This window comes from Streptomyces sp. NPDC048106 (assembly GCF_040706415.1).
Classification (GTDB): Bacteria; Actinomycetota; Actinomycetes; order Streptomycetales; family Streptomycetaceae; genus Streptomyces.
Map to the genome: position 1 here is coordinate 1 of NZ_JBEZND010000015.1, position 165,060 is coordinate 165,060.

The window sequence follows — 165,060 nt, forward strand, 5'->3', positions numbered from 1 at the left end:
GGGCCGTAGACGCAGGGCCGCGAGCTCGTCGAGCATCTCCAGCGCGAGCTGCCACTTGGGCCGGTGACGCTCGGTGTCGGGGATACGGCATCGGGCCCGCCGGCCGGCCGCATCGGGCCCGTCCCAGCAGCGGGGCAGGAACAGCCGCCACGACAGCGGACACGAAGCAGTGTCCGAGGCGGCATGGACACTCACCCCGATCTGGCAGTTGCCGACCTTGCCCAGTGTGCCGGAGTACTGCCGGGCCACTCCGGGCGACGACACACCGTCTTTGGGGAAGCCGGTGTCGTCCACTACCCAGACCTGCGGTCGCACCACTGCCACCGCCCGGCGGGCCAGCCGTGCCCGGACCGATTCCACCGGCCAGGTCGACGTCGTCATGAACTGCTGCAACTGCTGGTGATCCACCCCGAGGCGCCCAGCCATCGGCTGCATCGACTTCCGGCGCCCGTCCAGGAGCAAGCCACGCAGATACAGGCCGCCCTTCACCCGCTGATCCGCCCGCGCCAAAGGCTTGAACATCTCCCCGGCGAACTCCTCCAATCGGTCCCGAAACGTAGCGAGTTCATCCGCCCTCATACCCGCAGAGAAGCACCAGACTGCCGACCCGACAAGACACCTAACAAAGCACTACTAGGGGGTGTCCGGCGGATCTTGGCGCAGACGCGGGGTCCGGCACGCCGATCTGCGGCGTTGTCGTCGGTCGCCGACTCCCCCACGCTCGGCTTCGCTCGCGCGGGGGCGCCCCCATCGTCGACTCCCTCCTCCGCCTTGCATCTCGACGCACCAGACCCCGCTCACCTGGGTCAAAACCGTGCCGTGGCTTCCCTCCACCAAGATCCGCCGGACACCCCCTAGACTAGTCGCGGCCGGACGCGGCGGGCCGGGGCGCCCTGTGGCACGCGTCTCGAACCGCAGGTCACGAGGGGTGCGGGAAGGGGGGTACGGGGCGAGAGGCCCTACGGCCCCGGTTCGTAGGTGAGCCGCGTCATGTGGGGCGCTTCGCCGGTCCGCCGCGCGTGCCGGACCGCCGCCGCCGCTCAGGCGATGCCGATCAGCGCGACTCCGGCGAAGGTGCCGACCACCCCGAAGACCTGGGCGGGCCGGAGGCGTTCGCGGTCGAGCCAGCCGGCGAGGACGACCGTGACGACGGGGTAGAGCGAGGCCAGCACGGAGACCACCGGCAGGAGGTCCGAGCGGGCGGAGAGGGCGTACATGAGGTTCGCCGCCATGTCGCCGAGCCCCACCAGCACGGCCACCGCCAGGGACCCGCGGCCCCACCCCGCCGTGACGGCGCCGCCGCGCGCGGTGACGGCCAGCAGGATCACCGCGATGATGCCCACGTACGCGCCGCGCTGTCCGAGGAGCGTCTGGTGGACGTCGTGACGACTGCCGGCCGCGATGGCCACCAGCACGAGTCCGAATCCCGCCGAGGCCAGGAGGGCCAGCCCGAGCGAGGCCCTGGAGTTCGTGGTGTCGGCGGCCGGGGTGCCCGTGCCCCTGGCCGGCAGTTCGGGCGCGACCGCGAGCACCGTGCCCAGTGCCGCCAGGGCCAGGCCGACGGACTGGAGGGGGGCCGGGGCCTGTCCCTGGACGACGCCGATGAGGACGGGCAGGGCCACGGAGGTCGCCGACACGGGCGCCACCAGGCTGACGCGGCCGATCGCGAGCGCCCGGTAGAAGGAGCCCAGCGCGACCACACCCGCGCAGCCGGCTCCGGCGCCCCAGGCCAGGGCGGGCCAGTCGGCGGCCGTGGAGCCGTCCGTGAGGACCATGACCACGGAGCCGGCCAGAGCGGCCGACTGGGCGACGAAGATCACCGAGTAGGTCGCCAGCCGACGGGAGAGCCTGCCGCCCGCGAAGTCCGCGATTCCCCACAGGAGGCTTGAGCACAGCCCGAGTAACAAGATCATCAGGGCCCTCGTGATTCGTCAGCGGAGAGATCCCGGCTCGACCGGTGCGGCCACTTTTCCGGACAACCCTCCTGAAGTCCTGGACGTGACGGGATGGCCATACCTATGGTCAGTTTAGCTGTCCATGTGGTGCAGCACAGTGTGTCAATCGAGACGGAGCGGCTTGAATGGGTAGCGCGGCCGAGAGGGCGATCCGGACCATCGCCCGGAACGTGAAGACCCTGCGCACGACCCGTGGTTGGAGCCTCGACGCGCTGGCCGCCCGCTCCGGCGTGAGCAAGGGCATGCTGGTCCAGCTCGAACAGATGCGCACCAATCCGAGCATCGCGACCCTGGGGCGGCTCGCCGATGCCTTCGGGGTGGCCCTGACCCGGCTGGTGGAGGCCCACGAGCCCCCTCCGGTGAAGGTGGTCCGGTCCGGGGACGCCGCCCAGCTCTGGCACGGACGCCCCGGGAGCGTCGGCCGGCTCCTCGTCGGGTCCGAGCTGCCGGCCGCGATCGAGATGTGGGACTGGCACATGGCCGCCGGCGACGGCTACGAGGGCGAGGCCCACGCGGCGGGCAGCCAGGAACTCCTCTACGTGCTGCGGGGCCGCCTCACCCTCCGTGTCGCGGAAGAGACGATCACGCTTCTGCGGGGCGACGCCGCCGCGTTCGTCGCGGACCGGACCCACAGCTACCGCAATCCGGGCGACGAGACCGTGCACTTCGTCATGGCCGTCCTCCAGCCCGAGGTCGCCCTCCCGCCGCCGCCCCAGGAGCCCCCTTCCCAGCCGTGACCCGGCCCGCTTCGGCACGCTCCCTGTCAGTCACCTGATCCGACCAGTGAGGAGCCGTTCACCATGCCCTTGGTCCTGATCGTCAACCCGCCGAACTCCAACACCGTTCTCGACGGTCCGACCTGCACCGTCACCCGCCCCGAGGATCACACCGACTGGTCGGACTTCCCCCATCTGGGGACGCTGACGCTCGCCTCGGCGCTCGCCGAGGTGCCCGGCGTCACCCCGGTCTACCTCGACGGCACCGTCGTCCCCTGGCCGACGATCCTTGGATACATCGAGGACCACGCGGACGAGCTGCTGGCCGTGTGCGCCAGCACCCTGACGGCCACCTACGAGGCGGCCGTCGCCCTCCTGTCCCATGTGAAGGCGCTGCGTCCGGGAATCCGGACCATCGTGGGCAACGACCACTTCAGCGCCCTGACCGAGCAGTGCCTGCGCAACCACCACGCCTGCATAGACTTCGGCTTCCTCGGCAACGAAGTGATCGCCTCCTTCCGTGACCTGGTCGCCGACCTGTACCAGGGGCGGTTACGCGCGTTATCGGCCTATCCGGGGCTCGCGGTATGGCGCGAGGGCGAGGTGCTGGCCACGCCGCAGCGGCCCGAGCCGCTCTTCACGGCGCTGCGGTACGACCTCGTCGACGCCGTGTTCGAGCACACCCCGCACTACCAGGCCAACTTCCGTTCCCGGGTCGCCCCGCGCTTTCGCGACCTGCTCGGCGTCGACCTGCACGCCGGGATGCCCCTGGAGATAGCGCGCGGCTGCATCAAGTTCCGCCGCGACGACGCCTGCTCCTTCTGCTCGATCCAGTTCGGCGGCATGTGGAAGAACAGCGTCGAGGACCCGGCCACCGCCTGGCACGCGGTCGAGCGGGCCCACGACAACGGGTACGACTACCTCTACCTCACGGCGGACGAACTCCCGCTGACCTTCGGCGCGCTGCTGCGGCGGATGCGCGAGGGGATGCCGCAGTGGTGGACCGCGCTGCCGGAGGAGGAGCGGCCGGTGATGGTCGGCTACGCCCGTGCCGACGGCCTGTCCGACCCCCGCCACGCCGAGACCCTCCGTCAGGTGGGGGTCCGGCAGCTCATGGTCGGGCTCGACGCCGGTTCGCCCCTGTCGCTGGCGGCGATGAACAAGCCGCTGTCCCCGCTCCGGGACGCGCGTCCCGCCCACCGCGCGGAGCGCATGTTCGAGCACAACGTCCAGGCCATGCAGACGGCCCGCGACCAGGGACTGCTGCTGAAGGTAGGGTTCGTGATCGGCCATCTCGGGATGACGCCGGAACTGCTGGCGGAGAACGTCGACTCCATGCGTGAGCTGCTCCACCTCGGCAAAGGGGCGATCGCCTCGCTCGATGTCGAGGTCCTCTCTCCCGAACCGGGCTCGCGGGACTACCGCTACCTGACCGAACCCGAGTTCGCCGACGCGGCGGCGCGACGGGTCGGCGTCGGCCTCCCCGACGAGGCGGAACGCCGGTCCGTGGCCGAACGGTGGAAGCCCCTGGACGTCATCGACCGGGAGGCCGCGATGAGCGACTACGTCACCGCCGTCATGCCGGGCCTCACCCTGGACGACCTGGCGGCGGCCCGCACCCGGATCCGTGAGTACGGGAAGTCCAGCGGAATCGTCATCGGAGAGTAGGCGCGTCCGACGCCCCGGCAGCGGGGCCGGCCGTCCCCGGCTCCCTGCGCTCGGCGCTCCCGGGGGCGTCGAACACGACCGCCGTCTCGAAGGCGGCCCGGCGGGTGGCCCGGCGCAGCGCGCGCAGCACCGCCGGGCCGAGCGCGAAGGTCAGCACCACCGTGCACAGGGCCCGGCCCAGGTCCCAGCCGAGGGAGGTGGCCAGGCAGTAGGCGACGAAGCGGGCCAGGTTGGCGGCGACCGAGGCGCCCGGGTGGAAGGAGATGCCCGAGGCGGTGGCGCCCATGAAGGGCCAGCCGGCCAGGTTCATCACCGTGCCGTAGGCGAGGGAGGCGAGGAAGCCGTACCCGGCCAGCAGCAGCAGCTCGGCCCGGCCGCGCAGCCGCACCGGGCCGGGCAGCAGGCCCGCGCCCATCGCGAACCAGCCCATCGACAGCATCTGGAACGGCAGCCAGGGGCCGACGCCGCCGGTCAGCAGCGCGGACGCGAACATCGTCACCGAGCCGAGCGTGAAGCCGAAGCCGGGGCCCAGGACGCGGCCGCTGAGCACCAGCAGGAAGAACATCGGCTCGATCCCGGCCGTGCCCGCGCCGATCGGGCGCAGCGCGGCACCGGTGGCGGCCAGCACGCCCAGCATCGCCACCGCCTTCGGGCCGAGGTCCGACTCCGAGATCGTCGCCGCGACCACCGCCACCAGCAGGATCAGCAGGCCCGCGAAGAGCCAGGGGGCGTCCTGGGCGTGGGCGCTGAGGCCGGAGGCGGGCGGGGCGAGGAAGGGCCAGCCGAAGGCGATCACGCCGACCGCGGTCACGAGGACGAGGGCGGCGACGGAACGGGGACCGAGGCGGACGGCACGGACGCGCGGGGCGGCGGGGGCGAGGGCGGAGGGCGGGGGCGGGGTCATCCCAGGGCCTCCCGGACCTGGGCCACGGTCAGCCACTGCTGGGGGGCGAGGATCTTGGTCACCTGGGGGGCGAAGGAGGGGGAGGACACCACGATCTCCGCCGTGGGACCGTCCGCGATCACCTCGCCCTCGGCCAGCAGCACCACCCGGTGCGCGATCTCCGCGGCCAGCTCCACGTCGTGCGTGGCCAGCACGATCGCGTGCCCCTCGGCGGCCAGGCCGCGCAGCGCGGTCACCAGCCGGGCCTTCGCGGCGTAGTCCAGGCCGCGGGTCGGCTCGTCCAGCAGGAGCAGCGGCGGGCGGGCGGTCAGGACGACGGCCAGCGCGAGGGCGAGGCACTGGCCCTCGGAGAGGTCGCGGGGGTGGGTGTCGTCGGCGATGCCCGGCAGGAGCCGGGAGAGGAGGGCGCGGCAGGTGCCGGGGGGCGCGTCGGCGTCCTGGTCGGCGGCGGCGCACTCCGCGGCGACGGTGTCGGCGTAAAGCAGGTCCCTCGGCTCCTGCGGGACCAGGCCGACGTGGCGGATCAGCTCCCGGGGGGAGGCGCGGTGGGGCGTGGTGCCGCCGACGCTCACCGTGCCGGCGGTGGGTTCGAGGAGGCCGACGAGGGTGGTGAGGAGGGTGGACTTGCCCGCGCCGTTGCGGCCCATGAGGGCGATGGTCTCGCCGGGGCCGACGGTGAGGTCGAGGGCGCGCAGGGCGGTGACGCGGCCGCGGCGGACGGTGAGGGAGCGGGCTTCGGCCGTGGGGGCGGGCCCGGTCGCGGGGGCGGTCCTGGTCCGGCGTCCGAACAGGCGCCCGGTGCCGCGGCCGGCCGGGGGCCGGGCCGCCGCCGCGGTGACGGCGGCCGGCCCGGCCGCGGCGGCCCGGTTCCGCGCGGCCGGGGCGAGACGGTCGCGCAACGGCGCCGCCTTGCGGCGGGCGTCCCGGACCGTCAGCGGCAGCGGGTCCCACCCGGCCAGCCGGCCCAGGGCGACGACCGGCGGGTGGACCGGGGAGACGGCCATGACCTCGGCCGGGGTGCCGGTGACGGGGGGCGCGCCGGGGGCGGGGAGCAGGACGACGCGGTCGGCGTACTGGACGACGCGTTCGAGGCGGTGCTCGGCCATGAGGACGGTGGTGCCGAGGTCGTGGACGAGGCGCTGGAGGACGGCGAGGACCTCTTCCGCGGCGGCGGGGTCCAGCGCGGAGGTCGGTTCGTCCAGGACGAGCACCCGGGGATGGGGGGTGAGGACGGAGCCGATGGCGACGCGCTGGCGCTGGCCGCCGGAGAGGGTGGCGATGGGCCGGTCCCGCAGACCGGCGAGGCCCAGCAGGTCGAGGGTCTCCTCGACGCGGCGGCGCATGACCTCGGGGGCGAGGCCCAACGACTCCATGCCGTAGGCGAGTTCGTCCTCGACGGTGTCGGTGACGAAGTGGGCGAGCGGGTCCTGGCCCACCGTGCCGACGACATCGGCGAGTTCGCGGGGCTTGTGGGTGCGGGTGTCGCGGCCGGCCACGGTCACGCGGCCGCCGAGCGTGCCGCCGGTGAAGTGCGGGACGAGTCCGCTGACCGCGCCGAGCACGGTGGACTTGCCGACCCCCGACGGGCCGACGAGCAGCACCAGTTCGCCCTCCGGCACCTCGAAGTCGACGTCGCGGACGGTGGGTTCGGGGGCACCGTCGTACGTGACGCTGACCTTCTCGAAGCGGATCACGAGTGCTCCCTGGGGACGACGAAGGCGGGCAGCAGGGCGAGCAGGACCGACGCGGCGGGCCAGAGCGGGAGGGTGGGGGCGGTCAGCGGGACCACGCCCGGGTGCAGGGCCTCCGGGGCGCGCGCCGAGGCGAGGGTCAGCAGCGCGGCCACGGCGACGCCGGAGCCGGTGACCAGCCAGGCGCGCGGGCCCCAGGGGTCGGGGCGGTACCGGGTGCGCGGCGAACGCCGGCCGCCGAGGCGCAGTCCGGCGAGGGCGGCGAGGATCCCGGCGAGGAGCAGCGGGGCGCCGTAGCCGCCGCCCTCCGCGGTGAGCAGCCCGTAGGTGCCCGCGCAGACGCCGAGCAGGCCGCCGAGGGTGAGGGCGGCGGTGGTCCGGCGGACCCGGGCGGGGACGTCGGCGGTGCGGCCGTAGCCGCGGGCCTCCATTGCGGCGGCGAGGGCGACGGAACGTTCCAGCGCGCCCTCCAGGACCGGGAGTCCGACCTGGAGCAGGCCCCGGACGCCGCGGTCCGGGCGGCCGCGCAGCCGGCGGGCGGCGCGCAGCCGCTGGACGTCGGCGATGAGGTGCGGCGCGAAGGTGAGGGCGACGACGACGGCGACGCCGGTCTCGTACAGGGCGCCGGGCAGGGACTTCAGCAGGCGGGACGGGCTGGCGAGGGCGTTCGCGGCGCCGACGCAGATCAGCAGGGTGGCCAGTTTCAGGCCGTCGTACGCGGCGAAGACGAGCGCCTCCGCGGTCACCTCGCCCCCGAGGCGGATGCCCTGCGCCCAGTGCGGGAGCGGGATCTCCGGGAGGGTGAGGAGGGTGTGGGTGCCGGGGATCGGGGAGCCGAGGGCCACGGCGAAGACCAGGCGGACGAGCAGGACGGCGAGGGCGAGCTTGGCGAAGGCGGTGTAGGAGCGGGCCCAGGGGGCGGCGGAGCGGTGCGTCGCCACGACGTACGCCGACGCGGCGATCAGCAGGGCGAGCAGCAGCGGGTTGGTGGTGCGGGTGGCGGCGGTGCCGAGGGATATCGCCCAGAGCCACCAGGCACCGGGGTGCACGGTGGCCCGGCCCCGGTCGCGCCCCGAAGGCGTCCCGGGAACCGTGCGACCGGTCACGGACGGCCCGTCCGACGGGGTCATCCGCGTCGCCGTCGCGACTGCCACACCGCCGCGCCCGCCAGGACGACCACCACGGCGGCGCCGATCGGCAGCCCCAGGGACGGGCCGCCGGAGGAGGCGGTCCGGTACTCCGTGCGGCCCGGGACCGTCACCGGGCCGCTCCCCGACACCTGCTCCCCGCACCCCGTGCGCGGATACCCGGAGATCGCGCACAGCAGGGCGTTCGTGTCGTACCGCAGCGGCTTGGCCACGGCGGCCAGCGCCTCCGCGGCGGACGCCGAGGGGGAGACCCGGGCGCAGGCCGTGCGGCCCTTCGGCGGCGTCTCGCCGGCGGGCGCGTCGGCCGGGACGCCGAAGTCGACGACCAGGGCCACCCGCTTGGTGCCGGACTCGGCGGGCGTGCCCGCGCAGATCGTGGCGAAGTCCGCCGTACCGCGCGGCTTGCTCGCGTCGCCGGAGTCCGCGCTCACGGAGAAGCGGAAGCCCTCCACGGCGCCGTCGCCGGGGCGGACGAGCGAGGGGCCCTGGGTGGCGTACGTCCAGTGGCCGCCGGAGCGTTCCCAGAACGACCAGTAGCGGTACCCGGTGGCCCGCGCCTGCCCGGCCCCGGCGCCGAGCAGCAGGGCGAGGACGGCCAGCAGCACCGGCGCGGTACGGCGGACGGCGGTCACGGCTGCCGCTTCTTCCGGGTGCTGAGCAGGAAGCCGATGCCGATGCCCGCGACGAGGCAGATGCCGACGCTCCACCAGACCCCGGCGCCCGAGGAGCCGTCGGACGCCTTGGCCGGCTTCTCGGCGGCGCCCTGCGTCCGCGGCGCGGGGCCGAGGGCGTCGAGGGAGGTCACGAGGCTGGTGCCGCCGAAGTCGCCGGGCTGGGCGCCGACCGCGTGCGCGGCGAGGATCAGCTGGGCGTACGCCGCGGGGCCGGTCTGGGCCGCCCAGGGGCCGGCGTTCTTCTCCAGGAAGGCGTACGCCTTCTTGGCCGCGGCGGTCCGCCCGTCCGCGGCGAGGGCCACGACGGCGTCGGCGGTGTTGCCGTAGTCGGGCTGGTTCTCGGCGCCGGGGAGCACGGAGAGGAGATGGCCGGACTTCGCGACCGCGGCCGCCAGATACGCGCCGCCGTTGTCGGCGACCCGGGCCGGGGCGGGGTGGGCGCCCTTCACGCAGGCGTCCGCGGCGGGGGACTTGCCGGCCCCGGCCACGAAGCCCTTGCCGAGCGCGGCCAGCACACCGGCCGCGGTGGCGTCGGCGTTGGCCGCCAGGGCACCCTTCTTGTCCGGCTGGTAGGCGAGGGCGCCGCCGCCCTCGTGGTCGCAGGGGATGGACCAGGAGGCCAGCGCGTCGTACGGGGACTTGCCCGACTTCCGGACGCTCGCCGGGTCGGCGCCGGTCGCGGCCAGCGCGCCGATGACCACGGAGGTGGAGTTGGTGTCGCTGGGGCTGCCGGGGTTGTAGCCCCAGCCGCCGTCCGTGTTCTGCACGGACTTCAGCCAGTCGACGGCCTTGGTGACGGCGGCGTCGTGGCCGCCGGTGGCGCGCAGGGCCTGGACGGCGGCGGCCGTGCTGTTGGTGTCCACCGTCGTCTTGGCGTCGCAGGACTTGGCGGGGGTGGCGCGGAACGCGGCGAAGGAGCCGTTCGCGCACTGCTGGCCGGTGAGCCAGTCGACGGCGGCGGCGGCCGGACGGTAGCCGAGCGTGCGCTGGGCGACGAGGGTGAGCGACTGGCGCCACACACCGTCGTAGGTCGGGTCCGACGTGCCGTAGAGCCCGGCCGGGGCCGGGACCTTGGGGGAAGGGGACGGGCCGGCGGCCGTGGCGGGCGCGGCTGCGGTCAGCACGCCTATGGCGGCGAGTGCCGCGGCGTTGCGGCGGACGTTCATGGTCGGCGACTGCCTCTCCCTGCGGGGAGCCGGGCAGCGCACGGGAGGGCCCCGGGCGGCTCGACTCCGTATACCTCGACGGTGCCGTGCGCGGCGGGAGGCCGGGCACGCGAGCCGGTCACGTCCGCGCGGGGCATTCCGGCTCGCCGTTTCCCTGCGGAACGGCTCACGGCTGCGGGTCAGCGCCGGAATTGCACCGGCTTCCCCCCGTACGGGTGTGATGACGACTCCGCCACTTTACCGGCAGCCCCACGGGCGCCGGGGAGTGCCCGTGAGCACACCGTGACGGTGATTAGGGTCACGGCATGACGACACCGGGAAGACTCCTCGGCTCCGGCCGCTCGGCCGACATCTACGAGATCGACACGGCGTGGGTGCTGCGCCGCGACCGCGAGGGCTGGGGGGACGCGGCCGGCGAGGGCGCCGTGATGACGTACGTACGACAGCACGGCTACCCGGCACCGCGCGTCCGCCCCGCCGGCTCGCGCACCGACCTGGTCCTGGAGCGGCTGTCCGGCCCGACCCTGCTCGCCGCCCTCACCGAGGGCCGGGTGGGCCCGTCGGAGGCGGGCGCGCTGCTCGCCCGGCTGCTGCGGCGGCTGCACGCCGTGCCCGGCCGGGACGCGGCCGACCCGGCGGCGCGGGTGCTGCACCTGGACCTGCACCCCGACAACGTGATGCTCACCCCGGACGGGCCCCGCGTCATCGACTGGTCCAACGCCGAGGACGGCCACCCCGGCCTGGACTGGGGCATGTCCGCGGTGATCCTCGCCCAGGTCGCCGTGGGCCCCACCGCCCTCGCCCGGCCGGCCGGCGCGATCCTCACCGCCCTGCTCGCCGACCCCCGTGACCTCACCGAGGAGGGGCTCGCCGAGGCGCTGCGGCGGCGGGCGGCGAATCCGACGATGAGCGCCCAGGAGACGGAACTGCTGGGGGAGACGGGGAAGTTGGTGCGCAGCGTGGCGCGACTGGCCTGAGCGTACTTTCGTGACGGCTGAAAACGGCGGGGTCTTGGGGCGGCCCCGGCGGGACCGGAGCGCTTGTTTCGGCCAACGGGAGGACCGCACGGCGTCCCGTTGGCGAGATATGGGGCATTCGCGCCGTCCGTGCTCCGGGAGCGAAGGTGGCCTAAGCGGCGAGGAATTGACATATTGCGGTCTGACGTGACCGCTCGCAGCCTCCGGGGGAATGGTGCGTACGACCAGGAAGATGCGCCGGTTCGCCAACGAGCTGATCGACCCCCTCCGCGTGCCGATCCCCGCCGACCCCGCCGCCCTGCTGGCGGCCCTGGTCGAGTCCGCGATCCGCTGGCGCGGCCGGCCCATCGTCGTCCACCAGGCGAACTTTCCGCCGCAGACCTCCGCGACCGGGCTGTGGATCGACCGCGGCGACCGCGACGACATCGTCATCGAGGCCGACGCCCCGCCCTGGATGAAGCTCGTGATCCTGGGGCACGAGCTGTGGCACATGGCCGACGACGACCCCGCCCACCGCGCCGCGCACGTCGAGGGCGCCCCCGCGCCCGACGCCGCCGACGCCGCGGTGGCGACCGCCGCCCGTACCCGGTTCCTGGAGGCCGCGGAGCAGCGGGCCGACCTCTTCGGCATGCTGATCGGCGACCGGCTGCGGCCCTGGCTGAAAGCGTCCTCCGATTCCGTGTACGCGGCGCACACCTCCGGCCACGACGACCTCGCAGGACGCATCGGCGCGGCCCTCAACTACCGCGGGGCCAGAAGGTGAGCGACCTGATCAACTACGCCAGCTGCGGGCTGCTGTGGCTCGGCCTGCTGACCAAGGCACCCGGCCTGATGCGCCGCCCGCGGAACCCGTTCCTGCTCACCCTCGCCGCCGTGCTGGCCCTCTCCTCGCTGTGCTTCCTGCTCGGCGCCCCCGGCACGGTCGGTTTCGTCAACGACGTCAGCGGCGTGCCCAACCTCGCCGCCCCGCTGACGTACGGCACCGTCACCGCGTCCGGCGCCGCCTCCCTCGCGCTCGTCATGCGCTGGCGCGGTGGCCCCGGCACCAGCCGCGCGATCCGCCGCTGGACCCTCGGCTACGCCGTCGTACTCGCCGCCATCGCCGTCCTGTTCGCGCTCGGCGACGCCACCGTGGAACGCCGGACGGACTTCGACACGTACTACGCCACCACGCCGTACATCGCCGAGATGATCGTCCTCTACCTCGGCGCGCACCTGACCGCCGTCGTGGTCACCGCGTACCGGTCCCTGTCCTGGGCCCGCCGGTTGCGCGGCTCCCTGCGCGCGGGCCTGGTGCTGATGGGGACCGGCAACCTCGTCGGCAGCGGCTACGGCGGCGCCAAACTCGCCGCCGTGGGCGCCCGTTGGTGCGGCCGGGACTGGGCCGTGCTCGGTACGACGTTCCCGGGGGCCTGCGCCGCGCTCGGCGCGGTGATCACCGTCGTCGGCATCGTGGTCCCGCTGGTCGCCCCCTTCCTGGCCGTCCGGGCCCGCTGCTGGCGGGCGTACGCGCGCCTCGGCCCGCTGGAGCGGACGCTCACCGGGCTCCTCACCCGCGAATGCCTGCGCGTCCCGCGCCCGTGGTGGCCCTCCGCCACCCGCTGGCTGACCTGGCGGCAGAGCTCCATCTACAACGGCCTCCACTTCCTGGGGCGTTACCTCGACGGGGGGCTGTACCGGCAGACGTACGCCGACCGGCTGCTGACCGGCGGGGACGCGCACCAGGCGGAGGCCGCCGCGTGGGCCACCGCCATCGCCGCCGCCACCCGGGCGCTGTCCGAGGAGCGGGCGGACGAGGTCGCCCCGCTCACCGGCCGCCCCGACCTTCCGGCACTGCTGCGCATCTCCGACGCCCTCGCCGAGGGGACCGGCGACCGCGCCCTGGCCGTGGCCTGTGAGGGCGCCGCGCCATGAGCCTGATCGTGTACACGGTGGCGAGCCTGTTCACCGGGACCGCCCTGCTGGTCTTCCGCCGGCCGCGCCTCGCCCTGCGCGACCCGCTGACCGCGTCCACCTGTGCGTCGATCTTCCTCGGCGGGCTCTGCTTCTTCTGCTCGGCACCCGTCACCCTGGGCGCCGTCAACGACCTCACCAGCGTCCCCAACTTCGGCGCCCCGATGACCTACAGCGTCATCTCCGCCTACAGCGCCTCCCTGCTGATCCTGCTGATCAACTGGCGCGGGGGCCCCGCCGAGCGGGTACGCGGCCAGGTGGTGCGGGTCGCCACGGTGTACAGCCTGACGATCGTCGCCGTCATCACGCTGTTCGCCCTGTCCCATGCGCCCGTCGAACGGCTGCGGGACCTCGACACCTACTACGCGAACACGCCGTACATGCGCGAGATGATCGTGCTCTATCTGCTCGGGCACGGCGCCTGCGCGGTGATCACCATCTGGGTGTGCCTGCGCTGGTCCCGGGAGGTGACCGGGATCCTGCGGGTGGGGCTGCGGCTCATCATGGCCGGCCTGGCCGTGGACGTGCTCGGCTTCGAGTGCGCCAAGCTGATCGCCGTCACGGCCCGCTGGGCGGGGCACGACCTGGACCGGCTGTCCACAGGGCTGGCCCCGCGCGCCGCCGCGCTGGGCGCCCTGCTGTGCGCCGCGGGCTTCGTACTGCCCCGGCTGCTGCCCGCGACCCTCGCCCAGTGGCACAGCATCTGGGACTACCGGGCGCTCGGCCCGCTGTGGGCGGAGCTGCGGCACGTGCCGACCGCCCCCAAGCCCGCGCCCCCGCGCTGGCAACTGCCGCGCGGCCGGCTGTACTACCGCGAGCTGCGCATCCTCGACGCGCTGCTCGCCCTCCAGTCCCGCTGCGACGGCCGGGTGCGCGAGACGGCGTACCGGCAGGCCCGCGGCCAGGGCTGCCCGCAGGGCGAGGCGCAGTTCGTCGCCGCGGCCGCGATGGTCGTGGACGCCGCGCTCCAGGCCGGGCGGCCGCGCCCCGCCGAGCCCCCGGAGCCGGCGGGCGGCTCCCGGTTGCACACCGCCCTCTTCTCGGACACCCGGGAACTGGTGCGGCTGGCACGGGCGTTGGACAGTTCGCCGGTCGTCAGGGCGGCCCGGGACGGCGCGGCACGCACCGCCCGGAGCTGACCGGACCGGCCCGAGGGTCATGCGGGGCCGGAACCGGGGAGTGTCCATGTGCACGTGTCACCGGACGCGCCGGCGGAGGAATTGGGGAACCGTGAACGCACGAAGAGCCGTTGTCATCGGGGCAGGCCCGGCCGGTCTGCTCGCCGCCGCGGCGCTGGCGCCCGCCGTGGCCGAGGTCGTCGTACTCGACCGCGACGAACTGCCCGAGGGGCCCGAGCACCGCAGGGGAGTGCCCCAGTCCCGGCACGCCCACCTGCTGATGCCCGGCGGCATGGAGGTGATGGAGGAACTGCTCCCCGGGGCGGACCTGCGGGGACGGCTGGTGGCGGCCGGGGCCAGGGAGACGGCGCTGAGTTCGGACCTGCTGGCGCTCGCCCCGGTGGGCTGGTTCCGGCGCTGGCGGCACCGCACCTTCGTCACCATGACCGCCGGCCGGCCGCTGCTGGAGTGGGGCGTGCGCCGGGCGCTGCTGGACACGAACCCCAACGTGGTGCTGCGCCGCGCCCGGGTGACCGGACTGCGCGGCAGCGCGCGCCGGGTGCGGGGGGTACGGCTGGCCGACGCCGACGGCGGCCCGCCGGCGGACCTGGACGCCGACTGGGTGGTGGACGCGAGCGGCCGCGGCACCCGGCTGCTGTCCTGGCTCGACGTCCTCGGCGTGGGCGCCGTCCGCGAGCGCACCGTCGACAGCGGCCTGGCCAACGCCACCCGCGTCTACCGCACCCCGCCCGGCGCCCGGGACTGGCCGATGACCCTGATCCAGGCCGACCCCTGGAGCGGGCGGCCCGGACGCAGCGGCATGATCGTGCCGATCGAGGACGGCAGGTGGATGGTGAGCCTCGCCGGGATGCGGGGCAGCGAGCCCCCGAAGGACCCGGACGCCTTCGTCGCGTACGCGCTGAGCCTGCCGAGTCCCCTGGTGGGACGGCTGATCCGCGCCGCCGAACCGCTCGGCCCGGTGCACGTCAGCCGCAGCACCGGCAACTCCCGCCGGTACCTGGAGAACGCGCGGTTCTGGCCGGAGGGCCTGGTCGCGATCGGGGACGCGGTGGCCGCCTTCAACCCGGTCTACGGACAGGGCATGTCGGCCGCCGCGCTCGGCGCCCGCGCCCTCGCCCGGGCGGTGCGCGAGCACGGGATCGAGGCGCCGGGGCTGGCGCGGCGGGTGCAGCGGGCGGTGGCCCGCGCGGCACAGGGGGCCTGGGCGGCGGCCGTCGGCACGGACGTCCTCTACCCCGGGGTGGAGGGCGGCCGGGCCACGCTCGGGAACCGGATGACCGCCGCCTACTCCCGGCGGCTGAACCACGCGGCCACCGGCTCCTACGCGGCGGCCGCCGTCCTCTGGGACGTCACCACCCTGCGCACCCCGCCCTCCCGCCTCCTCCGCCCCGACGCGCTCCTCCACGCCCTCACCGGACCGCCCCTGCCCGCCCTCTCGGGCCCGCCCCTGACGGCCGCCGAACGGTCCTTCCTGGCCACCCTCACACCCTGGGCGTAGGCCCGCCGAACGGCAGCCGCAGCACCCGCGAGGCGAGCAGCCAGTCCCCGCCGACGTTGCGGAACCGGTCCTCGTAGTGCCCGACCTGGACCGGCGGCCCGGCGGGCACCAGACCGCCGGCGTACCCGTCGACGCGGTGGGTGGAGAAGTACGAGACCGCCGTCGCCGTCTGCGCGGAGGCGACCGTGACCAGGACGTTGGACATCAGCCGGCGGGAGAGCCGGTCGGCGGGCCGGGCGCCGAAGTACTCCCGCAGCGCCGCCCGCCCCCGCACCGCGCGCCCGTCCCCGGGCGGGGGCCACCGCCAGGTGCCGTCCTCGGTGAACAGCTCGGCCACCCCGGCGGGTTCACCGAGGTCGAGGCGGTGGACGAACTCCAGGATCAGGCGCTCGCAGGCGCGTTCGGCGAGAAGCCGCTGCACAGGGTCCATGTGCCTTTGTACCAGCCCAAGTCGCCCCACCGCGAAGGGAATTCACACCACCGGTCGCGCGCCGCCGTCTGCGGGGGTGCTCAGGTCGATCAGCCGGCAGGCCGTCTCGATGTCGACCTTCACCTGGGCGATGGAGGCGCGGCCGGAGAGCCAGGTGATGAGGGCCGAGTGCCAGGTGTGCTCGATGACGCGGACCGCGGAGAGCTGCTCGGGGGTGGGGTCGGCCAGGCCCATGGCGTCCAGGATGATCGCCGTCGTCTGACGGGATACCTGGTCCACCTCGGGGCTGACACCGCGGTCGGCGAAGATGAGGGCGCGGACCATCGCGTCGGCCAGGTGCGGATCGCGCTGGAGGGCACGGAAGGCGCGCATCAGGGTCTCGGCGACCCGCTCGGCGGCGGTCTCACCCGCGGGGGGCCTGCGGCGCAGGGTGGCGTGCATGCGCTCCAGCTGATCCTGCATGGTGGCCACCAACAGGTGGACCTTGGACGGGAAGTAGCGGTACAGCGTGCCCAGGGCCACCTGCGAGCACTCGGCCACCTCGCGCATCTGCACCGCGTCGAAACCACCTCGGCCCGCCAGCCGCGCGCTCGCGCACAGGATCCGGCGACGGCGGGCCTCCTGACGCGCGGTGAGAGGCGAGGCGGGGCGCGGCGTACTGACTTCCGCAGGCATGGGTCCCGTTCCGTGACAGTCGGTGAGGGTGTCGGCAGGGCACGTGATCAGACAGCATCGCAGGGCCGCGCGCCGTGGCGCGAATCACCTGATCCACTGCTCACAGCACCCCTACCTGCCGGTAGATTCGGAGCCTCCTGAACGATCAAGTCTGAAACTTGTTCTAGATTAGCGTCCCGTCGTAGTGTCGCGGGACAGTGCAGGCAGAAGGGGGCACAGAGTGACCGCTGAGGCCCGGGAAGCGGATGCCCGTGAGGACTCCGCTGCCGACGGGGAGCGACCGCTCGACATCGCGCTCCTCACCTACAAGGGGAACCCGTTCTGCGGCGGACAGGGCGTCTACGTACGGCACCTCTCGCGCGAACTGGCCCGCCTCGGACACCGCGTGGAGGTCATCGGCTCCCAGCCGTACCCCGTGCTCGACGAGGGCTACCCCTCGCTCACCCTGACCGAGCTGCCGAGCCTCGACCTCTACCGCCAGCCCGACCCCTTCCGCACCCCCGGCCGCGACGAGTACCGGGACTGGATCGACGCCCTCGAAGTGGGCACGATGTGGACCGGCGGCTTCCCCGAGCCGCTGACCTTCTCGCTGCGCGCCCGCCGGATGCTGCGGGCCCGGCGCGGCGACTTCGACGTGGTCCACGACAACCAGACCCTCGGCTACGGCCTCCTCGGCGACGTCGGCGCCCCGCTGGTCACCACCGTCCACCACCCCATCACCGTCGACCGGCAGCTTGAGCTGGACGCGGCCGAGGGCTGGCAGCGGCGGTACTCGGTGCGCCGCTGGTACGCCTTCACCCGGATGCAGAAGCGGGTCGCCCGCCGGCTGCCCTCGGTGCTCACCGTCTCCGGCAGCTCCCGGCAGGAGATCGTGGACCACCTCGGGGTGCGCCGGGAGCGTGTCCACGTGGTGCACATCGGCGCCGACACCGACCTCTTCGCGCCGGATTCGGCCGTGCCCGAGGTGCCGGGGCGGATCGTCACCACCTCCAGCGCCGACGTGCCGCTCAAGGGGCTGGTGTTCCTCGTGGAGGCGCTGGCCAAGGTGCGCACGGAACAGCCGGACGCGCACCTCGTCGTCGTCGGCAAGCGCCCGGCCGAGGGGCCGGTCGCCCAGGCGATCGAACGGTACGGCCTGACCGGCGCCGTCGAGTTCGTCAAGGGCATCTCGGACGCCGAGCTGGTCGACCTGATCCGCTCCGCCGAGGTCGCCTGCGTGCCCTCGCTGTACGAGGGGTTCTCCCTGCCCGCCGCGGAGGCCATGGCCACGGGCACGCCGCTGGTCGCCACGACCGGCGGCGCGATCCCCGAGGTCGCCGGGCGCGACGGCGAGACGTGCCTGGCGGTGCCGCCCGGCGACGCGGGGGCACTGGCCGCCGCGCTCGGCCGGCTGCTCGTCGACCCCGGACTGCGGGCCCGGCTCGGCGCGGCGGGCCGCGAGCGGGTGCTGGCCAACTTCACCTGGGCCCGCGCCGCGGAGGGCACGGTCGCCCACTACCGCGAAGCCATCGCCCGCTCCACCCCCACCCCCCGCCCCCGCCGCTCCCCGCGCCCCGCAAGCGCCCCGACCTCCACGGTCACCGCCGGCGCCCCCGCGACCGCCCCTGGTGTCGTCGTGCCCGGGGCCGCCCCCGCCGCCGCCCCCATCGCCATCGCGTCCGTGGTCGTCCCGGTGAGTGCGGAACCCGCAGCCTCCTCAAGTGACACCAGCGTCTCTCCCGAAAGCAGGGCCACGTGCTGACCGTCGACTTCTCCCGGTTCCCCATCGCCCCGGGAGACCGCGTCCTGGACCTCGGCTGCGGAGCCGGCCGGCACGCGTTCGAGTGTTACCGGCGCGGCGCCCGGGTCGTGGCCCTGGACCAGAACGCGGAGGAGATCCGCGAGGTCACCAAGTGGTTCGCGGCGATGAAGGAGGCCGGCGAGGCCCCCGAGGGCGCCACCGCGACCGCGATGGAGGGCGACGCGCTGGCGCTGCCCTTCCCGGACGACTCGTTCGACGTGGTGATCATCTCCGAGGTGATGGAGCACATCCCCGACGACAAGGGCGTGCTCGCCGAGATGGTGCGCGTGCTCAGGCCCGGCGGCCGGATCGCGATCACCGTGCCCCGCTACGGCCCGGAGAAGGTCTGCTGGGCGCTGTCCGACGCCTACCACGAGGTCGAGGGCGGCCACATCCGCATCTACAAGGCGGACGAGCTGGTGGCGAAGGTCCGCGAGGCCGGTCTGAAGCCGTACGGCAGCCACCACGCGCACGCCCTGCACGCCCCGTACTGGTGGCTGAAGTGCGCCTTCGGCGTCGACAACGACAAGGCGCTGCCGGTGCGCGCGTACCACAAGCTGCTGGTCTGGGACATCATGAAGAAGCCGCTGGCCACCCGGCTCGCCGAGCGCACGCTCAACCCGGTGATGGGCAAGAGCTTCGTGGTCTACGCGACCAAGCCCCACCTGCCCCGGCTCGCCGAGGAGGCGGCCGCCCAGTGACCACCCCCCGGACGGAATACCTCGTCCTGCCCGGGGTCCTGACCGCGGACCAGGCCGCCGCGACCGTCCGCGGCATCCTCGCCGCCCAGCGGGAGGACGGCGCGATCCCGTGGTTCCGGGGCCACCACCTGGACCCGTGGGACCACACCGAGGCCGCCATGGCCCTGGACGCGGCCGGTGAGCACGAGGCCGCCGAGCGCGCCTACCTGTGGCTCGCCCGGCACCAGAACGAGGACGGCTCCTGGTACGCGGCCTACGCCGACGGCGCCCACGACGACGTCACCGACCGCGGCCGCGAGTCCAACTTCGTGGCCTACATTGCCGTCGGCGTCTGGCACCACTACCTGTCCACGGGCGACGACACGTTCCTGGACCGCCTGTGGCCGAGCGTCTACGCGGCCGTGGAGTGGGTACTCGCCCTCCAGCAGCCCGGCGGCCAGATCGGCTGGCGGCGCGACGACGACGGCACGCCCACCACGGACGCCCTGCTCACCGGCAGTTCCTCCGTCCACCACGCGCTGCGCTGCGCGCTCGCCATCGCCGAGCAGCGTGAAGAGCCGCAGCCCGACTGGGAGTTGGCGGCCGGTGCGCTGCGGCACGCGATCCGCAGGCACCCGGAGCGGTTCCTGGACAAGGACCGCTACTCGATGGACTGGTACTACCCGGTCCTCGGCGGCGCCCTGACCGGGGCGGAGGCCGCGGCGCGCATAGCCGGATCCTGGGACCGGTTCGTGGTCCCGGGCCTCGGGGTGCGCTGTGTCGTGCCCAACCCGTGGGTGACGGGCGGCGAGTCCTGCGAACTGGCGCTCGCGCTCTGGGCGGTGGGGGAGTCGGACCGGGCCCTGGAGATCCTCAAGTCCGTCCAGCACTTGCGGGACCCCGAGTCCGGCCTGTACTGGACGGGTTACGTCTTCGACGACGACGCCGTCTGGCCGCGCGAACTGACCACCTGGACGGCGGGTTCCCTACTGCTCGCGGTCGCCGCGCTGGGCGGCCACGAGGCCACCTGCGCGGTCTTCGGCGGCGCGCACCTCCCGGCCGGCCTGGCCCCGGACTGCTGCTGACCCGACGCGTTCCCCCGAGTGGCGTAACCGCGTGCGCGGAGTGACGGTGGAGAAGGAAGCTCCCCACTCGGAAAGACACGTCGGGAGGACCTCGTGCCTGTACCGATACGGCGTCTCTGTGTGGCGCTGACGCTGTGCTGTGCCCTGGTGGCCGGTGCGACGGCCTACGCGAGCGGCAGCGCCGGTGCCCACACCAGCCCCCGGGGGACGGTCGCCGCGGCGGCCCTGAACCAGCCCGCGGCCGAGCCCAGCCCCAGCCCCACCACCTCCGCCGAGAAACAGAGGTTCGCCAAGACCAGGTTCGTGGCGAACGCGGGCCTCGCGGCCGGCGCCACCTACGAGTGGATCGTGAAGCCGTGGAAGGCGGGCAAGTTCAAGAAGGGTGCCCATGGCCGCAGGCTGGCCCTGGTGAAGGCCGGTGTCGCCGGTCTGTTCACCTACAACCGGCTCCGGGCCGCCGAGCGCAACGCCAAGGGCGACCCGCTGCTCTCGAAGGCGCTCGCGCCGCTGAGCAAGAGCATCCAGAACCTGAAGGACCTGCCGGCCAAGCTGCGCAACGGTGACACCGGCGCGGCGAGCGACTTCAACGACGTCATCAACAACGTGAAGGACGCGGGGAAGGGAGCCGGTGCTCCGGTCCAGAACAAGGTGCCGACGCCCGGTCAGCTCCGCAGCGGCGGCCAGTAAGTCCCCGTGAGCGCCCAGGAGTTCGGCAAGACGACGGCCCCCCGCCCGCACGGGCGAGGGGCCGTCGTCATGTGCTGCTGATCAGCCTCGCTGAATGCCCGAGGTGTCCTGGAGCACGCCGCGACGGCCGTCCTGGGTCTGCGCGACCAGCGCGGCACCGCGCTGCTCGACCGCCAAGTACCAGGTGCCCGGCGCCAGTTCGGCGATCGGCGTCGGCGAGCCGTCCTCCGCGAACAGCGGACGGGTCACCGGCACCGCGAACCAGAACGGCGAGAAGTCCGCCGGAGCGGGCTGCTGCGGCGCGGCACCCTGCACGGGCGCCGCCGGCTGCTGCGCGCCGTACGGCTGGCCCTGCTGCGGCTGGGCACCGTACGGCTGCGGCTGGGCGCCCTGGACGCCCGGGTAGCCGTAACCCGCGGGCGGCTGGGCGCCGTAGGGCTGCGGCGCGACCGGCTTGGGGGCCGGAAGCAGCGCGGCCTGGAGGGCCGGGACCAGCGGGGTGGCGACGGCGGCGCCGGCGAGTACCAGGGCGGCGATGAACCCGAGCACGAGGCCGGAGCCCGCGTCGATGTGGTCCGGCACGTCCACCAGGGTCCAGAACAGGGTCCACGCGGAAAGGATCGTGAAGCCCGTGCCCACCATGCCGAGATCCAGGCCCAGCACCTTGCGCTGCTGCGGCATGCAGCGGTTGAGGACGATCAGCGCGGCACCGAGGACGGCCCCCATGTATGTGCCGAGGCCCGTCCCAAGGTTGTCCCATACGCCCTGGCTGTCCGAGAAGCCGGAGGCCGAGTAGGAGTAGAGATCGAGGAACGACGCGATGAACAGCAACACCGCTGCCCCGATCACCACGCCGTCGCCTCTAGTGAGGGAGCGGATGTTCACTTCAGGTCCTTCGTGAGTCGTCTCGTCGTCGGTAGACACTACCGTCCGCAAGATCCGGCTGTCCGGCCGGTTGTGACCCCGGTCAGGACTCGCGCAGGAAACTCACGATTCCCTCAGACATTCCCTGCGCGGCCTTCTGCCGCCAGGATCCGCTGGTCAGCAGCGCCGCGTCCGTGCCGTCGCGCATGTTGCCGCACTCGATGAACACCTTGGGAACCGTTGACAGATTGAGACCGCCGAGGTCCGTGCGGGTATCGAGAGCGGTGCCGTGACCGATGTAGTTGGACGGCGGTTCGCCGGTCACCCGCAGGAAGTCGGACGCGATGCGCTTGCCCAGATCGCGCGAGGGCCCGACGATCGGCCGGGTGTCGGCGGCGCCCGCGTGCACGGCGCCCGGCAGGATCACATGGAAGCCCCGGTCGCCCGTCGGCGCCCCGTCGGCGTGGATCGAGATCGCCGCGTCCGCGTGCGCCTTGTTGCCGATCGCCGCCCGCTCGTCCACGCACGGCCCCCAGTCCGGGCCCTTCTCGTCATGGGTCAGCCGTACGGTGGCGCCCTGCCGCTCCAGGAGTGTCCGCAGCCGGTGCGCCACGTCGAGCGTGAACCGGGCCTCGGCGTAACCGTCGTTGGTGGAGGTGCCGGTGGTGTCGCACTCCTTCCAGTTGCTGCCGATGTCCACCTTGCGGTTGATCTCGGCCGTGTGCCGGAAGTTGCCGGTGTTGTGCCCCGGGTCGATGACGACGACCTTGCCCTTGAGCGGCGCGGCGGCCTTGGCGTCGGTGCCGGGGGAGGCGGGCGGCGAGGTGTGCGCGGCCGGGGTGGGCGAGGCGGCGGCGTGCTCCGGGCCGCCGGACCCGCCGGCGCCCACCGTCTCGTACGCCAGCCAGCCGATCAGCGCTCCGGGCACCAGCGCGGCGAGCGCCACGACGAGCGGCCTCCGCCAGGGGCGGTCGCGCTGCTGCGGGGGTTCGGACTCCGGGCCTGTGTATGACACGTCAGCGACTCTAACCGGGGCCTCAGATCCCCGCCCCCGTCCGCCGCAGCACCCGCAGCGAGCCGGTCACCGCCACCTCGGTGAACGCCCCGGAGGCGAGGGCCCGCAGATACACCCGGTAGGGCGCCTGCCCGGTGAACTCGTCCTCGGGCTCGGGGAACACGTCGTGGATGGCGAGCAGCCCGCCGTCGGCGACGTGCGGCGCCCAGCCCTCGTAGTCGGCGTTCGCGTGCTCGTCGGTGTGCCCGCCGTCGATGAAGACGAATCCCAGCGGGCCGCCCCAGACGGCCGCGACCTGCGGCGACCGGCCGACCAGCGCGATCACGTGCTCCTCCAGGCCCGCTTTGAAGAGCGTCCGCCGGAAGGTCGGCAGCGTGTCCATCAGGCCGACTTCCGGGTCCACGGTCTCGGGGTCGTGGTACTCCCAGCCCGGCTGCTGCTCCTCGCTGCCCCGGTGATGGTCCACGGTCAGCGCGGTCACCCCCGCCGCCCGCGCCGCGTCGGCCACCAGCACGGTCGACCGCCCGCAGTACGTGCCCACCTCCAGCAGGGGCAGCCCCAGCGCCCCCGCCTCCACCGCCGCCGCGTACAGGGCCAGCCCCTCGTCCACGGGCATGAACCCCTTGGCCGCCTCGAACGCGGCGAGGATCTCGGGCTTGGGGGCGGTGGCCATAGGACGCCTTTCGGTGGCACGGCTGTTCGGGCCCCATGCTGCCGCACCCCGCGCCACCGAGGCGACGGGGGGCTCCCCTAGGGTCTTTCGTTTGGCTCAGGCCGGATCAGGGAGCGGGGTCCGGTGCCGTGCGTCGCAAGGCGGAGGAGGGCGACATGGCGGAGCCATGGCAACCGACGACAACGCCGCGAGGCGCGGTGCCGGGGCCCGCGAGCCCGGCGTGATCCAAACGAGAGGCCCTAAGGAAGCCCCCCTGGGTGTTACACGCTCACCGCCTCACCAGGCAGGGAGAGGTCCACCACGACGGCCCGCTCCTCGCCGGAGTGGGTGGCGGCGGAGGCGAGCGGCCCATGGCCGGCGGCCTTCGCGGCGAGCACGTACGCGCCCTCCGCCGGCACCGCGAGCACATAGGCCCCGTCCGTCCCGGACAGGGTCGCCCCGGCCTGCCGCCCCCGCCGGTCGATCAGTGTCACCTTGGCGCGGGCGACGGGGACGCCGGAGGCGTCCAGCACCCGCCCCCGGAAGCCGCGCAGCACCTCCTCCGCGAGCTCCAGGACGGCGTCCTCCTCGCTGCTGGCCCGGAGCTGGAGGTGCTGCGGGGCCGGGCGGCCGGTCTTCGGCAGGAACAGCGCGAGCACCAGCCCTGCCGCCACCGCACCGGTGGCGATGACGAACGACACCCGGAACCCGTGCATCGTCGGAATCGCCATGCCCCCCACGGTGTGCGCCGTGTTCGCGAGCACCATCCCGATGACGGCGCTGGACACCGAGGTGCCGATCGACCGCATCAGGGTGTTGAGCCCGTTCGCCGCCCCGGTCTCCGACGCCGGCACCGCGCCGACGATCAGCGCGGGCAGCGAGGAGTACGCGAGCCCGATGCCCGCGCCGAGGATCACGGACGTGAGGATCGTCTCCCAGGCGGCCTGCATCAGGCCGAGCCCGCCGCCGTACCCGACCGCGATGATCAGCAGGCCGATGATCAGGGTGGTCCGGGGGCCGTAGCGGGCGGAGAGACGGGCGTACACCGGCGCGGTGAACATCATCGTCAGGCCCAGCGGGGCCACGCACAGACCGGCGACGACCATCGACTGACCGAGCCCGTACCCCGTGGCCTTCGGAAGCTGGAGAAGCTGGGGCAGGACCAGCGAGACGACGTAGAACGCGACGCCGACCATGATCGACGCCAGGTTGGTGAAGAGCACGGCGGGCCGGGCGGTGGTGCGCAGGTCGACCAGCGGCGCCTTGGCGCGCAGCTCGTACAGGCCCCACAGGAGGAGCACGGCGAGGGCCGCGCCGAACAGGGTGAGGGTCGTCGCCGAGGCCCAGCCCCAGTCGCTGCCCTTGGTGACGGGCAGCAGGAGCAGCACCAGACCGGCGGACAGACCGAGGGCGCCGGGCAGGTCGAAGGTGCCCTCCGCGCGCATCGGGGACTCGGGCACGGTGAGCAGGGTGAGGGCGATGGCGAGCACGCCGAGGCCGGCGGCGCCGTAGAACAGCGCGTGCCAGTCGGCGTGCTGGGCGACCAGGGCGGCGGCGGGCAGCGCGAGGCCGCCGCCCACGCCTATGGAGGAGCTCATCAGGGCCATGGCGGAGCCGAGCCGCTCGCGCGGCAGCATGTCCCGCATCAGGCCGATGCCGAGGGGGATGGCGCCCATCGCGAAGCCCTGGAGGGTACGGCCCACGATCATGGTCAGCAGCTGGCTGGTGAGCGCGCTGACCAGCGCGCCGAGCACCATCACGGCGAGGCTGGCGATCAGCATGCGCCGCTTGCCGTACAGGTCGCCGAGCCGGCCCATGATCGGGGTGGCGACGGCGCCAGACAGCAGGGTCGAGGTGAGCACCCAGGTGGCGTTGCTGGGCGCGGTGTGCAGCAGTTGCGGCAGGTCTTTGATGACCGGCACGAGCAGGGTCTGCATCACCGCGACCACGATGCCCGCGAAGGCGAGCACCGGGACGACGGCCCCGCTCGCCTTCCGCCGAGGTTCGTCGGTCGTCGTGTGGGTCATTGAGTGCGGCCTCCCGTAGGACATAAGTGACGGGTAAACCTCGTATGCACACGCAACTATTCCGTTGCTTCAGGCCTCTAACGATTATTTGACCATCCTATGGATTTCTGACTCTTCGTCAGGGGATCGGGGTGATCAGATGACCTAGTCCGGCGGGGGTAGGACCACTGGTCCGAAATGCCGATGCAAGGACCGCAACCGGCCTGAGACCATGACATCCATGCTGGAGACCGCCGACACCGCGCCCCTCATATCCCGCCGTGCGACACCCCCGACCTGGCTGGTGGTGGCTCTGGCCTGCGCCGGACAGTTCCTGGTGGTGCTGGACGTCTCCGTGGTGAACGTCGCGCTGCCCTCGATGCGCACGGACCTCGGCCTCGACGCCTCCGGCCTGCAATGGGTGGTGAACGCGTACGCGATCGCCTTCGCCGGCTTCATGCTCCTCGGCGGCCGGGCCGGCGACCTCTACGGCCGCAAGCGGATGTTCCTCGTCGGCCTCGGCCTGTTCACCCTGGCCTCGCTCGGCGGCGGCCTCGCCCAGGAGGGCTGGCAGCTGCTGCTCGCCCGCGCGGCGCAGGGGCTCGGCGCGGCAGTCCTCGCGCCCTCGACGCTCACCCTCCTGACCGCCGCGGTGCCGGAGGGCGCCGCACGCGCGCGGGCCATCGCCACCTGGGCCGCGGTGGGCGCGGGCGGCGGTGCCGCGGGCGGACTCGTCGGCGGGGTGCTGGTGGACGCGCTGTCCTGGCGCTGGGTGCTGCTGATCAACGTGCCGGTCGGCGCGGTGGTGCTGGCCGGCTCGCTGCGATGGCTGGTGGAGAGCCGGGCCGGGGACGGCCGCCGGCTCGACCTGCCCGGCGCCCTGCTGGTCACGGCCGGCCTCGGCACCCTCGCCTACGGCATCTCGCGCACCCAGGAGAACGGCTGGACCGCCGCGGCCACCCTCGTGCCGCTGGCCGCCGGGGTGCTGCTGATCGCCCTCTTCCTGCTGGTCGAGGCGCGGACGCCGGCCCCGCTGATGCCGCTCGCACTGCTGCGGCGGCGCCCGGTGGCCTCGGCGAACGCGGCGATGCTGGTGTCCGGCTCGGCGATGTTCTGCATGTGGTACTTCATGACGCTGTACGCCCAGAACGCGCTCGGCTACACCCCGCTCCAGGCCGGCGCCGCGCTCGTGCCCAGCTCGCTGGCCGTGGTCATCGGCTCCAAGGTGGCGCCGCGCCTGATGCGGACGGCGGGGCCGCGCAACGTGGCGGTGCTGGGCACGCTGGTGGCCGCGGGCGGGTTCGCCTGGCAGTCGACCATGAGCGCCCACGAGGCGTACGTCACCGCGATCATGTGCCCGGGCATCCTGATGATGCTGGGCGGCGGACTGGCCACCACCCCGCTGGCCGCGCTGGCGACGTCGGGGGCGGCGACCGGCGAGGCCGGCGTGGTCTCGGGCCTGGTCAACACCTCCCGCACGATGGGCGGTTCCCTCGGGCTCGCGGTGATGTCGACGATCGCCGCCGGCGGCACGGGCACCGGCACCGGTCCCCAGGCCCTGACCGACGGCTACGCGCTGGCCTTCCGCGCCTCCACGGCGGTGCTGCTGGCCGGGGCGCTGCTGATGCTGCTGTGGCTGCCGCGCCGCCTGCCGCGCATCTGACCGCCGCTCACAGCGACCCCCGTTGCCGGGCCTCCCGCACCGCTTCCGCGCGGTCGCGGGTGCCGGTCTTCCCGATGGCCGAGGACAGATAGGCGCGCACGGTGGACTCGGACGGACGCGGCCGTCCCGCGACATCGGCGACGGTAGCCCCGTCCGCGGACGCCTTCAGCACATCCACGCTCGCGCGGCGTGCGCGGATCGGGCCCGGCGCTCAGCGCGGCCGTCGCCGGACCCGGGTCGACCCCGGTCTCCCCGGCCGGCACCCGCCGGATCGCCGCCGCCGGCTCCTCCACCGGCCCGTCCTCGACCAGCAACCCGGCCGCCCCGGCCGCCGGCGCCCGCGACCGCGGCTCCTTCGCCGCGACCTGGCACCGGAACTTCTCCCACCCCGGCGTGTTCTCGTTCCCCCAGGTCAGACGGTGCCCGCCCGGCGGCGGTAGGACACCACGGCGTACGAACCGAACACCAGCAGCCAGCCCGTCAGCACGGTGATCGCACCGGCCCCGGGCGCGTGCCCCTGCGCGACGGAGACGCCCAGCTCGGCGAACCGGTTGGTGGGGGTGTACGCCGAGACCGACCGCAGCCACTCGGGGAACAGCTCCGTCGGGAACCACAGCCCACCCAGCACGGACAGCCCCAGGTTGCACGTCATGTTGGCCACCCCGGTGGCGGGACCGGTCAGCCGGTAGCCGTTGCCGAGGCCCAGCAGCGTGAACGGCACCGAGCCCAGCCACAGCAGCAGCGCGATCGCCGCCCACTGCCACACCGCGAGCCGCACCCCGTTGACCAGACCCCCCGCCGCCAGCACGGCGCCGATCGAGGGCAGCACCGTCACCACGCCGGTCAGAGTCCGCCCGGTCACCACCTCGCGCGGGGTCATCGGCGTCACCCGCAACTGCCGCAGCCAGCCCACCGCGCGGTCCTCGGCGACCGCGCCGCCCGTGTTCAGCGCGGAGCCGACGGCGCCGTACGCCGCCATGCCGACCATCGCCGCGGTCCGCCAACTCCCGCTGTTCTCCCCGAGGTTGGTGAAGAGCAGATACATCATGACGGGCATCGCGATCCCACCGATCACGAATCCCAGGTCGCGCAGGGTGCGACGGATCTCCAGACGGACGTAAGCGAACATCACAGCGCCTTCGGGGTGTCGAGGGGAACGGACGCCTGGTGCGCCGAGCCGGCCGGGAGCCCCGCCGGCGAGGTCAGCGCGAGGAACGCGTCGTCCAGCGACGCCGGGGTCACCTCCAGCCTCCGGATCGCGCCCAACTCCGCCAGCGCGATCACCGTCGCGTCGGAGTCGTCCGTGCGCAGCCGCACCCGGTCGCCGCGCACCTCCAGCGAGCGGACGCCGGGCAGCAGCTCCAGCCCCTCCGGGGAACGGCCCGCGAGGTCGACGGCGACCAGGCTGCCGCCCGCCGCGCGCCGCAGGTCGTCGCCCGTGCCGTCGGCGACGATCCGGCCCCGGTCCATGACCACGATCCGGTCGGCGAAGGCGTCCGCCTCCTCCAGATAGTGGGTGGAGAAGAGCACGGTGTGCCCGCGCCGGGCGTACCCGCGCATCGACTCCCAGAACGCGTGCCGGGCCTCCACGTCCAGCGCCGCCGTCGGCTCGTCGAGGACCAGCAGCGACGGATCGCCGGCCAGCGCCACCGCGAACCGCACCCGCTGCACCTGCCCGCCGGACAACCGGTCCACCCGGCGCCCGGCCAACGCGGCGATCCCGGCCAGCTCCAGCGCCCGCGCCACCGGCATCGGCGTCGGATAGCGGGAGGCCACGAAGCCGACCAGCTCGCCCACGGTGACCCGGGGCACCGGCCGGGCGTCCTGGAGCATCGCGCCCACCCGGCCTGCCCGCACCGCGCGCTCCGGCTCCGCCCCGAACAGCTCCACCCGGCCGGCCTCCGGCGGGTACAGCCCCAGCAGCATCCCGATCGTGGTCGACTTGCCGGCGCCGTTGCGGCCCAGCAGGGCCACGGTCTCGCCGCGCCCGATCCTCAGGTCCACCCCGTCCACGGCGCGCACGGACCCGAACGTCCTGACCGCCCCCGTGAAGGAAACGGCGGCGCTGTCCTCGTCGTCCCTCTGTGTCATGCCTATGACGGTAGAACCCCCGCGGCGGCAGGTGGGGTCGTACGGACTCGCGCGGTACGAACGTCACAGGTCGCGGGCGGGCTGACGAGCCATCAGTGAGCTTCACAACTACGGAGGGCTGGGCTATACAGGGTGCGCCGGCCCGGAACGCGTTCCGGGCCCGCCGACCTCAGGAGCCCCATGCCCATCGACGCAGCCAAGGCCCTCGCCGCCGGACCCCGCTCGGCCGAGATCACCTGGACCGCGAAGGACGTCCAGCTCTACCACCTCGGCATCGGCGCGGGCCGCCCCGCCACCGACCCGGACGAGCTGCGCTACACGCTGGAGTCCCGGCTGCACGTCCTGCCGAGCTTCGCCACGGTCGCGGGCGCCGGGGCGCCCGGGGTGATCGCCGGGCTGTCCATGCCGGGCGTCGACGTCGACCTGGCCGGCGTGCTGCACGGCGGACAGAGTCTGCGCCTGCACCGGGCCGTACCCGTCCAGGGCAGCGCCACCGCCACGTCCCGCATCGCCGCCGTGTACGACAAGGGCAGTGCCGCCGTCCTGGTGCTGCGCACCGAAGTGGGCGACGCCGAGGGGCCGTTGTGGACCGGCGAGGCGCGGATCTTCGTCCGCGGCGAGGGCGGCTGGGGCGGCGACCGGGGCCCCTCGGGCCGCCTGGCGGAGCCGAGCGGCGAGCCGGACCGGGTCGTCGACCGCCCGACCCGCCCCGACCAGGCCCTCCTCTACCGCCTCTCCGGCGACTACAACCCCCTGCACGCCGACCCCGAGTTCGCCCGGCGCGCCGGGTTCGACCGGCCCATCCTGCACGGGCTGTGCACCTACGGCATGACGCTCAAGGCGGTGGTCGACACCCTCCTCGACGGCGACGTGGGCCGGGTGCGCTCGTACACCACCCGGTTCGCCGGAGTCGTCCGTCCCGGCGAGACCCTGCGCATCCGCATGTGGCGGGAGCGGCCGGCGGAGCAGGACGGGCAGGCGCGGCGGGCGGGCGAGGGCCGGGTGCGGGTCGCCGTCGCCGTGGCCGAGCGGGACGACGCTCCCGTGCTCGCGGACACCGTCGTGGAGCACTCCTGAGATCCGGGCCCGGTCCCGGCCGGTGAAGAAGCCCGGTTCCCGGCCGGTGAAAGAAGAAGGAGGGGGGCACCCATCGGGTGCCCCCCTCCTCGGTCACTGCCGTCAGGCAGCCGCCTCGGTGGTCTCCTCGGCGGGCTTGCGGTGCCGGCCGTGCGGAGACGCGTCGTGCTCCGTCGCCGCGACCGGTCCGCGGTGCCGGCCGTGGCCGGCGTGTTCCATAGAGTCGGCAGACAGCTGCTTCGTCGTGCTGGTGTCGCTCATCGGTCGTACTCACCCCGTCAACATCATCTTTCGTACAGCCGGGCGAGTGTAACCAGCACCCCACGGGCCGGATCCAGGCGCACACGCCGACCGGCACTAGTTCGTTACAAGACGCCCCAGCGGAGCCTGCCGCAGCGGCACCGGACGCGGCGCCGCCGGTTCCCCGGGGCCCGGATCGGCCACCTGCCCGGACCCCTCGGCGGGCGTCCCGGCGGCCGTGCCGTCCCGGTCCGGACCCTCCGGCCCCGCGGCCCCCGCCTCCCCGGGCGTCCTGGCACCGGGCGCGACGTCCGCGCCCTGCCGCCGCCACGGCCCGGTGGGCGGCTCGCCCGCGGGAACCCTCAACTCGGCTACCCCGCACGGGGTTTCCCGGGTGGCGTACGGCAGCCGCAGCACCCCCTCACGGGTCCACAGCCCCGCCCCGGTCAGCCAGCCCTGCGGCGCCGCGAGATGCCGTACCCGCCGTTCGGCCGGCCGCCACAGCCCCACCCAGGTGCCCACGGGACCCTCGACGCGCAGCGCCACCGCGCAGTTCTCCGGCTCCAGCACCTGCCCCGGCTGGATCGCGAACGGCACCGCCGTGCACTTGGGCAGCCGCAGCGAGGTGGGGAAGCGCACCGGCAGGGTGGAGCCGAGGACGCCCCAGCCCAATCGTTCCTGCCCCGGCGAGGGCGCGTCGGAGGAGATCAGCAGCAGCCCGCTGTCCGGATCGGCCATGAGCAGCCGGTCGTCGCTGCCCGGCGTGATCTGGAGCAGCGGCGAGATCTCGCCCCGCTCCAGGTCCACCACGACCGTCTTGGTGCGCCCCTCCAGCTCCCGGTCCAGCGCCAGCATCCGCCCGGCCCGGTCCAGCCACACCCCGCCCGAGCAGCGCCCCGGCACCTCCACGATCCGCTCGGGCCCGGCCGGCCCGCCCGCCACCCGCCACACCGCGCTGGCACGGGCGCCCACGGCGACGGCGTACGCCCGCGCACCCCCCGGCACCGGGGGCAGCAGGCCGAACCGGATCCCGGGCCCGGCGCACTCCACGGCACCCAGCGGCAGCTCCCCGGTGCCGGGCCCGGTCGGGTACAGCAGCGCGAAGAGATGCCGTACCCCCGCCCGCCGGTGGATCAGCACCCGCCCGTCGCCCAGCGGCTGCACCTCGGTGCCGGGCTCCTCCGGCTGGTTGCCCGGCAGCCGTACCGCGTACGGCTCCGGGCCGTCCAGCGTCCAGCGCTCCGGGAACCAGGAGCCACCGTCCCGCGCGAGCCGCGCGGCGTACGCGCCGTCCGCCGTGAGCACGCAACCACGCCCCGGCGAACGGTCGTCCTCACCGGCGGACGGGGATTCGACAGCACAGACCGTCATCGTTCGGTCACCTCCGGCGACGAAGCTAGTTTTGAACGCACGGCCGTGCGGGGGGCCGGCCGCCGCTTCACACATACGGGTGGCGCAGAAGCGATTCCTCCGAGGAAGCGGGCATGACTGTGCTGCGCGTGACCGGGAGGGCCGGACGCGGTACAGCCCCGCCGGTCAGCCAGGTAGCCTTTTCCCGTGCCCCGTCTGTCTGAAGTCATCGCCGCGCTGGAGAACCTGTGGCCCGCCGAGCGGGCCGAGTCCTGGGACGCGGTCGGCACGGTCGTGGGCGACCCCGACCAGGAGGTCACCCGGGTCCTGTTCGCCGTCGACCCCGTCCAGGAGATCGTCGACGAGGCCGTACGGCTCGACGCCGACCTGCTGGTCACCCACCACCCGCTCTACCTGCGCGGCACGACCACGGTCGCGGCCTCGCACTTCAAGGGCCGGGTCGTGCACACACTGATCAAGAACGACATCGCCCTGCACGTCGCCCACACCAACGCCGACACCGCCGACCCGGGCGTCTCCGACGCCCTCGCGGGCGCGCTCGACGTCCGCGTCGTACGCCCCCTCGTGCCGGACCCCACCGACCCGAACGGGCGTCGGGGCCTCGGCCGGGTGTGCGCCCTCGACCACCCCCTCACCCTGCGGGAACTGGCCGCGCGCGCCGCCGAGCGGCTGCCCGCCACCGCGCAGGGCATCCGGGCGGCCGGCGACCCCGACTCCGTCATCCGCACCCTCGCGGTCAGCGGCGGCTCCGGCGACAGCCTCTTCGACCAGGTGCGCGCGGCCGGTGTGGACGCCTTCCTCACCGCCGACCTGCGCCACCACCCGGCCTCCGAGGCCGTCGCGCAGTCCCCGCTCGCGCTGCTCGACGCCGCGCACTGGGCCACCGAGTGGCCCTGGTGCGAACTGGCCGCCGGGCAGCTCGACGAGATCTCCGACCGTCACGGCTGGGACCTGCGGGTCCACGTCTCCAAGACGGTCACCGACCCCTGGACCGCCCACGCGGCGTCCTCCGTCACCACTAGCTAATGGGAGCCCCCAACTGAACGCCGCGCCCGCCGACCAGATCCGACTCCTCGACGTCCAGGCCCTCGACGTCCGCCTGCAGCAGCTCGCGTACAAGCGGAAGTCCCTGCCCGAGCACGCCGAGATCGACTCGCTGAACAAGGACCTCATCCAGCTGCGCGACCTGCTCGTGGCCGCGCAGACCGAGGAGAGCGACTGCGCCCGCGAGCAGACCAAGGCCGAGCAGGACGTCGACCAGGTGCGCCAGCGCGCCACCCGCGACCAGCAGCGCCTCGACTCCGGCGCCGTCACCTCCCCGAAGGACCTGGCCAACCTCCAGCACGAGATCGCCTCGCTCGCCAAGCGGCAGGGCGACCTGGAAGACGTGGTCCTGGAGGTCATGGAGCGCCGCGAGTCCGCGCAGGAGCGGGTCGACGAGCTGACCGAGCGCGTCGCCTCCGTCCAGTCGAAGACCGACGACGCGAGCGGCCGCCGGGACGCCGCGTTCGCCGAGATCGACCGCGAGGTCGCCTCCGTCACCAAGGAGCGCGAGGTCGTCGCGGCCTCCGTCCCCGCGGACCTGCTCAAGCTGTACGACAAGCTGCGCGAGCAGCAGGGCGGCATCGGCGCGGCCAAGCTCTACGCCCGCACCTGCCAGGGCTGCCGCCAGGAGCTGGCCATCACGGAACTGAACGAGGTCCGCGCGGCCGCCCCCGACACGGTGCTGCGCTGCGAGAACTGCCGCCGGATCCTGGTGCGCACGGCCGAGTCCGGGCTGTAGGGGGCGTCGGCGTGCGGGAGTTCATCGTCGAGGCGGACGGCGGCTCACGGGGCAACCCCGGCCCCGCGGGCTACGGCGCGGTCGTCCGCGACGCGGCGACGGGCTCGACGCTGCTGGAGCGGGCCGAGTACATCGGCGTCGCCACCAACAACGTCGCCGAGTACCGGGGCCTGCTGGCCGGCCTGCGCGCCGCCCAGACGCTGGACCCCGACGCGGCCGTCCACGTCCGCATGGACTCCAAGCTGGTCATCGAGCAGATGTCGGGCCGCTGGAAGATCAAACACCCCGCGATGAAGCCGCTGGCGGCACAGGCGCGCGGGGTGTTCCCGGTGGACCGGGTGACGTACGAGTGGATCCCGCGCGCCGAGAACAAGCACGCCGACCGGCTGGCCAACGAGGCGATGGACGCGGGGGCGCGGGGGGAACGGTGGTCGCCTGCGGAGTCGGTGGCGGAGCTGGAGACCGGGGAGGCCCGTACGACCGCCGCCACCGAGCCTCGTACGAGCGGCACCGCTGACTCTCTTGCGACCGGCACCGCCGAGTCTCGTACGACCGGCACCGCCGAGTCTCGTACGACCGGCACCACCGAGTCTCGTACGACCGGCACCACCGCGAGGGGCTGGTCCGCCGCCCCCGATCTCGGGGCGCCCGCCACCTTCGTCCTGCTCCGCCACGGTGAGACCCCCCTGACCCCCCAGAAGAGGTTCTCCGGCAGCGGCGGCACCAACCCGCCCCTCTCGGACGTCGGCCGGGAGCAGGCCCACCGGGTGGCCGAGGCGCTGGCGAAGCGCGGCACCGTGCAGGCCGTCCTCACCTCCCCCCTCACCCGCACCCGGCAGACCGCCGAGATCGTCGCCGCCCGCCTGGGCCTGGACGTCATCGTCGAGGACGGCCTGCGCGAGACGGACTTCGGCGCCTGGGAGGGCCTGACCTTCGGCGAGGTCCGCGACCGCTACCCGGACGACCTGAACGCCTGGCTCGCCGACCCCGCAGCCCGCCCCACCGGCGGCGGCGAGAGCTTCGCCGAGACCGCCGTCCGCATCGCCGCCACGAAGGACGAACTGGTCGCCGCCCACGCGGGCCGCACCGTCCTGCTCGTCACCCACGTCACCCCGATCAAGACCTTCGTGCGCCTCGCCCTCGGCGCCCCGCCGGAGTCCCTGTTCCGCATGGAACTCTCGGCCGCCTCCCTCTCCGCGGTGGCGTACTACGCCGACGGCAACGCGAGCGTCCGTCTCTTCAACGACACCTCCCACCTACGCTGACCCGCGGATCCCCGCCGCCGCCCGCGCGAGCGCCTCGATCCGCGCCCAGTCCCCGGCCGCCACCGCGTCCGGCGGCACCATCCAACTCCCGCCCACGCACCCGACGTTGGGCAGCGACAGATACTCCGCCGCGTTCGCGGGCCCGATGCCGCCCGTCGGACAGAACCGCGCCTGCGGCAACGGCCCGGCCAGCGACCGCAGATACGGGACGCCCCCCGCGGCCTGCGCCGGGAAGAACTTCATCTCCCGCACTCCGCGCTCCAGCAGCGCCACGACCTCCGAAACGGTCGACACCCCCGGCAGGAACGGCACCCCGCACCCCCGCATCGCCGCCAGCAGCCCCTCCGTCCACCCGGGACTGACCAGGAACCGCGCCCCGGCCGCGACACACGCGTCCACCTGCCCCGGCGTGAGCACCGTCCCCGCCCCGACCACGGCCTCGGGCACCTGATCGGTGATCGCCCGGATCGCCGCCGGCGCGGCAGGCGTACGCAGCGTCACCTCGACCGCCCGCAACCCCCCGGCCACCAGCGCCCGCGCGAGCGGTACGGCGGCGGAGGCGTCCGGAAGCACGACCACGGGCAGGACGGGCGCGAGACCGAGCACGGAGACGACCGGCGACGGCGGTGTGGGCGCGGGCGGGATCATGCGTTCATCGTGCCGAGCGGCCACACTCCCCGCAATCACCGTTGCGCATACTGCAACGAGCCTTAGGGGACCTCTGGCGGACCCGTTGACGGACCCTTAGTGGACCTCCGCCACCAGCACATCCAGCTCCCACGCCTTCCCCGCCCGCGCCGGAGCCTGGGCCTCCACCACGTACCCCAGTTCGCGCAGCGCCTCCACCAGCTCCGCGGGATCCCGCGGAGCGACGCCGGCCGACAGCAGGGCCCGTACGATCCGCCCCTTCGTCGCCTTGTTGAAGTGGCTGACGACCTTGCGGGTCGGCGCGTGCAGCACCCGTACCGTCGCCGTCCGCCCCGCGACCTCACCCTTCGGCTTCCACGCCGCCGCGTACGCGGCCGACCGCAGATCCAGCACCAGCCCGTCCCCGGCCGCCTCCGGCAGCACCTCGGCCATCGGCGCCCGCCAGTGCCCGGCCAGCGCGCCGAGCCCCGGCAGCCTGATCCCCATCGAGCAGCGGTAGGAGGGGATCCGGTCGGTCACCCGCACCGCGCCCCACAGCCCGGAGAAGACCAGCAGCGAGCGCGCCGCCCGCCGCTTCGCCGTCGCGTCCAGGGAGGCCAGGCCGAGGGCGTCGTACAGGACACCGGTGTAGATCTCCCCGGCGGGGCGGGCGCCGGCCGTGCGCAGGGCCGCGTTCTTGGCGACCTCGCCGCGCAGCCCCTCGCTGAGCCCCAGCACCTCGCGCGCCTTCTCCTCGTCGCCCGCGCACAGCCCGACCAGCTCGCCGAGCACGGCCTCCCGCGCGCCGGTCAGCCCCGGCAGGGACAGCGACTCCAGCCGCAGCGGGGCACCCTTGCCCGAGTCGGCCTTACCTTCCGAGGGCGGCAGCAGGACCAGCAACACGTACTCCTTCTCTTGCGCTCAGCCGCCAGCGTACGGGGTGCTGCCCGCGCCCCCTCGCCCTACGCTCGACACATGCTCAGCCGCAGGATCCGCGTGACCGGCGCCCCCGAGGCACCCCTGAGGGCCGCGCTCGCCGCCCTGCGCGCCCGCCTGGACATCCCCGAGGACTTCCCGCCGGAGGCCAGGGCGGAGGCCGAGCGCGCGGCGAAGACCCCGACCCCACCGCCGTACGGTGCCGCCCCACCGCCGTACGACGCCACCGACCTGCCCTTCTTCACCCTCGACCCGCCCGGCTCCCCGGACCTCGACCAGGCGGCGCACCTGTCCCGGCGGGGCACCGGCTACCGGGTGCGGTACGCCATCGCCGACGTCGCCGCCTTCGTCGTACCCGGCGGGGCGCTGGACGCGGAGGCGGGGCGGCGGGTGAACACCCTGTACTTCCCCGACGGACGGGTGCCGCTGCACCCCGTGGTGCTCAGCGAGGACGCGGCCAGCCTGCTGCCCGGCCGGGCCCGGCCCGCCGTGCTGTGGACGATCGACCTGGACGCGGAGGGCCGGGCGCTCACGGTCGACGTGCGCCGGGCCCTGGTGCGCAGCCGCGCCCGGCTCGACTACGCGGGCGTGCAGCGGGCGGTCGACGCGGGGACGGCCGAGGAGCCGGTCGCGCTGCTCAGGGAGATCGGTCAGGCACGGGAGCGGCAGGAGGCCGCGCGCGGGGGCATCTCCCTGACCGTGCCGGAGCAGCGGATCACGGAACGGGACCACACCTACGCGCTGTCGTACCGCGCCCCGCTGCCCGCCGAGGCGTGGAACGCCCAGCTCTCCCTGCTCACCGGCATGGCCGCCGCGGACCTGATGCTCGGGCAGGGCACCGGCATCCTGCGCACGCTGCCGGCCGCCCCGGACGGCGCGGTGGCCCGGTTGCGCCGCACCGCCAAGGCCCTGGGCATCGACTGGCCGCACCATGTGCCGTACTCGGCCGTGATCAGCGCTCTCGACCCGCACGAGCCGCACCACGCGGCGTTCCTCCAGGAGTGCACCACGCTGCTGCGCGGCGCGGGCTACACGGTCTTCCGCGACGGCGCCCTGCCGGCGATCACCACCCACGCCGCGGTGGCGGCCCCCTACACCCACTGCACCGCCCCCCTACGGCGCCTCGCCGACCGCTACGCCCTGGAACTCTGCCTGACGGCCGCCACCAACGACTCCCCGCCCGACTGGGTCCTCGCCGCCCTCGACGCCCTGCCCCACCGGATGGCCGACGGCGCGCAGCGCGCGAGCACGGTCGAGCACGAGTCCATCGACATCGTCGCCGCGGCGCTCCTCAAGGACCGCGTCGGCGAGGTCTTCGACGCCTGCGTGGTGGACATCGACGACCACCACGCGGACATCGGCACCGTCCAACTGGCCTCCCCGGCGGTCATCGGCCGCATCGAGGGCCCCGACCTCCCCCTCGGCGCCCCCCTACGCGTCCGCCTCCTCCACGCCACCCCGGGCACGACGAAACCGCTGTTCACCCCGGCGTGAATCCCGTAGGGGCGGCGGCCGCGGCCTTACCCGCGCTGTGCCGGCGACGGCGGCCGGTCCACGGCCCCGCACACGACCGGTACCATGGTCCACACGGCAGACGAGCCGGGCGGACGGCCGCGTGGAGCCCCCTAGGGGACTTCCCGAGGAACGTCCGGGCTCCACAGGGCAGGGTGGTGGCTAACGGCCACCCGGGGTGACCCGCGGGACAGTGCCACAGAAAACAGACCGCCGGGGACCTCGGTCCTCGGTAAGGGTGAAACGGTGGTGTAAGAGACCACCAGTGCCCAGGGTGACCTGGGCAGCTAGGTAAACCCCACCCGGAGCAAGGTCAAAAGGAAACACCCCGGTGTTTCTGCGCGGACGTTCGAGGGCTGCCCGCCCGAGTCCGCGGGTAGACCGCACGAGGCCGGTGGCAACACCGGTCCTAGATGGATGGCCGTCACCCCGGGCCCCGCGAGGGACCCAGGGAACAGAACCCGGCGTACAGCCCGACTCGTCTGCCGCTACCTGCGGCTTTGCCTTCAGGGGCCCCGCCCCTTGGTCGCTGCCTGGGCCAACCCGAGCGAGGCGCCATCCCGCAGAAGCCGACGGAACGGCATCCGGGCTCGACGCTGGCGGGCACCGTGCACACTGGTTGCGGTGAACGGGATACTGGGCAACGGCCCGTTTCTCGACCCACTGCGCACATCCCAGACGGGGATCCCCTGATGTCCGATTTGCCGAAATCCATGAAAGTTGCTGAAACCGCGCTCGGCACGGCCTAAACCCGCAGCTCGGCAAGCCTGCTCCCCGCGCCCGCGGGGATGGACCCCGGGTCAAGTTCCACACGATCGGGCGCGTGGACTGCTCCCCGCGCCCGCGGGGATGGACCCGCTACACGAAATCGGCACGTTCGGGGGGTCCCCTGCTCCCCGCGCCCGCGGGGATGGACCCTTTGGACGGGGTTTCCTGTCTCAAAGTTCGGGCTGCTCCCCGCGCCCGCGGGGATGGACCCCGCAGCACCGGACGGCCGGGCCCGGCGAGCCCGAGGGCGATCACTGCTCCCCGCGCCCGCGGGGATGGACCCGCGGCGTTCCGCGAGTACGAGGCGTCCGCCCCCTGCTCCCCGCGCCCGCGGGGATGGACCCCACAGCACCTACTTACTCAGGAGTCAGCAATGCTGCTCCCCGCGCCCGCGGGGATGGACTCGCGCAATCGCTGGTCGACCCGAACAGCATCGACTGCTCCCTCCCCGTCCACGAGGAGGGACCCAGCATCTTCCCGAGGGAGGGCCGCGGGGCGCCTGCTCTCGCGTTCGCGGGGGACAGCCGCACACATAGGGCGCTGGCCGAACTGAGGATAGTCGGCGTGGAGGAAGAGACCTCAACGCCTCTGCGAACAGCATGAGTTGACTGCTGTTCCACGCTTCTCTAGGTTCTCTCCTCGCAGGACTCTCCGGTGTAGGGAACGATCCTAGGGAAGAGTTAGGAAGCATTCAGTGTCTGGATTACGCAGGTGGATCAGGTGGGGTGCCGTCGGTTGCGCGGTTGCCCTTACTTTCTGTCTTGGCCTCCAGCTGGGTCGTTGGCTGCCTCTCGGCGCGCCTGGGGATGCCAACGTCCGGTGGACGGTAGCGACGGCTTTCGCGAGCGCACTCTGCGCCGTGGTGGCAATTCCACTTGTACGCTGGGCAGATGGTGTGCCTGAGCCGCCGAAGAAGTTGTGAGGTTTCTGGCGGCAGTGACGTGGTGCTCCGATTGCTCCCCGCGCCCGCGGGGATGGTCCCGATCCCAGGGACGAGGATTTTTGCTCCCCGCACTGGCGGGGATGGGCGCGCGCTGATGTCAAGCCCTTCGGGGTTGTGTGTTCCGCGAAACCAGGAACACACAACCCCGAACGAGCACCCCGAAGAGGGCGCCGAGTTGGTCCTGGTCGTCACCCTGGGGCCGAAGCCGTTGTCGACACCGGCACCGACACCGTTACCGCTGCCCGTCCAGAAGGCTGGCCCTCACGCGTCACCCGGAGCTGGTCCTAACTCCTGCCCCATCGGCGGCGCTTGGCCGCGCGGCTCCAGCCCTGGGGTGGGGGGCTGGGGGGTGTTGTCGAAGACGTGGGTCGTGCGTTTGCGGTGGGGTCGGGGCGGCGGATCAGGGTTACGCCCTCGTGGTCGACGGGGTGCCACTGGTGGTCGAAGGTCCGGAAGGTGAAGCCCTGTTCGTTGTTGGTGGTGTGGGCCAGCAGGGCGCGGCCCTGGCCGGCGTACTGCTGGACCTCGTTCCAGAGGGCGTCGCGGATGCGGGCCGAAGGGTTGCCGATGAAGACGCCTGCGGAAATTTCGAGGAGCCAGCGGGTGAGGAAACCCCGTAGCCCTGCGGGGCAGTTGGTGAGGACTATGACCGTCACCAGGTTTCCCTTCCGGCGGAGTCCCAGGCCTCGTAGTCGTCCGGGCCGTCGTGGTTGACGCCCGAGGGGACGTGATGGCCGCCGTCGCTCTGGAGCGTCACGACGTCGTGGTCCTCGGTGCCCGCGGCTGTCTTCGCCTGGTCCGGTGGCAGGAGCAGGCGCCGGATGTCGTCGACGCAGCGGTTCAGCAGGGATGCGTCGTTGACGCGGTCCCGCAGCGCACGGCGGGTGCGTGAGCCGACGTCCTCCTCGTCCTCCGCGGCGACGTCGAAGGCGAGGGGAATGCCGATCTCCGTCTTGTAGAGGTCGGCGATGTCCAGCACGAAGGACAGCTCGTGGCCGGAGTGCACGAAGCCGAGGGCCGGGCTGCAACCCAGGGAGGTGACGACGGCGTGCGCGATGCCGTACATGCACTGGGCGGCGGCGGTGATGGCCTGATTGACGGCGTCCCCGGCCGTGAAGTCGCCGGGCACGTACTGGCGGCCCCGCCAGGGCACCCCCGTACGGGCGGACTCGGCGCGGTAACAGGCCTTCATCCGCCGCCCCTCGCGACCGAGCAGCTCCCGGCGGGTCAGGCCTGCCGGGTCCTCGTCGGGGAAGCGCAGACGGTACATCTCCCGGGCCACCGCGAGCCGGGCACGCGGGTTGGCCCACTGCTGGGCCTGCGCCTCCATGAGGGCGGAGGAGCGGCTGAGGGCGCGTCCGGAGGCGTAGTAGCGCACCCCGTGCTCGCCGACCCAGCAGACCGCGGCGCCGGTTTCGCCGAGGACGCTCATTGCCTGGTGGGTGATGCGGGTCCCCGGTCCGAGCAGGAGCGTGCCGATCGTCGCGGACGGGATGTGCGTGGTGCCCTCCGCGTCCTGCGCGGTGATCGCGTTGGCGTCCCGGTGGACGGTGCAGCGCTCCAGGTAGACGAAGGAGAGGCGGTCGCCGGTGCGGGTGAGCTGGCGGGGGCTGAGGGCCGGGCGTTTGGAGACGGTCGTCATGCGGTTCGTCGGCTCCCGCCGACCGGCGCCAGGGTCATCAGCCCGCAGCCGTAACCACGGGCCCGGCCGATGCCCTGCGTGAGAGCGCGGCGCAGGGCACCGGGGTCGGTGACCGCGAGGTGTCCTTCGTAGGTGACGGTGACGACGGTGACCGGCTTGCCCCCGCGTCCACCGGCGGCGCCGGACTTGCTGAAGGAGAGGGAGCGTGCGTCCCGGACGGCCAGCTCGTACCGGTCGCCGGGGTGGGGCCGCTCCTGGTGGGTCGTGCCCGCAGGAAGGAGCCGCCGGGCGTCGGGCTTCTCGCAGACGCGGAAGCCGAGGCGCTCCTGGCGCTTCTCGTCGACCAGCCACTTCATCTGGTGGACGGGCGTCAGGTGTGCGGTGATCTTCTGCTCTTCGCCCTCCTTGCGGCGGATCTTGTGCACCGGGTTTGCCGTCAGCCGGAACGACCAGCGGTCGCCCGCGCTGAGCCGGTCCAGCAGTGGGGCGTAGGACCTGGTCAGCCAGCCGGGGCTCTCCCGGGAAGCGACGGCGGGCCAGCCGGCCTGCTCGACCAGGTGCGTCAGGTCGGGCTGGTCGGGGCTGACGATGTAGAGCAGGACCTCGGCGCGGGCCCTGTGGTCCAGGCGCCACAGCACCCGTGGGGCGTCCGGCTTCGGGCTGTCGGAGGGCAGGATGTGCGGGAACGACGACATGACGGCCGCGTGCATGGCCTGCGGAGAGGAGAGGAGTTTCCGGGCGCCGGGCCGCGCGGTGTTGACGCGGAAGCGGGAGATGAACATCAGGCGCTCTCTTCCTCCAGGGCGGCGAGGGCATCGAACGGGTCGTGGTCGTCGTAGGGGCTGCCCCCGGCCGGGACGGGCAGGGACACCGTGTCGCTGACGACGGTGCGCAGGGCGTGGCGGCGGTGCGCGGCGTCGAAGCTGACCGGCTGGTCGCGCAGCACGTCCGCGGCCTCGGCGGACTCGCCCTCCGCCGTCTCACGGAGTACGGGCAGGGTCCCCGGAGTCCGGCGGCGCCTCCGGTACCAGGCGGAGGCCTGCCAGGGCACGCTCGCCAGTACGTCCTCCAGGCGGCTGTCCTCGTACAGGTCCAGGAAGAGAGGCTCGGACGGCGGGCAGGAGCGCCGCCCCAGGAACGGCGGGTAGGCCGGGGAACGCAGCGCGTCCCGCAGCCCGGTGAGCAGAGCCTGATCGCCCTCGACGCAGGCGAGGAAGACGGCGTCGGCGAGGTAGAAGCGCTCCGACAGCGGCATGGAAGCCCCGGTCACGGCATGGTGCGCGGTGTGGAAGTCCCGGATCCGGGTGCCGGGCTGGTCGACGCGGACCCCGTACCGAAGTGCGGCCAGGGGGGCGAGGCGTGCGTCGTCACCGCGGTCGATACCGGCCGCGGAGGCGAGCAGGCCGATGACGCCGCTCTTGGTCGGGGCGGATTCGGTGGTGCGTCGGGTGAAGCGGGAAGCGGCCCCCCAGGACTGCAGTGGGCCGGCCAGGCGCAGGGCGAGCACGCTCATTCGGGCTTCTCCAGGCGCTCCGCCACGGCCTTGCCGACGGCTTCGACGAGTTCGCCCAGGGTGTCGGTCTCGGTGCCGAGGCCGGCGAGCTTCCGGGTTTGCGGGCCGACGCGCAGTACCCAGGTCAGGGTGGTGTGGGGGTCGCCGTAGACGCGCTCGACTTCGGCGGCGTAGTCGGCGAGCCGGTCGGAGGCCTCACGCACGTGCCCGCCGGCGTCGCTGCGGACCGGGTCCTCGAAGGCGGCCACGAAGCTGATCGGCCGGGTGCTGCGGAGCTTGACCACGACGGCGTCGGGCCGGGTGTGGTGCCCGAACGTGTTGATCTTCCCGGTGGGCAGCGAGGAGACGAAGCTGTGCACGAACGCCTCGACGGCACGGCGCACGGGCTCGGTACGCGGCTCGTCCTCGCGCAGACCCTGGCCGAGGTTGGCGGCGAGCTGGTGGACGCCGAGCGCCGCGTAGCGGTACAGCGTCGCGGAATTGAAGTCGACGGTGCCGATCATCCCGGCGCCGGTCTCCCCGTCGGTGTTCTCGTCGTCGACGGCCGTGAAGTAGTCGGACTCGTTGTCCACGCGATGGACGCTGATGGCGTGGGCCACCTGCACCGCCGCGTCGACGTTGATGTCGGCGACGTCGGCGACCATACGGCCGAAGAGAGCGATGTCGACGGAGTGGCGGGCGTCCGCGATCTCCTTGGCCTTGCCCTTGTTCTCCTTGGCCTTCAGGAACGTCGCGATGTCGGCGGCTCCTTCGAGGGCGAGGCGGGCCAGGCCGTCGAGCTGCCGGGAGCTGAGGAAGACCAGATACTTGCTCTCCGGAGCAGGGGCCGGGGCGTCGGGATCCTCGTTCTTCTTCGCCTGGTCGGTCTTGCGCTTGGGGACCTCGGTCTTGAAACCGGCCGCCTTCACCGTCTCGTCGGCCAGCTTCAGCGCCGTCTCCCGTGTCACGGTCTCGTCGAGCCCGGTGATCCGCTCGGCGAGGAGCTCCACCAACTTCTTCGTCCGCACACCCAACTCGGCGGGATCCAGCAGGTGTTCGTCGCGGAAGTAGGTGCGCACGGCGCGCTTCCACGCCTGGCTGGAGACACGGGCGCGCGGGACACCACCGTAGACGGCCGTCTTGGGCGCACCCGTGTCGTCCCGGTTGATGTTGCTGGGCGGGACGGTCTGCAGGGCGTGCACGTCCAGGAAGATGCGGTTCACGAGGCGTCCTTGTCGGTGTGCGGGGTGGTGGTGTCCTCGCCTTCGGGCTGCCAGGGCCGACGCGGCGGGGTGTGGAAGGAGCGGCCCCACGCCCGGCGTACGGCGGCGGGGCCGCCGGGCCGCTGCCAGGCGTACAGCTGGCCGGCGAGCAGGCCGTAGTCGAGGGGAACGCTCTCCCGGCGTAGCAGGGCGACGATGTCGCGCAGCCGCCGGGCGAGGGAGACCAGGTCCGGTGCGGTGCCGGCGCGGACCAGGCGCTTGCGGACCGGCTCGTCGATCCCGTCGGCCGGCATCAGCCGCCGCACGGCCGCGCCCAGGCCCGCCGGGTGCTCGGGGGAGTGGCGCCGGTGCATGCCCTCGCCGCGGGACTGCTGGTGGAAAGCCCACAGGGTGAGCGCGGCGTGTACCGCGTTCTCGGCGCCCGCCAACTCCCGCTCGTGCAACGGGCGGACACCCTCCGCCGGGGAGTGCAGTGCGGTGGTGTCGATCAGGGTCCAGAGGTCCGGCACGTCGCCCGCGTCCCGGCCCGCGCCACGGCGCAGCCGGGCGAGAGCGGCGACGGCATGCGACTGGTCGGCGAGGTAGCCCCGCTGCCAGTCGGCGATGCTCGCCCCGGTGAGTTCGGCGACGCGCTCCTCCACGGTGGGCGGCTTGGCCGGAGCCGGGAGAGTGGTCATGCGTGCACCTTCGCTTCGGTCGCGGAACGGTCGGTGTCGGGTCGGCTGCCGCTGCCGCTGCCGCTGCCGCTGCCGCTGCCGCTGCCGCTGCTGTCTCTGTCGTCGGCATCGGGATCGGCCAGCGCTCTGGCGAGACGTCCGCGGAACCAGCGGTCGGCGAGACCCGCGTTCAGCCAGTGCGTGGTGCCCTTCCCGTCGGTATGGATCCGTCCCTCCCACGCCGCCTCCCCCGCGGCGGAGATGAGCCGGTCCCCGAGGCGGTGGATCGTCTCCCGCACCTCACGCTGCCAGACCTGCCGGTGCTCGAAGGGATCAGACGCCTCGGCCATGGCCGCCAGCCACTGCCGGTACGGATGCTCCAGCGCGTCGAATCCGGTCGTCCTGGCGGCCGACTTGGGGCCCTCCTCCTCGGATCCGGCGGCCCTGGCCAGGTCGGCGGCGAGGTCTCCCAGAGCGCGAACGGCCCGGTCGGCCTCCTCGGCCGCGGCGATGGCCTGGCGTGCGTATGTACGGTCCTGCTGGTGCAGCAGGACGACGGGCATCTCCAGGCGGTCGTCGACGACCTCTTCGATCACGGACTGCTGGGTGCCGTAGCTGACGCCCACCAGCCGGGTGCGGATCAGGGAGTGGCGGGGGAGGTAGCGGTCGGTCACCAGACGGGCGACCCATTCCAGGATCCTGGGGCGCAGGCGCGGTGCCGCCTCGGCCCCGCCCCCGCTCTCCAGCCGGTCGGCGACGAGCGCGGCGACACCCCGCCAGGCCGAGCGGGCAGGGTCATGTTCGAGCGGCAGGTACACGGTGGACCGGCCCAGCTTCTTCTCCTGCGCGGGACTGCGCCGCCAGGAAGTCATCGGCTCCCGGTCGTGCATGTTCCTCGACGCGAGCGGATCGCCGTACCCGAGGACGACTCCGTGGACGCCGTGCCCGTCGTAGTGCAGGCGCACCCGCCGGGACTGCCAGGTGTACAGGTCACGCAGGCCGGTCGCCGAGCGCCCGTCGGAACCGGGCCCGCAGGGCTCGCGGCGCCAGGCCGGGAGATCGTCGGAGGGGAAGCCCAGCCCCTCCGTGTCCGCCGCCACCAGGTTGAGCAGCAGCGTCTCGCGCAGCGTCCCGCCTTCTACGAGCACACCGCCCAGGCCGCCCGCCCAGCCGGTGCCGAGCGGGTACACCTTGCCGCCTTTGACCCGCTGGTCGCCGGCCATGCCGGTCTTGATGCCGGAGGTGTCGTAAGCGTGGACGTGGACGACCCAGCGGGCCGCCTCGGCGAAGCTCAGCCGCTCCACGCCAGGCATCCGCGCGCTGAAGAAGGGGTCTCCGGCGGGCACGTCGGCCACGATCCGGTTGAGGGAGAACACCTCGTCCCTGGCGGTGTGGAGTCCGGCGGTCTGCAGGAACGGCGCGGCGGGGTGGAGCAGGTCGAGCCGGTCACGGTGCTCCGCCAGGTACCCCTGCACGGGCGCGAAGCAGTCGGGGTCCTCCCACAGTTCCGCCCAGTCATCGATGTCGCCGGGCCCCTCCAGGGCGTCGTGGGCGACGGCCAGAAGGAGGCGTACGAGGGCGAACTCCTGGGTGGCCAGGTCGCCCACGACCCGCCGTAGATTACCGGCCTGCGCGAAGACCTCGCTGAGTGACAGCTCGTCCTCCGAGCCGTCGCGCCGGAGCACGCCGATCCACGGCCGGCTGGTCAGATCGAAGGACAGCATCCTGTCGGCGTCTGCACCGGCACCAGGGGGCTCAGTCGTCTGCGTCACGGATCACCTCAAGGCCGTCTTCCGGGCTGTACCGGAGCGTGAATCCTGCCAGCCGGGTCTGACAGTCCTCGTCGAGCGTGAGAATCAGCTGGTCGGAGAGCCAAGGGCTGTCCTTGCCCTGCCACTTGGGCAGATACAGCTGCTCCAGCTCGGCAATGGCCCGGTCCATGGTCTCGGCGTAGGAGAACTGCGTCGGGAGCCGCAGCCCGCAGCTCGCCGCCGTACGGGCCGCGAAGGGTACCGGTGTCGCGTCCCGCGGAAGCTCGATGCCGGCGCGCTTCCGCCCCTTGCCGTCCGGCCCGAGCCACGGCAGGGTGGCGAGGCTTCCGTCAGCGCGCCGCTGTACGACGACGACTTCGAGGCTGTCCCGTGTGTCACGGACCTGAGCGCGCCCGGTCGGAGTGTCGTCGGTGTCTCCCACCCCGGCGGCGACCCAGTCGAACAGCGGCCTTCCCGGCTTGCCGACGTCCCCCAGGCGGAAGACCGCGGCACGCTCCCGCTGATCCTCGTGATGTCGCTCGAACCGCGCCCGTGCTTCGTCTAGCGCGTCCTGCCAGTGCTCCGGTCCGACGGGGTCGTCACCGTACGCGCCCTGGACGAGGGGGCTGATGTCCGCCGGTACTTCCACCGGCCTTCCGGCTCCGGTCCCTGCCCCGTCGCCGAGGTGGGGAAGGAGCACGGCGGCCGACCGCAGCAGCGTGTACCGCCCGTACACGGCGACCGAACCGCGCACCGGTTCCGGTACGTCCGTCTGCCAGTCGGCTCCGGTCACCAGGCAGCGAGCGGTCCGCAGACGTTCGGGCCGGTTGTCCTGGCCGTGTCCGCGCTGGTGGCGGTGCAGCCGCCCCATGCGCTGGAGGAGCAGGTCCACCGGGCACAGGTCGCTGACCAGCAGGTCGAAGTCGATGTCCAGGGACTGCTCGGCGACCTGGCTCGCCACCACGATGTGCCGGCTGGTGGGCCGGTCGTTCCCCTTTCCCGGAGGCCCGAAGAGCCGGCGCAGTGCGCCGTCCTTGTCGGCACGGTCGAGGTCGACGAAGCGGGAGTGGGCGACGGTCACGTTGTCGGTGCCGAACCTGGCCCGCAGCACGCGGGCCGTCTCCAGGACCCGCCCGACGGTGTTCCGGATGACCAGCGCGCAACCGCCGCCGGCCAGTTCGCTGTCCAGCCGCCCGGCGAGCACGTCCAAGTCGTCGGCGAGCCGCTCGACCTCGACCTTCGTGGACCGGGCCGAGGCGTGCGGGTGGCGGACCAGCGCGGTCCCGCCGGGAGCGACGGCGGTCAGGAGCGGATACGCGGACGACGCCGTCACGTTTTCGTCGGTGGCGGCGGCGGTGGCGGCGGGTCCGGGTCCAGGTCCGGCTCCGGCTTTGGTATGCCCGGCGTAGGCCGCGACAAGCTCACGCCGACGTGAGGCCGGCAGGGTCGCGGACAGCACTACGACCGGAACCCGGTAGGCCCCCAGCCAGGACAGCACGCGGTCCAGGTAGACGCTCATGTACGTGTCGTACGCGTGCGCCTCGTCGATGACGACGACCTTCCCCGCGACCGCGAGGTGTCGCAGCGCCAGGTGTCGGCTCTTGAGCCCGGCGAACAGCAACTGGTCGATGGTGCCCGCGACGAAGGAGGCCAGCATGGCCCGCTTACGACCCCGCAGCCATGCATGCGCCACGAGCTCGGCGCCGGCCTTCCGGTGGTGGTGCCCGGCCCGGGACGTACCTGCGGACTCCGCGGAGGTGCCGTCCAGGTCGACGGCGGTGACGCTGCCCGCGCGGGCCATCAGCCCGGCGAATCGCTCGTTGAGCGCTGCCTTGGAGTGTGCCAAGTGCACCGAATGACGGGTGCCGTCTGTCGAGGGGAGCCGGTCCAGCCAGTCCAGCAGCCGCGGAAACATCGCGTCGCCCGTGGCCATCGTGGGCAACGCGAAGAACACCCCGCCCGCCCCCGAGCGCGCGGCGAAGATCTCCGTAGCGGCGAGCGCGGCCTCCGTCTTGCCCTCGCCCATCGGTGCCTCGATGACCATCAGGCCGGGGGACTCCAACTCGCGGGCCAGCGACACCGCCGCCTCTTGGACCGGACGTGGCTCCGCGCCCTTCGGGAGGTCGAAACGGGAGGCGAAGAGGTCGGGCACACTGTCGCAGGGTTCCTCGGCCTGCCAGGGCGCCGGCAGATCGAGCCCCCGCCAGGCTCTGAGGAGCCGTTCCTCGTCGCTGTGAGCGGCGCCATCGGGGAAGTAGGGGAAGAGGTCCGGATTGCTCGCGATCCAGTCGGAGACGATGACGATCGAGGTGAGCAACACCTGGACCGGCTGCGGTAACTTGACCGACTTCCACGCCTCGATCCGCTCCGCGACACCGAAACGGGCAGCGCAAGCGTCGAGGAGTTCGTTCTGTACCCGGCGCCAGGCGCCGCTGCTCGGGCCGGGTGTCCGAAGCAACTCCCCGCGATCGTCCAGGGCTTTGATCTGGCCCCGCTCCGGCGGTACACCGTGATGCCCCCCGACGGCCACCGTGAACTGGCCGGTCTGCGCTCCTCGCCAGCCGTGCTGCTCCTCAAGCCACTCGGCGAGCAGGAGTTGCCCGGCCAGGCCATGCGGGGCCAACCGCCGGTCCGGGCCCATCGCTGGGCGCGAACGCATGTCCAGTCCCTGGTCGCGCATCGCGTCGGCCAGCGAATCGACCTGACAGGCGAAGGCCGGAGTGGCCTTGCCGATGTCGTGAACGCCCGCCAGCCATACAGCCAGGGCACGCGCATCCACGGCACCCCCGGGCAGTACCTCGGCGATCAGCCCGCGCACCCCGGCGGGCAGCCACTGATCCCACAGCAGTCCGGCCACGGCGCCGCTGTCTTCCATGTGACGCCATAACGGCAGCCAGCCATCGGCATCGCGATCATGCTTCGCCCACACCGACCGAGCAGGCTTCCCCAGCTTGCTCAGAAGGCTACCGTGGGCGCTTTCCCCACCAGTCATATGAGATAAGTACACGACATCTGTATGTGTGCACGGACGTTTCAGGGATTTTCAGCCCAACGAGGCGGAGGTGAGCGGAAGTCGTGCCGACGGACCGACGGGAACACCTGGTGGCGGTGCCCGAGCAAGCAGTGCTGCTGCGCCTGCGGCTGACTGACTGGCGGTCCGAAGTGAGCTATTTGCCGGAATCTGCAAAAGTTGCTGAAATGACAGCCGGAACGATGTAAATCTGCAGGTCAGGAAGTCTGCTCCCCGCGCCCGCGGGGATGGTCCCCAGGAGGGTCAGCGGCCGTACGGGTGCGTCCTCTGCTCCCCGCGCCCGCGGGGATGGCCCCTCCCGTTGCCCGCGGGTGATGGGTAGCACCTGCTCCCGGTGACGAACAGGTGGCTGCTCCCCGCGTCCCGGGGGTTCATGTCCTACAGGCAGACCAATTGGCCTCCCGCCGGTACCCGCAGCTGCGCCCAGACCGTCTTGCCTGGGGCGGCCGGGCGAGGGGTGATGCCCCAGTCGTCCGCGAGGGCGGCGACGAGGTGGAGTCCGCGGCCGGACTCGGACAGGGAGTCGGGGGGCAGGGGAGTCGGCGAGGGCTGCTTCTCGGCGCGGGTGTCGGTCACCTCGATGCGCAAGATGCCCTCGGCCAGGGTGAGCTGGACGTGGAAGTCCCGGCCGGGGACGTGGCCGTGGCGTACGGCGTTGGCGCTGAGTTCGGCCGTGATGAGGGTGAGCGTCTCATTGACCGGCGTCGTGTATGGGTGGCCCCAGTCGTCCAGGCGGTGCGAGACGAGTCGACGGGCGAGGCGGGCGCCGCGTGGGGTCGAGGTGAAGCGCATGGTGAACTCGTGCTCGGGTGCGACGCACTGAGGCAGATGCTCGTTCGGGGGAGTTGCCGACTTCATGCGGTCAACGGTCACGGACTGTGCGTAGCGTTGAACAGGAATAACGCGCTGACGGGTTCGGGCTGTACGCCTGGTCGGGGCGCTTGTGTGCGGCGCGGGGCGTGACTGGTTCGAGGGGCCGAGCGTTGGACGGGGTTCGGTGACTGTGGCGGTCGTACGGGAGGAGCTGTGGCGTGGACGACGAGGTTCGGCAGCCGGAGTACGAGGTCGGGGCGGGCATGCTGGCCGTGTTCGGGCGGCAGTTGAAGCTGTTGCGGGAACGGGCGGGGATGGACCGCGCGGGGTTCGGGACGCTGACCGGGTACTCGGCCTCGACGATCGCGTCCTTCGAGCAGGCAAGACGTATCCCGCCGCCGAGGTTCATTGACCAAGCAGATGAAGTTCTTGGGGCGGGCGGGGTGTTGAGCGCGAGCAAGGGGGAGGTGGCTCGGGCTCAGTATCCGGCGTTCTTCCGGGACGCGGCCAAGTTGGAGGGCGAGGCGGTTGAGCTTCATGTGTATGCCAACCAGGCAGTGCCTGGGTTGTTGCAAACGGAAGAGTACGCGCGGGCCATCTTCATGATGATGCGGCCACCCATGGATGACGAGTTGATCGAACAGCGAGTGTCCGCGCGACTGGTCAGGCAGGAGATTTTGTCCGGCCGTGACGCACCGCTTGCCAGCTTTGTCATCGATGAGGCCGTACTGAGGCGTCCTGTCGGCGGGCGGGCAGTCCTGCGAGGCCAGCTTGAGCACATCCTTCTGACGAGGGAGCGGCGGAACATCGAGGTCCAGGTGATGCCGCTCGATCGCGAGGAGAACGCTGGCATGGCTGGCCCCTTCACCTTGATCGAGACGAAGGAAGGGCGGAGGATCGCGTACGCCGAGGTGCAGAACGTGAGCCGACTGCAGACGGAGCGGGAGCGCGTCCGTGCGCTGGAGGCCAAGTACGGGATCATTCGGGCGCAGGCCCTGACTCCACGTGAATCATTGGCGTACGTAGAGAAGTTGCTGGGAGAGCCATGAACGCGCACGTACATCAGTTGCCCATAGACCAGTTGGCATGGCACAGGAGCAGCTACAGCAGCGAGGAGGGCGGCGAATGCATCGAGGTCGCCGCCTCCCCAGGCGCCGTCCACGTCCGCGACTCGAAGGACACCACCCGCGCCCCACTGGCCGTAGAACCCACGGCCTGGTCCGCGTTCGTCGAGTTCGCGGCACTCTGACAAGGGTGGGGTCCTCGCCGGCATGAGTGCTTGTGAGGACCCCTTCCCGTTCTCCCGTCCCGCCGGTCACCGTGAATCGGGGGAACCCGGCCGCGTGCTGAGGCCCTGAGGTGGGGCAAGCGGCACGATCTCTCGGTCGAAGAAGTCGTGGAAGTCCTCACCGCGCTCGTAAAGCGCGTCGAATCCAGCAGACGTTTCCCGGATCAGTGACCGCTCGGTGAAACGGTTGGCGCCGGCCGCGTTTCCGTCGTCGTCGTACACCACCTCGTACATGGCCACGTCCCCGAGAATCACCACTTCGGGAACCGGACGATCCCTCTCGATGTCCGAGATCTTGCGGGCATCGAGCACTTTGATGTCGTCGCCCAGATCCGCGCGCACCCGCAGGACGAAAAACTCCCACTGCACGTACGGTGTGATCGGGAACTCCACGACGCGAAGGCGGCGGTGCCGGATGCCCAGTCGTGCCGCCTTCTGGAGCTCCTGTGCGTAGTTATCGCGCCTCTCGTCGGCGAGGGACAGCGCCCTTGCCCAGTCGCCGGCGGCGAAAGCCTCCCAGCTGGTGAAGCCCCGCTCCTTGAAATGCTGCCCGCGTTCGAGCTTGTTCAGGAAGCCGATGCCGCTGTTGTAGACCTGGCCGAAGTCCGCGTGATACGTGGGTCGGTCCATACGGTCGGAAACACCACGGGGGAAAGAATCAAACACTGGGGATATCCGGCTTCGCCGCGACGATCATGTTCCTCGGGATGACCACGAGTCGTTCGTCCGCTCCGATCGAGACCCCGTCGGGCAGCTTGGCGCCGAGTGACTGGGTGAGGTCCCGGCCGATGACGGCGATGTCGCCGTTGGCGAGTTCCCAGATGTCGGGGCAGTCAGGGGTACCGGTCGTGTTCCCCAGTTCTTGGGGTGATTTTCCCAGACGCCTCTTGAAAGTCGTGGCTGGATCCGCTTCCCATGGCCTGGTCACTGCCGTCGTCGCCTCCCTCGATCGGTCGGGTGGCGGTACTGTAGCGCCTAGCGAGGTCGCCTGACTATGTGTCAGGTTTCGCCAGGGCTTTCCGCCGCGCTGTTTCGGAAAATCGGGTGAATGGAGGTGTGGCCGTGGATCCGGAGCTGACTTCGCTCGCCCAGAGCGCAGGAACCACCTTGGTCACACTGATGGCGACCGACGCCTGGCACCGCACGCGCGACGGGCTCACGCGGCTCTGGCGCCGGGTGCAGCCCGAGCGTGCCGAGACCGTGGCCGCCGAGCTGGAGGCCGGCCGGGAGGACGTTCTGGCCGCCATGGTGACGAATGACCAGGAGACGCTGAACGAACTGCGTCTGCAGTGGCAGGGGCTGGTACGGCGGCTGCTCGTCGCCCGACCTGCCGCCGCCGGGGAACTGCGCGCGCTGCTGGACGAACTCGATCCCGACGGCACGGCCGGCCGGCCGGTCACCCAGCGCGCCACGGCGTCCGGTCATGCCCGGGTGTACCAGGCGGGACGAGACCAGCACATCGCCGAGCGATGACGGGCGGGATGGACGGTCACGCCGAGGATCGGGGCCGTGTCTATCAGGCGTCGGGTGACCAGCACATCAACGAACACCACCATTACGGCGGCGAGATCACCGGGCCGCTCGGCCCGGACTCGGTCCGCCGCCCGGCGGTCGGGCGGCCTCCTGTCGTGCTGCGCGATCGCACCGAGGTGATGGAACGCCTCCGGGCGAGCGTCGAGGCAGGACGCGGCGGCGAGGTCTACGTGCTCTACGGCATGGGCGGTTGCGGCAAGACAGCGGTCGCTTGTGCCTTCTTCCAGGAGGCCACTGGCGCATACGGCAGGGCGGGCCTGTGGGTCAACGCCTCCGACCGTGCGAGCCTGCGTGCCGGCATGCTGGCCGTCGCAGCGGACCGGGGGGCGGGCGACGGCGAACTGCTGGCTGCCCGCAACGGCCTGCGTCCCGCGGCCGATCTCGTCTGGCAGCATCTCGATCGATCCGCCGAGCCCTGGCTGCTGGTCCTCGACAACGCTGACGAGCCGGAGATCCTGCGGGACGGCAGTTGGCTGCGCACCAGCCCACGCGGCACCGTCGTGGTGACCACCCGCCGGGCGGCCGCTCGCTGGTGGGCAGGGGCCGAACTGCAGCACATCGGCGTCCTGCCACGGGAGGACGCCGCACTCGTCCTGCGCGATCTCGCCCCGGACAGCGGTACGGCCGAGCAGGCGGCGCAGATCGCGGACCGGCTCGGGCGGCTGCCACTCGCCCTCACCCTGGCCGGCGGCTTCCTCTCCCACCAGGTGCTCGATCCCTGGACGCTGGACGCCTACGCGCATCATCTCGACGAAGACGAACGGGTCCAGCTCATCGACCAGGGAGCCGACGCGCTGTCCGAGGCGGACCCGCGGCACCTGGTCGGTCTCACCTGGCAGCTGACACTCGACGCGTTCGAGGCGCGCGGGCTGCCCGAGGCGGCGGCGCTGCTCAGGCTGCTGGCGCGGTTCGCTCCGGAGCCGCTGCCGTTGTCCCTGCTCAACCGTGCCGACATCGGTGGAGTCCTCCCCCGCGCCCGTACCGAAGCAGCGCTGAGAGCCCTTCTCGACCAGTCGCTGACCGAACTGGTCGACGTCGGTGTGCGCTGTGTACAGAGCCATGGAGTGCTGCTCGACAGCGTCTCGGCGGCGACACCCGCGGAACGGCTACCCGCTCTCGACACGACGGCCGTCCGGCTGCTCGACGCAGCCGTTCCCGCCGTACCCGACGCGGGCCCCTACGATCCGCAGCTACGACTGCTCGTACCTCATGCGCTCGCCTTGCTACGCCGCATCGGCGAACCGTCGACCGTGGCCGCTGCCCTCGCCGTCGCGACTCGGCTGTCGGTCGCCCTGCACCGCACCGGGGACTACCTCTCGGCGTGGGACACCTCCCGTGCCGTGGCGGACCTCGCGCAGCACTCGCTCGGCGCGGATCACCGTCTGGTACTGGCCGCCCGTTCCAGGGCCGGCCGGGCGCTGTTCCGGTTGGGTAGGTACGCCGAAGCCGAGTCTTCGCTCCGCGGTGTCCGCGCCCTCCAGGAGAGGCTGTTCGGGGCCGACGACCCCGACACCCTGGACAGCGGCTACGGCCTTCAGCTCGTGCTGGCGAACCTCGGCAAGCGCGAGGAATCGCTCGCACTCCTTCGGGCCACCGTCGCCGGCCGGCGCACGGCACTGGGCCCCGCGCACCCACTGACCCTGCGCGCCCGTGCCAGTCTCCTCGAGATGCTGCCCGCGTCCGAGGTGGTCACCGAAGAGGGCGGCTCGCTGCTGTCGCTGCCGTCGGAATGCGCCCGGCTCCTCGGCCCCGATCACACGGTGACGCTGGGCGCTGGACACAACCATGCCTGGGCGCTGTACCTCCTGGGCCGTTTCGAGGCGGCCGATGAGGAGATGCGGCTGGTCGCGGAGGCCTATCTGCGGCGCTTCGGGCCTGAGTACCCGATCGTGCTCGCGGCCCGCCAGCTCTTCTCCCGGACCCGGTCCGCGCTCGGCCACGTGGACGCGGGGATCGAGTTGATGGCCGATGTCGTCGCACGGCGCGAACGCGGCCTGGGCGCCGAGCACCCCTTCACCGTCGCGAGCCGTCGGCTCATGGACGAGTACCGATCGGGTCGATGGCGCCCGCCGCAGCCGCCTGGCGCATGAGAGCGGCATGCGCGGACGGTGCACGGGGGATACGGCGCGGGTCGTCCGGCCGAGCATCCTGCCGCACAGCGATTCGCCCGGCACCGCCGGCTGAGCGAGTGCGCGGCCGCAGGCCCTCGTGCGCTTTCCCGCAACCCCCTGAGAAACCACAGTGTTTCGGAGCCGCGCCGCCCTTCCAACTCTCCGTCTCTCGGAGGACTACCTGAACCCGAACGTCACCCCAGACTGTCTGTGCCCGCACGAGACACCATCGCGCAGAAGTCGGCGCAACGGAGTCCGGGCTCGACGCTGGCGGGCACCGTGCAAACTGGGTGTGCTGGACGGGATACTGGGGAACGGCCTGTTCCTCGACCCACTGCGCACATCCCAGACGGGGATCCCTTGATGTCCGATTTGCCGAAATCCATGAAGGTTGCTGAAACCGCGCTCGGCACGGCCTAAACCCGCAGCTCGGCAAGACTGCTCCCCGCGCCCGCGGGGATGGACCCCCCTCTACGGCCGCCGACTTCAGACCCCCACACTGCTCCCCGCGCCCGCGGGGATGGACCCAACACAGCCGACGCCAGCGACCGGCTCCGGCTCTGCTCCCCGCGCCCGCGGGGGTGGACCCCGGGCGCCGTCCCAGGTGTTGACCCCGCTGAACTGCTCCCCGCGTCCGCGGGGATGGACCCGCAACCGTCACTGTCGCTGTCGGCCCATTGCGCTGCTCCCCGCGCCCGCCGGCATGGACCCCGCACTCCAAGTGCCGTTTCGCCCGGCGGATGACCCGACGCCCCGGGCCACAGAGATCCGGCAAGGGGGACCAGGTCTCAAGGGGTCTGGCGGTACACCTCAAGTCGGATCCGTGCTACCGGCTTCGGCATGACCATGGAGCGCCCCCGTCCGGAGACCCGCCTACCGCAGCGCCCCGTCGCCCGGAAGCCTTCGCCGTGGCGGTCGCGGCCGCAGGTTATTCGGTCAGGGTGAGAGCGGTGGCCCCATCGGCCGGCCGTGCGGTTCGAGGAGCCGGTGAATAGGCGTTCACCTGGGGCGCGGGCGGCGTGGTGGGTGCTGCCCGGCGGCTTCGGGTGCGGCGCGACGCGCCTTTGCCGTGCTTGCCCGCGGTGCCGCCTGTCCGGACTGAGGCGACCGTCGCGATCCTCCGTGTGGCTGTCCGTTCGGCGAGTGATTGCCGGTGGGGCGAGGCGTGGCGAACTCGTCGGTAGAGCACTGCTCGACTTGCCTGCTGCATGAGAGGCCTCTGAGGGTCCTGGGACTCGTGGCCGGTTCAGATGCCCGCGCTGGGTGACCTGTCGACAACAGAGGGTGGCCTCCCCGATGCTGCTCGCTGTTGTCATCCGGGGGCCCTGGCCCCCATCGCGTCCGCGGCGTACGCGGACGGAAAGAGAGAGGCCACCATGCCGTTATCTGTAGCCGACCTCGCGAAGCTCGGCGACGTGCCGGTCGCGATCGAGTCGACGTTCTTCCAGAGCGTCTTCCTGCGCATGGACGGCACCGGGGTGACCGCCGCCGCCGACAACGGAGGGGGGACGGTCAACTGTCAGTACGGCGCCGGTCCGTGGACGACGTTCAAGGTGCACCCGCAGACGGACGGTTCGTTCGCCTTCGAGTCGGTGGCGTTCCCGAACGTCTACCTGCGCATGGACGGCAACGGGGTCCCCACCACCATGGCGGGAGGGGGGACGGTCAACTGCCAGTACGGCCTGGGTCCCTGGGAGAAGTTCAAGGTCCTGCCCCAGGACGACGGTTCGGTCTCCTTCGAGTCGGCGAGCTTCCCGGGCATCTACCTGCGCATGGTGACCGGCAGCGGGGTGACCACCGCCACCGGTCCCGGGGGAACGGTGAACTGCCAGGTCAACGCCAACGGCGGTGAGAACGAGAAGTTCTACCTCGTCGTCGAGTAAGACCGGTCGGCGCGGCGGACGACCGCCGCGCCACCAGCGCCACCAGCGCCGCCCGGCACCGCGCGAGACGCCGGGCGGCGCTCCTCGTTCACGCGCCGCCGCGTGCACGAGCTGACGTGACGCGAGCTGACGTGACGCGAGCGCCCCGCTGTCCGGCACGGACCACCGGCCGTCGCGACCGGGGTGCCCCGCTCACCCGGCGCCCACCGCCCTGGAGTTCAGCCCTCCCAGAACCCGGCGTCCGCCAGTAAACGAGGCAGTAAACGAGGCCCTTGGTCGCGCATCGCGACCGTCCCGTCACTGAATTGAAGCCCCATTCGGCAAATGGGAATGCCGCCGAAGCCGCACGTCAGGGCGTAGGGCGTTCAGTTCGCCGATCCCTGATGCCATGTAAAGGGAACGGATTTCCCTGGATCCGGTAAAAGCCCTCTCTTCGCGGGCTGTTCACCATTCCCACATCCCGTCATGCGCATGCACACTGCACGCAGTCTCGGCCGCGCGTGCGGCCAACTCCTTCCCGTTCGCTTTACGTTGGAGCAGCCATCACCGACATACGCAGACCCAGAACGCTCCGTGTACGCGCCGGAGCCGTGGCGGTGGCATCGCTTGCCACGCTTTCGGGTTCACTGATCCTCGCAGCACCCTCCCAGGCGGCGACGCCCACCGCGTCCCCCAAGACGATCTCGGACAGCCACCCGTCCTGGGCCACCGCGTCGGCCGACGCGGGCACGCTCTCCTCGGGCACGCAGCTCACCGGCACGATCTTCCTGGCAGGCCAGGACACCGCGGGCCTGACGGCCTACGCCACCTCGGTCTCCACGCCGGGCAGCGCCGACTACGGCAAGTTCCTCACCCCCGCCCAGTACGACGCGAAGTACGGCGCCACGCAGGCGCAGGTCTCCGCCGTGAAGAAGTGGGCCCAGGACGCCGGCCTGACGGTGGTGAGCGCCACGCGCCACGCCATCACGGTCAAGGGCGGCAACGCCGCCATCGCCGAGGCGTTCGGCACCGCGGTGCACAACTACAAGGTCAGCGGCAAGGTGCGCCACGCGCCCGCCCACGACATGACCGTGCCCGGCTCCATCGCCGCGGACGTGCTCGGCGTCACCGGCTTCACCTCGCCCGGCGCCAACGTCGCCAAGCCGGACTCGCGGCGGGCCTCCGCCCCCGAAGGCTCGGCCGCCTCCGCCGCGGACGACGGCACCCTGCCCACCACGGCGACCTGCTCCGACTACTGGGGCGAGAAGACCGCCACGGGCGCGCCGCAGGGTTACGGCACGAAGCCGGTGGCGTTCGACCAGTGCTCGTTCTACCCGTCGCAGATTCGCAAGGCGTACGGGATCACGGCCTCCAAGCTGACCGGCAAGGGCGCCACCATCGCCATCGTGGACGCCTACGGCAGCTCCACCATGCAGGCCGACGCCGACCAGTACGCGGTCAACCACGGCGACAAGCCGTTCCGGAAGGGCCAGTACACGGAGGTCGTCGACTCCTCGCAGTGGAACAACGAGGACCTGTGCGGCGGCCCCGAGGGCTGGGCGTCCGAGGAGGCCCTGGACGTCGAGATGGCGCACGGCCTCGCGCCCGACGCCAACGTCGTCTACGTCGGCGCCGACTCCTGCGACGACACCGACCTGCTGGGCGCGATCAGCAAGATCGTGGACAACCACCTGGCCGACGTGGTCTCGAACTCTTGGGGCGAGATCATGCACACCACCGACGGCGCCGACGTGCCCGCGTCGGTGATCGCCGCGTACGAGCAGGTCTTCAAGCAGGCCGCGGTCGAGGGCATCGGCGTCACCTTCTCCGCGGGCGACTGCGGTGACAGCAGCCCGCTGGCCGCCGCGACCGGCGCCAACTGCCAGGCCGACACCGCGCGTGCCCAGGCCGACTGGCCGGACTCCGACCCGTGGGTGACCTCGGTCGGCGGCACCGCGCTGGGCCTGGGGGACAAGAGCGGCACGTACGGCTTCGAGACCGACATGGGCACCCTGCGGTCCAAGCTGTCGGCCGACGGCAAGAGCTGGACCCCGGCCGTGCCCGCGCCGTTCTACTTCGGCGGTGGCGGCGGCACCAGCGAGGACTTCGCCCAGCCGTCCTACCAGCGGGGCGTCGTCCCGCACGCGCTGTCCCACACCCTGATGACCGGGGCCCGGAGCAGCAGCGCGCGGCGCGTCACCCCCGACGTGTCGATGGTCGGCGACCTGTACACCTCGGTGCTGGTCGGCATCTCCGACGGCGCGGACTACTCGGAGGGCGGCTACGGCGGCACCAGCGTCTCCGCGCCGGAGTTTGCGGCCGTGCAGGCCGATGCCATCCAGGCCGCGCACCACCCGCTCGGCTTCGCCAACCCGGCGGTCTACGCCCGTTCGCACCGCGCCACCGACGTCGTGGACAAGGCCGCCCAGGCCGGCGAGACCCCGCTGAGCAACGTGGCCGACTTCGGCACCGTCAACGGCGTCCTGAACGTCAAGCTCGTCGCCTTCGGCCAGGACACCTCGCTGAACGCGGTCCGCGGCTACGACGACGCCACCGGCGTCGGCTCGCCGAACGAGAACTTCCTGCGGTCCTTCGGCCGTAAGTAGTTCCCGAGAAGTAGTTCCCGAGAAGCAGTTCCCGAGAAGCAGTTCCCGAGACGGGGGCGGCGTCGCTGACGCGCCGTCACACAGGGCATCCGCGCCGCCCGCCCCCGTTCAGACGCCCTGAGGGGTCCCCGGAGGGGACGAGCGGGCGACGGCCCCGGCCCCCGGCCGCTCTGCCGTCGCCCGCCGGGCGGCCAGCCGTACCTGGGCCGCGGCGTGCTCGGGCAGGTACTGGCGGAGGTGCAACCGGCCCGCGGCCACGGTCATCGCGCTGCCGCGGGCCGCATCGGTGAGCAGGTCCGCGCAGGCGCGGGCCAGGTCCTCGGCGGTGTCGGCGATGTCCAGGTGCTCACCGGGCACGACGTCGAGGCCCTCGGCGCCGATCGTGGTGCTCACTACGGGGACACCGTGGGCGAACGCTTCGAGGATCTTGATGCGGGTGCCGCTGCCGACCCGCAGCGGGACCACGACCAGGTCCGCCTCCCGCAGGTAGGGCGTCATGTCCGGGACCCTGCCGGTGACTTCGACGTGCGGGCCGGCCAGCGCGGTGACCTCCTGGGTGGCTCTGCCCGCCAGTACGACCCTCGCGTCCGGCACCCGCCGGTGGATCAGCGGCAGGATGCCGCCGGTCAGCCAGCGGGCGGCGTCCGCGTTGGGCGGCCAGTCGAAGGAGCCCTGGAACAGGATCGTCGTACGGCCGCCGCCGGGGCGCGCGGGACCCGGCGGGCGCTTTGGATACGTGTTCCGCATGACCACCGTGCGCTCCGCGCCCAGCCGTGCGGCGTCGTCGGCGCAGGCGACCACGGCCACGTCCGTCTCCCGTGCCACCCGCTGGTGGACGCGGCCCCACCAGGCGATCGAACGGCGCGCCTGCACCCGCTGCCACGGCGTCAGTTCCCGCCCCCACACACCCCGGCCGAGCCGCGCCCAGCGGCGGATCAGCACCTCTTCGAAGTCGTCCACGTCGACCACCGAGCGGCCGGTGAAGCGGCCGCGCAGCGGCAGCCAGGCGCGTTCCCGGTTGAACCACACCAGGGTGTAGCGGGTGCCGGTCGCCCAGCGCGGTACGGCGGTGGCGAGCGAACGCCGCTGGTGGGCGGCGTAGGCGGCGGACGGCCCGCGCGCGGCGATCTCCAGGAAGGCGCGGGTGCCCGTGTACGGGGGCACGGTGGCGAACCCGGTGCGGGCGAAGCGGGCGGTCTCCTCGGGGGGCAGCACGGTGTCCGGCGGCGCGAGGAAGAGCGCGTCGACGGGCCCCAGCGCGGCGAGTGCTCCGGTGACCACCTCCATGCGCTGCTCCGCGCCCCCGGCGGGGCGGCGTGGCAGGACGTCGCTGACGAAGAGCGACCGGATCACGGGCTCACCCCGCTCTCCGCCTCCGCCAGGAGCTGCCTTCGCTGTCCGCGCGCGGCGGTGACGGCGGAGTGCCAGGTGGCCAGCAGCGTGTAGCCCAGTCCCACGGCCCAGCCGATGACGGCCGCCCACATGACGCCGTCGACCCCCCACGCGTGACCCAGCAAGTACGACAGGGGCAGCCGGACCACGCCGAAGGACACCGCCGTGCAGATCAGCGGTACGACGGCGCGGGCGACGCCGTTGAACCAGCCGTGCAGCACGATCGTCAGCGTGTAGCACAGGAAGAACGGCGCCGTGATGAGGATGTACCGCTCGGTGATCAGCCGGGTTTCCGGGCTGCCGGAGAACAGGCCGGCGATCGGCCCGCGTCCGGCCAGGAGCAGCAGGCACACCAGCGCGGTGAGCGCGGTGCCCAGCCACACGGTGCCGCGGACCCCCTCGCGGATCCGCGCGTCCTGGCCGGCGCCGGTGTTCTGCGCGGTGAACACCATCAGCGCGCCGGACAGGTTGAGGAAGAGCACGGTGGTCAGCAACTCCAGCCGGGAGACGACGGTCAGCGCCGCGAGGGCCTCCTCCCCGAACGGCATGATGATCCACACCAGCGCCAGCACGCCGACGCCGATCAGCAGGTACTGCGCGGACATGGGGGTGCCGACGCGCAGGCCGCGCCGTACCTCGGCGCCCACCGTGGCGGCGGTGACCGGGGCCGCGCCGGACGGCCGCCGCCGCTGCTCGCGCACCAGGCGGAGCAGGCCGGCCACAGCGGTCAGCGCGTTCGCGGCCACGACGGCCAGCGCCGCCCCCGCGATCCCGGACCGCCAGACGACCACGAACAGCCAGACGAAGAGCGCGTTCAGCCCGCTGGAGGTGATCATCAGGGCGGTGGCGCGGCGGGCCTCGCCGCGGCCGGTCAGGACCGCGCACACCGCTCCCAGCGCGTAGACCGCGACCATGCCCGAGCACAGCGTCACCACGAAGGTGCGGGCCTCGTCGGCCACCTCGCCGCTCACCCCGGTCAGCGCCAGCAGCGGGCCCGAGGCCAGTACGGCGGCCACGGCGCAGAGCGCCGACCACACCAGGGTGCAGACCGAGAGCGCCAGCAGGGCGCTCCGGTCGTCGCGCCGCCCGCCGGTGAGGTTGCCGATCCGTACCGAGAACGCGTTGGAGACCCCGGTGAACAGGGAGGTCAGGATCGTGTACAGCGGCTGCGCCGCGCCCATCGCCGCCAGCCCGGAGACCCCGACGCAGCGGCCGACGACCGCGCTGTCGACCAGCAGGTAGCCCTGCTGGAGCAGGCTGGCCACGGCCAGGGGGGCCGCGATCCGGACGATGCCGCCGAGGACCGGGCCCCGCGTGACGTCCGGCACGTCAGTCTCCGGGCACGGCGAGCAGGTCGTCGAGCCACGCGTCGTCGTCCGGTGCGTCCGTGTCGTACTTGGTCTCGATGAGCCGGGCGACGGCGGCCACGGTGCGCTCGCTCATCAGGTCGAGGGTGTCGAACGGGCGGCCGAGGCAGGCGGAGACGTTGTTGCCGATGGTCATCGCCATGATCGAGTCGGCGCCCATGTCGCGGAAGTCGGCGTGCACGTCGATCGTCGGGTAGCCGAGGGCGTGTGCCAGACAGCGGCCCACCATCCGTTCCCGGTCGGTGTACGTGCCGTCCGTGCCCCCGGTGAGGTGCACCTCGGTGGACTCCACGGCCTCCCGCAGGCGAGCGTGTTTCTGGTCGGTCCGCTGCGTGAGCGCCGCCATCCCCTTGTCTATCTTGTCCTGGATGTCCCCGGTGAGGCGGACGTGGTACGTCGGCAGGACGCTCATCAGCTCGCTGTCGTAGTTGACCTCGCCGGCGAAGAAGCCCGCCCGGTCCCCGCGCAGCGCCGCGTCGATCAGGCCGACGCCGACGCGGGTACGCAGCGAGCGGAACGCCAGGTCGTCGTTGGCGCCGGTGGCGACCGCCATGCCGACCTCCCGCCAGGCCACCCACTGGACGGTGACCACCCGGTGCTCCGGCGTGTCCAGCGTCCGGGCCAGGTGGTCCAGGTAGACGTTGGCCGCCGCGTAGTCGGCCTGCCCGAGCGCGGGGAACACCGCGGCCACCGAGGACATGTGCAGCACGAAGTCGGGCCGGTCCGCCCGGGTCAGGTGGTGCAGCAGGAACGCGCCGCGCAGCTTGGGCCGCAGGACCGACGCGAACTTGGCGGTGTCCCGGTACACGATGAGGTTCTCGCCGGGCACCCCGGCGGTGTGCACGATGCCGTCCACCCGGCCGTGCGCGGCGCGGATCCCGTCGAGTACGGCGGCCAGTTCGGCCTCGTCGCCGACGTCGGCGGCCACCGGGTGCACGGTGGCGCCGAGCGCGGAGATCTCACGGACCGCGGTGACGCGCGCCGCGGCGGGGTGCTTCGGGTCGGCGGCCACGGCGTCCCACTCCGATTGCGGCGGCAGCGCGGTGCGGCCGAGCAGGTAGAGGTGTAGGCCGGGGGCGGCGGCCGCGAAGTGCCGGGCCGTCTCCAGGCCGATGCCGCCGAGACCGCCGGTGATCAGATAGGCGCCGCCGGGCCGCAGGTACTCGTCACGGACCGCCGGGATCTCCGGCAGCTCGGCGAAGAACTCGCCGTACTTGTCCGTGCCGCGCAGCGCGTACACGCCGGCCTGGGGGGCGAGGATCTCGTCGCCCAGCAGCGCGGCCGGCACCGCGTCGTCGATGTCGAGCAACCGGACCGTCAGGTACGGGAACTCCCGGGCGATGCCCTTGGCCAGTCCGGCGAGCGCCGCGTTCTCCGCGACCACGCCCGCCTCACCCGGCGCCACCGCCAGCGCGCGCCGGGTCAGCACCACCAGCTCGATCGCCGCGCCCGCCTCCATCAGCGCCTTGGCCAGCAGGAAGAGGCCGATCAGATGCTGGTCGAGGCGCCGGTCCAGCTCCGCCGGATCGGCGGCGGGTTCGGCGTCGAAGGCCGACGCGTACACCAGGTGGGTGTATCCCTCGTCGAGGACTTCCTCGGCGAGCCGCTCAAGGTCGGCCTCCTCGCCGCCCGGCGTGCGCAGCACCGCGTCCGGCGGCAGGGCGGCGGCCACGGTGTGGGCGGCGGCCGGGCTCACCAGGGCCAGCACCCGGGTCGGCGACCCGTCGGGCTCGGCGAGCGGCGCGGGCGCGAATCCCGCCTCGTGCGTCACCGGGTGCTCGACCCGCGGCGCGGCCAGCGCGAACCGGTCGCGCCAGGTCTCGGGGAAGTCGATCCAGGCCCGGGTCTCGTCGAACTCGTACGGCGGCAGGTGCACCGTCCGCGCGCGCTGCCCCGCGTACTGGGCGAGCAGGTCGACGTCGGCGCCCTCGGCCCAGTCGCGGGCGGCGCCGGTGGCGGCGTCCGGCACCTCACCGGCCTCGGTGGCCGCCAGGGCCGTGCGCAGCGCGGCCAGATCGGCGACCTGGTAGGCGAGCCGGTGCCGGTGTCCGGCGCGGGAGAGGTTCGAGGTCCGGCAGACGTCCCGGATGTCCCCGGTGATCCGGCCCTCGTCGATCGCCTGGCGGTAGCGGGTGACCAGCCGGCCGAGCGAGGCCGGGCTCTGCGCGCTGAGCGTGAACAGGTAGGCCGGCAGGTCCTCGCCCCCGGCGGACGTCTCGGGGCCGGACTCCTCGGGGACGAACTCCTCAAGCACCACGTGGGCGTTGGTGCCGCCGAGGCCGAACGCGCTCACCCCGGCGCGGCGCGGGCCGGACCCCTCGGGCCAGTGCTCCGCCTCCCGCGGCACGTACACCGGGCCGTCGTTGAGGTCGATCGCGTTGTTCGGCCGCGCGTAGTTCGCCAGCGGCGGGATCACCCGGTGCCGCAGCGCCAGGGCGGCCTTGATCACGCCCATCACGCCCGAGCCCTCGAAGAGATGGCCGATGTTCGCCTTCACCGTGCCCACCGCGCAGAACCGCCGGTCGTCGGTCCGGGTGGCGAACGCCCGCCGCAGCCCCTCGAACTCGATCGGGTCGCCGACCCGGGTGGCGGTGCCGTGCACCTCCAGGTAGCCGATGGTGCGGGGGTCCACCTCCGCGTTTTGCCACGCGTCCTGGAGCAGTTCGGACTGGGCGCGGGCGTCCGGCGCGGTCATCATCTCCGAGCGGCCGTCGTGGTTGACCGCGCTGCCCTTGACGACCGCGTACACCTGGTCGCCGTCGGCCAGCGCCCGGTCCAGCCGCTTGAGCACGACCACCCCGGAACCCTCGCCGAAGCCGGTGCCGTCGGCGCTCTCGTCGAAGGTGCGGGTCACGCCGTCGGACGACTCGATGCCGATCCTGGTGTGCGGGTGCTTCACCGGCGCCAGCACGATCCGGGTGCCGGCCACCACGGCCATCTCGCAGTCGCCGAGGATCAGCGCGGACCTGGCCTGGTGCAGGGCCAGCAGCGATGCCGAGCAGGCACTGTCGATCACCATGCTGGGGCCGCGCAGGTCGAAGAGGTACGACAGCCGGTTGGCCAGCATCGTGACGATGTTGCCGGTGATGCCGAGCTGGCCCAGCGCGGGGTCGACGCGGCTGAAGTACTCCGCGTACGTCATGCCGGGGTTGCCCGCGTAGCCGACGTACACACCGGTGCGGCTGCCGGCCAGCCGGTCGCCGGTGTAGCCGGCGTCCTCCAGCGCGCGGTACATGGTGCGCAGGACCAGCCGCTGGTGCGGGTCGGTGACCGCGGCCTGCTTGGGGGTCATGCCGAAGAAGGCGTGGTCGAACAGGTCCACCCGGTCCAGGAAGCTGCCGTCGTGGAAGGAGACGCCGTCCTCGGTGTCCGGGACCAGCGCCGATTCCCAGTAGTACCGCAGGTAGTCCTCCAGCTCTCGGCGGCGCCGGGGCGGGAAGGGCCGGGTGAGGCTGCGGCCGGAGCGGACGATGTCCCAGAACGCGTGCTGGTCCGGTGCGTCCGGCACCTCGACCGACAGCCCGATGATGGCGATGTCCGTGGTCATACGTGTTCCTCCGTCGGCTGCGCCGCGATCCGGTCGATAAAGGCGGTGAGGGTGGTGCCGTTGACTTCGGTGAAGTGGTCGACGCCGGCCGAGCGCAGGGCCCGTACCGTGCGGACCCACTCCACCGGGCGGTGGATCTGCCTGCTGAGCAGCGTGACCGCCTCGGCGGGGTCGAACAGCGCCGCGGAGACGCTGGACATCACCGGGGTGTGCCCGGTGCGGAACTCGTGGGCGCGCAGGACCGTCGCGAAGGCGCGGCCGGCGGACGCCATGAGCGGGGTGTGGAAGGGGCCGCTGACCGACACCGGCAGCACCCGGGCGCCCGCGCCGCGCAGCGCCTTGACCGCGAGCGCGAGCTGGGGCCGCTCCCCGGCCACCGTCACCTGGCGGTCGCTGTTGCGGTTGGCGACGTGCACCAGGTTGAGCCCGGCGCCGCGCAGTGCCGCCTCGACCCGCGCCGAGCTCAGCCCGATCACCGCGGCCATCGCACCGCCGGTGACGCCGGCCATCAGCTCGGCGCGGTGCCGGACCAGTGCCAGGCCGTCCATCAGGTCGATGACGCCGGCGGCCACCAGCGCGTTGAACTCGCCCAGGCTGTGCCCCGCCACGTAGTCGTAGCGCCGGCCGGCGTGGGCGAGGTCCAGCCAGGACAGCGCGTTGACCAGGAAGACGGCCGGTTGCGCGTAGCGGGTGTCGGAGAGCCGGTTGCCGGGGTCGTCACGGCACAGCTCCGTCACGGAGTAACCGAGCAGCTCGCTCGCGGCCGCGGTCTGCCGCGGGTACCGCTCGAACAGTTCTCCCCCCATGCCTTTGCGTTGTACGCCCTGACCGGGGAAGACCAGACAGTGCATGTGCGAACGCTCCTCAAACGATCGGTGCCTGAACGGCGTTGGTCCTGAACGGCGTCGGTCAGGCGGTGGGTGCGGGGACGCGGCGGTAGCGCAACGCGTCGTGGTGGTCCCGCAGGCTTTCCCGGGTGAACAGCAGGGCCGACGGGCCGGGCCCGAAGTCGACGACCTGGTCGGGGCGGCTGTTCGCGAGCGCGGCGCCGAGCGTGCCGGGCCAGTTCAGCGGGCGGCTCACCGCGTGGCCGAGAAGGTCGGCCAGCAGGTCGCCGCGGTGCTGGAGATTGACCGGCGTGTCGGAGACGTACACCGGGATGGCCAGCCGGTCGCCGGTCAGCGGTGGCGCCGCCATGAGGTGCCGGTCCTCCAGCGCCGCCCGCACCGCCGGTTCCAGCAGCGGTGTGTGGAAGGGCGCGGTGCTGCGCAGATAGGCCCACTGCACCCCCGCCCCGGCCAGCCGCCGGGCGTGCCGGGCCCGGAAGTCGGCGAGGTCCGCCGGAATTCCGGCCAGCACGTGCGAGCGGTCGGAGTTGACCAGGGCCAGGTGCACCGGGGTGCCCCGCACCAGCTCGTCCAGTTCCTCGGCCGGCATGCCGAGCACGGAGGCCATCGGGGTGGCCGCGTCCGTGCGCGGTGATGCCTGCTGGTGGCAGCGGATCAGCGTCAGCGCGGTCATCGTGATCAGGTCGCGGCACAGCGCCAGGTACTCCCGGCGGCCGGTCAGCCGCATCCCCGCGGCCACCGCGCCGATCAGCCCCAGGCTGTGGCCGACGGCGGCGACCGGCGAGAGCCGGTCGCGGGCTCCGCCGCCCAACGCCGGTTGCAGCAGGCAGAGTTGGTAAATGTGCGCCAACAGGCCGTCCACGACGGAGTGTTCCAGGGCGCCGGGGTACGGCGTGTCGCCGCGCAGCCAGTCGGTCAGCGGGATGCCGCCGGGCAGCTCCCCGCGGTAGGCGTCCGCCCCGACATGGTCGAGCACCTCCGCCAGCGCCTCGGCGGCGGTGGTGAAGTACCGCGCGTTCTCCGGCCGCGCGTACAGCGCGCGGAGTGCGGGAAGCGGCGGTCCGTACATGCCGGCTATGCCGCTGAACAGGAACAACTGTCGCACGTTCGCCCCGTGTTGTGTGGTCACCGGCTGCCGACCGCCACCGGCAGGAGGTGCGGCAGGCTCGCCGCCTCGTCGAGGAGGAGCCGTGCCGCCTGCTGCTCGCGCAGCCGCAGCTGGGCCAGGCCCTGGCGGATCCGGTCCACCGGCAGCGCGAGGGACCCGGCGTGGAAGGAACCGACCCGGTCCGTCAGCACGGTGGCCAGTTGCGCGATCCGGGCGTACGCGGCGCGCACCTGCTCGCCGTGCGCGGTGTGCGCCAGGAACCGGCCGAACAGGGACCGCGAACCGGCCAGCAGCGCAAGGCTGTTGACGCCGGGCGCGCGGTAGACGGTGCCGGCCGAGGCGCGCTCACCGACGAGGTTGTCGCCGATGATGTCGTAGAGCTCGAAGCCGTCGTGGAAGCCCGCCAGGAACGCGCGGTACGCGGCCTCGAACCCGTCCCGGTCGGGCTCGGCGACCTGCCGGACGGTGGTGCAGTCGACGAACCAGCGCTCGGGTTCCCGGGCGTAGCCGCGCCGCAGCACGTCCCAGCCGACGGTCAGCGGGACGTACTCGTGGTCGTCGGTGGTGTTGTCGACCAGCAGGACGTCGCGGGCGCTCGCGCCGCAGACGAAGTAGGAGTGGAGGAGTCCGAACTCCTCGGGCACGGTGCCGGACCGGCGCATGAACTCCACCCAGTAGGGGAAGTGGTGCCGCGGCGCGTAGAAGAACACCGGCTGTCCCGCGGCGAGGAAGTCGGCCAGACCGGCTTCGACGCGGGGCAGGTCCACGGTCCCGGCCGAGAGCACCTCGAAGCCGAGCAGGCGCAGGTCCGCGTCGTTCACGTAGGGGGTGTCGAACGCCCAGCGGTCCTCGCCGCGCAGGTAGCAGTGCCGGTAGACGGCCGAGGTGGAGCCGAGTGCCCCGTACATCAGCAGGTCGGACCAGGGCGTACGGCCGGCGGCGTACGCCAGCAGCTGTCCTTTGCGGCAGTTCAGGTGGTTGTTCGGATCCTGGGTACGGATCCGGTCCACGTCCGGTAACCGGATCATCCGCTCGGATAACAACGCGGAGTTCCCTTCGGTGACGCCTACAGCGCGGATACAGGTCGAAGGCCGCGGTACTTCCCACGGGTTCGATCCGCCGGCATCGGTGGCGGCGGCACGGAAGCAGAGGTGAGCGTGCGAGACGGCCATGTCGTCGGCGTCCGGGGGTTTCCCGGCTCGCGCCGTGGGCCTGGGTCACTGGAGGACCGGGGCGCATGGCGAGGGCGAACGGACGGGCTCCGGCGCGGCCGGTGGCTTGTCCGGCTACCGCCCAGGCGGCCGTTCATCTGTTCGAGTGCTCGGTGTCGTACATCCTGACAACGGTGTCAGCTCAGGGTCAACAAGATCATACGTGATTTGGACCACTCGTCAACCCTCCCTGGTCCGGGGCGTGTTGACGGAAAACCGGCGGGGCCGGGAGGCTCACGACGACGGCTTCAGCGGGCGGTCCCGCACCCCCTTCAGGTGCCGTTCGAAGACCTCCTGGGCCTTTGGGGTCAGGGTGCGCAGGGCGACCAGGGCCGTGATGGCCACGTCGCACAGTTCCGCCTGGACGTCGTCCCAGGTGTGGGTGACGCCCTTGCGGGGGTTCTGCCCGGTGGCGCCGATCACCGCCTCCGCGACCTCGCCGGCCTCCTCCGACAGCTTGAGGATGCGCAGGAGCAGGCCCTCCCGGCCGGGATGGGCCGGCTGGGTGGCCTCCAGACGGGAGAAGAGCTCGTCCACGGTGGGCCAGAGGGGGAGGGGGGCGGGGCGCTGGTCGGTCATGCGGGGCAGCCTGCCACGCGAGGCCGCGCGGCACGCCGTGAACCCGAGGCGCTCGGGGCCGGTCCCGCTCGGATCCCCTCAGGGCCCACCCTTCCGCGCCCTCGGGCCGTCGGCGGCCCTCACTCCTCCTCGAACAGCGCCTCCTGTTCCCCCACCGTCTTCGCCCGCACCCGCCTGGCCCGCGCGCCCACCACCACGGCCGTACCCGCGGCCGTGGCCGCGAGGGCCGCCGGGACCATCCAGCCGCGGTCGAGGACATGGCCGAGCGCGTGGTCGAGGGAGAGCCGGCCCGGACCGGTGACCGCGAGGCCGACGGCGGCGAGGCCCAGGATCGCCGCGTGCTCGTAGCCGCCCTCCTGGGCGAAGAAGCCGTTGGGCGCGTGCACCGCCGCCGCCCCGGTCATCGCGCCCGCGGCAGCCGCGCCCGCCGCCGGGGTGGCGAGGCCCAGCGCGAGGAGCGCCCCGCCGCCGGTCTCCGCGAGGCCCGCGGCCGTGGCGCTCGCCTTGCCGGGGGAGTAGCCGACGGACTCCATGAACTGGCCGGTGCCCGCCAGGCCGTGCCCGCCGAACCAGCCGAACAGCTTCTGCGCGCCGTGCGCCGCCAGCACCCCGCCCGTCCCCAGCCGGAGCAGCAGCAGGCCCAGATCACGCCGGTCGTAACAGGTCACGATGACTCCCAAGCCGATGCGACAGAACCCCTTCTCGTTGGTACCACCGCCACATCGGTCACACCATCGGACGCGCCCCCGCGTGCCCTCCGGTGGCGGAGCACGGGGCCCGGTGTGAGCCTGGCGCCATGACGATTCAGCCAGCCAAACTCCGCGATCCGGCCGTCCGGGCGTTCGTCAACGCCGTCAACGCCCATGATCGCGAGGGCTTCCTGGCCCTGCTCGCGCCCGGTGCGACCATGGCCGACGACGGCTCCGACCGCGATCTCGCCGACTGGATCGACCGGGAGATCTTCTCGTCCCACGGCCATATGGACGTCGACAACGAGTCCCGCGGCGGCCGCGCCCTCGTCGCCCGCTACCGCAACGACACCTGGGGCGAGATGAACACCAGGTGGAGTTTCACCGTCGACGAGGAGGGACGCATCGCGCGCTTCGAAACCGGTCAGGCGTGAGGCCGCTCACGTCGGCCACCTCACGTTATTCAGTCAGATTTTCATAACGTGGCAAATTCCCTGTCCGTCACCGCCCTCCACTGCCGAATCCGCTGCTCGGCGCGGTGTACCGTCCCGGGGTGCGCGATTCTTCCCGGCTCAGCCGGCGTGCCGTCCTCGGGCTGACGGCCGCCGCCCTTCCCCTGTCCGCGGCCACTCCGGCCCTCGCCGCGCCCGCCACCGCCATCGGCGGCGAACGGCTCGCCCGCGGCGGGCTCCAGGTGGACGGCGCCACCGGGGTGCCCGTGAAGCTGCTCACCGCCCGCGCCTGGCTCGTCGCCGACGGCACGACCGGTGAGGTGCTCGCCGCCTTCAACGCCCACCAGCGCCTCGCGCCCGCCTCCACGCTGAAGATGCTGTTCGCGGACACCGTGCTGAGGAAGTTCGACCGCACGCAGACGTACACGGTCAAGGACTCCGACATCGCGGACGTCCCGGCCGGCTCCAGCCTCGTCGGGATCAAGGCGGGCATCACCTACACCGTCGAGCAGCTTTGGCAGGGCGTGTTCCTGCGCTCCGGCAACGACGCCGTGCACGTCCTCGCGCACATGAACGGCGGCATCGCCAAGACCGTCGCCGAGATGCAGGCCAGGGCGCTGGACCTCCAGGCCCTCGACACCCGGGTGGTCAGCCCCGACGGCTTCGACCACCCCGGCCAGCTGTCGTCGGCGTACGACCTCACGCTCTTCGCCCGGCACGGGCTGAAGGACCCCGACTTCCGGGGCTACTGCGGCACCCGCGTCGCCGACTTCCCGGCGGGCGGCAAGAAGACCTTCCAGATCCAGAACACCGACCGCCTGCTGACCGGCGCGTGGGGCCTGAAGACGTACGACGGCCTGATCGGCGTGAAGAACGGTTACACCAGCCACGCCGGCAACACCTTCACCGGCGCCGCCACGCGTGACGGCCGCACCCTGCTGGTCACGGTCATGCACCCGGTCACCGGCAGCAACGCCGTGTACGAGCAGACCGCCGCCCTCCTCGACTGGGGCTTCACGCAGGGCCGTACCGCCCAGCCGGTGGGCGCGCTGGTCAAGCCGCTCAGCGAGGGCGGCGCCACCGCGACCGCGTCCCCGGCGCCCGCGCACGGGACCGGGCAGGTGGCGGCCGGGGCGGCGGGCGCACCGGCCAAGGGTCCCTCCGGGGTACGCCTCGTGGAGGGCGCGGCCGGCACGGCGGCCCTGCTCGCGGCGGCGGGGGGCTTCCTGCTGCGGCGCCGCCGCCAGGCGCTCGCGGCCCGGGGCACGACCGCCGCCCCCAAGCCCCCCGCGCCCCCCGCGCCCCGCGCGGCGGAGCCGGACCCCCAGGATCCCCCGGCCCGCACGGATTCCCCGGCCCGCACCGAACCCCCGGCTTCCATCGAGCCCCTGGCCCCCGCCGACCCCCCGGCCCCCACCGAGCAGCCGGACGGCGGGCGCCACCGGCGCTGACGCCGATCGGGCGCCGGTCGTCCCACCGCGCCGGCGGCGGCCGTTTCGTCGCTCACATGTTCCCCGGCAGTTTGTCTGAGCTGGGAACATGGGAGCCACGTTTTGGTGGAAGTTTCAACCGAGGCGTCCTGGCCGGGGCCCCTCGGCCGGGACGCCTCGCCCAGGGAGGGGACTCATGTCCGAGCACGCGGAGCGCACCGAGCGCGTCCAGCACACGGAGAACACCGCCGTGCCGCCCGCGCCGCCGTCCGCCTCCCGCCGCACCGGCCTCCTCGTCACCCTCGTCCTCGGCGGCCTCACCGCGACACCTCCGCTCGCCATGGACATGTACCTCCCGTCCCTGCCGGAGGTCACCCGGTCCCTGCACGCGCCCGCGGCCACCGTCCAGCTCACCCTCACCGCGTGTCTGCTGGGCATGGCCCTGGGCCAGTTGGTCGTCGGCCCGATGAGCGACCGCTGGGGCCGGCGCCGGCCGCTGCTGATCGGCCTCGCCGTGAACCTCGTCGCGACCGCCCTGTGCGCCGTCGCCCCCGACGTCGGGACGCTGGTCGCCTTCCGGCTGGTCCAGGGCCTCGCGGGCGCGGCCGGCATCGTCATATCCCGGGCCGTCGTACGCGACCTGTACGACGGCGTCGCCATGGCCCGCTTCTTCTCCACCCTGATGCTGATCTCCGGGGTCGCGCCGGTCGTGGCGCCGCTGATCGGCGGGCAGATCCTGCGGGTGACCGACTGGCGCGGCGTGTTCATGGTGCTCACCGTGGTCGGGGCGCTGCTCGGCGCGCTGGTCTGGCTGCGGCTGCCCGAGACGCTGCCGCCCAGGGACCGGCACAGCGGGGGAGTGGGCCACGCGCTGCGCTCGATGCGCGCGCTCCTCGCCGACCTGCCCTTCACCGGCTACATGCTGGCCGGCGGCTTCGCCTTCTCCGCGCTGTTCGCCTACGTGTCCGCCTCCCCCTTCGTCATCCAGGAGATCTACGGCGCCTCCCCGCAGACCTTCAGCCTGCTGTTCGGCCTGAACTCCGTCGGCCTGGTGATCGTCGGGCAGGTCAACGGCAAGGTGCTGGTCGGCCGAGTCGGCCTGGACAAGGTGCTGGCCACCGGGCTCGCGGTGATCACGCTCGCCGCGACCGCGCTGCTGCTGATGTCCGCCGGCGTCTTCGGCGAGGTGGGGCTCGCGCCCGTCGCCGCCGCGCTGTTCGTGCTGATGTCCGCGATGGGCCTGACCCTGCCCAACGCCCAGACCCTCGCCCTGCTGCGCACCAAGCACGCCGCCGGCTCCGCGTCGGCGCTGCTCGGCACGTCCTCCTTCCTCGTCGGCGCGGTCGCCTCGCCGCTCGTCGGGATCGCGGGCGAACACACGGCCGTCCCGATGGCCGTCGTCCAACTGGTGGCCGCACTGGTCGCCGGAGCCTGCTTCGTGGGAATGTGCCGTCCCTGGAACACGCGGGGGAACACCCGTGCGGGGTCGGAAGGAGACGAGCTCTGAGCGCACCGAGACTGCGCGCCGACACACCGGAACGGGCCGGGCTGGCCCCCGAGGCGCTCGGGCACATGGTCGGCGAGGTGCACGCCCTCACCACCGGACCGCGCCCCTGGGCGGCCGGCGCGGTGGTGACGGCCGGCCGCGGACCCGTGATCGCCGTGGCCGAGGCGGCGGGCTGGGCCGTCCGCTACTCCGCCTACGACCCCCGCACCGACAGCGGCGTCGAACTGCCGCCCGAGGACCGGGTGCCGGTCACCGTCGACACCCCCTTCGACCTGGCCTCCCTGACCAAGCTGTTCACCTCGGTCGCGGCGGTCCAGCAGATCGAGCGCGGCACCCTGGACATGGACGCCCAAGTGGGCCACTACCTACCGGAGTTCCGGGTCCTGACCCGACACCGCGTCACCGTACGGCAGTTGCTCACCCACACCTCCGGGCTCCGCCCCGAACTCCCCTTGTACGACTGCCCGGACCGCGCCGCCCGCCTGACCATGCTGCGCGCCGAGGCGCCGACGAGCCCCCCGGGCACCTACCGCTACTCGGACCTGAACATGCTGCTCGTCCAGTTCGTCCTGGAGCGCGTCACCGGCCGCACCCTCGACGTCCTCGTGCGCAACGGCATCACCCGGCCGCTCGGCATGACCGCCACCGGGTTCGGGCCCTGCCCGGGGGCCGCGGCCACCGAGGACCAGTGGCGGCCGTGGGCCAAGGCAGACCGGGGGATGCTGCGGGGCGTCGTCCACGACGAGAACGCCTGGGCCCTCGGCGGCGTCGCCGGCCACGCCGGTCTCTTCTCCACCGCCCGCGACCTCGCCGTCTTCTGCCGCACCCTGCTCGCGGGCGGCTCCTACGGCCCTGCCCGCATCCTCGCCCCCGACTTCACCGACCTCCTTCTTGGCCCGCCCGGCCTCGGCTTCGCCCTGGACCAGCCCTGGTTCATGGGCGCCCTCTCCGGCCGCGGCGCCGCCGGCCACACGGGCTTCACGGGCACGTCCCTGGTCCTCGACCGGGCCACGGACACGTTCGTGGTGCTGCTCGCCAACACGGTGCACCCGCGCCGGCGGCCGGCGGACAGCGCGCCGAGGGCGGCGATCGGGACGTGGCTGGCCCGGGCGGTGGTCTGAGGGGCGGTCCCTCGCCGGGGACCGGCACCGCCACCGGGCGCCATAGAATCTCCAGGTGACCGCCCCCGTACCACCGGCCGACGCCCTCCGCCGGAGCCTTGCCGAGCTGCTCGACGGGCTCCCGCCCACCCAGGCCGCCGGCGCCGTCGAACGGCTCATCGCCGCCTACCGCGGCGACACCCCGACGCACGCCCCGATCCTGCGCGACCGCGCCGACGTCGCCGCCTACGCCGCCTACCGCATGCCGGCCACCTTCGAGGCCGTGCGCTCGGCCCTCGCGGCCTTCGCCGATACCGTCCCCGGCTGGGCCCCCGGCAGCCACGTGGACGTCGGCGGCGGCACCGGCGCCGCGACCTGGGCGGTCACCGACACCTGGGCAGGCACCCGCCCGGTGACCGTCCTCGACTGGGCCGAGCCCGCGCTCGCCCTCGGCCGGGAGCTGGCCGCCGCCAACCCCGCCCTGGCCGGCGCCGAGTGGCGGCGCGCCCGGATCGGTTCCGGGCTCACCCTGGAGCCCACGGACCTCCTCACGGTGTCGTACGTCCTCAACGAGCTGGCCGGACCCGACCGCACCGCGCTCGTCGACGCCGCCGCGGCCGCCGCCCGGACCGTGGTGATCGTGGAGGCCGGCACCCCCGCCGGGTACGCCCGGGTGATCGAGGCCCGCGACCGGCTGGTCGGCGCCGGGTTCCGCGTCGCCGCGCCCTGCCCGCACAGTGCCGCCTGCCCGATCGCGCCCGGCACCGACTGGTGCCACTTCGCCGCCCGCGTCGGCCGCTCCTCCCTGCACCGCCGCGTCAAGGGCGGCTCCCTGCCCTACGAGGACGAGAAGTTCTCCTACGTCGCCGCCACCCGGCTGCCCGCCGAGCCGGCCCCCGCCCGCGTCGTGCGCCGCCCCCAGATCCGCAAGGGCCAGGTCCTCCTGGACCTGTGCGAACGCGACGAGCGACTGAGCCGTACGACGGTCACCAAGCGCCACGGCGACCTGTACAAGGCGGCGCGGGACACGGACTGGGGCGCCGCCTGGCCCCCGGACGAGACGATATGACGGACGTCTCCACCCTTGAGCCCTCTGAGATCTGAGCCCCCTGAGCCCCCTGACTGATCCCTCTGATTTCCTCCCGTATCCACCCGCCGTCCCCCGAAGCGCACGAAGGTGGGACCATGGGGCATGCTGTCCGCACACCAGAGGCGAGGGGATAGATGAGCGGGACGTTCGGCGGCCGGGGCGGCCGGCAGGGCAGACTCTCCCAGTGGCTGCGTGGACGCCGGCCGAAGGAGGGCGCCGCCGACGACGGCGGCCGTGAGGCCCTGCTGCTCGCCGCCGCCGAGGCGGGACTGCCGCTCGCGCCCGCCGCGCACCCCGCGCCCGGCTACCGGTGTTCCTGCGACCGGGTGGGCTGTCCCACCCCGGCCCGGCACCCCGTGTCCTTCGCCTGGCAGACCCAGTCCACGATCGACCGCCCCCAGATCGAGCGGTGGGCCCGGCACCAGCCCGAGGCCAACTTCATCACCGCGACCGGCATGGTCCACGACGTCCTGGACGTGCCCCTGGAGGCCGGGCGGGAGGCGCTGGAGCGGCTGCTCGCGGAGGGCGTGGAGGTGGGCCCCGTCGCCGAGAGCGACGACGGCCGGATGCTGTTCTTCACCCTCACCCGGGGCACCCCCGAGGACGAGGACGAGTGGTGGCCCTGCGAGCTGGACTGCCACCCCGAGACGATGGCCGAGCACCCCGGCCTGCGCTGGCACTGCCGGGGCTCCTACGTCCTCGTGCCCCCGGCCCGCCTCCCCGGCGACGACCAGCGGGTCCGCTGGGTGCGCGGCCCGGAGCACCCGCTGCCCGAGCCCCTGACGCTCCTGGAAGCCCTCACCGACGCCTGCGCCCGGTACGCCTCCGAAGCCGCCCCTCAGCAGGACCAGCCCTGGCCCCTGCGCCACTGACCCGGAGGGCTATTCGCCCTTCGCCCCCGTCACCCCGGTCACCTTCGCCACGATCGACACCTTCCCCCCGCCCGCCGGGTCCAGCGCGGTCTGGCCGGCCGTGGACTCCAGCGTGAGGGACTGGTGGATCTCACCCGTCGTGAGGGCCTGGATGGCCTTGCTCGGGGTGGGCACGGAGGTGTTCGCGGCGGCGGTCTCCTTCTCGTAGTGGTGCGTGGTGAAGAAGACCAGCGCGCCCCCGTCCGCCGTGCGCAGGGCGAGCGGGGCGTAGTCGCCCCGGGTCAGGGGCTGGTCGATGTACTGGCGCACGAGGCCCGGCTTGCGGGCCTGGGCCTGGCGGTAGGCGCGCAGCTCGCTCGTACTCGGCCCGTCGGCGAACGCCTTGCCGCCCCGCTTCAGGTAGTCGACGTAGGAACGGCTCAAGTCACTGGGATTCATGGCCAGTTGGGACGAGGTCGCCGGTACCGCCTCGCCCCACCCGTCCTTGTCCTTCTTGAACTCCGGTACGGCGCCCGGAGCCGCCAGCGTCAGATACGCCACCCGCCACCGCTCGCCCAGGTCCGCCCGGGTGAACACCAGCAGCCAGCGGTAGTCGCCGCCCTTGTTGCCCCGCGCGTCCGCGAGGAACCAGCGGGGCCAGCCCGCCTTCTTCGGGATCGTGATCTTGACGTCCGACAGCTTCAGCGGCACGTGACTCGCGTTGCCGGACGGGCTGTTGACGTGGCCCGCCTTCAGCCGGGCGGCGTCGATGTCGGCGAGCGGCCCGGTGACATAGGGCGCGTCGAGCGAACTGTCGTACGCCTTGTCGGCCTTGTTGTACGCGTCGGTGAACGCGGCGAGCGCTTTCGCGGCCTCCGCCGGGGTGGCGCCGGGCAGCACCTCGCGCTCCCCGTGCACCACCATGCATCCGCTCGCCGTGAGCGACAAGGCGGTCAGCGCGGCCGCCATCAGTGCGTTCCGGTCACGCCGACGAAGCCGTCGAGGGCTGCGTTCCCTGGTCATCGGGCTCCTTCACCTTCCCCGTCCCGGAGGCGAACCCTACCGGGGCGAGGAACACCGTGAGCACCGGGACCAAGTACAGGGCCCAGACCGTGACCTGGACGACCGTCGGGTCCGGCTGGAAGTTGAAGACGCCCTTGAGGAGGGTGCCGTACCAGCTGTCCGGCGCGATGGTGCCGCTGATGTCGAAGGCCAGGCGGTTGATGCCGGGGACCCAGCCGGCCTCCTGGAGGTCGTGGAACCCGTACGCCAGCACGCCCGCCGCGACCACGACCAGCATGCCGCCGGTCCAGGTGAAGAACTTCGCCAGGTTGATCCGCAGCGCGCCCCGGTAGAACAGCCAGCCCAGCAGCACCGCCGTGGCGATGCCGAGGGCGACGCCGATCAGCGGGCGCGGGGTGCCGTCACTGGCCGCGTGCACCGACGCCCACACGAACAGCGCGGTCTCCAGGCCCTCCCGGCCGACCGCGAGGAACGCCGTGGCGACGAGCGCGCCGGTGCCCATCGCGAGCGCCGCGTCGAGCTTGGCGCCCAGCTCCGACTTCAGGTGCCGGGCGGTGCGCCGCATCCAGAACACCATCCAGGTCACCAGGCACACGGCGACGATCGACAGCGAGCCGCCGAGCGCCTCCTGCGCCTGGAACGTCATTTCCTGGGAGCCGAATTCGAGCGCGCAGCCGAAGCCCATCGCCAGCGCGATCGCGATGCCGATGCCGGTCCAGATGGGCCGAAAGGCGTCCCGGCGGCCGGTCTTGACCAGATACGCGATCAGGATGCAGACGACGAGCGACGCCTCCAGCCCTTCCCGCAGGCCGATCAGGTAGTTGGAGAACACGGGCTACGCCTCCTTGGAGAACAGTGAACGGCCCCACCAGTCGTCGGCGTCCCGGACGCCCGGCGGGATCGCGAAGACCGCGGAACCCACGTGCTGGATGTACTCGCCCAGCGCGTCGTGCGCGGCCAGCTTGCGCTGGAGCGGGATGAAGCCCTGGCGCACGTCGCGCTGGTAGGCCAGGAAGAACAGGCCCGCGTCGAGGCGGCCGAGACCGTCGGTGCCGTCGGTGAAGGAGTAGCCGCGGCGCAGGATGGTGATCCCGCCGTTGGCGTCCGGGTGCGCGAGCCGCACGTGCGCGGTGGGCTTCATCGCCTTCAGGAACGGCGCGTCGTGCTCGCCGGCCTTGCCGACCGGCGCGCCTTCGCGCTTGTCCCGCCCGAACACGTCCTCCTGCTCCTGGAGCGACGTGCGGTCCCAGGTCTCGATGTTCATGCGGATGCGCCGGGCGACGAGGTACGACCCCCCGCTCATCCAGTCCGGCCCGTCCCCGTCGCCGACCCACACGAACTTCTCCAGCCGGCCCCTCTCGGTGCCCGCGATGTTGCGGGTGCCGTCCTTGAAGCCGAACAGGTTGCGCGGGGTCTGCGCGTCCGGGGTGGTGGAGGAGGTCTTGCCGAAGCCGAGCTGGGACCAGCGCACGGCGACCTTGCCGAAGCCGATGCGGGCGAGGTTGCGGATCGCGTGCACCGCGACCTGGGGGTCGTCCGCGCAGGCCTGCACGCACAGGTCGCCGCCGGTGCGGGACTTCTCCAGGTTGTCGCCGGGGAAGGCGGGCAGGTCGACGAGGGCCGCGGGCCGCTCGGCGCCCAGCCCGAACTTGTCGAACAGGGACGGCCCGAAGCCGACGGTCAGGGTCAGCCGGCAGGGGGTGAGGCCCAGCGCCTCGCCGGTGTCGTCCGGCGGGGCCTCGGCGAGCCCGCCGTAGGCGCCCCCGCCGACCGTCCGGCCCGCGGTCATCCGCCGGGCCGCGGCCGTCCAGTCCTTCAGCAGCTGGACGAACTCCTCGCGGTCGTCGGTCTTCACGTCGAACGCGGCGAAGTGCAGCCGGTCCTGCACCGGAGTCGCGATGCCCGCCTGGTGGGCGCCGTGGAACTCCACCGCGCCCCCGGCCGCGTCCGCCTCCTGGGACCCCTCGTCCGTCAGCGCCACCGCGCCCCCGGCCGCCGCGGCGCCGAGCGCGATCCCGGCCCCGCCCCAGCCGATCAGCGCCCGGCGCGAGGGCCGCGCCCGCCGCGCCCCGGTCATCTCCTCCGCGCTCACTTCGCGACCGCCGCGGCGAGCTTCGACAGCGGCTCGGCGAGCGCGTTCACCGCGTCCGACAGCTCCTTGCGCTGCTCGCCGGTGACCTTGTCGTAGGAGACGAAGTCGTACGACGTCTTGTCCGCGCGGTACTTGTCCAGCACGCCGTCGAGGGCGGTGAACTGCTTGTCCAGCTCCTTGGCGAGCGCCGGGTCGTGCTGCGCGGCGACCGGCTTGAGCAGCTCGTACGCCTTGCGCGCGCCCTCGACGTTGCCCTGGAAGTCGACCAGGTCGGTGTGCGCGTAGCGGTCCTCCTCGCCGGTGACCTTGCCGGTGGCGACCTCGTCCAGCAGCTCCTTGGCGCCGTTGGCCATGGACGTCGGGGTGATCTCGGCCTTGCCGACCCGCTGCTGCCAGTCCTTGAGGTCGCTCACCAGCTGGCCGGCGAGGGTCTTTTCCTCGGCGCCGATCTTCTTGTCGGCCCACAGCGCCTTCTCCAGGCGGTGCCAGCCGGTCCACTTCTGGCCCTTCTCCAGGCCGTCGGCGCGCGCGTCGGTCTTCGGGTCGATGTCACCGAAGGACTCGGCGACCGGCTCGGTGCGCTCCCAGCCGAGGCGCGAGGGGGCGTACGCCTTCTTCGCGGCGTCGAGGTCGCCGGCCTTGATCGCGTCGGCGAACTTCTGGGTGAGCGGCACGGTGGCGTCGGCCTGCTCCTGCGCGTACTGCCGGTACTCGGCGACCGCCTTGTCCAGCCGGGGGTCGCGCTTCGCGGCCGTCGAGCCACCGGTGACGGTGAGCGGCTGCCGGACGCCGTGGCCCTTCATGCCGGGGCGGCAGGCTATCTCGTACGCCCCCGCCTTCACCTCGGCGGTCAGCGTGTACCGGGTGCCCGGACCGATGTTCTCCTTCTCGGAGACGATCCGGTCGTCCGGGAACAGGATCTCCACCTCGGTGGCCTTCGACCCCTTGTTCGCTATCTGGAGGGTGACCTGGCCGGCCGGGACGGACTTGGCGGAGGTCTCGCATGTCGAGTCGGCGGCGGTGACCTGGACGGCGTCGCCGTCCTTGGCCTCGCTCTTGGCGGTGCAGGCCGAAAGGGCGGTCAGTACGGCCGCGGTCGCGGCGGCGATGACGGTCGGACGGACGGCACGCATGCGGGCTCCCTGCGATCCAGTTTGGTGAGGCTTCCCTAACTTACCTGAGGTTTACCGTTCCCATACCTTCGGGGTGCGTGATCCGGATCTCAGGACGGGCGGCAGGGAGCCGCACGCGGTGTTTCAATTCCCGGGTGACTGACTACGACGTACTGCGCGTCTTCTGCGCCCCGCACGGCGGCTACGGCAACGAACTCGGCGTGGTCCGCGACGGCTCCACGCTGCCCGAGCGCGCCGACCGGCAGGCGTTCGCCGCCAAACTCGGCTTCAGCGAGACCGTGTTCGTGGACGACCCCGAGCGCGGCGCGATCGACATCTACACGCCCTCGGTACGACTGCCGTTCGCCGGATATCCGTGCGTCGGCGCCGCCTGGCTGCTGGACGTGCCCGAACTCGTCGTCCCCGCAGGGGTGGTGAGCGCCCGGCAGGACGGCGAGTTCTGCTGGATCGAGGCCCGCCCGGAGTGGCCCGAGCCGCGCACCCTGCGCCAGTACGCCACCCCCGCGGAGGTGGACGCGCTCCAGGTTCCTCCGCCGGGCGAGTGGGTGTACGCCTGGGCCTGGGAGGACGAGGCCGCGGGTCGGGTCCGCGCCCGCGCCTTCCCCGGCCGCGGCGACGGCATCGAGGAGGACGAGGCCACCGGCGCGGCCGCCCTCCAGCTCACCGCCCGGCTCGGCCGCGCCCTCAACATCACCCAGGGCGCTGGCTCCCAACTCCTCACCGCGCCCCAGCCGGAGGGCTGGGTGGAGGTGGGCGGCCGGGTGTTCCTGGAGCGCTGACCCGGCCCGCACACACGAGGAAGGCCCGCCCTCCGAGGAGAGCGGGCCGGTGTGCTGTGGGGGGTACGGGCTACGGCAGGGTCAGGATGTCCGCGCCCTCGTCCGTGACCACCAGCGTGTGCTCGAACTGCGCGGTGCGCCTGCGGTCCTTCGTCACGACCGTCCAGCCGTCGTCCCACATGTCGTACTCGTGGGTGCCCAGCGTCAGCATCGGCTCGATGGTGAAGGTCATCCCCGGCCGCATCACCGTGGTGGCGTGCGGGCTGTCGTAGTGCGGGACGATCAGCCCGGAGTGGAAGGACGAGTTGATGCCGTGTCCGGTGAAGTCCCGTACGACGCCGTAGCCGAAGCGCTTGGCGTACGACTCGATCACCCGGCCGATGATGTTGATCTGCCGGCCGGGCCGGACCGCCTTGATCGCCCGGTTCAGGGCCTCACGGGTGCGCTCCACCAGCAGCCGCGACTCCTCGTCCACGTCCCCGACCAGGTAGGTGGCGTTGTTGTCGCCGTGCACCCCGCCGATGTACGCGGTCACGTCCAGGTTGACGATGTCGCCGTCCCTGAGGACCGTCGAGTCCGGGATGCCGTGGCAGATGACCTCGTTGACCGAGGTGCAAAGGGACTTGGGGAAACCGCGGTAGCCGAGCGTGGACGGGTAGGCGCCGTGGTCGCACATGTACTCATGGGCCACCTTGTCCAGCTGGTCCGTGGTGACCCCGGGCGCGATGATCTTCGCGGCCTCCGCCATCGCCCGCGCGGCGATACGGCCGGCGATCCGCATCGCCTCGACGGTCTCCGGGGTCTGCACCTCGGGCCCGGTGTACGGCGTCGGCGCGGGCTTGCCGACGTACTCGGGGCGACGGATGTTCCCCGGGACGGAACGGGTGGGGGACTGTTCCCCCGGTACGAGCAGCGACTGGCCAGACATACCGGCGAGTCTATCCAGCGGAGATGGGGCAACATGTCGTTGGGAGGCGAGAGGAGCGGTCCGTGGCCCTGTTCAAGAAGCGCACTGTGGGCAAGCCGGGTGAGTGGTACTACTGCCTGGAGCACAAGAAGGTCGAGGAGGGCCCGGACTGTCCGGGCAAGGACCGCTTCGGGCCGTACGCCTCGCCGGAGGAGGCGCAGCGGGCGATGGAGGGGGCGGCCGAGCGGAATCTGCGGTGGGAGAACGACCCGCGCTGGCACGACGCCTCCGGGGCGGGCTCCGGGGCGGACTCCGACGAGGAGTGATCACGCCCGCGCGGACACGGCTCCGGCGCGCCGCTCCCGCATCCGTACCGCGTGCTCGTTCGTCCGCACGTCGTACGTCATGAGGCCCGGCAGGCACAGCGCGAGCAGGCCCACCGCGCCCGCGCAGGCCAGGCCGCCGGCGGCGACGGAGGTGCGCAGGCCCGCCCACGCGGCGAGGCCGCCCGCGCGGACCTGGCCCAGTTGGGGGCCCACCGAGTAGGACAGCAGCTCGATCCCGGCGAGCCGGCCGCGCAGCTCGTCGGGGATCGTCTGGTTCCACATCGCGGCCCGGAAGATTCCGCTGACCATGTCGAACCCGCCGCCCACGGCGAGCAGGAGCAGCACCAGCCAGACGTGGCGGGTCAGCCCCACCGCCGCGACCGACAGGCCCCAGCCGGCCGCCGCCAGCACCACCATCAGCCCGTGCCGGCGCACCCGCGAGGCCCAGCCGCTGGTCAGGCTCACCACCAGGGACCCCGCCGGGATGCTCGCGTACATCAGCCCGAGCGACCAGTCGGCGTCCAGCTCGTCGGCCAGGAACGGCAGCACCGCCAGCGGCATGGCCAGGGACATCGCCGCGAGGTCCACCACGTAGGTGCCGAGGAGTTCCTTACGGCTCCACGCGTACCGGGCGCCCTCCGCGACGGCCCGCAGCGACGGCTTGGCGGCCTCGTGGGACGCGGGGGAGGGCGCGATCCGCACGATGTACGCCAGCGAGACGGCGAAGGTCAGCAGGTCGGCGCCGTACGCCCAGCCCAGGCCCGCGTAGGCCACCACCACCCCCGCGAGCGCCGGGCCCGCGACGCCGCCCACCGTCCAGCGCAGCGAGTTCAGCGAGGCCGCCGCGGGCATGTCGGCGTGGGCGACGATCCTCGGCCACAGCGAGTCCAGGGCCGGGCGCTGGACCGCGCCGAGGGCGGAGGAGAGGGCGGCGACGGCGTACAGCGGCCAGATCGCGGGGTGCGGGAGCAGCGCGTCGAGCAGCAGCACCGCGCTGAGCAGGCCCTGGCCGGCCTCCGTCCACACGATCAGGGCCCGCTTGTCCAGCGCGTCGGCGAGCGCGCCGCCGTACAGGCCGCACACGATCAGCGGGAGCAGCTCCACGGCGCCGATCGCGCCGACGGCCGCGGTGGACTCCGTGAGGTCCTTCAGTTGGACGGGGAGCGCGACGAGGGTGAGGAAGCTGCCGAAGTTGCTGATCAGGCCGGACTTCCACAGCCGCCGGAAGTCGGCGGAGGCCTTCCAGGGCGCGAGGTCGGGCAGCAGGGCGGAGGTCACCCGGGCATGCTCGGGCGACGGGGGTGGGGAGGCAACTCATTTCTCCCGGCGCCCGATGCCCGATGCCCGGCGCCCGGCCGCCTGGCCCCCGACGCCCGATGCCCGGCGCCTGGCCCCCCGGCGCCTGGTCCCCGGCGCCTGGCCCCTGGCCCCCGGCCGCCTGGCGCCTGGCCCCCGGCCCCGGTGCCCGGCCGCCCCCGGCCGCCTGGCGCCTGGCCCCCGGCCCCCGGTGCCTGGCCCCCGGCGCCTGGCCCCTGGCCCCTGGCCCCCGGCGCCTGGCCCCTGGCCCCCGGCGCCTGGCCCCTGGCCCCCGGCGCCTGGCCCCTGGCCCCCGGCGCCTGGCCAGCGGCCCCCGGCCGCCTGGCCGTGAGCGCGACGCCGCTTTCCCCGGTCGCCGCCCGCGCCCGGCGACGTAGAGTCGCCCCATGACCTCTACCGACAGCGCACAGAAGGCCCCCGCCAAGGACCCCTGGGACCTGCCCGACGTCTCCGGGTACGTCGTCGGCGTGCTCGGCGGCACCGGCCCGCAGGGCAAGGGCCTCGCCTACCGGCTCGCCAGGGCCGGCCAGAAGGTGATCATCGGCTCCCGGTCCGCCGACCGCGCCCAGGCCGCCGCCGCGGAGCTCGGCCACGGCGTCGAGGGCGCCGACAACGCCGAGGCCGCGCGCCGCAGCGACATCGTGATCGTCGCCGTGCCGTGGGACGGGCACGGCGACACGCTGAAGTCGCTCGGCGCGGAGCTGGCCGGCAAGCTCGTCGTGGACTGCGTCAACCCGCTCGGCTTCGACAAGAAGGGCGCCTACGCGCTCAAGCCCGAGGAGGGCAGCGCCGCCGAGCAGGCCGCCGCGCTGCTCCCGGACTCCCGGGTCACCGCCGCCTTCCACCACCTGTCGGCCGTCCTGCTCCAGGACCCCGAGATCGAGCGGATCGACACCGATGTGATGGTGCTCGGCGAGGAGCGCGCCGACGTGGAGATCGTGCAGGCACTCGCCGGGCGCATCCCCGGCATGCGCGGCATCTTCGCGGGCCGGCTGCGCAACGCCCACCAGGTCGAGTCCCTGGTCGCCAACCTGATCTCGGTCAACCGCCGCTACAAGGCGCACGCGGGGCTCCGGCTCACCGACGTGTGAGGCCGTTCTCCGGCGAGGCGGGGCCGACCTTCCTGTGAGCCGCCCGTGGCCATGGGGGACACTGGTCGCCGTAGCAGTGTCCCCCGACAGGAGCCACCCGTCATGCCCCGCATCGCCCTCTACACCCTCGTGGTCTGCGTCCTCTCCTTGGCCGCGGCCGTGGTCTCCTTCGTGCAGGGAAGCTGGCTGGGGATCGTCTGGGTGCTGCTGGCGGGCCTGTCGTCCAACATGACCTGGTACTACGTCAAGCGCGCCCGCGCCGCCGCGCAGGACGGGCCGGTCACGAACTGACCAGGCAGATCCCGGGGGTGCCGCTCCAGAAGCGGTAGAGCCAGTACCCGCAGTCCGTGTACGCCGTGTCCACCCCGAGCCCGCGCAGGATGGTGTGGATCAGGTCGAAGAACGCGATGTTCAGCGACGGGATCCACAGCAGCGCGAACACGATCAGCAGCCCGAGCATCGGGAACGACTCCACCTGCCGCCGCACCCCGGCCGGCAGCCACGGCTCCAGCACGCCGTACCCGTCCAGGCCCGGTACCGGCAGGAGGTTCAGCAGCGCCGCCGTCACCTGGAGCAGCGCGAGGAAGGCCAGCGCGAACCGGAAGGCCATCGGCACCCCGTCCAGCGCGTGCAGCCAGAACGGCGCGGTGCACACCGCCGCGAACAGCGCGTTCGTCAGCGGGCCCGCCACCGAGATCAGGCTCAGCCGCCAGCGACCCCGGATCCGGCCCCGCTCGATGAACACCGCGCCGCCCGGCAGACCGATCCCGCCCATGATCACGAACAGCACCGGCAGCACGATGCTGAGCAGCGCGTGCGTGTACCTCAGCGGGTTCAGCGTGAGGTAGCCCTTCGCGCCGATGGTGATGTCGCCGCTGTGCAGGGCGGTGCGCGCGTGCGCGTACTCGTGCAGGCACAGGGAGACGATCCAGGCCGCCGTCACGAACAGGAACACCGCGACGCCCGGCCGCGTCGAGAACCCGGTCCAGGTGGCCCAGCCGGCCACCGCCGCGACGGCCAGGATCCCGACGAACACCGGGCTGACCCTCCGGTCGGCGGGGCGTCGGGTGGTGGCGGTGGTCATGGGCGACTCCTGTGAAGGGCGGACGAACGGTCGGGCGGACGGGCGGCCTGATCCGGGAAGTTCCCGGCCGACACGCGGAAAACGTCTCGCACGCGCCCCCGGGTTCCTGGAGAGTGGGTCAATGCCACGGACGAGTGTGTTCTCCGCGGACCGGCGACGGGTAGCTCCACGGCACGGCGGAGAACCCCGGTTCTGATCCGTCGTACCGTGGGCTTTCCCGTCACCCCGGACGTCAACCGGGAGCGTCCGCCCCGGCCGGTGACCACCCCCTGACCGCTTCCCGAGCCTCCGGAGACAATGGACCCCGTGCGCTATCGCCTTCTCGGCCCCACCCAGGCCCTCCGCCCCGACGGTACGGCAGTCCAGGTCGGCGGGGCGCGACTGCGCGCGCTGCTCAGCGTGCTGGCGCTGCGGGCCGGGCGGCCCGTGCCGGTGGGGGTGCTGGTGGACGAGGTGTGGGGCGACGAGCCGCCCGCCGACGCCGCCGGCGCGCTCCAGGCGCTCGTGGGCCGGCTGCGGCGTGCGCTCGGCGCGGACGCGGTGGCCTCCACCGACGGCGGGTACCGGCTCGCCGCCACCGCCGACGACGTCGACCTCACCCGCTTCGACCGGCTGACCGGCGACGGCCTCGCCGCCCTCGCCGAGGGCGATCCCGCCAAGGCTGCCGGTCTGCTGGACGACGCCCTCGCGCTGTGGCACGGCCAGGCCCTCGCCGACCTGCCCGACCGCACCGCCGAGGCGGCCCGCTGGGAGACCCGCCGCCTCGACGCCCAGCGCGCCCGGCACACGGCGGCCCTCGCCCTCGGCCACGCCGAAGGCGCGCTGCCCGAACTGATCGCCCTGTGCGACGCCCACCCGCTGGACGAACCACTCCAGGCGCTGCGCCTGCGCGCCCTGCGCGACCTCGGCCGCCCGGCCCAGGCGCTCGCCGCGTACGAGGAGGTCAGACGCCTCCTCGCGGACCGGCTTGGCTCCGCCCCCGGACCCGAACTGCGTGCCCTGCACGCCGAGTTGCTCGGCACGGGCGGCGCCCCCGCCGGCCGGTCCGCGCACGGCGACGGGGGTGCTCGCGGCAGCCGGGACACCCATGCCGACCGGGACACCCATGCCGGCCGGGTCGCCCCCGGCGGCCGGGGTACGCACGCGGCCCGGAGCGGTGCGCCCGACCGGGCCGGTCAGGGCAACCTCCCCGCCCGGCTCACCTCCTTCGTCGGCCGGGAAGCCGACCTCGCGGCCCTCGGCGCCGACCTCGCGACCGCCCGGCTGGTCACCCTGCTCGGGCCCGGCGGCGCGGGCAAGACCCGGCTGTCGCAGGAGGCCGCCGAGGCGGTACGGGACTCCGTGCGCGACGGGGTGTGGCTGGCCGAACTCGCGCCCGTGGACGACCCGGACGCCGTACCCCAGGCCGTGCTCACCGCGATCGGCGCCCGGGAGACCGTGCTGCACGGCGCCGGCGCCGAGGGCATGCGCGCGGTGGTCGACGGGCACGACCCGCTGGACCGGCTGGTGGAGCACTGCGCCCGGCGCCGGATGCTGATCGTCCTCGACAACTGCGAGCACGTCATCGAGGCCGCCGCCCGGCTGGCCGAGCGGCTGCTGGCCCGCTGCCCCGAGCTGACCGTCCTCGCCACCAGCCGCGAACCCCTCGGCGTGCCGGGGGAGTTGCTGCGCCCGGTGGAGCCGCTGCCGGAACCCGTCGCGCTGCGCCTGTTCGCCGAGCGCGGCGCGGCGGCGCGGCCCGGCTTCCGGGTCGAGGACGACCCGGAGGCGTGCGCCGAGATCTGCCGCCGCCTGGACGGACTGCCCCTCGCCATCGAGCTGGCGGCGGCCCGGCTGCGCATGCTGACACCACGTCAGATAGCGGACCGGCTCGACGACCGGTTCCGGCTGCTCAACTCCGGCAGCCGGACCGTGCTGCCCCGCCAGCAGACCCTGCGGGCCGTCGTGGACTGGTCCTGGGACCTGCTGGACGCCGACGAACGCGAGGTGCTGGCCCGGCTGTCCGTCTTCGCGGGCGGCTGCGACCTGGCCGCCGCCGAGGCCGTGTGCGGGCCCGTCGCCCTGGACGCGCTGGGTTCCCTCGTCGACAAGTCCCTGGTGGTGGCCGCCCCTTCGGCCGACGGCACCATGCGCTACCGCCTCCTGGAGACCGTCGCCGAGTACGCCGCCGAGCGCCTGGTGGAGACCGGCCGGCGCGCCGAGGCCGAGCGCGCCCATCTGACGTACTACCGCGAACTCGCCCGCGCCACCGACCCCTTGCTGCGCGGCCCCGGACAGCGCGCCGCCATCGCCCGGTTCCAGGCGGAGTACGAGAACCTGCGCACCGCCCTCAGACACGCCGTCGCCGCGCGCGACGAGCAGGAGGGGCTGTGTCTGGTGCTGTCCCTGGTGTGGTTCTGGCAGATGCGGGACCAGCGCATGGAGGCCCGCGCCTGGTGCCGTGAGGTCATGATGCTCGGCCCCGATCCGTTCGCCGAACCGGTGCGCCGCGCGGAAGCGGTGTGGCAGCGCTGCACCGACACCCCGCCGCCCTACGCGGGCGAGGTCCTCGAAGAGGCCAGGCGCAGCCTCCACCTCGCCCATCTGGCCTGCATGGAAACCGAGATGGACGCCTGGCAGACCCCCGAGGCCCAGGCCAAGCTGCGCGTCGTCGCCCAGGTCTACGAGCCGGGGATGCCGCAGACCTGCCGGGCGCCCGGCGTGGTGTGGTTCTTCGCCGTGATGCTCACCGGCGGGGTGGAGCGGATACGGGCGATCGCCGACGCCAACGTGGAGACCTGTCGCAACACCCCCGGCTTCGAGTGGGAGCTGGCCGGCGCCCTCCAGATGCGCGCCAACTTCCTCGCCAACCGCACCTCCTCGGCGGGTGACGCCACCCGCGACGCCGACGAGGCGCTCGCCATCTACCGCCGCCTCGGCGACGACTGGGGCACCGCCGAGGCGCTGTCCGCGCGCGGCGAGTCCTACGAACGCAAGGGTCTCTACGACGCGGCCGCCGCCGACTACCGCGCTGCCGCCGAGCACGCCGAACGCCTCGGCGCCCGCGCCCAGACGGCCGTACTCGGCGCGCGCCTCGGCAGTGTGCTCATGGAGTCGGGCGAGGTGGAGGAGGGCGAACGGCTGCTGCGGGAGGTGGTCGCGAGCCAGGACCTCGCGCACAGCGAGGCGATGCCCGCCGCCCGGCTCTTCCTGGCCTGCTGGCTGGGCCTGACCGGGCGTACCGGCGAGGCCCGCGAACAACTGGCGCTGCTGCGCGAGGAGTTCAGGATCGCGAGGTTCGTCGTCTTCGACGCGCTGCTGCTCTGCCAGGAGGCCTGGGTGGACGCGATGGACGACTGCAACGAGGACTCGCTCGAACGGATCCGCAGGGCACTCGGGCTCGCCGCCGACCCGCTCGTCGAGGCCGTCGTCCCCCAACTCCCCACCGCCGTCCTCAACGTGGGCGCCATGGCGCTCGCCCGCGTCGACTCCGGCGCCCGCGCCACCGACGCGGCCCGCGCGCTGGCCGCCGCCGACCGTCTGCTGCCCGTCGGCCATATCCCCTCCGGCATGGAGCGCCGGGCCCGCGACATCACCGAGGCCCGTATCCGCGAGGTGCTGGACGAGGAGTCGTACGAGACGGCGTACGCCGAGGGCGGTGGCCTCTCCCTCGCGGAGGCCACCGCCCTGATGTGAACCGGCGTACGCGTCGCCCGTTCGTGAACGTCAGCTCTTCGTACGGAACTTGTGGATCGCGACCGGCGCCATCACCGCGGTGATCGCCACCGACCAGCCCACGGTCACCCACAGGTCGTGCGCCACCGGGCCGCCGACCATCAGGCCCCGGGCCGCGTCCGCGAGCGTGGACAGCGGGTTGTAGTCGGTGAAGGCCTGGAGCCAGCCCGGCATCGACGCGGTCGGCGCGAAGATCGAGGAGCCGAACTGGAGCGGGAACAGCACCAGGAAGCCCACGCCCTGCACGGACTGCGCGCTCTTCAGGATCACGCCGAGGGTGAGGAACACCCACATGATCGAGGAGGCGAACAGCGCCGACAGACCCAGGGTCGCGAGCAGCCCCGGCCAGTTGGTGATGTGGAAACCGACCAGCACGGCGACGACCATCAGCACGGCGGTCGCGAACAGCATCCGGCCCAGCTCCACGGCGATCTTCGCGAACAGCACCGAGCCGCGCCCGATCGGCAGCGACCGGAACCGGTCCATCACACCGCTGTTGAAGTCCTGGCTGAAGCCGGTGCCGACACCCTGGGACAGGGTCATGCTCATCATCGCCAGCATGCCCGGGATGACGTACTGGACGTACCTCTCCTGGCCGCCGCCGAGCGCCTGCCCGATCGAGCCGCCGAAGACGTACACGAACAGCAGCGTGAAGACGATCGGCATCAGCAGCGCGTCGAACATCGACTCCGGGTCCTGCCGGATCCACAGCAGGTTGCGCCGGATGAGCGCGCCGGTGTGCCGCAGGTGCCCACGCAGCGGAATCCGGGCGTCGGCGGCGGGGGCGGCGGCGGGAGTAGTGACGGCGGCGCTCATACGGCGACCTCCTGGCGGGCGTCGGCGGGCGTGGTGTCCTGCGGGTCGCCGGCGCGGTGGCCGGTGAGGGAGAGGAACACCTCGTCCAGGCTGGGCAGTTCGGTGGTGATGGAGGAGAGGGTGATGCCGCGCGCGGTGACCGCGCCGACCACCGCGGTCAGCTGCTCGTCGCTGAGGACCGGCACCAGCAGGGTGCCGGTCTCGCTGTCCACGGTGGTGGACGCGAGGCCGGTGATGCCCAGCTCGTCCAGCATCGAGGCGAGCGGGCGCAGCTCCAGCGGGTCCACCGGGCGCACGCGCAGGGTGCGGCCGCCGACCCGGGCCTTCAGCTCCTCGATGCCACCGGTCGCGATCACCTTGCCGCGGTCCACCACGGTCAGCTCCGAGGCGAGCTGCTCGGCCTCCTCCATGTACTGGGTGGTGAGCAGCACGGTCACGCCCTCGCCGACCATCGTCTGGACCTCGTCCCACACCTCGTTGCGGGTGCGGGGGTCGAGGCCGGTCGTCGGCTCGTCCAGGTACAGCACCGCCGGGCGGCCGATCATCGAGGCGGCGAGGTCCAGGCGGCGGCGCATACCGCCGGAGTACGTGCTCGCCGGGCGCTTGGCCGCGTCCGTCAGGGAGAACCGCTCCAGCAGCTCGTCGGCGCGGGCGCGGGCGTCCTTGCGGGACAGGTCGAGGAGCCGGCCGATCATGTACAGGTTCTCCCAGCCGGGGAGCTTCTCGTCCACGGAGGCGTACTGGCCGGTGAGGCCTATCACCTTCCGTAGCTGCCGGGGCTGTCGTACGACGTCGTACCCGGCCACCGTCGCCTCGCCGGCGTCCGGCGTGATCAGGGTGGACAGGATCCGCACGAGCGTGGTCTTGCCGGCGCCGTTCGGCCCGAGCACGCCCATCACGGTGCCCTCGCGCACGTCCAGGTCGACGCCGTCCAGCGCCTTGGTCTCGCCGTAGTGCTTGACCAGTCCCCGCACAGTCACGGCGTCGCGTCCGCCGCCGGGGTTCTCATCGATTCGCGTCATGTCCCAGACTCTGACAGGCCCCGCCGACAAACCGCCGACAAACCACCGACGGGTGCCGACAGCCCGCCGACACGCCGTCGGACCCCCGTCCGGTGGTGTTGAATACGGCCCTATGGACGAGAGCGAACGCCCCGCGAGCCGCACCGCGGTGCTGGTCTGCCAGGGACGGGCGGCCGCCGACGGCCGGGCCGCGGTGGGCCGGTTCGCCGATCCGGTGGCGGTACGGCTGCTGCGCGCCGCGGAACGCGTGGCCGTGGACGAGGTGCGCGCGAGCACTCCGCCGCAGGGCTGGCAGGCGCGCGCGGTGTACGAGGGTGTGCGGGCGTGCGCCGAGGTGGTGGTGGCGCGGACGGTCGCGATCGACGAGGCCCTGCGCGCCCGCCCGGCCGGCCAGCTCGTGATCCTCGGCGCCGGCCTCGACACCCGCGCGTGGCGGCTGCCCGAGCTGGCCCGTACGGATGTGTGGGAGGTCGACCATCCGGCCTCCCAGCAGGACAAACGCGCCCGCCTCGGCGAGGCCGCGCACGACGGCGGGGAGCTGGTGGCCCTGGCTCGTTCCGTGCGGTTCACGCCGGTCGACTTCGCCACCGACGACCTCGGAGCGGCGCTGGACGCCGCCGGGCACGACCCGTCGGCGCCGACGACCTGGCTGTGGGAGGGCGTCGTCCCCTATCTGACGCGCGAGCAGGTGCGCGCCACGCTGGCCGCGCTCACCGCCCGGACGGCCCCGGGCAGCACCCTCGTCGTCAACTACCAGGCACCGTCGGCGAAAGCGGCCGCGGGACGACTGCTGGCCCGCGTGCTCGGCAGCTCCGTCACCGCGGGCGAGCCCTGGCGCTCCCTGTGGAAGCCGCGGCGGATGGCGGACCTGCTCGCCGGGTACGGCCTGCGGGTGACCTCGGACGACGACCTCCTGACCCTCGCCCGCTCCGTCGGCGGCCCGGCGCGGGGCCGGACCTCCCTCGGGTCGGGGCGCGTGGCCGTCGCCGAGAGCCACTGACGCGAGGCCGCGCGCCAAAAGAGGGGCAGCCCCGCCGAAAAAGGGGGCAGCCCCGCCGACGGGGGAAGATCAGCGGGGCTGCCGGGTGGTGCCGTGGTGGCTCGGGGTGCCGTAGTGGCTAGTGGACGGAGTGCTCCTCCGCCGGGAAGGCGCCGCCGACCACGTCCTCCGCGAAGGACTTCGCCGCGGAGCCCATCACGTCGCGCAGATCGGCGTACTTCTTGACGAACTTGGGGACGCGCCCGGACGTGAGGCCCATCATGTCCGTCCACACCAGGACCTGCGCGTCCGTGTCCGGACCTGCGCCGATGCCGACCGTCGGGATCTGGAGCGAACGCGTCACCTCGGCCGCCAGCTCCGCCGGCACCAGTTCGAGGACGACGGCGAAGGCGCCCGCGTCCTGCACCGCCTTGGCGTCCTGGAGCAGCTTCGCCGCCGCCTCCTCGCCGCGTCCCTGCACGCGGTAGCCCATCGCGTTGACGGACTGCGGGGTCAGCCCGATGTGGGCCATGACCGGGATGCCGGCCTCGACCAGCAGCCGGATCTGCTCGTGCGAGCGCTCGCCGCCCTCCAGCTTGACCGCGCCGACCCCGGCCTCCTTGACCAGCCGGGTGGCCGAGCGCAGCGCCTGCACCGCCCCCTCCTGGTACGACCCGAAGGGCAGGTCGGCGACGATCAGGGAGCGGCTGGTGCCCCGGACGACCGCCGACGAGAGCACCGTCATCTCGTCGAGGGTGACGGGCACCGTGGTGTCGTAGCCGAGGTGGCAGTTGCCGGCCGAGTCGCCGACCAGCAGGACCGGGATGCCGGCCTCGTCGAAGACGGACGCGGTCATCGCGTCGTAGGCGGTGAGCATGGGCCACTTCTCGCCCCGCTCCTTGGCGAGGGTGATGTCGCGGACCGTGATGCGGCGAGTGCCCTTCCCCCCGTACAGCGCCTTGCTGCCGTCGGAAGGCTTGTTGTTCTGGGCAGCCGAAAGCTGCGTCATGGCAACGGCTCCTTCAAGTCATCTCGAAGCGCCCGTACGGCGTCTCCGGACCGACTCCATGGTGGCACCTCGTGCCATCCAGGGCCAGGGGGGTCCCTGTGATCCTCCCCGCCCCCGAACCCACCCCTCCGCTTCGCGCAACGTCAAGCCCCCGAACAGGTAAGTTCTTGGTAAAGGCATTAAGATACGAGACGGTTCCGTATCGGAATCGCACTAGGCTCGAACACATGACAACTTCCGTCCCTGTCTCCAGGATTCCGGAGGCGGTGCACCGCCGCCGTTGGGCCATCCTCGGCGTGTTGATGTTGAGCCTGCTCATCGTGGTGCTCGACAACTCGATCCTGAACGTCGCCATCAAGACCATCTCCACCCCGGCCCCGACCGGCCTGGGCGCCACTCAGAGCCAGATCGAGTGGGCGATCAACGCGTACACCCTCGTCTTCGCGGGCCTGCTGTTCACCGCCGGCCTGATCGGTGACCGGTTCGGCCGCAAGAAGGTGCTGCTGGGCGGCATCGCCGTCTTCGGCGTCGGCTCGGCCCTCGCCGCCGAGTCCGGCTCCCCGGGCCAGCTCATCGCCTACCGCGCGCTGATGGCCCTCGGTGCCGCGTTCGTCATGCCGGCCACGCTGGCCGTCCTGATGAACGTCTTCGAGCGTGAGGAGCAGCCGAAGGCCATCGGCATGTGGGCCGGCGGCGTCGGCCTCGCCATCGCCATCGGCCCGATCACCGGCGGCGCCCTCCTCGACCACTTCTGGTGGGGCTCGGTCTTCCTGATCAACGTGCCGATCGTGATCCTCGCCCTCGGGCTGATGATCTGGCTCGTGCCCGACTCCCGCGACCCCAGTCCGGGCCGCCTGGACCCGATCGGCGTCGTCCTGTCCGTCGTCGGCCTGGTCCTGCTGGTCTACGGCATCATCAAGGGCGGCCAGCTCGCAGACTTCACCGACCCGACCGTGCTCGCCACGATCGGCGCGGGTGTCGTCGTGCTCATCGCCTTCGTGGTGTTCGAGAAGCGCAGCGACCACCCGTCGCTGGACGTGAGCTACTTCAAGAACAAGGTGTTCTCGGCCGCCATGGCCGCCATCGCGCTGGTCTTCTTCGCGCTGATGGGCGTCACCTTCTTCTCGGTCTTCTACACCCAGAGCGTGCGGGGCTACTCGCCGCTCAAGTCCGGCCTGCTGATGCTGCCGCTGGCCGCCGCGCAGATGATCTTCGCGCCGCGGGCCCGCCTGGTGGTCCAGCGGTTCGGCAACAAGGCCACGACGACCGTCGGCCTGGTGGTGATGGCCGGCACGCTCGCCGCCTTCGCCACCTTCGACGCCGACACGCCGATCTGGCTGCTGGAGGTCGTCTTCTTCCTGATGGGCACCGGCATGGCGCACATCATGACGCCGACCTCGGTCGTCATCATGCAGGCGCTGCCGCGCGAGAAGGCCGGCTCCGCCTCCGCGCTGAGCAACACCTTCCGCCAGGTCGGCGGCGCCCTCGGCATCGCCGTCCTCGGCTCGGTGCTCGCCACCGCCTACCGCAACGGCATCGAGGACAAGCTCGGCCTGCTGCCCGCCGCCCTGCGCGACAAGGCCGGCGACTCCATCGAGGCCACCCTCGGCATCGCCCAGAAGCTCGGCCCGCAGGGCAAGCTCCTGGTCGGCCCGGCCGACGACGCCTTCCTGCACGCCATGCACGTCACCGCCTGGTGGGGCGCGGCCGTGGCCCTGGTCGGCGCCGTGGTCACGGCCCTGTACCTGCCCGGCAGGCCGCGCGCGGGAGAGCAGGAGAATGAGGAGAAGGAGCTGGTCGCCGCCATGGACTGAGCCAGGGAGCGGAAGGCGTCGGCCGAACGGCCGACCCGGCTTCCGTGAACGGCTCCAGTGCGACTCCAGTACGGCTCCAGCGCGACTCCACGGGGGAAGGAGGCGGCTGCGGGAGAATCTTCCGCAGCGCAGTGAGAGGACGGATTTGACGTGAGCCTTGCCGACAACCGGTCGTGCCCGGCCGGTCCCGCCCGGGGCCGGCCCCGCAGCGAGGCCGTGGAACAGGCCATCCTGGAAGGCGTCATGCAGCTCCTGGAGGACGGCGTACCCCTCGCCGAACTCTCCATCGAGCGCATCGCCCGCACCGCCGGTGTCGGCAAGGCCACCATCTACCGCCGCTGGAGCGGCAAGGAGGCGCTGTTCGTCGACGTCCTGCGCGCCGCCGAACCCCCCGACCCCGAACTCCCCGGCACCTCCATGCGCGACGACCTGATCGTCCTGCTGGAGTCCCTGCGCCAGCGCGGCCTGGTCAGCCGCTCGTCGGCGATCCTGCACAACGTGTACGTGCAGATGAAGTCCAGCCCCCGCATCTGGGGGGAGTACCACGCTGCCGTCGTCACCCCCCGGCGCGTCCTCATGCTCGACGTGCTGCGGCGCGGCCAGCGCGACGGCGAACTGCGCACCGACATCGACCTCGACCTGGCCAACGACATGTTCGTCGGCGCCATGCTGGTGCGCACCATCATGCGCCCCGATGGGGACCTGCCCGAGGACCTGGCGGAACGCATCGTGGACACCGTCCTCGAAGGTCTACGGCCCGTCAGATCCACAGTCTCGTCGCACTGATGTGCATTTTCTGTCACAGACCGGGCCCGCCGCACGCCTGACCGGAACTCCCCGCATCACCCGTTCGTCATCGTCTTCCGTACGGCCGTCATGGGACGGCGGAACGGAGCCGATCATCCCCTAGGGTCGGAACTGCGGGGGGCGAACGGTGTGCACGGCAGGCAGTGAGGCAGACGGTATGGCGCAGCAGGCGTACATGACGGAGACGGCGGACGGCGGCTCGGGGCCCGAGCGACCGGGATCCCGGCTCCGGCGCCTGCTGCACCGCCTGCTCCGCCCCTGGCGCGGCGACCCCGGCATCTGGCGCCGGGGCGCCGTCCTCGCCGCGCTCGCGCTGCTGCTCGCGCTCGTGATGCTGCTGCACGCGCACGTGCCCAACACCGTGGGCAACCTCGGCAGCCTCACCGAGACCTTCCTGCCCTGGCTGGGCGTGGCCGTGCCCGTCCTGCTGCTGCTCGGCCTGCTCCGCAGGTCGGCCATCGCGCTCATCGCCGTGCTCCTGCCGGCGATCGTCTGGCTGAACCTCTTCGGCGGGCTGCTCACCGACAAGTCGACCGGCGGCGGCGACCTGATGGTGGTGACGCACAACGTCAACGCCGAGAACGCCGACCCGGCCGGCACCGCCCGCGCCGTCGCCGCCTCCGGCGCCGACCTCCTGGCCCTGGAGGAGGTCCCCGGCTCCGAGGTGTCCCTCTACACGAAGGCGCTCGCGCCGACGTACAAGTACCACGCGGTGGTCGGCACCGTCGGGCTGTGGAGCAAGTACCCGATGAGCGGCGTACGGGCCGTGGACATCAAGCTCGGCTGGAAGCGGGCGATGCGGGCGACCGTGACCACGCCCGAGGGGCCGGTCGCGGTGTACGTCGCGCACATGCCCTCGGTCCGGGTGAAGCTGAAGGCCGGCTTCACCGCGCGGCAGCGGGACACCAGCGCCGACGCGCTCGGCGAGGCCGTGGCCGACGAGACCCTGAGCCGGGTCATCCTCCTCGGGGACCTCAACGGTACGATGAACGACCGCGCGCTCAACGGCGTCACCTCCCAGTTGCGCTCCACCCAGGGCGCGGTGGGCAGCGGCTTCGGGTTCAGCTGGCCGGCGGCGTTCCCGATGGCGCGGATCGACCAGATCATGGTCAAGGGCATCGAGCCGGAGAGCAGCTGGAACCTGCCGCGCACGAGCAGCGACCACCTGCCGGTGGCCGCCCGTGTGGACCTGGACACCACCTCGTAACCTGGCGGAATAGCGGGCCTGAGAGACTTTGTTCCGTACCTGAACTTAACAGGTACGACTCTCTACGCTTTCGAAAGGCACAGGCCCGTCATGCCCCTGGCCCTGCTCGCGCTGGCCGTCGGCGCCTTCGGTATCGGTACGACCGAGTTCGTGATGATGGGGCTGCTCCCCGACGTCGCGTCCGACCTGCACATCTCCATACCCTCCGCCGGCCACCTGGTCTCGGCGTACGCGCTGGGCGTGGTCATCGGCGCCCCGCTGCTGGCCGCCGTCACGGCCCGCATGTCCCGGCGCACGGTCCTGATCGCCCTCATGGTCCTGTTCGTCGTGGGCAACACGCTGTCCGCGTTCGCCCCCGGCAACGGCTCCCTGCTCGCCGCGCGCTTCCTCAGCGGGCTGCCGCACGGCGCGTTCTTCGGGGTCGGCGCGGTGGTGGCGACCACCGTGGTCCCGCCGGAGCGCAAGGCACGCTCGGTGTCCCTGATGTTCCTCGGCCTCACCGTCGCCAACGTCGCGGGTGTCCCGGTGGCGACCCTGGTGGGCCAGCGCCTGGGGTGGCGGGCGACGTTCCTGGGCGTGAGCGTGATCGGCCTCGCGGCGATCGCCTCCCTGGCCTTCCTGATCCCCCGCGACCGCGCCCACACCCCCTCGACGGGCCTGCGCGGCGAACTGGCCGCGCTGCGTCCGCTGCCGGTCTGGCTGGCCTTCGCCACCACGGTGGTGGGCAGCGGCGCGCTCTTCGCGGCGTACAGCTACGTGACCCCGATGCTGACGGACGCGGCGGGTTACGCCGAGACGAGCGTCACCCTGCTCCTGGGGCTGTTCGGCGTGGGCGCGACGGCCGGAAACCTGCTCGGCGGCCGGCTGGCCGACCGCTCCCTGCGCGGCACCCTGTTCGGCGGCCTGGCCTGCCTGGTCGTGGTCCTGCTGCTCTTCCCGCTGCTGATGCGGGCGCAGTGGAGCGCGGCCCTGGCGGTCACCCTGCTGGGCATGGCCGCCTTCACCACCAGCTCGCCTCTCCAGCTGATGGTCATGGAGAAGGCCGCAGCGGCCCCCTCCCTCGCCTCCTCCGCCAACCAGGCCGCCTTCAACCTGGCCAACGCGGGCGGCGCCTGGGTGGGCGGCGTCACCCTGGCGGCGGGCTTCGGTACGACCTCCCCGGCGGTCGCGGGCGCGGGGCTGGCGGTGCTGGGCCTGGGCGTGGCATGGGTGTCGTACGCGGTGGACCGGCGCCGGGCGACTCCGTCGGTGGGGCGGGTCGTGACCTCCCATGTGCCGGAGGGGGCGGAGGCGCTCCGCCCCTGACGGGCATGCGCGGGCCGGCCGGCGCCGGAGCGGATCAGGCGTAGGTCAGGCTGATCTCCTGACCCTCGATCGACCAGTGCTGCCCCCGGTCGAAGTCGTCGCAGGCTCGGGTGCGTACCTCCGGTGTGTTCCAGGTGTTGGCGAGGCAGTAGCCGGGCGCGTAGGTGAGGCTGATCTGCCGGCCGCGGATGGTCCAGTGCTGTCCGCGGTCGAAGTCGTCGCAGGGACGGGTGTGTACCTCGGCGGTGTTCCAGGTGTTGGCGAGGCAGTAGCCGGGCGCATAGGTGAGGCTGATCTGCTGGCCGCGGATGGTCCAGTGCTGTCCGCGGTCGAAGTCGTCGCAGGCTCGGGTGCGTACCTCGGCGGTGTTCCAGGTGTTCGCGAGGCAGTAGCCGCCCGCCGCGCGGCTGCCGGCGCTCGGCGCGGAGGCCGTGGCGTCGACGGCAGGCAGGAACGAGGCCGTCACCGCGAGAGCGGCCACTGTGACGGCCTTACGGAGTCCGAGGGTCATTGAGGGATCACCTTTCACGCCAGTGAATCGGGACGACCCGGAAGCACGGGGTCGAGGCAGTGATGTTCCAGCTCATCGACCGACAAACGGGGACACGCACCGTGTCGCTCGGATGGCCCAGGGATGTCCTTCGTCCGTGTGACATCGACGTCGTCCCACCCGCCATCCGGAGGCACGAAGGCGCCCACCTCGCCGAGGTCGGCCGACTCCCCTTCCCCGGCCAGCTCGCACCAGACCGTCTTGCCGCCCGGCCCCCGTTCCGTCCCCCACCGCTCCGCCAGCGCGGCGACGAGCACGAGCCCCCGCCCGGACTCCTCCGTCTCCGTCGCCGCCAGCGGCGTGGGCATTCCGTGCGGGTCGGAGTCGGTCACCTCGACGCGGGTGCGCCCGGACCGCCGTCCGCCGACCACCCTGACCCGCACCGGAGTTCCCTCGCCGACGTGCTCGATGACGTTCGTGAGCAGCTCCGTCGCGCACAGGCGGACGTCGTAGTCGTACCCACGGAGTTGATGCCGCAGCTCCGGCACGGCCTTCGGCGTGGCCGTGACGCGCAGTTCGACGGCCCCCCTCACTCGCCGGCCGTCTTCCTGAGCACGGCGGCGAGGGCCCGCGCGGTGGCCATGTCGCAGTTGCCCAGCGCGACGAGCCCCGTCGACTCCCCGTACCGGGCCGCGAAACTCGGCAGGTGGACGGTGAGGGAGGGCAACTTGACGCCGTGCAGGGCGAGGGCGGCGCGCAGTTCCTCCACGCAGAGGCTCACGTCGTAGGGAGTGGGGGAGTGTTCCGGCATGGGGGTTGTCTGCCTTCTGTGCGTTGTGTGACGAACACCTCACAGAGTGTCGCCCGGACCGCTACCGTGGAAGCCGTTTCGCGTCCACGACGCGAACGGCGGAATCGGCACGGTGAGTTACGGCGGTGAGCGCGTGGTGCGACGCAAGGACATCGACGGCTCGATGAGCGTCCCGACCTTCTACGGCAAGGAGTTGCGGTGGAAGCGGGAGGCGGCGGGGCTGTCGCTGGAGACGTTTCTTGAGGGCAGTTACTACGGGAAGACCTACCTCAGCGACATCGAACACGGTAATCGCAGGATGCCGCTGGAACTGGCCCGGCATGCGGACCGGGTGCTGAAGACCGACGGCTTCTTCGAACGCAACTGTGAGGATGTGCAGAAGGCCAGGAAGGGCAGCCACGCCGAGTACTTCGCGGATGTGCTTGAGCTGGAGAAAGTGGCGGTGGAGATCGAGGAGTGGGATCCGATGCTGATCCCCGGGCCGCTTCAACTGGAGCCGTACATCCGGGCCGTGGTCCTCTCCGCCTACCCAAGGGAGTCCGAGGAGGTGCTGGCTGCCAAGGTGGCTGACCGGCGAGCCCGAGCCTGGCTCTTCGAGGACAAGGTATCGCCGGAGAGCTGGGTGGTGCTGCACGAGGCGGTCCTCTGGCAGCCGATCCTTCCACCCGACGAGATGGCCGAGCAGTTGGCCCACCTGGTGGAGGTGATGAGCAAGCGTCGGGCGTTTCCGCAAATCGTTCCGCGGAATTCGGGTCCTCACCCCTTCATGATGGCCATGTCGAGGTTCCTGACCTTCAGTGATGCCCCTCCGGTCATGTACACGGAGGGGATGTACCACGGGCAGTTGGTCGATGCGCCGGGGCTCGTGAAGCAATACTCGAGGGCATACGGGCGTCTGAGGGCCGCCGCGCTGGACCCTAAGACGTCCCTGAAACTCATCGAGCAAGCAGCTGAGGACTACCGAAATGGCAAGCATCTCCATCGACTTGAGTGACGCTCTCTGGCGCAAGTCCACCTACAGCAACGGCGACGGCGGACACTGCCTAGAGGTCGCCAGCGACTTCCCCGGCGCTGCCCTCTGGCGAAAGTCGAGCTACAGCAACGAGAGCGGCGGCAACTGCCTCGAAGTCGCCGACGACATCCCCGGCCTCGTCCCCGTCCGCGACTCCAAGACGCCCGGTGGCCCCGCCCTCCTCCTCCCCGCCACCGCCTGGGCCCCCTTCATCGCCTCGCTCAAGTCGGCGTAGTCGGGCCGGTCACGGCATGCACTGACGCCAGAGCCCCGGGCACCCACCGGGGCCACCTGGCCTCAGAGAAGCCGGTGCTGCCAGCGGAGCGCCGGGTGACCTTCGATCCAGTACGTGTGCGCGTTTCGCGTGATGCGCAGCCGCACCTGGGTGATGTCCGGGCTTCCCGCTTCCTGCCAGTCGATGAGGGCCTGCTCGATCGTGTCCCACAGAGGCAGCGGGCCGCCCTGGCGGACCGTCCAGGCCCCCTTGTTCTCCGTGAACGCCGCGAAGGACTCACGGTCCGGGTCGAACAGGTAGAACAGCCGGTCCCCCTCCAGCGACGTGGCGCGGGTGAAGTGTGCGCCCGGTGCGGCGAGTTGCGCGAGGAAGGCCGGCATCCAGTCCTCCAGCAGCAACGGGGACAGCTCAACCTGCCGCTCGCTGTCGGCGTAGGCGGTACGGGCGGACAGGTCACCGGCGATCGGCACCTCCGCCTGGGACCGGGCCTGCATGAACGAGCTGCGGCCGATGATCCCGCCCTCGGCGGTGCCGTCCCCGGTGACCGTGACCTTGGCGAGTCCGGTGCCGTAATGCCAGGCGCCGCCGACCGTCGCGAGGACGATGCCGCCCGGTTGGGTCTGCCGGATCCAGGTGTAGGGGATGCGGCGTACGGCACAGGTGGCGATGACACGGTCGTACGGGGCGCGGCGAGGGTGACCGAGGAGCCCGTCTCCGGTGACGGTCCAGGTGGAGAACCCGGCCGTCTCCAGCGCCGCATCCGCACGGGCCGAGACCGCGGGGTCCACCTCGATCGTGGTGACGTTGTCCTCGCCGAGGCGGGAGCACATCAGGGCGGAGGAGTAGCCGGTGCCCGTGCCGATCTCCAGCACCTGGTGCCCGTCCTCCAGCTCCGACTTCTCGATCATGTCCACGACGGTGACCGGGGTGGTGGAGGACGAGGTCGGCGAGCCCTCGACCGGGCCGCTGACCTGATCGGCGGTGAGGTGTCCGTCGAGCTGGGTGGTCAAGGACTCGTCGCGGTAGGCGATCCGCACCCACTCCTCCGGATCGGTTCCGACGGCCGTGACCGGACGCCACCGCCCGCCCTCCACGGGAAGGAACACGCCGGGGCGCAGGAACAGCTCCCGAGGCACGGCCTCCACGGCGGCCCGCCACCGGGGGCTGACAAGCACACCGAGCCGCGTGAGCCGCTCGGCGAGTGCGCGACGCTGAGGGGTGGTGTCGGTCATGCGGCTCTACCTTCTTCTTGCGTCAGTACTTCTGCGAATGCGGCGGACATCGCTAGTCCGGTGGCCTCCTCCAGCCACCCCCACTGTCCGTTCGGGTTGAGTTCCAGCCACCACAGGCCGCCATCCTGACCCACCGCCAGGTCGAAGCTGCCCGAGATCAGACCGAAGTGGCCCAGGTACGCGAGGAGAGCCTTCTCCATGCGGCCTGGCAGGTCCACCACGCGGTAGGTCAGGGCCGAGTAATCCCTGCGCCAGTCCAGCAGCCCGGACTCGATCCGCACGGCGAACACCTTGCGGCCGACGACCAGTACGCGGAGGTCGGCCACCTTGTCGACGACGGCTTGGAACAAGTGGGGTGCGACGAGCACGCTCTGGTCGATCTCGGCCGCGGTGACGGGCTCGGCCCAACCGGTGACCGCGACGCCGTCCCGCCGGTAGGGCGTCCACCGGAGCGTCTTGAAGATCACCTGATGGTGGCTCGTGATGAAAGTCCGCGCCTCGGCCGGGTCGTTCGTGACCAGCGTCGGCGGCACGGTCAGGCCGAGGCGCTGGGCGACGGCGAGCTGGGCGGGCTTGTAGTCGGCGGCGTTGTTGCGCAGGGGGTGGTTGATCCACAGGGGGCCGTCGAGGGCGTACAGAGCACCACCGAGCCCGTAACGGACCTGCGCTGCCGCGAAGCGCGCGTCGTCCGCGTCGAGGTGGTCGAAGGCCGGCCACACCGGGCGACGCCAGTACACCGACCGGATCCGGGACAGGTCCACGGTCCGCGACGGAGTGCGGATCCGCCCGGCCACAGGGGCCGGGCAGCTTCCGAACCGAGCGGAGACCGTCAGGTCCGCCCCGATGTCGGCTGGGTTGAACCTGGCCACCGGCACGTGCCGCCGGTTCAGCTCGGTGATCACCATGTCGGCGGTGAGGTCGTCCGCCTCTGTGGCCACGAGCACCGGCCTCTCGTCGGTCATCGGTCAGTCCTGCTCGGAGTCCTGGTCGTGCCCCTGGTCCGGGGCGGAGTCCGAGTTCGTGTTCGTGCTGGTCTCGGTGCCCTTACTGGTGCCGTGCTTGCCCATCTCGACCGGCTTGCCGTCGTGGCCGGTGTAGACGCCGAGTTGGGTGTCGGGATCGAGACCGACCGACACGAAGGGAAGACGGGTGACGGTCGGGTAGGGGGCGAGGCGACCGGCGCCCCAAGGACGTACGGCGGTCCGGACTGCGGTACTCATCGTTTCTGCCTCCCTGGCAGCGGTGGCTGTTGCCGAATCAGAAGCTACGGTCACCGTGCATGGAGTAGGACTGACTGTGAGTACGGGTTGGACGACCGAGGACGCAGGGGGCGGCATGGCCGCGAACGGAACTGCACGGGGACGTGCGGCGACGGGCACGATCGCCGGATACGTACTCCGCATCGCACGCGAGAGCGCGCATGGCACGCAGGCCGCAATAGCCGAGGCGATCGGCGTCGACCTCGCGACGTGGCAGGGCTGGGAGACCGGGCGAAGGCCACTGGCCAACATCAAGGCCGGGGCCCTGCTGAACCTGCGGCGTCGATTATTGGCCCTGGGCTCCGACCCCCAGGTTCTCCAGCTCCTCGATCCGGCGATGGACGCGGACCGCATCGTCTCCGCGACGCTCTTCCCGGAGAACACCACCCCGCATCCCCTCGCCGACTGGGTGCACACCCGTGACACGGCACACATGCTCGCGTGGGCGCTGAACGGAACCACCCCGCCCGCCCTCGCACGCAGGACGTCATCGGGACGCCGAGGTCCCGTCGCCAAGGCGCCACTGCTGCCCATGTCTGACCGAAGCGTGTTCTTCTCTCAGCTCCGGGAGACGGCGGACTCGGCTGTACGGACGGGGGAAGGCGGCTTGCTCCTGCATCGCCAGGCGCTCTACCTGTGTTCGTACGACCGATCGCCGGAGGCCACATCGTGGATGGGCCACGCGCTGCACGCTCGACGTGACCTCATCGCAGTACGCGGCTGGACACCCCACTGGCCGACAGCACGGTCAACCGCCACCGCCCTCGTACGGCTCGGTGACCGTCAGCCTCTGCTGGACTTCATCGACAGGGCGATGGCGGACGACGACGCCGCCGAAACAGCCAATCTCAACTACTGGGCCTACTGGCTCGGTTCGATCCGAGAGCCGCAGCCGAACGACGGCTTCATGCGGCATGGGGTAAGCAACTGGGAGCCCGTATGCCTCTTCCGAGGGCTCACCGCAGGTCTCCGACAGGCCCCGGCGTACGAGGACCTCTATGTCCACTCGCTGTGGGCTCTGCTGGCCACCCACCGGTGGCTGCCGCTGGCGGACCACGCGGTGACGGGCATGCTGCGCGCGCGCACCGCCGAACTGCTCGACAACAACGGAACCTCTCCGCGAGCACGGCGGGAACTGAATGCGGTGCAATACGTTCTACGAGAGAACCGCACATGACTCACCGGAGGTCACAACGCATGGCGGACACCGAGCAGGAGCAAACGAGGGGCACGGCGGGCTTCCTGCTGGAGATGGGGATGCTGAAGCGAGCCAAGAGGTCCGGCTGGTGGATCGCCGGGGTCAAGGACCCCGAGACCATCGCCGAGCACTCGTTCAGGGTCGCGCTCATCGGCTCCGTGCTCGCCATGATGGAAGGTGCCGACCCTGCCAGGACGGCCCTCCTCGGACTGTGGCACGACACTCAAGAGACCCGGGTCGGCGACATCCCGCACATCGGCCGGCGCTACCTCGAAGCCGCCGACAACGAGAAGGTCACCGCGGATCAGGTGTCCGCCGCGCACCCGGCGGTAAAGGCCGGGGCCCAGCGGATCGTGGAGGAGTACGAGAACGGCGACTCCCTCGAAGTGATCTGCGCGCACGACGCCGACAAGCTTGAATGCCTTCTTCAGGCCGTCGAGTACCGCGAGCAGGGGTGCTCCAACGTCCAGCCGTGGATCGACAGCAGCATCGCGAAGCTGAAGACGTCCGCCGCTCAGGCCCTCGCCGAGGCCGCGCTCGACATGACCTCGATCGAGTGGCAGCAGACGTATCTGGGCTGAGCGAACCACCGAGCGGGCGCCCGCCTCCACCCGGACTGAAAGGACCGCCGCCGTGCCAGAGTGGAGCTTCACTCTCCTGGTCAATCAGCCCCTCACCGCCGAGCAGGCCGATGTCTTCGATCACTGTGATGCCTTCGCGGACGGGTCCGTCTCCTACACGCTGGGTCCCGGGAACCCGGAGGATCACGCGTGCGTTCCGCGTCCGGGCGTGCTCAGGGAACTGTCGTGCGACATCGACGCCCCGACGCTCCTGGACGCCGTCGCCCAGGCGGCCCGGGACGTCCGGCTCGTACCTGGACTGAGGGCCGTCGGTGTTCGTTACGACGACCTCGTGACCCTGGAGGAGGCCGCACAGCGCTGCGGGCGGGAACTTTCCCGGATGCGAGAGGAGTTCGCCGGGTTCCCGGACCCGGAACCCGGCGCGGGAGGTACGGAGTTCTACTCCTGGCGCGAGATCGCCGAATGGCTGGCCCGTGCCGGCGTCGACGTGCCCGAGGCGCCCCCCGGCCTCCTCGTCGCCGATCGTGCCCTGCGCCTGGCCGACGCCCTCGAAGGCGTCGACGTGCCCCCAGGCACGCTGCGTTCCCTGGGGCTGCCGGTCGGCTGAACGCGGAGGATGCCTGGCCCCGGGGGCTTGGTTGATCTTTCACGCACCGGAGGGTCGGCCCGTTAGTGTCGGGGCATGACGCCATCCCTTGCCGGCAGTGCCTTCGACTCGCTGCGTCTCGACGCCGTGACCGACGAGGAGGCGCTGCGCCGGGTCTACGCACTCCCCAGCGACGCGGCCGTGCGCAAGCAGATGACCGAACTCACCGAACAGACGCGGCGGTTGATCGGATGCTCGTCGCTGGTCCTGGTCGCCAGCGTGGACGCCGAAGGCAACTGCGACGTCTCCCCGCGCGGCGGCCCCGCCGGGTTCGTCGCCGTCCTGGACGAACGGACGGTGGCGATACCGGACGCGACCGGCAACAAGCGGCTGGACACGATGAAGAACGTCATCGCCACCGGACGGGCCGGGCTGCTGTTCGTCATCCCGGGGCGCACCACGACGCTCAGGGTGAACGGCCGGGCCTGTGTCTCCACCCGCCCGGAGCTGCTGTCGCGGCTGACCGCCGTGGGCAAGCCGCCGGCCAGCGCGCTGGTGCTGGGGATCGAGGAGGTCTACCCGCACTGCCCCAAGTCCCTCCTGCGCAGCGGGGCCTGGAAGCCGGAGCAGTGGCTGCCGGCGGACGCCCAGCCGACCTCGGCCGAGGTGACGCTGGGCCAGTTGCGGATGCCGGAGCTGACGATCGCCGACATCGAGCAGGCGGAGGCGGACTCACTGAAGTATCGGTACGAGTGACGGGCCGGTCCGCGAGGTCCACCTGCCGGGGCTCATGGCTCACGACTCTCCCGCACCCGGGTCCGAAGACCGGTCCGGCTCCGCGCGTCGCCGGAGCAGGACCTCGCGGAGCAGGGCCGCCGCGAGCAACACCGCGAGGAGGACGAGGGTGCACAACAGGCTGACCCCGCCGCCCTGGTGGAGCAGCAGCCCGACGATGACGGCGATCGCGGCGAGCACGGCCCAGTTGGCGTAGGGGTAGCCCCACGACCGCACCGTGAGGGAGGCCGCCGCCTGCCCGGGGGCCATGAGGCGGCGCATGCGTAGCTGGGTGCAGGCGATCATCGCCCACACCGCCAGGACGACGCCTCCGATCGCGTCCGCCAGATAGAGGAAGACCGAGTCGGGCCAGAACACGTTGAGCAGGACGGAGACGTAGCCGACCAGCACGGAGCACAGGATCGCGGCGCGCGGGACCTGCCGGCCGCTGAGGCGGGCAAGCTGCCTGGGTGCCTCGCCGCGCAGGGCGAGCGAGTGCAGGAGGCGGGAGGCGCCGTACAGGTTGGCGTTGAGGGCCGACAGCAGGGCGACCAGGACCACGACCGTCATCACCTGCCCGGCGGAGCGGACGCCGATGCGGTCGAGGACCGCGACGTACGGGCTGTCGCCGATGCCGGAGGAGTTCCAGGGCAGGAGCATGACCACCACGGTGATGGAGCCGACGTAGAACAGCAGGATGCGCCAGGCGGTGCTGGAGACGGCCCGGCCGATCGCCCGCGACGGGTCGCCGGTCTCCGCGGCGGCGAGGGTCACCAGTTCCATGCCGCCGAAGGAGAACACCACGGCGAGCAGCCCGTTGAGGACGCCGCCCCAGCCGCGCGGCAGGAGGCCGCCGTGACCGGAGAGGGTGTCCGAGAGGCTCGCGGAGGAGGGGTCGGGCAGCCAGCCGAACACCGCCGCCAGCCCCAGCGCCACGAAGCCGATGATGGCGACCACCTTGATCAGCGCGAACCAGAACTCCAGTTCCCCGTAGGTGCCGACCGCGGCCAGGTTGGTCAGCGTGAAGACGGTCACCAGGGCCAGCACCCACACCCAGGGCGCCACCGCGTGGACCCAGCCGTGCAGGATCGCCGCGGCGGCGGTCGCCTCGATGGCGAGGACGACCACCAGCATCACCCAGTACATCCAGCCGAGGGTGAAGCCGGCCCAGCGGCCGAGAGCCTTCTCGGCGTGGACGGAGAACGAGCCGTTGGCGGGGTAGAGGGCGACCATCTCGCCGAGCATCCGCATGACGGCCATGGCCAGGGCCCCGGCCCCGAGATAGGAGACGAGGATCCCGGGACCGGCGAGCGCGACACCCGCCCCGGAGCCGACGAAGAGCCCGGCGCCGATGACACCGCCGAGGCCGATCATGCTCAGATGCCGGCTGCGCAGGCGCCGCGGGAGGCCGTTGACCAGGGCGTCGTCGTCCGAGGTCACCAGGGCGAGGGGGCGGGCGGGGAGCGTGGGCGGCACGGGCTCGGGGCCCGTGCCGGGGATCTGCTGGGTCATCGGCTGCCGTCACCGCAGCCGGTGCATGAACGCGGCGGGCCGGCTGTCCACGAACGCCTCGAACCGGGCGCGGTCCTCGGGCGGCATCGTGACCGCGTAGTGCTGGTTGATCAGCTCCTTGCGGTGCGGGTCGTCCGCCGCGGGCAGTTCGTCGCACCGGTCGCGGGCGAACGGGCTCTGGAGGAAGTAGGTGAGTTCCTCCAGCCGGGCGAGCCCCGCCTCGGTGTAGCGGACGCCGCGGCCGGCCCGGTCGACCTCGATCAGGTCGAGGTCCAGCAGCGCGTTGAACGTCTTGCCGTAGATCTCGTCGAGGTCGACTCCGAACCGGGCCTCGATTTCGAGCAGATCCTCCGTCTTGACGTTGGCGAGACCGAAGATGACCTTGCGGCGGGCGCGTTCCGCCTGGTCGTAGACGCCCATGCGCCAGATCGCCGGCTCCCCGGCGTCGATGCGCCGCTGGTAGTCCTTCTCGTTGCAGAAGTTGAAGTACTGCGCGGCCCAGTCGTCGCCGTTGAGGTAGCCGAAGCCGGAGGCGCCGAAGCCGAGCAGGTTGACGCACTCGAACTTGTCCGACTGCTGGGCGGGCCGGACGCTCGGGTGGTGCAGATAGGAGATCGGGCCCTCGACGTAGCCGCGCTCGCGCAGCGTGTTCCGGGCGAACAGCCACATCCGGTCCCGCTCGCGGGCGTCGTGGAACACCTCCGGCTCGCGCCGGAACTGGGCGGAGATCGCGTCCGTCTCCCGCATGATCACCGGGAAGACGTTGACGACCTTGACCTCGTCGATGGCCATGAGCGTCTGGAGGGTGCGGTCCAGGCTTTCGTACGTCTCGTGCGGGAGTCCGGCCATCAGGGCGGTGATGAAGGAGGTGTGGCCCTCCTCGATGCAGATGTCGATCAGGCGCAGGTAGGCGTCGAGCGAGGAGCGGGGCCGCACGATGTAGTCGAGCGTCTGCTTGTTGCCGCTCTCCAGGTCGATGACCAGGTCGGTGAAGCCGAAGTCCCGCAGGATCCTGAGCTTCTCGCGCAGTTGACGCTCGTCGTAGTCCTGCGGGTAGATCTCGATCTTCACTTCCGCGTCGGACCGCAGGCTGAGGTGCTCGCGGACGTTGCCGAGGAGGGTCACCAGCCGCTGGTTGCTGATCAGTGACGGCGTCCCGCCGCCGATCTGGAGCGACCGGGCGTCCAGCGGCGCCCCGAGGATCCGGTGGTACAGGGCCATCTCCGCCTCTACCCGGCGCAGCGCCGCGTCCTCACGGTCGAGCAGGCTGCCGCTCCCGGTCGGCTTCTTGTAGAAGTGGCAGAAGGTGCACAGGTACTCGCAGTACGGGAAGTGGATGTACGTCTCGAAGGAGGAGCCCCGGAGCGTACTGACGGTCCGTTCGACCTCGGCGGCGGTGACCGGGGTCATCGCCCGGAGCGGGTAGTAGTGCGAGATGTAGTAGAAGCCGTGGAAGGTGCGGCGGATGCCGTGCTCCTCCAGGGACGTCAGCCGGTCGAGCAGGCCGTCGGTGCCGGCGATCCGCGCGTCGAGGTCCGCGTGGCGCGCCGGGACGACCGGGTGCGCGGGCCGGGGGGAGGGGAGGCCGGGGTTCAGTGGATCCGTCATGAGCTCATCCGTTTCGTCAGCGAACGTGATGGAGCGAGTACGGGGTCCCGTGCCGGGCCGGGCGGTCCGGGCAGGACGAACCAGCCGCCGAGGCGGGTCGGCGGGGAAAAAAGGGTGGGTGCGGACCGTGCCCGCGGCCGTCAGGGGTAGCGGAGCCCCATGGCCGCCTTGACACGGTCGTACGTGGCCGCGGCCTTGGCGCGGGCCCGGTCGCCGCCTTCGTGCAGCATCGCCATGACCTGGGCGGGGTCGTCCGCGTAGGCGCGGCGCCGGTCACGCACCGGGCCGAGGAACGTCTCGACGGCGTCGAGCACCGCGCGGCGCAGCGCGTCGTCGCTCAGCACACCGGAGCGGTAGCGCTCTTCCAGCGCGTCGACCTCGGCGGAGTCCGGATGGAACTCGCGGAGGTAGAGGAAGGGCGGGCTGACCGCGGGGTCGAACTCGCCGTCGGGCGTCCCGGTGAGCCGCGTCGCCATGCCGAGGATCTTCTCGCGCACGGTGTCCGGGGCGTCGGACAGATAGATCGCGTTGCCCAGGGACTTGCCCATCTTCGGGCGGCCGTCCGTGCCGGGCAGGCGGCCCATCGGCGGGACGACGGCCCGCGGGACGACGATCACCGGCCCGAAGCGCTCGTTGAACGCGCGGACGAGGTGCGCGGAGAACTCGACGAGCGGCACCTGGTCGGTCCCGACGGGGACCGAGTCCGCGTCGAAGGCGGTGATGTCGGCCACCTGGCTGACCGAGTAGGTGAACATCCCGGCCGGCGCGTCGTCGCCGAAGCCGCGCCGGGAGACCTCCTCGTTCTTGGTGGGGTTCTCCAGGATGTACGACGCGGACACCAGGTTCATGTACAGCGTGGTGAGCGCGGCCAGTTCGAGAACCGTGGACTGGATGAACGGTGTGCTCAGGCGGGGGTCGATCCCCGTCGCCAGGTAGTCCAGACCGACCTCGACGACGTTGCGCGCGATGGAACCGGGGTCGTCGATGTTGTCCGTCAACGCCAGGTGATCGGCGATCATGATGTACTGCTCGCCCTGGCCCTGACACGCGAGCCGGTTCCGGATCGAACCCACGTAGTGCCCCAGGTGCATGGGGCCGTTGGGACGGTCTCCGGTGAACAGGACGCGTGCCGATGATCTTTCGCCCGACCCCAACATGCGGCTCCCCCTGCCGTGTCGTGATGCATGGCGCTGCGTGATCCGTCATATGCAGCTAACGCACAATCAGACAAGCATTCCGCATGTTTCGCGTCAAGCCCTTCGGGAAGTGAACTCGCCCTGTATCAAGCACAGTTGGCGGGCGTCCCGCATGGTCCGCCCAAGGGCCCGTGTCATCGCCGCTCCTCACCGACGAGCCGCGGCTCCCGCCGCCGGTTGTCCGCCACCGCACCGGCCCGCCGCGAGCCCGGCGAACGCCCGCGCGCCTCGGCCTGAAGCGACGAGCCGCCGAGTCCGCTGCCACTTTGCCTAGTCTTTACCTGGTCGCCCATCGACTTCATTTGCCTGCGGCAACCAATTAAGCTTACGGTTGCCTCAGGCAACGAACTTGGAGGTGTGATGGCCGAGCAGGCGCAGTACGAGGAGCTGGCGCGTCAGCTCAGCGCCATCGGAGCCGTGAAGCGGGACATGGAGCGGATACTGCCGTCCGACTGTCCGGCGGGCTCGGCCGCTGTGCTGACGCTGCTCGGCCGCCACGGCGACATGCGCATGAGCCGGCTCGCGGAGCTGCTCGCCGTGGACCTGTCGGTCACCAGCCGTCATGTCGCGCAGGTCGCGGACCGCGGCTGGATCGAGCGCTCTTTCGACCCCGCGGACAAACGCTCCCGGATTCTGCACCTGACGGCACTCGGCCGGACCCAGCTCGACGAGCTGTCCCGGCGCGGTGCCGCGCTGCTGGCCGAGCGGCTGAACAACTGGTCCGACGACGACGTCAGCGGGCTCATCCACTCGATGGCGCGGCTGCGGGCGAGCTTCCGTGACTGCCGTTTCACCGGCCGGCCGACGCAGGCCGCAGCGGAATCCGCCGCTGACCGGACCACCCGTACACCCGCATAAGGAACGTAAGTAAAGGAAGCTGATGGCAACGACCACACCAGCTGGTGTGCGGGCTCACGCCAAGCGTGCGGGAGGCTCCCCCGGGAGCGCTCCGATGTCCCACCGGCAGATCATGGAGGCGCTCTCCGGGCTGATGCTCGGCATGTTCGTGGCGATCCTTTCGTCCACGATCGTTTCCAACGCACTGCCCAAGATCGTCGGCGACCTCGGCGGCGGCCAGTCCGCCTACACCTGGGTGGTCACGGCCTCGCTGCTGTCGATGACCGCGACGACCCCCCTGTGGGGCAAGCTCGCCGACCTGTACAGCAAGAAGGTGCTCGTCCAGATAGCGCTGGTCATCTTCGTCGTCGCGTCGATGACGGCCGGCCTCTCGCAGAACCCCGGCATGCTGATCGCCTGCCGCGTGGTCCAGGGCATCGGCACCGGCGGTCTGTCCGCGCTGGCGCAGATCGTCATGGCCGCGATGATCTCCCCGCGTGAGCGGGGCCGTTACTCCGGCTACCTGGGCGCCACGTTCGCCGTCGCGACCGTCGGCGGCCCGCTGCTCGGCGGTGTCATCACCGACACCTCCTGGCTGGGCTGGCGCTGGTGCTTCTACGTCGGCGTGCCGTTCGCTGTGATCGCACTGATCGTGCTGCAGAAGACCCTGCACCTGCCCGTCGTGAAGCGTCAGGTGAAGGTCGACTGGGCGGGCGCTTTCTTCATCTCCGCCGCGGTCTGCCTGCTGCTGGTCTGGGTCACCTTCGCCGGTGACAAGTACGACTGGATGTCGTGGCAGACGGCCGCGATGCTGGTCGGCGCGGTCGCGCTCGGCGCGCTGTTCGTGCTGGTGGAGGCCAGGGCCAGCGAGCCGATCATCCCGCTGCGGCTGTTCCGCAACCGCACCATCACCCTGTCGTCGCTCGCCTCGCTCTTCGTCGGCGTCGCGATGTTCAGCGGCACCGTCTTCTTCGCCCAGTACTTCCAGCTTGCCCGGGACAAGACCCCGACGATGTCCGGCGTCCTGACGATCCCGATGATCGGTGGTCTCTTCGTCTCCTCCACCGTCTCCGGCCAGATCATCACCCGTACCGGTCGCTGGAAGGGGTGGCTGGTCACCGGTGGCGTGCTGGTGACGGCCGGTCTGGGTCTGCTGGGCACCATCCGGTACGACACGGACTACTGGAAGATGGCCATCTTCATGGCGCTACTGGGTCTCGGCATCGGCATGATGATGCAGAACCTGGTGCTCTGCACGCAGAACCAGGTGGCCCCGAGCGACCTGGGCTCCGCCAGCTCCACGGTCACCTTCTTCCGCTCCCTGGGCGGTGCGATCGGCGTCTCCGCGCTCGGCGCGGTGATGGCCAACCGGATCACCCACTACGTCAAGGACGGCCTCGCCGGCCTCGGCCCCAAGTACGCGCACCTCGCCTCCGGTTCGGGCTCCGGCGACTCCATCCCGGACATGGACAAGCTGCCCGCGCCGCTGCGCACGGTCATGGAGACCGCCTACGGGCACGGCATCGCGGACGTCTTCCTGATCGCGGCGTGCATGGCGTTCCTCGCCTTCGTGATCACGCTGTTCATCAAGGAGGTCCCGCTGAAGACCAAGGGCGCGCTGGCGCAGGACGCGTCGCCCGGGTCGGAGCAGGCCGAGGCACCGGCCACGGCCGCCGCCGAGGCTCCCGCCCCCGGGGAGGAGAACGTCCCGAGCCGGGTGGCGGCGACCACCGGGACCGCTCTCGAGGGCTCGGCCCCGCGGAATCCCGCGGCCGTCGCGGCGGTGGCCGCGTCCGGCGAGTCCGCGCCGATCGGCGGGGTTCCGGTGCGCGGCTTCGTCCGGGGCGCCGAGAGCGCGCCGGTGCCTCAGGTCGCGGTCACGCTGATCTCGCTGGCCGGCCGCCAGCTGGGCCGGTCGGTCTCGCAGGCCGACGGTGCCTACGCGGTGGACGCGCCGGGTGCCGGCTCCTATGTCCTGATCGCCTCGGCGGACGGCTTTCAGCCGCAGGCGTCCACGATCGTCGTCGACGGTGAGCCGGTGGCGTACGACATCCTGCTCAGCGGCACCAGCGGGCTGACCGGTGTGGTGCGGTCCGTGGAGAACGGGCTGCCGGTGAAGGACGCCATGGTGATCGTCACCGATGTGCGCGGCGACCTGCTGGCCACCGGAACCACCGGTGAGCCGGGCGATTTCTCCTTCGCCGAGCTGGTGCCGGGTGCGGTGACCGTCGCGGTCAGCGCCACCGGGTACCGCCCGCGGGCGCTGCCCGTCGAGGTGGGCGGCATCGGGGTCACCCGCGTCGAGATCGACCTCGACTCCGGCGCGCAGCTCCAGGGTGTCGTCCGCGCCCCGCACGGGCCCCTCACGGACGCCCGCGTGACCTTGGTGGACGCGGCGGGCAACGTGGTCGGCACGGCCACCACCGGCACGGACGGGGCGTACGCCTTCACGGACCTGAGCACCGGTGAGTACACCGTCATCGCGACGGGCTACCCGCCGGTGGCGACGGCCCTGAGCGTGGTCGGCGACGGTGTCGACGACCACGACATCGAACTCGCCCACCCCGGCGAGTAAACCGAATCCGGCCCGTGGCGGGGCGTGCTCCGAGTGGAGACGCGTCCCGCCGCGGGCCGGCTTCTCGTGAAGTGAACTCGCCGGGCGTCCCGCACGGTTCGTGGCGCGACGCGTCAGCCGGCCGGGTGCGGTGCGCATTCTTCGGCCACCCACTTCAGGTACGCCTCGGAACCCCCGGTCACCGGCAGCGTGATCCACTCGGGGACCTCGTAGCCGTGCCGCTCGGCGACCCAGGCCGCCAGTTCCGGCAGCCGGTCGGTGGTCGTCTTGTACGAGATCCGCCACTCCCGGGCGGTCTCGACGGTCCCCTTCCAGCGGTACACCGCGGTGAACGGCGGGTCGATGTGGGCGCAGGCCGCCAGCCGGTCCTCCACCGCGCCGCGCGCGAGGGCCTGCGCCTGCTCCTCGTCGTCGACGGTCGTCTGCGCGATCACGATCTCGGTCATGCGACTGCCCTTCCAGGCCGGGTGCGGGGGCGTACGACCCTATCCACCGGCGATCCGCTCGCGCGCCCCCGCCGACCGGCCATCCGGCCGGGTCAGGAGCCGTACAGCTCGGTCATCGCGGTGATCTTGCCGTCGCCGCCCACGGCCACGTCGAAGTAGTTCTGGCCGTAGCAGTCGCTGGTGTCGGCCTTGGCCGTGTCGGTGTCCTGCGCCGTGCCGTTGACGCAGACGCGGATGTGCTGGAGGCCGCCCTGGGCGGCGGTCGTCCTCCCCGACCCCTTCTCCTTCATGTGGAGGATCGTGATCGGGGTGTCGCCGGACTCGACGACGTACGCGTGCTCCTTCCCGTTCGCCTGGTAGAAGGCGCCCTCGTCGGAGTTGCAGCGCTGCGTGGCGTCCTTGGTGGTGAGCGTGTTCATGGCGCCGGAGACGCTTTCGACCAGGACGTACTTGTGGCCTGGGGCGAGGGTCGGGCAGCCCCCCTTGGCGCCGGGGCTCGCCGAGGCGGCCGGCACGGCGCTGTCGGCGGCGCCGGTGTCGTCCGGCTCGCAGGCGGTCAGGGTGAGCGCGGCACAGCCCAGCACGGCGATGACCAGGGCGTGACGAAGAGACGGCATGTTTCCCCCGAGATGAACGCAGCCGGGCACGGACGGCCCGGGCGATGGCAGACAAAGCGGGCCCAAGATCGACCCGAGCCAGCACTATATAGGCATGATCATGACGAGTCGGAGCCGGACTCGCCGTGTTCCGGGGGCAGTTGACGACCCTGCCGTCGGCGGGAACCCGACCCTGGACGGATGCGCCCCCGGCCGCCACGACCGTCGAGGCGCCGCGCTCCGCTGCCGGACGGGTGACCGCTCCTGGCGAGTCCAGGGTGGCGCCATCCCGCGAACCGTTACTCTCCGCTGTCGAATGATCGCATTTCGCGAATGTCGCACTGCTGGTCGACAGGCTGAGGAGACCTGACCTGAGATGAAGAACCGACCACGCCTCGCCGCCCTCCTGGCGGGGTGTCTCACCGCACTGGCCGTGACGGTGGGGGCCGCGCCCCCGGCCGCCGCGGCGACCGTCATCCAGGTCGCGCCCAACGGCACCGACACGGCGGGGTGCGGCACCGTGGCCGCGCCCTGCGCGTCGATCCCGTTCGCCTACGACGAAGCGGCGCCGGGTGACACGATCAGGATCGAGGCCGGCACCTACGTGATGACCACCCCCCTGGTCATCACCAAGCCCGACCTGCACTTCGAGGGGGCGAAAGCGGGTGTGGACGCCCGTACCCGTACGCCCGGCGGCCCCGGTGAAACGGTGATCACGACGCCCGCCGGCTCCCAGCTCCGCCTGGACACGTGGATCGTCCGGGCCGACGGAGTGTCGATCGACGGCTTCACCTTCACCGGCAACGCCGGTGGCGCGGGAGTCTCCACCAGCGAGAACTTCAGCGGTTACGTCGTCCAGAACGACATCTTCACCGACAACATCAAGGGATTCGCCCCCTCGTCCAACGGCGCGATTCCCTCGGTCTTCCGGCAGAACTACTACGTCGACAACAACAACGCCACGCTCACTCCCGGTGCCCAGGGCAACGGCGTCTTCACCTACCGGCCGCTGGCCAACGCCGTGTTCGAGGACAGCAGGTTCCAGGGCAACCAGAACTCGCCGCTCAACATCTCCGGCGGTGAGGTGGCCGGCGGGACGCACGACATCACCATCCGCCGCAACGAGATGCCCGGCGAGTTCCCCGTCGTCCTCGTCGCGCTCTCACGGGTCGTCATCACGCAGAACAGCATGGTCGGCGGCTTCAGCGGTGTTCAGGTGTCCGGCGCCTGCCATGACATCGAGATCACCCAGAACACGATCACGGACAAGACCCACGGCGCGGTCCTGCTCTTCGCCGGATTCGCGGCGTTCACGAACACCGGTATCACCGTGGCGGACAACACCTTCGAGCGGACCGCGTCGGTCGCCGGCCGCTACGCCCTGGAGGTCTCCCGGACCAGCGGCCTGACGGTGCGCCACAACCGCATCGCCGACACCGGCCAGGACGCCATCGGCTTCACCACGCGCGGCCAGGCCGTGCCCAGCTCCGACGCGACGATCACCCGGAACACCATCATCAGGTCGGGCGGGTCGGGCATCGTCGTCCAGGACGGCGCCTACACCGGCACGATGACGGTCCACAACAACCGGATCGTCGACAGCGGCTCCGGCAACGGCGTGGTCGACAACGACGCCGCCGCGCACATCGACGCGATCCACAACTGGTGGGGCTGCAACCAGATGCCGGACGGCGCCGGGTGCGACCACCTGGCCGGTACCGCGGTCGGGGAGATCGCCTTCCGGCCCTGGCTGGTCCTGACGATCCACTCCGTGCCCGCGGACATCGCGGCCGGGCAGGAGGCTCAGATCACCGCCGGCCTGAACCACGACTCCGACGGCAATCTCGTGCCCGGTCCGTTCTTCGACCCGGTGCTGACGACCTTCAGCACGAACGTCGGCACGGTGACCCCCAACCCCGTGCTGACCGACGCGGCGCTGAACGCCACCACGACCTGGCCCGCAGGCCAGCCCCGGCCCCAGGAGATCTGCGCCACGATCGACAACCAGACGGTCTGCCTGAACTTCCCGCCCGCGACCGAGACCGGCTCCATCATCGTGAAGGTCGTCACCGAGAAGTCGAAGACCCCCGTCAAGGGCGTCGAGGTGAAGGTCGTCGACGCCGGCGGCCAGACCGTGGGCACCTGCACCACCGACGCCGCCGGCACCTGCGACGTCCAGAACCTCCAGCCGGGCACGTACCGCGTCTGTGTCGTCAGCGTCCCTCACGGCGCCCACCGGCCCGGGAAACCCTGCACCGGCCCGGTGACCGTCGTCGCCGACGAGGAGACGACGGTGGTCATCACCCTCCCGAAGTGCGAGCACCAGAAGCCCGAGCACCAGAAGCCCGAGCACCAGAAGCCCGCGTACGGGAAGCCGGCGTACGGGAAGCCGGGGTACGGGAAGTCCGTGTAGGGGAGTCCGCCGTCTTCGCCGGGACGGCGCGGTGGGCGCGTTCGATGCTCTGGCCCCAGTAGGTTCCCGCGACCATGAGTACGGCGCCCAGGGAGGCCCAGAGGGTGAACCGTTCGCCGCCGAGGCCGATCCCGGTGGCGACGGCCCAGATCGGCTCGGTGCCCAGGAGCAGGCTGGCCCGGCTGGCGGAGGTGCCCTGCACCGCCCAGGTCTGGGCGAGGAAGGCGAACACACTGCAGAACAGGGCGAGATAGCCGAGCTGGGCCCAGGTGGCGGCACCGCTGTGGGCCAGGTCGGTCAGGTGGGTGGCGGCGGCCGGCAGGAACAGGACCGTGCCGACGACCGTCTGGACGTTCGTGAGGCGCATCGGGTCCATACGGCGACCTGCCGTGAGCCGCCCGACGAGCGCGACGTGACCGGCCCGGACCACGGCGGCGGCCAGCATCAGCACGTCCCCGAGCCGCGGCGCGTGCAGCCCGGTGCCGGCGGTGAGCAGCCCGACGGCCACCACGCAGAGGCCGGCGGCGAGGAAGAAGGCGCGGGGCAGCCGACGGCCGCCGACGCGGTCCAGCAGCGGCGTCAGCACGATGGTCAGGCTGATGATCAGCCCGGCGTTCGCGGCGCTGGTGTGCGCCACCCCGTAGGTCTCCAGCACGAGCACGGCCGCCTGGGTGACTCCCAGCAGCGACCCGACGCGGAACTCCGCCCGGCTCCAGGGGCGTTCCGGGCGGCGGACGGCGGCCAGCGCTCCGCAGGCGAGCGCGGATATCGCGTACCGCGCGAAGAGCACCGCGGTGACCGGGAGCACGGCGGTGGCCGTCTTGGCCGCGAGATAGCTGGAACCCCAGACCAGCGCGACCAGCAGAAGTACCGCATCGGTACGGCGGGCGACGTTCATGCCCCCACGCTGCCTCACCAGCACGTTGAAGGCCAGGACCACTTTCTACAACGAACATGTAGTGGCCCTACATCGTCGGCCCCTACACTGCCGAGGTGGACGAACGGCAGCTACGGATCCTGCGCGCACTGGGAGACCTGGGCAGCGTCAGCGCCGTCGCCGAGGCGCTGCACGTGACGCCCTCCGCGGTCTCGCAGCAACTGCGGCTGCTCCAGCGCTCGATCCCCGTCCCGCTCACCGAACGCGCCGGCCGCCGGGTCGTGCTGACCGACGCCGGGCACGCCCTGGCCGCGGCGGCCGTCGAGGTGGAGCACGCCATGGCACGGGCCCGGCAGGCCGTCACCGAATTCGCCGGGCAGCCCGACGGTGACGTGTCGGTGGCGGCGTTCCACAGCGCGGCCTCGGCGTTCTTCCCGCTCCTGCTGCGCGGCCTCGCCGGCCCGCGGAGCCCGCGTCTGGCGCTCGCCGACGAGGACGTCGCGCAGGACCGGTTCCCCGCCCTCACCCGCGACCACGACCTGGTGCTCGCCCATCGCCTGGAGCACGCCCCGCCGTGGCCGCGCACCGTGACCTCGGCCACGCTGCTGCGCGAGCCCCTCGACGTGGCCCTGCCGGCCGGCCATCCGCTGGCCGCCGAGCCGGTGCTGTCCCCCCGGGACGTGGCGGACCAGCCGTGGATCACGGTCCACGAGGGCTTCCCGCTGATGGCCACCATCGAGGCCATCGCCGTCTTCGCCGACCGCCGGCTCGACATCGTCCACCGGATCAACGACTTCACGGTGGCCGCCGAGATCGTGTCCGCGGGCGGCGGCCTCGCGCTGATGCCCCGCTGGACCGCCCCCGCGCACCCCGACGTCGTCCTCAGACCGCTGAGCGGAGTGCGTGCCCGCCGCCACATCGACGTGCTCCACCGGCCCGAGCGCACCACCCGAAGGGCCGTCCGGACGGTCCTCGCCGAACTGCACGGCGCCGCCGCCCGGATCCAGGACCGGGACACCCGGCACACCGCCCGGTGATCGCCCGCGCGATCACCGCGTGGGGCCGGCCGGGCTTCTGCGCACCCGCCACAGCCACCCGCAACCGGCCAACGGGAGTGCGAGCAGCAGCACGTTGACGACGATGAGTGCGGCCGTGCCGAGGCCCGAGGCGTGCACGGCGGTCACGGCGACGACGGCGGGGAGGACGAACACGACCAGCGCGCCGAGGTCCTTGTGCGTGCCCGTCCACCAGCCGCTGGTGCAGAGCATGACGACGCCGACGAGGCGGACCACCGCCGCCGCCAGGGCCGAACCGCCGTGGTTGAGCAGCTCGTTGACGAGCGCGACGGGTATCGACAGGGCGAGCGTCACCAGCGGGGTGACGGGGCTGTGCGGCCATCCCCTGCGCACGGGTTCGTCCGCGGTCCCGGCAGCGGAACCGGCGGCCCCCCGCCGCCGGTGCCGCGGGAACCGGTCCGGTACCACGAACGCGAAGGGGGCGCGGGGTCCGTCCGGACCCCGCGCCCCCTCGGGCTTGGCTCAGCTCAGTTCAGCTCAGCGGCAGCGTTCAGTGCTGCTTCGTCCACGACGTGACGTAGCCGTCCGCCGGCGAACCGACGCCCGTCACGTTGTCGTAGCCCTTGGTCGCGGACAGCGAGCTGTCCTTGCCCAGGCTGCGGACGGAGTAGAGCAGGCCGTCGGTGTCGTCCACGCTGTTGGCGTAGTCGACACGGACGACGGCCAGGCCCTTGCCCGTCGGGTTGTCCGTGACGTCGTGGAAGACGCCCGTCTTGCCGTACTTGGCGTAGATCGACGGGTTGGCGAAACCGATCGCCTGGCCGCCGCGCGCCTGCTGGGCGAGAGCCTGGACACCCGCGATGGTCGGCGCGGCCAGCGAGGTGCCGCCGATGCGGTACTCGCTGTACTGCTGGGACCCGTCGGGGAAGGTCTGGGTCTGGCCCACCAGGAAGCCGGTGTTCGGGTCGGCGATGGCCGCGATGTCCGGGACGACGCGGTTGCCGGAGGCGTTGTTCTGCTTGGCGAGTGCGTCCGGGACGACGCCCTTCTGGTAGTACGGCTCGGCGACCGTGCTGCTGGTGCCGCCGCCCGCGCCCGAGGTGAAGGCGCCGGGGAAGCCGGCCCAGCTCTTGCCGTCGGCCGACAGGGTCGCCTTCTCGGTGCCCCAGCCGGTCTCCCACAGGTACTTGTCGCCCTTGCCGACCGCGAGGGAGGTGCCGCCGACGGCGGTCACCCAGGCGGAGTTGGCCGGGGTGTCGACCTGCTTGGTGCCGGTGTTGGCGACCTGGTCGCCGTCGTCACCGGAGGAGAAGTAGAAGCCGATGCCCTGCACCGCGCCCAGCTGGAAGACCTGGTCGTAGGCGGCCGCGAGGTCCGGCGTCTGGTTGGCCTCGATGTCGCCCCACGAGTTGGAGACGATGTCGGCCAGGTGGTTGTCGACGACCTTGCTCAGCGAGTCGAGCAGGTCGTCGTCGTAGCAGGAGCCCGCACCGACGTAGGTGACGTCGGCGTCCGGCGCGACCGCGTGCACGGCCTCGACGTCGAGGGTCTCCTCGCCGTACCAGCCGGAGGCACCGCACTCGTCGGTCTTGGTGTAGTTGGACGGCAGCACCTGACGGAGCTGACCGCTCTTCCACGCCTGGTCGCCGTTCTTCGCCGCGTACTCGGCGGCGTCCTTGGCGATGGTCGGCGAGGCGTAGGCGTCGGTGATGGCGACGCGGACGCCCTTGCCGGTGTACGCGCCGGCGCCGTAGGCCGCGCGGAGCTGCTTGCCGGTGTAACCCTTGACGGCGTACGGCAGCTTCTGGCCGTACGCCTCCGGCAGCGTGCTCGCGGTGTTCGAGCCGTAGTACGAGGAGAACGGACCGGCGTTCTTGAACACGGCGTCCGGCGGCGGCAGCTGGTCGTCGTGGTTCGCCTTGTGCGGAGCGCTGTCCAGACCGGTGACGGTCAGGATGGTGCCCTTGAGGCGCGCCGGGACGGAGGCCGTCTGCGCCGGGGCGCGGTAGGTCTTCGAGCCCTTGGCGAAGTTGTGCAGCTGGGTGCCGAAGGCCTTCTCGACGGAGGCCACGTCACCGGAGACGGCGACGTAGTGCGGGGTGACCTCGGTGACCTTCAGACCGACCGACGTCAGCCAGGTCTTGACGGCGGTGACCTGGGCCTTGGTGGCGCCGAAGCGGACCTGGGCCTGCTTGGGAGTCAGGTACTTGCCGTACAGGGGCGAGCTGGGGTCGGACACGGCCTTCGCGTAGGCCGCGAGGGCCGACGCGTTCTTGCCGGCCAGGTAGACCCGGGCCTTGACCTGGGCGCCGTTGTTGGTGGCGCCCTTGTCCGCCTTGGCCGTGGCCCACAGCGGCTTGGTGCCCTTCAGAGCGTTACGGGCGGGGCTGTCCGCGGCGTGGGCCGCGGGTATGCCCAGCGCCAGCGCGCCGGCGATCATGGGCAGCGCGGCTGCCATGCTCACGGCGCGCGTCTTGGCGCGGTTGGATCTCATAGAACCCCCTGCGATGCGATGCGCATGCACGTAGTAGGTAGGTACATCGCGGTTCCGGGCCGGCCGGCGGCGGTGGTGAACGGCCGGCGAATGGATCACACGATGGGGGCCACTCTGACTGATGAACCGTTCATGCCAGGTAAACGGAATAGTCAAGAGAAGCCCAAGTAACCTTCTACCAGGGGGATTTGGGCCATTTTTCCTTACGGCTGTGTTACGAAGTGAGTTGTGCCCTGGTCAGGAGAGCGGTTTGGCTCCGCGCTCCTTGAGCATTCCGGCCATCACCTGAAGCTCCGACTGCTGGGCGTCGACCATGCCCTGGGCCAGCCGTTTCTCCACGCCGACCGTGCACTTGGCGACACAGCCCTCGGCCATGTGGATGCCGCCCTTGTGATGGTTCGTCATCAGCTGCAGATAGAAGACCTCGGCCTGCTTCCCGCTGAGCGTCTGAAGCTTCTTCAACTGCGTGTTGGTGGCCATACCGGGCATCAGCGAGCCGTCCTTGGCCGAGACTATGTCGCCCATGCCCATCCAGGTCATCGGCGGGTCCGCCGACACCTTCGGCAGCCCCCACAGGTCCAGCCAGCCCAGCAGCATCCCGCGCTGGTTGGCCTGCGTCTGCGCGATGTCGTAGGCGAGCCGCCGTACGTCCTCGTCCTTCGTGCGGTCGCGCACGATGTACGACATCTCGACCGCCTGCTGGTGGTGCACGGCCATGTCCCGCGCGAAGCCCGCGTCCGCCGAGTCCGCGCTCGGCGTCCCGGGCGCCGCCCGGCCGTCGCCGGAGTCGGCGACCGCGTAGGTGACGGCACCGGCCGCGACGAGCGCCGCCGCCGCGGCCCCCGCCGCCCAGCCGATGGCGCGCCGGCTCACTTCATCACTCCACCGGTGCAGGAGGCACCCGGCTCGGGCGTCTGCGAGCCCTGGACGAAGGCCGCGAAGAACTTGTTCACCTCGGGATCGTTCGCGCTCTTCACGGCCACCTGGTGGCCCCACGCCGACAGCATCAGCGGCGCGGCCTGGTTCTCGTACGGGCTCATCAGCGAGTACGGCGTCTTCTTCACCTTCGCCGCGAGCGCCTGCACGTCGGCCTTGCTCGCCTTGGCGGTGTACGTCACCCACACCGCGCCGTGCTCCAGCGAGTGCACCGCGTTCTCGTCGTGCAGCTGCTGGGTGTAGACGTCGCCGTTGCAGTCGGCCCAGACCGGGTTGTGGTTGCCGCCGACCGGGGGGTGCATCGGGTACGACACCGGGGTCGTCACGTGCGTCCGCGACAGCGTGCCGCTCCAGGTGCGCACGCCGTCCTTCCCGGTGGTGAAGTGCCCGGAGTCCCCGGAGCTCTTGCTGTCGGCGTTCTTGCCGTTGTCGCTGCTCGCCGTCGTGTCCTTCTTGTCGGACTGGGAGTTCACGAGGACGACACCGCCGACGACGAGCCCGGCGACGACCACCACGGACGCGGCGATGACGAGCACCCGGTTCCGGCGCTCGCGGGAGCGCTCGGCGCGCCGCATCTCCTCGATGCGCGCCTTGCGGTCCTTGCTGTTGCTTTTGTTGGCGGAGCCCATGAGGCGATGTCCTTCTGGGGGAGAGGGGGCGGACAGGGGGTGGGGCCCGCTGATCGTAATGGCGGAGTGGGCGCCTGCCGTAGAGCGCACGCGGCGGAAACAGAAAATTGCATCCCAGATGCATATTATTTACGCTCGCCGATATGCGGCTGCTGCGTTCCACCGACCTCGCGCTGCGCATCCTGATGCGCCTCGCCGTCGCCACCGACGAGAAGCCCGCGACCCGCAAGGTCGCGGGTGACATGGACGTGCCCTACACGCACGCCGCGAAGGTCGTCGCCGAACTCCAGCACATGGGCCTGGTCGACGCCCGCCGCGGTCGCGGCGGCGGCCTGGCGCTCACCGAACGCGGCCGCGCGGCGTCCGTCGGCGCGGTCGTCCGCTTCTTCGAGGGCCACGACGAGGTGGTGGAGTGCGAGGGCGCCACCCCCTGCCCGCTGCGCTCGGACTGCCGCCTGCGCGGCGCCCTGCGCCGGGCCCAGGAGGCGTTCTACGCGTCCCTGGACCCGATCACCCTGGACCAGCTCGTCACGGACCCCACCGGCCCGGTCCTGCTGGGCATCTCGCTGGGCCCGTCCGGCCCCCGCCTCTCCTGAACAGCTCGAAGGGCCGCTCACCGAACTCCGGTGAGCGGCCCTTCGCAGGGGTCACGGCATCAGGCGGCGAGCCACAGGTCCGGCCCGAAGACCTCGTAGTGGATGTCGGCGGGCGACACGCCCTTCTCGATCAGCTGCGTGCGCACGGCGCGCATGAACGGCAGCGGACCGCAGAGGTAGGCGCGGGTGCCGGGCGCGATGTCGATCCCGGACAGGTCGACCAGGCCGGTGTGGGTGCCGGGCTCGGCGTCGTGCTCGTAGAAGAAGTGGACGGCCGAGTCCGCGAGCTTGTCCGCGTAGGCATGGTGGTCGGTGCGCAGGGCGTGGTCCGCGGGGGAGCGGTCGCCGTGCACGGCGGTGACCGGCGCGGCGTACCCGTCGGCCGCGAGCGAGGCCAGCATGGCGATCATCGGGGTCACGCCGATGCCCGCGGAGGCGAGCAGCAGGGGCCGCCCGGCGGCGCCGTCGATCACCAGGTCGCCGTACGGCTCCGAGAGCTGGAGCACGTCACCCACCCGCACCTGGGCGTGCAGGTGGTTGGAGACCTCGCCCTCCGGCGTCGTGCCGCCGTGCACCCGCTTGACGCTGAACTGCCGCACGTCCTCGCCCGGCGCCCCGGACAGGCTGTACTGGCGTATCTGGCGGGCGCCATCGGCCAGCTTCACGCCCACGGAGACGTACTGGCCGGCGCGGAAGCCGCGCACGGGGCCGCCGTCGACGGGCCGCACCCGGAAGGAGACGACGTCGGCCGTCTCCTCCTCGCGCCCCACGACCTCCCAGTCGCGGAACTCCTGGCTGCCGCTCTCCTCGTAGAGGCGCTTCTCGATGGCGATGAGGGCGTTGGCCATCAGCCAGTAGACCTCGGTCCAGGCGGCGGCGACCTCGGGGGTGACGGCCTCGCCGAGGACCTCGGCGATGGCGGCGAAGAGGTGCTCGTGGACGATCGGGTACTGCTCCGGCACGACGCCCAGCGAGGCGTGCTTGTGGGCGATGCGGTTCAGCATCGCGTCCGGCCGCTGGTCCGGGTGCTCGATCAGGTAACCGGCGAACGCGGCGATGGAGCCCGCGAGGGCCGACTTCTGGGCGCCGGAGGCATGGTTGCCCCGGTTGAACAGGTCGCGCAGCAGCGCCGGGTGGGCGGTGAAGAGCTTCGAGTAGAAGAGTTCGGTGATCTCTTCGATCGCCGCGCCCACGGCGGGGAGGGTGGCGCGGACGGTGGCAGCGGACTGCTCGGACAGCATCGCGGACTCCTTGCGATCTCGACTGATCGAACGCTATTTAAACTTGCATCTAAGATGCAAATTTAGGAGACGTGTTCTGCCTCACGTCCCCGTACGGCCCGGCCGTTACGGATGCCGCCGCCGACAGGCAAGATGGGCGGCAGGGCAGTACACCTGCCGTAGTGAGGCGTTCAGAAGATGGACGTCGGGGCGATCAAGGTCCGCAACACGCATGAAACGCGGTTGTGGTGGGATGCTCCTGACCAGCAAGGATGGGGAATCGGAAGATGGACAAGCAGCAGGAGTTCGTGCTCCGCACCCTGGAGGAGCGCGACATCCGGTTCGTACGCCTGTGGTTCACGGACGTGCTGGGCTTCCTCAAGTCCGTCGCCGTGGCCCCCGCCGAACTGGAGCAGGCCTTCGACGAGGGCATCGGATTCGACGGCTCCGCCATCGAGGGCTTCGCCCGCGTCTACGAGTCCGACATGATCGCCAAGCCGGACCCGTCCACCTTCCAGATGCTGCCGTGGCGCGCGGAGACCCCCGGCACGGCCCGGATGTTCTGCGACATCCTGATGCCGGACGGCTCCCCGTCCTTCGCCGACCCGCGCTACGTCCTCAAGCGCGCCCTGGCCCGCACCTCCGACCTGGGCTTCACCTTCTACACCCACCCCGAGATCGAGTTCTTCCTGCTGAAGGACCGACCGCTGGACGGCTCCCGCCCGACCCCGGCCGACAACTCGGGCTACTTCGACCACACGCCGACCAGCGTGGGCATGGACTTCCGCCGCCAGGCGATCACCATGCTGGAGTCGATGGGCATCTCGGTGGAGTTCTCCCACCACGAGGGCGCCCCGGGCCAGCAGGAGATCGACCTGCGCTACGCCGACGCCCTGTCGACGGCCGACAACATCATGACGTTCCGCCTGGTCATGAAGCAGGTCGCGCTCGAACAGGGGGTCCAGGCCACCTTCATGCCGAAGCCCTTCTCCGAGCACCCGGGCAGCGGCATGCACACCCACCTCTCCCTCTTCGAGGGCGACCGCAACGCGTTCTACGAGTCCGGCGCGGAGTACCAGCTTTCCAAGGTGGGCCGCTCCTTCATCGCGGGCCTGCTCCGGCACGCGGCGGAGACGTCCGCGGTCACCAACCAGTGGGTCAACTCCTACAAGCGCATCTGGGGCGGCTCCGAGCGCACGGCGGGCGCGGGCGGCGAGGCGCCGTCGTACATCTGCTGGGGCCACAACAACCGCAGCGCCCTGGTCCGCGTCCCTATGTACAAGCCCGGCAAGACCGGCTCGGCCCGCGTCGAGGTCCGCTCCCTGGACACCGGCGCCAACCCCTACCTGGCCTACGCCGTCCTGCTCGCCGCCGGCCTGAAGGGCATCGAGGAGGGCTACGAGCTTCCGCCGGGCGCCGAGGACGACGTCTGGGCCCTCTCGGACGCGGAGCGCCGCGCCATGGGCATCGAGCCCCTCCCGCAGAACCTGGGCGAGGCCCTGACCCTCATGGAACGCAGCGACCTGGTCGCCGAGACCCTGGGCGAACACGTCTTCGACTTCTTCCTGCGCAACAAGCAGGCCGAGTGGCACGAGTACCGCTCGGAGGTCACGGCGTTCGAGCTGAGGAAGAACCTGCCGGTGCTGTAACCGTCCCGGGGCCGGCGCCCGGAAACCGTCGGCCCCGCTCCCCGCGCCCTGGAAGAATCAGGCGCACGTCATCGACCTCGGGGGAGCGCCGTGCAGGACGCGACAGAACTGATCAAGGCCCTCAGCGGCTTGGCCTGGCCGCTCCTGGCGGGGTTCGTCCTGTGGCGCCTCTTCCCCCTGATCAAGGAGATAGCGCGCTCCAGGGGCTTCACGATCAAGGTCGGGGAGGCGGAGGTGACCGTCCAGGAGTACTCGGAGAACCTGATCCGGGCCACGGCCGAGATCCAGGGGCGGCTGGCGTCGGTCGGCGCGGCGGCGTCCCAAGGGGCCGGATCCCACACCCTGGACCGGGTCCTGTGGGTGGACGACCACCTGGAGAACAACGCCACCGAGGTCGCCCAACTCCGCGCGCTGGGCGTGGACGTCAAGCTGGCGAGGACGACGGAGGAGGCCCTGCGGACCCTCTCCCACGCCCCCCGCCCGTTCGACGCGATCATCTCGGACATGGGCCGCAAGGAGCTGGGCCGCACCAACCGCACCGCCGGCTTCGACCTGATCCGCCAGCTCCGGGCCAGGGACGACGACACCCCGGTCTTCATCTACGCGACCGCTCGCGCGGCCTCCCGGCGCGAGGAGATCACCGGGGCGGGCGGAACCGGCGTGGCCGCCTCCTCCACCGAACTCTTCCAACTCCTGCGTGCGGTGGGCGAGTTCCCGGCCCAGCGAGCCTGAACCGGGAACGCGTCACCGTCCCGTCAGGAGGCCCAGATCCCGCTGACGTCCTTACCCGCGGCGGCGCTGCCCGCGTGCGTGCTCAGCCCCTGGCTGTCCTCCAGGGTGCGCAGCACGTCGTAGTGGTTGTACGTGGTGGAGCTGGAGGACCCCGCGACCACGGACTGCCCGTAGAACAAGGTGGTGATCCGGTTCCCGTTCTTCGAGTCGTCCTCGTCGAAGGTGACGACGAGCAGGCTGTTGTGCGTCTTGGCCCAACTCGCGTACGCACCGAGGTTGTTCTTCAGCCAGGTGTCACCGGTGGACACCGAGCAGTCGTGCATGTCGCTGCACAGGTTCGGGATCACGAACGACAGCTGGGGCAGCGTCGAGTAGTCCGTCGGGAACTGCGCGAAGGTCTTCGCGCTCGACGTCGGCACGTTGCTGAACCCGAACCAGGGGTTGTGCTTGCGCGCGTACGTGCCACTGCTGCACGTGGTCGACCCCTGGCTGGGCAACGACTCGTTGTAACTGGCCCAGCTACGCCCGGCCGCGATCAGCTCGGACGCCAGATTCGGCGCGGACGAGAAGCCCGGCGTGTAACAGCTGTCGTCCGTGATGCCCTGCGTCGAGCCCGAGAACAGGGCGAAGTAGTTCGGCTGGCTCGGGTGCGTGATGGCGTACGACTGGGACAGATAGCCCCCTCCGGACTTCAGCGAGTTGAAGTACGGAGCGCTGGACGACCCGATGACCTGGCTGTCTGCATGGTTCTCGAAGACCACGACCACCACGTGATCCGGACGGGGCACGCCACCCGCGGCCTGCGCGGAAGCCCCACCGAGCCCGACGGCACCGAAGGCGGCGGCGGCCAGTACGGCGAAAGCACGGCGGTACAGGGAACTGCGCGACACATCGACCTCCGAGTCGAGGAAACGGCACCTGACCCCCTGATCATGCCCACGCCAATCAACCAACCGTCACCCCCTCCATGAAGACAGAATGAACTCCCCACCCACCCCCACTGCCGCCCGCCGCCCACCTCCAGACTGGCGACTACCCACGCGGAGACGCGGCCCGACGGCCGCTTTCCGCCCTCGGACCCGCGGTCACCGATGGCGGGGAGCGGTGCAGCGGGTGATGTCGGCCGCATGGGGCCTGCGGCCGCCGATGACGGGGAGAGGCGGGCACGGCAGGCGGTGTCCGTTTCCTGGGCCGGTTGCCGCTGACAGGAGGCGGCGGACGGTGCCGGCTCCCGTGACCCGCTGCCGCCGATGGCGGGGATGGGGGCGGCGGGTGGTGCCAAGCCCCCGGGCCTCAGGCGCTGACGGCGGGGATGGAGACGTGGCAGGCGATGTGCGCTTCCCGGGCCCGCTGCCGCCGATGCCGGGGAGGGGGCGTCGGGTGGTGTCGAGCCCTCCGGCCCCGGCCGGCGACGACGGGGACGGGGATCTGGCAGGCGATGTCGGCTCCCCGTGACCCGCTGCCGCCGATGGCCGGGACGGGAGGGGGATTGGTGGGCCCCGGCCCCCCGTGACCCGCGGTCGCCGACGGCGGGGAGGGGACACGGCGGGTGGTGTCCGCCCGCAGCGGACGGCGGAAACTCGTGGACCATCCAGCCGACGGTTCGCCGGACCGAGGACGGACACCACCCGCCGGGGCACCGACTCACCGCCTCCCCGACGCGCAACCCGAGCCACGACGGCGCTCAAGAGGCCGCCGCAGGCACCTCGGCGCGTGCCCGCCGCAGGCGCCCGCAGGCACCTCGGCGCGTGCCCGCCGCAGGCGCCCGCAGGCACCCCCCCGCGCGTGCCCGCCGCAAGGCGCCCGCCGGCACCCCCGCGCAAGCCCCCCGCACGCGCCCGCAGGCGCCCGCCCCGCACGCCCCCCCGCCCAAGCCCGCCGCAGGCGCCCGCACGCATCCCCATCCGACCCGGCACAGCCCGCCGCAGGCGACTACGCTCCCTCCAGGACCAGAGTGACCCGAGGGGAGCCCCACGACATGACGCCGGGCCGCAGAAGCAGCACCTTCACGCGCCTGCTCCGACACGGCTTCACCGACGCCACCGCCGCCGAGCGCCTCCTCGACACCCCCGAACTCGCCCCGGTCCGCGACGACCCCTTCCTCCTCGAAGCCCTGGGCGCCACCGCCGACCCCGACCTCGCCCTCCACGGCCTCGTCCGCCTCCTGGAAGCCCAGCCCGCCCCGAACTCCCACCGCGAACTCCTCGACACCCTCATCGCGGCCAAACCCCTGCGCGACCGCCTCCTGGGCGTCCTCGGCGCCTCCGCCGCCCTCACCGACCACCTCGCCCGCCACCCCGCCGACTGGCAGGCCCTGGTCACCTACGAACCCCACGACCTCCACCCCGGCGTCACGGAGTTCGAACGCGGCTTGGCGGGCGTCACCGACCCCGTCGAACTGCGCGTCGCCTACCGCCGCTGCCTCCTCTCCATCGCCGCGCGAGACGTCTGCGGCACCACGGACGTCGCCGAGACCGCCGCCGAACTCGCCGACCTCGCCACCGCCACCCTCCGCGCCGCCCTGGCCCTGGCGCAGGCGGAGGCCCCCGAGGACGCCGCCGCCTGCCGCCTCGCGGTGATCGGCATGGGCAAGTGCGGCGGCCACGAGCTGAACTACGTCTCGGACGTCGACGTGATCTTCGTAGCCGAAGTGACGGAGGGAACCGACGAGACCAAGGCCCTGAAGGCGGCCACGGCCCTCGCCTCCCGGCTGATGCGGATCTGCTCCGAGACCACCATCGAGGGCTCCATCTGGCCGGTCGACGCCAACCTCCGCCCCGAAGGCCGCAACGGCCCCCTCGTCCGCACCCTCTCCTCCCACCTCGCCTACTACCAGCGCTGGGCGAAGACCTGGGAGTTCCAGGCCCTCCTCAAGGCCCGCCCGGTCGCCGGCGACGAGGACCTCGGCCGGGCCTACCTGGACGCGCTGGACCCCCTCGTCTGGCAGGCGGCGGACCGCGACAACTTCGTGGCGGACGTCCAGAAGATGCGCCGCCGCGTCGTCGACAACATCCCCCCGGCCGAGGTCGAGCGCGAGCTGAAGCTCGGCCCCGGCGGCCTGCGGGACGTCGAGTTCGCCGTACAGCTCCTCCAGCTGGTCCACGGCCGCACCGACCCCACCCTGCGCAGCGGCACCACCCTGGACGCCCTCGGGGCACTCGCCGCCGGCGGCTACGTGGGCCGGGAGGACGCCGCCCGCCTGGACGAGGCGTACCGCTTCCTGCGGGCGATGGAACACCGCATCCAGCTCTACCGCCTGCGCCGCACCCACCTCGTCCCCACCGCCGAGGACGACCTCCGCCGCCTGGGCCGCTCGCTCGGCCTGCGCGTCAACCCCGTCACCGAGCTGAACCGGGAGTGGAAGCGGCACTCCACCGTCGTACGACGGCTGCACGAGAAGCTGTTCTACCGCCCGCTCCTGGACGCCGTCGCCCAGCTCGCCCCCGGCGAGGCCCGCCTGCGCCCCGAGGCCGCCCGGGAACGCCTGGTGGCGCTCGGCTACGCGGACCCGGCCGCGGCCCTGCGCCACCTGGAGGCGCTGGCCTCGGGAGTCACCCGCAAGGCGGCGATCCAGCGCACCCTCCTGCCCGTGCTCCTCGGCTGGTTCGCGGACTCCGCCGACCCCGACGCGGGGCTGCTGAACTTCCGCAAGGTCTCCGACGCCCTCGGCAAGACCCCCTGGTACCTGCGCCTGCTCCGCGACGAGGGCGCCGCCGCCGGAAACCTGGCCCGCGTCCTGTCGGCGGGCCGGCTCGCCCCGGACCTCCTCATGCGCGCCCCCGAGGCCGTCGCCCTCCTCGGCGACGGCGACGGCGCGGGCACCGGCCTCGCCCCCCGCGGCCGCGCGGCCCTCGAACAGGAGATCCTGGCCGCCGTGCGCCGCGCGGAGAACGCCGAGCAGGGCGTCACCGCCGCCCGCGGCGTCCGCCGCCGCGAACTCTTCCGTACCGCCGCGGCCGACATCGTCGGCTCGTACGGCACCGAGACCACCCCCGTGCAGGCCGACCAGGGCGCCCTGGTCGACCTCGTCGGTGGGGCCGTCTCCGACCTCACCGCGGCCACCCTCGCGGGCACCCTGCGCGCGGTGGTGCGGGCCGGCTGGGGCGACACCCTGCCCACCAGGTTCGCGATCATAGGGATGGGCCGTTTCGGCGGCCACGAACTGGGCTACGGCTCCGACGCGGACGTCCTGTTCGTACACGAACCGCGGGACGGCGTGGACGAGCACGAGGCCGCCGCGGCCGCCAACAAGGTCGTCGCCGAGATGCGCAGGCTGCTCCAGCTGCCCAGCGCCGACCCGCCGCTGCTGATCGACGCCGGCCTGCGCCCGGAGGGCAAGTCGGGCCCGCTGGTGCGCACGCTGAAGTCGTACGCGGCGTACTACAGCCGCTGGTCGCTCGTCTGGGAGTCCCAGGCGCTGCTGCGGGCGGAGCCGTTCGCGGGCGACGAGGACCTGGGCCGCCGCTTCGTCGAGCTGATCGACCCGCTGCGCTATCCGGCGCGGGGCCTGACCGAGGACGCGGTGCGCGAGATCCGCCGGCTGAAGGCCCGCATGGAGTCGGAGCGGCTGCCCCGCGGCGCCGACCCCCGCCTGCACACCAAGCTGGGCCCGGGCGGCCTCTCGGACGTGGAGTGGACGGTCCAGCTGCTCCAGCTCCGGCACGGCCACCAGATCCCCGGACTGCGCACGACCCGCACCCGGGCGGCACTGGCGGCCGCGCACGCGGCGGGCCTGCTGGGCGAGGAGGAGACGACGACCCTGGACGAGGCCTGGGTGCTGGCGACGCGGGTGCGCAACGCGGTGATGCTGGTGCGCGGCCGGGCGGGCGACACCTTCCCCACCCAGCCCCGCGAACTCGCGGCGGTCGGCCGCTACCTGGGCTACGGCGAGGGCCACGCCGGCGACATGCTGGACGCGTACGGCCGTACGACCCGCAAGGCGCGCGCCGTCATGGAGGAACTCTTCTACGGCGACGCCTCGTAGCCGGCCTCCACGCCCCACGCCACCCGCGGCAGCGCGTACGGCACCGCCCCGTACCAGAGCCGCGCCACCCCGAACCCGAACGAGAGGCAGACCACGCCCCCCACCGCGTCCAGCCAGAAATGGTTGGCGGTGGCCACGATCACCAGCAGCGTCGCCACCGGGTACAGCAGCCCGAGCACCCGCGCCCACGGCACCGACGCCAGCGCGAAGACCGTCAGCCCGCACCACAGGGACCAGCCGATGTGCATGGACGGCATCGCCGCGTACTGGTTGGACATGTGCTTGAGGTCGCCGGAGGCCATCGAGCCCCACGTGTGGTGCGCCATCACGGTGTCCACGAAGTGCCCGCCCCGCATCAGACGGGGCGGGGCGAGCGGGAAGAGGTAGTAACCCGCCAACGCGCCCCCCGTGGTGGTGAAGAGGGTGAGGCGCGCGGCCGCGTACCGGCCCGGATGCCACCGGTACAGCCACACCAGGACGCCGAGCGTCATGACGAAGTGCAGGGTGGCGTAGTAGTAGTTCATGCCGATGATCAGCCAAGTCACCGCGTTCACGGCGTGGTTGACCGACCGCTCGACGTCGATGCCCAGCGAATGCTCCGCGCGCCAGATCCAGTCCGCGTTGCGCAGCGCCTCGGCCCGCTGCTCGGGCACGGCGTTGCGGATCAGTGAGTACGTCCAGTAACTCACCGCGATCAGAAGGATCTCGAACCAGAGCCGGGGCCTGCGCGGCCGCCGCAGCCGGCCCAGCACGCCGCTGCCGCCTCTGCCCGTGACGTCCCGCGGACCGGCCACCTCCGCGTGACCTTCCCTCTGCGTCACGGTCGAGTCACTCATAGGCATCAAGTCTGCCAGAAAAGGCTTCCGAGCCCGATCATCCCAAGGCCGGGTCCGCGCCGCACCTTCTGCGAGCCGTGCGGCCGCGCCTCCTACGAGGTGCGCAGCAGATGCGGCGCCGAGGCCGTCGACCCGCGCACCACCAGCTCCGGCATGAACACGAACTCGCTGTGCGGGGCGGGCGTACCGCCGATCTCCTCCAGCAGCGTGCGCACCGCCGCCTGCCCCATCGCCGGGACCGGCTTGCGGACCGTGGTCAGCGGCGGGTCGGTGAAGGCGATCAGCGGGGAGTCGTCGAAGCCGACCACGGACACGTCCCGGGGCACCTCCAGGCCCCGCTGCCGGGCGGCCCGTATGGCGCCGAGGGCCATCATGTCGCTGGCGCAGACCACCGCGGTGCAGTCCCGGTCGATCAGCGCCGTCGCGGCGGCCTGACCGCCCTCCAGGGTGTACAGCGAGTGCTGCACCAGCTCGCGCTCCACCATCTCGGCGCCGAGCCCCAACTGGTCCTGCATCGCCCGCAGGAAGCCCTCGATCTTGCGCTGCACGGGCACGAACCGCTTCGGCCCGAGCGCCAGCCCGATCCGGGTGTGGCCCAGCGAGACCAGGTGGGTCACCGCGAGCGCCATCGCGGCACGGTCGTCGGGGGAGATGAACGGGGCCTGCACCCTGGGTGAGAACCCGTCCACCAGTACGAACGGCACACCCTGCGCCCGCAGCCGCTCGTAGCGCTGCATGTCGGCGGTGGTGTCGGCGTGCAGTCCGGAGACGTAGATGATGCCCGCGACCCCGCGGTCCACCAGCATCTCGGTCAGCTCGTCCTCGGTGGAGCCGCCCGGGGTCTGGGTGGCGAGCACCGGGGTGTAGCCCTGGCGGGTCAGCGCCTGGCCGATGACCTGGGCCAGGGCCGGGAATATCGGGTTCTCCAGCTCCGGCGTGATCAGCCCGACCAGGCCCTCGCTGCGCTGGCGCAGCCGTACCGGCCGTTCGTAGCCGAGCACGTCGAGCGCGGCGAGCACGGACTGGCGGGTGGTGGCGGCGACGCCCGGCTTCCCGTTGAGGACCCGGCTGACGGTCGCTTCGCTCACCCCCGCCTGCGCTGCGATATCGGCAAGCCGTGTGGTCACGCCACTGGACTGTACCGGCCGTCTCTCACCTTGCACACCGCTCGCGCGCCGGGTGCGCCCGGTCGAACGCCCCCCTGCGGGTTGCTGCCTCATTGCGCTCCCTTGAGTTCGTGGTGGCAAGAGCTTGCAGAGTCTTGCACAAGTCGGCTGCCGACGCCTCACCGGCTCCATTGTGCGGTTGCGGGCAGATCGAGAGCCGGTCACGGCAGGGTAACCATCCTGTTCTCTTGCACTTTTTTTCTGCAAGGTCTTTCGCACGGCTTTCAACGCTGTTACGTTCCTGGTCGCCCGGCCGCTGGCAACGGCGCAGTCGGCAAGTCACAGGGGCGGGCGGGACCGCCCCCTGTACCAAACGGGCCTTAACCCTCAAGGAGAACTCATGCGGCGTGGCATAGCGGCCTCCGCGCTGGTGGCGTCCCTCGCCCTCGCGGCGACGGCCTGCGGCGGCGGGAGCAGCGACAGCAAGTCGGACGGGCCGGTGACCATCACGTGGTGGGACACCTCCAACGCCACGAACGAGGCGCCGACGTACAAGACCCTGGTCAAGCAGTTCGAGGCTGCCAACAAGAACATCAAGGTCAAGTACGTCAACGTGCCCTTCGACCAGGCGCAGAACAAGTTCGACACCGCCGCGGGTGCCTCCGGTGCCCCGGACGTGCTGCGCTCCGAGGTCGGCTGGACCCCCGCCTTCGCCAAGAAGGGCTACTTCCTGCCGCTGGACGGCACCGAGGCCCTCGCCGACAAGGCCAAGTTCGAGCCGAACCTGATCACGCAGGCGCAGTTCCAGGGCAAGACCTACGGCGTGCCGCTGGTCACCGACACCCTGGCCCTCGTATACAACAAGGCCCTGTTCAAGAAGGCCGGCATCACCACGCCGCCCAAGACCTGGGACGAGCTGAAGTCCGACGCGGCCAAGGTCAAGGACAAGACCGGCGCCGACGGCTACTGGGGCTCCACCGCGGGCTACTACGGCCAGCCGTTCCTCTACGGCGAGGGCACCGACACCGTCGACGTCAACGCCAAGAAGGTCACCGTGGCCTCGCCGGCCGCCAAGAAGGCGTACGGCACCTGGCTGAGCCTGTTCTCCGGCAAGGGTCTGCACAAGGCCGACACCACCCCGGACGCCTACGCCCACATCATGGACGCGTTCTCCAGCGGCAAGGTCGCCTCGATCATCCAGGGTCCCTGGGAGAACACGAACATCTACAAGGGCAGCGCCTTCAAGGACAAGTCCAACCTGGGCGTCGCGGTCGTCCCGGCCGGCTCCACCGGCAAGGCGGAGGCCCCGACCGGCGGTCACAACCTCTCGGTCTACGCCGGCTCCGACAAGGCGCACCAGACGGCGGCCCTGAAGTTCGTCAACTTCATGACGTCGGCCTCCTCCCAGGAGACCATCGCCCTGAAGAACTCCACCCTGCCGACCCGTTCGGACGCCTACACCGCCAAGGTCACGGCCGACCCGGGTACCGCCGGCTTCCAGGGCGTGCTGTCCGCCGCCCAGCCCCGCCCGGCGCTGCCCGAGTACGGCTCCCTGTGGGCGCCGCTCGACACCGAGCTGCCGAAGATCGCCAGCGGCAAGGAGTCGCTGGACAAGGGCCTGAGCAACGCCGACATCGCCATCGGCAAGCTGGTCCCCGACTTCAGCAAGTAAGCCCGGTCGGCCGCCGGCTGTCTCACCCACGAGGAGGCAGCCGGCGGCCACCGCCACGTGCCCGGCCCCCGGCCTCATCCTTGAACCACTCGAAGGTGTCGAACCATGACAGTCGCCATCGACCGCGCGACCGGCAAGAGCCGCGGTGACCGCGCGCCTCGGCCAGGCCTGGGGCAGCGCATCAAGAACAGCTTGCAGAAATACTGGTACGCCTACGCGATGATCGCCCCGGTGGTCATCGTGCTCGCCGTGCTCGTCGGCTACCCGCTGGTGCGCGGCTTCTACCTCACCCTGACCGACGCCAACAGCCTCAACTCGGCCCGTACCATCGGCGTCAACCACATCGCGGCGACCTACAAGTTCGTCGGTCTGGACAACTACAAGAACATCCTGTTCGGCCCGCTGTCCTACGACCGCTTCTGGTCCCACGTCGTGTGGACGGTCGTGTGGACGGTCGCCTGTGTGACCCTGCACTACACCTTCGGCCTCGGCCTCGCGCTGATGCTGAACCAGAAGCTGCGCGGCCGCACCTTCTACCGGGTGCTGCTGGTCCTGCCGTGGGCCGTGCCCACCTTCGTCACCGTCTTCTCCTGGCGGATCATGCTCGCCGACTCCGGCGCGCTCAACCAGATCCTGCACGCGCTGCACCTGCCGCAGCCGCAGTGGCTGGAGGACACCTTCTGGCAGCGCTTCGCCGCCATCATGGTCAACACCTGGTGCGGTGTGCCGTTCATGATGCTCTCGCTGCTCGGCGGCCTCCAGTCCATCGACACCACCCTGTACGAGGCGGCGAAGATGGACGGCGCCACCGCCTGGCAGCGCTTCCGGCACGTGACCCTGCCGGGTCTGCGCTCGGTCAGCTCCACGGTGGTCCTGCTCGGCGTCATCTGGACCTTCAACCAGTTCGCCATCATCTTCCTGCTGTTCGGTCCGACCAGCGCCCCGGACGCCCAGATCCTCGTCACCTGGGCCTACTACCTGGGCTTCGGCCAGCAGCCGCGCGACTTCGCCCAGTCCGCCGCCTACGGCGTACTGCTGCTGTCGATCGTCACCGTCTTCACCTCCTTCTACTTCCGCTGGCTGAAGCGCAATGACCAGCTCGCCGTCTGACGCCGCAGGAGCCGCCGCCATGAGCACCACCACCCTCGAAAAGCGGGCCGGCGCACCGGCCTCCGCCGCGCAGCCCGCCCGCCGGGGACGCCGTCCGGGCGAGCGCGGCCCCCTCGGAACCGCCCTGCTGCACGCCGGCCTCATCGTCGCGAGCCTCATCGCGCTGGCCCCGGTGGCCTGGCTGGTCTACCTCTCGTTCGGCCCGGACAAGAACGACTACCTGCACCCGAGCGGTATCGCGGGGAAGATGAGCTTCTCCAACTACAGCTTCGTGCTCCAGCACACGGAGTTCTTCAGCTGGTTCAAGTCGACGATGATCGTGGCCCTCGGCACCACCCTCGTCGGTGTGCTGCTCGCGGCGACCACCGGCTACGCGGTCTCCCGGATGCGCTTCCCCGGCCACAAGCAGCTGATGTGGGTCCTGCTGCTCACGCAGGCGTTCCCGATCTCCGTGCTGATCGTGCCGATGTACCAGATCTTCAGCGACCTGGGCCTGATCGACTCCTACTGGGCGCTGATCCTCGTCAACTGCACCACCGCGGTGCCGTACAGCGCCTGGCTGCTCAAGGGCTACTTCGACACGATCCCGATCGAGATCGACGAGGCGGGCCGGGTGGACGGACTCACGCCCTTCGGCACCTTCTTCCGGCTGATCCTGCCGCTGGCCCGGCCGGGCCTGGCCGTCGCGGCCTTCTACAACTTCATCACCGCGGTCGCCGAGGTCGCCTTCGCGACCACGTTCATGCTGGACGACTCCAAGTACACCTTCGCCGTCGGCCTGCAGACCTTCGTCAGCGAGCACGACGCCGAGTGGAACTACATGGCCGCCACCGCGGTGCTGATCGCGATACCCGTGTCGCTGTTCTTCTACCTGGTGCAGAAGAACCTGGTCACCGGACTCACCTCCGGCGGCACCAAGGGCTGACGCGCCCGCACCACCCGAGGCTCCCGCGCGCCTTACCGCGCGGGTAGGCGGCCGCGGTGTCCTCCCCCAGTTCTCGGCTTCGCTCGAACTGGGGGGACCCCCAGCCCCCGCTGACATCGCGGCCGCCACGCACTCCGTTCCCCGGCCCGCCTCCGCCGCCGTACTCCACGGCCGCGTTCCCCGCGTGCGCCCGTGGCACCCACGCGCCCATGACCCGATTCCGTTACCACCAAGGAAGCCATGAGCCAGCAGCACACCGCCGCCCCGGCCACAGACTCCGTCACTGACTCCGTCGCCGACACTGCCACCGCCACCGTCCCGGGCCATCGCCGCGACTGGTGGCGGGAGGCGGTCATCTACCAGGTGTACCCGCGCAGCTTCGCCGACAGCAACGGCGACGGCATGGGTGACCTGGAGGGCGTCCGCTCCCGCCTGCCGTACCTGCGCGACCTCGGCGTCGACGCGGTGTGGCTCAGCCCCTTCTACGCCTCGCCGCAGGCCGACGCCGGTTACGACGTCGCCGACTACCGCGCGGTCGACCCGATGTTCGGCACCCTGCTGGACGCCGACGCGCTGATCCGCGAGGCCCACGCGCACGACCTGCGCATCATCGTGGACCTGGTGCCCAACCACTCCTCCGACCAGCACGAGTGGTTCAAGCGCGCCCTCGCCGAGGGCCCCGGCTCCCCGCTGCGCGAGCGCTACCACTTCCGCGCCGGCAAGGGAGCGGACGGCGAACTGCCGCCCAACGACTGGGAGTCCATCTTCGGCGGCCCGGCCTGGACCCGCGTCACCGAGCCCGACGGCACGCCCGGCGAGTGGTACCTGCACCTCTTCGCCCCCGAGCAGCCCGACCTCAACTGGGAACACCCGGCGGTCGGCGACGAGTTCCGCTCCATCCTGCGCTTCTGGCTGGACATGGGCGTGGACGGCTTCCGCATCGACGTGGCCCACGGCCTGGTCAAGGCCGAGGGCCTGCCCGACCTCGGCTCGGGCGAGCAGCTGAAGCTGCTGGGCAACGATGTCATGCCGTTCTTCGACCAGGACGGCGTGCACGCGATCTACCGGCAGTGGCGCACGATCCTGGATGAATACGCCGGTGAGCGCATTTTCGTGGCCGAGGCGTGGACCCCGACCGTCGAGCGCACCGCCAACTACGTCCGCCCGGACGAACTGCACCAGGCGTTCAACTTCCAGTACCTGTCGACGGCCTGGGACGCGGTGGAGCTGCGCGCGGTCATCGACAGCACCCTGGAGGCGATGCGTCCGGTCGGCGCCCCGGCCACCTGGGTGCTGTCCAACCACGATGTCACCCGGCACGCCACCCGCTTCGCCAACCCGCCCGGCCTCGGCACCCAGATCCGCACGGCCGGCGACCGCGCCCTCGGCCTGCGCCGGGCCCGCGCCGCCACGCTGCTGATGCTGGCCCTGCCCGGCTCGGCCTACCTCTACCAGGGCGAGGAACTGGGCCTGCCGGACGTCGTGGACCTGCCCGACGAGGTGCGCCAGGACCCGGCGTACTTCCGCGGCGAGGGCCAGGACGGCTTCCGCGACGGCTGCCGGGTGCCGATCCCGTGGACCCGCACGGGCTCGTCGTACGGCTTCGGCGACGGCGGCAGCTGGCTCCCGCAGCCGGAGTGCTGGGGCGAGCTCAGCGTGCAGGCGCAGACGGGGACGGCCGGCTCCACCCTGGAGCTGTACCGCGCCGCCCTCGCCACCCGCCGGTCCCAGCCGGACCTGGGCGCGGGCGAGACGGTGGAGTGGCTGGACGCCCCCGAGGGCGTCCTGGCCTTCCGCCGGGGCGGGTTCGTGTGCGTCACCAACACCACGGGGGAGCCGGTGACGCTCCCGGCGTACGGCCGGGTGCTGCTGACGAGCGGTGAGGTGAGCGAGACGGACGGCGCGGCGAGGGTGCCCGCCGACACCACGGTGTGGTGGACCGCGGCGGTCTGACGGGCCGTCCGAAAAATCTTGCATCAACTTCTCTGCGGCCCGCTGCCTTTCCGGCAGCGGGCCTTTAACATCTGCGTGACCGCAAGATTTCTGAAATCTTGCAGCAAGCACCTTCAGCGACGAAGGAACCCCCACATGGTACGCAAGACGCTCTCCGGGGCGGTCGCCCTCGCGGCCGCCGCCCTTGTCATGACCCCGACTGCCGCGGACGCCTCCCCGCCCGGCACCAAGGACGTCACCGCCGTCCTGTTCGAGTGGAACTACGCCTCGGTGGCCCGCGAGTGCACCAACACGCTGGGCCCCGCGGGCTACGGCTACGTGCAGGTCTCGCCGCCCGAGGAGCACATACAGGGCTCCCAGTGGTGGACCTCGTACCAGCCCGTGTCGTACAAGATCGCGGGCCGGCTCGGTGACCGGACCACCTTCAAGAACATGATCTCCACCTGCCACACGGCCGGGGTGAAGGTCGTGGTGGACACCGTCATCAACCACATGACGTCCGGCAGCGGCACCGGCACCGGCGGCACGCAGTACACCAAGTACAACTACCCCGGTGTGTACGCGGATGCCGACTTCCACAGTTGCAGGACGTCGATCAGCAACTACCAGGACCGCACGAACGTCCAGACCTGCGAACTGTCGGGCCTGGCGGACCTGGACACCGGCGCGGAGCACGTCCGCGCGACGATCGCCGGGTACATGAACGACCTGCTGTCGCTCGGCGCCGACGGCTTCCGGATCGACGCGGCCAAGCACATCGCCGCCAGTGACCTGGCGAACATCAAGAGCCGGCTGACCAACCCGAGCGTCTACTGGAAGCAGGAGGTCATCTACGGCGCGGGCGAGGCCGTGCAGCCCACCGAGTACACGGGCAACGGGGACGTCCAGGAGTTCCGCTACGGCTACGACCTCAAGCGCGTCTTCAACAGCGAGAAGCTGGCCTACCTGAACAACTTCGGCGAGGGCTGGGGCTACATGCCCAGCAACGTGGCCGGCGTCTTCGTGGACAACCACGACACCGAGCGCAACGGCGCCACCCTGAACTACAAGGACGGCGCCAACTACACGCTGGCCAACGTCTTCATGCTGGCCTGGCCCTACGGCGCGCCGGACATCAACTCCGGTTACGAGTGGAGCGACGCGGACGCGGGCCCGCCCAACAACGGGCAGGTCAACGCCTGCTGGCAGGACGGCTGGAAGTGCCAGCACGCCTGGCCGGAGATCAAGTCCATGGTCGCCTTCCGCAACGCCACCCGCGGCCAGGCCGTCGCCAACTGGTGGGACGACGGCGACAACCTGATCGCCTTCGGCCGCGGCAGCAAGGGCTACGTGGTGATCAACCACGAGGGCACGACGGCCAGCCGTTCGTTCCAGACCTCGCTGCCCGCCGGCACCTACTGCAACGTGCAGAACAACACCACGGTGACGGTCAACAGCACCGGCTGGTTCACCGCCTCGGTCGCCCCGAACACCGCGCTGGCGATCTACGCCGGCAAGTCCTCCTGCTGAATCGGGAGTCGGCCCGCACCGCGCCCCCATGGCGGTGCGGGCCACGGTATTTGAAATTCCTTGCCGACTTTTTCACGACTCTTGCTGCAACCCTTTCGTGAGCGGTACGGTCGCGCGGGCGCCCGGCACCAAGACCGAGCCGCGGTGTGGGGTCGGACCCGAAAGAGCCGCCATCGCAAGGAGTTCTTGCCTGTGATACCGAGATGGCCGACGCCCGCGCGGCGTCGCACCACCCACCGCAGGAGAGCCGCGGCCCTCGCCGTCGCCGCGCTCACGGCCGCCCTCGTGCAGCCGCTCGCCGCGCGCGCCGCACAGGCCGCCGCACCACCCCCGCCACCGTCGGACGCGGCCCTCGCGGCCCAGCCGGCCCGGCACGGCGACACCCATGAGCAGTTCTACTTCGTCATGCCGGACCGGTTCGCCGACGGCGACAAGTCCAACGACGAGGGCGGGCTCACCGGTTCGCGGATGACGACCGGTTACGACCCCACCGACGAGGGCTTCTTCCAGGGCGGCGACCTCAAGGGCGTCACGCAGAAGCTGGACTACATCAAGGGCCTCGGCACCACCGCGCTGTGGCTCGCCCCGATCTTCAAGAACATCCCGGTGCAGGGCACGGGCGCCAACGCCTCGGCGGGCTACCACGGTTACTGGATCACCGACTTCACCCAGGTCGACCCGCACTTCGGCACCAACCAGGACCTGAAGAACCTCATCTCCAAGGCGCACGCCAAGGGCATGAAGGTCTTCTTCGACGTCATCACCAACCACACCGCCGACGTCGTCACGAACAAGGAGAACTCCTCCGACTACCGCGCCAAGGGCGCCTACCCGTACCTCACCAAGGACGGCAGGCCCTTCGACGACGCGGACTACGCGGACGGCGGCAAGGGGTTCCCGGCCGTCTCCGACGCCTCCTTCCCGTACACCCCGCAGGTCACCAGCCAGTCCAAGGTCCCGGCCTGGCTCAACGACCCGACGATGTACCACAACCGGGGCGACTCGACCTTCGCCGGCGAGTCCGGCTCCTACGGCGACTTCGACGGCCTGGACGACCTGTGGACCGAGCGTCCCGAGGTCGTGCACGGCATGGAGCGGATCTACGAGCGGTGGGTGAAGGACTTCGCCGTCGACGGCTTCCGCATCGACACCGCCAAGAACGTCGACCTGGGCTTCTGGACCCAGTGGGCCACCGCGCTCGACCAGTACGCGGCGGCGCACGGCCGGAAGAACTTCTTCATGTTCGGCGAGGTGTTCGACAGCGACACCTCGGTCACCGCCCCGTTCGTCACCCAGGGCCGCCTCGACGCCACCCTCGACTTCCCCTTCCAGGGCGCGGCCCGCGGCTACGCCTCCCAGGGCGCGAGCGCGCAGAAGCTGGCGGGCGTCCTCGGTGACGACTACAAGTACACGACCGACCGGGCCAACGCGTACGAGCAGGTCACCTTCCTCGGCAACCACGACATGGGCCGCATCGGGTACTTCCTCAAGCAGGACAACCCGAACGCCTCGGACGCCGAGCTGCTGAAGAAGGACGAACTGGCCAACGAGGTCATGTTCCTCAGCCGCGGCAACCCGGTCGTCTACTACGGCGACGAACAGGGCTTCACCGGCAACGGCGGCGACAAGGCAGCCCGCCAGACCATGTTCGCCTCCAAGGTGCCCGGCTACCTCGCGGACGACGAGATCGGCACCGACCGCACCCACGCCAGCGACTCGTACGACACGCAGGCGCCGCTCTACCGGCAGATCGCCGCGCTGTCCGGCCTGCGCAAGGCCAACCCGGCCCTGACCGACGGCGTCCAGACCGAGCGGTACGCGGCCGACGGCGCCGGGATCTACGCGTTCACCCGCACCGACGCCGCGACCGGCCAGGAGTACGTCGTCGCGTTCAACAACGCCGGCGAGGCCAGGTCGGCCACCTTCGCGACCGGTTCGGCCCGGATGTCGTACCGGGGCGTCTACGGCGCCACCGGCTCCGTGACCTCCGACGGCGACCGCCAGGTCACCGTCACCGTCCCGGCCGAGTCCGCCGTCGTCTACAAGGCGTCCGGCACCCTCGCCGAGCCCGCCACCCGGCCCACCCTCACCCTGAAGGCCCCGGCCGCCGGCGCCACCGGCACCGTGACCGTGGGCGCCGACGTCGAGGGCGGGCAGCTGAACCGGGTGGTGTTCGCCGCCCAGGTCGGCGACGGCAAGTGGCAGGTCCTCGGCTCCGCCGACCACGCGCCGTACCAGGTCACCCAGGCCCTCGGCGCCAAGGTCCCGGCAGGTACCGCGCTGCGTTACAAGGCCGTCGTGACCGACAGCGCCGGGCACACCGCGAGCGCCACCGCCGACAGCACCACCGGCACCGTGCCCGCGCCCGCCCCGCCCACGGCCTCCTCCCGCGACTACGTGATCGTCCACTACCAGCGCGCCGACGGCGACTACGGCGACTGGGGCCTGTACGCCTGGGGCGACATCGCCGACGGCGAGGCCACCACCTGGCCGGCCGGGCATCCCTTCACCGGCCGGGACGCCTGGGGCGCCTTCGCCTACGTCAAGGTCAAGCCGGGCGCCTCGAACGTGGGCTTCCTGGTCGTGGACAAGAACGGGACCAAGGACGTCGACTCCGACCGGAGCATCGACGTCACCAGGACGGGCGAGGTCTGGGTCCAGCAGGGCAAGTCCGACGTCCTCACCCAGCGGCCGGCGTCGTATCCCGCGCCGGACACCACCAAGGCGGTCATCCACTACCACCGCGCCGACGGCGTCTACGACGGCTGGGGCCTCCACGTCTGGACGGGTGCCGCGAACCCCACCGACTGGGCGGCCCCGCTGAAGCCGGTGAAGACTGATGCCTATGGCGCGGTCTTCGAGGTCCCGCTCGCCGCGGGTGCCGGCAGCCTCAGCTACATCATCCACAAGGGCGACGAGAAGGACCTCGCCGCCGACCAGTCCCTGGATTTCAAGTCCGACGGCTACGAGGTGTGGCTGTTGAACGGCCAGGACAAGCACCTGCTGCCGCAGCCCGCGGGCAGCGCCGCCGCCCTCGACCTGACCACCTCCAAGGCGGTCTGGATCGACCGGGACACGGTCGCCTGGGACGGCGTCGACGGCGCCGCCTCCACCGAGCTGATCTTCTCCCACGACGGCTCCATCGCCGCCAAGGACGGGGCGCTGACCAGCGACGACGAGCGCTGGATCCGGCTGGAGAAGACCACCCTCACGGACGCCCAGAAGGCGAAGTTCCCGTATCTGAAGGACTACACCGCCTGGTCCGTGGACCCGCGTGACCGCGGCCGGGTGCGCGAGGCGCTCACCGGTCAGCTGGTCGCCTCCCAGCGCACCGCCGACGGCGCCGTGCTGGCCGCCACCGGCGTGCAGACCGCGGGCGTCCTGGACGACCTCTACCCGGCCGCCGCCAAGGCCCAGCTGGGCCCGGTCTTCCACGACGGCAGGCCGACCCTCTCCGTGTGGGCGCCGACCGCGCAGAGCGTGTCCCTGGAACTGGACGGCGCGGTCGTGCCCATGCACCGCGACGACACCACCGGCGTCTGGTCGGTCACCGGCCCCGCGTCCTGGAAGGGCCGGACCTACCGGTACGTGGTCCGGGTGTGGGCGCCCAGCGTCGGCCAGATGGTCACCAACAAGGTCACCGACCCCTACTCGGTCGCCCTCACCGCGGACTCCGAGCGCAGCGTCGTGGCCGACCTGGACGACAAGTCCCTCGCCCCGAGCGGCTGGTCCACGCTGCGCAAGCCCAAGGCCGTACCGCTGAAGGACGCGCAGATCCAGGAACTGCACGTCCGGGACTTCTCGGTCGCGGACAAGACCGTGCCGGCCAAGGACCAGGGCACCTACCTCGCCTTCGCCGACCGGAACAGCGACGGCTCCAGGCACCTGAAGGAGCTGGCGAAGGCCGGGACGTCGTACGTGCACCTGCTGCCCGCCTTCGACTTCGCCACCGTGCCCGAGAAGAAGGCCGACCAGCAGAGCCCCGGCTGCGACCTCGCCGCCTACCCGGCCGACTCCGACCAGCAGCAGGCCTGCGTGGCGAAGAGCGCCGCGAAGGACGCCTACAACTGGGGGTACGACCCGTACCACTTCACCGTTCCCGAGGGCTCGTACGCCACCGACCCGGACGGCACCGCGCGTACCGTCCAGTTCCGGCAGATGGTGCAGGGGCTCAACCAGGACGGCCTCAGGGTCGTGATGGACGTGGTCTACAACCACACCTCGGCCAGCGGCCAGGCGGACACCTCCGTCCTGGACAAGATCGTGCCCGGCTACTACCAGCGGCTGCTCGCCGACGGCTCGGTGGCCAACTCCACCTGCTGCTCCAACACCGCGCCCGAGAACGCGATGATGGGCAAGCTGGTCGTGGACTCGATCGTCACCTGGGCCAAGGAGTACAAGGTCGACGGGTTCCGCTTCGACCTCATGGGCCACCACCCGAAGGCCAACATCCTCGCGGTGCGCAAGGCGCTCGACGCGCTCACCCCGGAGAAGGACGGCGTCGACGGCAAGAAGATCATCCTGTACGGCGAGGGCTGGAACTTCGGCGAGGTGGCCGACAACGCCCGCTTCGTGCAGGCCACGCAGGCGAACATGGCCGGCACCGGCATCGCCACCTTCTCCGACCGGGCCCGGGACGCGGTGCGCGGCGGCAGCCCCTTCGACTCCGACCCCGGCGTCCAGGGCTTCGGCTCCGGTCTGTACACCGACCCCAACGGCTCGTCGGCGAACGGCACCGCGGCCGAGCAGAAGGCCCGGCTGCTGCACTACCAGGACCTGATCAAGGTCGGGCTCACCGGCAACCTCGCCAAGTACCACTTCACGGACACCGACGGCAAGGAGGTCACGGGCGCGGAGGTCGACTACAACGGCTCGCCCGCGGGATACGCGGACGCGCCGGGCGACGCCCTCGCCTACGTGGACGCGCACGACAACGAGTCCCTGTTCGACGCGCTCGCCTACAAGCTGCCCAAGGACACGTCGGCGGCGGACCGGGCCCGGATGCAGGTCCTGTCGATGGCCACGGCGGCCCTCTCGCAGGGCCCGTCCCTCTCGCAGGCGGGCACCGATCTGCTGCGCTCGAAGTCGCTGGACCGCAACTCCTTCGACAGCGGCGACTGGTTCAACGCCATCCACTGGAACTGCGCCGACGGCAACGGCTTCGGCCGGGGCCTGCCCATGGCGGCCGACAACCAGGACAAGTGGTCCTACGCCACGCCGCTGCTGACCTCGGTCAAGGTCGGCTGCCCGCAGATCGAGGGCACCTCGGCCGCCTACCGGGACCTGCTGCGGATCCGTACGACGGAGGAGGCGTTCTCGCTCGGCACGGCGGGGCAGGTGCAGGACAAGCTGTCCTTCCCGCTGTCCGGCAAGGACGAGACGCCGGGCGTGATCACCATGACCCTCGGTGACCTGGTCGTCGTCTTCAACGCCACCCCGCAGGAGCGGAAGCAGACGGTCTCCGGCCTGGCCGGGACGTCGTACCACCTGCACCCGGTGCAGGCGTCCGGCGCGGACCCGGTGGTGAAGACCTCCGGCTACGCGGCGGACACGGGCACCTTCACGGTGCCGGCCAGGACCGTGGCGGTGTTCACCCGGTCCTAGGGTTTCAGGAACCCAGGGCGGTGAGCCGGCCGACGAGCTCCGCGAAGGGGCCGTCGGCCGGCTCGTCCTTGAGCATGGTGCGCAGCACGTCCGCCATGCCCGCGTCCCTGGTCGCGCTCACCGCGACCAGGGCGGCGAAGTCGTGCACCAGCTGGAGTTCCAGTTCCTCGCGCGGCACGCGGCGGCCGTCCAGCCAGATCAGCGCGGTGGACTCGGCGAGCGAGATCCAGGAGCGGACGACGAGTTCCAGGCGCGGGGACGCCTCGGCGATCCCGAGGTGGGCGAGCATCTGGTCGTAGGCGGACTGCCGTACGTCGTCGATCAGCGCGTTGGTGGCCGAGACGTGTTCCTTCTCGCGGGCGCCGTTCGCGGGCACCGCGGGGCCGCCGCGCATCAGGGCCGAGAAGCCGGGGCCGTACTCGTCCACATGGGCGAAGAAGCGGTGCATGACATGCAGCAGCCGGGCGCTGAGCGGACCCTCGTGGGGCTCGGTGAAGCGGGCCTTCAGCTCCTGGGAGGCACGCCGCAACGCGGCCTCGTACAGGCTGAGTTTGCCCGGGAAGTAGTGGTACACCAGCGGCCGCGAGATGCCCGCGGCCGCCGCTATGTCGTCGATGGAGACGTCGTCGGGCGAGCGTTGGCTGAACAGGTCGAGGGCGACGCTGATCAGCTGCTGCCGTCGCTCCTCGACGCCCATCCTGCGGCGAACCCCGGTACTCATACGAACACCTTACCGATCGGATCCGGCCGTCAACGGTCCGGACCCGAACCGGTGTTCCCATCATTCCGTCACAGATCGAGCACGAGGCGTTCGCCGCGGGCCCGCGACACACAGATCAGCATCGAGTCGGCACGCTCCGCGTCCGTGAGCAGCTCGTCCCGGTGTTCCACCTCGCCCTCCAGGACCCGCTGCTGGCAGGTCCCGCAGAAACCCTGCTCGCAGGAGTAGACGGTGCCCGGCAGCTCCCGGCGCACGGCGGCCAGCACGGTGGAGTCGGCCGGCACGGTCACCGTCCGCCCGCTGCGCCGCAGTTCGACCTCGAACGCGGTGTTCCCGTCCGCCGAGGCGCGCGGCGCGAACCGCTCCAGCCGCAGCTCGGCCCCCTCGGGCACCCGCTCCGCGACCGCCGCCATCAGCCCCTCGGGACCACAGCAGTACACCGCGGTGCCCGGCGCCACCCCGGCGAGCAGGGCGTCCAGGTCCGGCCGCCCGTCCTCGTCCTCCGCGACCACCGTCAGCCGGTCCCCGGCCAGCTTGCGCACCTCCTCCAGGAAGGGCATCGAGGCCCGCGACCGCCCGCAGTACAGCAGCCGCCACGCCGTGCCCTCCGGTAGCGAGCGCAGCATCGGCAGCACCGGGGTGATGCCGATCCCGCCCGCGACGAAGACGTACGACCCGGCCTCGACCAGCGGGAACCGGTTGCGCGGCCCGCGCACCTCCAGCTCCATGCCCTCGGCCAACTGCTCGTGCACCTCCCGCGAGCCGCCCCGCCCGTCCTCGACCAGCCGGGTGGCGATCGTGTACGACGAGGTGTCCTCGGGGTCCCCGCACAGCGAGTACTGCCGCACCAGGCCCGAGGGCAGCACCAGGTCCAGATGCGCCCCGGGCGTCCAGCGCGGCAGCCCGGCACCCTCAAGGCGCAGTCGCACGACCCCGTCGGCGACCCGCTCGTGCGCGGTGAGCAGCAGCCGCAGGGCCCGCGAGCGGGGCCGGCCGGAGAGCGGCGGGTCCAGCGCGGGCATCGGCCACAGCGGCGAGACCTGGACGCGGCGGCGCAGGGCGCCGCGGGCGAGCAGGGCGGCGCCCGCGATCAGCAGGACGGTACGCGGCTTCGGCATCAGGCGGCACCCTTCGCGGAACGCTCCGCCCGCTCCGCGGCGAGCGCGGCCGGGGAGGCGGACAGATAGGCGACGGCCTGGGCGGTGGAGAACTCGCGCGAGGGGTGGTAGTCCCGGCCCAGATAACGCGGGATGGACCGCAGGATGGCGCCGGTGCCGGGCAGGACGCCCTCGCGGCCGCGGTCGTAGAAGTCCTTGAAGGAGGAGCTGGGGTCGGTCAGGGTCGGGTCGTTCGCCATGAAGAAGCGGACCCCGCGCTGCCACAGGAAGAACAGGGCGGAGAACGCGCTCGCCCAGGTGCGGGCCCGGCGCCGGTAGCTGCCGTCCAGGTGGGTGAACAGGTCGAAGGCGACCGAGCGGTGTTCGACCTCCTCCGCCCCGTGCCAGCGCAGCAGGTCGAGCATGGTGGGGTCGGCGCCGCGCCGGTCCAGCTCGGCCGCGCCGAGCACCCAGTCGCCGAGGAAGGCGGTGTAGTGCTCGATGGCCGCGATGAGGGCCACCCGCTCCAGCAGCCACCAGCGGCGCGCCCGGCCCGGCGGCAGGGTGCGGTCGCCGAGCAGCTTCTCGAAGAACCAGTCGACCTGCGCGGTGTACGGCGTCGGGTCGAGGCCCTGCTCGCGCAGGTGCGGCAGCACCTCGTCATGGGACTGGGAGTGCATGGCCTCCTGCCCGATGAACCCGATGACGTCCTCGCGCAGCCGCTCGTCCCTGATCAGGGGCAGCGCCTGCTTGTAGACGTGCACGAACCAGCGCTCGCCGGCGGGCAGCAGCAGGTGCAGCACGTTGATGGTGTGCGTGGTGAACGGGTCGCCGGGCACCCAGTGCAGCGGCGTGTCCTCCCACGAGAAGGACACGTTGCGGGCCTTGAGCGCGACGCGCTCGGACTCCACCGGCCGGGCCTGCGTATTAGACATGGCGTCAATGTACTGACGCGTACACGCTCTGAGAAGGCTTCCGGCGCGGGTTGTTTACGGCGGCGTCAGCAACGCCCGCGCGGCGTCCGCCCGCGGGCCTCAGCGCAGCCCGTCGATCGTCCGTCCGCCCGCCAGGGTGCCCTTCAGATGGGCCCGCGCGCCCTTGGCGGCCTTGGAGACCAGCAGCGAGCCAGGCGCCGACGCGGTGATCCCGGCGCTCGCGTGGATTGCCACCGTGTCGGGGGAGCCCGCGGCCAGCAGGTACCAGTGTCCGCCCCGGGACTTCCACAGCACCCCGGAGAGCACATGCGGATCGCGCGGACCGCACGCCCGTGTGTCGGTGCCGCGCGCGGTGACCGCTCCGTGCCGGGCGTCGGGGAGGTGGAACTGGGCCAGCGTGGTGGTGCCGCCGCCGCGCCAGGTCTCGGCCCGGGTGCACGCCCACTGGCCGGTCCCGCTGCCGTCGGGCAGCGGCTGCTGCGCGTAGTCCCAGGCGTTGACGCTGCGCACGCCCGAGGAGCGCTCGGTGGCCAGCGAGCAGGCGAACGGCGCCCACGCCCGGCGTCCTTCGGGCCCGTCGGCCTCGTCGGCCGCGTCGGGGCGGCCCGCGGTGAGGTGGGCCGGGACCAGCTCGCCGAGGTCGGTGGAGAGCCGGGTGCCGGAGTCGTCGGACAACTGGAGCACGGTCCAGGAGGCGCAGTGGCCGTCCTTCAGGGCGGGGCTGGCCAGCGGCGCGGTGACGCCGTCGGTGACCGTGAGCGCGGTGGGCGGGGCGTCCGGTGTCATCAGGTCGCGGCTGGCCGCCGTCTTCACCCAGGGGGCCAGCAGGTACTGCACGTTGCCGTCCGCGCGGCCGAGGACCAGGGCGCTCGCCTCGGCGTCGGTCGCCCCGTCCACGCGGGCGAGGTCCATGGCGGCGCCCTCGGTGCCGTGGGCCGGCTCGGCGTAGCGGGCGATGCGCAGGCCGTCGTAGAGGAGCACCACCCGGGCGGCGTCGACCTGGCCCGCGTACAGCAGTTGGGGCGGGCCCGCGGGGCCGCCGGTCTGGGTGCCGGGGGTGGCCGCGACCTGGACGTGGTGTCCGGGCCGGGCCCAGACGGCGAGCGCGCGGCGCAGCAGCTCCTTGTCGCCGGTGAGCGGGCCGCGCGTGGGCCAGGCCGAGAAGTCGGTGCGGGCCGCGGAGCGCCAGGCGGTGGGGGAGACCCGGGTCAGCCTGGCCGGGTCGAGGGCGGCCCGGGCGGCCGGGTTCCCGGCGTAGACGGGGGCGGCGGCGCCGTCCGGGCCCCAGCCGGAGCGCGGCAGCGCGAGCAGCGCCCCGCACACCGCGAGGACGGCCGCGGCCGCGAGGGCGGCCCTGGTGTGCCGGCGGCGGCGCAGCAGATCGGTGGGCCGGGCCTGGAGGGCGCAGGGGTCGAACTCGGGGGAGGAGAGCAGGCCCGGCTGCGTGGGCACGCTGTTCGCCATCGCCAGGGCGCCGGCCGGGTCGTCCACCCCGGTGGCCATGAGGAGGTTGCGGATCTCCTGGTCGGCCAGCCGGTCCAGACCGCGCAGCACATAGGCGGCGCGGGCCGGTGCGGGCAGCAGCGACAGCCGCTGTTCCAGGGCGAGTTCGTCACCGCCGCCCGAACGCGGCAGCAGGCGCAGGCCCCAGACGCGGGGGAGCAGCGGGGGCAGGGTCCAGCGGGGGTGTTCGGCGGTCAGGGCGGCGTGCAGGACGCGCTCGCGGAGGAAGACGTAGCCGGCGTCGTACTCGCGGGCCGCCGGGTCCGCGGGGTCCCGGCGGGCGGTGCCGCGGACCGAGTGCTGGGCCGGGACCCGGCCGGTCAGCTCGCGGCCCCGGGGCAGGGCGCGCTGGGTGAGCGCGTGTGCGGTCAGCACCCGGCGCCCGCGGCCGAGGCGCGGCGGCAGCACCAGATAGGCGAGCCGGGCCAGCCGTGCGTAGTGCTCCACGAGCGAGGCCTCGGCCCGCTCGACGGTGGCCGGTCCGGCGGCGGGTGCGTGACGGGGGGCTACATCCTGTGACTGCACGTACAGGAGAACGAGCGAGCCCTTGGTTGGTCACCGTCAAGCGACGCGTCCAGGCCTTCGGACCGGGGCGGCTCAGACCTCCGGACCGACCAGGGCCCGCGCGTAGTTCGCCATCGACCGCTGGTAGCGCGGCAGATGGGCGGCCAGGGCCTCGATCACCAGGGACAGGCCCTCGCGGTCACGGCCCAGGCTGGACAGGCACAGCGCCAGACAGGCGCGCACGGCGTCGTCCAACTCGTCGCTCGGACCGTCCAGTTCGGGCGTGAGGAGCTCGACGCCCTCCGCCGGCCGGCCGATGTTGCGCAGGGAGCTCGCAAGCTGGATCCTGGTCCGCCGCCCCCGGTAGCCGTCGAGGCCGCGCGCCAGCGCCTCCCGGTACAGCGGCACCGCACGGTCCGAGTGCCCGGTCGAGTCGAAGGCGCAGGCCCGCTCGAAGGGGGCCAGCGGGCTGCCGTCGGGCAGTTCGGCCACGAGGCCGTCGATCAGCGCGCGGAACTCCTCGGCGCGCTCCTCCGGATACTCGTCGCGGGCGAAGGCGGCCCACGCGGCGGCCACCCGGTCTTCCCAGTCCTGGTTCACCGCGTCACCCTCGCACACACGTGCCCCCCGGGCCACCGGATTCGAGGTCTCAGCGGTGCCCGCCGTCGAGATACGCCAGGACCGCGAGCACGCGCCGGTTGTCGTCGTCGGACACCTCCAGGCCGAGCTTGCCGAAGATGTTGGAGGTGTGCTTGGCCACCGCCCGCTCGGTGACCACCAGGTGCGCGGCGATGCCCGCGTTCGACCGGCCCTGGGCCATCAGCTCCAGCACCTCCCGCTCGCGCGGCGTGAGCCTGCCGAGCGGCCGGTCGGCGGCCGAACCGCGGGCCAGCAACTGCTGGATGACCTGCGGGTCCATCGCCGTACCGCCCGCCGCGACCCGGCGTACGGCGTCCACGAACTGGTCCGCGTCGAACACCCGGTCCTTGAGCAGGTACCCGATCCCGCCGTCCCCGTCCGCGAGCAGCTCACGCGCGTACAACTGCTCCACGTGCTGCGAGAGGACCAGCACCGGCAGCCCCGGCCGCGCCCGCCGGGCGGCCAGGGCGCACTGGAGGCCCTCGTCGGTGTGCGTGGGCGGCAGCCGTACGTCGACCACCGCCACGTCCGGGTCCGACTCGGCCAGCGCCCGCGTCAGTTCGGGTCCGGACTCGACGGCGGCCGCGATCTCGAAGCCGTACGCCTCCAGCAGCCGGACCAGCCCGTCGCGCAGCAGGAAGAGGTCTTCGGCTAGGACAACACGCACGGCAGCTCCATGGTCACCATGGTGGGGCCGCCCGCGGGGCTGCTGACGGCCAGGACGCCGTCGAATGTACCGAGCCGCTTCTCCACCCCGGCGAGCCCCGAGCCGGCGCCGACGGCCGCGCCGCCCCCGCCGTTGTCGGTGACCGTGATCCGCAGCCGGCCGTCGGTGTGGTGCAGGTCGACCCAGATCCGGTCGGCGCCCGCGTGCTTGGCCGCGTTGGTGAGCACCTCGCTGACCGCGAAGTAGGCGGCCGACTCCACCGGCGCGTCGGGCCGGCCCGGCAGTTCCACCGTGACCTCGGCGGGCAGCGGCAGCCGCAGCGCCAGCGCCCGTACGGCGTCGCCGAGTCCGCGTTCGGCGAGGACCGGCGGATGGATGCCGCGGACCAGGTCGCGCAGCTCCTCCAGGGCGTCCACGGAGTTGCGGCGGGCCTGCGCCAGCAGCTGCCGGGCCCGCGCCGGGTCCTTGTCGAGCAGCATCTCGATGGTGCCGAGGTCCATGCCCATGGCGACGAGGCGGGCCTGGGCGCCGTCGTGCAGGTCCCGCTCGATGCGGCGCAGTTCGGCGGCGGAGGTGTCCACCGCGTCCCGCCGCGTCTCGGTCAGCACCCGCACCCGCTCGGCGAGTTCGCCCTCGCCGTTGTCCAGCACGGCCCCGGTGAGCCGGAAGTGCGCGCTCAGCATCGCCGGGGTGTAGCGCAGGGCGACGGCGAGGAGCGCGAGGGCGAGGGCCCCCGCGCCGAAGGCGCTGGCCTGCCCGGTGACCGGGACGAACGCGTACCAGTAGGTGTCGCCCCGGGTGTACGCCCGCCACAGCCCGGCCGGCAGCATCAGCCCCTCGACGGGGTAGAACAGCAGCACGGCCGGGAGCAGGGCGGTGACGAACCCCGCCGTGACGTCCACCGGCAGCCAGCGCACGTCCCGCCAGGTCTGGGGGTCGCCCAGCATCGTGAAGGTGCGGGTCCACGGGTTGGTGCCGCGCGGGATCGGCCGGTACACCGCCCGGATCCGCACCCCGCACCACTCGTGCGCCAGCCGCCGGCGCACGTCCGCCAGCGCCCGGACGCCCGTCAGCACGGCCGGAGTCGTCAGCAGGCCGATGCCGAGCGGGATGAAGGCGAGGGACAGCGGGACCAGCACCAGGAACACGATGCCGAAGGGCAGCGTGACCAGGGCCAGCACCAGCCCCCGCACGGCGGCCAGCAGGGCGCCGCGGGCCCGGCCGTTCTTGTTTTCGCTGTTCATACGGTGAGTCTCGCCGGTCCCCGGGCACGGGTCACTGGCCCGAGGCCCCCTCTTCGGGGGTGGTGCCAGGTACACCCTCCCGCAGCGCGGCCAGCACCTTCGCCTCCACCTCCGGGGCGACGCCCAGGGCGGGGCGGTCGGGGCGCCGGGGCGCGGTGCCGCCGATCCCGGCCAGCCACCGCCAGGTGTCCGCGACGGTCTCCGTCACCGGGCGGCACGTCAGGCCGGTGGCCGACGCCCGTGACACGTCGGAGCGGTGGAGCGCGTCGTACATCTCGCCGCCCGGCGGCACCCACACCGGCAGCTCGGTCCACGGCTCGATCCCGGCGCCCAGGACCGACTCCGGGTCGGCCCAGCACAGTTCGGCGTCCGCGCCGGTGGCCGCCACGCACGCCGCCAGCAGCGCGCCCATGGTGGTGTGCCCCGGCGGGCTCACCAGGTCGTACGGGCCGCTCAACTCCTGTTCCAGGGCGCCGAGAAGCCAGTTCGCGAGGTCGCGGGCGTCGATGTACTGGAGGGGCAGGTCGCGCGGGCCCGGCGCGAGGACCGGGCCCCCGCGGGCGATCCGGGCCAGCCACCAGGGCAGCCGGCCGACGTTCTCGTACGGCCCGAGGATCAGCCCCGCCCGCACCAGCAGCGAGCGGTCGGCGCCGAAGGACTCCCGCGCGGCCAGCTCGCCGCCCCGCTTGTCCAGGGCGTACTCGGTGGGACCGGCGTCCGCCGCCGCGCCCTCGACCAGCGGGGCGTCCTCACGGCCCCCGGCCGGCGCGGGCCAGGCGTACACCGACCGGCTGGAGACGTACGCGTACCGCCCGGCCCGGCCGCGCAGCAGCCGGGCCGTCTCCCGCACCGCCCGCGGGGCCGCCGACCAGGTGTCCACCACCGCGTCCCACTCGCCCTCGGCGAGCGCGGCGAGCCCGCCCACGGCCGTGCGGTCGCCGGTCAACGCCCTTGCCCCGGCCGGTGGTTCGTGCCGTCCGCGGTTGAAGACGGTCACCTCCCAGCCGCGTTCGAGGGCCGCCTCGGCCACGGCCCGCCCCACGAACTCCGTTCCGCCCAGCACCAGAAGTCTCATACCGGGCAGCCTGCCCGGCCCGGGGGCGGGCGGCACGGGACTCCGCCGAGGGCGGAAGCGGCGGGTCAACGTCCGGTCGGCGGAATGTACTTGTAGCCGACGCGGCGCACGGTCTGGATGGTCCGGCGGTGCTCGGCGCCCAGCTTGCGGCGCAGCCGGGCGACGTGGACGTCCACGGTGCGGCCGTCGCCGACATGGCCGTACCCCCACACCGTGGTGACGAGCTGATCGCGGGTGTGCACCCGGTGCGGGTGGGCCACCAGATGGGCGAGCAGCTCGAACTCCAGGTAGGTCAGGTCGAGTTCACGGCCGCCGACGAAGGCGGTGCGCCGCACGGGGTCGATCCGCACCAGCGGCTCGGGGGCCCGGCCGGAAGGGGCCGTCCGGTCCGCCTGCTCCGCCTGGTCCGGCCGGTGCGCCTGGTCCGGCTGGTTCGTCCGGTCCGGCAGCGTGACCGGCAGGAACGGCGGCTGCTGGTCCGCCGGTACCAGCACCAGGTAGCCGACCATCGGGGGCCGTCCGGGCAGGACGGGCAGGGTGTGCTGCGGGGCCGGCAGCCAAGTGGCGCCCGGCGGCAGGAAGTCCGCGACATCGACCACCTCGTCCCGGTCGACGGCCCGCAGCCGGTGCCGGGCGGGGGCGGTCCGGGCGGACGCGGCGGGAACCGGAGAGACCGGAGAGACGGGGGAGGCGGAGGAGACGGAGGACGCGGGGGAGACGGAACGAGTGGTCGCCATGAGAGGTCAGCTCTTTCGCGCGAGAGGTTCGTCAAAGAGGGCGACGGCCGCGATTCGTGGTCGGGCGCGCCGGGGACGTACGTCGTTCCGCGCTGGCCTAAGGCCGGGGGTTACGGCTTCAGAGGGCCCGCGCGGATATCGCGCGACAACACACCCGGTCGAAGTCGTGGTGCTGACGGGAGGGCCAGAAGGGCTCAAGGTCATGGCGACCCGTCGCGGTGATCCTCTGGAAGCTGGCCATGCGCCCATTGAAGCAGAGGCAGGTGCCGGGCACGAGACTCCTCTCACGAGTTGGACGTGTCATTGGCGCGAAGTCGGCGTCGCGCGGGGTGCCGGAGCCGGGGTCAAGGCCCTGATCAGGGGTTTGGCGAAGCCACGGCGAGTCGCACCGCTGTCTCATCATTCGGACGCCGAGGAGGGGGCGGGGCATGCGACAGGGGCGCCCGCCTTCGTGGCGGGCGCCCCTGTCAGGGTTTCGGGGCGGATCAGACCTGTCCGGCCTTCTCCAGCGCCGTGCAGCAGGTGTCCACCATCAGGCGGGTCACCACGTAGGGGTCGACGTTGGCGTTCGGGCGGCGGTCCTCGATGTAGCCCTTGCCGTCCTGCTCGACCTGCCACGGGATGCGGACCGAGGCACCGCGGTCGGAGACGCCGTAGCTGAACTGGTCCCAGCGGGCGGTCTCGTGCAGACCGGTCAGCCGGTCGTCGATGCCGGCGCCGTAGTTCTTGACGTGGTCCAGCGGCTTGGAGCCCTCGCCCAGCGACTCACAGGCGGTGATGATCGCGTCGTAGCCCTCGCGCATCGCCTTGGTCGAGAAGTTGGTGTGCGCGCCCGCGCCGTTCCAGTCGCCCTTGACCGGCTTGGGGTCGAGGGTCGCGGAGATGTCGAAGTCCTCGGCGGTGCGGTACAGCAGCCAGCGGGCCACCCACAGCTGGTCGGAGACCTCCAGCGGGGCGAGCGGGCCGACCTGGAACTCCCACTGGCCCGGCATGACCTCGGCGTTGATGCCGGAGATGCCGAGACCGGCCTTCAGGCAGTTGTCGAGGTGCGCCTCGACGACGTCACGGCCGAAGATCTCGTCGGCGCCGACACCGCAGTAGTAGCCGCCCTGGGGGGCCGGGTAGCCGCCCTCGGGGAAGCCCAGCGGGCGGCTGCCGTCGAAGAAGGTGTACTCCTGCTCGATGCCGAAGATCGGCTCCTGCGCGGCGAACCGCTCGGCGACCTCGGCCAGTTCGGCGCGGGTGTTGGAGGCGTGCGGCGTCAGGTCCGTGTTCAGGACCTCGCACAGCACCAGCACGTCGTCGCCGCCGCGGATCGGGTCCGGGCAGGTGAAGACGGGCTTGAGCACGCGGTCCGAGGCGTGGCCCTCGGCCTGGTTGGTGGAGGAGCCGTCGAAGCCCCACAGCGGCAGCGCGTCGAGACCGGCCGGAGCGCCCGCGATGATCTTCGTCTTGGAACGGAGCTTGGCCGTCGGCGCGGTGCCGTCGATCCAGATGTACTCGGCCTTGAAGGTCACGGAGGGACACATCCTTCGGGTGGTTCGGGCGCACTTGCGGGTGCCGCGGCGCCGGGCGCCGCCTCGATCTGCCCCGAAGGCTGCCAACAGGCCGTTTCCCGGCCATTGCTCTTATGTGAACCCCGTGTTACCTGGGGGTTTTGTGTCCAGGATCACCTAGGGGGCCGGCAGGGGGAGGGTGCCACCCACCACCTGCCGGCCCGGCCCGTCAGGACGAGGACCGGCCGTGGGCGATCGCCTCCCGCACCGCCTCCTCCGTCCGCGCCACCAGCGTGGTGCCGTCGTCCGCCGTGATGATGGGCCGCTGGATCAGCTTCGGGTGCTCGGCCAGCGCCCTGATCCACCGCTCCCGGGAACCCTCGTCCCGCGCCCACTCCTTGAGCCCCAGCTCCTTCGCGACCGCCTCCTGGGTCCGCGTGATGTCCCACGGCTCCAGGCCCAGCCGCCCGAGCACGGCCCTGATCTCGTCCTCGCTCGGCACGTCCTCCAGATAGCGCCGCACGGTGTACCCGACACCCTCGGCGTCGAGCGTGCTGATCGCGCTGCGGCACTTCGAACAGGCCGGATTGATCCAGATCTCCATGCCCCAACGGTACGCGAGAACTCGTCCGCCACCCCCGCCCCGAGGGCCTCGAAAGCCCTTGTGGCCAGGGGCTTTTGTCAGTGGTCGGCCGTAGAATAGAAGCAGTGTTCGAGGGTGCCGCCGGGCTCGCCGGCCGGTGCCCTGACCGCGTCAGGAGGACGCCCGTGCCCGCTGCCGCTCTGAAGCCGAAGCCGTCGCCGACCCAGTCCACCGCCAAGCACCCCGTGCTCTTCGACTCGCCGTACCAGCCCGCCACGAAGCGGCCCCTGCCGGCCGGCCGGCCCCGGGAGTGGTACGTCACGCACAACCGGCGCCTGAAGGCCATGCGCCTGGCCATCGCCCTGCTCGACTCCGGCGTCTACCTGCCGGACCAGGCGCGCGACGACACCATCCGGAGCACCGCCGAGAAGATCGGCATGCGCCCGCCGTCCGACACCACGTGCCGCATGGTGCGGGCGTTCATGCGCTACAACCGCTGATCCATCGCGGCGCCGGACCCGCCCGGACTCCGGGCCGCCGTTACCCGCCCCCGGCCGGAAGGTTCACAGGCCGGGGGCGCCCCACACCGGGAACCAGCGGGCCAGGTCCTGCTCGATCCGCAGGTCACCGGCGAGTACGGACCTCACCTGGAGCTCCAGCGCGTTGTCCCGGCGCTCACCGCCACCGGGCAGCGGGGCGAAGGGGTAGAAGGTGCCCCGTTTGTAGAGGTAGACGAGCGCGAGCCCCCGGCCCGCGCCGTCGGTGAAGCCGGCCAGCGAGCACAGGAGCTGCGGGCCGAAGCCGTTGGCCTCCAGGGAGCTGTTCACCGCGTGCAGGTCGTTGACGAGCTGCGGCAGCTGGTCGGGGGCGCGGCGCGAGACCAGCCACGAGTAGCCGTAGTCGTCCCGGTGCGGCTCCACCGGCGACCCGGCGCGCTCCGCGTCCGCGTCCAGCAGCGCCTGCACCTCCCGGTGGGTCTGCTCGAAGGCGGCGCCCTCCACGGTGGCGAAGCACACCGCGCCCTGACCGGTCGGGGTGAAGCCGATCGCCGCCTGGAGCGTGATGGCGGCCGAGGGCAGCGCGAAGAGCTGATCGAGATCGGGGGCGACGGGCTTGGTGCGCCCCAGCAGGATGTCCAGCAGCCCCAACGCTCAGCCCGCCTTCCGCCGTGGTGTCCGGTCCTTCGGTCCGCTCATGCCCGGTCGGCCTCCCCCGGTACGGTCGTCTCGCCCAGCTCCGCCGAGATCCGGCCCAGCTGGTCCAGCCGCTGCCCCAGGGTCGGGTGGGTGGAGAAGAACCGCTCGATGCCCGGCTCCTTGCCGGTCGCCGGGGTGAAGTAGAAGGCGTTGAAGGCCTGGGCGGTGCGCAGGTCCTTGGTCGGGATCCGGGCGATGTCCCCGGTGACCTTGGTGAGCGCCGAGGCCAGCGCCGAGGGGCGGCCGGTCAGATGCGCGGCGGCGCGGTCGGCCGCCAGCTCCCGGTACCGCGACAGCGCCCGGATCAGCAGGAAACTGATCGCGTAGACGGCCGCCGAGACGCCCATCACGCCCGCGAAGACGACGGCGGTGTTCTGGTCCCTGCGGCCCCCGCCGAAGATCTGCGAGTAGAAGGCGAAGCGCACGATCAGGCCCGCGATCACGCCGAGGAAGGAGGCGATGGTGATCACGGCGACGTCCTTGTGCGCCACATGGGACAGCTCGTGCGCGAGCACGCCCTCCAGCTCGGCGGGCTCCAGGCGGCGCAGCAGCCCGGCGGTCACACAGACCACGGCGTGATCGGGGTTGCGCCCGGTCGCGAAGGCGTTCGGCATGTCCATCTCGGACACGGCGACCGTCGGCTTCGGCATGTCCGCGATGGCGCACAGCCGGTCCACCACCGCGTGCAGCTCGGGATACTCCTCGCGCTCCACGACCCGCCCGTGCATGGCGAACATGGCGATCCGGTCGGAGAACCAGAACTGGGCCACGAACATCGCGCCCATCAGGACCACGACCAGCAGCCAGGACTTCAGCAGCACGAGCAGCGCGGCGATGAAGACCACGTACAGCAGTCCCAGCAGGAACATGGTGACCGTCATCCGCACGGTCAGTCGCCGGTCGCTCCTAAAGCGGCTCTGCATCTTGCATCACCCCGCAGTCAGGCACCTTCGTCCCGCTGTCCAGTGTGCACCTGCGGCACGGTGTGGCGAGGGGGCCGGAAGGCCCGCTCACCCGACCGGCGACTTTCCGTGACCGGTCAGTAACCGTTCCGTATTCGAGCGTACCCCAGCAGCACGATCACCGCGGCCACGCAGCCGAGGACCACCGTGGTGGGCACCCAGGACGAACGGTTTCGCCCCGCGGGCTCCGGGTCGGCGCGGAAGGGCGCCGGCTCCGGGGGGTTCTCCTTCCAGCGGGCGGCGAGCATCCGGGCGCGGGCGGACGGCTCCTTGTGCTGGGCGGAGTTCGCCCAGCCATGATCGAACTCCCGCTCCCAGTCGTCCTGTTCAGACATTCCCCGTTCAACCTCTCTCGTCCGGGCAGATGCGGGGAGCATGATCCCGCGAGCTCCCGGAAAATAGGAAGCCTGAGCGGTGCGAAAGGTTGCACAGGGCCTCTGAGCTGCCCGTTCGGGCCCGGTTCGCGTCCGGATGCCGGGTGGTGGTCCGGCCGCTAGCATTTTCAGCAGAGCCGCGCCGCAGGGTGCGCCGGACGAGCGCCATCCCCGCCGATCAGGGGAACGTCAGCCCTGCTTCCTGAATCCGGGCGGCAACACCCACGACCGTGTCCCGCCGACCGGGCGGGCGCGGCCATCTTCCGGTGCCCGAGACGGACCGGGGGAATGGAAGGAGGGCAGTTCGATGAACGCACAGCGCGCGAGGCGACTCGCCGCGGTGTCCGCCGTCGGCGTTCTGCTGGCGGGCGGGGCCACCGTCGCCACCGCCGGCACCGCGTCGGCGAGCACCCAGAGCCACCTCACCACCAACCGCGGCTGCTACGGCCGCGACTGCTTCGGCTTCAACCGGGGCTTCAACCGCGGCTTCGACCGGGGCGGCTTCTTCGGCTTCAACAACGGCTTCAACCGCTTCAACACGCCCGTGGTGGTGGTCGTGGTGCCCTGACCCCTTCACCGGACACGGCCGGGGCCGCCTCCCGATGCGGGAGGCGGCCCCGGTGCGTGTGGGGGTCCGTCTGTCACACGTCGAAGTAGAGCTCGAACTCGTGCGGGTGCGGGCGCAGCTGGAGGGGGGCGATCTCCTGGGTGCGCTTGAGGTCGATCCAGGTCTCGATCAGGTCGGACGTGAAGACGTCGCCCTGGAGCAGGAACTCGTGGTCGGCCTCCAGGGCGTCGAGGACGGCGCCGAGGGAGGTCGGGACCTGGGCGACGTTCGCGTGCTCCTCGGGAGCCAGCTCGTAGAGGTCCTTGTCGATCGGCTCGGCCGGCTCGATCTTGTTCTTGATGCCGTCCAGGCCCGCGAGGAGAAGGGCCGAGAAGGCGAGGTACGGGTTGCCGGAGGAGTCGGGCGCGCGGAACTCGACGCGCTTGGCCTTCGGGTTGGAGCCGGTGATCGGGATGCGCATCGCGGCGGAGCGGTTGCGCTGCGAGTACACCAGGTTGATCGGCGCCTCGAAGCCCGGCACCAGGCGGTGGTACGAGTTCACCGTCGGGTTGGTGAAGGCCAGCAGCGACGGGGCGTGCTTGAGGATGCCGCCGATGTAGTAGCGGGCGGTGTCCGACAGGCCCGCGTAGCCCGCCTCGTCGTAGAACAGCGGGTCGCCGTTGTTCCACAGCGACTGGTGGACATGCATGCCCGAGCCGTTGTCGCCGAAGATCGGCTTCGGCATGAAGGTCGCGGTCTTGCCGTTGCGCCAGGCCACGTTCTTCACGATGTACTTGAAGAGCTGGAGGTCGTCGGCGGCGGCGAGCAGCGTGTTGAACTTGTAGTTGATCTCCGCCTGGCCGGCCGTGCCCACCTCGTGGTGCTGGCGCTCCACCTTCAGGCCGGACTTCTCCAGCTCCAGGGAGATCTCGGCGCGCAGGTCGGCGAAGTGGTCGACGGGCGAGACCGGGAAGTAGCCGCCCTTGTAGCGGACCTTGTAGCCGCGGTTGTTCTCCAGCGCGCCGGTGTTCCAGGCGCCCGCCTCGGAGTCGATGTGGTAGAACGACTCGTTCGCGCTGGTCTGGAAGCGCACCGAGTCGAAGACGTAGAACTCGGCCTCGGGACCGAAGAACGCGGTGTCCGCGATGCCGGTCGACGCGAGGTAGGCCTCGGCCTTGCGGGCCACGTTGCGCGGGTCACGGGAGTACTGCTCGCCCGTGATCGGGTCGTGGATGAAGAAGTTGACGTTGAGCGTCTTGTCCCGGCGGAACGGGTCGATCCGGGCCGTGGACAGGTCCGCGCGCAGCGCCATGTCGGACTCGTGGATGGCCTGGAAACCGCGGATCGACGATCCGTCGAAGGCCTGCTCGGCGTCCGGGTCGAACGCCTCGGCGGGCAGGGTGAAGTGCTGCATGATGCCCGGCAGGTCGCAGAACCGGACGTCGATGAACTTGACGTCCTCGTCCGCGATGAACTTCTTGGCCTCGTCGGCGTTCTGGAACATCCAGCTCCTCCTACTCCCGACCGTCCTCGCCGGGGCGGTAGATCGTTCGTGCGGCCAGTGCGGTGGCACACGCTGGTCCTGACCCTAGGGACGGGTGATTTCTCCGGCGTGACCCGTTTGTTTCGCAGAAGTTAACCGGCCACTCCTCCACCGTAGCCCCGGGACACCCCGGCGTCCCCCGGTCATTTGGGGACGCAGTACCGTGGTCGGGTGGACAACAGGCAGGCAATCGGATCGTGGCTCTCCGGCCCCCGCGCGGCCATGGAAGACGCCGGCGCGGACTTCGGTTACCGCGGCGAGAAGCTGGGACTCCCCGAGGAGGGCCCGAACTCCCTGGCCCGGCAGGGCAGGCGGCTCGGGGCCATCGCGGTCGACTGGGCGCTGAGCCTGCTGATCGCATACAGCCTGCTCACGCACGGCTACCAGCAGGGCGCCACCGGCAACTGGGCGCTCGGAGTCTTCTTCGTCATGAGCGTCCTGACGGTCGGCACCCTCGGCTTCACCCCGGGCAAGCGCCTCTTCGGCATCCGGGTCGTGGCCCTGGAGACCGGCACCGTCAGCCCGCTGCGCTCGCTGGTGCGCACCGTCCTGCTGTGCGTCGCCATCCCCGCCCTGGTCTGGGACCGCGACGGCCGCGGCCTGCACGACCGGCTGGCCAAGACGGTCGAGGTCCGCGTCTGACCCTTCCGGTTCGCCCCTAGGGGCTACAGGGGACGAGGAGTACGACGAGGGGGCCGGGACAAGCACCGCACGCCTGTCCAATCGATGCAGATCCCTTCACAGCACCAGGTGTGACGCGCAACACTCTCAGGCGCACGAGCAAG

General features: G+C 72.1%; 145 protein-coding genes, 1 other RNA gene, 1 pseudogene, 1 CRISPR repeat array and 1 riboswitch. Of the genes and pseudogenes, 63 read left to right on the forward strand and 84 right to left on the reverse strand.

Translation table 11 applies throughout. From position 1 onward, the window contains the following. Positions 1 to 543, reverse strand: a 543-nt coding sequence (locus tag AB0927_RS17330) for a transposase (protein ID WP_366668441.1), incomplete at its 3' end; no start/stop codon positions are given. 497 nt (positions 544 to 1,040) lie between these two features. Beyond that, positions 1,041 to 1,913 carry an EamA family transporter gene (locus AB0927_RS17335; protein ID WP_366668442.1) on the reverse strand — a complete coding sequence of 291 codons (873 nt, stop codon included), beginning with the start codon at positions 1,911 to 1,913 and terminating at the stop codon, positions 1,041 to 1,043. A gap of 167 nt (positions 1,914 to 2,080) precedes the next feature. Here AB0927_RS17335 and AB0927_RS17340 point away from each other — a divergent pair, with 167 nt between their 5' ends. Further along, positions 2,081 to 2,692 carry an XRE family transcriptional regulator gene (locus tag AB0927_RS17340; RefSeq protein WP_366668443.1) on the forward strand — a complete coding sequence of 204 codons (612 nt, stop codon included), beginning with the start codon at positions 2,081 to 2,083 and terminating at the stop codon, positions 2,690 to 2,692. Between the two features lie 63 nt (positions 2,693 to 2,755). Beyond that, the gene (locus AB0927_RS17345; protein WP_366668444.1) at positions 2,756 to 4,339 is read left to right on the forward strand and encodes a cobalamin-dependent protein; all 1,584 of its coding nucleotides are present in this window, start codon (positions 2,756 to 2,758) and stop codon (positions 4,337 to 4,339) included. On the opposite strand, the gene AB0927_RS17350 is transcribed toward AB0927_RS17345, so the two are convergent. From AB0927_RS17350 to AB0927_RS17370, 5 genes are read right to left on the reverse strand one after another with little or no spacing between them, the layout of a single operon-like run. Next, positions 4,326 to 5,243 carry an ECF transporter S component gene (locus AB0927_RS17350; RefSeq protein WP_366668445.1) on the reverse strand — a complete coding sequence of 306 codons (918 nt, stop codon included), beginning with the start codon at positions 5,241 to 5,243 and terminating at the stop codon, positions 4,326 to 4,328. The two genes, AB0927_RS17345 and AB0927_RS17350, sit on opposite strands and share 14 nt — an antisense overlap. Next, a complete protein-coding gene (locus AB0927_RS17355) occupies positions 5,240 to 6,937 on the reverse strand; it encodes an ATP-binding cassette domain-containing protein (protein WP_366668446.1) in 1,698 nt (565 codons plus the stop codon). Before AB0927_RS17355 ends, AB0927_RS17350 begins: the two co-directional genes overlap by 4 nt. Beyond that, positions 6,934 to 8,040 carry a CbiQ family ECF transporter T component gene (locus AB0927_RS17360; RefSeq protein ID WP_366668447.1) on the reverse strand — a complete coding sequence of 369 codons (1,107 nt, stop codon included), beginning with the start codon at positions 8,038 to 8,040 and terminating at the stop codon, positions 6,934 to 6,936. Before AB0927_RS17360 ends, AB0927_RS17355 begins: the two co-directional genes overlap by 4 nt. A 20-nt stretch (positions 8,041 to 8,060) precedes the next feature. Next, a complete protein-coding gene (locus tag AB0927_RS17365; protein ID WP_366668448.1) occupies positions 8,061 to 8,714 on the reverse strand; it encodes an SCO2322 family protein in 654 nt (217 codons plus the stop codon). Then, positions 8,711 to 9,922, reverse strand: coding sequence for a prenyltransferase/squalene oxidase repeat-containing protein (locus tag AB0927_RS17370; RefSeq protein ID WP_366668449.1), 1,212 nt, complete (start codon positions 9,920 to 9,922; stop codon positions 8,711 to 8,713). The genes AB0927_RS17365 and AB0927_RS17370 overlap by 4 nt, the downstream gene beginning before the upstream one ends. A gap of 131 nt (positions 9,923 to 10,053) precedes the next feature. Further along, a riboswitch (cobalamin riboswitch) is annotated at positions 10,054 to 10,129 on the reverse strand. Positions 10,130 to 10,227: 98 nt separating this feature from the next. Between AB0927_RS17370 and AB0927_RS17375 the strand changes: the two genes are divergently transcribed. The 5 genes from AB0927_RS17375 (at position 10,228) to AB0927_RS17395 (ending at position 15,489) form a co-directional block, all read left to right on the forward strand. After that, complete coding sequence (locus AB0927_RS17375; protein WP_366668450.1) at positions 10,228 to 10,899, forward strand: phosphotransferase; 672 nt, start codon at positions 10,228 to 10,230, stop codon at positions 10,897 to 10,899. Positions 10,900 to 11,110: 211 nt separating this feature from the next. After that, positions 11,111 to 11,662: a toxin gene (locus AB0927_RS17380; protein WP_366668451.1), complete on the forward strand. Its 552-nt coding sequence runs from the start codon at positions 11,111 to 11,113 to the stop codon at positions 11,660 to 11,662. Continuing rightward, entirely contained in the window at positions 11,659 to 12,813 is a 1,155-nt protein-coding gene (locus tag AB0927_RS17385; protein WP_366668452.1) for a DUF6545 domain-containing protein, read from the forward strand. The genes AB0927_RS17380 and AB0927_RS17385 overlap by 4 nt, the downstream gene beginning before the upstream one ends. After that, on the forward strand, positions 12,810 to 13,991 hold the full coding sequence (locus AB0927_RS17390; RefSeq protein WP_366668453.1) for an MAB_1171c family putative transporter: 1,182 nt from the start codon (positions 12,810 to 12,812) through the stop codon (positions 13,989 to 13,991). Before AB0927_RS17385 ends, AB0927_RS17390 begins: the two co-directional genes overlap by 4 nt. Before the next feature lie 91 nt (positions 13,992 to 14,082). After that, positions 14,083 to 15,489 carry an FAD-dependent monooxygenase gene (locus AB0927_RS17395; RefSeq protein ID WP_366668454.1) on the forward strand — a complete coding sequence of 469 codons (1,407 nt, stop codon included), beginning with the start codon at positions 14,083 to 14,085 and terminating at the stop codon, positions 15,487 to 15,489. Here AB0927_RS17395 and AB0927_RS17400 read toward each other — a convergent pair. Both AB0927_RS17400 and AB0927_RS17405 read right to left on the reverse strand, forming a co-directional pair. Then, positions 15,473 to 15,919, reverse strand: a complete 447-nt coding sequence (locus tag AB0927_RS17400) for a nuclear transport factor 2 family protein (RefSeq protein ID WP_366668455.1) — start codon at positions 15,917 to 15,919, stop codon at positions 15,473 to 15,475. The two genes, AB0927_RS17395 and AB0927_RS17400, sit on opposite strands and share 17 nt — an antisense overlap. Before the next feature lie 42 nt (positions 15,920 to 15,961). Next, positions 15,962 to 16,594, reverse strand: coding sequence for a TetR family transcriptional regulator (locus AB0927_RS17405; RefSeq protein WP_366668456.1), 633 nt, complete (start codon positions 16,592 to 16,594; stop codon positions 15,962 to 15,964). Between the two features lie 220 nt (positions 16,595 to 16,814). Between AB0927_RS17405 and AB0927_RS17410 the strand changes: the two genes are divergently transcribed. From AB0927_RS17410 to AB0927_RS17425, 4 genes are all read left to right on the forward strand, one after another. Then, entirely contained in the window at positions 16,815 to 18,335 is a 1,521-nt protein-coding gene (locus AB0927_RS17410; protein ID WP_366668457.1) for a glycosyltransferase family 4 protein, read from the forward strand. Then, positions 18,329 to 19,075, forward strand: a complete 747-nt coding sequence (locus AB0927_RS17415) for a class I SAM-dependent methyltransferase (RefSeq protein ID WP_366668458.1) — start codon at positions 18,329 to 18,331, stop codon at positions 19,073 to 19,075. Before AB0927_RS17410 ends, AB0927_RS17415 begins: the two co-directional genes overlap by 7 nt. Continuing rightward, a complete protein-coding gene (locus AB0927_RS17420; RefSeq protein WP_366668459.1) occupies positions 19,072 to 20,139 on the forward strand; it encodes a prenyltransferase in 1,068 nt (355 codons plus the stop codon). The genes AB0927_RS17415 and AB0927_RS17420 overlap by 4 nt, the downstream gene beginning before the upstream one ends. 93 nt (positions 20,140 to 20,232) lie before the next feature. Continuing rightward, positions 20,233 to 20,826, forward strand: coding sequence for a hypothetical protein (locus AB0927_RS17425; protein WP_366668460.1), 594 nt, complete (start codon positions 20,233 to 20,235; stop codon positions 20,824 to 20,826). Between the two features lie 81 nt (positions 20,827 to 20,907). Here the strand turns inward: AB0927_RS17425 and AB0927_RS17430 are convergent, their stop codons facing one another. The 4 genes from AB0927_RS17430 to AB0927_RS17445 form a co-directional block, all read right to left on the reverse strand. Beyond that, complete coding sequence (locus tag AB0927_RS17430) at positions 20,908 to 21,711, reverse strand: hypothetical protein (protein WP_366668461.1); 804 nt, start codon at positions 21,709 to 21,711, stop codon at positions 20,908 to 20,910. 82 nt (positions 21,712 to 21,793) lie between these two features. Further along, complete coding sequence (locus AB0927_RS17435; protein ID WP_366668462.1) at positions 21,794 to 22,705, reverse strand: N-acetylmuramoyl-L-alanine amidase; 912 nt, start codon at positions 22,703 to 22,705, stop codon at positions 21,794 to 21,796. A gap of 22 nt (positions 22,706 to 22,727) precedes the next feature. Next, positions 22,728 to 23,378: a class I SAM-dependent methyltransferase gene (locus AB0927_RS17440; protein ID WP_366668463.1), complete on the reverse strand. Its 651-nt coding sequence runs from the start codon at positions 23,376 to 23,378 to the stop codon at positions 22,728 to 22,730. A gap of 260 nt (positions 23,379 to 23,638) precedes the next feature. Then, positions 23,639 to 25,384, reverse strand: a complete 1,746-nt coding sequence (locus AB0927_RS17445; protein ID WP_366668464.1) for an MFS transporter — start codon at positions 25,382 to 25,384, stop codon at positions 23,639 to 23,641. A 211-nt stretch (positions 25,385 to 25,595) separates the two neighbouring features. Between AB0927_RS17445 and AB0927_RS17450 the strand changes: the two genes are divergently transcribed. After that, on the forward strand, positions 25,596 to 27,026 hold the full coding sequence (locus tag AB0927_RS17450) for an MFS transporter (RefSeq protein WP_366668465.1): 1,431 nt from the start codon (positions 25,596 to 25,598) through the stop codon (positions 27,024 to 27,026). Positions 27,027 to 27,033: 7 nt separating this feature from the next. Here AB0927_RS17450 and AB0927_RS17455 read toward each other — a convergent pair. The 3 genes and pseudogenes from AB0927_RS17455 to AB0927_RS17465 form a co-directional block, all read right to left on the reverse strand. Further along, positions 27,034 to 27,367, reverse strand: a pseudogene (locus AB0927_RS17455) (LuxR C-terminal-related transcriptional regulator); the annotation flags it as partial. Positions 27,368 to 27,438: 71 nt separating this feature from the next. Then, entirely contained in the window at positions 27,439 to 28,155 is a 717-nt protein-coding gene (locus AB0927_RS17460) for an ABC transporter permease (protein WP_366668466.1), read from the reverse strand. Further along, positions 28,155 to 29,117, reverse strand: a complete 963-nt coding sequence (locus tag AB0927_RS17465; RefSeq protein ID WP_366668467.1) for an ABC transporter ATP-binding protein — start codon at positions 29,115 to 29,117, stop codon at positions 28,155 to 28,157. The genes AB0927_RS17460 and AB0927_RS17465 overlap by 1 nt, the downstream gene beginning before the upstream one ends. A gap of 180 nt (positions 29,118 to 29,297) precedes the next feature. Here AB0927_RS17465 and AB0927_RS17470 point away from each other — a divergent pair, with 180 nt between their 5' ends. Continuing rightward, positions 29,298 to 30,194: a MaoC/PaaZ C-terminal domain-containing protein gene (locus tag AB0927_RS17470; protein ID WP_366668468.1), complete on the forward strand. Its 897-nt coding sequence runs from the start codon at positions 29,298 to 29,300 to the stop codon at positions 30,192 to 30,194. Positions 30,195 to 30,296: 102 nt separating this feature from the next. Here the strand turns inward: AB0927_RS17470 and AB0927_RS17475 are convergent, their stop codons facing one another. Beyond that, positions 30,297 to 30,455 (reverse strand): hypothetical protein, encoded by a 159-nt coding sequence (locus AB0927_RS17475; protein ID WP_366668469.1) that lies wholly within the window; start codon positions 30,453 to 30,455, stop codon positions 30,297 to 30,299. Between the two features lie 96 nt (positions 30,456 to 30,551). Then, entirely contained in the window at positions 30,552 to 31,805 is a 1,254-nt protein-coding gene (locus AB0927_RS17480) for a hypothetical protein (RefSeq protein WP_366668470.1), read from the reverse strand. Between the two features lie 186 nt (positions 31,806 to 31,991). On the opposite strand from AB0927_RS17480, the gene AB0927_RS17485 reads away from it, so the two are divergent. From AB0927_RS17485 to AB0927_RS17495, 3 genes are read left to right on the forward strand one after another with little or no spacing between them, the layout of a single operon-like run. Continuing rightward, positions 31,992 to 32,831: a Nif3-like dinuclear metal center hexameric protein gene (locus tag AB0927_RS17485; RefSeq protein WP_366668471.1), complete on the forward strand. Its 840-nt coding sequence runs from the start codon at positions 31,992 to 31,994 to the stop codon at positions 32,829 to 32,831. Positions 32,832 to 32,844: 13 nt separating this feature from the next. Further along, entirely contained in the window at positions 32,845 to 33,588 is a 744-nt protein-coding gene (locus AB0927_RS17490) for a C4-type zinc ribbon domain-containing protein (protein WP_366668589.1), read from the forward strand. Positions 33,589 to 33,599: 11 nt separating this feature from the next. Next, entirely contained in the window at positions 33,600 to 34,853 is a 1,254-nt protein-coding gene (locus tag AB0927_RS17495; RefSeq protein ID WP_366668472.1) for a bifunctional RNase H/acid phosphatase, read from the forward strand. On the opposite strand, the gene eda is transcribed toward AB0927_RS17495, so the two are convergent. Both eda and yaaA read right to left on the reverse strand, forming a co-directional pair. Beyond that, on the reverse strand, positions 34,845 to 35,501 hold the full coding sequence (gene eda, locus AB0927_RS17500; protein WP_366668473.1) for a bifunctional 4-hydroxy-2-oxoglutarate aldolase/2-dehydro-3-deoxy-phosphogluconate aldolase: 657 nt from the start codon (positions 35,499 to 35,501) through the stop codon (positions 34,845 to 34,847). The two genes, AB0927_RS17495 and eda, sit on opposite strands and share 9 nt — an antisense overlap. Before the next feature lie 96 nt (positions 35,502 to 35,597). Beyond that, entirely contained in the window at positions 35,598 to 36,380 is a 783-nt protein-coding gene (yaaA, locus tag AB0927_RS17505) for a peroxide stress protein YaaA (protein ID WP_366668590.1), read from the reverse strand. 75 nt (positions 36,381 to 36,455) lie between these two features. Between yaaA and AB0927_RS17510 the strand changes: the two genes are divergently transcribed. Together AB0927_RS17510 and rnpB are read left to right on the forward strand one after the other, a co-directional pair. After that, entirely contained in the window at positions 36,456 to 37,910 is a 1,455-nt protein-coding gene (locus tag AB0927_RS17510) for an RNB domain-containing ribonuclease (RefSeq protein WP_366668474.1), read from the forward strand. 101 nt (positions 37,911 to 38,011) lie between these two features. After that, positions 38,012 to 38,413: RNase P RNA component class A (gene rnpB / locus AB0927_RS17515), an RNA gene on the forward strand. Between the two features lie 282 nt (positions 38,414 to 38,695). After that, a CRISPR array of direct repeats spans positions 38,696 to 39,101; the repeat unit is 29 nt; unit sequence CTGCTCCCCGCGCCCGCGGGGATGGACCC. Between the two features lie 822 nt (positions 39,102 to 39,923). Here rnpB and cas2e read toward each other — a convergent pair. From cas2e to AB0927_RS17560, 9 genes are all read right to left on the reverse strand, one after another. After that, on the reverse strand, positions 39,924 to 40,295 hold the full coding sequence (cas2e, locus tag AB0927_RS17520) for a type I-E CRISPR-associated endoribonuclease Cas2e (RefSeq protein WP_366668475.1): 372 nt from the start codon (positions 40,293 to 40,295) through the stop codon (positions 39,924 to 39,926). After that, the gene (gene cas1e, locus AB0927_RS17525; RefSeq protein WP_366668476.1) at positions 40,292 to 41,281 is read right to left on the reverse strand and encodes a type I-E CRISPR-associated endonuclease Cas1e; all 990 of its coding nucleotides are present in this window, start codon (positions 41,279 to 41,281) and stop codon (positions 40,292 to 40,294) included. Before cas1e ends, cas2e begins: the two co-directional genes overlap by 4 nt. Beyond that, positions 41,278 to 42,063 carry a type I-E CRISPR-associated protein Cas6/Cse3/CasE gene (cas6e, locus tag AB0927_RS17530; RefSeq protein ID WP_366668477.1) on the reverse strand — a complete coding sequence of 262 codons (786 nt, stop codon included), beginning with the start codon at positions 42,061 to 42,063 and terminating at the stop codon, positions 41,278 to 41,280. The genes cas1e and cas6e overlap by 4 nt, the downstream gene beginning before the upstream one ends. Further along, positions 42,063 to 42,794: a type I-E CRISPR-associated protein Cas5/CasD gene (gene cas5e / locus AB0927_RS17535; RefSeq protein WP_366668478.1), complete on the reverse strand. Its 732-nt coding sequence runs from the start codon at positions 42,792 to 42,794 to the stop codon at positions 42,063 to 42,065. The genes cas6e and cas5e overlap by 1 nt, the downstream gene beginning before the upstream one ends. After that, on the reverse strand, positions 42,791 to 43,996 hold the full coding sequence (gene cas7e / locus AB0927_RS17540; protein ID WP_366668479.1) for a type I-E CRISPR-associated protein Cas7/Cse4/CasC: 1,206 nt from the start codon (positions 43,994 to 43,996) through the stop codon (positions 42,791 to 42,793). The genes cas5e and cas7e overlap by 4 nt, the downstream gene beginning before the upstream one ends. Next, complete coding sequence (gene casB, locus AB0927_RS17545) at positions 43,993 to 44,673, reverse strand: type I-E CRISPR-associated protein Cse2/CasB (protein ID WP_366668480.1); 681 nt, start codon at positions 44,671 to 44,673, stop codon at positions 43,993 to 43,995. Before casB ends, cas7e begins: the two co-directional genes overlap by 4 nt. After that, positions 44,670 to 46,424 (reverse strand): type I-E CRISPR-associated protein Cse1/CasA, encoded by a 1,755-nt coding sequence (gene casA, locus AB0927_RS17550; RefSeq protein ID WP_366668481.1) that lies wholly within the window; start codon positions 46,422 to 46,424, stop codon positions 44,670 to 44,672. The genes casB and casA overlap by 4 nt, the downstream gene beginning before the upstream one ends. Then, complete coding sequence (gene cas3 / locus AB0927_RS17555) at positions 46,408 to 49,278, reverse strand: CRISPR-associated helicase Cas3' (RefSeq protein WP_366668482.1); 2,871 nt, start codon at positions 49,276 to 49,278, stop codon at positions 46,408 to 46,410. Before cas3 ends, casA begins: the two co-directional genes overlap by 17 nt. Positions 49,279 to 49,812: 534 nt before the next feature. Beyond that, positions 49,813 to 50,292, reverse strand: coding sequence for an ATP-binding protein (locus AB0927_RS17560; protein WP_366668483.1), 480 nt, complete (start codon positions 50,290 to 50,292; stop codon positions 49,813 to 49,815). Between the two features lie 173 nt (positions 50,293 to 50,465). Here AB0927_RS17560 and AB0927_RS17565 point away from each other — a divergent pair, with 173 nt between their 5' ends. Next, positions 50,466 to 51,296, forward strand: coding sequence for a helix-turn-helix transcriptional regulator (locus AB0927_RS17565; protein WP_366668484.1), 831 nt, complete (start codon positions 50,466 to 50,468; stop codon positions 51,294 to 51,296). Continuing rightward, positions 51,293 to 51,496 (forward strand): DUF397 domain-containing protein, encoded by a 204-nt coding sequence (locus AB0927_RS17570; protein WP_366668485.1) that lies wholly within the window; start codon positions 51,293 to 51,295, stop codon positions 51,494 to 51,496. Before AB0927_RS17565 ends, AB0927_RS17570 begins: the two co-directional genes overlap by 4 nt. A 66-nt stretch (positions 51,497 to 51,562) precedes the next feature. Here the strand turns inward: AB0927_RS17570 and AB0927_RS17575 are convergent, their stop codons facing one another. Both AB0927_RS17575 and AB0927_RS17580 read right to left on the reverse strand, forming a co-directional pair. After that, positions 51,563 to 52,201: a DUF6879 family protein gene (locus tag AB0927_RS17575; protein WP_366668486.1), complete on the reverse strand. Its 639-nt coding sequence runs from the start codon at positions 52,199 to 52,201 to the stop codon at positions 51,563 to 51,565. Continuing rightward, a complete protein-coding gene (locus AB0927_RS17580) occupies positions 52,194 to 52,463 on the reverse strand; it encodes a hypothetical protein (RefSeq protein WP_366668487.1) in 270 nt (89 codons plus the stop codon). Before AB0927_RS17580 ends, AB0927_RS17575 begins: the two co-directional genes overlap by 8 nt. A 134-nt stretch (positions 52,464 to 52,597) precedes the next feature. Between AB0927_RS17580 and AB0927_RS17585 the strand changes: the two genes are divergently transcribed. The 4 genes from AB0927_RS17585 (at position 52,598) to AB0927_RS17600 (ending at position 59,647) form a co-directional block, all read left to right on the forward strand. Then, positions 52,598 to 53,008 (forward strand): hypothetical protein, encoded by a 411-nt coding sequence (locus AB0927_RS17585; protein WP_366668488.1) that lies wholly within the window; start codon positions 52,598 to 52,600, stop codon positions 53,006 to 53,008. Beyond that, complete coding sequence (locus AB0927_RS17590; protein ID WP_366668489.1) at positions 53,005 to 55,158, forward strand: tetratricopeptide repeat protein; 2,154 nt, start codon at positions 53,005 to 53,007, stop codon at positions 55,156 to 55,158. Before AB0927_RS17585 ends, AB0927_RS17590 begins: the two co-directional genes overlap by 4 nt. Before the next feature lie 1,397 nt (positions 55,159 to 56,555). Further along, the gene (locus AB0927_RS17595; protein WP_366668490.1) at positions 56,556 to 57,062 is read left to right on the forward strand and encodes a hypothetical protein; all 507 of its coding nucleotides are present in this window, start codon (positions 56,556 to 56,558) and stop codon (positions 57,060 to 57,062) included. 596 nt (positions 57,063 to 57,658) lie between these two features. Continuing rightward, positions 57,659 to 59,647, forward strand: a complete 1,989-nt coding sequence (locus AB0927_RS17600; protein ID WP_366668491.1) for a S53 family peptidase — start codon at positions 57,659 to 57,661, stop codon at positions 59,645 to 59,647. Between the two features lie 108 nt (positions 59,648 to 59,755). On the opposite strand, the gene AB0927_RS17605 is transcribed toward AB0927_RS17600, so the two are convergent. The 8 genes from AB0927_RS17605 to AB0927_RS17640 all read right to left on the reverse strand — a co-directional run bounded on the left by AB0927_RS17605 (position 59,756) and on the right by AB0927_RS17640 (position 70,367). Beyond that, the gene (locus AB0927_RS17605) at positions 59,756 to 61,000 is read right to left on the reverse strand and encodes a glycosyltransferase family 4 protein (RefSeq protein ID WP_366668492.1); all 1,245 of its coding nucleotides are present in this window, start codon (positions 60,998 to 61,000) and stop codon (positions 59,756 to 59,758) included. Continuing rightward, complete coding sequence (locus AB0927_RS17610) at positions 60,997 to 62,367, reverse strand: MATE family efflux transporter (protein ID WP_366668493.1); 1,371 nt, start codon at positions 62,365 to 62,367, stop codon at positions 60,997 to 60,999. The genes AB0927_RS17605 and AB0927_RS17610 overlap by 4 nt, the downstream gene beginning before the upstream one ends. A gap of 1 nt (position 62,368) precedes the next feature. Next, positions 62,369 to 65,953 (reverse strand): SDR family NAD(P)-dependent oxidoreductase, encoded by a 3,585-nt coding sequence (locus AB0927_RS17615; protein ID WP_366668494.1) that lies wholly within the window; start codon positions 65,951 to 65,953, stop codon positions 62,369 to 62,371. Continuing rightward, positions 65,950 to 66,804: an ACP S-malonyltransferase gene (locus AB0927_RS17620; RefSeq protein WP_366668495.1), complete on the reverse strand. Its 855-nt coding sequence runs from the start codon at positions 66,802 to 66,804 to the stop codon at positions 65,950 to 65,952. The genes AB0927_RS17615 and AB0927_RS17620 overlap by 4 nt, the downstream gene beginning before the upstream one ends. Before the next feature lie 58 nt (positions 66,805 to 66,862). Next, positions 66,863 to 67,906, reverse strand: coding sequence for a hypothetical protein (locus tag AB0927_RS17625; RefSeq protein WP_366668496.1), 1,044 nt, complete (start codon positions 67,904 to 67,906; stop codon positions 66,863 to 66,865). Positions 67,907 to 67,926: 20 nt separating this feature from the next. Next, positions 67,927 to 68,937, reverse strand: coding sequence for a hypothetical protein (locus AB0927_RS17630; RefSeq protein ID WP_366668497.1), 1,011 nt, complete (start codon positions 68,935 to 68,937; stop codon positions 67,927 to 67,929). A 417-nt stretch (positions 68,938 to 69,354) separates the two neighbouring features. Beyond that, positions 69,355 to 69,699, reverse strand: coding sequence for a MazG-like family protein (locus AB0927_RS17635; protein WP_366668498.1), 345 nt, complete (start codon positions 69,697 to 69,699; stop codon positions 69,355 to 69,357). A 119-nt stretch (positions 69,700 to 69,818) separates the two neighbouring features. Further along, positions 69,819 to 70,367, reverse strand: a complete 549-nt coding sequence (locus AB0927_RS17640; protein WP_366668499.1) for a DoxX family protein — start codon at positions 70,365 to 70,367, stop codon at positions 69,819 to 69,821. A gap of 128 nt (positions 70,368 to 70,495) precedes the next feature. Here AB0927_RS17640 and AB0927_RS17645 point away from each other — a divergent pair, with 128 nt between their 5' ends. The 6 genes from AB0927_RS17645 (at position 70,496) to AB0927_RS17670 (ending at position 76,839) form a co-directional block, all read left to right on the forward strand. Next, positions 70,496 to 70,822 (forward strand): nuclear transport factor 2 family protein, encoded by a 327-nt coding sequence (locus AB0927_RS17645; RefSeq protein ID WP_366668500.1) that lies wholly within the window; start codon positions 70,496 to 70,498, stop codon positions 70,820 to 70,822. A 119-nt stretch (positions 70,823 to 70,941) separates the two neighbouring features. Further along, positions 70,942 to 72,291, forward strand: a complete 1,350-nt coding sequence (locus AB0927_RS17650) for a serine hydrolase (protein WP_366668501.1) — start codon at positions 70,942 to 70,944, stop codon at positions 72,289 to 72,291. A gap of 175 nt (positions 72,292 to 72,466) precedes the next feature. Then, positions 72,467 to 73,777 (forward strand): multidrug effflux MFS transporter, encoded by a 1,311-nt coding sequence (locus AB0927_RS17655; RefSeq protein ID WP_366668502.1) that lies wholly within the window; start codon positions 72,467 to 72,469, stop codon positions 73,775 to 73,777. A gap of 65 nt (positions 73,778 to 73,842) precedes the next feature. Further along, positions 73,843 to 74,898, forward strand: a complete 1,056-nt coding sequence (locus AB0927_RS17660) for a serine hydrolase domain-containing protein (RefSeq protein WP_366668503.1) — start codon at positions 73,843 to 73,845, stop codon at positions 74,896 to 74,898. A gap of 55 nt (positions 74,899 to 74,953) precedes the next feature. Further along, the gene (locus AB0927_RS17665) at positions 74,954 to 75,946 is read left to right on the forward strand and encodes a small ribosomal subunit Rsm22 family protein (protein ID WP_366668504.1); all 993 of its coding nucleotides are present in this window, start codon (positions 74,954 to 74,956) and stop codon (positions 75,944 to 75,946) included. 155 nt (positions 75,947 to 76,101) lie between these two features. After that, on the forward strand, positions 76,102 to 76,839 hold the full coding sequence (locus AB0927_RS17670; RefSeq protein WP_366668505.1) for a bifunctional DNA primase/polymerase: 738 nt from the start codon (positions 76,102 to 76,104) through the stop codon (positions 76,837 to 76,839). A gap of 9 nt (positions 76,840 to 76,848) precedes the next feature. Here the strand turns inward: AB0927_RS17670 and AB0927_RS17675 are convergent, their stop codons facing one another. The 4 genes from AB0927_RS17675 to efeO are packed head-to-tail and all read right to left on the reverse strand — an operon-like array spanning position 76,849 to position 81,066. Continuing rightward, entirely contained in the window at positions 76,849 to 77,841 is a 993-nt protein-coding gene (locus AB0927_RS17675; protein ID WP_366668506.1) for a hypothetical protein, read from the reverse strand. Further along, positions 77,801 to 78,673, reverse strand: a complete 873-nt coding sequence (efeU, locus tag AB0927_RS17680) for an iron uptake transporter permease EfeU (protein WP_366668507.1) — start codon at positions 78,671 to 78,673, stop codon at positions 77,801 to 77,803. The genes AB0927_RS17675 and efeU overlap by 41 nt, the downstream gene beginning before the upstream one ends. A 3-nt stretch (positions 78,674 to 78,676) precedes the next feature. After that, positions 78,677 to 79,918, reverse strand: a complete 1,242-nt coding sequence (gene efeB, locus AB0927_RS17685) for an iron uptake transporter deferrochelatase/peroxidase subunit (protein ID WP_366668591.1) — start codon at positions 79,916 to 79,918, stop codon at positions 78,677 to 78,679. An 11-nt stretch (positions 79,919 to 79,929) separates the two neighbouring features. Continuing rightward, complete coding sequence (gene efeO, locus AB0927_RS17690) at positions 79,930 to 81,066, reverse strand: iron uptake system protein EfeO (protein WP_366668509.1); 1,137 nt, start codon at positions 81,064 to 81,066, stop codon at positions 79,930 to 79,932. 134 nt (positions 81,067 to 81,200) lie between these two features. Here efeO and AB0927_RS17695 point away from each other — a divergent pair, with 134 nt between their 5' ends. Beyond that, complete coding sequence (locus tag AB0927_RS17695; protein ID WP_366668510.1) at positions 81,201 to 81,845, forward strand: PhzF family phenazine biosynthesis protein; 645 nt, start codon at positions 81,201 to 81,203, stop codon at positions 81,843 to 81,845. Positions 81,846 to 81,915: 70 nt separating this feature from the next. Here the strand turns inward: AB0927_RS17695 and map are convergent, their stop codons facing one another. Then, positions 81,916 to 82,773: a type I methionyl aminopeptidase gene (map, locus tag AB0927_RS17700; RefSeq protein WP_366668511.1), complete on the reverse strand. Its 858-nt coding sequence runs from the start codon at positions 82,771 to 82,773 to the stop codon at positions 81,916 to 81,918. A gap of 62 nt (positions 82,774 to 82,835) precedes the next feature. Here map and AB0927_RS17705 point away from each other — a divergent pair, with 62 nt between their 5' ends. Further along, positions 82,836 to 83,078: a hypothetical protein gene (locus AB0927_RS17705; protein ID WP_366668512.1), complete on the forward strand. Its 243-nt coding sequence runs from the start codon at positions 82,836 to 82,838 to the stop codon at positions 83,076 to 83,078. Here AB0927_RS17705 and AB0927_RS17710 read toward each other — a convergent pair whose 3' ends face one another. Then, positions 83,079 to 84,356, reverse strand: coding sequence for an MFS transporter (locus AB0927_RS17710; RefSeq protein ID WP_366668513.1), 1,278 nt, complete (start codon positions 84,354 to 84,356; stop codon positions 83,079 to 83,081). A gap of 425 nt (positions 84,357 to 84,781) precedes the next feature. Between AB0927_RS17710 and npdG the strand changes: the two genes are divergently transcribed. Together npdG and AB0927_RS17720 are read left to right on the forward strand one after the other, a co-directional pair. Next, on the forward strand, positions 84,782 to 85,486 hold the full coding sequence (gene npdG, locus AB0927_RS17715; protein WP_366668514.1) for an NADPH-dependent F420 reductase: 705 nt from the start codon (positions 84,782 to 84,784) through the stop codon (positions 85,484 to 85,486). A gap of 51 nt (positions 85,487 to 85,537) precedes the next feature. Next, positions 85,538 to 85,777, forward strand: coding sequence for a hypothetical protein (locus AB0927_RS17720; RefSeq protein WP_366668515.1), 240 nt, complete (start codon positions 85,538 to 85,540; stop codon positions 85,775 to 85,777). On the opposite strand, the gene AB0927_RS17725 is transcribed toward AB0927_RS17720, so the two are convergent. Continuing rightward, entirely contained in the window at positions 85,767 to 86,570 is an 804-nt protein-coding gene (locus tag AB0927_RS17725; protein WP_366668516.1) for a site-2 protease family protein, read from the reverse strand. The two genes, AB0927_RS17720 and AB0927_RS17725, sit on opposite strands and share 11 nt — an antisense overlap. A gap of 297 nt (positions 86,571 to 86,867) precedes the next feature. On the opposite strand from AB0927_RS17725, the gene AB0927_RS17730 reads away from it, so the two are divergent. Then, positions 86,868 to 90,245, forward strand: a complete 3,378-nt coding sequence (locus tag AB0927_RS17730) for a BTAD domain-containing putative transcriptional regulator (protein WP_366668517.1) — start codon at positions 86,868 to 86,870, stop codon at positions 90,243 to 90,245. Positions 90,246 to 90,275: 30 nt separating this feature from the next. Here the strand turns inward: AB0927_RS17730 and AB0927_RS17735 are convergent, their stop codons facing one another. Then, positions 90,276 to 91,100 carry an ABC transporter permease gene (locus tag AB0927_RS17735; RefSeq protein WP_366668518.1) on the reverse strand — a complete coding sequence of 275 codons (825 nt, stop codon included), beginning with the start codon at positions 91,098 to 91,100 and terminating at the stop codon, positions 90,276 to 90,278. Beyond that, positions 91,097 to 92,122, reverse strand: a complete 1,026-nt coding sequence (locus tag AB0927_RS17740; protein ID WP_366668519.1) for an ATP-binding cassette domain-containing protein — start codon at positions 92,120 to 92,122, stop codon at positions 91,097 to 91,099. Before AB0927_RS17740 ends, AB0927_RS17735 begins: the two co-directional genes overlap by 4 nt. A gap of 112 nt (positions 92,123 to 92,234) precedes the next feature. On the opposite strand from AB0927_RS17740, the gene AB0927_RS17745 reads away from it, so the two are divergent. Next, complete coding sequence (locus AB0927_RS17745) at positions 92,235 to 93,122, forward strand: class I SAM-dependent methyltransferase (RefSeq protein ID WP_366668520.1); 888 nt, start codon at positions 92,235 to 92,237, stop codon at positions 93,120 to 93,122. Between the two features lie 118 nt (positions 93,123 to 93,240). On the opposite strand, the gene panB is transcribed toward AB0927_RS17745, so the two are convergent. Next, on the reverse strand, positions 93,241 to 94,110 hold the full coding sequence (panB, locus tag AB0927_RS17750; protein WP_366668521.1) for a 3-methyl-2-oxobutanoate hydroxymethyltransferase: 870 nt from the start codon (positions 94,108 to 94,110) through the stop codon (positions 93,241 to 93,243). A 227-nt stretch (positions 94,111 to 94,337) separates the two neighbouring features. Between panB and AB0927_RS17755 the strand changes: the two genes are divergently transcribed. The 4 genes from AB0927_RS17755 (at position 94,338) to AB0927_RS17770 (ending at position 99,243) form a co-directional block, all read left to right on the forward strand. After that, positions 94,338 to 95,924, forward strand: a complete 1,587-nt coding sequence (locus AB0927_RS17755; protein ID WP_366668522.1) for an MFS transporter — start codon at positions 94,338 to 94,340, stop codon at positions 95,922 to 95,924. A 150-nt stretch (positions 95,925 to 96,074) separates the two neighbouring features. Then, positions 96,075 to 96,710, forward strand: a complete 636-nt coding sequence (locus AB0927_RS17760; RefSeq protein WP_366668524.1) for a TetR/AcrR family transcriptional regulator — start codon at positions 96,075 to 96,077, stop codon at positions 96,708 to 96,710. A gap of 178 nt (positions 96,711 to 96,888) precedes the next feature. After that, the gene (locus AB0927_RS17765; protein ID WP_366668525.1) at positions 96,889 to 97,938 is read left to right on the forward strand and encodes an endonuclease/exonuclease/phosphatase family protein; all 1,050 of its coding nucleotides are present in this window, start codon (positions 96,889 to 96,891) and stop codon (positions 97,936 to 97,938) included. Between the two features lie 90 nt (positions 97,939 to 98,028). Next, a complete protein-coding gene (locus AB0927_RS17770) occupies positions 98,029 to 99,243 on the forward strand; it encodes an MFS transporter (RefSeq protein WP_366668526.1) in 1,215 nt (404 codons plus the stop codon). A 34-nt stretch (positions 99,244 to 99,277) separates the two neighbouring features. Here AB0927_RS17770 and AB0927_RS17775 read toward each other — a convergent pair whose 3' ends face one another. Genes AB0927_RS17775 through AB0927_RS17785 form a run of 3 tightly spaced genes read right to left on the reverse strand, consistent with a single transcriptional unit; the run spans position 99,278 to position 100,544 of the window. Beyond that, a complete protein-coding gene (locus AB0927_RS17775; RefSeq protein WP_366668527.1) occupies positions 99,278 to 99,754 on the reverse strand; it encodes a ricin-type beta-trefoil lectin domain protein in 477 nt (158 codons plus the stop codon). 14 nt (positions 99,755 to 99,768) lie between these two features. After that, complete coding sequence (locus AB0927_RS17780; protein WP_366668528.1) at positions 99,769 to 100,326, reverse strand: ATP-binding protein; 558 nt, start codon at positions 100,324 to 100,326, stop codon at positions 99,769 to 99,771. Further along, the gene (locus AB0927_RS17785) at positions 100,323 to 100,544 is read right to left on the reverse strand and encodes a hypothetical protein (protein WP_366668529.1); all 222 of its coding nucleotides are present in this window, start codon (positions 100,542 to 100,544) and stop codon (positions 100,323 to 100,325) included. The genes AB0927_RS17780 and AB0927_RS17785 overlap by 4 nt, the downstream gene beginning before the upstream one ends. Before the next feature lie 133 nt (positions 100,545 to 100,677). Here AB0927_RS17785 and AB0927_RS17790 point away from each other — a divergent pair, with 133 nt between their 5' ends. Continuing rightward, the gene (locus AB0927_RS17790) at positions 100,678 to 101,538 is read left to right on the forward strand and encodes a helix-turn-helix transcriptional regulator (RefSeq protein ID WP_366668530.1); all 861 of its coding nucleotides are present in this window, start codon (positions 100,678 to 100,680) and stop codon (positions 101,536 to 101,538) included. After that, positions 101,510 to 101,791 (forward strand): DUF397 domain-containing protein, encoded by a 282-nt coding sequence (locus AB0927_RS17795; RefSeq protein WP_366668531.1) that lies wholly within the window; start codon positions 101,510 to 101,512, stop codon positions 101,789 to 101,791. The genes AB0927_RS17790 and AB0927_RS17795 overlap by 29 nt, the downstream gene beginning before the upstream one ends. 62 nt (positions 101,792 to 101,853) lie before the next feature. Here AB0927_RS17795 and tgmC read toward each other — a convergent pair whose 3' ends face one another. Genes tgmC through tgmA form a run of 3 tightly spaced genes read right to left on the reverse strand, consistent with a single transcriptional unit; the run spans position 101,854 to position 104,243 of the window. Continuing rightward, positions 101,854 to 103,023, reverse strand: a complete 1,170-nt coding sequence (tgmC, locus tag AB0927_RS17800; protein WP_366668532.1) for an ATP-grasp peptide maturase system methyltransferase — start codon at positions 103,021 to 103,023, stop codon at positions 101,854 to 101,856. Continuing rightward, positions 103,020 to 103,985, reverse strand: coding sequence for an ATP-grasp ribosomal peptide maturase (gene tgmB, locus AB0927_RS17805; RefSeq protein ID WP_366668533.1), 966 nt, complete (start codon positions 103,983 to 103,985; stop codon positions 103,020 to 103,022). Before tgmB ends, tgmC begins: the two co-directional genes overlap by 4 nt. Positions 103,986 to 103,988: 3 nt before the next feature. Then, on the reverse strand, positions 103,989 to 104,243 hold the full coding sequence (tgmA, locus tag AB0927_RS17810) for a putative ATP-grasp-modified RiPP (protein ID WP_366668534.1): 255 nt from the start codon (positions 104,241 to 104,243) through the stop codon (positions 103,989 to 103,991). 115 nt (positions 104,244 to 104,358) lie between these two features. Here tgmA and AB0927_RS17815 point away from each other — a divergent pair, with 115 nt between their 5' ends. From AB0927_RS17815 to AB0927_RS17830, 4 genes are all read left to right on the forward strand, one after another. Further along, a complete protein-coding gene (locus AB0927_RS17815; protein ID WP_366668535.1) occupies positions 104,359 to 105,459 on the forward strand; it encodes a helix-turn-helix transcriptional regulator in 1,101 nt (366 codons plus the stop codon). Between the two features lie 20 nt (positions 105,460 to 105,479). Then, positions 105,480 to 106,061 carry an HD domain-containing protein gene (locus AB0927_RS17820; RefSeq protein WP_366668536.1) on the forward strand — a complete coding sequence of 194 codons (582 nt, stop codon included), beginning with the start codon at positions 105,480 to 105,482 and terminating at the stop codon, positions 106,059 to 106,061. A gap of 52 nt (positions 106,062 to 106,113) precedes the next feature. After that, positions 106,114 to 106,668 (forward strand): hypothetical protein, encoded by a 555-nt coding sequence (locus tag AB0927_RS17825; protein WP_366668537.1) that lies wholly within the window; start codon positions 106,114 to 106,116, stop codon positions 106,666 to 106,668. A gap of 75 nt (positions 106,669 to 106,743) precedes the next feature. Beyond that, on the forward strand, positions 106,744 to 107,403 hold the full coding sequence (locus AB0927_RS17830) for an MSMEG_1061 family FMN-dependent PPOX-type flavoprotein (protein WP_366668538.1): 660 nt from the start codon (positions 106,744 to 106,746) through the stop codon (positions 107,401 to 107,403). A 39-nt stretch (positions 107,404 to 107,442) separates the two neighbouring features. On the opposite strand, the gene AB0927_RS17835 is transcribed toward AB0927_RS17830, so the two are convergent. The 3 genes from AB0927_RS17835 to AB0927_RS17845 all read right to left on the reverse strand — a co-directional run bounded on the left by AB0927_RS17835 (position 107,443) and on the right by AB0927_RS17845 (position 111,698). Next, entirely contained in the window at positions 107,443 to 108,933 is a 1,491-nt protein-coding gene (locus tag AB0927_RS17835; protein ID WP_366668539.1) for an amino acid permease, read from the reverse strand. 9 nt (positions 108,934 to 108,942) lie between these two features. Then, positions 108,943 to 110,541: a radical SAM protein gene (locus AB0927_RS17840; RefSeq protein ID WP_366668540.1), complete on the reverse strand. Its 1,599-nt coding sequence runs from the start codon at positions 110,539 to 110,541 to the stop codon at positions 108,943 to 108,945. Between the two features lie 140 nt (positions 110,542 to 110,681). Beyond that, positions 110,682 to 111,698 (reverse strand): tryptophan--tRNA ligase, encoded by a 1,017-nt coding sequence (locus AB0927_RS17845; protein WP_366668541.1) that lies wholly within the window; start codon positions 111,696 to 111,698, stop codon positions 110,682 to 110,684. Between the two features lie 399 nt (positions 111,699 to 112,097). On the opposite strand from AB0927_RS17845, the gene AB0927_RS17850 reads away from it, so the two are divergent. Together AB0927_RS17850 and AB0927_RS17855 are read left to right on the forward strand one after the other, a co-directional pair. Continuing rightward, entirely contained in the window at positions 112,098 to 112,595 is a 498-nt protein-coding gene (locus AB0927_RS17850; protein WP_366668542.1) for a MarR family transcriptional regulator, read from the forward strand. Positions 112,596 to 112,617: 22 nt separating this feature from the next. Beyond that, entirely contained in the window at positions 112,618 to 115,149 is a 2,532-nt protein-coding gene (locus AB0927_RS17855; protein WP_366668543.1) for an MFS transporter, read from the forward strand. Positions 115,150 to 115,262: 113 nt separating this feature from the next. Here AB0927_RS17855 and cutA read toward each other — a convergent pair whose 3' ends face one another. Beyond that, entirely contained in the window at positions 115,263 to 115,595 is a 333-nt protein-coding gene (cutA, locus tag AB0927_RS17860; RefSeq protein WP_366668544.1) for a divalent-cation tolerance protein CutA, read from the reverse strand. Positions 115,596 to 115,687: 92 nt separating this feature from the next. Next, entirely contained in the window at positions 115,688 to 116,212 is a 525-nt protein-coding gene (locus tag AB0927_RS17865) for a hypothetical protein (RefSeq protein WP_366668545.1), read from the reverse strand. 355 nt (positions 116,213 to 116,567) lie between these two features. On the opposite strand from AB0927_RS17865, the gene AB0927_RS17870 reads away from it, so the two are divergent. Then, a complete protein-coding gene (locus AB0927_RS17870) occupies positions 116,568 to 118,604 on the forward strand; it encodes a right-handed parallel beta-helix repeat-containing protein (RefSeq protein WP_366668546.1) in 2,037 nt (678 codons plus the stop codon). Here the strand turns inward: AB0927_RS17870 and AB0927_RS17875 are convergent. Further along, positions 118,492 to 119,502: a DMT family transporter gene (locus AB0927_RS17875; RefSeq protein ID WP_366668547.1), complete on the reverse strand. Its 1,011-nt coding sequence runs from the start codon at positions 119,500 to 119,502 to the stop codon at positions 118,492 to 118,494. The two genes, AB0927_RS17870 and AB0927_RS17875, sit on opposite strands and share 113 nt — an antisense overlap. Positions 119,503 to 119,597: 95 nt before the next feature. Here AB0927_RS17875 and AB0927_RS17880 point away from each other — a divergent pair, with 95 nt between their 5' ends. Further along, a complete protein-coding gene (locus AB0927_RS17880) occupies positions 119,598 to 120,518 on the forward strand; it encodes a LysR family transcriptional regulator (RefSeq protein ID WP_366668548.1) in 921 nt (306 codons plus the stop codon). A gap of 12 nt (positions 120,519 to 120,530) precedes the next feature. Here the strand turns inward: AB0927_RS17880 and AB0927_RS17885 are convergent, their stop codons facing one another. The 4 genes from AB0927_RS17885 to AB0927_RS17900 all read right to left on the reverse strand — a co-directional run bounded on the left by AB0927_RS17885 (position 120,531) and on the right by AB0927_RS17900 (position 124,556). Beyond that, a complete protein-coding gene (locus AB0927_RS17885) occupies positions 120,531 to 120,890 on the reverse strand; it encodes a hypothetical protein (RefSeq protein ID WP_366668549.1) in 360 nt (119 codons plus the stop codon). A 157-nt stretch (positions 120,891 to 121,047) separates the two neighbouring features. Continuing rightward, positions 121,048 to 122,991 (reverse strand): S53 family peptidase, encoded by a 1,944-nt coding sequence (locus AB0927_RS17890; RefSeq protein WP_366668550.1) that lies wholly within the window; start codon positions 122,989 to 122,991, stop codon positions 121,048 to 121,050. A gap of 237 nt (positions 122,992 to 123,228) precedes the next feature. Beyond that, positions 123,229 to 123,864 (reverse strand): DUF305 domain-containing protein, encoded by a 636-nt coding sequence (locus tag AB0927_RS17895; protein ID WP_366668551.1) that lies wholly within the window; start codon positions 123,862 to 123,864, stop codon positions 123,229 to 123,231. Then, positions 123,861 to 124,556: a DUF3105 domain-containing protein gene (locus AB0927_RS17900; protein WP_366668552.1), complete on the reverse strand. Its 696-nt coding sequence runs from the start codon at positions 124,554 to 124,556 to the stop codon at positions 123,861 to 123,863. Before AB0927_RS17900 ends, AB0927_RS17895 begins: the two co-directional genes overlap by 4 nt. A 143-nt stretch (positions 124,557 to 124,699) precedes the next feature. Here AB0927_RS17900 and AB0927_RS17905 point away from each other — a divergent pair, with 143 nt between their 5' ends. Further along, on the forward strand, positions 124,700 to 125,152 hold the full coding sequence (locus AB0927_RS17905; protein WP_366668553.1) for an Rrf2 family transcriptional regulator: 453 nt from the start codon (positions 124,700 to 124,702) through the stop codon (positions 125,150 to 125,152). Positions 125,153 to 125,211: 59 nt separating this feature from the next. Here AB0927_RS17905 and AB0927_RS17910 read toward each other — a convergent pair whose 3' ends face one another. Next, positions 125,212 to 126,393, reverse strand: coding sequence for a globin domain-containing protein (locus AB0927_RS17910; RefSeq protein ID WP_366668554.1), 1,182 nt, complete (start codon positions 126,391 to 126,393; stop codon positions 125,212 to 125,214). A 266-nt stretch (positions 126,394 to 126,659) separates the two neighbouring features. Here AB0927_RS17910 and AB0927_RS17915 point away from each other — a divergent pair, with 266 nt between their 5' ends. Continuing rightward, a complete protein-coding gene (locus tag AB0927_RS17915) occupies positions 126,660 to 128,021 on the forward strand; it encodes a glutamine synthetase family protein (RefSeq protein WP_366668555.1) in 1,362 nt (453 codons plus the stop codon). Between the two features lie 90 nt (positions 128,022 to 128,111). Further along, entirely contained in the window at positions 128,112 to 128,753 is a 642-nt protein-coding gene (locus tag AB0927_RS17920) for a response regulator (protein ID WP_366668556.1), read from the forward strand. A gap of 23 nt (positions 128,754 to 128,776) precedes the next feature. On the opposite strand, the gene AB0927_RS17925 is transcribed toward AB0927_RS17920, so the two are convergent. Further along, a complete protein-coding gene (locus AB0927_RS17925) occupies positions 128,777 to 129,643 on the reverse strand; it encodes an alkaline phosphatase family protein (RefSeq protein WP_366668557.1) in 867 nt (288 codons plus the stop codon). A 1,088-nt stretch (positions 129,644 to 130,731) separates the two neighbouring features. Between AB0927_RS17925 and AB0927_RS17930 the strand changes: the two genes are divergently transcribed. Further along, positions 130,732 to 133,737 (forward strand): bifunctional [glutamine synthetase] adenylyltransferase/[glutamine synthetase]-adenylyl-L-tyrosine phosphorylase, encoded by a 3,006-nt coding sequence (locus tag AB0927_RS17930; protein ID WP_366668558.1) that lies wholly within the window; start codon positions 130,732 to 130,734, stop codon positions 133,735 to 133,737. Here AB0927_RS17930 and AB0927_RS17935 read toward each other — a convergent pair. Both AB0927_RS17935 and AB0927_RS17940 read right to left on the reverse strand, forming a co-directional pair. Next, on the reverse strand, positions 133,719 to 134,579 hold the full coding sequence (locus AB0927_RS17935) for a phosphatase PAP2 family protein (protein ID WP_366668559.1): 861 nt from the start codon (positions 134,577 to 134,579) through the stop codon (positions 133,719 to 133,721). The genes AB0927_RS17930 and AB0927_RS17935 overlap by 19 nt on opposite strands. Before the next feature lie 86 nt (positions 134,580 to 134,665). Beyond that, positions 134,666 to 135,700 carry a LacI family DNA-binding transcriptional regulator gene (locus tag AB0927_RS17940; RefSeq protein WP_366668560.1) on the reverse strand — a complete coding sequence of 345 codons (1,035 nt, stop codon included), beginning with the start codon at positions 135,698 to 135,700 and terminating at the stop codon, positions 134,666 to 134,668. Between the two features lie 379 nt (positions 135,701 to 136,079). On the opposite strand from AB0927_RS17940, the gene AB0927_RS17945 reads away from it, so the two are divergent. From AB0927_RS17945 to pulA, 6 genes are all read left to right on the forward strand, one after another. Next, positions 136,080 to 137,351, forward strand: a complete 1,272-nt coding sequence (locus AB0927_RS17945) for an extracellular solute-binding protein (RefSeq protein WP_366668561.1) — start codon at positions 136,080 to 136,082, stop codon at positions 137,349 to 137,351. A 105-nt stretch (positions 137,352 to 137,456) separates the two neighbouring features. Next, on the forward strand, positions 137,457 to 138,461 hold the full coding sequence (locus AB0927_RS17950) for a sugar ABC transporter permease (RefSeq protein ID WP_366668562.1): 1,005 nt from the start codon (positions 137,457 to 137,459) through the stop codon (positions 138,459 to 138,461). A 19-nt stretch (positions 138,462 to 138,480) separates the two neighbouring features. After that, positions 138,481 to 139,386 (forward strand): ABC transporter permease subunit, encoded by a 906-nt coding sequence (locus AB0927_RS17955; protein WP_366668563.1) that lies wholly within the window; start codon positions 138,481 to 138,483, stop codon positions 139,384 to 139,386. A 240-nt stretch (positions 139,387 to 139,626) separates the two neighbouring features. Then, positions 139,627 to 141,339, forward strand: coding sequence for a glycoside hydrolase family 13 protein (locus AB0927_RS17960; RefSeq protein WP_366668564.1), 1,713 nt, complete (start codon positions 139,627 to 139,629; stop codon positions 141,337 to 141,339). A 135-nt stretch (positions 141,340 to 141,474) separates the two neighbouring features. After that, on the forward strand, positions 141,475 to 142,848 hold the full coding sequence (locus AB0927_RS17965) for an alpha-amylase family protein (RefSeq protein ID WP_366668566.1): 1,374 nt from the start codon (positions 141,475 to 141,477) through the stop codon (positions 142,846 to 142,848). Between the two features lie 192 nt (positions 142,849 to 143,040). Continuing rightward, the gene (gene pulA, locus AB0927_RS17970) at positions 143,041 to 148,452 is read left to right on the forward strand and encodes a pullulanase-type alpha-1,6-glucosidase (protein WP_366668592.1); all 5,412 of its coding nucleotides are present in this window, start codon (positions 143,041 to 143,043) and stop codon (positions 148,450 to 148,452) included. 4 nt (positions 148,453 to 148,456) lie between these two features. Here pulA and AB0927_RS17975 read toward each other — a convergent pair whose 3' ends face one another. From AB0927_RS17975 to AB0927_RS18025, 11 genes are all read right to left on the reverse strand, one after another. Continuing rightward, a complete protein-coding gene (locus tag AB0927_RS17975) occupies positions 148,457 to 149,173 on the reverse strand; it encodes a TetR/AcrR family transcriptional regulator (protein WP_366668568.1) in 717 nt (238 codons plus the stop codon). Positions 149,174 to 149,241: 68 nt separating this feature from the next. Further along, a complete protein-coding gene (locus AB0927_RS17980) occupies positions 149,242 to 150,291 on the reverse strand; it encodes a PDR/VanB family oxidoreductase (protein WP_366668569.1) in 1,050 nt (349 codons plus the stop codon). Then, positions 150,291 to 151,205, reverse strand: coding sequence for a metal-dependent hydrolase (locus AB0927_RS17985; protein ID WP_366668571.1), 915 nt, complete (start codon positions 151,203 to 151,205; stop codon positions 150,291 to 150,293). The genes AB0927_RS17980 and AB0927_RS17985 overlap by 1 nt, the downstream gene beginning before the upstream one ends. A 99-nt stretch (positions 151,206 to 151,304) precedes the next feature. Continuing rightward, on the reverse strand, positions 151,305 to 153,233 hold the full coding sequence (locus AB0927_RS17990; protein ID WP_366668572.1) for a hypothetical protein: 1,929 nt from the start codon (positions 153,231 to 153,233) through the stop codon (positions 151,305 to 151,307). Positions 153,234 to 153,305: 72 nt separating this feature from the next. Next, on the reverse strand, positions 153,306 to 153,812 hold the full coding sequence (locus tag AB0927_RS17995; RefSeq protein WP_366668573.1) for a tetratricopeptide repeat protein: 507 nt from the start codon (positions 153,810 to 153,812) through the stop codon (positions 153,306 to 153,308). Positions 153,813 to 153,861: 49 nt separating this feature from the next. After that, positions 153,862 to 154,518, reverse strand: coding sequence for a response regulator transcription factor (locus AB0927_RS18000; RefSeq protein WP_366668574.1), 657 nt, complete (start codon positions 154,516 to 154,518; stop codon positions 153,862 to 153,864). Then, on the reverse strand, positions 154,503 to 155,762 hold the full coding sequence (locus AB0927_RS18005; protein WP_366668575.1) for a sensor domain-containing protein: 1,260 nt from the start codon (positions 155,760 to 155,762) through the stop codon (positions 154,503 to 154,505). The genes AB0927_RS18000 and AB0927_RS18005 overlap by 16 nt, the downstream gene beginning before the upstream one ends. Before the next feature lie 31 nt (positions 155,763 to 155,793). Then, positions 155,794 to 156,837, reverse strand: coding sequence for an NAD-dependent epimerase/dehydratase family protein (locus AB0927_RS18010; protein ID WP_366668576.1), 1,044 nt, complete (start codon positions 156,835 to 156,837; stop codon positions 155,794 to 155,796). 65 nt (positions 156,838 to 156,902) lie between these two features. Next, positions 156,903 to 157,574, reverse strand: coding sequence for a winged helix-turn-helix domain-containing protein (locus AB0927_RS18015; protein ID WP_366668578.1), 672 nt, complete (start codon positions 157,572 to 157,574; stop codon positions 156,903 to 156,905). 485 nt (positions 157,575 to 158,059) lie between these two features. After that, positions 158,060 to 159,091, reverse strand: a complete 1,032-nt coding sequence (gene glnII, locus AB0927_RS18020) for a glutamine synthetase (RefSeq protein WP_366668580.1) — start codon at positions 159,089 to 159,091, stop codon at positions 158,060 to 158,062. Positions 159,092 to 159,299: 208 nt separating this feature from the next. Continuing rightward, entirely contained in the window at positions 159,300 to 159,674 is a 375-nt protein-coding gene (locus tag AB0927_RS18025) for an arsenate reductase family protein (protein WP_366668581.1), read from the reverse strand. A 164-nt stretch (positions 159,675 to 159,838) separates the two neighbouring features. Here AB0927_RS18025 and AB0927_RS18030 point away from each other — a divergent pair, with 164 nt between their 5' ends. Then, positions 159,839 to 160,153: a hypothetical protein gene (locus tag AB0927_RS18030; protein ID WP_366668582.1), complete on the forward strand. Its 315-nt coding sequence runs from the start codon at positions 159,839 to 159,841 to the stop codon at positions 160,151 to 160,153. 63 nt (positions 160,154 to 160,216) lie between these two features. On the opposite strand, the gene AB0927_RS18035 is transcribed toward AB0927_RS18030, so the two are convergent. From AB0927_RS18035 to AB0927_RS18045, 3 genes are all read right to left on the reverse strand, one after another. Continuing rightward, positions 160,217 to 160,801: a hypothetical protein gene (locus tag AB0927_RS18035; protein ID WP_366668583.1), complete on the reverse strand. Its 585-nt coding sequence runs from the start codon at positions 160,799 to 160,801 to the stop codon at positions 160,217 to 160,219. Between the two features lie 44 nt (positions 160,802 to 160,845). Beyond that, on the reverse strand, positions 160,846 to 161,772 hold the full coding sequence (gene htpX / locus AB0927_RS18040; RefSeq protein ID WP_366668584.1) for a zinc metalloprotease HtpX: 927 nt from the start codon (positions 161,770 to 161,772) through the stop codon (positions 160,846 to 160,848). Between the two features lie 116 nt (positions 161,773 to 161,888). After that, positions 161,889 to 162,146, reverse strand: a complete 258-nt coding sequence (locus AB0927_RS18045; RefSeq protein WP_366668585.1) for a hypothetical protein — start codon at positions 162,144 to 162,146, stop codon at positions 161,889 to 161,891. A gap of 346 nt (positions 162,147 to 162,492) precedes the next feature. Here AB0927_RS18045 and AB0927_RS18050 point away from each other — a divergent pair, with 346 nt between their 5' ends. After that, entirely contained in the window at positions 162,493 to 162,753 is a 261-nt protein-coding gene (locus AB0927_RS18050) for a hypothetical protein (protein ID WP_366668586.1), read from the forward strand. A 73-nt stretch (positions 162,754 to 162,826) separates the two neighbouring features. Here the strand turns inward: AB0927_RS18050 and glnA are convergent, their stop codons facing one another. Then, positions 162,827 to 164,236, reverse strand: a complete 1,410-nt coding sequence (gene glnA / locus AB0927_RS18055) for a type I glutamate--ammonia ligase (RefSeq protein ID WP_366668587.1) — start codon at positions 164,234 to 164,236, stop codon at positions 162,827 to 162,829. A 210-nt stretch (positions 164,237 to 164,446) separates the two neighbouring features. Between glnA and AB0927_RS18060 the strand changes: the two genes are divergently transcribed. Then, positions 164,447 to 164,917 carry an RDD family protein gene (locus AB0927_RS18060; protein WP_366668588.1) on the forward strand — a complete coding sequence of 157 codons (471 nt, stop codon included), beginning with the start codon at positions 164,447 to 164,449 and terminating at the stop codon, positions 164,915 to 164,917. Positions 164,918 to 165,060: the final 143 nt, after the last annotated feature.

Bases quoted from the DNA above. Each gene is read 5' to 3' on its own strand.
- tgmC (WP_366668532.1), bottom strand. From the start codon at position 103,023: ATGACCGACACCACCCCTCAGCGTCGCGCACTCGCCGAGCGGCTCACG.
- AB0927_RS17480 (WP_366668470.1), bottom strand. From the start codon at position 31,805: ATGACGGTCTGTGCTGTCGAATCCCCGTCCGCCGGTGAGGACGACCGT.
- AB0927_RS17955 (WP_366668563.1), top strand. From the start codon at position 138,481: ATGAGCACCACCACCCTCGAAAAGCGGGCCGGCGCACCGGCCTCCGCC.
- AB0927_RS17785 (WP_366668529.1), bottom strand. From the start codon at position 100,544: ATGCCGGAACACTCCCCCACTCCCTACGACGTGAGCCTCTGCGTGGAG.
- tgmA (WP_366668534.1), bottom strand. From the start codon at position 104,243: ATGAGTACCGCAGTCCGGACCGCCGTACGTCCTTGGGGCGCCGGTCGC.
- AB0927_RS17950 (WP_366668562.1), top strand. From the start codon at position 137,457: ATGACAGTCGCCATCGACCGCGCGACCGGCAAGAGCCGCGGTGACCGC.
- cas5e (WP_366668478.1), bottom strand. From the start codon at position 42,794: ATGAGCGTGCTCGCCCTGCGCCTGGCCGGCCCACTGCAGTCCTGGGGG.
- AB0927_RS17655 (WP_366668502.1), top strand. From the start codon at position 72,467: ATGTCCGAGCACGCGGAGCGCACCGAGCGCGTCCAGCACACGGAGAAC.
- AB0927_RS17590 (WP_366668489.1), top strand. From the start codon at position 53,005: ATGACGGGCGGGATGGACGGTCACGCCGAGGATCGGGGCCGTGTCTAT.
- AB0927_RS17660 (WP_366668503.1), top strand. From the start codon at position 73,843: ATGGTCGGCGAGGTGCACGCCCTCACCACCGGACCGCGCCCCTGGGCG.
- AB0927_RS17450 (WP_366668465.1), top strand. From the start codon at position 25,596: ATGACATCCATGCTGGAGACCGCCGACACCGCGCCCCTCATATCCCGC.
- AB0927_RS18005 (WP_366668575.1), bottom strand. From the start codon at position 155,762: ATGAACAGCGAAAACAAGAACGGCCGGGCCCGCGGCGCCCTGCTGGCC.
- AB0927_RS17865 (WP_366668545.1), bottom strand. From the start codon at position 116,212: ATGCCGTCTCTTCGTCACGCCCTGGTCATCGCCGTGCTGGGCTGTGCC.
- AB0927_RS17595 (WP_366668490.1), top strand. From the start codon at position 56,556: ATGCCGTTATCTGTAGCCGACCTCGCGAAGCTCGGCGACGTGCCGGTC.
- AB0927_RS17985 (WP_366668571.1), bottom strand. From the start codon at position 151,205: ATGTCTAATACGCAGGCCCGGCCGGTGGAGTCCGAGCGCGTCGCGCTC.
- AB0927_RS17510 (WP_366668474.1), top strand. From the start codon at position 36,456: ATGCTCAGCCGCAGGATCCGCGTGACCGGCGCCCCCGAGGCACCCCTG.
- AB0927_RS17890 (WP_366668550.1), bottom strand. From the start codon at position 122,991: ATGAGATCCAACCGCGCCAAGACGCGCGCCGTGAGCATGGCAGCCGCG.
- AB0927_RS17615 (WP_366668494.1), bottom strand. From the start codon at position 65,953: ATGACCACGGACATCGCCATCATCGGGCTGTCGGTCGAGGTGCCGGAC.
- AB0927_RS17875 (WP_366668547.1), bottom strand. From the start codon at position 119,502: ATGAACGTCGCCCGCCGTACCGATGCGGTACTTCTGCTGGTCGCGCTG.
- AB0927_RS17870 (WP_366668546.1), top strand. From the start codon at position 116,568: ATGAAGAACCGACCACGCCTCGCCGCCCTCCTGGCGGGGTGTCTCACC.
- AB0927_RS17730 (WP_366668517.1), top strand. From the start codon at position 86,868: ATGGACCCCGTGCGCTATCGCCTTCTCGGCCCCACCCAGGCCCTCCGC.
- AB0927_RS17400 (WP_366668455.1), bottom strand. From the start codon at position 15,919: ATGGACCCTGTGCAGCGGCTTCTCGCCGAACGCGCCTGCGAGCGCCTG.
- AB0927_RS17345 (WP_366668444.1), top strand. From the start codon at position 2,756: ATGCCCTTGGTCCTGATCGTCAACCCGCCGAACTCCAACACCGTTCTC.
- AB0927_RS17335 (WP_366668442.1), bottom strand. From the start codon at position 1,913: ATGATCTTGTTACTCGGGCTGTGCTCAAGCCTCCTGTGGGGAATCGCG.
- AB0927_RS17960 (WP_366668564.1), top strand. From the start codon at position 139,627: ATGAGCCAGCAGCACACCGCCGCCCCGGCCACAGACTCCGTCACTGAC.
- cas3 (WP_366668482.1), bottom strand. From the start codon at position 49,278: ATGGAAGACAGCGGCGCCGTGGCCGGACTGCTGTGGGATCAGTGGCTG.
- AB0927_RS18015 (WP_366668578.1), bottom strand. From the start codon at position 157,574: ATGGCGACCACTCGTTCCGTCTCCCCCGCGTCCTCCGTCTCCTCCGCC.
- AB0927_RS17635 (WP_366668498.1), bottom strand. From the start codon at position 69,699: ATGACCGACCAGCGCCCCGCCCCCCTCCCCCTCTGGCCCACCGTGGAC.
- AB0927_RS17765 (WP_366668525.1), top strand. From the start codon at position 96,889: ATGGCGCAGCAGGCGTACATGACGGAGACGGCGGACGGCGGCTCGGGG.
- AB0927_RS17905 (WP_366668553.1), top strand. From the start codon at position 124,700: ATGCGGCTGCTGCGTTCCACCGACCTCGCGCTGCGCATCCTGATGCGC.
- AB0927_RS17725 (WP_366668516.1), bottom strand. From the start codon at position 86,570: ATGACCACCGCCACCACCCGACGCCCCGCCGACCGGAGGGTCAGCCCG.
- htpX (WP_366668584.1), bottom strand. From the start codon at position 161,772: ATGCAGAGCCGCTTTAGGAGCGACCGGCGACTGACCGTGCGGATGACG.
- AB0927_RS17630 (WP_366668497.1), bottom strand. From the start codon at position 68,937: ATGATCCGGTTACCGGACGTGGACCGGATCCGTACCCAGGATCCGAAC.
- AB0927_RS17745 (WP_366668520.1), top strand. From the start codon at position 92,235: ATGGACGAGAGCGAACGCCCCGCGAGCCGCACCGCGGTGCTGGTCTGC.
- glnA (WP_366668587.1), bottom strand. From the start codon at position 164,236: ATGTTCCAGAACGCCGACGAGGCCAAGAAGTTCATCGCGGACGAGGAC.
- AB0927_RS18050 (WP_366668586.1), top strand. From the start codon at position 162,493: ATGAACGCACAGCGCGCGAGGCGACTCGCCGCGGTGTCCGCCGTCGGC.
- AB0927_RS17835 (WP_366668539.1), bottom strand. From the start codon at position 108,933: ATGACCCAGCAGATCCCCGGCACGGGCCCCGAGCCCGTGCCGCCCACG.
- efeB (WP_366668591.1), bottom strand. From the start codon at position 79,918: ATGACCGGGGCGCGGCGGGCGCGGCCCTCGCGCCGGGCGCTGATCGGC.
- AB0927_RS17975 (WP_366668568.1), bottom strand. From the start codon at position 149,173: ATGAGTACCGGGGTTCGCCGCAGGATGGGCGTCGAGGAGCGACGGCAG.
- AB0927_RS18025 (WP_366668581.1), bottom strand. From the start codon at position 159,674: ATGGAGATCTGGATCAATCCGGCCTGTTCGAAGTGCCGCAGCGCGATC.
- AB0927_RS18010 (WP_366668576.1), bottom strand. From the start codon at position 156,837: ATGAGACTTCTGGTGCTGGGCGGAACGGAGTTCGTGGGGCGGGCCGTG.
- AB0927_RS17845 (WP_366668541.1), bottom strand. From the start codon at position 111,698: ATGTTGGGGTCGGGCGAAAGATCATCGGCACGCGTCCTGTTCACCGGA.
- npdG (WP_366668514.1), top strand. From the start codon at position 84,782: ATGACCTCTACCGACAGCGCACAGAAGGCCCCCGCCAAGGACCCCTGG.
- AB0927_RS17645 (WP_366668500.1), top strand. From the start codon at position 70,496: ATGACGATTCAGCCAGCCAAACTCCGCGATCCGGCCGTCCGGGCGTTC.
- AB0927_RS17830 (WP_366668538.1), top strand. From the start codon at position 106,744: ATGACGCCATCCCTTGCCGGCAGTGCCTTCGACTCGCTGCGTCTCGAC.
- AB0927_RS17390 (WP_366668453.1), top strand. From the start codon at position 12,810: ATGAGCCTGATCGTGTACACGGTGGCGAGCCTGTTCACCGGGACCGCC.
- AB0927_RS17850 (WP_366668542.1), top strand. From the start codon at position 112,098: ATGGCCGAGCAGGCGCAGTACGAGGAGCTGGCGCGTCAGCTCAGCGCC.
- AB0927_RS17380 (WP_366668451.1), top strand. From the start codon at position 11,111: ATGGTGCGTACGACCAGGAAGATGCGCCGGTTCGCCAACGAGCTGATC.
- AB0927_RS17980 (WP_366668569.1), bottom strand. From the start codon at position 150,291: ATGCCGAAGCCGCGTACCGTCCTGCTGATCGCGGGCGCCGCCCTGCTC.
- AB0927_RS17735 (WP_366668518.1), bottom strand. From the start codon at position 91,100: ATGAGCGCCGCCGTCACTACTCCCGCCGCCGCCCCCGCCGCCGACGCC.
- AB0927_RS17720 (WP_366668515.1), top strand. From the start codon at position 85,538: ATGGGGGACACTGGTCGCCGTAGCAGTGTCCCCCGACAGGAGCCACCC.
- eda (WP_366668473.1), bottom strand. From the start codon at position 35,501: ATGATCCCGCCCGCGCCCACACCGCCGTCGCCGGTCGTCTCCGTGCTC.
- AB0927_RS17470 (WP_366668468.1), top strand. From the start codon at position 29,298: ATGCCCATCGACGCAGCCAAGGCCCTCGCCGCCGGACCCCGCTCGGCC.
- AB0927_RS17570 (WP_366668485.1), top strand. From the start codon at position 51,293: ATGAACGCGCACGTACATCAGTTGCCCATAGACCAGTTGGCATGGCAC.
- AB0927_RS17465 (WP_366668467.1), bottom strand. From the start codon at position 29,117: ATGACACAGAGGGACGACGAGGACAGCGCCGCCGTTTCCTTCACGGGG.
- AB0927_RS17675 (WP_366668506.1), bottom strand. From the start codon at position 77,841: ATGACCAGGGAACGCAGCCCTCGACGGCTTCGTCGGCGTGACCGGAAC.
- AB0927_RS17770 (WP_366668526.1), top strand. From the start codon at position 98,029: ATGCCCCTGGCCCTGCTCGCGCTGGCCGTCGGCGCCTTCGGTATCGGT.
- AB0927_RS17775 (WP_366668527.1), bottom strand. From the start codon at position 99,754: ATGACCCTCGGACTCCGTAAGGCCGTCACAGTGGCCGCTCTCGCGGTG.
- map (WP_366668511.1), bottom strand. From the start codon at position 82,773: ATGTCTGGCCAGTCGCTGCTCGTACCGGGGGAACAGTCCCCCACCCGT.
- AB0927_RS17560 (WP_366668483.1), bottom strand. From the start codon at position 50,292: ATGAAGTCGGCAACTCCCCCGAACGAGCATCTGCCTCAGTGCGTCGCA.
- AB0927_RS17900 (WP_366668552.1), bottom strand. From the start codon at position 124,556: ATGGGCTCCGCCAACAAAAGCAACAGCAAGGACCGCAAGGCGCGCATC.
- AB0927_RS17375 (WP_366668450.1), top strand. From the start codon at position 10,228: ATGACGACACCGGGAAGACTCCTCGGCTCCGGCCGCTCGGCCGACATC.
- AB0927_RS17820 (WP_366668536.1), top strand. From the start codon at position 105,480: ATGGCGGACACCGAGCAGGAGCAAACGAGGGGCACGGCGGGCTTCCTG.
- AB0927_RS17445 (WP_366668464.1), bottom strand. From the start codon at position 25,384: ATGACCCACACGACGACCGACGAACCTCGGCGGAAGGCGAGCGGGGCC.
- efeO (WP_366668509.1), bottom strand. From the start codon at position 81,066: ATGCGTGCCGTCCGTCCGACCGTCATCGCCGCCGCGACCGCGGCCGTA.
- cas1e (WP_366668476.1), bottom strand. From the start codon at position 41,281: ATGACGACCGTCTCCAAACGCCCGGCCCTCAGCCCCCGCCAGCTCACC.
- AB0927_RS17965 (WP_366668566.1), top strand. From the start codon at position 141,475: ATGGTACGCAAGACGCTCTCCGGGGCGGTCGCCCTCGCGGCCGCCGCC.
- AB0927_RS17915 (WP_366668555.1), top strand. From the start codon at position 126,660: ATGGACAAGCAGCAGGAGTTCGTGCTCCGCACCCTGGAGGAGCGCGAC.
- AB0927_RS17370 (WP_366668449.1), bottom strand. From the start codon at position 9,922: ATGAACGTCCGCCGCAACGCCGCGGCACTCGCCGCCATAGGCGTGCTG.
- AB0927_RS17755 (WP_366668522.1), top strand. From the start codon at position 94,338: ATGACAACTTCCGTCCCTGTCTCCAGGATTCCGGAGGCGGTGCACCGC.
- tgmB (WP_366668533.1), bottom strand. From the start codon at position 103,985: ATGACCGACGAGAGGCCGGTGCTCGTGGCCACAGAGGCGGACGACCTC.
- AB0927_RS17475 (WP_366668469.1), bottom strand. From the start codon at position 30,455: ATGAGCGACACCAGCACGACGAAGCAGCTGTCTGCCGACTCTATGGAA.
- AB0927_RS17740 (WP_366668519.1), bottom strand. From the start codon at position 92,122: ATGACGCGAATCGATGAGAACCCCGGCGGCGGACGCGACGCCGTGACT.
- AB0927_RS17855 (WP_366668543.1), top strand. From the start codon at position 112,618: ATGGCAACGACCACACCAGCTGGTGTGCGGGCTCACGCCAAGCGTGCG.
- AB0927_RS17910 (WP_366668554.1), bottom strand. From the start codon at position 126,393: ATGCTGTCCGAGCAGTCCGCTGCCACCGTCCGCGCCACCCTCCCCGCC.
- AB0927_RS17815 (WP_366668535.1), top strand. From the start codon at position 104,359: ATGGCCGCGAACGGAACTGCACGGGGACGTGCGGCGACGGGCACGATC.
- casB (WP_366668480.1), bottom strand. From the start codon at position 44,673: ATGACCACTCTCCCGGCTCCGGCCAAGCCGCCCACCGTGGAGGAGCGC.
- AB0927_RS17935 (WP_366668559.1), bottom strand. From the start codon at position 134,579: ATGCCTATGAGTGACTCGACCGTGACGCAGAGGGAAGGTCACGCGGAG.
- AB0927_RS17350 (WP_366668445.1), bottom strand. From the start codon at position 5,243: ATGACCCCGCCCCCGCCCTCCGCCCTCGCCCCCGCCGCCCCGCGCGTC.
- AB0927_RS17670 (WP_366668505.1), top strand. From the start codon at position 76,102: ATGAGCGGGACGTTCGGCGGCCGGGGCGGCCGGCAGGGCAGACTCTCC.
- AB0927_RS17405 (WP_366668456.1), bottom strand. From the start codon at position 16,594: ATGCCTGCGGAAGTCAGTACGCCGCGCCCCGCCTCGCCTCTCACCGCG.
- AB0927_RS17620 (WP_366668495.1), bottom strand. From the start codon at position 66,804: ATGCACTGTCTGGTCTTCCCCGGTCAGGGCGTACAACGCAAAGGCATG.
- AB0927_RS17840 (WP_366668540.1), bottom strand. From the start codon at position 110,541: ATGACGGATCCACTGAACCCCGGCCTCCCCTCCCCCCGGCCCGCGCAC.
- AB0927_RS18045 (WP_366668585.1), bottom strand. From the start codon at position 162,146: ATGTCTGAACAGGACGACTGGGAGCGGGAGTTCGATCATGGCTGGGCG.
- AB0927_RS17440 (WP_366668463.1), bottom strand. From the start codon at position 23,378: ATGGCCACCGCCCCCAAGCCCGAGATCCTCGCCGCGTTCGAGGCGGCC.
- panB (WP_366668521.1), bottom strand. From the start codon at position 94,110: ATGACGCAGCTTTCGGCTGCCCAGAACAACAAGCCTTCCGACGGCAGC.
- AB0927_RS17340 (WP_366668443.1), top strand. From the start codon at position 2,081: ATGGGTAGCGCGGCCGAGAGGGCGATCCGGACCATCGCCCGGAACGTG.
- AB0927_RS17945 (WP_366668561.1), top strand. From the start codon at position 136,080: ATGCGGCGTGGCATAGCGGCCTCCGCGCTGGTGGCGTCCCTCGCCCTC.
- AB0927_RS17460 (WP_366668466.1), bottom strand. From the start codon at position 28,155: ATGTTCGCTTACGTCCGTCTGGAGATCCGTCGCACCCTGCGCGACCTG.
- AB0927_RS17930 (WP_366668558.1), top strand. From the start codon at position 130,732: ATGACGCCGGGCCGCAGAAGCAGCACCTTCACGCGCCTGCTCCGACAC.
- AB0927_RS17795 (WP_366668531.1), top strand. From the start codon at position 101,510: ATGGCAAGCATCTCCATCGACTTGAGTGACGCTCTCTGGCGCAAGTCC.
- cutA (WP_366668544.1), bottom strand. From the start codon at position 115,595: ATGACCGAGATCGTGATCGCGCAGACGACCGTCGACGACGAGGAGCAG.
- cas6e (WP_366668477.1), bottom strand. From the start codon at position 42,063: ATGTTCATCTCCCGCTTCCGCGTCAACACCGCGCGGCCCGGCGCCCGG.